Origin of the sequence: Gemmobacter fulvus, assembly GCF_018798885.1 — a bacterium.
Taxonomy (GTDB): Bacteria; Pseudomonadota; Alphaproteobacteria; order Rhodobacterales; family Rhodobacteraceae; genus Gemmobacter; species Gemmobacter fulvus.
In genome coordinates, this window is the sequence record NZ_CP076361.1 from 57,672 (window position 1) to 284,578 (window position 226,907).

Here is a 226,907-nt window from a genome sequence, read left to right on the forward strand (position 1 = left end):
GTCAACTGGGGCGGGCTGGGCTTCGGGTTCAAGTGGAACATGGGCTGGATGAACGACACGCTGTCCTACATGCAGCGCGACCCGATCTATCGCAAACACCATCACCACCAGATGACCTTCGGCCTGCATTACGCCTGGTCGGAAAACTACATCCTGCCGATCAGCCATGACGAGGTGGTGCATGGCAAGGGCAGCATGCTGGACAAGATGCCGGGCGATGGTGAACAGAAGTTCGCAAACCTGCGGGCCTATTACGGCTTCATGTGGGGGCATCCGGGCAAGAAACTGCTGTTCATGGGCTGCGAATTTGCCCAAGGGCGCGAATGGAACCACAATCAGAGCCTCGACTGGCATCTGCTGGTGGATCCGCAGGCCGGGCCCTACCACGCAGGGATGCAGCGGCTGGTGCGCGATCTGAACACGCTCTACCGCGCCACGCCGGCGCTGCATGTGAACGACACCCGGCCCGAAGGCTTTGCCTGGCTGGAGGGCAATGACGCCGAAGGCTCCACCTATGCCTGGCTGCGCAAGGGTGGCGCTGCCGATCCGGTGGTGGCCATCGTGGTGAACATGACGCCGGTGGAGCGGCGTCTGCGCATCGGTCTGCCGGAGGCGGGACAGTGGGACGAGGTTCTGAACACCGATGCGGCCCTCTATGGCGGCGGCAATCGCGGCAATCTGGGCGGGGTGACGACCGAGCCGGTGCCGTGGCATGGCCAGAGCCAGTCGGCGATGATCACCCTGCCACCGCTGTCGGCCCTGTATCTGCGCCAGTCAGCTTGACCAATCTGTAAGAGTATGCGGCGGTTCAACCGCCCGGAGGGAGGACGGACATGAAAGCAAGACCCAATCAGAGGCTGTCATCGCAAGCCATGGCCTTTGTGCTGGCAGGCGGGCGCGGATCGCGTCTGAAAGAACTGACGGACCGCCGCGCCAAGCCTGCGGTCTATTTCGGCGGCAAGACGCGGATCATCGACTTTGCGCTGTCGAACGCCTTGAACTCCGGCATCCGCAAGATGGCGATTGCCACGCAATACAAGGCGCACAGCCTGATCCGCCACATGCAGCGCGGCTGGAACTTCTTTCGCGCCGAACGCAATGAATATCTCGACATCCTGCCCGCATCGCAGCGCGTGGCCGAAACCAAATGGTATCTGGGCACCGCCGATGCGGTGACGCAGAACATTGATATCGTGGACAGCTATGGGGTGAAATACATCATCATTCTGGCCGGCGACCATATCTACAAGATGGATTACGAGGTCATGCTGCAACAGCATGTGGCAACCGGGGCCGATGTGACCATCGGCTGCCTGACCGTGCCCAAGGCCGAAGCCACCGCCTTTGGCGTGATGCATGTCGATGCCGAGGGACGGATCACCGATTTTCTGGAAAAACCCGCCGATCCGCCGACCATTCCGGGCGATCCGCTGCATGCGCTCGCCTCGATGGGCATCTATGTGTTCAACTGGGATTTCCTGCGCGACCTGCTGATCCGCGATGGCGAGGATGATAATTCCAGCCATGATTTCGGCAATGACATCATTCCCGAAATCGTCAAACACGGCAAGGCCATGGCGCATCGCTTTGCCGAAAGCTGTGTGACGGCGGGGCTGGAGGATGAACCCTATTGGCGCGATGTCGGCACGATTGATGCCTTCTGGCAGGCCAATATCGATCTGACCGATTTTGTGCCCAAGCTGGACCTTTACGACAACAGCTGGCCGATCTGGACCTATGGCGAGATCGTCCCGCCGGCCAAGTTCATCCACGATCAGGACGGGCGGCGCGGCTCGGCTGTCAGCTCGCTGGTGTCGGGCGATTGCATCGTGTCCGGCTCCGAGGTGCGCAATTCGCTGCTGTTCACCGGCTGCCGCACGCACAGCTATTCCACCATGGAATATGTTGTGGCGCTGCCGCAGGTGGTGGTGAACCGCAAGGCGGAGCTGAAGAACTGTGTGATCGACCGGGGTGTGATCATTCCCGAAGGGCTTGTCGTGGGGCAGGACCCGGAGGAGGATGAAAAGTGGTTCCGCCGCAGTGAGGGCGGCATTGTGCTGATCACGCAGGACATGCTGGATGCGCGGGCGCACAAGATCGGCTGAGGCGCAGATGGAGGCGCCGGGGGCCTTGCCCCCGGACCCCCAGGATATTTGGACCAAGATGAATGAGGGTGCCATGGAAATGAAACGGGTTCTGTCGGTGGCCTCGGAATCTGTGCCTTTGTTGAAAACCGGCGGGCTGGCCGATGTTGTGGGGGCATTGCCCGGCGCGCTGGCGGCCGAGGGCTGGCAGATGCGGGTGTTGATGCCTGCCTATCGGGCGCTCAGGCCGTTGATCGCGGGCTGGGCGGAGGTGTTTGCCGAAGAGGATCTGTTTGGCGGCCCGGGCCGGGTATATGCGGGCGAGGTGGCCGGGGTTGCCATGCTGTTGCTGGATGCGCCGCATCTTTATGACCGGGAGGGCGGGCCCTATAATGCAGCAGGGGGTGATTGGCCTGACAATGCGCAGCGCTTTGCCGCGCTGAGTTGGATTGGCGCGCGTATCGCCCGCGAAGGTCTGGCGGATGGCTGGCGGCCGCAGGTGCTGCATGCCCATGACTGGCAGGCGGGCTTTGCCCCGGCCTATCTGGCCTTTGGGGGCGCGCGCGATGTCGGCACCGTGATCACCATCCACAATATTGCGTTTCAGGGCTGGGCCGAGGTGGGTCTGTTGCGGCAGCTGCGCCTGCCGGCGCATGAGTTCCATCCCGGCTCGCTGGAATATTACGGCGGGCTGTCCAGCCTGAAGGCCGCACTTGTCACGGCGGACAAGATCACCACGGTTTCCCCCTCTTATGCGGCAGAGTTGATGCGCCCGGAGTTTGGCATGGGGCTGGAAGGGGTGATCGTGGCGCGGGCCGCCGATGTGCAGGGCATCCTGAATGGTGTGGATGAAACCGTCTGGTCGCCCGAGGTGGAGCCGCGGCCCTATTCGGCGCGGCGGATGAAGGGCAAGGCGGCCAGCCGGGCGGCGCTGTGTGCCGAGTTCGGGCTGGAGGTGCCGGGGCCGCTGGCGATTGTGGTCAGCCGGATGACCGATCAGAAGGGCATTGATCTGCTGCCAGAAGTGCTGCCCGAATTCATCAGGGGCGGGGGTGGTCTGGTGATGCTCGGCTCCGGGGACCCGGCGCTGGAGGCGGCGATGCTGGCGCTGGTGGCGCGGTTCCCCGGGCGGGTGGCGGTGCGCATCGGTTATGACGAGGCGCTGAGCCATCGCATGTTTGCGGGGGGGGATGCGGTGCTGGTGCCCTCGCGGTTCGAGCCTTGCGGGCTGACGCAGATGTATGGTCTGCGCTATGGCACGGTGCCGGTGGTGGCGGCGGTGGGCGGACTGGCCGATACGGTGATCCATGCCAATCCGGCGGCTTTGGCGGCGGATGTGGCGACCGGCCTCACTTTTCAGCCGACCGATGCCCCGGCCTTTGCCGAGGCGCTGCGCCGCCTGCTGGCCTTGCACCGCGACCCGGCGCTCTGGGCACGGGTGCAGAAACATGCGATGGCGCAGCCGGTGGGCTGGCAAACATCGGCTGCCGCCTATGCGAAACTCTATGAAAGCGTGCTGCGCGCATGATGACGCCCACACATCCTTTGCCCGCGCGCCTGTCAGGCCATGCGATCAGCGCCGGTCGCCCCTGGCCGATGGGTGCGAGCTTTGACGGGGAAGGCGTTAATTTTGCTGTCTTTTCCGCCCATGCCGAGCGGGTAGAACTGTGCCTGTTTTCCCCCGATGGCCGCAAGGAGCTGTGCCGGTTGCCGCTGCGCGACCGGGATGGTGACATCTGGCATATTCATGTGGGCGGCATCACGCCGGGCACGCTCTATGGCTATCGGGTGCATGGCCCCTATGTGCCAGAGGATGGTCATCGCTTCAATCCGCACAAGCTTTTGCTGGATCCCTATGCGCGGCAATTGTCGGGGCGGCTGAAATGGTCGGATGCGCTGATGGGCTACAAGGTGGGCAGCCCGCGCGCCGATCTGTCGTTTGACACGCGCGACAGCGCCTTTGCCGTGCCGAAATCGGTGGTGGTCGATCCCAGTTTCAACTGGGGGCCGGACCGGGCACCGCGGATTCCGCTGTCGGAGACGGTGATCTATGAGGCGCATGTGAAGGGGCTGACCGCGCAGCATCCGGGGGTGGAGCCGGGGCTGCGCGGCACCTATCTGGGGCTGGCCTCGGATGCGGTGCTGGAGCATCTGGTCAAGCTGGGCATCACCACCATCGAGCTGCTGCCCACCCATGCCTTTCTGGATGACCGCTTTCTGGTGGCCAAGGGGTTGCGCAATTATTGGGGCTATCAGAGCATCGGCTTTTTTGCCCCGGAACCCCGTTACATGACGCGCGGCGAGGTCTGGGAGTTTCAGACCATGGTGCGCCGGTTTCATGCGGCAGGCATCGAGGTGGTGCTGGATGTGGTTTATAACCATTCCGGCGAGGGCGATGAACTGGGGCCGTGCCTCAGCTTTCGCGGTCTGGACAACCGCAGCTATTACAAGCTGCGCGAGGGCGGTCGTTATTATGTCAACGATACCGGCACCGGCAATACGCTGAACCTGACCCACCCGATGGTGCTGCGTATGGTGATGGATTCGCTGCGCTATTGGGTGGAGGTCATGCATGTGGATGGCTTCCGCTTCGATCTGGCCTCGGTGCTGGGGCGCGAGGCTTACGGATTTGATGCGCAGGGCGGGTTTTTTGATGCGGTGCGGCAGGATCCGGTGCTGAACCGGGTCAAGCTGATCGCCGAGCCTTGGGATATCGGGCCGGGCGGCTATCAGCTCGGCGCCTATCCGCATCCGTTTCTGGAATGGAATGACCGGTTCCGCGACGGTCTGCGCCGGTTCTGGCGGGGCGACGCGGGCATGGCACCCGATCTGGCCAAGCGGCTTTTGGGCAGCGCCGAGCGGTTCGACCATTCAGGCCGTGCGGCCAGCACCTCGGTCAATTTCGTGACGGCGCATGACGGGTTCACGCTGGAGGATCTGGTCAGTTTCACCACCAAGCGCAATCTTGCCAATGGCGAGGACAACCGCGACGGCCATGGCGACAACCATTCCGACAATCTGGGGGTGGAGGGTCCGAGCGCGGATCCCGCAATCCGGGCCGCGCGGGATCTGCGCAAGCGCAACCTGTTGACCACGCTTCTGATCGCGCAAGGCACGTCGATGCTACTGGCGGGTGACGAAATTGGCAACAGCCAGCAGGGCAACAACAACGCCTATGCGCAAGACAACGAGATCGGCTGGGTGGATTGGGCCCATGCCGATACCAAGCTTGCGGACTTCGTGGCCCGGCTGCTCGTGCTGCGCAAGGCGCATCCGGTGCTGCGGCAGCGCCGGTTCCTGCACGCCAAAAGTCGGGCGGCGGATGGTCTGGCCGATGTCATCTGGCGTCGCGCCGATGGCGAAACGCCTCGGCCCGAGGATTGGCACGATCATGCCTTCCGCTGTCTCTGCATCGAATTGCGGATGGCCGCCGAAGCGGACGAGCCGGGGCAAGAGGCGATTTTTGCTGTATTCAACGCAGGTTGCGCGCAAAAGCTTATCTTGCCAGACACGGCGCCGGGCTGGCGTCTGATTCTGGATACCACTGAGCCCGAGGCGGCACCCGTGCTGGCGAAACCGGGGCTTGAGGTGCCTGCCCATTCCGTGCTTGTTTTTGAACCCGTTCATAGCTGAGGGCCATCATGACTGCCTTGACCATTGCCACCACACCCATCGCCGGGCAAAAGCCGGGCACCTCTGGCCTGCGCAAGAAAACCCCGGTGTTCATGGGGCCGCATTACCTCAATAATTTCGTGCAGGCGATCTTTGACGCCATTGGTGGGGCGGCGGGCAAGACCTTTGTGCTGGGCGGCGACGGGCGTTATTTCAACGATAGCGCGGCGCAGATCATCCTGAAGATGGCGGCGGCGAATGGTGCGGCGCGGGTGATCGTCGGGCAGGGCGCGGTTCTGTCAACTCCGGCGGCCAGCCATTTGATCCGGCTGAATAAAACCGATGGCGGCATCATCATGTCGGCCAGCCATAACCCCGGCGGGCCGGAAGAGGATTTCGGCGTGAAGTTCAACATGGCCAATGGCGGCCCGGCCCCCGAGGCGGTGACCGAGGCAATGTTTGCCATCACCGAAACGATCCGCGAATACCGCATGTCGGATGCGCCTGACATTGACCTGAATGCCATCGGCCGGGTGCAGCTGGACGGTATGGTGGTCGATGTGGTCGATCCGGTGGCCGACTATGCCGATCTGATGGAAAGCCTGTTCGATTTCAAGGCGTTGCGCGCCATGTTTGCCAACGGTTTCACCATGCGCTTTGATGCGATGTGCGCCGTGACCGGTCCCTATGGCATCGAAATTCTGGAAAATCGGCTGGGCGCTGCCAAGGGCACCGTGACCCATGGCACGCCTTTGCCGGATTTCGGCGGCATGCACCCCGACCCGAACCCGACCTGGGCGCATGAGCTGATGGACGAAATGTTCGGGGCCGATGCGCCGGATTTCGGCGCGGCCTCGGATGGCGATGGCGACCGCAACATGGTGGTCGGGCGCGGCATCTATGTCAGCCCGTCGGACAGTCTTGCGGTGCTGGCGGCCAATGCCCATCTGGCCCCGGGTTATGCGCGGGGCTTGGCTGGGGTGGCCCGGTCGATGCCGACCTCGGCGGCGGCAGACCGGGTGGCGGATGCGCTGGGGATCGGCAAATACGAGACGCCGACGGGGTGGAAATTCTTCGGCAATCTGCTGGATGCGGGCAAGGCCACGCTCTGCGGTGAAGAAAGCTTCGGCACCGGCTCGGATCATGTGCGCGAAAAGGACGGGCTTTGGGCCGTGCTGCTCTGGCTGAACATTCTAGCGGTGCGGCAGCAGACCGTGGCGCAGATCATGGCCGATCATTGGGCCAAATACGGGCGCAACTATTATAGCCGCCATGATTTCGAAGCGATTGCCACCGACAAGGCCGATGCGATGATGGCGGCGCTGCGGGCGAGCTTGCCCAGCCTCAAGGGGCGGCAGATCGAGGGCATGGAGATCGCGGCTGCCGATGATTTTGCCTATACCGATCCGGTGGATGGCTCGGTCAGTGCGCGGCAGGGCGTGCGGATCCTGTTCACCGATGGTGCGCGCATCGTGATGCGCCTGTCGGGCACCGGCACCGAAGGCGCAACGCTCCGGGTCTATCTGGAGCGCTATGCGGCGGGCCCCGAGGGGCTGGACCATGATCCGCAGCAGGCGCTGGCCCCGGTGATACGCGCCGCACATGAGCTGGCCGGGATCGAGGGCTATACCGGGCGCGTCACCCCGGATGTGATCACCTGAGGCGCCGTTGCCGCCGGAAAGCCGGAACCAAGACTTTCGGCTTGCTTGCCCCGTGCTGTGCCTGCGTTAAAGTGAAGCAGGCGACGGAGGAAATGCAATGTCGGAACGGCTGTTGAACACTGCGCTGATCGTGGATGACCACCCGCTGTTTTGTGATGCGCTGTCGATCACCTTGCGGGCGGTGGGCGGTGTCGGGCAGGTGGAAACGGTGGACCGGCTGGAGGCGGCGCTGGCCCGGCTTGATCTGATGCCGATGCCGGATGTGATCGTGCTGGATCTGAACCTGCCGGATGTGACCGGGCTTGATGGGTTGATCCGGCTGAAGGCGGCGGCGGGGGCGGTGCCGGTGGTTGTTGTCTCCAGCCTGACCGACAACCGGGTGATTGCGGCGGCGTTCCAGGCGGGGGCGGCGGGTTTTGTGCCGAAACATTCGCGGCGCGAGGTGTTTCGTGCCGCCTTTGATGCCATCCGTGCCGGACAAAGTTACCTGCCCGATGGGTATGTGCCGCCCGCCGCCGAAGGCGGGCCGGTTACCTCGCGCGAACAGGCGCTGTCGCGGCTGGCCTTGCTGACGCGGCAGCAGGCGAAGATCCTGCAACTGATCTGCGAGGGGCGGCTGAACAAACAGATCGCCTTTGATCTGTCGATTGCGGAAACCACGGTGAAGGCGCATGTTACCGCGATCATGCGCAAGCTGGGCGTGCAAAGCCGCACGCAGGCGGTGCTGATTGCAGGCGAGGCGAGTTTCAGCGCGATCATGCCCGAAAACGGCTGACTTGCGGGATGAGGAAGCGGGGGACGCATGAATGACGGCCCGGTGATCGTCACGGCGCATGTCGATGCGCGCAGCGCGACACCAGCGGCGCGTCTGGCGGCGGCGCTGGGGCCGGGGCCGTTTGCCTGTGTGATGCTGTTCATCTCGCCCGAGGCGGATCTGGCGGCGCTGCTGGCCGAGGCCGCCTTTGATGCGCCGGTGATCGGCTGCACCACGGCGGGCGAGATTTCCGGCGAGGGCTATTCCGAAGGCGGCATCGTGGCGCTGGGGCTGCCCGCCGCCTATTTCGCCGCTGACATCCTGCTGATCCCCGATCTGGTGGCGATTGACAGCGAAGACCTGATCGGGCGGCTGATCCGGGCGCGGCAGGGGCTGCGGGTGCTGCGGCCGGGGTGGGACCACGAATTTGCCTTTCTGATGGTCGATGGCCTGTCGACGCGCGAAGATGCGCTGACGGCCGCGCTTGCCGCCGGGCTGGGGCCGGTGCCGCTGTTTGGCGGATCGGCGGCGGATGGCACGCGGTTTCGCGAAACATTCGTTGTGCATGACGGGCGCGCGCTGCGCAACGCGGCGGTGCTGGCCATGGTGCGCTCGCGCTGCCGGGTGAAGGTGTTCAACCTCGATCATCTGGTGCCGACCGAAACCCGCATGGTGGTGACCGAGGCCGACCCGGCCAACCGCACCGTGCGCCAGATCAATGCCGAACCGGCGGCGCGGGAATATGCGCGGCTCTTGGGCAAGGATCCGGGCCAGCTCGATACCTTCACCTTTGCCGCCCATCCGGTTGTGGTGCGGATCGGCGGGCGGCATCATGTGCGGGCGATCCAGCAGGTGGCACCGAATGGCGATCTGGTGTTCTTTTCGGCGATTGACGAGGGGCTTGTGCTGACCCTGGCTGAGCCGGAGGATATGGTGGCCCATCTGGAGCGGGAACTGGCGGGGCTGGCCATCGGCACGGCCCCCGAGGCGATCCTGGCCTGCGATTGCATCCTGCGCCGGATGGAGGCGCTGGAGAAACAGAAATATGGTGCAGTCTCGGCCATCCTGCGCGACAATAACGTCGTCGGCTTTTCCACCTATGGCGAGCAGCTTAATTCCATGCATGTGAACCAGACGATGACGGGTGTCGCCATCTTTCCGCCGGGGGTGTGAGGGTGCAGCCGCGCGCCTCCAGCCTGCTTGATCCCGCCGATACGCCCGAACGGCAGCGCGAAAAGCTGTTGACCATCGCCGAGGTGCTGATGCGCCGGGTGGAGCAGGTCACCGATGACAGCGTGGCCGCCTATGCCCAGTTTCAGCGCGCGGCGATGCTGGAGGATCAGGTGTCGGCCCGCACCCGCGACCTGGAACGGGCGCTGGATCTGCTGAACCAGTCCAACGCCCGGCTGGCCGAGGCCAACCGCGAAACCGAGGCGGCGCGGCAGAACCTCGCGGATGCGATCGAGACGGTGCAGGAAGGCTTTGCGCTGTTCGGCCCCGATGAGGTGCTGGTGATGTGCAACTCCCGCTTCGGGATGCACATGCTGGACCTGCGCGACCATCTGAAAGCGGGCCTCAGCTTTGATGATTATGTCGAGCGGGTCAGCCGGTCGCGCTACCTCGCCTTGCCCGAGGGTGAAACCCCCGAAATCTGGGCGGTGCGGCGGCGCAAACGCCATCTTGACCGGCATGTGATCTTTAATGTGCGGCTGATCTGGAACCGCTGGTTGCAGATTTCGGAACATCGCACCGCCAATGGCGGCACGGTGATCATCCAGATGGATGTGACCGATATCATCCGGCTGGAGCGCGAGGCACGCGGGCGGATGCTGGACGATCAGGCCCGCATCATCCGCGCCACGCTGGATCACATCAGCCAGGGCGTGTGCATCTTTGATGCCGAACGGCGGCTGGTGGGTTGGAATGAACGGCTGGGCGATCTGCTGGCCATTCCGATGCAGCGGTTCCGGCTGGGGGTTGGCTTCGGCACGCTGATGGAGCGGCTGGAATCCGAAATCACCTTTGGCGAAGGCATGACGGCGCAGCGCTTTGCCGATTGGGTGTTGTCGGGGCCGGGGCGGGCGGCGCTTGGCTTTGAATTGCAGCGCGGCACGCTGATCCTGCAAGCGGATGCGCAGGAAATGCCCGATGGCGGCTTTGTGGTCAGCTTTACCGATATTTCCGCCGAACGCGCCGCACGATCCGCCTTGTCGGCGGTGAACGAGACGCTGGAGGCGCGCGTGATGGAGCGCACGCTGGAGCTGGCCGATGCGCTGACCGACGCCGAACGCGCCAATGCCAGCCGGGCGCGCTTTGTGGCGGCGGCCAGCCATGACCTGTTGCAGCCGCTTTCGGCGGCCAAACTGTTCATCGGCTCCATCGCCGCCGAGGCGCTGGAGCCTTTCGCGCGTGAGGCGGTGCAGAAGGCGCAGAACGCGCTGGATTCGGTTGAGGGGATTCTGGGCGCGCTGCTCGATATTTCCAAACTGGAAAGCGGGCGGGTGGCGGTCTCTCCGGGGCCGGTGCGGCTCGACCGGATTCTGGGGCCGCTGCGCGAGGAATTTGCCGCCATTGCCGCCGCCAAGGGTCTGCGCCTGACGGTGATGCCCTGTTCTGCCGTGGTGATCTCGGATCCCGCTTATCTGCGGCGCATCCTGCAAAATCTGATCGGCAATGCGGTGCGTTATACGATGACGGGCCGGGTGCTGGTGGGTGCGCGGCGGCAGGGTGGCATGATCCGGCTGGAGGTGCATGACACCGGGCCGGGCATCGCGGAAGAGGATCAGGATGCGATCTTCCGCGAATTTCACCGCCTGAATGCGCCGGCCTCGGCATCGGAGGGCATGGGGCTGGGCCTTGCGATTGTCGAACGCGCCTGTGCCGCGCTCGGCCATCCGCTCGGGCTGCAATCGGAACCGGGGCGCGGCAGTTGTTTCATGTTGCAGCTGGCGGTGGCCGACGGGCCGGGTGAGGCAAATTTGCCTGCGCCAAGGCCGCTGGTTGCCCCGCAGCATGGCACCCAGGACCGCATCGCCTTTCTGGTGGAAAACGAACCCGATCTGCGCCGCGCCATGGGGCTTTTGCTGGAAAAATGGGGCATGAGCGTGCTGGATGCGGGCACCGGCGAAGAGGCGGCAGCGCTGATCGAGGAAATCGGCATCCTGCCGGATGTGTTTCTGGTGGATCATCAGCTGGGCGATGGCATGTCGGGGCTGGAGTTCATCCAGCTGATGCGCGCCCGTTATGGTGCCTTGCCCGCCTGCCTGATCACCGCGCAGCGCACACCGGCACTCGCCACTGCTTGCGAGGCCGCCGGGGTGCAACGCTTTCTGAAACCGATTGATGCGCGGGCGCTGGAGGGCTGGCTTTCGGCGCTGCCGCCCGCCGCATGAGCCAAGGCCCTACGACTTTGGTTCCATAGCGCCCGAGCTTTGTCTTTTGATAGCGTTCACATAAGAGAGGGAGAGACAGATGCAACTCACCGATCAACGCGATATCAAGGCCCCGCCCGAAACTGTCTGGGCCGCCATTCTCGATCCCGACATGCTGAAAGCCGCCGTCCCCGGATGCGAAAGCATATCGGGCAGCCCCGAGACCGGGTTCGAGGCGGTGGTGGTGCAGAAGGTGGGGCCAGTGAAGGCAAAATTCACCGGTGTCGTCACCCTGTCGGACATCGTGCCGGGGCAAAGCTTGACGATTTCCGGTGAAGGCAAGGGCGGGCCTGCGGGTTTTGCCAAGGGCGGTGCCAAAGTGCGCTTCGAGGCGATCCCCGAAGGCACACGACTGAGCTATGATGTGGAGGCCAATGTCGGCGGCAAGCTCGCGCAGCTTGGCTCGCGCATCATCGACGGCTTTGCCAAGAAGATGGCGGATGAGTTTTTCGAACGGTTCCAGCAGGCCGTGGAGGGGCCTGTGGAGCCGGAGCCGATCGCCGGGGCAGATCCGGCACCCGAGGAAAAAAAGGGCTGGTTCAAGAAGCTGCTCGGCTGAGCGCCAGACCATACCAAGCATATGCCAGGGAGGGAAGGAATGACGAAAGTCACATTGACGGTGAACGGCAAGACCGTTTCCGGGGAGGCCGAGGGGCGCACGCTGCTCTCCAGTTTTCTGCGCGAAGGGCTGGGGCTGACCGGCACCCATATCGGCTGCGACACGTCGCAATGCGGCGCCTGCGTTGTGCATGTGGATGGTCGCGCGGTGAAAAGCTGCACCACCTTTGTGCAGGATGTCAGCGGCGCCGAGGTGCGCACGATTGAGGGCATGGCCAATTCCGACGGATCGCTGTCGGTGCTGCAACAGGCGTTTCAGGATCACCATGGCCTGCAATGCGGCTTCTGCACGCCGGGCATGGTGATGTCATCGGCGGCGCTGCTGGCGGAAAACCCGTCTCCGACCGAGGCGGAGGTGCGCCACTACCTTGAGGGCAATATCTGCCGCTGCACCGGCTACCATAATATCGTGAAGGCGGTGCTGGCGGCCTCTGGCCAGGATGTTTCGTCGGTTGCGGCGGAATAACAAGCAATAACAGGGTTTTGCGGTGTGGCCTTGGTCCATCGCATCAAGGGAGGAAAGCAAATGCCGAAAGACGGTGGCATCGGCGCCAGCACCAAGCGGCGCGAAGATGTGCGGTTCCTGACAGGCAAGGGCCGCTATACGGACGATATCAACATTCGCGGTCAGGCCTATGCGTGGTTCATCCGGTCGGATGTGGCGCATGGCCGGATCAACAGCATTGACACCAGCGCCGCCGAGGCGATGGACGGCGTGGTGAAAGTGTTCACCAGCGCCGATTTTGCCGGTGTGGGCGGAATTCCCTGCGGCTGGCAGGTGACCGACAGGTTCGGCAAACCGATGCAGGAACCCAAGCATCCGGTTCTGGCCGATGGCAAGGTGCGCCATGTCGGCGATCCGATTGCCGTCGTGGTGGCCGAGACGCTGGAACAGGCGCGCGATGCCGCCGAGGCGGTGGAGATCGACATCACCCAGCTGCCCGCCGTGGTCGACATGAAAGCGGCGCTGCTGCCCGATGCGCCGAAAGTGCATGAGGAACTGACCTCAAACCTTTGTTATGACTGGGGCTTTGTCGAAGAGAATAAAGCCGCTGTCGATGAGGCCTTTGCCAAGGCCGCCCATGTCACCACGCTGGAATTGATCAACAACCGTCTGGTGGCCAACCCGATGGAGCCGCGCGTCGCGGTAGGCGATTATGAATCGCACAGCGGCCATCACACGCTTTACACCACCTCGCAGAACCCGCATGTGATCCGCCTTCTGATGGGGGCCTTTGTGCTGGGCATCCCGGAACACAAGCTGCGCGTGGTGGCCCCGGATGTGGGCGGCGGTTTCGGCTCCAAGATCTACCATTATGCCGAAGAGGCTTTCGTCACATTTGCCGCCAAGGCCTTGAATCGTCCGGTGAAATGGACATCGAGCCGGTCTGAGGCGTTCTTGTCGGATGCGCAGGGCCGCGACCATGTGACCAAGATCCAGCTGGCGCTGGATGCCGACAACAACTTTACCGCGCTGCGCACCGATACTTATGCGAATATGGGCGCTTACCTGTCGACCTTCGCACCGTCGATCCCGACTTGGCTGCACGGCACGCTGATGGCGGGGAACTATCGTACGCCGCTGATCTATGTGAATGTGAAGGCGGTATTCACCAATACCATTCCGGTCGATGCCTATCGCGGCGCGGGCCGCCCGGAGGCCACGTTCCAGCTGGAACGGCTGGTCGACAAGGCCGCGCGCGAACTGGGGGTCAGCCCCATCGAACTGCGCCGCCAGAACTTCATCAAGGCTGACCAGTTCCCCTATCAGACGCCGGTCGCCGTGGTCTATGACACCGGAAATTACGATGCGACCCTCGATAAGCTGCTGGAAATCTCGGACCATGCCGGGTTCGAGGCGCGGGCGGCGGAATCGAAGGCGCGGGGCAAGCTGCGTGGCTTTGGTCTGGCCCATTATATCGAGGCCTGCGGCATCGCGCCGTCAAACCTCGTGGGGCAACTCGGCGCGCGCGCGGGGCTGTATGAAAGCGCCTCGGTGCGGGTGAATGCCACCGGCTCGATCACCGTGTTCACCGGCTCGCACAGCCATGGTCAGGGCCATGAGACCAGCTTTGCGCAGGTGGTGGCCGAAATGATCGGCATTGATGCGGGCCAGATCGAGATCGTGCATGGCGACACCTCGAACACCCCGATGGGCATGGGCACCTATGGGTCACGCTCGCTGGCGGTCGGTGGTTCGGCCATCGTCAAGGCCACCAATAAAATCGTCAACAAAGCCAAGAAGATAGCGGCCCATCTTCTCGAAGCGTCTGAAGGCGACATCGAGCTGAAGGACGGCAAGTTCTCGGTTGCGGGCACGGACAAATCGGTGGATTGGGCCGGGGTCACGCTGGCCGCCTATGTGCCGCACAACTATCCGCTGGAAAGCATGGAGCCGGGGCTGGAGGAAACCGCCTTCTACGATCCGTCCAACTTCACCTATCCCTCGGGCGGGTATGGCTGCGAGGTGGAGATTGATCCCGAAACCGGCAAGGTCGAAATCCTCGCCTTCAGCGCTGCGGATGATTTCGGCAATATCGTCAATCCGATGATCGTCGAAGGTCAGGTGCAGGGCGGTCTGGCGCAGGGCATCGGGCAGGCGCTGATGGAAAACTGTGCCTATGATGAAAACGGCCAGCTTCTGTCGGGCAGTTTCATGGATTACGCGATGCCGCGTGCCGATGATCTGCCGATGTTCAAGGTCGATCACAGCTGCATCACCCCCTGCACCCACAACCCGTTGGGCGTGAAGGGCTGTGGCGAAGCGGGGGCAATCGGCTCGCCGCCGGCAGTGGTCAACGCGGTGATCGACGCCTTGCACCGCGCTGGTCGCACCGACATCACGCATATCGACATGCCGCTGACGCCCTCGCGCGTCTGGGCTGCGATGAACAAAGCCTGAGGAGGATCAGATGCATAATTTTGAATTCGTCAAACCCTCCAGCATCGCAGAAGCGGTGGCCGCCCTGTCACGCGACGGAGCGCAGGCGCTATCGGGTGGGCAGACCCTGACGCCGACGATGAAACAGCGGCTGGCAGCGCCCGAGGTTCTGGTCAGCCTGACCGGTATCCCCGAACTGAAAGGCGTCTGCACCGGCGATGGCGGTGTGCATATCGGGGCGGCAACCACGCATGTCACTGTGGCGCGCGAGGCGGTGGCGCATTATCCGGCGCTGGCCAAGCTGGCGGGCGGCATCGGCGATCCGGCGGTGCGCAATCGTGGCACCATCGGCGGCAGTCTGGCCAACAACGACCCCTCGGCCTGTTACCCTTCGGCAGTGCTGGCTTCGGGGGCGACGATCGTCACCAATACCCGCCGGATTGCGGCAGATGATTACTTTCAGGGCATGTTTTCCACGGCGCTGGACGAGGGCGAGATCATCACCGAAGTGCGCTTTCCCATTCCTGAAAAGGCCGCTTATGTGAAGTTCGATCAGCCCGCCTCACGCTTTGCGCTGACCGGGGTGTTTGTGGCGAAATATGCGGACGGGGTGCGGGTGGCGATCACCGGTGCGTCGAATGACGGTGTATTCCGCTGGTCCGAGGCCGAAGCGGCGCTGAGCGCCAATTTCGCCGCATCAGCGATCGAAGGGCTGTCGCTGTCCGGCGCGGGCATGATCAGCGATCTGCACGGATCGGGCGACTATCGCGCGCATCTGTGCAAGGTGCTGACCAAACGGGCGGTGATGGCCGCCTCCTGACATCGGGCGCAGACCCCAGCAAAGGCAAGGCCCGCAATTGCGGGCCTTTTCCTTATCCCTTGCCACCTTGGGTCAGGTAGACGGCGCAGCCGGTCAGCGCGGCATAATCATCCGCCACCACCGTCACCGAAAACTCGTTTTGCAGCAGTGGCACCCGGCGCGGTTGGCGGAAATGATGACCCAGACCATAGGTGGCGAAATGCGGGGCCATCGCCAGCGACATGCCGCCAATCAGATAGATACCGCCATAGGGCAGGTGGATCAGCGCCAGATCGGCCAGCGTCTGCGCGAGAATGCGGGTATAAAGCTCTGCCGTATGCACCGCGACCGGATCGTTCTGCGCCAGCGCCGCCAGAACCTCGGCCGAGGCCGCCTCGGTGACCGCACCCACTTCGGCGGCGGCAAAGCGGTGCAGATTGGCCAGACCGCGCCCGGACAGCACCTCTTCGACACCGGCATGCGGCACTTCATCGCGCGCGGTCAGCAGCGCCTCGATAAAGCGCACCAGCCGGAAATCCTCGTCGGTCTGGGCGGGCAGGTTGACATGGCCACATTCCGACGGCGGCACCACGCGCCCCCAGGGCGTGTTATGGACGGGGGCCGCATTGACGCCGGTGCCGAGGCCCACGACCAGCATGGAGGCCCCGGATTCTATCGGGCCGGGCACCACCCTGCGCAGATGGCTGTCGGTGATATAGCCCAGGGCCTGACCCTGCGCCTGAAGATCGTTCAGAATTGCCACCTGCGCGGCCCCGGTTGCGCGCGAGACCCGTGCGGCGTCGATCACCCAGGGCTGATCCTCGCTGTCGCGCAGATTGGTCATGGTCACGGCACCATCGCGCACCGGCCCGGCCCCGGCGACACAGGCCCCGCCCACCGCCGCCACGTTTTCATCGGCCATATAGCGGGCCAGAACCGCATCAATGCCGTTGAAATCGGCATTGCGGAACCGGCGGACGCTCGGCTCTTCGATCACCTTGCCGCGCGCCAGCGCCACACGGGTATTGGTGCCACCAATATCAGCCACCAGCGAAAAGGGGGCGGTTGTCATGCTGTCCTCCAGATGCGTCAGCGGTGCCGGGCCAGAGCAACCAGATTCAGGGTCGTGTTACAGATCAGTTGCGCGCAAGGGCGCGCTTCAGGGCGTGATAGGATGCTTTCGGGGTTCTTGCCAAGCTGTCAAAATCCACATGCACAAGGCCGAAGCGTTTCTCATATCCTTCGGCCCATTCGTAATTGTCCAGCAGCGACCAGTAGAAGAACCCTTGCAGATTGCAGCCCGCCGCCATGGCTTGTTGCGCCGCGCGGAAGTGCTGTGCGATGAAGCTTTCGCGCAGGCTGTCATCGACCCCCACCACATCGGCATGGGCCATGCCGTTTTCGGTGACATAGATCGGCAGATCTCCGACATGGTCGCGGGCAAGCCGGGTTAGAAAGCGTTGCAGGCCTTCGGGATAGATCTCCCATCCCATCTGGGTTTTCTCCAGCGGGCCGGGTACTTCGCGGGTGGCGGGCCAGGGGGTGCCGGGGGCGGCGGCGTGGATGTGCCGGGTGTAATAATTCACACCGAGCCAATCCAGCTTGCCGCTGATCAGCCCCATATCTGCCTGCCAATCGGTTGGCATATGCGGGCCAAGGCCCGCCAGAGCTTCGGCAGGGTAGGTGCCCTTGGTCAGCCCTTCGATGAACCAGCGGTTGAAGATCGCATCCTGCACCGCGGCAGCGGCCAGATCGGCAGGCGCATCCGAGGCCGGGGTGGCATGATCGAAGTTCAGCACGATGCCCAGATTGGGCTGGCCGAGGCCGCGCAGGCTTTCCATCGCCGCGCCATGCGCCAGCAGGATGTGGTGCATCGCCCGCGCGGCGGCGCGGATGTCGCGCAGGCCGGGCGCATGGGCGCCGTGAAAATGCGACAGCCAGGCCACGCACCACGGCTCGTTGATGGTGGCGACACTGGCCACCCGATCGCCGATGCGCCGCGCCACGGTTTCGGCAAAATCGGCAAACCGAAAGGCGGTGTCGCGGTTGCGCCAGCCGCCCAGATCCGACAGCGCGGCCGGCAGATCCCAGTGATACAGCGTCAGGAACGGCTGCAAGCCGCGCGCCACCATGCCATCGACCAGCCGGTCATAGAAATCGAGCCCCTCGGGGTTCACCGTCACCCCATCGGGCATCACCCGCGCCCAGCTGGTGGAAAAGCGGTAGGCGTCAAACCCGGCGGCGGCGATCAGATCCAGATCCTCGGGCCAGCGGTGGTAATGGTCGCAGGCCAGCCCGCCATCCTCGGCCCGCACCACATTGCCCGGCGTGGCGGCGAAAGTATCCCAATGCGACGGCCCGGCCCCGCCAAACCGGCTGCCCTCGATCTGATAGGCGGCGGTGGCGGCCCCGAACAGAAACCCTTCGGGGAAGGTGGCACGCGGTGGGATCATGGTCAGCCTCTGCAGGGGCCTGTGGATTGGCCAATGATGAGTTCCGCTTCCAGCAGCAACTCGCGCGGGCCGCCTTCGCGCCCCGAAATGATCGACAACAGCATGTCCGCCGCTTGCCGCCCGGCCTCGCGCACCGAGGAGCGGGTGGCGGTAAAGATCGGCACATCCTCGCCATTGCGCAGATAGCTGAGTTCGTCATCATGGATGATGACCGACACATCGCGCCCCATGCGCAGCCCGGCCTCTTCGATGGCGCGGCGGGCCCCAAGCCCCATGATCATCGACGAGACGACAAGCGCCGTTGGCGGCTGCGGCTGTTTCAGCATGTCGCGCACGGCGCGGTGCCCGGCGGTTTCGGTCATCTCTTCGCTGACCATGATCGCCGGATCGGCACTCAGCCCGCGCGCGGCCAGCGCATCCTCATAGCCACTGCGGCGGCGGATGGCGAAATCCATGAACTCCAGCCCGTTCACCAGCCCGATGCGGCGATGCCCCAGATCAAGCAGGAACTCGGTGGCCCGTTGAAACGCGCGGCGGTTGTTCACATCGACCCAGTTGTAGGGCAGCGGCGATCCGGTGGCCCGGCCATGCACGACAAAGGGAATATCCAGATCGGTCAGCAGGCCGATGCGTTCATCCTTCATGCGCGGCGCGTGCAGGATCACGCCATCCACCGTGCCGCGCGATTTCAGCTCGCGGTAGGCGCGTTCTTCATTGTCATCGGGCACCACCGACAGCAGCATGTCATAGCCGTTGCGCGAATAGATCTCGCCCGCCCCGGCGATGAAATCGGCAAAGACCGGGTTGACGATCTCGTGCCGCGTCATCACGGGAATCACATGGCCCACCGCCATGGCGCGCCCGGTAGCCAGCCGGATGGCCCGCGTGTTGGGCTGATAGTTGTAGCGTTTGGCAGCCGCCGCCACGCGTTCGCGCGTGGCCTCGTTGACTTCCGGGTAGCCGTTCAGCGCACGGCTGACCGTGGTGGGCGACAGATCGAGTTTGCGGGCCAGCTCCTTGAGGTTCATCTTTTCCGGGCCAAAGCGTTTCAAATCGGGGTGCAGGTTAGCGGCAGGCTTGTCCAAGGTCAAAGCCTTAACTGCGCTTGTGCTGCGGCAAAGGTCAAATGCTGCGCTTGCATTGCAATGCTTTGCGACTTTGGTCGGCAGTCAATGGTTGACTTGAAGGCGTATCGCCGCATAGTTGAAGCGTCCAAAGCGGTTTGAAAACGATTCCCCGCTTGGCTGTAACGCGGGGCGGGGACCCTGCGGCATCGGGAGGATGAGGATGACACGGAATTTTCTCGCCAGCGCTGCGGTGCTGGCGCTGTTCGCAGGCCAGGTGGCCGCGCAAGATCTGAAATTCGCACCGGGGGAGGATGCGCGTTTCAACTGGGCGTCGTTCGACAGTTTCAAGGCCAACCATGACCTGAAGGGCCAGACGCTGAAGATCGATGGCCCCTGGGGTGGGGTCGACAAGGCGCTGTTTGAAACGGTCATCGCCTATTTCGAGGCCGCAACCGGTGCCGATGTGGACTATTCAGGCGGCGACGGGTTCGAGCAGCGGGTGATGATTGATGTCGAGGCAGGCTCGCCGCCCGGGATCGCGGTGATCCCGCAGCCCGGTCTGGCCGCCGATCTGGCCAAGCGCGGCAAGCTGACGCCGCTGAAGCCCGAAATCGGCACCTTCCTGCAAGAGAATTACGCCGCCGGCCAAAGCTGGGTCGATCTGTCGACCTATCCGGGGGCAGATGGCACCAAGGCGCTTTATGGCCTGTTCTACAAGGTCGATGTGAAATCGCTGGTCTGGTATTCGCCCGAGAACTTCGAGGATGCGGGCTATGAGGTGCCGCAGACCATGGAGGATCTGAAGGCGCTGTCCGAACAGATCGTCGCGGATGGCGGCACGCCGTGGTGCATCGGGCTCGGCTCGGGGGGCGCGACCGGCTGGCCTGCGACCGACTGGGTCGAGGACATGATGCTGCGGGTCAACACGCCGCAGGACTATGATGCCTGGGTCAGCAATGATCTGAAATTCGATGATCCCAAGGTGGTGGCGGCGATCGAGGAATTTGGCGCTTTCGCGCGCAATGACGCCTGGGTGGCGGGCGGCGCGGGCGGTGTGGCCTCGACCGATTTCCGCGATGCGCCCAAGGGCCTGTTTGCCTCGCCCCCCACTTGTTACATGCACCGTCAGGCCAGCTTCATCCCGTCGTTCTTCCCGGAGGGCACCGTGGTGGGCGAGGATGCGGATTTCTTCTATTTCCCGGCCTATGCGGGCAAGGAGCTGGGCCAGCCCGTGCTGGGCGCGGGCACGGTGTTTGTGGTGACACAGGACAGCCCGGCGGCACAGGCCTTCATCGACTTCCTGACTACCCCAATCGCGCATGAGATCTGGATGGCGCAATCGGGCTTCCTCACGCCGAACAAGGCTGTGAACACCGAAGTTTACGGCGACCCCACGCTCAAAAAGATGGGCGACATCCTGCTGAACGCCACGACCTTCCGCTTTGACGGGTCTGACCTTATGCCGGGCGCGATTGGCGCAGGGGCGTTCTGGACCGGCATGGTGGATTATTCGGGCGGCAAGGATGCGGCGGCGGTGGCGTCCGACATCCAGAAAACCTGGGATACCCTGAAGTAAAAACACTTTTCCCGGCCTGCCCGCCACAGGGCAGGCTATTAGACCAGCGGCCTTGGGGAGGGGCTTTGATGGAACAACTGTTCATGGCATCGGCCACCATCGTCATTGGTGTTTTCGGGTGTGTTGCCTATTTTTTCCTGTCCAATCTGGCTTTGGACAGCATCTATCCGCCGCGCGGTCCCGATGCCGGGCGCAATATCACCCGCGCAGGGGCCATCCGGCCCTGGCTGTTCCTGCTGCCCGCGTTGATCCTTCTCTGTGCTTATCTGGTCTATCCGCTGTTCGTCTCGATCTGGCTGTCGTTCCATGATGCCACCGGCGACAGCTTTGTCGGGACCGACAATTACACCTGGCTTCTGAACGATCTGAAATTCCGCGAGTCGATGAAGAACAACCTGCTGTGGCTTCTGGTTGTGCCCGCGGCCTCCACCTTTTTCGGCCTGATTGCCGCGGCTTTGACCGACCGCATCGGCTGGGGCAATTTTGCCAAGGCGATGATCTTCATGCCGATGGCGATTTCTTTCGTCGGCGCGGCGGTGATCTGGAAATTCATCTATGATTACCGGGGCGACGGCCAGACCGAGGTCGGGGTTCTGAACGCGATCTGGGTTGCGCTGGGGGGCACGCCGCAGACCTGGCTGACCATCGAGCCGTCGAACAGCTTTCTGCTGATGGTGGTTCTGGTCTGGATCCAGACCGGCTTTGCCATGGTGATCCTGTCGGCGGCCCTGCGCGGCATCCCCGAAGAAACCATCGAGGCGGCGGTCCTCGACGGGGCCTCGCCCTTGCAGATCTTCACCAAGATCAAGGTGCCGCAGATCTGGGGCACCATTGCCGTGGTCTGGACCACGATCACCATCACGGTGCTGAAGGTGTTCGACATCGTTCTGGCGATGACCAATGGCCAATGGGGCACGCAGGTTCTGGCCAATCTGATGTTCGACTGGATGTTCCGCGGCAATGACACCGGGCGCGCCTCGGCTGTGGCGCTGATCATCATGCTGATGGTGACACCGATCATGGTGTGGAACATCCGCAATGCCCGCAAGGAGATGCGTTGATGGACAATATCGCCGGAACAAAATCGTCGCTGGTCTGGGCGGTGCATCTGGCCACGGCCGCATTGGTGCTGCTGTGGGTGTTGCCGACCATCGGGCTGCTGGTCTCGTCCTTCCGCGACCGCGACCAGATCACCACCTCGGGCTGGTGGAAATCGCTGTTCCCGTCTGAACAGAACATCGTCTATCGCGCCGGGGCTGCCGACAGCCAGACGCAAGAGGGCACAACCTGGGTCATCGTCGGCAATGTGTTCGAGGCGGGCAACGGGCAGGTGAAGGCCTTTGGCATCACCTCGAAGGCCCCGACCGAATTCGCACCGGGCGCTGTGGCCGATATGGGCGAGGGCGTCAGCGCCACCGTGGCCGAAAACGGCGATTACCGGCTGACCTCGACCGCGCAGTTCGAAGGCCGCAGCCCGCGTCTGTTCGTGACCTCGATCACGCCGCCGCGCTTCACGCTCGACAATTACGACCGTGTGCTGTTTGCCGAAGGTATCGGCCGCGCCTTCATCAACACCATGACCGTGACGATCCCTGCCACCATCATCCCGATCCTGATTGCTGCCTTTGCCGCCTTCGCGCTGGCCTGGATGGAGTTTCCGGGCCGGGCCCTGCTGATTGCCACCATCGTCGGGCTGCTGGTCGTGCCGCTGCAACTGTCGCTGATCCCGCTGTTGAAGCTGCACAACAGTCTTGGCATCGGCAAGGAATATGTGGGCATCTGGCTGGCCCATAGCGGTTTTGGCCTGCCTTTGGCGATTTACCTGCTGCGCAATTACATGGTGGGCCTGCCGCGCGAGATCATCGAAAGCGCGCGGGTGGACGGGGCGACGGATTTTCAGATCTTCCTGAAAATCATCCTGCCGCTGTCCTTCCCGGCGCTGGCCAGCTTTGCAATCTTTCAGTTCCTCTGGACCTGGAATGACCTGCTGGTGGCGACGGTGTTCCTTGGCAACAGCGCCGACCAGCTGGTGATGACCGGCCTGCTGCGCGAATTGATGGGATCGAAGGGCGGCGAATGGGAAATTCTGGCCGCCTCGGCCTTTGTCTCCATCGCGGTGCCTTTGTTGGTGTTCTTTGCCATGCAGAAATATCTGGTGCGCGGCCTTCTGGCCGGCTCCGTGAAGTGAGACGGATATGACCTTGATAAAAGACGAAAATTGGTGGCGCGGTGCGGTGATCTATCAGATCTATCCGCGCAGCTTTCAGGACAGCAATGGCGACGGGATCGGCGATCTGGCGGGCATCGTGCAGCGGCTGCCGCATATCGCGGATCTGGGCGCGGATGCGATCTGGATCAGCCCGTTCTTCACCTCGCCGATGAAGGATTTCGGCTATGACGTCAGCGATTATTGCGATGTCGATCCGATGTTCGGGACGCTGGCCGATTTCGATGCGGTAATCGCGCGTGCGCATGAACTGGGCTTGCGGGTGATGATCGACCTTGTGCTGTCGCACACGTCCGACCAGCATCCCTGGTTCAAGGAAAGCCGCAAGGACCGCAGCAATGCCAAGGCGGATTGGTATGTCTGGGCCGAACCGAAGGGCGATGGCACGCCGCCGAACAACTGGCTGTCGATCTTTGGCGGCTCGGCCTGGCAGTGGGACGGGCGGCGCGAGCAATATTACCTGCACAACTTCCTCACCTCGCAGCCCGATCTGAATTTCCACTGCGAGGCGGTGCAGGAGGCGCTGCTGGATGTGGCGCGGTTCTGGCTGGAGCGCGGGGTGGATGGCTTCCGGCTAGACACCATAAATTTCTATTTTGCAGACAAATACTTGCGCGACAATCCTGCGCTGCCGAAGGCGCTGCGCAACGACAGTATCGCGCCGGGGGTCAACCCCTATAACCACCAGCTGCACCTGTTTGACAAGAACCAGCCGGAAAACCTTGAATTCCTTCAGAAGTTCCGCGCGGTTCTGAACCCCTACGGCGCCGCGGCCGTGGGCGAGGTGGGCGATGCCCAGCGGGGGCTGGAGATCATGGCCGAATATACCTCGGGCGGTGACAAGGTGCAGATGTGTTACCCGTTCGAGATGCTGCAACCGGCGCGGCTGACAGCGGCGGGGCTGGAGACGACCTTTGCCCGCATGGCCAAGGCTGCCCCCGATGCCTGGCCATGCTGGAGCTATTCCAACCACGACACGGTGCGCCATATCAGCCGCTGGTCGCTTTCGGATGATGCAGCAAGGGCTTACACGTCAATGCTCGTGTGCCTGCGCGGCTCGCTCTGCCTTTATCAGGGCGAAGAACTGGGCCTGCCAGAGGCCGATATCGCCTTTGAGGATCTGCAAGATCCTTACGGCATCGAATTCTGGCCGGAATTCAAGGGCCGGGACGGCTGCCGCACGCCGATGATCTGGCAAACCGACAATGCGCAGGGCGGATTCACCACGGCCACAAAGGCCTGGTTGCCGGTCACCGCACCGCATCTGGCGCGCTCGGTTGCGGCGCAAAAAGACGAGGCCGGATCCATGCTGGCGCATTACCGCGCCGCACTGGCCTTCCGCCGCGCCCATCCGGTGCTGCGCGATGGCACAATGACCGAAATCCGGGCCGAAGGGCCGGTGGCGCGCTTTCTGCGCGCGGGCGACGAGACCATGTTCTGTGCCTTCAACCTGTCTGACGGCACCGAAACCATCAACCTGCCGCAGGGGGAGTGGCAGGGCATCGGGGCAGAGCTGGGCAGCCAGCCCGCCGCGCGCAATGTGACGCTTGGCCCGTGGCAGATCTGCCTCGCGCGGCGTGTTCAGGTTTAAGGGGGAAGTCATGGCCGATCTGAAACTCAGCAATGTTGAAAAGGCCTATGGCGAGGTCAAGGTGTTGAAAGACATCAACCTTGACATCAAAAAGGGCGAATTGATCGTGTTTGTCGGCCCGTCTGGCTGCGGCAAATCTACGCTTTTGCGGATGATCGCCGGGTTGGAGCGGATCACCGGCGGCGATTTCACCATTGATGCGGCGCGCATGAATGATGTGCCGCCCGCGCAGCGCGGCATTGCCATGGTGTTCCAGTCCTATGCGCTTTATCCGCATATGACAGTGCGTGACAACATGAGCTTCGCCCTGAAGATCGCCAAGAAAACCACGGCAGAGATCAATGCCGCGGTGGAAAAGGCCGCGCGGATCCTGCAATTGACGCCCTATCTGGACCGGCTGCCCAAGGCGCTGTCAGGCGGGCAGCGGCAGCGCGTCGCCATTGGCCGCGCCATCGTGCGTGACCCGAAAGTCTATCTGTTTGACGAACCGCTGTCGAACCTCGACGCGGCGCTGCGCGTCGCCACCCGGCTGGAGATTGCCCAGCTCAAAGAGGCGATGCCCGACTCGACCATGATCTATGTGACCCATGATCAGGTGGAGGCGATGACGCTGGCGACGCGCATCGTGGTGCTGGCCGGCGGCGGCATCAGCCAGGTCGGCACCCCGCTGGAACTGTATGAACGGCCCGAGAACGAGTTTGTCGCGCAATTCATCGGTAGCCCGGCGATGAACCTGATGCCGGGCGAGATTGTCGAGACCGGCGCGCGCACCCGGATCCGGCTGGCCAATGGCGGCGAGGCTGTGGCCAGCATTCCGACGCAGGCGGTGGACAAGGGGCTGAAGGTCAATCTGGGGGTGCGGCCCGAGGATCTGGTGGCGACCGATGGCATCCCGCTGTTCACCGGCGATGTGGAGATCACCGAAGCCTTGGGCGAGGTGACTCTGCTCTATTTCAAACGGCAGGGCGATTCGGCGCAGGTGGTGGCAAAGCTGCCCGGTATTCATGGCAATCTGCGGCATCAGACGGTGCGGCTGGGCGCGGATCCGGCCAAGATCCACCTGTTCCACAACCGGCGTTCGTTGCTCTATCGCTAAGGCGAAAGGCGATGGCTCAGGGCAGCAGCCGGGGCAGGCCGGTGATTTCGGCGGCCAGTTGCCGGGCGGCGGCAGACAGCGGATTGGCCTGCGCATGGGCCAGAACCACCGGCTCGCCTGGCGCGTCGGTGATGGGGCGGCACAGCAGGGGGGCGCCATCGGCGCTGACCGTGGCGGCGGGGCGGGTGTAGGACAGCCCGACCCCCAGCCCATTGGCGGCGAAGCTGCGCATCAACTCCAGCGTGGCGCAGCGATGCGTCAGCCGGGGCACCAGTCCGCGCTGCGAAAACAGCGCGCGCATATGCCCCAGGCTCAGCCCCTGATCGGCCAGGATCAGCGGCTGATCCGCCAGCAGCGCCAAGGTCAGATCGGCCCCGGCCAACGGGTGCTCCGCTGCCATCACCGCATGGGGCACAACGCGGGCCAACTCAGACCGCGCAATCCCGGCTTCCAGCCCCAGATCCCAGGTCAGCGCCAGATCGGTCTGGCCCCGGCGCAGGGCCTCGGCCAGCGCCTCGAACCCCATCACCTGCGGCGCGACCGGCGTGCGCACCTGCCGCAGCAGTGGCGCAAGCAGCACCGGCGCCAGATCCTCGAACACCGCAAGGCGCACTGGCGGGGCAGGTGCCGCCCCAGCCATCAACTGCACCAGCCCGTGCAACTGCGCCTCTGCCGCCTCCAGCCAGCCCCGGCCAAACGAGGTGGGCACCATCGGCCCGCCCGCCCGGCGCAGGAACAGCGGATGGCCCAGTTGCGCCTCCAACTGGGCCAAGGCCACCGACAGTGCGGGCTGGCTGACATGCAGGGCCTCGGCGGCGGTGGTCACGCCACCATGCCGCGCCACCGCAACGGCATATTCCAGCTGGCGCAGTGTAAGCGATAGCATCAGCCTATTCCGATCATTGACATATATTATTGGAGATTATGATGGCCACCATGCCATCCTGTGCCAAGCCAGACAGGAGTGTGCTATGACCCTCGTGACCCAAGACATGATTGACACCTATCAGCGCGACGGCGTTGTGCTGATCAAGGGCCTTTGGGCCGATTGGGTGGAGGTGATCCGCGCCGGGATCGAGCGCAACATGGCCGAGCCCGGCCCCTATGCCGCCGAAAACCTGAAACCGGGCGAGGGCGGTCGTTTCTTTGACGACTATTGCAACTGGGAGCGCATCCCTGAATTCGCGCAGGTGATCCGTGACAGTGCGGTGGCCGATGTCGCGGCACAGCTGATGCAATCCGACCGGGTGCAGATGTTCCACGATCATGTGCTGGTCAAGGAACCCGGCACCTCCAAACCCACGCCCTGGCACACCGACGGACCCTATTACTTTGTCGAGGGCCGCCAGACCGTCAGCTTCTGGTCGCCGGTCGATCCGGTGCGCGAGGCCTCGTTGCGCTGTGTCGCGGGATCGCATCTGTGGGAAAAGGATGTGCTGCCGACGCGCTGGATGTCGGAGACGAATTTCTACCCGGACCCCGAGGCCTATATGCCGGTGCCCGATCCCGATGCCGAAGGCATGCCGGTGCGCGAATGGCAGATGGAGCCGGGCGATGCCGTCGCCTTCAACTATCGCACGCTGCATGGCGCGCGCGGCAATCAGGCGGGCACCCGGCGGCGCGCCTTTTCGCTGCGGCTGCTGGGCGAGGATGCCCGCTATGTCGACCGTCCGGGCCGCACCTCGCCGCCCTATCCGGGCCATGGCATGCAGCCGGGCGCGCGGCTGCGCGAGGACTGGTTTCCGGTGCTGCGCGGCTGAGCCTGCGGGTACGCGCCGCACTTCCCGTGCGGGGCGGGATAGGCTAGGGCTTGGGCAGCAAAGCGGAGCATGCCATGGCCAGCCCAAAACCCTTTCTCCCCAAAGCCTTTCCGCCCCCGGAGTTTCCGCCGCGCCGCCCCAAGCTGTTTGCGCGGATGCCCCCGGCGGTCTTTCCTGTGCTGATGGGCAGCCTCGGGCTGGGCTTGGCCTTGCGCCGCGCCCTGCCTGCACTGGGGGTGGAGCCGGGGCTGGCCGAGTTGGTGCTGGGCCTGGCCGTCGGCATCTATCTGTTTGCGCTGCTGGCCTATGTGACGAAACTGGCCCGCCGCCCGGCAGTGCTGCTGGAGGATCTGCGGATCCTGCCGGGGCGGGCGGGGCTGGCTGCGGCCTCGCTGTCGTTGCTGTTGACGGCGGCGGCGCTGGTGCCCTATGCGCCGACCGTCGCCCATGTACTGCTTTCCATCGGGCTGGGCCTGCATGCGGCCTTGGCGCTGCTGATCCTGCGGCTGTTCTTCGCCGCGCCGGTTGAGGCGCGCGAGATCACCCCGGTCTGGCATCTGCATTTTGTCGGTTTCATCATTGGCGGGCTGGTGGCGACGCCACTGGGCCTGACGGGCCTGTCCACCGCGCTGCTTTATGGCACGATTCCGGTGGCGCTGGCGATCTGGGCCGCGTCGGCGGTGCAGCTTTGGCGGCGTATCCCTCCGGCACCGCTGCGCCCGCTGCTGGCGATCCACCTCGCCCCGGCCAGCCTGTTCGCCACGGTGGCCGCCGGGCTGGGCCTGACCGGGTTTGCACAGATCTGTGCCGGGATGGCCGGACTGATTGCGCTGGCGCTGCTGATATCGGCGCGCTGGCTGACAGTGACTGGGTTTTCGGCGCTGTGGGGGGCTTTCACCTTTCCGCTGGCGGCGCTGTGTTCGGCGCTGTTTGCGCTGCATATGGACATCACGGCAACGGTTTTGCTGATCTTTGCGCTTGGCCTGATCCCCTTTGTGCTCATCAAGGTGATGCAGGCTTGGGCCAAGGGCAGCCTCGCCGCCAAGACCAACGCCGCCGAAGCCTGAACGGGGTCAGGCGGGGCGGATCTGCGCCACGAAGCCCCGCGCGATCTGCAGGCCGATCCGGTCCGCCTCGGGTCCGAACCTCTCGGCCAAGGTCGGATGATCTGCGGCCCAACCGGGCTGCATCGCCTCGGCGAGGGTGGGAAAGCTGCGGCTCCAGTCGGCGACCACCGGGCGGCTGGCCTCGAAGTGGAACTGCGTGCCATAGGTGGCGCGGCCCAGCCGATAGGCCTGATGCGCCGCCCCGGCGGAGTGCGCCAGATGCACCGCCCCGTCGGGCAGGCTGAACGTATCGGAATGCCATTCAAAGATCGGGAAGGTTGCGGGCAGGGCGCCCAACACCGGATCGGTCTGCGCCGCCTCGGTCAACTGCACCGGGCACCAGCCGAATTCAGGGGCGGTGCCGATCAGGTTCTGCGCCCCAAAGCCTCGCGCCAGAATTTGCGCGCCAAGGCAGATGCCCAGCACCGCCCGATCCGCCTCGGAAAACGCCCGCATCGTTGCTGCAAGTGCCGGCAGATAGGGGTGGCTGTCATCGGCCAGCGCGGTCTGCTCGCCGCCGAACACCACAAGCGCGTCATAGTCTGCCAGCGTGGGCAGTCGCCCGTCCAGATAGGGCCGATACTGGCCGATCCGCGTGCCCGCCTCATGCAGGGCCACACCCACCTGTCCGTGATGGGTGATCCTGGTATTCTCGACGACTGCAACCCGCATCTGCCACCTTCTGTTCGCATCCGCGCCCATCCTGCACGGCACACCCGGTGCCGCAATCCCGTTTGCGACCTGTTTTTGATCTTGCGCTTGGCGCATACAAGTGAAACAGGGAACCGCCAAACGATCCCTTCCATCGACCCGTTCAGGAGGCTCCCATGGAGATTCGCGAGGCATTGACCTTTGATGACGTTCTGCTGGTTCCGGCGGCAAGCAATGTGCTGCCTTCGGATGCAGACACATCCACCTATGTCACCAAGCTGATCCGCATGAACATCCCGCTTCTGTCCTCGGCGATGGATACGGTGACCGAAGGCCGCATGGCGATTGCCATGGCGCAGGCGGGCGGGATCGGGGTGATCCACCGCAACCTGACCACCGAAGAACAGGCGCGCGAAGTGCGCCGGGTCAAGCGGTTTGAATCCGGCATCGTCTATGCGCCGATCACCCTGACCCCGGATCAGACGCTGGCCGATGCCAAGGCGCTGCAAGAGCGTTACAACGTCACCGGCTTTCCGGTGGTCGATGATCAGGGCCGGGTTGTCGGCATCGTGACCAACCGCGACATGCGCTTTGCCTCGGATGACCGCACGCCGGTGCGGGTGATGATGTCGTCGGAAAATCTGGCGATCCTGCAAGAGCCGGCCGACCGCGAGGCCGCGATCAGCCTGATGAAGGCCCGCCGCATCGAAAAGCTGCTGGTCACCGATGGCAAGGGCAAGCTGACCGGGCTGCTGACGCTGAAAGACACCGAAAAATCGGTGCTCAACCCCCATGCCTGCAAGGACGAGATGGGCCGCCTGCGCGTGGCCGCCGCCTCCACCGTGGGGGACGCCGGGTTTGAACGCTCTGCCGCGCTGATCGACGCCGGGGTGGACATGGTGGTGATCGACACCGCGCATGGCCATAGCGAAGGCGTGGCGCGCGCCGTGGAACGCATCAAGAAGCTGTCCAACACCGTGCAGGTGGTGGCAGGCAACGTTGCCACCGCCGAGGCGACGCGGGCGCTGATCGGGGCGGGGGCGGATGCGGTCAAGGTCGGCATCGGGCCGGGCTCGATCTGCACCACCCGGATCGTGGCGGGCGTGGGCGTGCCGCAGCTGACGGCGATCATGGATTCGGCGCGCGCTGCGGGCGATATTCCGGTGATTGCCGATGGTGGCATCAAGTTTTCGGGCGATTTTGCCAAGGCGATTGCGGCAGGGGCCTCGTGCGCCATGGTCGGCTCGGCCATTGCGGGCACCGATGAATCGCCGGGCGAGCTGATCCTGTGGAATGGCCGCAGCTATAAATCCTATCGTGGCATGGGCAGCCTCGGGGCGATGGCGCGCGGCTCTGCCGACCGCTATTTCCAGAAGGATGCCGCCTCGGACAAGCTGGTGCCGGAAGGGATCGAAGGGCAGGTGCCCTACAAAGGCACCGCCGCCGCCGTGGTGCATCAGCTGGTCGGCGGCTTGCGCGCCGCGATGGGCTATACCGGCAACCGCACCGTGGCCGAAATGCGCAGCAATTGCCAGTTCGTGCGCATCACCGGGGCGGGGCTGAAGGAAAGCCATGTGCATGATGTGCAGATCACCCGCGAAAGCCCGAATTACCGCATCGGCTGACCGCGTCTTGTACCACACTCCCCATACGCGCCGGGGCAATCCCTCCGGCGCGTTTGCCTTTGCAATGGAGCGTTCCTGATGACCCCCGCCGCCCGCCTGTCCGCCGCGATGCAGATTCTTGACCGCTATCTGGCAGGCAGCCCGGCGGAACAGGCGCTGACCAATTGGGGGCGGGGCAGCCGCTTTGCCGGGTCGGGGGATCGCAATGCCGTGCGCGATCTGGTGTTCGACGCGATCCGCTGCCGCCGCAGCCATGCCGCGCTTGGCGGCGGTGAAACCGGGCGCGGGCTGATCCTTGGTGGCTTGCGGGCCGCAGGGGGGGACCCGGCCCCCTTGTTCACCGGCGAAGGCCATGCGCCCGCCCCGCTGCGCCCCGAGGATGACGGGCGCCCCCCCGAGGCCGGAGCCGAGGCGCTGGATTATCCCGATTGGCTGGCCCCGGCGCTGGCCGCCGATCTGGGCGCGGATCTGCCCGCGATCATGGATCTGCTGCGCCACCGCGCGCCGGTGTTCCTGCGGGTCAACCGCAACCGTGGCACGCGCGACGCGGCCATCGCTGCCCTCGCCGCCGATGACATCCAGACAGAGCCGCATCCTCTGGCCGAAACCGCGCTGCGTGTCACCGCCAATGCCCGCCGGATTCAGGCGTCAGATGCCTATAGCTCGGGGCTGGTGGAATTGCAGGACGCGGCCTCGCAGGCGGTGATTGCGGCACTGCCGCTGGTGGATGGGCTGCGGGTGCTGGACTATTGCGCCGGGGGCGGCGGCAAGGCGCTGGCCATGGCGGCGGCGGCCCGGCTGCGCCTGCTGGCCCATGACGCCGATCCGCGCCGGATGCGCGATCTGCCTGAACGGGCGCGCCGCGCCGGGGCAAAGATCTCGCTGCTGGACACGGCGCAACTGGCCGGGCAACCGCCCTTCGATCTGGTTCTGGCCGATGTGCCCTGTTCCGGCTCGGGCAGCTGGCGCCGCGCGCCCGAGGGCAAATGGCTGCTGACGCCCGAGCGGCTGGCGGATCTCTGCCGCCTTCAGGCGCAGATCCTGCGGGATGTCGCGCCCCTGCTGCGGCCGGGTGGCTGGCTTGCCTATGCCACCTGTTCGCTTCTGGCGCAGGAGAACGAGGCGCAGATTGCCGCCTTCCTCGCCGCCAACCCCGGCTGGACCCGCCAGTCGGAACGCCGCCTGACCCCGCTGGAGGGTGGCGACGGCTTCTTTGTTGCTGTCTTGCGGCGCGATAGCCGGCGCTGATCCGCCTGCCACAGAAAAATCCGTCCTCGGTTAAGGGCGGATTAACTTTTTCGGGGCCGAATGGCGGGGTGACGAATCCCCGAGGGCAGAGGATGGTGGGCAAAACCGTGGCGCAACCGTCTGAACATGGCATGATGGCTCCTGCGCCGTCGCTCACCCTGGCGGCCCTCAGCATTGGCCCGAAATCCTGGGTTCTGCTGGCGGCGGCCTTTGGCTGTGCCGTCACGGTCGCGCTGGCCCCTGATCCCGCGCTGCGGGTGATGGCGGGCGGGGCGGGTGTGACATTGGCGATGCTCGTGCTGCTGATCCGCGGCCTTGTGATGGTGGACGCGCTGCGCCTGCGGCGGCTGGAACGCGATCTGACGCAGCTGATGGGCCATGACACCGCGCCCTGTTTTTCCACCGACGGGGCCGGGGTGATCGGGTTTCAGAACGGTGCCGCTCGGGAGCGTTTTGGCACGCGCGACGGGGTGACGCTGATCTCCACCCTTCAGGACCATTTCGCCAGCCCGGCTTCGGTGCTGTATCGGCTGCAAAGCCGCGCGATGAACCGGGGTTCTGCCCGCGAAGATGTGGTGACGCGGCGGGGCCATACCCGGCTGAGCGTGCATCGCATCGGCACCACCCGCTTTCTGTGGCGGCTGGAGGAGTTCATGGATCGCAGCGCAGGCGGGCGTGGTGCCGAAACGCTCAGCCTGCCCATGCTGATCGCCAACAAATCCGGGGTGATCCTGTTCACCAACGAGGCGATGCGGCGGCTGCTGGGCGGCAGGCCAAAGCGGCTGGACCGGATCTTTGCCGAACAGGTGCTGCGCTCGGGCGAGGAAATCGAGGTGGCAGGGGGCGAAGGCCCGGTGCGCGCCATTCTGGCCGAGGTCGACGGGCCGGGCGAACGGCGCGAGATCTACCTGCTGCCGGTGCCTGCGCAGGCGGTGGGCGAAAACAGCCTGGCCGATTTTGAACATGTGCCGGTGGCGCTGCTGAAATTCGGGGGCGACGGGTCGATGCGGGCGGCGAACAAGGCCGCGCGTCTGGCGCTTGGCCTGCAACCCGACGAATCCCCCGCCTTCCATGATATTTTTGAAGGGCTTGGCCGGTCTGTCTCTGACTGGCTGGCCGATATCGTGACCGAGCGGGTGCCCGCCGGGGCCGAGGTGTTGCGGCTGCGGCTGAACGAGCAAGACACGTTCTTTCAGATCAGCCTGCGCCGCATCGTGGAACGGGGCCGCCCCGCGGTGCTGGCGGTGCTGAATGACGCAACGGCGTTGAAAACGCTGGAAGCACAGTTTGTGCAAAGCCAGAAAATGCAGGCCATCGGCCAGCTTGCAGGCGGAATTGCCCATGATTTCAACAATCTGCTGACGGCGATTTCCGGTCATTGCGACCTGCTGCTGCTGCGCCATGACCGCAGCGACCCCGAATTTGCCGATCTGGTGCAGATCCATCAGAACGCCAATCGTGCTGCCAGTCTGGTCGGGCAATTGCTGGCATTCTCGCGCAAGCAGACCTTGAAGCCGGAACGCATCGACTTGCAGGAGGTGCTGTCGGATCTGACGCATCTGCTCAATCGGCTGGTCGGAGAGCGGATCCGCCTTTGTCTGACCCATGCGCCCAATCTGGGGCCGATCCGCGCCGACAAGCGGCAGCTGGAACAGGTGATGATGAACCTTGTGGTCAATGCGCGCGATGCGATGCCGCAGGGTGGCACGATCCGCATCGAAACCGAGGCGCTGAGCCTCAAGGAAGAATTGCGCCGGGATCGGGCGGTGGTGCCTGCGGGCGATTATGCGGTGATCCGTGTGCTGGATACTGGCTGCGGGATTCCGCAAGACCGGCTGCATAAGATTTTCGAGCCGTTTTTCACCACAAAACGCGTGGGCGAGGGCACCGGGCTGGGCCTGTCCACCGCTTACGGAATCGTCAAACAATCGGGCGGGTTCATCTTTGTCGACAGCGAGCCGGGTCTGGGCACGGTGTTCCACCTCTATTTCCCGATCAATGTGGTGGCGGATCATGCCGCCGATGCGCGCATCGCGCGCAAGGTTGCGATGCGGCAGGGCGAAGGGGTGGTGCTGCTGGTCGAGGATGAGGCGCCGGTGCGCGCCTTTGCCTCACGCGCCCTGCGGCTGCGTGGCTATACCGTGCTGGAGGCCGAATGCGCCGAAGATGCGTTGAAAACGCTTGAGGATCCGGCGCTGGATGTCGATGTCTTTGTGACTGATGTGGTCATGCCGGGCATGGACGGGCCAAGCTGGGTGCGCAAGGCCTTGGAAACGCGGCCGAATGTGCGGGTCATCTTCGTGTCGGGCTATGCCGAAGATTGCCTGTCCGAAAGCCAGTCACGGATCCCGAATTCGGTGTTCCTGCCCAAACCCTTCTCGCTCAGCGATCTGACGGAAACGGTGCAGGGCCAGCTTCACTGACCCCGGTTGCGCGGATCGAGGGCGGCGCGCAGGCCTTCGGCCATGTAATGCACACTCAGCACGGTGAGTGAGATGGCAAGGCCGGGCCACAGCACCCGGGTTGGGTAAAGCTGCATCTGCGCCACGCCATCAAACAGTAACCGCCCCCAGGTTGGAAAATCGGGCGGAAAGCCGAGGCCCAGAAACGACAGGGCGCTTTCGGTCAGGATGGCCGAGGCGAGGCCCAGCGAGGCCGCAATCAGGATAGGCGACATCACATTGGGCAGCACATGCCGCAGGATCACCTGGCCCGAGGGCGTGCCAAGCGCCAATGCCGCCCGCACGAAATCGCGCGCCTTGAGCGACAGCACCGCGCTGCGCACGATCCGGGCCACCTGCATCCAGCTTGTAAGACCGATGGCCCCGACCATCAGCAGGAAGATGCCGCCCTCGGGCCCGAACTGGCGCGACAGCGGCTCGCGGAACAGCATGACCATCAGCAGCAGCAAGGGCAGCAGCGGCAGCGCCAGAAACAGGTCGGTCAACCGCATCAACGGCCCGTCCAGCCTGCGGTAATACCCGGAAAGCAGCCCGATGCCGCTGCCCAGAACTACCGAGATCGCCATGGCCGCCAGCCCGACCGACAGCGAAATCCGGCCCCCCTGCATCATGCGCAGCAGCAGGTCGCGGCCCAGCTGATCGGTGCCAAAGGGATAGGCCGCGCCCGGCGGCAGGTTGCGCAGCCGGATCTGCTGGGCGACGGTCATGTCCGGGGCGGCGCGCAGGGCCGGGCCGATCAGCACGAACAAGATCAGGGCGGCCAGCACGATCAAGCCCAGACGCGCGCCCTTGTGGCGGTTAAATCCGCGCCAGACCGCGCGCCAGGGGCTGCGCGCTTCAGTCATAGCGGATCCGCGGGTCGAGCAGGCCATACAGAAGATCGGCCACTAGATTGAACAGCACGATCAGCACGGCAAAAAGAAAGGTCAGCGTCTGCACCATCGGCAGATCATGCGCCTGCATGGCGCTGATCAGCAATTGCCCCAGACCATTCACCCCGAACACCTGTTCGGTGATGATCGCGCCGCCAAAGATGCCGGGCACTCCCATGGCGATGACGGTGACCACCGGGATCATCGCATTACGCAGCACGTGCTTCAGCACCACCGCCTGTTCTGACAGGCCCTTGGCCCGCGCGGTGCGCACATAGTCCTGCCCCAGAGTGTCCAGCATCGCGGCGCGCATGTAGCGGCTGATCTCGGCGGCATTATACAGCGCCAGTACCGCCACCGGCATCGCCATCTGGCGCAGCTGCGCGCCAAAGCTTTGCCAATCCGTCACCCGCAGCGTGGTGTCATAGACCGAGGGAAACCAGCCCAGCCCTACCGAAAACAGCAGGATCAGCAGCACGCCGCTGAAAAACGTCGGCACCGAAAAGCCGATCATCGCCAGCGCCGTGCTGATCTGATCGAACCAGCCAGCGGGGTGGCAGGCCGCATAGATCCCGACCGGCAGCGCGATCAACACGCCCAGCACATAGGCCGATCCGATCACCATCAGCGTCTGGGGCAACCGCTGCGCGATCACATCGGCCACCGGCGCGCGCGATTGCCAGCTCAGGATGCGTGGCGCGTCGCCCAGCAGATCCCGCCCGATCAGCTGCCCCAGCACATGCAGCGGCTCGATCACAAAAAACTGTTTGAGCCACATCAGATAACGCACCGCCATCGGGGCATCGGCGCCAAGGGCCGCACGCATCTGCCGGCGCACCTCGGGCGGTACGGTCAGCGGCACCTGGTTCAGCGGATCCCCGGGCGCGAGGTCGAGCAGCAGAAAGATCACCAGACTGATGACCAGCAGCACCGGCACCGCCAGCAGCAGCCGCCGGATCGTGAAGCTCAGCATGGCCCGGCCCCGCAGCTCATGGCGACGGGCCGGGCATGCCGGACAAGGCTGCGGCCTGTGGCGTGGTCACTTGATGCGGTGCCAGTCGGCGACGTTCCACAGCTCGCTGTCCCAGGCATTCAGCAAAACCCCGCCCAGCGTGTTCGACACAGCCGAAAACCGGCCACGGTCGGCCAGAGGCAGCACGACGAAACTGTCCTTGGTCAGCGCGTCATTCATCTTTTTGGCAAGCTCGGCCCGTTTGGCCAGGTCGCGGGTCTGGCTAAGTTCCACGACCATCGCGTCATAATCTGCCGAACAGAAGCGGTTCACGTTTTCGCCCTGCCACTGGCTTTGCGGCGTCGGGGCCTTGTCGCAGGTATATTGCGACAGATAGGTTTCGGGGTCGGTGCCGTCATAGCTTTTGGCAAACAGCTCGACATCGGCATAGAATTTCTGCAGCGTGTCGGGCGATCCGGCATCGCCGCCAAAGAACACGGAACCATCGACGGCCTTCAGTTCGACCGCGACCCCGATTTCATTCCACCAGCCCTTGATCAGCGCCTGAAAGTCCTGACGCACCGGGTTGACCGAGCTTTGGAACAGCAGCGACAGCGGCGTGCCGCCCTTGTCCAGCACGCCGTCGCCATCGCTATCGGCCCAGCCCGCCGAAGCGAGCAGCGCCTTTGCGCCCGCAATATCCTGCGTCAGGCAGCCGGTATTGTCCGAGGCGAACAGGGCCGGGGCGGGCACCACATTGCAGATGGGCCGCGCCGCCGCGCCATAACCCACCTCGACCAGCAGCGCGCGGTCAATCGCCATCGACAGCGCCTGCCGCACCCGGGCATCCGACAGGATCGGATGCGGATGTTTGGCGGTGGAGCGCTCGCCTTCCGGCAGGCTGGGTGAGGGGTCCGTCAGGTTGATCTCGATCCGTTCGACCTGCGTGCCAAAGGCGGTGACAAAGCGCCCCTTCCCGCCTGCCTCCATCGCGGTTTGCAACTCGGGCGGGATCTGGGTGTTCCAGGCGTAATCGAACTCGCCGGTTTCCAGCACCGAGCGCGCCGCCGAGGTGGCATCGCCGCCGCCCTTTATCATGGCAGAGGCAAAGGCGGGTTTGGCCGGATCACGATAGGCCGGGTTCGCCTCCATCAGCACCACATCATTGGTTCTGAACTCGGTCACGCGGAACGGGCCGGTGCCGATCGGGCCGAAATTGGCCTCGGTGCAGGACGAGGCCGCCGCCCCCAGACAGGCGGCGAATTGCGCCTTTTGCAGCAAGGGCGCACTGGCGCTGACAAAGGCGGTCAGCGGATTGGGCTTGGGTTCGGCAAAAGTCACTCGGATCGTGGTATCATCCAGCGCTTCGACCTTTTCAACGCCCTCATAGCGCGACCGCTGCGCGCAGCCGCCCTCGGGGTGCATGCAATATTCGGCGGTAAAGACGGCATCGACGGCGGTCAGCGGGGTGCCATCGCTCCATGTCAGGCCGGGCAGCAGATGCCATGTGATGCTCTTCAGATCCTCGGAAATGCCACCGTTTTCCAGCGTCGGGATCTCGCGTGCCAGACGTGGCACGACATTGCCCTTGTCGTCATAGTTGGCAAGGGGTTCCAGGATCATCGAGGCCACATCGACCTCTTTCGTGCCCAGCGACAGATAGGGGTTCAGGGTCGAAACCGCCTGCGCGTAGATGATCTTGACCTGGCCGTCCGTGCCACGATCCGCAAAGGCGGCAGGCGCAATCCCGATCAGGGCGACGGCACCGAGAAGCGTGGTTTTCATTGGGGAAACTCTCCGTATGGGGGGCGGGCATTGGCCGAAACGGGCCGGGATATGCTGGCAGCTGCGGTGGCTGGGACGGGGCGCGCCATCACGCGCGGGCAGCCCTCGGGCCGGGGGATCACGACGCGGGCGGGTCTGTCAGGCTGCGGCAATCCGGGGCGCACAGCCGCTGTCGGTTTCGGCATGACAACGATTGCAGCGCGACGCGGGCCACGACAGCAAGGGACGGCGCTGTTCGGGCCAAGCAGATCAGGAACGGGCAGAGGCCCGTCGGGCATGTCGACCTCCTCAGGTCTTTGTTTTATTTGGTAAATGAATGCCATTCCGTGGGCTTTCGGCGCGGCTTTCGGGCAGAGTGTCAGCTATTTTTGCCCCCCTCGCAAGCGTCATTCATCGTTAATCCGCATTCCGCCAAGGCAGTGCCTCTCTGTGCCCGATATGGCGGCTCGGGGCTTGCCTTTCGCCGGATCGGACGGCAGGCTTGCGACAATCCCGGAGTGTCCAATGCCGCAACGCCTGTCTGCCCGCCAGATCCTCGACCACCTTGTCAGCTTTCCCACGGTCAGCCGCGACAGCAATCTTGCGCTGGTCGATTGGGTGGAGGCTTATCTGAACGGCTGGGGCGTGACCGCGCATCGGGTTTACAACGCCGACCGCACGAAAGCCGCCCTTTATGCCCATATCGGGCCAGAGGTCGCGGGTGGCGTGATTCTGTCGGGGCACAGCGATGTGGTGCCGGTCGATGGGCAGGATTGGTCCTCGGACCCCTGGGTGGTGACAGAACGGGGCGGGCGGCTTTATGGGCGTGGCACCTGTGACATGAAGGGGTTCAACGCGCTGGCGCTGGCCGCCGTGCCACTGGCGCTGGAGGCTGGGGTAAAGCGCCCGCTGCAAATCGCGCTGTCCTATGACGAAGAGCTGGGCTGCATCGGCGCGCAGCCGATGATTGCCGCCATGGCCGCAGGCCTGCCACGCGCCGCCGCCGTGGTGGTGGGAGAGCCGTCGCAGATGAAGATGGTCAATGGCCACAAGGGCGGCCATGGCTTCAGGGTGCAGGTCGACGGGTTCGAGGTGCACAGCTCACTGGCCCACACCGGGGTCAGTGCGATCATGGAAGGCGCAAAGCTGATCGACTGGGCCAACCGGAGGAATGCCGAAAACGCCGCCGCACGGCCCACGCCCTTGGCAGCTATGTTCACCCCGCCCTGGACCACGCTGCATGTGGGCACCATTCAGGGCGGCACCGCCGAGAACATCACCGCACGCGACTGTCATTTCGGCTTCGGGTTCCGGGTGGTGCCCGGCGAAGACCCGCTGGAGTGGGTGGCCCGGCTGCGGGATGAAGCGGCACGGCTGGAGGCGGACATGCAGGCCGTCCGCCCCGAAGCGGGCATCACGCTGGAGGAGGTGTATTATGTGCCGCCGCTTGTGCCGGAACCGGCGGGGGCCGCCGAGGCGCTGGTGCGCCGCCTGACCGGCGACAATGGCACCATGGTCGTCAGCTATGGCACCGAGGCCGGGCAATTCCAACAGGAAGGCTATTCCGCCGTGGTCTGCGGTCCGGGCGACATTGCGCAGGCGCATCAGCCCGATGAATATCTGGAAATCAGCCAGTTCGAGGCGGGATGGCGCTTCATGCAGGCTTTGGTCGAGGATCTGGCCGCATGATGACCTTCCCGATTTCCGACGCCACGCCGATCCGCTTTGCCGGGCCGGTGCCTGCGGCCTGTGATGTGGTGGTGATCGGCGGCGGGGTGATCGGCGTGATGACTGCCTGGCATCTGGCTGAACGCGGCCTGCGGGTGGTGCTGTGCGAAAAGGGCCGGATTGCGGGCGAACAAAGCAGCCGCAACTGGGGCTGGGTGCGCCAGCAGGGCCGCGATCTGGACGAATTGCCGATCATGGTCGAGGCGCTGCGCCACTGGAAGGCGCTGGCGCAGGAATTTGGCGAGGCGCTCGGCTTCCGGCAGGAAGGTGTGATGTATCTGGCCAAGACCGAGGCCGAAATGGCGGGGTTCGAGGCCTGGCTGACCCATGCCAAGGCCCATGGCCTTGATACCCGCATGATGACCCCCGGCGATGTGGCGGGCAAGATCTCGGGCGCGGAAAAGGGCTGGAAGGGCGGGCTATTCACGCCCTCGGATGCGCGGGCGGAACCTTGGGCGGCTGTGCCGCTGCTGGCACAGGGGGCGGTGGCGCGCGGGGCGGTGATCGTCGAGGGCTGCGCCGTGCGCAGGCTGGATCTGGCGGCGGGCAAGGTGGCCGGGGTCATCACCGAACAGGGCCGCATCGCCTGTGATCAGGTGGTGCTGGCGGGCGGTTCGTGGTCGGCGCTGTTCGCCCGCGCCCATGGCGTGCGCTTCCCGCAACTGTCGGTCAAGGCGACGGTGATGGCGACCGAGCCCTTGCCCGAGGTCTTTGCCGGCAATGCGGCGGATGACGATTTCGCCTTTCGCCGTCGTCAGGATGGCGGCTATAGCCTGGCACCCGGGGCGGCGCATGACTTCTTTATCGGTCCGGATGCGTTTCGCCATGCGAGGGTCTATCTGCCGGTGCTGAAAAAGGATTTCCGGTCCACCCGCTTTCATCCGGCCTCGCCCTCCGGTTATCCCGATGGCTGGCGCACGCCGCGCGACTGGGCGGCGGATGAGATCACCCCGTTCGAGCGGATCCGGGTGCTGAACCCCAGCCCCAGCGCGCGGATCATCCGCGATGTGAGCAAGGCCTTTGCCCATACCTTTCCCGCGCTGGGGCGGCCCCGGTTGAAGGCGGCCTGGGCGGGCATGATCGACACCATGCCCGATGTGGTGCCGGTGGTGGACCGGGTGGCGCATCTGCCCGGTCTGGTGATCGCCACAGGCATGAGCGGGCACGGCTTTGGCATCGGCCCCGGCATGGGCCGGGTGGTGGCCGATCTGGTGGCCGGGCAGCCCGTGGGCCATGACCTGCACCGCTTCCGCCTGGCCCGCTTCTCGGACGGATCGAAAATCGCGCCCGGCCCATCGCTGTAACTGGCCATCGCTGTCACTGGCGCTGTCGCTTTCGGCGTTGAAACCTGCCGCGCGCTGCCGCAGTCTGCCCCGGAAGGAGAGCCAGATGCCACCGAAGAACCGATTTGCCGAATTGCTGCCCGAGATCATCGCATGGCGCAGGGATTTTCACGAAAACCCAGAACTGCTGTTCGACGTGCATCGCACGGCGGCCCGCGTGGCCGAGCTGTTGCAGGGATTCGGCTGCGACGAGGTGGTGACCGGCATCGGGCGCAGCGGTGTTGTCGGCGTGATCCGGGGCAGGACTGACGCCACGGGCGGGGTGATCGGGCTGCGGGCCGATATGGATGCGCTGCCGATCACCGAACAGACCGGAGTGGCCTATGCCAGCAAGACACCCGGCAAGATGCACGCCTGCGGCCATGACGGCCATACCGCCATGTTGCTGGGGGCCGCGCGGTATCTGGCCGAGACACGCAATTTCGATGGCACCGCCGTGGTGATCTTTCAGCCCGCCGAAGAGGGCGGCGGCGGCGGGCGCGAGATGTGCGAAGACGGGCTGATGGCCCGGTTCGGGATTCAGGAAGTCTATGGCATGCACAATATGCCCGGCATTCCGGTCGGACAGTTTGCCATCCGTCCCGGCGCGATCATGGCGGCGGCGGATCAGTTTGATATCACCGTTACCGGCAAGGGCGGCCATGCCGCCAAACCGCATGAATGTATCGACACCACGGTGGTGGCCGCGCATATCATCGTGGCGGCACAGACCATTGCCTCGCGCCGGATTGATCCGTTGAAACAGGTGGTTGTGTCGATCTGCACCGTGCAGACCGACAGCACGGCGCATAACGTGATCCCGCAGGTCGTCAAGATGAAGGGCACTGTGCGCACCATGGATCCGGCGGTGCAGACCGAGGTGGAGCAGCGCCTGAAAGAGCTGGTGGAGGGCACGGCGCTGGCCTTGGGCGCGCGGGCGCAATTCTCGTATCAGCGCGGGTATCCGGTGACGGCCAATGCGGTCGAGAATACCGGCTATGCCGCCGCGGTGGCGCAGGCCATCTCGGGGCAGGTGGATACCGACACGGCACCGCTGATGGGGGCCGAGGATTTCAGCTTCATGCTCAATGAACGGCCCGGCGCCTATATCTTTCTGGGCAATGGCGATACGGCGATGCTGCACCATCCGGCCTATAATTTCGATGACAGCGCCATCCCCTTTGGGGCAAGCTGGTATGCAGGCATGATCGAAGCGCGGATGCCCGCCGCAGGCTGACAGCGGCTACAGATCAGCGACGGCGGCGCGGCAGGCTTGACTTGCGGCGGCGCGGCGTTTGGGGCATGAGCGCAGCAACCAGCGCCAATCGTGAGGTATCGGTATGGACTATGCAAAATCCGGCGGCAGCAAGGCCGCCAAGAATGCACCGAAGCACAAGGAGCACAATGCGAAGGGAACCGACAAGAACCCCTTCGGTGACCGTGCAACCAAAGAGGAACTTCTGGCCCGCATGAAGGCGGCGGCAGAGGCCCGCAAAAAGGCAGAGTGATCTGCCCCGCGCCGCGCCCTGAACCGTCAGGGCGCGGCGCGGTTTTCCAAGATCACTGCGCCTGTGGCACAGCCTCGGGGCGCAGGGCACCGGGGCTTTGCCCGGTCCATTTCACAAAGGCGCGGTGAAAGGCACTGGGCTCGCTATAGCCCAGCCGGGCCGAGATTTCGGCCACGCTCAGCGGTTCTGCCAGCAGTTTCTGCGCCAGCGCCAGCCGCAGATCATCCTTGATCGCGGCAAAGCTTTGGCCATCGGCGCGCAGACGCCGCCGCAGCGTCGCGCCCGACACCTCCAACGCCCCGGCCAAGGCCTCGAATCCCGGCCAGTCAGCGGGGGGCAGTGCGGCAAGCCGGGCGCGCACCTGCGCAGAAATCCCCGGCTCGTGCCGGTAGCGCAGCAGGATATTGGCGGGCGCCTCGCGCAGAAACGCGTGCAGGGCGGCATCATTGCGGATCAGCGGCAGCGCCAGATGATCGGCGTCAAAGGTCAGACGGCTGGCCGGTCGGCCAAATTGCACCGGCGCGCCGAAAAACTGCCGGTAATCGCGGCGGTGATCCGGCGCAGGGCAGGCAAAATCCAGCCGCCGCAACGGGATACGCCGCCCGATCAGCCAGCAGGCAATGCCCAGCACGATCAGCCAATAGGTGCGATAGGCGAAGGCCGATCTGGGGCCGTGGGCATCGCTCAGCACGATTTCCGCCTCGCCGCCGCGCACGCGCAATTCGCCGCGCGGATCGTCCAGCACCAGCGCCAGAAAGCGCAGCATCCGCCGCAAGGCCCGCTCCAGCGTGCCCGCGTGCAGCACCGCATGGCAGAGCATGGCAAAGCTGCCGGGGCGCATCGGTCGGGCGGCAAGGCCAAAGAATTCGTCCTGCATCGCCTCGGCAATCAGCCACCACAGCCGCCCGTATTGCTGGTTGCTGATCGGATCCGTCACCGTGGCGGGCAGGCCCGCTGCCGCCAGAACCGGCCCCGGTGCCAGACCCTGCGCGCGCAGGCAGGCCAGCGCATCCTCGACAAAGCCGGGGCTGATGATCTGCCGCTCCATGCCTGCCTCCGCCGCTGCATATGGTAAAACCGATCACCGATTTAGACATTCTATGTCATTGTTTGCAACATGCGCTGCGGTATCTTTTTGCGCGACAGCCCTGCCCGGAAGAGGAGTCCGGGCCGATGGCAGGGCGACAGGGGGAGAAGATCTGATGACCGAAATGCCCGTTTCCGGCGGGGACGCCCGCTATGAGGACGCCGTGGCGCGCTTCAGTATCGCGGCGGCAATCGCCGGTCTGCAAGGCGATCTGGCACAGGGGCTGAATCCTTGCGTCGAATGTTGCGACCGCCATACCGGCGCGGGGCGCATCGCGCTGCGCTGGGTCTCGGTGGAGGGGCGGCTGGAGGAATACACATTCGAGCAGTTGCAGGCGCTGTCGGCGCGGATGGCCAATCTGCTGGTTGCGGCCGGGATCAAGCCGGGCGACGTGGTGGCGGGGCTGCTGCCACGCACGCCCGAACTGGTGGCGACGGTGCTGGGCTGCTGGCGCGCCGGGGCGGTGTATCAGCCGCTGTTCACCGCGTTCGGGCCAAAGGCAATCGAACAGCGTCTCCAAACCGGCGCTACGAAATGCGTGGTCACCAACAGTACCAACCGCGCCAAGCTGGACGAGATAGCCGCCTGCCCGCAGGTGGTGACCGTGCTGGGGGCCGGGGCGGCGCTGCCCGCAGGCGATGTGGATTTCCATGCGGCGATGGCGGCGGCCCCGGCAGAGTTTGCCCCGGTGCTGCGGCGCGGTGACGATCTGTTCCTGATGATGTCCACCTCGGGCACCACCGGCCTGCCCAAGGGCGTGCCGGTGCCGCTGCGCGCGCTGTTGTCCTTTGCGGCCTATATGCGCGATGCCATCGGCATGCGCGAGGGCGATGTGTTCTGGAACATCGCGGATCCGGGCTGGGCTTACGGACTTTATTACGCGATCACCGGGCCTTTGCTGCTGGGGCAGGCCACGACGCTGTTCGAAGGCGGTTTCACCGCCGACAGTACCTATGACCTGATCACGCGGCTGGGTGTCACCAGCCTTGCCGGATCGCCCACTGCCTATCGTCTGCTGATGGCGGCAGGGCCCGAGGCGGCGGCGCAGGTCAAGGGGCGGCTGCGGGTGGTGTCGAGCGCGGGCGAGCCGCTGAACCCCGAGGTAATCCGCTGGTTCGATGCACATCTGGCCGCCCCGATCCATGACCACTACGGCCAGACCGAAACCGGCATGGTGGTGAACAACCACCACGGCCTGTCGCATCCGCTGCGCCCCGGGTCTGCGGGCTTTGCCATGCCGGGCTACCGCGTTGTGGTGCTGGACGAGGCGGGCACGGAACTGGGCCCGAACCAGCCGGGCATCCTGGCCGTCGATATCGCCGCCTCGCCGCTGATGTGGTTCACCGGCTATCATCGCAAAGATACGCCCGCGATTGCCGATGGCTATTACCGCACCGGCGACAGTGTGGAGTTCGAGCCGGATGGTTCGATAAGCTTCATCGGGCGGGCGGATGATGTGATCACCTCGTCCGGCTATCGCATCGGGCCGTTTGATGTGGAAAGCGCGCTGCTGGAACATCCGGCGGTGATCGAGGCGGCGGTGATCGGCGTGCCCGACCCGCAGCGCACCGAAATCGTGAAGGCCTTTGTCATCCTTGCGCCCGGACAGGCGGGCAGCGCGGCGCTGGCCGAAGAGTTGATGCAGCATGTGCGCCATCGGCTGTCGGCCCATGCCTATCCGCGGCGCATCGACTTTGTGACAGAGCTTCCCAAGACCCCCAGCGGCAAGATCCAGCGGTTCCTGCTGCGCAAGGCCGAAATCGAACAGCAGGCACAGGCATGACAGAGAGAACACAGATGCAAGGCACAGACCGGGTGGTGGTGATCACGGGCGCAGGCTCGGGTCTGGGCGCGGCGGTGGCGCGCATGGTGATCGACAGCGGCGGCAGCGTTCTGCTGCTGGATGTGAACACCGGCGCAGGCACGGCCATGGCCGAAACCCTTGGCCCGAAGGCGCGGTTTCACGCCTGCGATGTGACGGATGAGGCCGCGGGCCGGGCCGCCATCGCGGCGGCGCAGGCCACCTTTGGCCGGATCGACGCACTGGTGAATTGTGCCGGTGTGGCGCCCGGCGAAAAGATCCTTGGCCGCGACGGGGCGCACCGGCTCGACAGTTTTGCGCGGGCGGTGTCGATCAACCTGATCGGCACGTTCAACATGCTGCGTCTGGCCGCCGAGGCGATGGCGGCGCAGCCTGCCGGGCGCGGCGGCGAGCGCGGGGTGATCGTCAACACCGCCTCCATCGCCGCCTATGATGGGCAGATCGGGCAGGCGGCCTATGCCGCCTCCAAGGGCGGGGTGGCCGCACTCACCCTGCCTGCGGCGCGCGAACTGGCCCGCCATGGCATCCGCGTCGTCACCATAGCACCCGGCATCTTTGCCACGCCGATGATGTCGGGCCTGCCGCAAGAGGTGCAGGACAGTCTTGGCGCGTCGGTGCCGTTCCCGCCCCGGCTGGGCGATCCGGCGGAATATGCGGCGCTGGTGCGCCATATCTTTGAAAACCAGATGTTGAACGGCGAAGTGATCCGTCTGGACGGCGCATTGCGCATGGGGCCGAAATGAGGCCGGAAACGGGGAGGGCTGAAGCATGACTGCACAGGATCCGATTGTCATCGTGGGGGCGGCGCGCACGCCCATGGGCGGATTTCAGGGCGATTTCGCCACGGTTCAGGCCGCCGATCTGGGCGCGGTTGCGATTGCGGCGGCGCTGGCGCGGGCCGGGCTTGCCCCCGAGGCGGTGCAAGAGGTGATCATGGGCTGCGTGCTGCCCGCCGGGCAGGGCCAGGCCCCGGCACGGCAGGCGGCGCTGAAGGCCGGGTTGCCGCTGGGCGCGGGGGCGACCACGGTCAACAAGATGTGCGGATCGGGCATGAAGGCGGCCATGTTCGCGCATGACCTGATCTGCGCCGGATCGGCCGAGGTGATCGTGGCGGGCGGCATGGAAAGCATGAGCAACGCCCCCTATCTGCTGCCCAAGGCGCGGGCGGGGCTGCGGCTGGGCCATGGTCAGGTGATCGACCATATGTTCCTCGACGGGCTGGAGGATGCCTATGACAAGGGCCGCCTGATGGGCACCTTTGCCGAAGATTGCGCCGGGTCTTATCAGTTCACGCGCGAAGCGCAGGATGCCTATGCCATCGCCTCGCTGACGCGGGCGCAGCAGGCGATTGCGGCAGGCCATTTCGCCGCTGAAATCGGCGCGGTGACCGTGAAGGCGGGCCGAAGCGAAACGGTGGTCAGTGTCGATGAACAGCCCGGCAAGGCGCGGCTCGACAAGATCCCCACGCTGCGCCCGGCCTTCCGCGACGGCGGCACGGTGACGGCGGCCAACAGCTCCAGCATCTCGGACGGGGCGGCGGCGCTGGTGCTGATGCGCGCCTCCGAGGCCGAGCGGCGCGGCTTGACCCCGCGCGCCCGCATTGTTGGCCATACCACCCATGCCGACAAGCCGAACCTGTTTCCCACCGCGCCGGTGGGGGCGATCCGCAAACTTGCGGCGCGCACTGGCTGGTCCATGGCTGATGTCGACCTGTTCGAGATCAACGAGGCCTTTGCCGTGGTGGCCATGGCCGCCATGCGCGATCTCGATCTGCCGCATGACAAGGTGAACATCCATGGCGGTGCCTGCGCTTTGGGGCATCCGATCGGGGCTTCGGGGGCGCGGGTCATGGTCACGCTGCTGGCGGCGTTGGAAACCCACGGGCTGACGCGCGGGGTGGCCTCGCTCTGCATCGGCGGCGGCGAGGCGACGGCCATCGCCGTTGAGCGGATGGTTTAACGCCGCGCCACCGGGGCTGCGTCTTTCGGCAGGGACCACAGCGTATCTGCCGAAAGCGTGGCCCAGGCCGAGGCGCTGCCATCCGGCCACAGCACCCGCACCTCGGCCTCTTGCGCGGCGCCAAGCCCGAAATGCTGCGGCGCGAGCTGCCCGCCACCATGGCCGCCGCCCAGCGTTATCTCGCGCCGCTGGGTCACGCCATTGGCGCGCACCTCCACCCAGCCGTTCACCGCGTGCTGGTTGGGGGTGGGTTGCTGTGGTTCAAGCGCGATCCAATGCGCCGCTGCCGCCCTGTCCGCCAGCCCGCCATTGCGCCACAGCTCTGCCGGGGCATTGCGGTTGACCACCAGCAGATCCAGCCAGCCATCCGCGTTCAGATCCACCACCGCCCCGCCACGCGCCGTCAGCATCGAGGCCACCCCGGCGCGGTCGCCCGCCTCCATGAAGGTGCCATCGGTGCGTTGCAGCAACAGGTTGTTGGGATCGGCCATGGCGAAATCGGGCATGGCCGACACATTGCCCTTGGCGATGAAGATATCGGCCCGCCCGTCATTGTTCACATCTTCGATCTGGGTGTGCCAGGCGGTAGAGGGTTTGACCTCGCCGCCGGTATAGGGGCGTTGCGCCACCGCGCCCTTGGCCAAAGCCACATCGGCATAGCGTGGCAGCAGGGGATCCGCCTTCGGGTCGGTCAGCACCTGAAACTTGTTGTCGGCCATCGAGGTCAACACATATTCCGGCAGGCCGTCGAAATCGAAATCATGGCTGGCGATGCCCATGCCCCAGATGCGCAGGCGCTGCCAGCCTTCGGCCTCGGTATACAGGCGCGGCGGGGCTCCGGGATCCAGATGCCACATCTGCTCTTGCCCGCCCTTGTAATATTCGCGGTCATTGCTGATGCGCAGCGCAGGCTGGCCCGCGCGGTTCCAGTCGGTGAACAGGATCGACAGCGCGCAAAAGCTGGGCGTCAGCGGCAGCGGGGCGGCAAAGCGGCTGCCCTCGGGGCGGTGCAGCCAGTTGTCGGTGCAACTGCCCCAGGGAAAGGCATCCTGCCTGGGGTCAATGTAATTGCCGATGGCCAGCGTCGGCCATGCTTCCCCGCGTTCCCATGTGGCGGCAAAGGCGGTGGACCAGGCATCGCCGCCGTCAAAGCCCCAGGCCTCGTTCGCCCTTTCAAACCGGCAGTCGCCAAGGCCGCGCAGCAATACGTTTTCCCCGACGCGCAGCAGCGCCAGATCGGTGATCCCGTCGCTGTCCACATCCAGCGGCCAGGCCCCGGTCACGCCGCCCAGCTCCACCCCGGCCTGTATCTTGCTGAACCGCAGCGCGCCGCCCGTGGCGCTGTCATTGCGCCACAGGCTCGCCTGCGACGTGCCCCCGGCCAGCAGCAGATCGGGCTTGTCATCGCCCGAACAGTCAAACGCCGCTGCGCCGCCGCCCACCATGAACTCCCATTCGCCGGTAAAGCTGTGGGTCAGCCCGGCGGGCAGGGTTTCCGCGACATACTGCGGAATGGCCGGATCATCGGCAAAGGCGGGCGGGGCCAGCAGCACGACGGCAAGGGCAGGGCGCATGACCAACCTCATTTCAGGGTGCGGAGGGCGGTGGCATGGGCACCGATACAGGTCCCCTGATCCAGACCGCGTTCAATCGCGGCACGGAAATGGATGCCGCCATACAGCCGCGACAGCGCCGCTTCCTCGGCAGCAGCGGCAAAGCTGGAGAAATGCCGCACTGGCAGGCCATCCGCCTCGTGGGTGGCATCGTCAAACGCAAACTCTGCGCCGAAAATGGCCGTCATCACGGCGGCGGCGGCCCCGGATTGGGTGCTGTGGCCCGAGGGATATTCGGGGAAGGGCGGCGTGATCAGCAGCGGTTCCCATTTGGGCGCGATCACCCGGCGGATATAGGTGACGGGGCGCAGCAGGTCATGGTCGAACTTGCTGTCCCAGCAGCCGATGAAGGAATCGGCCATGGTGATGCCCAGCCGGGCCAGCAGATCGGCGCTGCGTTCGGGCGACAGATTCTCGCGCTGCGCCAGATCCAGCGCAATCGAGATCCAGTGGCCGGGTGGGGTGGGCGACAGCATCGGATCATCCGACCAGAAACGCGCGATCAGCTTCTGCTCATCCGTCAGCGTCTGGCTGACATCATAGACCTCTTTCCCCTCGGCAAAAAAGGCCGAGCCGGGCGCTTCGCTGTAGTCCGGCGGCGGCGGCAGCGGGCAGGCACTGCCCGAGGGCATGGCAAAGGTGCGGTTGTTGCCCCAGTCCGGCAGCAAGGGCGCCTGCTGTTGCACGATCTTCGAGGTGGGCACCCAATGCGACGGGCCGGGTTGCGGCGTGAAGGTCATCGGAAAGCCCATATTGTCGATCACCGCCCCGCCGTCACTGGCAGCCCAGGCGATGACATGCGCGGCAATCGCCTTGCCATGGGCGCTGCTGCGGGCCACGATCTCGGGCGCGACATCGGCGGTCAGGCTCGTATCCAGCTTGGCGGCCATCGCCGCCATGGCGCGTTGGCCGGTGGGGCCGGTATTGCCAAAGAAATGCACGACCGAATCCGTCAGCGCCGCCTGCATCACCACCGCCTCGTCATAGGCCCCTGCGGCGCGGGCAGGCAGCGGCGGCAGTTCGGGCAGCTGCCCGGCAAGGCTGGTGCGGCTGTCAGGCGCGGCAGAGGCGCTCACCTCCCAGGCGGTCACGCCCAGATAGGCAAAGGCGCGGCTGGCGACGGGCGGCGAATAGGTGGGGGTATGGCGCACCAGCTCCAGCACCAGCCGATACCAGGTGATCAGCACGCCGCCTGCATCGGGCGCTGCGGCCCGGACCGGGCTTGCCCCCAACAAGGTCAGGGACAGCAGGGCAGCTTGGACAAGGTTGCGGAACATGGGGATGCCGTATCTGATTGCGCTAACGGCGATGATTGCCGCGTTCTGCGGCACAGGTCAAATGCTGCGATGGCTTCTGGCAGCAAAAGGCCCCCGCGATGGTGCCATCACGGGGGCAGGCGCGGCCTTGCTTGGGACAGGCCGGGGTTTGGGGGGCGCTGTGCCTCAGCCGAAGATGAGATCATCCGCAAGCGCGGCCTTGGTGCTGTTCAGCACGGTCAGCACATCGCCCCGGCCGAAATCAAAGATCACATTGCCACGGCTTTCGGTCGCTTCGGCCAAAGCCGCGCGCACGGTGCTGACGCCAAGGCCCGACAGGCGGATGGTATCGACACTGGCGAAATCGACGATCGTATCGGCATCGCCATTGCGCCCGAACACAAAGACATCGGCGCCGCTGCCGCCGGTCAGCCGGTCATTGCCGGTGCCCCCGCCTAGCGTATCCGCGCCAGAGCCGCCGAACAGCCGGTCAGCGGCGGCGCCGCCCTCCAGCCGGTCCCGGCCCGCATCGCCATAGAGCGTGTCATTGCCACCACTGCCCGCCAGCAGATCATTGCCGCCCGCGCCGCGGATCACATTGTTCTGCGCATTGCCCAGAATGTCATTCGCCGCCGACGTGCCGGTGAACACACGCGCATCCGATCCGATGCGCAGGGCGAAACCGCCAGTTTCGCTGGTGTAATAACCCGCAGCACCGATGAAATAGCTGCCTCCTTCGCTGGCCGTGAAAGTGATCGTGGCCGAAGCACTGCCCGTGGAGGTAGAGCTATAGGTCAGGCGCACGCCATCGGCATCATACAGCGCCACATGCTTGCCGGTCAGCGCATCGGCAGAGCCGTCACCGCTCAGCGTGAAGGTATAGCTGCGGCCTTCGGTCAGTTGCAGCTTGAACCAGTCCTGATCGGTGGCCACGTCGATTGTGCCGGTCCGCCGCTCGCCATCGCGCAGCGACTGGGTGGTCAGCGTGTCATTGCGCACCGTGTCGGTGGCGGTAGAGCGCAGCACATACCCGCCGGTATCGGTTTCGTTGATATTGCCCGCCTGCACGAAATAGGTGCCGGCCTGTTGCGCGGTCCAACTGATGGCGGAAGCGGCATTGTAATAATTGGCACCATTGGCAAGGATCGTGGCCCCGGTGCCATCGCGCAGATACAGATCGGGGTCCGACAGGCCGCTGGCCGCCGTGCCGCTGATGTCAAAGCCATAGGTGATCCCGGCCTTCAGCGTCACCTTGTGCCAATCGGTATCGTTCGGCGCATCCACCTTCGAGGTGATCTTGCCATTGGCCGCCAGAACCGAGGTGGTGGCGCTATTGTTCACGATCCGGTCGTTCATCATCGCGGTGATGCGGTAATTGCCCTCGGCCCTGCCATCGCTGCTGTAGTCCAGCACCGCGATGAAATACTCGCCCGAGCCAGTGGGATTGAAGCGGATCAAGCCGCCATTGTAATCATAGGCGATGCGGCTGCCGTTTTCGTCCAGCAACTCGATCCGCGCATCATCCAGCGTATTGACCGAGCCGTCGCCCGACAGTGCAAAGCCGTAGCTCAGCCCCTGGCTCAGCTCCAGCCGGAACCAGTCGCTGTCGCTCTCCTGGCCCAGGCTGCTGCTGGTGGTGCCGGTTCCGGTGATGCTGCGATCCGTGGTGGCGTTATTGACGATGGTATCGCTGAAGCTCGACTGGATCACATAGCTGCCCTCGGCCAGACCGTCCGAGCTGTAATCCTCGATCGACAGATAGAAGGTGCCGCCGACGCTGGGCGTGATCCGCAGCAATCCGTCAGTATAGGTCGGAGAGCCGATCACATTGCCCAACGCATCGCGGATATACATGCGCCCGTCGTCCAGCGTGCTGGGGCCGCCATCGCCGCTGAGCCGGAAATCATAGGTCAGCCCGGCTTTCAGATCGATGCGGAACCAATCGCTGTCGCCCTGAAAATCCAGCGACGAGCGGGTCTGGCCGGTGGTGGAGATCCGCGATGTGGTGGAGGTGTTGCCGGGAATGTTGGTCATTGAAAAAATACCCTCGTGAAGGACGTGACCCGGATGGCAGGCCATCGGTCGGTGCCGGGATTACCCAAGTTTGCCAAGCCATTAAGGGCAAGCCAGCGTTCTGTGCAATATTCTTTCCCGTCAAATCGGCGGGCAAATGGTTTAAGCGGGGGTTGCGTGCGCGAAGTGCCGCCTATGCCTGTGGTTTAGTGGCGCTTCGGCTGCGCGAAATTCGCGCTGCGTGAAATGGCGTGGCTGTGAATGGGCCTAGCTGCGGCCCGAGGGCAGCTTGCAGAACATCTCGTAGACCATGCCGATGGCAGTGGCGACTTTCGGATCCTGAATCGAATAGAACATCGTCTTGCCCTCGCGCCGACAGCTGACCAGCCCTTCCAGCCGCAGCCGCGCGAGTTGCTGGCTGACCGCCGCCTGCCGCGACGACAGCAGTTGTTCCAGTTCCGTCACTGATTTTTCGCCCGACTGCAAATGGCACAGGATCATCAGCCGCCCCTCATGCGCCAGCGCCTTCAGAAACCCGGCAGCGGCGGTGGCCTGCACCATCATTTCATCGGCGGGCAGCGTGGTGCAGCCTTCGGCCTCGGGGCCGGTCACGGGGGCGGGAAGCGTCATGTCGGACTCGTCATCAGCGCGGATTTCCATCAACATATATGAATATCATGGCCAGTTCAAATCCCGCTCAGCCGCCATGCAGAAACCCGCCATAGGCCCCCTGGCTGAACACCAGGGGCGCGCCGTCGCGCAGCGCAAAGCGTTTGACCCGGCCCACGACGATCAAATGATCGCCGCCATCATGCGCGGCGTGGCGTTGGCATTCAAACCGCGCCAGCGCGCCCGGGATCCGCGGCACGCCATCGGGCGAGAGCGTATGCTCCAACCCGGCAAAGCCTGCGCCCGACCGGCCAAAGCGGGCAATCAGCTCGAACTGATCCAGAGCCAGAATGTGAATCGCGTAATCCTGCGCCCCGGCAAACAGGTCAAAGCGGCTGGAGGCGCGGGCAGGCGACCACAGCACCAGCGGCGGATCCAGCGAGACCGAGGCAAAGCTGTTGGCGGTAAATCCCATCGGGCCCTCTGGCCCGGCAATGGTCACAATCGTAATGCCGGTGGCAAAGCGCCCCAGCGCATCCCGGAAATCGCGTGCGCTCGTGCCATCGGGCGTCTTCACGATATCTTTCATTCTGCGCGTCTTTCTTGGTGATGAGCGGCGATGCCCCGGACTTCCTTGTGGGATATAGCAGCGCTTTCGGCAAGATCGAGCCTTCCGGCACCATCTCCGGCACGGACGGGGTTCATTTGGCTGCAACCGGCCTGTAGGCAGGGCGCGCAGGCAACACAAGGGGCGGATGATGCTTTTGGCCTATCGGGCAGAGGGGGGCAGGATGCTGCCCGGCGCAAGCGTGCAGACGGCGCAATGGATCGACCTTGTGACGCCCGACGCAGAGGAGGCCGCACAGGTGGCCGCGCTGGGGCTGGAGGTGCCGAGCCTCGCCGACATGGAAGAGATCGAACTGTCGAACCGGCTCTATCACGAAGGCGGCGCGCATTACATGACCGTGGTGATGAGCGGCCAACGCGCCGATGGTGCGCGGATCACCGGCCCAGTCACCTTCATCCTGTCGCCCGAGCGGCTGGTGACGGTGCGCCACCACACGCCGCGCCCGTTTGACACCTATCCGCCGCGCGCGGGCAAGATGGGGGCGGGCTGCGCCACCCCGGCGGCGGTGTTTCTGGGCCTGATCGAGGAAATCATCGGGCGGCAGGCCGATCATCTGGAAGAAACCGGCCGTGGGCTCGATACCGTGACGACCACGATCTACACCGCCGATCCGACCCGCCGCACGCCGGAGCGGCTGCAAGTCACGCTGCAACGGGTGGGCCGCGAGGGCGAGATGCTGGGCAAGGTGCGGCTGGCGCTGATGACGCTGGCGCGGGCGGTCAGCTTCTTTCAGCAATTGCCGGCGGCGGCGGATCATACCGCCCTTGTGGCTGGTTTGCAGCGCGACATGCAGGCGCTGGAGGTTCATGCCGATTTTCTGGCGTCGCGGGTGGCGCTGGCCTCGGATGCGACGCTGGGCATGATTGATCTGGACCAGAATACCACCGTGCGCATCGTGTCGGTGGTGGCGGTGCTGTTCCTGCCGCCGACGCTGATCGCGTCGATCTACGGCATGAACTTTGCGCATATGCCGGAACTGGCACAGAGCTGGGGTTATCCGGCGGCGCTGCTGGCGATGGTGGCGAGTGCGGTGCTGACCTGGACCTATTTCAAATGGCGGCGGTGGCTGTGATGATCTTTGCCAATGCCGACCTGGTGCTGCCCGAAACGGTGCTGCGCGGCGCGCTGACAGTCGAGGCCGGGCGCATCACCGACATCCGCGCCGGGGCGGATGTGCCCGCAGGGGCGCTGGATTGCGGCGGCGATCTGCTGATGCCGGGGTTGATCGAGCTGCATACCGACAATCTGGAGCGCCATATCGAGCCCCGCCCCAAGGTCGGCTGGCCGCATGAGGTGGCCATTCTGGCCCATGATGCCGAGCTGGCGGGCTGCGGCATCACGACGGTGTTCGATGCGCTGCGCGTCGGATCGATCCCGTCGCGGACCAAGGGCAATTACGGCGAATATGCCCGTGCGCTGGCCGACGAGATTTTAGGCCTGCGCGCGTCAGGGGTGCTGAAGATCAGCCATTACCTGCATCTGCGCGCCGAGATCTGTTCGGAAACGCTTGAGGCAGAGCTGGACAAATTCGGCCCGCAGGATCGGGTTGGCATCGTCAGCCTGATGGATCACACGCCGGGGCAGCGGCAGTTCCGCGATCTGACGCAGCTGCGCCATTACCTGATGGACAAATATGGCTTTACCGAAGCCGAGTTTGCGGCGCATGTCGCCGACCGGCGCGCCCTGTCGGCCCGTGTCGGGGCGCTGCATGAGGCGGCGGCAGTGGCGGCGGCACGGCGCATGGGCGCGCATATCGCCAGCCATGATGACACGCTGGCGGCGGATGTGGCGCAATCGGCGGCGCATGGTGCGGGCTTTGCCGAATTTCCGACGACACTGGAGGCCGCCGCCGCCTGTCAGGCGCAGGGCATTGCGGTGATGATGGGCGCGCCCAATCTGATCCGGGGCGGATCCCATTCCGGCAATGTGGCGGCGGCGGCGCTGGCCGAGGCGGGGCTGCTCGACATCTTGTCGTCGGATTACATTCCGGCGGCGCTGCTGCAGGCGGCGCTGCGGCTGGGCACGCTGTGGGGGGATCTGTCGCGGGGCGTGGCGACGGTGACGGCGGCCCCCGCTGCGGCGGTCGGGCTGGCGGATCGCGGGCGGCTGGCGCCGGGCCTGCGCGCCGATCTGATCCGCGTGGCACGGCATGGCGATACGCCGCTGATGCGCGGCACCTGGGTTCTGGGGGCGCGCGTCGCCTGATCCGATGTCGCGGCCAGACATGCGGCTGTCATCCGCGCCGCCTAGCCTGACCGGAAAGGAGACCCCCATGACTCAGCACCTGCCTGCCTTCACCGCCCCCGGCCGCTTCTGGCGCGGCAATCTGCACACCCATTCCACCCGCTCGGACGGGGTATTGCCGCCCGAAGAGGTGTGCCGCCGCTATCGGGCGGAGGGCTATGATTTTCTGGCGCTGACCGATCATTTCGTGGGGCAATACGGCTATCCGATCGTCGATACCGTGCCGTTCCGCACGCCCGGCTTCACCACCATCCTCGGGGCCGAGCTGCATTCCGGCCCGATGCAGAATGGCGAGCTGTGGCATATTCTGGCCGTCGGCCTGCCCGCGGATTTCGCGCCGGGCAATGCGCCGGATTTCGGCGTGCATCCGGGCATGGAAACCGGGCCCGAGATTGCAGCGCGGGCCGTGGCGGCGGGGGCCTTTGTTGCCATCGCCCATCCGCAATGGTCGGGGCTGACGCTGGCCGATGCGCGCAGCGTGACCGCCGCCCATGCGGTCGAGGTCTATAACCACGGCTGCGCGGCGGGTTGCGACCGGCCTGACGGCTTTGCCATTGCCGACCTGCTGCTGACCGAAGGCCGCAGCCTGAGCCTGATTGCCACCGATGACGCGCATTTCAGCGAACCGGATCATTTCGGCGGCTGGGTGATGGTGAAAGCCACCGAAAACACGCCCGAGGCGCTGCTGGCCAGCCTGAAGGCCGGGCTGTTCTATTCCAGCCAGGGGCCGGAACTGCGCGATGTGACCGTGCTGCCGGATCGGGTGATCGTGGAAAGCTCTGCCGTGGCCTCGGTCATCGTGCAGGGGGCGGGCACGGCGGCCAAGGGCGTGCATGGAGCCTCGATGACACGGACCGAAGTGCCGCTGAACCGTCTGGCACAATCGCCCTGGCTGCGGATCACGGTGATTGATGCGGCGGGGCGGCGGGCCTGGTCGAACCCGGTGCGCCGCGATCAGGGATGATCGGGGTCGGTATCGACAAGGCGCAGATAGGGCCGGGCGGCGGGGCTGGGCTTGACCCGGAACTCCGGCGCCGGGCTTTCGGCAAAACTGGCCAACCGCGCCCGGGCGTGGGGCACTGCGCGCAGATGCGACGGCAGCACCGGGTCGGCGCGCAGATGCCGGATCATCATTCGGCCCGCGGGTGGTGCGGACAGCGGCGGCAGGGCAAGGCAGCCCAGGCTCATCGCGCTACGCGTCTCGTCCCGGCGCAGGGGCAGCAGCAGCATCCGCGCCAGCAGGGCCGGGCGGCCCGGCCCGGCCTCTGCCTCAAGCTGCATGTCCAGAATGGCGGGGCGCTGCACCATCTGGTCCAGCGCATCGGCCAGCCGGGGCCAGGCCAGCGGATCGAACAGTGCCGACAGCGGCATGCCGCGTGCATCCATGCCCAGAAAATCGGTGAAATTCATGCCTGCAATGCGCAGCCGCCCGATGCCCGGCGTATTATGCTCGATCAGAAAAGCCCCGGTCAGCGCGCCCTTGATGCCACGCGGGTCGATGTCGGCGCGGCTGGGCAGGGTATCGCCCTGCCGCAACGCCTCCCAATAACCGCGCACTTCCTGGATCATGGCATGACGCGCGAAGGCCTGCGGCGGTTCGGATCCCGCACCACCCTTGCCGCCCGTGCCACCGCCGAACCCGATGCCCGCCATTGTCCTGTCCCCACCCAAGATCGCCCGCAGCCCCGTGATGCCGTTGCCTCTGCGACCGGGATACGCCATGCTTCGGGCGGATCTGACGGGGCGTTTCAGCAGGATCGGGCTGAGCAAATCATGATTACCCAAAAGTTAACATACAGGAAATTGCCCGGCTTCGGGGCAGAATCTTGTCGGATGGTAAATTCAGGCAGGGTAGGCAGAAAATGGCCTTTTGCCCGTGCCATAACAGAAAGCAGGATCGTCGCATGACCGTTTCAATGACCGGATTCGCCGCGCGCAAAGGACAAGGCGCGGGGATCAGCTGGGCCTGGGATCTGCGCGCGGTCAATGGCAAGGGGCTGGACCTGCGGCTGCGCGTGCCCGACTGGATCGACGGGCTGGAACTGGCGCTGCGCAACGAACTGGGCCGCGCCCTGAGCCGGGGCAATGTGAACCTGACCCTGCGTGTCAGCCGCGATCTGGCCGAGGGCAGCGAGGCGCTGCGGCTGAACCTTGCCGCCCTGCGCGCGGTGCTGACGGCTCTGGGCACGGTCGAGACGGTGGCGATGGAAACCGGGGTGACGCTGAAACAGGCGACGCAGGCCGATGTGCTGGCCTTTCGCGGTGTGATCGAGGCGGGCACGGCGGATGAGGATACCGCGCCGCTGCGCGCGGCCCTTCTGGCCGATCTGACGGGGCTTCTTGCCGAGTTCAACGCGATGCGCGCAGCGGAAGGCGCGGCGCTGCAGGGGGTCATCACCGCGCAGCTGGATCAGATCGACGCGCTGACCCAGGCCGCCACAGCGCAGGTGGTCACGCGTAAGGCTACACAGACCGAATTGCTGCACGAGGCGGTGGCGCGGATCCTGAGCGCGACCGACGCCGATCCGGCCCGCCTTGCGCAAGAGCTGGCGCTGCTGGCGGTGAAAACCGATGTGACCGAAGAGCTGGATCGCCTGCGTGCCCATGTCGCCGCCGCCCGCAGCCTGTTGGCAGAGCCGGGGCCGGTGGGCCGCAAGTTCGATTTCCTGATGCAGGAATTCATGCGCGAGGCCAATACGCTCTGTTCCAAGGCGCAGGATCTGGCGCTGACCCGCATCGGGCTTGACCTCAAGACAGTGATCGACCAGATGCGGGAACAGGTTCAGAACGTGGAATGACCATGACGCGCAAGGGTTTGCTGCTTATCCTCTCGTCGCCCTCAGGGGCGGGAAAATCGACATTGGCAAAAAAGCTGATGACCTGGGATCCGACATTGCGCTTCAGCGTTTCGGCCACCACCCGGTCGCCGCGCCCGGGCGAAACTGACGGGCAGGATTATTTTTTCCGTTCGCGCCCGGAATTCGAGGCGATGGTGGCGGCGGGCGAGATGCTGGAACATGCCGAGGTCTTTGGCAATTTCTACGGCTCGCCCAAAGGCCCGGTGGAGGCCGCGATGGCCGAGGGCCGCGACACGCTGTTCGACATCGACTGGCAGGGCGGTCAGCAGATCCGCAATTCGGCGCTGGGGCGCGATGTGGTGTCGATCTTTGTGCTGCCGCCGTCGATTGCGGAACTGGATCGCCGGTTGCGCACACGCGGGCAGGACAGTGACGAGGTGATCGCAGGCCGCATGGCGAAAAGCCGCGACGAGATCAGCCATTGGGCGGAATACGACTATGTTCTGGTGAACACCGATCTGGACCAGACCTTTGACGAGCTGGTCACGATCCTGCGCGCCGAACGGATGCGCCGCGACCGCCAGCCGGGGCTGGCTGGCTTTGTGCGCGGGTTGAACGGGGAGTTTGAAGCCAGATGATCTATGCGCTGGACGGGATTGCGCCGCAGCTGGATGCGACGGCCTGGGTGGCCGCCGATGCCAATCTGATCGGTCGTGTGGTGCTGGAGGCGGGGGCGAGCGTGTGGTTCGGCGCCACCCTGCGCGGCGACAATGAGGAGATCCGGGTGGGCGCGGGCAGCAATGTGCAGGAAAATTGCGTGCTGCATACCGATATGGGGTATCCGCTGGTGATCGGGGCCAATTGCACCATTGGCCACAAGGCGCTGCTGCATGGCTGCACGATTGGCGAAGGCACGCTGATCGGCATGGGGGCGATGGTGATGAATGGTGCCAGGGTCGGGCGCGGTTGCCTGATCGGTGCGGGCGCGCTGATCACCGAAGGCAAGGAGATCCCTGATGGCAGCCTGGTGATGGGCAGCCCCGGCAAGGTGATGCGCAGTCTGGATGCCGAGGCGCAGGCGCGCTTGCTGGCATCCGCCGCGGGTTACCGCGCCAATGCGGCACGGTTCCGGGCGGGGCTGGTGGCGCTGTGAGGCAAGGCCGGGGGGCTGTCTGCCCCCCGGACCCCCCGAGGATATTTGCGCCAAGATGAATGGGGGCAGTTGCTGAGGATCCCGGGGAGTTGCAGGTTGCAGTTTTTGGGCGCGATGTCATGGTCGGCTTGGCGCATCACGCCGGGGGCCGGATCGTTCCACAGCACATTGTGCAGGCGGTGTGCGGCGTCATCGGGGCAGATCACCATTCCGACGTCACCGCCATGGTGCAGGCTGACCCATGTGGCGCCCGAAGCGGTGTTGAGCAGCGGCCTGGTCGGGCACGGCGTCGGAGCCGCTGTCGAGGGGATCGCGCCCGCACACCGCCGGGGCCGTGAGTTCCCCCGAGCGGACCATTTCGGTAAACATCAGTTCGGCCTTGTGGCGGTTGCCGATACTGATCCGGCATAGCCCTGAAGCGCGATCCGTTCCTGCGTCAGATCCGGCCAGCGGTGCAGCTGGGCAGTGTGGGGAAGAGATTTTTATCGCAATGTCGGTCTTTGAGGTGTTTTCCCGGTCATCCGAGAGGGCTCCCCAGCGGAACGGGCCGGCGCCCTTGCAGAGCAGCGGGCGGAGACAGGTGGGCATGAAGCCGGGGCAGGCGGAGGCGGTCTCCAGTCCTTCGTTTTGCGCCAAGTTTATGCGGCCAGACGCTGACGCAGTGGCACTCCAGAACGCGAGCATGGCCGATTGTGCCAGCAGCGTCTCATCGGTCTTCAGTTCTTTCGCCGGGGTGACCGGGTGCCGCCGGGCAGGATGCAGTCGGTCGCGAGCTCTGCGGATTCAATGCCGCGACGGTCGAGCCACAGGCCCCCGTCAGCCTTTCGTTCGAGCTAGGAGGCAAAAAATAAAGACATTATTTTTCATTGGGCTGAGCAACGTTGTTGATTTGTTGTCATGTTCGGCCTCGGGCGCGCTGATCATTGCTACCCTATGGCCAAGGGGGCCATTTCACCGGTGATCCGGGCGCAGATCAAGAGGGGCTGCATGCGCTATGGCTGTTGCAGGTGCAGGCAGAGCCGTCGGTGGATGTCGCCGCGCAGTTGGGGCGCGGCCATCAAGCCTGCCCGGTGCCCGTCCGTCCGGCGAGGCGGCGTTGCACGATGCGCGTCAGCCTGCGGTGGATCGGCGCGATGCGGTGGCGCAGGTGCATCGCGGCATAGACCGGCTGGCGCAGCACCGGCGCATCCTCGACCCGGCGGAACCGACCGCCGCCGATCAGGCTGTCGGCGGTTTTCTCCAGCACATAGCCCGCACCGCCCATGGCAGTCAGCAGCGCCGCCACCGTGCCGCTTTGCCCGACCGAGATGGCCGAGGCGGCCAGATCGGGCGTGACAGCGCGGTGCATCGCCTCGAAGGCGGGCGAGAAATGCGCAAAGATGAAACTGTCGGGCGCGACATCGGCCAGCCGGTCCGCCTCGGATGAAATCATGTGATAGGGCACATCGCCCACGGTTTCAAAATGCAGATCCGGGTGCGGCTTGGGCGAAAACATCACCGCGAAATCCTGCACCCCGGTCAACAGATCGGCGCACATCTGGTTGGAATAATCCGGCTCGATGTAAAAGGCGGCATCCGGCAGGGCGCGGCGGAAATCGGCCACCCAATCACCGATATGCTGGGCCGCCAGATCGTTCTGGATGCCCAGCCGGATCAGATGGGCGGCGCGGTCCGGCACCTGGATCCGCCGCTTCGCCTCGTGCCATTCATGGCGCAGGGAGCGGGCATGGGCATCGAAGCGCCGCCCCTCCATCGTCAGATCGGTGCCTGCGCGTGACCGGGTGAAGAGCTTGGCCCCCAAGGCCGCCTCCAGCGCCGCAATCCGGCCCGAAACGGTGCTTTGCGTCAGGTTCAGCCGTTCCGCCGTGCGGTTGAAGCTGCGGGTCTCGACCAGATCGAGAAAGGTTTCCAGAAGTTCGATCTGCATGGCGGCTCCTGATCGGAATTACCGATCAATAGCGCGATCTGCGCCGAATTGAAAGCTGCCGCGCGGTGGCGGATAGTGACAGGCAGGAACAGGGGGCATTCATGGCGGATTTTCCGGGCAGGGCGCGGGTTGTGATCATCGGCGGGGGCGCGGTCGGCGTGTCGGCGCTTTACCATCTGGCCAAGGCGGGCTGGACGGACTGTGTGCTGCTGGAAAAGAACGAGCTGACCGCCGGGTCCACCTGGCACGCGGCGGGCAATGTGCCGACCTTCAGTTCCTCGTGGTCGATCATGAACATGCAGCGCTATTCGGCGCAGCTCTATCGCGGTCTGGGGGCCGAGGTGGATTACCCGATGAACTATCATGTCACCGGCTCCATCCGGCTGGCGCATAGTGCCGAGCGGTTGCAGGAGTTTCAGCGCGTCGTGGGCATGGGGCGCTATCAGGGCATGGATCTGGCGATCCTGACACCGGACGAGATTGCGGCGAAATATCCGTTTCTGGCGACCCATGATCTGACCGGAGCGCTGTATGACCCGAATGACGGCGATATTGATCCGGCGCAGCTGACGCAGGCACTGGCCAAGGGCGCGCGGCAGATGGGCGCGCGGATCGAACGGTTCTGCCCGGCGACCGGCGCGCGGCGCGAGGGTGAGGATTGGGTGATCAGCACGCCCAAGGGCGAGATCCGCTGCGACTATGTGGTCAATGCGGCGGGCTATTATGCGCGCGAGGTCGGCAAATGGTTTGGCCGCGATCTGCCGATGATGGTGATGAGCCATCAATACATGCTGTTTGATACCATTCCCGAACTGGAACAATGGTCGCGCGCCGAGGGGCACAAGCTGCCGCTGCTGCGCGATGTCGACAGCAGCTATTACCTGCGGCAGGAGAAGAACGGCTTCAACCTTGGCCCCTATGAACGCAACTGCAAGGCGCATTGGGTCACGCCCGATGACCCGTTCCCCGAGGACTTCAGCTTTCAGCTGTTCCCCGACGATCTGGAGCGGCTGGAGTGGTATATCGCCGATGCCATGGCGCGGGTGCCGCTGCTGGAAAAGGCGGCGCTGACCAAGGTGATCAACGGCCCGATCCCCTATACGCCGGATGGCAATCCGCTGATCGGGCCAATGCCCGGTGTGCCCAATGCCTTTGAGGCCTGCGTGTTCACCTTTGGCATCTGTCAGGCCGGGGGCGCGGGCAAGGTGCTGGCGGAATGGGTGACCGAAGGGGCGACGGAATGGGATATGTGGTCCTGTGATCCGCGCCGCTTTACCGGGTTCGAGGATCCCGGCTACTGCGTGGCAAAGGGCATGGAAGTCTATGGGCATGAATATGCCATCCATTTCCCGCATCACAGCTGGCCCGCCGCGCGTGATCGGAAACTGTCGCCGGTTCATACGGAAACCAAGGCGCTGGGGGCGGTTTACGGCGCCTATAACGGTTGGGAGCGGGCACTGTGGTATGCTCGTCCGGGCGATGACACCTCGGAGGCGGGCAGCCAGACCTGGCGGCGCGACGGCCCTTGGTTCGGTGCGGTCGCAGAAGAATGTGCGGCGGTGCGCGATGCGGCGGGTATCCTTGATCTGCCGGGCTTTTCGCGGTTCCGCGTGGCGGGGCCGGGGGTGGCCGACTGGCTGGCGCAGCAGATCACCGGCAAGGTGCCGGGTGTCGGGCGGCTTGGGCTGGCCTATTTCGCCGATGACAAGGGCCGCATCGTCACCGAAATGTCGGTGGCGCGGCTGGCCGACGATGAAATCTGGCTGATCACGGCGGCCACCGCCCAGGCGCATGACCGCGAGTGGCTGCAAAAGCATCTGGCACCGGGGCTGGTGCTGACGGATGAAAGCGCCGACTGGTCGACACAGATCCTGACCGGGCCCGCCAGCCGCGCGATCCTGTCCCAGGTGGCGGAGGCCGATCTGCACCGCCCCTGGCTGACCTGGCAGACCGCGCGTATCGCCGGGGCCGAGGTGGTGCTGATGCGGGTCAGCTTTGCCGGGGAACTGGGCTGGGAGATCCACAGCCGTCTGGCCGATACGCCGCAGGTCTGGGCGGCGGTGATGGCGGCGGGGCAGGCGCATGGGTTGAAACCCTTTGGCATGTTCGCGCTGAACGCGCTCAGGGTCGAAAAGGGCTATCGCGCGTGGAAGGGCGATCTGTCGACCGATTACACCGTGCTGCAAGGCGGGTTGGAGCGGTTCGTGGACTGGTCGAAACCCGAGTTCCGCGGCAAGGCGGCGCTGGAGGCCGAACAGCAGGTCGGGTCGCCCAAACGCTTTGTCACGTTGCGGATCGAGGCCGGGGATTTTGATCCGCCCTATATGTCGACGATCTGGTCGGGGGGCACGGTCGTGGGCGAAGTGACTTCGGCCTATTGGGGCCACCGCGTCGGGGCCTGTATCGGGCTGGGCATGTTGCGCGCTGATCTGGCGGTGCCGGGGGTGGAGGTCGAGGTGGAGGTTTTCGGAGTCCGGCACCGGGCGGTGGTGCAGGAGGATGCGCCGATGTGGGATCCGGCCAATGCGCGGCTGCGCGCATGACAGCGCCAACAGGAAGTGCCGCGCAGTGCCCTGACCGGGCAGGCGCACAGAAGACTGAACACAAGGACGCAAGATCGTGACACCCATTCCACAGACCGCGCGTGCGGTGATCATCGGCGGCGGCATTTCCGGCTGTTCGGTGGCCTATCACCTCGCCAAGGCCGGCTGGACCGACATCGTGCTGCTGGAGCGGATGAGCCTGACCTCGGGCACCACCTGGCATGCGGCAGGGCTGATCGGGCAATTGCGCGGCTCGGCCAACATGACCCGGCTGGCGAAATATTCGGCCGATCTTTATGTGAAACTGTCGGCCGAAACCGGGGTGGAAACCGGGATGCGGCAGGTCGGCTCCATCTCGGTGGCGCTGACGCAGGAACGGCACGAAGAACTGCTGCGTCAGGCCACGGTGGCGCGCATCTTCAATGTGGATGTGAACGAGATTTCCCCCGCCGAGGTGAAGGCGATGTACCCGCATCTGGAAGTGGGGGATGTGGTCGGTGCGGTGCATCTGCCGCTGGACGGGCAATGCGATCCGGCCAATATCGCCATGGCACTGGCCAAGGGCGCGCGGATGCGCGGCGCGAAGATCATCGAGCGGGTGAAGGTTACCGGTGTGACCGAGGCCGCCACTGCGACCGGGCGCCGGGTGACCGGCGTCAACTGGCAGATGGGCGAGGCGCAGGGCCATATCGCGGCGGATGTGGTCATCAACTGCGGTGGCATGTGGGGGCGCGATCTGGCGGCCGGTTCGGGCGTGACGGTGCCGCTGCATGCCTGCGAGCATTTCTACCTGATCACCGAACCGATTGCGGGTCTGGGCCATCTGCCGGTGCTGCGGGTGCCGGATGAATGTGCCTATTACAAATCGGACGCGGGCAAGATGATGATCGGCGCGTTTGAACCGAAAGCCAAACCCTGGGGCATGGCGGGCATCCGCGAGGATTTCGAATTCGACACGCTGCCCGAGGATTGGGACCATTTCCAGCCGATCCTCGAAGATGCAATGCACCGGATGCCGCTGTTCCAGACGGCGGGGATTCACACCTTTTTCAACGGGCCGGAAAGCTTTACACCCGATGACCGCTATTATCTGGGCGAAGCACCGGAACTGGGCGGCTATTGGGTGGCGGCGGGTTACAACTCCATCGGCATCGCCTCGTCGGGTGGGGCGGGCATGGCGCTGGCGCATTGGATCACCGAAGGCGAAGCCCCCTTCGATCTGTGGGAGGTGGATATCCGCCGCGCGCAGCCGTTCCAGAAAAACCGCCGCTATCTGAAAGAACGGGTGAGCGAAACGCTTGGCCTGCTTTATGCCGATCACTTCCCCTACCGGCAGATGGCGACGGCGCGCGGGGTGCGGCGCACGCCGCTGCATGAGCACCTGAAGGCGCGCGGCGCGGTGTTCGGCGAAGTGGCGGGGTGGGAGCGGGCGAACTGGTTCGCGGAACCGGGGCAGGCGCGGGAGTATCAATACTCCTGGCAGCGGCAGAACTGGTTCGACAATCAGCGCGTCGAACATATGGCGGTGCGCACCGGAGTCGGCCTGTTCGACATGACCTCGTTCGGCAAGATCCGGGTCGAGGGGCGTGATGCCTGCCGGTTCCTCAATCACCTCTGCGCCAATGAGATGGATGTGGCGGTGGGGCGGATCGTCTATACCCAGATGCTCAATGCGCGGGGCGGGATCGAATCCGATCTGACGGTGACGCGGCTGTCGGAAACCGCCTATCTGCTGGTGGTGCCGGGGGCGACCTTGCAGCGCGATCTGGCATGGCTGCGCCGCCATCTGGGCGAGGCCTTTGCGGTAATCACCGATGTGACGGCGGCGGAATCGGTGCTGTGTGTGATGGGGCCGAAGGCGCGCGATCTGCTGATGCGGGTCAGCCCGAATGACTTCAGCAATGCCACGCATCCCTTTGGCACAGCGCGCGAAATCGAGATCGGCATGGGCCTCGCCCGGGCGCATCGGGTGACCTATGTCGGCGAGCTGGGCTGGGAGCTTTATGTGAGCAGCGACCAGACCGCGCATGTGTTCGAGGCGCTGGAGGCGGTGGGGGCCGATCTGGGGCTGAAGCTGTGTGGCCTGCACGCGCTGGATTCCTGCCGCATCGAAAAGGCCTACCGGCATTTCGGCCATGACATCACCGATGAGGATCATGTTCTGGAAGCGGGCCTCGGCTTTGCCGTGCGCCTGAAGAAACCCGGGTTTCTGGGGCGCGAGGCGGTGCTGCGCAAGCAGGAGGCGGGGCTCGACCGCCGCATGGTGCAGTTCCGGCTGACCGACCCCGCACCGCTGCTGTTCCACAATGAGGCGATCGTGCGGGATGGCAGGATCGTCGGGCCGGTGACCAGCGGCAATTACGGTCATTTTCTCGGCGGAGCGATCGGGCTGGGCTATGTGCCGTGCCGGGGCGAGACGGTGCAGGAGGTGCTGGACGCGCGCTACGAGATCGAAGTGGCCGGGGTGCGCCATGCGGCCATCGCATCCCTGGTGCCGATGTATGATCCGACATCGGAACGTGTGCGCCTGTGACAGCCCCCGGAGGCGCTGCCTCCGGACCTCCGGGATATTTATGCCAATGTGAAAGGGCATGAGATGAGCGATATTGGGGATATTTGCGAACCGGCACGGGCGCGCCGCACAGGCGGGCGGGCGGCGCGGGTGGCCGAGCGGGCGGCACCGCTGGCCGAGAACTTGCGCCCGGTGCGGCCCGGGATGCCGGGTGGGCAATACCGGCCTTTGACCGAGGCGGGCATTGCCAGGATTCATGCGCAGGCGCTGGAGGCGCTGGAGGTGATCGGCCTGTCGCAGGCGCCGCCCTCTGGGGTAGAGATCCTGACCGGCGCAGGCGCGGTGCAGGGCGATGACGGGCGCATCCGCTTTCCGCGCGCGCTGGTCGAGGACATGCTGGCCAAGGCGGCGCGCGACATCACGCTGCATGGGCGGGAGGAAAAATACGACCTGCATCTGAGCGGCAGCAATGTGCATTTCGGCACGGCGGGGGCGGCGGTGCATATCGTGGATCCGGTCACGCTCGACTATCGCGAGTCGACGGCGCAGGATCTGTATGATGCGGCGCGGCTGGTGCAGAATCTGGACAATGTGCATTTCTTTCAGCGCGCCATGGTCTGCCGGGACGTGCTGGACAATTACGACATGGATGTGAACACGCTGTATGCCTGTCTGTCGGGCACGAGCAAACATGTCGGCACCTCGTTCAGTGATCCGAGCCATGTGGCGGGCTGTTTCGAGCTGCTGCATCAGGTGGCGGGCGGCGAGGCGGCCTGGCGGGCGCGGCCCTTTGTCAGCAATTCCAACTGTTTTGTCGTGCCGCCGATGAAGTTTGCCGAAGAAAGCTGCATCGTCATGGAGGATTGCGTGCGGCGCGGCATGCCGGTGCTGCTGCTGAGTGCCGGGCAGGCGGGGGCGACGGCCCCGGCCCCGATTGCGCTGGCCATCGTGCAGGCGATGGCGGAATGTCTGGCCGGGGTGGTCTATGTCAATGCGATCCGGCCGGGGGCACCCGCAATCTTTGGCACCTGGCCCTTCGTCAGTGACCTGCGCACCGGCGCCATGTCGGGCGGATCGGCGGAACAGGCCCTGCTGACCGCGGGCTGCGCGCAGATGCACCGCTTTTATGGCCTGCCCGGCGGGGCTGCCTCGGGCATCAGCGACAGCAAGCTGCCCGATATGCAGGCGGGCTGGGAGCAGGGCATCACCAATGTGCTCGCGGGCCTGTCGGGCCTGAACATGTGTTACGAGGCGGTGGGCATGCATGCCTCGCTGCTGGGGTTTTGTCTGGAAAGCCTGGTGATGGGGGATGACATTCTGGGCCAGGTGCTGCGCTGTGTGCGCGGCATCGACGTGACGGAGGACAGCACCAGCATCGAGGCGATGAAGGCGGTCTGTCTGGGCGGGCCGGGGCATTATCTGGGATCGGAGCAGACTTTGGCGCTGATGCAGACCGAATATATCTATCCTTCGGTCGGCAACCGCATGTCGCCCAAGGAATGGAACGAGGCCGGAAAGCCCTTGTTGCTAGACCGGGCGATTGCGCGCAAGAATGATATTCTCGGCAAGGCGGGCAGCATGATTGATCCGCAGATCGATGCGGCGATCCGGGCGGCCTATAACATCCATTTCCGGTGAGAAACCCATGATCTCTGACAAGCTTCTGAAGTTCTACATCAATGGCGACTGGGTGACGCCGCTGGGCACGGACCGGGCCGGGGTGGAAAATCCGGCGACCGAGGACATCATCGCCGAAGTGGCGCTGGGATCCGAGGCCGATGCGGATCGCGCCATTCTGGCGGCGCGGGCGGCGTTTGATGCCTATACGCTCTGGCCGGTGGCGGAGCGCATCGCGCTGGTGCAGCGGATCCTCGACATCTACACCGCGCGCTACGAGGAGTTCGCACAGGCGATGAGTCTGGAGATGGGTGCGCCGATCGACTGGGCGCGCGGGGCACAGGCCTGGGCGGGGCAGGTGCATATCGAAAGCACCATTCAGGCCGCGAAAGAGATGCAATGGGATTATGCGCGTGGCAGCACCCGGATCGTGCATGAGGGCATTGGCGTCTGTGCGCTGATCACGCCATGGAACTGGCCGATGAACCAGATTGCCTGCAAGGTGGCCCCGGCGCTGATCGCGGGCTGCACCATGGTGCTGAAGCCATCGGAAATCGCGCCGCTGTCGGGGGCGCTGTTTGCCGAGGTCTGCCATGCGGCGGGCGTGCCTGCGGGCGTGTTCAATCTGGTCAATGGCACCGGGCCGGTGGTGGGGGCGCGGCTGAGCGCGCATCCTGAGGTGGATATGGTCAGCTTTACCGGATCGACCCGCGCCGGCACAGCGGTGGCGGCAGCGGCGGCCCCGACGGTCAAGCGGGTGGCGCAGGAGCTGGGCGGCAAATCTGCCAATATCATCCTGCCTACCGCCGATCTGGCGGCGGCGGTGACTGGCGGGGTTGAGGGCTGCTTCGGCAATAGCGGCCAAAGCTGCGATGCGCCGACGCGCATGTTCGTGCCGCGCGCCGCCCATGCGCAGGCGCTGGACGTGGCGCGGGCCGCCGCTGCCGCCGTGGTGGTCGGCGATCCACAGGCGGCGGGCACCACGATGGGGCCGCTGATCTCCAAGGCGCAATATGACAAGGTTCAGGGGCTGATCCAGAGCGGGATCGACGAAGGTGCGACCCTCGTCTGTGGTGGCACCGGACGGCCTGCCGGGCTGAACCGGGGCTGGTTTGCCCAGCCGACGATCTTTGGCGATGTGACCCATGAGATGACCATCTCGCGTGAAGAGATCTTTGGCCCGGTGCTGGCAATCCTGCCCTATGACACGGTGGAGGATGCGGTGCGCATGGCCAATGACACCGTGTATGGTCTGGCCGCCTATGTGCAGGGGCCGCTGGCCGAGGCACGGGCGGTGGGGCGGCGGCTGCGGGCGGGGCAGGTGAATCTCAATTACCCCGATTGGGATACATTCGCGCCCTTCGGCGGTTACAAACAATCCGGCAATGGCCGCGAATACGCGGGCTGGGGCATCCATGACTTTTGCGAAACCAAGGCTCTGGTCGGATATGGGGAAGCATGATGCGATACGGCTATATCGGTCTTGGCAATCTGGGTGGGCATCTGGCGGCGCGGCTGATCGAGGCCGGGTTCGAGGTCACGGTACATGACCGCAATCCGGCGCTGAGCGAACGGCACCGGGCGCTGGGGGCGGCGGTGGCACCTTCGGCCACGGCGCTGGCCGCCGAGGTGGACCATGTGTTCACCTGCCTGCCCTCGCCGCAGATTTCGGAAAACGTGCTGGCGCAGATCTTGCCGGTGATGCGGCCCGGCGCGCATTGGATCGAGAACTCGACGCTGGGGCGCGATGATATCCTGCGGCTGGGGCAGTTGGCCTCGGAGCAGGGCGTGCGGCTGATGGAGGCCCCGGTGACGGGCGGCGTGCATCTGGCGGCGCGCGGCGAGATCACCGTGCTGACCGGCGGCGCGCGCGATCTTTATGACACGCATCTGCCTGCCCTTCAGGCGATGGGTGGGCGGATCTTCCATATGGGGCCGCTGGGATCGGCGGCGGTGATCAAGGTGATCACCAATATGCTGGCCTTCATCCATCTTCTGGCCGATGCCGAGGCGCTGATGCTGGCCAAACGCGGCGGGCTGGACCTGCGCACGGCCTGGGAGGCAATCACCGCCTCGTCCGGCAGCAGTTTCGTGCATGAGACCGAGGGGCAGCTGATCCTGAATGGCAGTTACGACGTGGGGTTCACCATGGATCTGGCGCTGAAGGATCTGGGCTTTGCGATGGGCTTTGGCAAGGAATTCGGTGTGCCGCTGGATCTGGCATCGCTGGCCAGCCAGAGCTTCCTGAAGGGCAAGGCGGCCTATGGCGGCGCCGCGCCCTCGACCCAGATCGCCAAATTGCTGGAGGATCTGCTGGGCACCGATCTGCGCGCCGAGGGCTTTCCGGCGAAGTTGGTCTGAGAGAGGACCGTAGGGATGCGGAGGGGGCCGTGGACCCCCCAACCGCAGGTCAGACCCGCGCGATCAGGCGCGTGGCTTCGGCCCGGATGTCACCCAGCAGCGCCCGGTCTTCGCCGGGGAAAAACCGGGCGCGGGTGGCGGTGGCCAGCGGCACCGGCGTCTCGATCAGCACGCGCGGGCCGGTTTTCACCGCTTCGGCCTGCCAGCTGCGCGCCAGCGCGATCTGCGCGGCCTTGCTGGCGCCATAGGCCCCGAAGAACTTCTCGCCCGCGCGCGGATCCTCGAGGAACATCGCGGTGGCGCTGCCGCCTGCGGCCTGCAACAGCGGCTCGATCATGGTGATCAGAACGCCGGTGGCCCGGGTGTTGATCGCGACCGATTTGTCCCAGTCCTTCACATCGACAAAGGCAGCCGGGGCGAGGGGGGCGGCATGCACAGCGGCATGGACCCAGAGATCGAGCTTGCCCCAGCGGTCATGGATCGAGCGGCACAGATGCGCCATGGCATCATCATTGGTGATGTCCATCGGGGCCAGGGTCAGCTCGCCCGCGCCGGGCTGGCCCTTGGCCTTCACCCGGTCATCCAGCTCTTCCAGCCCTCCCACCGTGCGCGCCAGCGCCACCACATGCCAGCCGCGCGCGGCCAGCTCTTCGGCAATGGCCGCACCAAGGCCACGCGAGGCTCCGGTCACGAGGGCGATACGTTGGGACGTGCTGGGGGACGTGAGGGACATGCGGGCGGCTCCGGCGTGGGGATGGCGGTGACGCCGGGGGTTTCACACCCCCGGACCCCCGTGGGATATTTGCGCCAAGATGAAAGGGCAAGGCAGCGCGGCGCGACAGGGGGCCGCAGCGCCGCCCGGGCCGCGTTATTCTGCGGCCTTCATCTCGAATCCTTCGGCGAGTTTGTCCGAGGGCGGGATCGGATATTCGCCCGAGAAGCAGGCATCGCAGAATTTCGGGGCCTTGGCATCGCGGCCCGCGGCTTCGCCTGCGGCGCGGTAGAGGCCGTCGAGCGAGATGAATTTCAGGCTGTCGACACCGATCCAGTCGCGCATCTCGTCTTCGGACATGGTGGCGGCGAGGAGTTTGGCGCGTTCCGGCGTGTCGACGCCATAGAAGCAGGGCCAGGCGGTAGGCGGCGAGGCGATGCGGAAGTGGACCTCGGCGGCGCCGGCCTCAAGGATCATGTCCTTGATCTTGCGCGAGGTGGTGCCGCGCACCACCGAATCGTCGACCAGGATCACCCGCTTGCCCTTGATCAGCGCGCGGTTAACGTTCAGCTTCAGCCGCACGCCCATGTTGCGGATGCTTTCTGTGGGTTCGATGAAGGTCCGGCCCATATATTGGTTGCGGATGATGCCCATGGCATAGGGGATGCCCGATTCCTGGCTGAAGCCGATCGCTGCCGGGGTGCCTGAATCGGGGACCGGGCAGACCAGATCGGCCTCTACCGGGCTTTCCTTGGCCAGTTCGACCCCGATCTGGCGGCGGGTCTCATAGACGGAACGCCCGCCGAGGATCGAATCCGGGCGCGAGAAATAGACCTGTTCGAAGATGCAGAAGCGCGACGGGGCCGGGGTGAAGGGGCGGGTGCTTTCCACCTTGTTGCCTTCGATCACCACCATTTCGCCCGGCTCGATCTCGCGCACGAATTCGGCGCCGATGATGTCGAGACCGCAGGTTTCCGAGCTGAGCGCCCAGCCGTGATCGCTGATCCGGCCCAGCACCAGCGGGCGCACGCCATGCGCGTCGCGCACGCCGATCAGTTTGGTGCGGGTCATGGCGACGACCGAGAACGCGCCTTCGACGCGGCGCAGCGCGTCCTTGATGCGTTCGCTCAGGTTCTTCTGGATCGAGCGCGCCATCAGGTGAATGATACATTCGCTGTCGGACGAGGATTGGAAGATCGAGCCGCGTTCGATCAGCTCCTTGCGCAGGGCTGCCGCATTGGTCAGATTGCCGTTATGGGCGATGGCGCAGCCGCCCATCGAGAATTCACCGAAGAAGGGCTGCACGTCGCGGATCGCGGTCGCGCCTTTCGACCCGGCGGTGGAATAGCGCACATGGCCGATGGCGAGGCTGCCGGGCAGGGTTTCCATCACATCGGCTTTGGTGAAATTGTCGCGCACATAGCCGAAGCGACGGGCAGAGTTGAACCCGCTGTCAGGATGATAGCTGACGATACCGCCCGCCTCCTGGCCGCGATGTTGCAAGGCGTGCAGGCCGAGTGCGACAAAATTCGCCGCATCGGTCACACCGATAACGCCGAAAACGCCACACTCCTCCTTCAGCTTGTCGTCGTCGAACGGGGTGCTGAGGAAGGGGCGCATGGGCTGGCTCCGAATCCGAAGGGGGGCTTTGGCCCCCCATGTAATGGCTTGATGACGGAGTGTCACGCCCCGAAGGCGCAAGCGCCGGTCACTTATTCGGGTATGTGGCCGCGCCGGTCGCCGCCCTCAGTTCGCGGGGGCGGGCGCTTGCAGCGGGGTCTCGGCAGCCGGGGCCGTGCAGATCGACACAAGGCCTTCGTATTTCTGCACAATCCAGCCCGGCGCATCCGAGGGAATGGTTTCGTCGATATTGCCCTGGAACGACGCAAACACCTTGGCCGAGCGCGAATTGTCGACCATCGGCACGGTGTCCGCGGCGACAGCGCGGTCATAGACGATGAAGGCCACGGCCACCAGCAGCACACCGCGCACCACGCCGAACAGGAAGCCGAGCGCCTGATCCAGCCCGCCCAGAACCGACTGGTTCACCCAGGTCGAGAGCAGCGGGGTGAACAGTGCGGCCAGCACGAGGCCGATGGCAAAGACGGCGGCAAAGGCGGCAATCACCGACAATTCGCAGCTGTCGCCCAGAAAATTGCCGATCACCGGCAATTCCTTCACCAGCGGCTGCGCCTGTGCGGCAAAGACATAGGCCAGCACGGCGGCGCCGATCCAGCCCGCAATCGCCATGCCTTCGCGCACCAGTCCGCGCGAATAGGCGAGGATCGCCGATAGCACGATGACCGCCGCCACCACGCCGTCAATGATGGTGAAACCTTCCATTCCGTCTCTCCCCCGGGGCTTATCCTGCCCCGAACATTTCGCCGACAAAGGCGGTCAGATCTGCCATCTGCCGCAGGCGCATCCCGTCCGCCGCCCCGGTTTTTGACCGCGACGGCAATGTTGCCTGTGAAAAACCAAGTTTCGCCGCCTCTTTCAACCTGTTTTCGGTTTGGCCGACCGGGCGCAACGCGCCGGAGAGGCTGATTTCCCCGAAAAGCACCATGTCTGGCGGAATTGCCACATCCTCGCGGGCGCTCAGCAGGGCGGCGGCCACAGCCAGATCGGCGGCGGGTTCGGAAACCCGCATGCCGCCTGCCACGTTCAGGAACACATCAAGCCCGGTGAAGGGGATGCCGCAGCGCGCCTCCAGCACGGCAAGGATGGTCGACAGGCGACCGGAATCCAGCCCGACCACCGTGCGGCGCGGCGTGCCGAGGGTGGAGGGGGCGACCAGCGCCTGAATTTCGGTCAGCACCGGCCGGGTGCCCTCGATACCCGCGAACACCGCCGATCCGGGGGTGGCGGATTCGCGGTCGGACAGGAACAGGGCAGAGGGGTTCAGCACCTCGACCAGACCATCGCCGGTCATCTCGAACACACCGATTTCATCCGCCGGGCCGAAGCGGTTCTTCACCGCGCGCAGGATGCGGAACTGGTGGCCGCGCTCGCCTTCGAAATACAGCACGGTATCGACCATATGTTCCAGCACGCGCGGTCCCGCAATCGCGCCTTCCTTGGTGACATGGCCGACGATGACGATGGCCACGCCCTTGCGTTTGGCAAAGCTGACCAGCTCATGCGCTGCCGCGCGCACCTGGCTGACCGATCCGGGGGCGGCCTCGACCGTATCCAGCCACATGGTCTGGATCGAATCGATGATGGCAAGGGCGGGGCGCTCTGCCTCCAGTGTGGTCAGGATGTCGCGCAGCGAGGTTTCCGCGCCAAGCCCGACCGGCGCTTGCGTCAGGCCAAGGCGCTGTGCGCGCATCCGCACCTGTGCCGGGGCCTCTTCACCCGAAATATAAAGGCACTTCAGTCCCTTGTTGGCAAAACTTGCCGCGGCCTGCAACAGCAGGGTGGATTTGCCGATGCCCGGATCCCCGCCCACCAGAATGGCCGAGGCGGGCACCAGACCACCGCCCAGCACCCGGTCCAGCTCGCCGATACCCGACGAGGCGCGCGGCGGCGGATCCTCTTCGGTTGCCAGATCGGTCAGCTGGATGGTGCGGCCCTTGGCTTTCAGCGCCTTTGGCCCGGTGGACATCGGCGCTTCTTCGACGATGGAGTTCCACGCGCCGCAGGCCTCGCATTTGCCGGCCCATTTGGTATAGGCCGCACCGCAGGCGGTGCAGCTGAAGCTGTTCGGAGCCTTGGCCATCAGCGCCACGCCTCGGCGGTCAGGGTCAAGGACCGGCATCGGGCCTCGAAATCATAGATGTCGGTGACCAGCATCAGCTCATCCGCCTGGGTCTGCGCCACCAGCGCCTGCAAGCCCGCGCGCACCTGTTCAGGCGATCCAACCACATGGCAGCGCAGCATCCCCATCACCTGCGCCCGTTCGCGCGGGGTCCAGAAGCTCTCGATATCGTCGATCGGCGGCTGGCTGAGACCGCGCGCATTGCGGAAAATGCCGGTGAAGCTTTGCTGCTGCGTGGTGAACAGGCGTCGCGCCTCGGCCTCGGTTTCGGCGCAGACGACATTGACGCCGACCACCGCATGCGGGGCGGGCCGCGCCGCCGTGGCCTTGAAATGCGCGCGATAGAGATGCAGCGCCTCGTGCAGATAATCGGGCGCGAAATGCGAGGCAAAGCCGTAGGGCAGCCCCAGTTCCGCCGCCAGCATGGCCCCGAAATGCGACGATCCGAGGATGAAGAACGCCACCTCGGTTCCGGGAGCGGGCACTGCGCGGATGCGGGGGGTGCCATCCTCGGGCGCGAAATAGCCCATCAGCTCCACCACATCCTGCGGAAAGCGGGCCGAGGCGCCGGGGTGCTGGCGGATGGCCCGCAGCGTGGCCTGATCGGTGCCGGGCGCGCGGCCCAGTGCCAGATCAATCCGGCCCGGATGCAGCTGCGCCAGAGTGCCGAATTGTTCGGCGATGATATAGGGCGCGTGGTTGGGGAGCATGATGCCGCCGGCCCCGATGCGCAGGCGGCTGGTGCCCTCGGCGATATGCGCCAGCACGACCGAGGTCGCCGCCGAAGCGATGCCCTGCATATTGTGATGTTCCGCCACCCAGAGCCGCTGAAACCCCAGCGCCTCAACATGGGTGGCAATGGCGCGGGCATCCAGCAACGCGCGGCGCGGGCCGCCCGTTTCGGTGACGCGGACGAGTTCGAGAAGGGAAAGGGGGATCTGGGTCATGCGCGGAAAGAGAACAGCAGAGCGGCAAGGATGCAACCCGTGAAAAGGTAAAGCCCCCATGCCACCTCGACATGGGCCATGCCCACGCCCTTGACCACCACGATGTAGAGCGCAATCAGGAACACATCCGCCATCGCCAGCTTGCCAAGGATCAGCAGGGCCGGGGCAACCCGTTCTGACAGCAGGTTAAAATCCACCAGCGCCACCCCGACCACCTTCAGCAGCGGCGCGAAAATCGCGCAGAAGGTGACGACCAGCGCCAAGGCCGCATCGGTGCCCCAGAGCGATTGCAGGCCCGAGATCACGGAAATTTCAGACAGGCCGAACAGCGGCAGCAGGCCCGCCCGCAACAGCGGCGCAAACCATGCGATGGGAAACAGGATCAACAGCGACAGATTGGCGTAACGCATTGGGCCTCCGGTTGCGGCGACCATCCGTGCTTTGCGCGATCAGTGCAAGCCGTCGGATTTGACGGCAGGTTTGGGCAGGGCCACCACATTCGCCTCGCGCGGGTCTTCGAAATCATAGCCGAGGCTGGGCAAGACCTCGCGCAGATCGGCCTCCAGCCGTTTGATCTGGTCGTGGTTGCGGCGCTCTTCGGCCTCCACATCCTCCAGCCAGCGGCGCAACTCGTCGCAGATCATCCGGGCCAGCTTGATCCGTTCGGCCATCGCATCGGCCTCGGTCTGGCGCGCGGTCAGAAAGGCGCGGGCGCGGCCCACCTTGTCTTCGGAATAGGCGCGGGCCAGATCACGCGACTGAAAGCTCATCTGTGCCGCCAGTTCCAGCAGCTCGGGTTCCAGTTGCGACAGATCCGGGTGTTTGCGCAGCAGTTCCATGCGCTGACGCATCGCCTCGAATTCGGTGGACAGCGAAAACACCCCGGTGCGGTCGGCGGCATGGGCCAGCGCATAGGCGCGTTTCACATCCTCCATATTGATCTGGAAGGTGCGGTGGCTTTTTTCCAGCCGGGCCATGCGGGCATTGGCGGGCAGGAAAAAGCAGATGCAGATCATCAGCAGGGTCAGGCCCAGCTGCACCCACATGCCCGCCTGCGGCAAGGCCACCGGCCCCCAGGCAAGTGGCAGATTGGGCCAGGGCATCTGCCCCAAAAGCGCCAGCCCGCTTGCGAAAATCAGGAAGGCGGTCAGCGAGATGATGGCCACATAGGACAGCGACTGCGCGACCGATTGCGCCTGTCTCAGAAGAAAGGCCGGATTGTCGAACATCGTTTACCCCCGCACACGCAGGTCTACTTTTCGCGGGTCCGGGAAAAACGCAACACAATTTTGCCGCAATTGCCGAATTACGGTTTGTTATCCGTAGCTTGTGGGGATCTGTTTCCAGTGTGGAAACAGTCCGTGCAATCTAGGGGTGAACACGGGTCCGCGCGCCCGGCAGATCAGCGCAGCGATTCTATCGGCCCGGTGGCCCGGCCATGGATGAATTGCTGAACATAGGGATCCGAGGTGGCGTCCATCTCGCTTACAGGTCCGCTCCAGCGCACCTTGCCGCCATGCAGCATCGCCACATTATCGGCAATCGCCCGCACCGAAGACATGTCATGGGTGATGGTCATTGCCGTGGCACCCATTTCCACCACGATTTCCCGGATCAGATCGTTGATCACGCCCGACATGATCGGGTCAAGCCCGGTGGTCGGTTCGTCAAAGAAGATGATTTCCGGCTGGGCGGCAATGGCACGGGCAAGACTTACCCGTTTCTGCATCCCGCCCGACAGTTCCGCCGGATAAAGATCGGCCACCTGCGCGCCCAGCCCGACACGGCGCAGCTTGCCGATGGCAATCTCGCGCGCTTCGTCCTTGGGGCGTTTCAGCGCGCCGCGCATCAGGCGGAAGGCGACATTTTCCCACACGCGCATCGAATCGAACAGCGCGCCGCCCTGAAACAACATGCCGAACCGCGCCAGAAAGGCATCGCGGTCGCCTTTGGTGACATCCTGCCCATCCAGCGTGATGGTGCCGCTGTCGGGGCGCACCAGACCCAGGATGGATTTCAGCAGGACCGATTTCCCGGTGCCCGAACCGCCGATGATGACCATCGAGGTGCCGGTCGGGATCGTCAGATCGACGCCGCGCAGCACGTGGTTCTGGCCAAAGGATTTTGCAACGCCCGTGAGTTCGATCATGAGAAGAAGATCTCCGTCAGCAGGTAATTCGCGGCAAAGATCAGCACCGAGGCCGACACCACGGCAGATTTGGTGGCGCGGCCCACGCCTTGCGCGCCGCGTGCCGAATTCATGCCGTGATAGCAGCCCATCAGCGCCACCAGAAAGCCGAAGGCCGCACCCTTGAGCAGGCCCGACGACACGTCCCAGACTTCCAGAAAATCGACGGTATTCTTGAGATAGGCCGCCGAATTGAAGCCCAGACGGTTCACGCCCACCAGCCAGCCGCCCATGATGCCGATGGCATCGCCCACCGCCACCAGCACCGGCACCGCCAGCGTGGCGGCCAGAACGCGGGGGGCCGCGAGGTATTTCATCGGATTGGTCGACAGGGTGACCAGCGCGTCAATCTGTTCGGTCACCTTCATCGTGCCGATTTCCGCCGCGATGGACGAGGCGACCCGCGCCGCCACCATCAGACCGCCCAGCACCGGACCGAGTTCGCGCACCATGCCGATGGCCACAATGGCGGGCACCACTGCCTCGGCAGAAAACCGTGCGCCGCCCGCATAGATCTGCAAGGCCAGCGCGCCGCCGGTGAACAGCGCCGTCAGCCCCACCACCGGCAAGGAAAACCAGCCGATCTGCATCAGCGCATGGGCAAATTCGCGCGGATAGAACGGCGGGCGCAGAATATGGCTGACCACCTGCGCGGCAAAGATCACCACGCGGCCAAGGCTGGCCATCGCGGCCAGCACCATGCGGCCGAGATGCGCAACGGGGGAAAGGATGGTCACACCTGACCTCGTGTCGTTGCGGAAACATAACGCCGACTGTAGCGATGGCCGAGCGAGGTCAGCACCTCATAACCGATGGTGCCGGCAATATCGGCCAGATCATCGACACCCTGCATCGGCCCGATCATGTCGAGCGTGCGCGGGATTTCCCGCAGATGGCTGACATCGACAGTGATCAGGTCCATCGACACACGGCCGACAATCGGGCAGGGCACTTCACCATCCCAGAGCATCGCCGCATTGGAATAGCGCCGGGTCAGGCCATCGGCATATCCGGCGGCCACCGTGGCGATCAGCGCGGGCTGTTCTGCGGTCCAGCCGCAGGAATACCCGACCACCTCGCCGGGGGCGACCTCGCGCAGCTGGATCACCGGCAGCGCCAGCGCCACCACCGGTCGCGCATCCGCAAAGGGACGCCCGCCATAGAGGCCGACCCCGGCGCGGGTCAGTTCGAAATGATACTCAGAGCCGAGCAGGATGCCGCCGGTGGCAGCAAGGCTGCGTGGCACGCCGATGCCATCGGTCAGCGCGTGAAACTCGGCCAGCTGGGCGGCATTCATCGGGTGATCGGGTTCATCGGCACAGGCCAGATGGCTCATCACCAGTTCCGGTTCTTCGGCCAGAACGAGGGCTGCCACCGCTTCCCATTCTGCGGCCTCAAGCCCCAGCCGGTTCATGCCGGTATCGAGCTGGATGCCGAAGGGATGACCGGGCAGGCTTTCCAGATGGCGGGTGATCTGGTCGACCGAATTGAGCATCGGCGTCAGATCGAGATCATGGATCATCTCGGTATCGCCGGCCATATGGCCGGACAGAACGTTGATCTGCGGCCCCGGCCCCAGCGCCTGCCGCACGGCGGCGCCTTCTTCGGAGACCGCGACAAAGAACCGCCGCGCCCCGGCTTCGGCCAGCGCGCGCACCACGCGTTTGGCGCCAAGCCCATAGGCATCGGCCTTCACCACGGCGCCCGTCTGGGTGCCGGTGTCGCTCATACGGTCCAGCGCGCGCCAGTTGGCGGCGATGGCATCAAGGTCAATCGTGAGGGATGCAGTAGCCATGAAGCGGTTTTGACAGCGCGCACGCCAAGGTCAAGGGGAAATCCGGCGCAAGCGTCGCAGTTGGCAGCACTGTGACCTTGGCAGCGGGCAAACCGGCCACCGGGGCTGCGGTGGCGGGCCGGGCAAGATGAGTATTTTTGCAAAGTGCAAATGCAAGAGGATTTGCGCTGTGCCGACCCCATCTTGCCCGGTCCGGGGCAGGATCAGGTGGAGAGATAGGCGCGCAGCGTGGCGGCGGTGCCCTTGTCCCAGAGGCTGGTCAGCCAATGGGCGAAATCGCCCGCAAATCCGGGGTGATCGGCCAGATCGCCATAGATGTGCCGCTGATCCAGCCAGATCTGCGGATTGGGCCGCGCCGCCAGCGACAGGCTTTGCAGCGCGTCCCAGTTCGGATCATTCGGCGCGATTACGGTGCCGCTGTCGGTGGTGCCCGCGCAATAGCGGCACCACATCGCCGAGACCAGCGCCAGCCCGCGCGCCGACCGCCCTGCCGCCAGCGCATCGCGCACCGAGGGCACGATGAATTTCGGCTGGCGGTTCGATCCGTCAAGGCAGAGCCTGCGTTCGGTATCGGCCACCTCGGGGTTGGAGAAGCGGCTGCGGATCAGATCGTAATAGGCGGAAATATCGGTATCGGGCACCGGCGGCACAGAGGGGATCACCTCTTCCCGCTCCACCTTGTCAAGCAGGGCGGTGATCAGCGGATGGGCCATCGCCTCATGCACATATTCGATATCCATCAGCCCGCCGGGATAGGCGATGATCGCATGACCGCCATTGAGGATGCGGATCTTCATCATCTCATAGGCATGGACATGCGGGGTGAAGGTGACGCCGACCTTTTCCAGCGCCGGGCGGCCTGCGGGAAAGTGATCCTCCAGCACCCATTGGCGGAACGGCTCGCAGGTGACGGGCACCGGGTCATCGGCCAGACCAAAGCTGGCGGCGAGGGCGCGTTCGCGCGGGCCGGTGGCGGGGGTGATGCGGTCCACCATCCCGTTGGGAAAGGCAACATTGTCCTGCACCCAATCGGCAAAGCCGGGGTCGCTGAGGCGGGCGAGGCCAACCACGGCGGCCTGTGTCACATGGCCATTGCCGGGCAGGTTGTCGCAGCTCATCACCGCGAAGGGTGCGAGACCTGCCGCGCGCCGGGCGCGCAGCGCGGCAAGGATCGCGCCAAAGGCGGTGTCGGGCTGATCGGGCGTGGCGGCATCGGCGCGGATCTCGGGCGCATCGGGATCAAAGGCGCCGGTCGCCGGGTTGATGAAATAGCCGCCTTCGGTGACGGTCAGGCTGACGATGCGGATGGCGGGTTGCGCCATCGCCGCAATCAGGCTGGCATTGCCCGCCTCGACCGGCAGAAAATCCACCATCGCGCCGATGCGGCGGGCCGATTTGCCGGCCGGATCCAGTTCGATGATGGTCGACAGGCAATCCTGCCCGCGCAGCGCCTCGCGCATCCGGGCATCGCCTGCGCGCACACCGGCCCCGAGAATGGCCCAGTCATGGTCCTGGCCCAGCGCGAACAAGTCGTCCAGATAGACGGCCATATGCGCGCGGTGAAAATTGCCAAGGCCGATATGCACGATGCCGGGGCGCAGCGCCGTGCGGTCATAGGCAGGAAGCAGGGGGACATTCATGGTCAGGCCATCCAATTGCCGCCATCGACCCCGAAGGTCTGCGCGGCGATATAGTCAGCTTCTGGCGTGGCAAGAAAGATCGCCATGCCGGTGAGATCGGCGGCAGTGCCCATGCGGCCAAACGGGACCGAGGCGCCGACGATGCGTTTCTTTTCGCCCAGCGGGCGGTTCTCATAACGGGCAAACAGGCTGTCGACGTGATCCCAATGTTCGCCCTCGACCACGCCGGGGGCGATGGCATTGACGGTGATCCCATGCGGGATCAGGTTCAGCCCGGCGCTTTGCGTGAGCGAGATGACGGCGGCCTTGCTGGCGCAATAGACCGCGACAAGGCTTTCGCCACGCCGCCCGGCCTGACTGGCCATGTTGATGATCCGCCCGCCTGCGCCGCGCGCGATCATGTGCCGGGCGGCTGCCTGCATACAGAACAGCGTGCCCGCCACATTCACCGCAAACAGCTTGTCATAGGTGGTGCGGGAAATATCGGCGAAGGGTTGGGCATCGAACAGGGCGGCATTGTTGATGAGGATGTCGAGTTTCCCCATCTTCTCGATCGCCTGCGCAAAACCTGCCTCGATGCTGGCCTGATCCGTCACATCCATCTGAACCGCATGGGCCCCGGGGCCGAGGCGGGCGGCAGCTTCGGCCACCGCCGTGGCGTTGATATCCGCCAGCGCCACCTGCGCGCCTTCGGCCAGATAGGCGCGGGCAAATTCCAGACCGATGCCGCGCGCCGCCCCGGTGATCAGCGCCGATTTCCCGGCGAGCCTCATGCCATGGCCTTTCCGTCCGGGCCAAAGCGGTAGATCTTGCCCGGCTGCGGGGACAGGCTGACCGCATCGCCATGTCGCAGCGTCAACTCGCCACTGGTGCGCACGGTGATCGGGCCCAGCTCCGGCACATCGACCCGCAGGAAGGTATCGGAGCCGAGATGCTCTGACAGGCCGACCACACCGTGCCAGATGCCGCCCGGCCCTACGTCGATATGTTCAGGGCGCACGCCCATGGTGGTGGCCCCGTGTTTGGCGGCCTCTGGCCCGGCCAGCAGGTTCATCTTCGGGCTGCCGATGAAACCGGCGACAAACAGGTTGGCCGGGTTACGATACAATTCCAGCGGGCTGCCGACCTGTTCGATCCGGCCTGCGTTCAGCACCACGATCTTGTCGGCCATGGTCATCGCCTCGACCTGATCATGGGTCACATAGATCATGGTGGTTTTCAGCGTCTGGTGCAGTTCGGTGATTTCCTGCCGCATCGACACGCGCAGGGCGGCATCGAGGTTGGACAGCGGTTCGTCGAACAGAAACGCCGCCGGTTCGCGCACGATGGCGCGGCCGATGGCCACCCGTTGCCGTTGCCCGCCCGACAGCTGGCCCGGCTTGCGGTCCAGATAATTGGTCAGGTTCAGGATCTTGGCCGCGCCATCGACCTTGCGTTCGATCTGCGCCGGTTCCATCCCCGCCATCTTGAGCGGAAAGGCGATGTTCTTGCGCACCGACATATGCGGATAAAGCGCATAGGACTGAAACACCATGGCGAGACCGCGCTTGGCGGGCGGCAGGTCGGTGGCGTCGTGGCCATCAATGGCGATGGCCCCCGACGAGGTATCCTCCAGCCCGGCAATCAGCCGCAGCAGGGTGGATTTGCCACAGCCCGACGGGCCGACGAACACCACGAACTCGCCATTGTCGATGTTCAGGTCAAGCGCGGGGATGACGGTCACGTCGCCGAAGGATTTCGTGACTTTGGAGAGGGTTATCTTTCCCATGACGGCCTCATTTCACCGCGCCGAAGGTCAGGCCGCGGACAAGTTGTTTCTGGCTGAACCAGCCAAGGATCAGGATCGGGGCAATCGCCATGGTGCTGGCCGCGGAAAGCTTGGCGTAGAACAGGCCTTCGGGGCTGGAATAACTGGCGATGAACTGGGTCAGGGGCGCTGCGGCAGAGGTGGTCAGTTGCAGGGTCCAGAATGCCTCGTTCCAGGCGAGGATCACGTTCAGCAGCATGGTCGAGGCAATGCCGGGCACCGCCATCGGCGTCAGGATATAGAGGATTTCCGCCTTGAGGCCCGCCCCGTCCATCCGCGCGGCTTCCAGAATTTCGCCGGGGATTTCCTTGAAGTAGGTATAAAGCATCCAGACCACGATCGGCAGGTTGATCAGCGTCAGGATGCCCACCAGACCGATCCGGGTATCCAGCAGCCCGGTATCGCGGAACAGCAGATACATCGGCACCAGCACACCCACGGCGGGCATCATCTTGGTGGACAGCATCCACATCAGCAGATCCTTTGTGCGCTTGCCGGGCACGAAGGCCATCGACCAGGCCGCAGGGATCGCGATGATCAGCGCCATGAGGGTGGAGCCGAACGAGATCACCACCGAGTTCCAGAAGTGCCGCCCGTAGTCGGAGCGATGCTGCACCTCGGCATAGCTTTCCAGTGTCCAGGGGGCGGACAGCATCGCCAGTGGCGTCTTGATCGCGTCGCCCTCGGACTTGAAGCTCATCAGGATGATCCACAGGATCGGAAAGAAGATCAGAAATCCGATGGTCCAGGCCGCAACCGTGACAACGGCGGTGCGTGTGGCGGAGGTTTTGCGTGACATCTCTCAGGCCTCCAGGTTCTTGCCGATCATGCGCATCACAAAGAACGCAACGATATTGGCGAGGATGACAGCGATGATCCCACCCGCAGAGCCGCCGCCCACGTCGTAGTTGAGCAGGGACTGGGCATAGACGAGATAGGGGATATTGGTCGACGCCGTGCCGGGCCCGCCATTGGTCGTCACCAGAATTTCCGCAAAGACCGACAGCAGGAAAATTGTCTGGATCAGCACCACAACGGTGATCGACCGGGTCAGATGCGGCAGCGTCAGATAGATGAAACGGCTGGTCCAGCTTGCGCCATCCATCTCTGCCGCCTCCTGCTGTTCACTGTCCAGCGATTGCAGGGCGGTCAGCAGGATCAGGGTAGAGAAGGGCAGCCAGCTCCACGCGACCATGAGGATGATCGAGGCCAGCGGTGCCTGCGACAGGAAATCATAGGGCTGCATCCCCAGCGCCTTGGCGATATGGGCGAACATGCCGTTCACGGGGTTCATGAACATGTTCTTCCACACCAGCGCCGACACGGTGGGCATGACGAAGAACGGCGCGATCACCAGAACCCGCACGATGCCTTGCCCCCGGAAGGGCTGATCCAGCAGCAGCGCGAGCGCGATGCCCCCGATCACCGTGATCAGCAAGACCCCGACCACCAGGATCAGCGTATTGCTCAGCGCCTCAAGGAAGGCGGAATTTGTCAGGAAATAGTAGTAGTTATCGAAACCTGCAAAGCTTTCCATGCCGGGATTGAGCAGGTTGTAGCGCAGGAAGCTGAAATAGATCGTCATTGCCAGCGGCACGATCATCCATGCCAGCAGCAAGATCACGGCGGGCGACACCATGAGGCGCGCGGCGATCCGAGAGTGTTCGGTAGCCATGGCGTTTCCTTGAAAGGGTCGGTGAACGGGGAAAGGTCAGCACCGGCGCGGGCGACAGCCTTCGGGTCGGGTGGGCCGCTTCCTGCCAATGCAGGGCGCCCGGATATGGGGTGCGGGGCCGGAGAGAGGCCGGCCCCGCCCTTGGGAGGTGGATTACTTGATGTAACCCGCCTTGGTCATTTCGGTGGTGGTGATTTCCTGTGCCTTGGCCAGCGCGTCCTCGACCGAGAGGCTGCCTGCAAGGGCCGCCGAGAACTGCTGCCCGACTGCCGTGCCGATGCCCTGGAATTCCGGGATCGCCACGAATTGCACGCCGACATAGGGCACTTCATCCACGGTCGGTTCGGTCGGATCTGCCGCATTGATGCTGTCGAGCGTCATCTTGGCAAAGGGCACTTTCTGGTATTCCGGGTTCGCATAAAGCGAGGCGCGGGTGCCGGGCGGCACATTGGCCCAGCCTTCTTTCGAGGCGACCAGTTCCAGATACTCTTTCGAGGTGGCCCAGGCGACAAAGCTCTTCGCGGCATCGACCTTCTGTGTGCCTGCCGGAATACCGAGATTCCAGGCCCAGAGCCAGTTGCCGCGCTTGCCTTTGCCGGTATCAGGGGCGAGCGCGAAGCCAACCTTGTCGGCCACCGTCGATTCCGCGCCCGTCACGAAGGAGGCGGCCACCGTGGCGTCGATCCACATACCGCATTTGCCTTGCTGGAACAGCGCGAGGTTTTCGTTGAAGCCATTGTTCGAGGCACCGGGAGGGCCATACTCGTTCATCAAAGACAGGTAATCGGTAAGGGTGGCCTTCCAAGCCTCGCCATCGAACTGGGGTTTCCAGTCCATGTCGAACCATTTTGCACCATAGCTGTTGGACATGGCGGTCAGGAACGCCATGTTTTCGCCCCAGCCTGCCTTGCCGCGCAGGCAGATGCCGTAGACTTCGTTGCCCTTGTCGGTCATCGCGGCGGCAGCGGCCTTGATGTCATCCCAGGTCGGGGCTTCAGGCATCGTCAGCCCGGCCTTTTCCATCAGGTCGGTGCGATACATCACCATCGAGCTTTCGCCATAGAACGGCGCGGCAACCAGATTGCCATCGACCGTCAGGCCGTTGCGGATGGCGGGCAGAAGGTCGTCCACATCATATTCGGCGGGCAGGTCGTTCAGCGACACCAGCCAGCCCTGCTTGCCCCAGATCGGCGCCTCATAGGTGCCGATGGTCATCACGTCGAACTGGCCGCCCTTGGTAGCGATGTCGGTGGTGACTTTCTGGCGCAGGACGTTTTCTTCCAGCGTGACCCACTCGACTTTGATTTCGGGGTATTTCGCGTAGAAATCATCCATCAGTTTTTGCATGCGGATCATGTCGCCGTTGTTCACGGTGGCAACAGTGATCGTGGTTTCGGCCAGCGCGGCACCCGCGAGGGTGAGCGAAACCGACGCGCCAAGCAGCGCGCGAAGCGTCAGTGACATCAGTATCCTCCCTGAAAGCGTATGAGCAAATCATCGCTTGGTGGGTAAATGCTCATATATGGGCCAGAGTCGTCAAGCCCTCTCTTCCGCCGCAGATGCGAAGGCGCGGGCGTCAGGATTTGGAAAGAAGGGCGGCGGCTGTGGCTTCGTCGGTGATCAAGCCATTGAGAATACGCGACTTCAACGCGCCCAGAATTGCAGGCACCTTGGATGCGCCCGCAGCAACGCCGATCGAGGGACGATCCAATTCCGGCTCGACCCGAACCCCGCCGGTGCGATCATTTGTCCCAAGGTTGAGGTATTGACCCTGCGAATCAAACACCCAGCCCGCCACTTCGCCTGCGGCCCCTGCCGTTACCATCTGCGTCAGCTCTGCCGCCGTCACAAATCCATCGGCCAGCAGCGGGGCATCGCCGCCCATCTGGCCCACGCCGACAAAGATCACATCGGCGGCGCGGGCCAGTTCGGCCACCTTGCGCACCGGGGCCAGCGCGTGAAACGCCTCCTTTTCGGCAGGCGTGGGCGAGATCACCGGCACCGGCATCGGGTAATGCGGTGCGCGCACCTTGTCGGCAATGCGCATCACCACGTCAAAGAAACTGGCCGAGCCATCGGGGGCGATATTGCCGATCAAGGACACCAGCCGATGCTGCGGCGCATCCATCGGCCCCATCGCATCCACCATGCCGCGCATGGCGCGCCCGGTGCCAAGGCCGATCACCAGCGGGTCAGGCATGCGCAGGAACCGTTCCAGTTCGGCCGCGGCGGCGGGGGCAATGGCGCGCACCGGATCGGCCCCGGGGCCAAGCCCGGGCACCACGCGGCAGCGGGTCAGGCGGAAGCGGTCGCGCAGCGCCGCCTCCAGATCCAGACAGGCCCCGATCCGATGGTTCAGCCGCACCTGGATCAGCCCGTCCGCCATCGCCCGGCTGACCAGACGCTGCGCCCGCTGGCGGCTGACCCCAAGCTCCGAGGCGATCTGATCCTGCGTCAGCCCGCCGACATAATAGAGCCAGCCTGCACGGGCGGCCTCGTCCTGCAAGGTGGGTTCGGGGTCAGCGCGGCTCATGTGCATCTCTGAAAATCGGGGTGAAGGGACAGGAACGTGGCAAAGCTGGCGAAATGGCGGTGTGGGCGGGCGTCATCGGGTTCGGGGGGCACGGGCACGGCACCCTGCGCCCCAGCCATATGGCTGCCACCGGTGAAACGCCAGACCTCCATCCCGGCGGCAAGGCCCGCACGGATGCCGGTCAGGCTGTCTTCGATCACCAGACAGCGCTCGGGTGCCACACCGCAGTGCGCGGCGGCCAGATGGAACAGATCCGGCGCCGGCTTGCCCCGCGCCACCATGGAGGCGGTGAACAGCCTTGGCCCGACCAGATCACCCAAGCCCACCAGCCCCAGCGATTTCGCAACCCGGATCGGGCTGGAGGAGGTGGCAACGCAATAGGGCAGGCGCAGCCCGTCAATCGCGGCGCGCACATGCGGCATGATGCGCAACTCGGTCTCGAAGGCCGCGAGCAGCGCCGCGCGGTACTTCGCCTCGAAATCCTCGGGCAGATCCAGCCCGAATTCGCGCCGGATCGTTGCCATCACCGTGGGATAGCTGCGGCCCAGAAAGTGGCGCGACACATAGTCGAGATCAATGCGCACCCGCAGCTTGGCCAGTTCGGCAATCAGCATCCGAGCGGAAATGATCTCGCTGTCAATCAACACGCCATCGCAATCAAAGATCACCAGATCGAATCTGGTGCCAAGCGGTGGGACAGGGGGCGCGGACATGCTCATGCTGCCCGGTTTAGCGGCAATCGTGCAGCAAAAACAACGGTCTTGCCCGCTGCGGTGCAGCGACGGGGATCAGAAGCCCACGTCCTCGCTGCCCTGCTGCCAGGTTCGTGCCAGGTTGCCGAAGCGGGTAAAGCGGCCCTCGAAGCTCAGCTCCACCGAGCCGATGGGCCCGTGGCGCTGCTTGCCGATGATGACTTCGGCCTTGCCATGCACCTGTTCCATGACCACCTGCCAGGCGGCCATCTTTTCCATCTCGTGATCGCCGGGCTTTTCGCGTTCCTTATAATATTCATCACGATAGACGAACATCACCACATCGGCATCCTGTTCGATCGAGCCGGATTCGCGCAGGTCGGACAGCTGCGGGCGCTTGTCCTCGCGGCTTTCGACGCCCCGGCTCAACTGCGACAGGGCGATGACCGGGATGTTGAGCTCTTTGGCTATCGCCTTCAGGCCCTGCGTGATTTCGGACACTTCCTGCACCCGGTTGTCGCCCTTGCCGGTGCCTTTCAGCAGTTGCAGGTAGTCGACCATCAGCACATCAAGCCCATGCGTGCGCTTGAGCCGCCGCGCCCGCGCTGCCACCTGCGAAATCGGCAGGGCGGGCGTGTCGTCGATATAAAGCGGGCAGGCCTCCAGCGCCTTGGCCGCCTCGACGAAACGGCGGAATTCGGTTTCGGTCATGTCGCCACGGCGGATCTGCTCTGACGGCACTTCCGAGGCTTCCGACAGGATCCGTGCCGCCAGCTGTTCCGCGCTCATCTCGAGGCTGAAAAAGCCGACAACCCCGCCTTCGACCGCGCCCTCATGCCCCTCATGGGTGCGGCCCCGCTTGTAGGCCTTGGCAACATTGAAAGCGATGTTGGTGGCCAGCGAGGTTTTGCCCATCGACGGGCGACCGGCGAGGATCAGCAGGTCGGACGGATGCAGCCCGCCCAGCTTCTTGTCGAGGTCGATCAGCCCTGTAGAAATGCCCGCCAGACCGCCGCCGCGCTGATAGGCGGCATTGGCCGAGTTCACCGCCTCGGTCACGGCCTTCAGGAAGGACTGGAAGCCCCGTTCCGCCACGCCCTGTTCGCCCAGCTTGTAGAGGCGCTGTTCGGCTTCGGTGATCTGCTCACGCGGCTCCGAGGCCACTTCGACCTTGGCCGCCTTGGCCGAAATATCGCGGCCAAGCGAGATCAGCTCGCGCCGCACCGCCAGATCATAGATCATCTGCGCATAATCGCGCGCGGCAAAGGCCGAGATCGCCGCCCCGGCCAGCCGCACCAGATAGGACGGCCCGCCCAGTTCCTTCAGCCCCTGATCGTCCTCCAGAAACGCCTTGAGCGTCACCGGCGAGGCGAGGGCGTTTTTCTGGATGCGGGCGGCGGCAATCTCGAAAATGCGCTGGTGCACCGGATCAAAGAAATGCTCGGCCTTCACCAGGCTGGTGATGCGGTCATAGACATCATTGTTGGTCAGGATCGCGCCCAGCAATTGCTGCTCGGCCTCGATGTTATGCGGCAGGGCTTCAGTTTCGGTGGCGGGGGCAGCCGGAAGCTGGTTCTGCCTGATTGCTGCAATCTCGTTCATGACGCCTGCCTCTGTTCTGATCCGGGTCTGTGTCCGGTTGATCCCACCCTTTCGGATAGGCTGATCCGCCTTCTGGCGCAACGTGTTCGCAACCCGGTTTATAAGCCGGTGGATAAGCTGCGCCGCAGGGGCGCAACCTGTGTCAGGTGATGGGTCATCCTACCACATGATGTGGCATGCGGGCAAAAAATTCGCCGAAAGTCGATTCGGATCGGGCATTATCCCCAAACCACCCACAGCCCGCAGGCCAAGGGTCGGCGGCTATTTGCCACCGGCCGGATCAGGCCTTGCGGGCGTCCTGCCAGGCGCGCGGCGCCTTGAGAAAGGACTCGACCTCGGCCAGCGTTTCCGCATCGAACGAGCCTTGCGCGCGGGCCTCGGCCAGCACGTCCCACCAGGTGCAGAGGTGGTGCAGTTTCACGCCATGCGCGCCCAGCTTTGCCTCAGTATCGGGGAAAATGCCGTAATAGAAGATCACCGCCGTATGGCCGCAGGTGGCGCCGGTTTCCCGGATCGCATCGACGAAGGACAGTTTCGAGCCGCCATCGGTGGTCAGATCTTCCACCAGCAGCACGCGCTCGCCCTCGGTCATCACGCCTTCAATCCGGGCGTTGCGGCCATAGCCTTTGGGCTTCTTGCGCACATAGGTCATAGGCAGCGCCAGACGTTCGGCCACCAGCGCCGCAAACGGAATGCCTGCGGTCTCGCCGCCGGCGATATTGTCAAACGCCTCGAACCCCGCTTCGCGCATCACGGTGACCGACAGGAAATCCATCAGCGTGGCGCGGATACGCGGATAGCTGATCAGCTTGCGGCAGTCGATATAGGTGGGCGACGGCAGGCCCGAGGCCAGCGTGAACGGTGTCTGCGCATTGAAATGCACGGCCTTGATTTCCAGCAGCGCACGGGCGGTCAGGCGGGCGATTTCGTCTTTCGGCGGGAAGGCGGTGGGGATCATCATGCGGTCCTTTATATCGGGATTTCAACCGGATGCGCCTCGCCCCTCAGGCCATGCGGCCAGGGGCGGAGTGCATCGCGGTGCCTCAGGCTTCCACGTGCCAATGCAGCGGGAAGCCCGGATCAAAGACGGTCACCGGCCCGGCTTCGGTCAGGATCTTGTCCGGGTAGGTGTGGGCGCTGTCCTGTTTCACCATGCGGATCGTGGTCTCATTCACCGGCAGGCGATAGAAGGCCGGGCCATTGCGGCTGGTGAAAGCCTCCAGCCGATCCAGCGCGCCTTCGTCTTCAAACACATGCGCGAGGATCGGCATGGTGTTGGTGGCGGTGAAACAGCCCGCGCAGCCACAGGCATGTTCCTTGAGCGCATCGACATGCGGCGCGGAATCGGTACCCAGAAAGAAGCTGGCCTCGCCGGAAGTCGCCGCCGCGCGCAGCGCCAGACGGTGCTTTTCACGCTTGGCAACCGGCAGGCAGTAGTAATGCGGCTTGATGCCGCCCACCAGCAGGTGATTGCGGTTGATGACAAGGTGGTGCGTGGTGATCGTTGCCGCCAGATCCGGGCCACCGGCGCGGGCATAGGCAACGCCGTCTTCGGTGGTGATATGTTCCATCACCACGCGCAGGCCCGGCGTGGCGCGGCGCAGCGGATCCAGCACGGTGTCGATGAACACCGCCTCGCGGTCGAAGATATCCACCTCGGGCGTGGTCACCTCGCCATGCACGCACAGCGGCAGGCCGATCTCGGCCATGGTCTCCAGCACCGCGCGCACGCGGTCGAAATCGCGCACGCCGCCATGGCTGTTGGTGGTGGCCCCGGCGGGATAAAGCTTCACCGCCTTGACCAGACCGCTGGCATGGGCCGCGCGCACATCGGCGGGATCGGTGCCTTCGGTCAGATACAGCGTCATCAGCGGCTCAAACTGCGCGCCTTCCGGCAGGGCGGCAAGGATGCGGTCGCGGTAGGCGCTGGCCTGTGCGCCCGTCACCACGGGCGGCACCAGATTGGGCATGATGATCGCGCGGGCAAAGTGGCGCGCGGTTTCGGGCAGCACGCCTTGCAACATCGCGCCATCGCGCAGATGCAGGTGCCAGTCATCGGGGCGGATGATGATGATTTGCTGGGTCATGGCCGTGCGGCTACCGCAAAGGGCGCGGTTTTTCCAGAGGGTTTTTCAGCCGGGCGGCTCGGGCCGTGCTGGACGGCCTTTCGGGCGGGCGCTAGGCTTGCCGCTGTCAGCGCGAGGGCGGATCACGGCGGGTGCCAGGACGGCCTCACCTGACTGGACAGGGCGCGCTGCGCGAGATTGCGAAGGGTGCCTTTCAATATGACGGGAGATCGGTATGAAATTTCTGATTGCGGCGCTGGTGCTGGCCGCCACTCCGGCGCTGGCGCAGGAGGTGGATTGTGCCAAGGCCGTGGCGCAGATGGAGCTGACCTATTGCGCCGAACAGGAATGGATGACGGCGGATGCCGATCTGAATGATGCCTATGGCGCGGCGCGCGATCTGATGCGGCAGGTAGATGCCGGTCTGCCCGAGGATCAGAAAGGGGCCGAGGCCAATCTGAAGGCGGCGCAACGGGCTTGGATCACCTTTCGCGATGCGGCCTGCGCGGCGGAAGGCTACATGATGCACGGCGGATCGGCAGAGCCGATGGTGATCTATGGCTGCCGGGCGCGGCTGACTGAAAGCCGCGCCGAAGATCTGTGGCAGCTGGCCGGATCAGAATAACCTGGCTCACTCCTCCGGCAGCAGGGCAAGGCCGGTGTCGGCCTCCAGCTCTGCCAGTCGGCGGCGGAACCGCGGGGCGGCCATCCGCCGCGTGACAGACCGGCAGATCATCGCTTCGCGGTGCGGGTGGCCGGTGGTGTCGGCATGATGCAGGATATTCTTCAGGTATGGCCCGAAAATCCGCCGCTTGCGCCAGAGCGTGGCAAAACTGGCGCGCGTCAGGCGGCCTTCACCGGCCAGATCAATCACCTGCGGCAGCACATCCATGGCGGCCAGCGCGTGATCGACCCGCTCTCCCAGAAAGGGGGTGCGCAGCGGGGTGACGAAGGGTTTGCTGAGCAGGGCCGCGTGCATCGCATCGGCGGTCTGATGCGGATCAAAGATCACGAAAACATCGCCGGTGCCTTCGATCATGTCCGGCGCATAGCCATACCGATCGGTAAAACACAGCCGCCGCTGCGCCAGATGGCGGCGATCCCAGCCGGCAATCGCCGGATCCAGCGTGGCGCGCGGCTGCACCGCGACAACGCTGGCCCCCGGCGCGCAGACGGAAAACGCACAGGCCGCATAGCCGCCCGGACCCGCGCCATAGATCACCACCCGGTCAAAATCCTCGAAGAAGGCATCATCGACCAGCCGGTCGAAATAGCGGTAAACCCGGTCGTCGCGATACCAGGTCTCGCCATCCGCGATCAGGCACAGATGCGACCAGCCTTTGGCTTCGGCCAGGGTGCAGCCCATCGGCATCTGACGCGGAGTGGCGCGCAGGGTGTCCAGCGATTCGAAGGTGACCAGCAGGGTCGATCCTTCATCGACAAAGAAGGCCCAGTGCTTGTCGCCCAGCGGTTCGAAATAACCGCTGTCCTCGCAGATTTCCTCCATCCGCGCGCACCAGCTCGCCAGATCCGTGGCTTGCGAGGCATCGAAATGCGAGTCGGTCTGTGCTGCGTCTGCGGTCATGCTTCTTGCCTGTCAGTGATCCGGGAACGCCGGAGTGTCCTCTTTAGATCGCAATTTCCGGTGTCGAAAGCGGGCACAGAAAAGGGCAGGGCCATGGCAATTCGCAGAAGTTTTGAAACAAATGCCGGGCATTGTTTCCGCACTACCGCGTGGCAAAGCGTCAGGATGCGGTGACGCTGCGCATCCTGACGGGGCAATCCAATGGCTCACGCGGCCTCGTCATCGGGCACATCGGCGTCGCCGTCATAGCCTGCGCCATCGGCGGCAATCGCCGTTTCGCCCAGCGCCATGCGGTTGCGATGCGCCTCGATCTTCTGTTTCATCTCGGCGAAATGCGGGTCGGCATGAAGTTCGGCGATCTTGCTCTGATGCCAGCGGACCGCGCGCTGGTGCAGCGTGTTCAGGCGGCGGTCCGCCAGCAGATCGGCCATCCAGCCTGCGGTGGCGGCGTCATAACGGCGGATCAGGTCGCAGGGCTCGTCATTGCAGTCATTATGCGCCCAATAGTCGAATTCCATCTTGTCATTGACATGGTTCACCTTGCCGCGCGCCGATTTGACCAGAAAGCTGTCCAGCGCGCGCAGTTGGTAATGGTTGACCTGCGCCACCGAATAATCCGCCTGCACATGCAGCTTGGATCTGCCCATGTCGACCACAACGCCGCCCGGCAATTCGCGGCGGATGTCGCGCCCGAGGTCCGGCGAGACCACGGGCGTATGCACCCCAAGCCGGCTCAGATGCTGGACAATATCGCCCCGGAACAGCGTCTTGGGAAAGGCATAGGGCTGCGCCTGCGGTCCCGTTGCCCAGTTGGCACGCAGGAATTGCGCGGTGATCGGGCCTTCGCGGAACTCTTGCTGGCCGCTGGTGCCAAAACGCCGCCACGGCACCGAGATTGCCTCCACATCCGGGCTTGCGGTGGCAACCAGCGCGCGGGCCGATCCATCGCCGGCGCGCGAGGCCAGAAATTCATCGGCATCGCAGACGTAAAGCCAGTCCGCCTTCTGCACCGCCTCGAACCGCATGGCCTGCCGCAGGGCGCGGCGCTGGATCGACTGACCGGGTTTGTAGCGGGTGGGATGATGCTGGGCGAGGCCCATGCGTTCCATCCGGCGCACCATCTCCGAGGTGGTATCCTCGCAGTCATTGGTGCAGATCACCAGATGGTCAAAGCCCAGCGCCTTGTGATGGGCGACCCATTCCACAAGAAACGCGCCTTCGTTTTTCATCGTGGTGATGACAGCATATCCGCCATTTGTCATGCGGCACTCCTCATGCGGGGGCGGGAAACATCGGTCAATGTTCCGCCTCGCCACTGTGTTCGACGGTAAAAAAGAAATCAGGTGCCATCGGGGTCAGATGCAGATCCGGTGGAATGACACCGGGGCCCGCCGCAAACACGGCAGAGCCGAAATGCTGTTGCAGCCGACACAGGGTCTGCATCCGGTCGCCCGTCAGCTCGGCATAAAACTTGCGGTAGTTCTCGGTCGCCATCAGCTTGGTGATCTTGGCGCGGTGGCAAGCCACCGAATGCTCATGCGCGGCGCGGATTTCGGGATCGGCCAGCAGGCTGTCCATCTCGGCCTGAAGCCGGGGGATCATGCGCTGGATCGAGCGGTCCTCGCAGGCGTTGTGGTTCATGCGGAACCAGTAGTTCAGCCCCTGATCGCGGTCGACATGGTTGACCCGGCCCCGGTCGCGCTTGACCAGAAAGCTTTCGGCCGAGCGCACGGCATAATGGTTCAGCTGCACCCAGTCATAGCCATAGGTTTCCAGCGTGGAGCGCCAGGCATTGCGATAGGCCTCGATCGGCATCGGCTGGCCCGAGCCGTTCAGCCAGCGCACCTCGTTCCACAGATCCGGGCGCAGCCCCTTGGGCCGATGCACGCCCAGTTTCTTGTAAAGGTCGACATTGCGGAACAGCGTCTTGAAGCCCCAGGCCTGATGCGGTTTGCGCACCACTTCGGGCGCGCAGCGGCTGAACTGTTCGATCAGGAAGCGGTCATCGTAGCCCTGCACATCGGCATTGCCGAACAGCCGCCACGTCAGCGAAATCATGTTCGCCGTGCCCATCGCCTCGTAGAGGGATTTCAGCGTGCCGTCGCCGATCTTGATGTCGATGAACTCATCGACATCCATGCAGATGCCCCAGCCGCAATTCTGCATGATCGGCTCGGCCTCGGCCGCCTGCAAGGCCGCGTGCTGCGGCTTGAGGTTCATGCTGCGGAACGGGTTTTCACGGTGCTGCACCAGCCCCTTGCGTTGCAGCAGGTCCAGCATCGTATCGGTGCCATCGGTGCAGTCATTGGTGTAGATGAGAAAATCATCCACACCGATCATGCGGTGATAGGCCAGCCATTCCAGAATGAACGGGCCTTCGTTCTTCATCGTGGTGACGATGGCGGTGCGCCCGGCATCGGCGGCTGCCACGGGGGCGGTGCGCGGGGCCGACACCGGCGCGCGCACCGGATTGTGGCCCAGCGGGCCGGTGGCCAGCGCCAGCAGGCTTGCATCCTCGATCAGCGAGGATTTCGGGGCCAGCTCGCCCGAGGTGCGCCCCGGCACCCGCAGGGCCATGGCGCGGTGAAAATGCGCAACCCCTTCTTCGTCGGGCTTGGCATAGCTGACCCGGACCATGCGCCAGCTGTTTTCCAGCCCGGCCTTCTGTGGCGCCACGCCCCAGCGCGCCATGCCGCGCCGCCCGTCGAACTGGCGGCAGATATGGTCGCCAAATCGGGCATCACGCCCTGCGCGCACCCGCCATGGGTAGATGCGATGCCCCACCAGCAGGATCACCCCCGCCGGTGCCCCGGCACACAGATCAAAGGCCGAAGGAGTCTCTTCGCTGCGCGGCGCCAGAATATCGGTGACATCAAGGGTCAGTACGGCGCGGGCTTCGGCCAGAAAGCGCCATTTCGCCAGCTCATAGATAATGCCTTCGCCCAGCGGGCTGCGCCAGGGATCGGGGGCAGGGCGTTCCATCCGGTCTTTGCCCGGCGCGTCGGGGGCGAGATACAGATGGTTTTCCGGCTCCACCCCCGGTTTGCCCAAGGGCACCGGGCAATCCAGCACCACCACGGTGATCGGTGTATCCTTCAGGGCAGCCAGCAGATCGATGGCAAAGGCATCGGGCGTGGGGCCGGGCAGGCGGTTGACGATCAGCGCCGCCTCCAGCCCGTGATGGGTGGCATGATAGCGCAGCCCTTCGGCCACCTGCGCGCCGGTTTCCTCCAGGCGGAAACCAAAGCTGGTGTTGCGGCCCCGGAACAGATGGGTTTCCGCTGCAACCGGCGTCAGATCCAGAACCCCGCCATTGGCCAACGCCAGCCGGGGCGGGCCTTCGGCCACCACCAGCGCCGCGCCGGACAGCGACCGCAGCTCAAGCGGCAGGGCGCAGCCGTCGCCGCCGTCGGGCAGGAAGGTCGCAATATCGGTGCCATTGCCGAAAAAGGCGCGGATACGGTCCTCGGTCTGCACGGCATCCAGCAAAAGCGGTACACCCGGCATATCCAGCGCGCGGGCACCAAGGCTGCGGCGCAGCACGACGGCCCCCGGTGCCACAATGACCGGGGCCTTGCGGCGGGCTGTCTGCTGCTTCGGCATGGGGCCGACTGTCCTTTTATGCAATCCGTGCCGAATAGTGCGGCCTGCCTTAACCGTTAACACATGGCCGATATGGCGGCAAAGCTGCGCAGCAGAAGATTTTTGCAATGCGATTGGCAAATCACGATTATTTCGCCACAGTGTATCCGTAATGGCATCAATGCGGCGGGCTAAACCGCCTTTCAAATGGTTCGGGCAGGCAGATATGGCACGGCAACGCGAGGTTGGAACGCTCTGGATCGGTGGAAGCCTGAGCTGGATGGAGCAGCTGTGCCTCAAATCCTTTGTCGATCAGGGCCAGAAGATCACGCTGTTTTCGTATGAAGAAATTCCCAATGTGCCCGAGGGCGTCATTCGCCGCGACGGGCGCGAGATCCTCGATACCGACAATTTTCTGAAATACGAAAAGAAAGACAGTTTCGCGCTGTTTGCCGATCTGTTCCGCCTGCACATGATCCGCAAATGCCCCGGCATGATCTGGATCGACACCGATGTCTATTGCCAGCAGCCGATGGACTATGACAGCGATTATGTGCTGGGGTTCGAACTGCCGGGCCGCCGCCGGGTGAACAATGCGGTTCTGGGCCTGCCTGCCGACAGCCCGCTGTTGCAGGCCTTGCTGGAGTTTACCGCCGATCAGTTCGCCATCCCCGAATTCCTGAAACCGGAAGAGCGTGAAGACTATCGCGCCGCCGCCGCCAAGGGCCAGCCGGTGCATGTCTCGCAGCAGCCCTGGGGCGTCTGGGGACCGATGATGATCACCCATTTCGTGCACAAGCTGGGCCTGTTGGACAAGGTGCAGCCGTTGCAGGCGTTTTATCCGGTTACCTTTCCCAACCGGATGCAGTTCTTGCGGCGGGCCGCCGTGGTCGACATGTCGGTGACCAAGGCCACCACGGCGCTGCATGTCTGGGCCTCCAACAAGCGCGAACTGGGGCTGCGCCACAATGGCCTGCCCCCGGCGGACAGCTGGTTTGACCGGGCCTGCCGCAAACATGGCATCCGCCCCGAGGCTGCGCCGATCAAGGGGCGTGGCAAGCGGGTGTTCGAGGCCGGGCTGGTCGATCAGGTAGATCTGGAGCAGGTGGGCCAGTTTGCTGATGTGGGCGGCAATGCCCAGAGCCTCGCCTTGGCCGCGCATCTGCGCTGGGGCTGTGACATTCATCTGGTCGATCTGGATCACAAGGGGCAATTCTCCGATCGCGCCAGCGCCTGGGTGCCGCAATACACCGCGTTTCTACGCGAACATGGCGTGGACGGCGCGCGCATCCACCATGTGACGCGGCCCGCCGATCTGTCGGCCTATGATCTGATCGCCAATCTGTCGGGCTTTGGCGATCTGAACAAGGTCAGCCATCTGGACCCGGTGATGACGCAGTGCCTGACCGCCGAAACACGCATGATCACCGATATCCGCAAGGGATCGGGGGCCTATCCGTTTCTGAACGCCTATGGCGCCTGCACCACACTCAGCACCCGCGAAGTGGATGGGGTGGCGGTGGTGCGGGCGCTGTTCCGCTCCAAAGCGGCCACCGCCTTGCTGCCCGTCCATACCGATGACTGGGCACAGGTGGCGGCGACACTGATGGGACCGGACGGCTTTTACCGGGCCAATGACAGCCACTCGTTTCTTTATGTGCCGCGCGGGTCCGATACGCTGGTGGTGACCTTCGACAACCTCGACATTGCCATGACCAAACGCGAGGACCGCCGGCCCTGGGGCTACAGCTTCATCGAAAAACAGGGCTGGTCGATGCTGGGCGTCATGGCGAATGGCTGGACCTGGTATCGCGACCCCTGGGTCTGGGATCAGTTCGACGATCTGGCCACCAGCGATTTCTTCGACCGCTACAAACGTGTCGTGTTTTATGGCGCCTCGATGGGGGGATATGCCGCCTGCGCCTTTGCCGCCGCCTGTCCGGGGGCCGAGGTGCTGGCCATCAGCCCGCAATCCACGCTGGACAAGAGCCTCGTGCCCTGGGAATCCCGTTACAAGGTGGCATGGGACAAGGATTTTTCCGGCTATTATGGCGATGCCGCCGATGTGTCGCGCACGGCGCGGCGGGTGACGATCCTCTATGACCCCTATGAGCCACTGGATGCGGGCCATGTGGCGCGGTTCACCCATGACAATGTGATGAAACTGCGCACGCCGCTGCTGGGCCATCGGCTGGGCACCAGCCTGCAACAGATGGGCCTGTTGTCCCCGATCACGCTGGGCGCGCTGAACGGCACGCTGACCGAGCTGGAATTTTACCGCATGATCCGTGCGCGCAAAAGCTTTGGCCGCTATCAGAAAGAGCTGTTCAAACGCGCAATGGACCGGGGCCGCCCGGAGCTGGCGAAAAAGCTGGGCCGCTGGGTGCTGACCCGTGGTGACAACCGTTATATCCGCAAGGAAATGGCGGCGCTGTGATCCGGGGCGCGCCCTGTCCATTGGTCGCAGACCGTGCCTTCGCGCTTGACCGGTTTTGACCGCGCCGCCAGCATGGCCGGAACGAGGGAGGCACCGTGAGCAATCTGCCGAAATCCATTGATGCGGTGGAGGCCCTGCTGGCCGACCACGGCTATATCGCCGCCCGTGCCCTTGCGACGGTGGTGTTCCTGTCGCTGAAACTCGGGCGTCCGTTGTTTCTGGAAGGCGAGGCGGGCGTCGGCAAGACCGAGATTGCCAAGGTGATCGCGGCGGCCTTGGGGCGGCGGCTGATCCGGCTGCAATGTTACGAAGGGCTGGATGCGGCTTCGGCGGTTTACGAATGGAATTTCGCGGCACAGATGATCGCCATCCGCACCGCCGAGGCGGGCGGCGGCGCAGATCGCAGCGCCTTGCGTGCCGAGTTGTTCACCGAGGACTATCTGATCGAACGCCCGTTGCTGGCCGCGATGCGCCCGCAACCCGGTGGCGCGCCGGTACTGCTGATCGACGAGCTGGACCGCACCGATGAGCCCTTTGAGGCCTATCTGCTGGAGGCGCTGAGTGATTTTCAGGTGACAATCCCCGAGCTTGGCACCGTCAAGGCCCCCGAGGCACCGATTGTGATCCTCACCTCCAACCGCACGCGTGAGGTACATGACGCGCTCAAACGCCGCTGCCTTTATCATTGGGTGGATTACCCGGATGCTGCGCGCGAAGCGCAGATCCTGACGGCCCGCTGCCCCGAGGCGCAACAGGCGCTGTCGCGCGAGGTGGTGGCCTTTGTGCAGCGCCTGCGCAGCGAGGATCTGTTCAAGAAACCCGGCGTGGCCGAAACGATCGACTGGGCGAAATGCCTGCTGGCGCTGGATGTGATCTCGCTCACCCCCGAGGTGATTGCCGATACGCTGGGCGCGATTCTGAAATATCAGGATGACATCCAGAAAATTCAGGGAGCCGAGGCGAAGCGTATTCTGGACGAGATCCGCCGCGACCTTGCACCGGTCTGACCTGCGGATGAAAAAATGGGCCGGATAACCGGCCCAGTCAGGGGTACACTCGGGAATTCGGGGGCAATCAGGCCCGCCAGAAGGCTTTTGCACCTTCTTCGGCGGCGCTCTGCTCGGACAATCCGATATCACGCAGCAGATGCGGATCCAGATCGCGCAATGCACGACGGCCATGGCGACGCAGATCCCAAGTCAAGACGGTCTGTGCCAGCGACACAATCAACCGCGAGACGGGCGGCAGCGCCCGTGCATTGGAGAGGATCAGCGTAGGGGCGGTCATGTGGGACCGGGCCATGGGAGCACCTTTTGTGTTGATACAAGACGCGATATTGCGTATGTAAGTGATACAATATGGGCCGCGGAACCGCCAGAGGAACATTGTGACTGATACAAGTTGGCAGCCAGATCTGAACAATTATCCCGGCCCGAAGTATCTGGCGCTGACACGGGCGCTGCGCGAGGCGATCCGCTGTGGCGATCTGGAGCCCGGCTCGCAGCTGCCGACGGTGCGCGATCTGGCCTGGGTGCTGCATGTCACACCTGGCACGGTCAGCCGCGCCTATCAGCTGGCAACACAAGAAGGGTTGCTGGCAGCGACCGTGGGCCGGGGCACCTTTGTGGCCGCCCGTGCGCCCCGGCTGGGGCCGACACAATCGCTGTTTCAGGAACGCGATCTGAAGTCGGAGCCCTGGCTGGTGGATCTGCGCTCGCCGCAATTGCCGGATGTGGGACAGGGTGTCGCCTTTTCCGAAGCCATGGCGCGCATCGGCAGCGGGCTGGATGCAGCCTGGCTGGACTATCCGTCGCAACGGGGCGAGGCACCGCTGCGCGCGGCGATCTGCACCTGGCTGTCGGATCGGGTGCTGGGGCCGCTGACCGCCGAGGACATCGCGCTGACCCATGGTGGCCAGAACGGGCTGATGCTGGTGTTCCTGTGCTGCCTGCGCGGCGACCGGCCGGTGATCCTGACCGAAGATCTGGCCTATCCGGGTATCCGCCACGCCGCGCGTCTGGCGCGTGCCGAGGTGGTCGGGGTCGAAATCGACGCGCAGGGCATGATCCCGGCGGCACTGGAGGCCGCGTGTCGCCGCCATGGGGCCCAGATCCTTGTGCTGACCCCCGAGGCACAGAACCCGACCGCGACCCGTATGGGCGTGGCGCGCCGGGCCGAGATTGCCGAAATCGCCCGCCGCTACGATTTGCAGATCCTGGAGGATGATTGTTATTCGGTTGCGGAAAGCACGCTGCCGTCGCTCCGCGCACTGGCCCCGGAACGCACCTGGTATGTGGGATCGCTGTCGAAATCGGTCTCGGCGGCGCTGCGCTTTGGCTATGTGGTCTGCCCCACTGGCATGGGCGAGGCCGGGCGGCTGACGGCGCAACACGGCTTCTTCGCGCTTGCCCGCCCGGTGTCGGATCTGTGCCTTGATCTGCTGGAAAGCGGCGCGGCCCAGGAGTTGCGCCGCAAGGTTCAGGCCGAATTCGCCGAACGGCTTCAGGCGGTGGTCAATGCCCTTGGCACCTTTGATCTGAGCTGGCAGCCCGGTCTGCCCTTTGTGTGGCTGCCGCTGCCCTCGGGCTGGCGCGCCTCCACCTTTGCGCGCACCGCCGAGGCGGAGGGCGTGCTGGTGCGGCAGGCGGATGAATATGCGCTGATCCATGGCCGCGCGCCGCATGCGTTGCGCATTGCGGTGGCGGGAGCCATTCCGCGGGATCGCTTTGATGCGGCGCTGGCCACCTTGGCGCGGCTGCTGTCGCGCCCGCCCTCGGATATGGCGGTGTGACCCGGACGCCCCGCTCACGCCGAATTGTAGCACAAGCGATTGACCGGCCTGCGGTTTTGTTCGCATGATTGTGGCAGAGCAGTAAAAAAAGAGACCCAAAATGGGACACCAGTTTTCTTTCCACGCCCCCAACGGGGGCGGTGATTTCCTTGCATTGCGCAAGAACCGCACAGGCCGCACCGAGATTGTCTATGACGATGGCGTTGCCCGCCGGATCGTGTGGCGTGTTGACGCAACGGCGGTGAACGAAGCGCGCCTGTCGGATGCGCTGCGCGTGGCCGTTGGCGCCCTGCGGGTCGTGCCCGCGCTTTATGATGAGCTGAAGAAACGGGCAATTCCGGTAGAACGGGTTGCCGGCTGAGCAACCAAAAAAATGATCAAATTATTTTCGGCGTAATATCAATTTGTTGCGTTGCTTTGTTCTGCAAATCCCCCCGCTGTGATGGGGGGATTTTCCATTTGGCCCCTTTTCATGTGATCGGGCCTATGCCAGAAAAAGAAAAAACACGCCGCTCAAACGCGCCCGAAATGGGCATCCAACAGGGGGCATGATGCAACAAGGATCGTCACGGGCACGCTTTCGGAATTCCGAAGCGGCCAATGGGCTGATGCTGGTTTCACCAACCGCATTATATGCAATTCTTCTTCTGGCCGCACCGCTGGCCACGGTGGTTGTTTATTCGCTGATGGTCGACAGCAAGGTGGGGGCCTCGGCGGGCTTCACCTTGCAGAATTATGTCGAGGTCTGGACCGGCAAGATCTATCAGGCGATCATGCTGCGCTCGCTGATGGTGTCGTTCCTTGTGACGCTGATCACGGTTCTGCTGGCCTATCCCGTCGCCTATTTCGTCAGCTTTCATGTGCCGCCAGCGAAGAAATCGCTCTGGCTGTTCCTGATCACCATTCCTTTCTGGACCTCCTATCTGATCCGGGTCTTCCTGTGGAAAGTGATCCTTGGCTATAACGGGGTGATCAATTCGGGGCTGATGAGCCTGGGCGTGATTGACGAGCCGCTGACGGTGATCAACTATTCCGTCGGCTCCATGGTGGCGACGCTGGCCCATGCCTATGCGCCCTTCGCCATCCTGCCGATCTTTGTCAGCTTGGAAAAGATCGACCGGTCTTTCCTCGAAGCCGGGCAGGATCTGGGCGAAAGCAAATTGATGACCTTCTGGCGCGTCACCTTGCCCCTGTCGATGCCGGGCGTGATTGCCGCCGTGCTGATCGTGTTCATCCCGACCATCGGCGACTATGTGACGCCCGACCTGATCGGCGGCGGCAAGATCCCGATGATTGCCAACATGATCGAAGGCAAGATGCTGAAACAGAATGACAAGGCGGTGGGATCGGCGATTGCCGTGACGGCCATGCTGATCGTGGCGATTGTGTCGATCATCTTCCTGTTGCTGAACAAACGCTTTTTGAAAGGGCAGAAGTGATGAAAAGCCCCGGTCTCAAAGCCTATGCCATTGCCTATCTGATCTTCCTTTACGCGCCGATTGCCCTGCTGCCGATCTTTGCCTTCAATGACAGCAAGGTCATCGCCTTCCCGCTGTCGGGCTTCACCACCGACTGGTTTTCGCTGATGTGGGCGGATGACCAGTTGTTCAAGGCCTTCGGCAACTCGCTGAAAATCGCGGTCTGCGCCTCGATCCTTGCCACCACGCTCGGCATCTTTGCGGCGCGGGCCACCACGCGCTACAAGTTCCCGGCCAAGGCGGGTATCATGGGGCTGATCATGCTGCCGCTGGTGCTGCCGGAAATGATCGTGTCAATGGCCTTGCTGGTGATCCTGATCTCCGTCGGGGTGCCGCTGTCGATCTTTACCATCATCCTTGGGCATGTGCTGATCTGCACCCCGTTTGCAGTGGCGATCCTCACCTCGGCGTTCCAGTCGCTCGACCGGTCGCTGGAGGAGGCGGCCTATGATCTGGGGGAAACCCCGCTCAGCACCTTCCGGCTGATCATCCTGCCGCTGGTGATGCCGGGCATAATTTCCTCCTTGCTGATCAGTTTCACCATCAGTCTGGATGAATTCATCATCGCCTATTTCCTCGGTGGCAACGAAACGGTGCTGTCGGTCTATATCTTTGGCCAGTTCCGCTTTCCGCAGAAGGTGCCCGCCATCATGGCGCTGGGGTTCATCCTTGTCTGCCTGTCGATTTTCCTGCTGACCATCGCTGAATATTTCCGCCGCCGCGGCATCGCCAAGGCCGGCGGCAAGGATACCGGAGGTTTCCTGTGACGACCGAACGCCCCACAATGATCGAATTCCGCGATGTCCATAAATATTATGGTGATTACCACGCCTTGCGCGGCATCAATGCCACGATCAAGGCGGGTGAGTTCTTCTCGCTGCTGGGCCCGTCCGGCTGTGGCAAGACCACCTTGCTGCGCACGATTGCAGGCTTTGAAGGCATCTCATCCGGGGCCGTGCTGATCGACAGCAAGGATATGCAGTCGGTTCCGGCCAACAAACGCCCGACCAATATGGTGTTCCAAAGCTATGCGATCTTTCCGCATCTGACCGTGGCGGAGAACGTCGGCTTCGGCCTGCGCCGCGACGGGCTGAGCAAGGATGAGATGGCCCGCCGCGTGGGCGAGGCGCTGGAGATGGTCGGCCTCAAGGGCTATGGCGCGCGCGCCGCCCATGCCCTGTCGGGCGGCCAGCGGCAGCGGGTTGCCCTGGCTCGTGCGCTGATCCTGAAGCCGAAGGTGCTGTTGCTGGATGAACCTCTCTCGGCGCTCGACAAGAAGATGCGCGAACAGATGCAGGTGGAGCTGATCCGGCTGCAACGGCAGGTTGGCATCACCTTCATTCTGGTGACGCATGATCAGGAAGAAGCGCTGGTCATGTCTGACCGCATTGCCGTGATGTTTGAAGGCCAGATCGCGCAACTGGCCGATCCTGAAACCCTGTATCGTCGCCCGAACAGCCGCAAGGTGGCGGATTTCATCGGCACGATGAATTTCCTGCCCGCCACGATCCTGTCGGAACAGGGCGATCAGGTCGAGATCGAGGCGCAGGGCTTTGGCCGGATGAGCCTGTCTTCGGCACAGGTGATGGGCGGGGCGACCTCGGAAGGCGCGGCGGTCGGTTTCCGGCCGGAAACACTGACCATCCTGTTCGATGGCCAGACTGCGACCGACCGCGAAAGCATGGCCACCATCGAGGAGGTCGTCTATTACGGCGACATGACCTATTACGATGTCAAACTGGATGGCACCGAAAAGGCCATGCGCCTGTCGATGCGCAATGTGTTTGGCCGCCCGGTGTTGGACATCGGTGCCCGCACCCGCGTGGCATGGAGCCCCGGCGCGCTGGTGATGTTCCGCTGATGCAGCTGGACTTGCGTCCGGCCGACTGGCTGTCACGCCGTCGGCTGGACGATCTGCCCGACACGCTGTTCTTTCATGCCCGCGACAAGCTGGCCGCCACGCTTGCCCGTGGCGGCTTTCGCCTGTTGACCGCACTGGCCGACCACGCCATTGCGCGCGGTTGGGGGGTGGAACTGCTGCCCTATCAGGCCGATGCCGCCGAGATCTGTCTGCGGCAGGGCGGGCATCTGCATGTCTTTCTGGAAGACCGGCCCGGATATGCCGCCAATGCCTTTTACGCCGTGCCCTCTTATCTGCGCGGCTATTGGTATTTTGACGAGATCGGCACCCGCAACAATTCCAGCCACCGCTTGCGGCGGTTTGACGAGCGGTTGCTATCCGACAGGTTTGCCAAGGGGTTTCACGGCAAGCTGGCGGCGCAGTTCATCGGGCGCAATTTCTCGAAATTCCGGCAAGCGCCGCGTGGTGAGTCGGAGATTGCGCCGGGCTGTCTGGCGCTGTTTGCGCAGGATTTTGAGGTGCCGCGCCATCACAAGCATTATCTGACCATGCCGGAGCTGATCGAGGCCGCGATTGCGGTGCGCAAGGACCGCGTGCTTTATATCAAGCCGCATCCGAACAATTCGATGGCAGAGCTGGCACAGCTTGCCCGTTATCACGCCCCGGATCAGGGCGTGTTTGTCACGCAGGCCTCGATCCATGATCTGCTGGCGGCCTGTGCCTGTGTGCTGACCCTCACCTCTGCCGTGGGGTTCGAGGCGTTCATGCACCGCAAACCCGTGGTGCTTGCGGGGCAAACCGATTTTGCGCAGAACGCCATCACGCTGACTGACGCGGGCAAGCTGGAGGCGGCGATTGCGGCGGCGCTGGCCAAGGATTGGCCGTACGAGAAGTTCCTGACCTGGTTTCTGCGCCAGAATTGTGTCGAGGATCACCCACGCGCCTTGCCGATTGTGCTGGAGCGTCTGCATGCCAAAGGCATCCGGCTGGGCGATCCGGGGCAGGGGTTTTACTGATCAGGCGGCAGCAGGCCCAACCCGCGCAGATAGATGCCAATGCCCGCTTCCAGCAGTTCTTCGGGCGGGAACGGGCTTTTGGCACCATTGCCGCGCATGTAAAGCTCTACCACACCATGGCTCATCGCCCAGATATGCGCCGACACCATGGTCGCGGGCGGGCGTTTGCCAAAGGGCAGGTGCTGCGACAGCCCTTCGGCCGCGCGTTCCAGCACCGAACGGGCCTTGGCCGCCACCGGGGCCAGATCAGGATAGGCCTGCGGGCTGAGGCCGCTTTCAAACATCGCCATGTAATGGCCGGGATATTTGCGCGCAAAGGCAAGATAGGCGCGGCCCGTCGCCTCGAACGCGGCCAGTGCCGAAGGTTTGCCGTCGTTGAACGCATATTCCATCAGCGCCGCGAAAATCTCGTATCCCTGCCGCGCCACTTCGGCCAGCAGATCATCGCGCCCGGCAAAATGGCGGTAGACGGCGGCGGGAGTTACATCTGCGGCCTTCGAGGCCTCGGACAGGGTAAAGCCCTGCGGCCCCTTTTCCGCAATCAGATCCAGCGCCGCCTCGACCAGCGCCTGCCGCAGATTGCCGTGGTGGTAGCCGCGTTTAGTCATTCTCGCCGTCAGACCACAGCTCCGGCCCCCCGCAGATCAGGCGGTCGGGCGTGCCGATGAGTTTTTGATCTTTTCCTTTGAAGTCAACAGCCTGAAGCACGGTCTGCACGGCGGCGATGCGGGCGCGCTTCTTGTCATCCGACCGGATCACGGTCCAGGGCGCAATGTCGGAATGGCTGCGGGTCAGCGTCTCTGCAATCGCGTCGCAATAGGGATCCCATTTCGCCAGCCCGTCCACGTCGATGCTCGACAGTTTCCACTGTTTCAGCGGGTCTTTCTCACGGTCCAGCATCCGCTGCAACTGCGCGGCCCGGCTGACATCCAGCCAGAATTTCAGAAACACGATGCCTTCATCCACGATCATCTGTTCAAAGGCGGGCAGTTGCTGAAATAAGGCCTCTTTCTGCGCCTGGGTACAAAACCCGAAAACCGGCTCGACAATGCCGCGATTGTACCAACTGCGGTCGAACAGCACAATTTCACCGGCGGCGGGAAACCAATCCACATAGCGCTGGAAATACCATTGCGAGGCTTCGCGGTCCGAAGGTTTGGCCAAGGCCACCACCTGCGCGCCCCGCGGGTTCAGGTTTTCGGTCATCGCCCCGATGGTGCCGCCCTTGCCCGCAGCGTCGCGGCCTTCAAACACCACGATCACCCGCTTGCCGGTTTTCTTGACATCCGACTGCATGCGCACCAGCTGAATCTGAAGCGCCTCCATCTGCGCCTCATAATCCTTCTTCGCCATTTCGGTGCGATAGGGATAACCCTTGGAAAGAATGTCATCTTTCCCCGCGCTTTCGATGGTTTTGCGGATGTGCTTGGGCGCGTCCTCCTTGAAATAGCGGCTGATCGCACCGTCGAAGGGCAGGTCCATGGCGGGGGCTCCTTTCACGCGTCTGGGCTGTCAGTCTAGGCGCAGCCCGGCACGGGCCGCAAGCCTGTGCACGGCGTCAATCACCGCCTCGGGCCGGGTCTGGTGCGGCATGTGGCCGATGCCGGGCAGCAGGGTCAGTTGCGCGGCGGGCAAGACCTGTGCCAGCGGCACGGCATGGATGTGATGCGGCACGATTGTATCACTGTCGCCATGCACAATCTCGACCGGCAGGGTTAGCCGGGGATAATCGGGTGCCATCTGCCGCACAAAGTGCAGCAAGCCGTTCACCTGCCGGGCATTGGCCGCCAGAACCTTGCGCCGCAGGGTCAGGGCAACCCCGGCGCGCGCAATATAGCCGGGCTGAATGTCTTGCGGCGCAAAGATGCTGGCAATGGTGGTTTCGGTCTGCCGCCGCGTGGCAAAGGCGGTGACCATCGGCACAATCAACGTCCGGCCCAAAGGATGTGCGGTGATCCGATACCAGGCCCCCAGGCCGCCCTGCCAGGGCATCGCCACGCCCGACAGCAACAGCAGACCGGCGACATCTTCTTGCAAGGCCCAGGCCAGTGCCACCGCGCCGCCGTAGGAATGGCCCAGGATCAGCGGGTTGCGCAGGCCAAGCTGCGCCGCTGCGGCCCGCAGATGCCGTGCCTGTGCTGCCGGATCCACGCCCTCGGCCCCCAGATCGGCAGACCAGCCCAACCCGGGCCGATCAAACACCGTCACCCGGAACTGCGGCGCCAGCCGGGCCACCAGACCCATGGTGAATTCGCGGGTATTGCCCGAGGCGCCATGGATCAGCACCAGATCCGGGCCCTGGCCTTCCTGATGCACATGCACCGCGCGCCCCGCGATCTGCAGGATCTGGCCGGTCGGCGGAAAGTCTGCCTCGGCGCGGGCCTCGCGGGCGGCTGCGCGACGGGCGGTGGCCCAGACCACCGCACCCAGCGCCGCTGCGGTGACCAGCGTCTCAGCCACCGATCATGCTCAGGTCGAAATGGGTGGTCTGGTAGATCTCGTTGATCCAGTTGCCATAGAGCAGATGCGCATGGCTGCGCCAGCGGTTCAGTGGCGGCTGCGACGGATCATTCTGCGGATAATAGTTCATCGGCACGTTGATCGGCGTGCCATTTGCCACGTCCCGATCATATTCCTGCTTCAGCGTATCGCGGTCATATTCAAAGTGGTTGAAGATATAGAGTGCGCGATGCGCCGGATCTTCCAGCAGGCAGGGGCCGACCTCATCACTGCCCAGCAGCGTGGTCAGGCCGGGCACGGCATCGACCTCGGGTTGTTTCACCTCGGTCCAGCGGCTGACCGGGATCACGAAATCATCCGAAAAGCCCCGCAGATAGGGCGAGGTCGGGCAGAGATTGCGATGGCGGAAACAGCCGAAGGCCTTGGACTCCAGCATATGCTTTTCCACGCCGTGGAAATGGTGGACCATCGCCATCCCGCCCCAGCACACGCCGAAGGTGGAATGGACATGGGTCTGTGTCCAGTCAAAGACGCGCTGCATCTCGTCCCAATAGGTCACTTCTTCGAACGGCAGATGTTCGATCGGCGCGCCGGTGATGATCAGCCCGTCGAACTTTTCGCCGCTGTCTGCCACTTCGGAGAAGGGGCGATAGAAGGTTTCCATATGTTCGGCGGCGGTGTTCTTGGCCTGATGTTCGCTCATGCGGATCAGCGACAGGTTGATCTGCAACGGCGTGGCCCCGATCAGACGGGCAAACTGGTTTTCCGTCTGGATCTTTTTCGGCATCAGGTTGAGCAGGGCAATGCGCAGCGGGCGAATATCCTGCCGGTTCGCGCGTTCGGGGCTCATCACCATGACGCCCTCTTTGTTGAGGACATCATAGGCGGGCAGGGTTTCGGGCAGGGTGATGGGCATTTCAGTCTCCGTTCGCGGAGGAATTAGGCGCGCGCATGGCGGGCTTCAATGGCCTGGGCAATAAGATTGGTCAGGCCTGTGACATCGCGGACCTGCGCCACATCTTCGGCGCTGATGGTCACGCCCCAGTTTGCCATCGCGGCATAGCGGGGCTGGCGATGTGCCAGCGCCTTGGCATAGGTCCAGCGCACAAAGGCGTCGGGGTCCACGGCGTCTTCGGCCTCGCCCGTCATCTGGCGATAGTCGTGCCACATGCGTTCAAGGAAATAAGGTTGATAATACATCGGCTTGGGTGCGCGATCAAAGCGGCGGATCAGCTCTTCGGTATGGGCCTCATTGCCTTTGATCCAGACCATCAGCAGGTTGTCCGACAGGGCGCGCATCACCGGATCGGCGGGATCGGTCGCATCCACCACTTCGCAGATCGACCCGCCACAGTCGCAGACGAAGTTGCCATAGCCATAAATGTCCTGCGCCCGGCTGATGAAGCGCGGCGTATCCAGAAGCGAGGCGATTTCGGCATCGCGGTGCTGGGTCTGGCGGCGCATGTATTCGGCAAAGGGCACACCGCCTCGCGCCGGATCACCCGGTTTTCCCAGATAGGTCGACAGCGGCGCCAGATTGTCGAAGGTGATGTTGGAGGCGATATAAACGCTGTCGGTCAGCAACAATTCCCGCAGGAAGGGCACTTTCATGGCCTCGCGCTTGAAATTGTCGGCGATGTATTCGCCCATGTAGCGGGTGCCGATGCGGTAATCGACCGAATAGTGGAACCAGCCACCGGCCTCGCGCAGCATTGCCGACAGATGGGTCTTGCCCAGGCCAGACATGCCAAACATCAGCACCCGCTTGTTCGAGGCCGCCTGCCATTCGGCCGCAGTCTGATAGATCATCGTCCCGGCTCCGCTTTCGTCTTACAGGCACCTGTTACCCCGCAAGGCGGGCAAGTTCACGCACAAAATATACGCCGTCGCCATGCAAAAGGCCCCGCCTGGGCGGGGCCTGTGCAGCATTTGGTTTGGATCAGAAGGTGAAGCCGACCTTGACGCCGACCGCCACGGCGCTGTTGCCGGTAAAATCGGCGCGTTCGGTATCGGGCGTGCCGGTTTCGGGCGTGGCATTGCCCAGCTTCAGATAGCGGATGCCGGTCGTGACCTTCATGTTGCCCTGCGTATAGACCGCCGCCAGACCGATACCGCGATAGCCATCAGTCGGTGCCAGCGGCGAGACCAGCTTGCCGGTGCCCGGCTCATAGGTCAGGAAGGCCGAGCCGGACCAGTTTTCATTGAACTTGCGGCCCACACCCAGCGTATAGGTGGTGGTATCCTCAAGATCGGTCAGGCTGCCCACCGTCGGGCCAAAGAAGGCATCCGGTGCGATACGAAAATCGCTCCAGTCCACCCAGCGGATCGAGCCGAACACCAGAGTGTCCTTGGCGACGCCGGTCTGAAAATCAAGATTGACGGCCTGCGGCGTATCCACATTGGTAAAGGTGTCGATGGTGGCCACCCCAAGCTGTGCGGCAGCGCCACCGGGCAGGGTTTCAACCGTATCGAACTTGTGGCGGACCTTGGAGAAATAGGTCAGTGCCACGCGCATGGCGATTTCGGGCTTTTCATAGGCAACACCCAGAACATAGCCAGTGCCCCAGTCTTCGGCCAGATCGGCCTCATAGCCATTGACGGAACGATAGCTGTCCGGGTTCGCCGGATCGAACGGCAGCCCGTAGGCCAGCCCCTTCAGCCCCACCTTGCCCGAGGCCTTGGAGGCGCGAAGGCCGCCATGCACCGAGAAGTTTTCGTTGAACTGGTAACGCAGCAGGGCGGTCAGGCCCGCGCTTTCCACATCGGCATAGGTGCCGCCCAAGGCGGGCGAGGTCGGCGCATAGAGGATGTCCGCGCCGTAAGCCTGATCATAGATCACCGCCGCAGAGAGCTGGTCGGAGAACTGGTATTTCAGCGCAAGGCCCGGCAGATTGTGATCCCCGGCTACTTCGCCACTGGGCGAGCCTGCCGGAATCGGGCCAATCGCGCGATCCACACCCGAGACGGACGGGTTGATGCGGCCATAGCTCAATTCGACATAATTGCCCTTCTCGAACAGGATGCCGATGGGTTGGCCGGATCGGTCAATACCGCCTGCCTGCGCGGTACCGGCCATCGCGGCCAGCACACCGCAAAGCGCTGTGAGCTGTTTCATGTTCTCCATCCCCGTAAAATCAGTCCGTCATCATCCGGTTTGTCATCATCCGGTTAATGAAACCCTAAGCGCGACATTTTGCCTCGGTCAATCCCCGCTCCCGGCATGACGCCGCGTCAGGGTTTTGTGACGCTACGACGGTCTTAAACAGCCCGTGCCTGACGGCGGTTTTCGGCCCGGATGTTGAGCCAGTTCGCGCCGAAAATCACCGCGCCGCCGATCAGCACCCAGATGTCGAGCGGCTCGCCATACAGCACCATGCCGACCAGCGCGATCAGCGGCAGGCGGGCAAAATCAATCGGCACCACCACGGTGGTCGAGGCCAGCGACAGGGCGGTGGTCAGGCAGAAATGCGCGATCACCCCGGCAGCGCCGATCAGGATCAGCCAAGGCAGGGTGGCGGCAGAGGGCAGCGCAATCGCGCCATCCCAGCCGCTTGCGATCAGCCCGAGCCCGGTCTGCATCAGTGTCAGCCAGAACAGGATCGATACGATGCTTTCGCCCTTGGTCAGGGCCTTGGTCAGGATGATCGACCCGGCAAAACAGATGGCCGAGGCCGCGGCGGCCAGCACACCGGGATGGATCGCGGTGAAATCCGGGCGGGCGACCAGCATTGCTCCGGCAAAGCCGAGCGCCGCTGCCAGCAGCCGCACCGGCGTCAGCCGCTCGCCCAGAAACAGCGGCGACAGCAGGATCACCCAGATCGGCGAGGTGAACTCCAGCGCGAAGACCTGCGCTAAGGGAATGGCGGTCAATGCCCAGAACCACAGGTTCTGCCCCGAGAAATGCACCACATTGCGCAGCAGGTGCTGCGGCAGCCGGTCGCGCCGCACCTCATGCAACCGCCCGGCTGCCCCCGCGATGACCAGCACCAGACAGAACCCCACGACCGAGCGCCAGAGCATGATCTCGAATGTGTCATGCACGCCGGCCACTGCGCGGCCGGCAATGGCCATGCCGGTAAAGGACAGGATGGAGCCGATCATCCACAGGGCGGCGGCAAGCGGGCGATAGGTCTGCGGCATGGGCGGCTCTTGTTCAGGGCGGATTGCCCAGTCCTGCGGTGGACGGTGCCGATTGTCCAGCCTTGCAAAGCAAAACCCGCCGCAGAAGCTGCGACGGGTTTGACCGGCTGTGCCGATGGAAGGCGGTTATTCCAGTTCGATGGTGCCCGGGGGTTTCGAGGTCAGGTCATAGAACACACGGTTCACGCCCTTCACCTCGTTGATGATGCGGGTCATCGTTTCGCCGAGGAATTCATTGGTGAAGGGGTAGGTATCGGCAGTCATGCCATCAACCGAGGTCACAGCCCGGATCGCGACCGCATAATCATAGGTGCGGGTATCGCCCATCACGCCCACGGTTTTCATCGGCAGGATCGCTGCGAAAGCCTGCCAGATTTCGTCATAAAGACCATGTTTGCGGATCTGGTCGATATAGACCGCATCGGCCTGACGCAGGATATCCAGCTTTTCGCGGGTGATCTCGCCGGGGCAGCGGATCGCAAGGCCGGGGCCGGGGAAGGGATGCCGCCCGATGAAGCTTTGCGGCAGGCCCAACTCGCGGCCCAGCGCGCGCACTTCGTCCTTGAACAATTCGCGCAGCGGCTCCACCAGCTTCATGTTCATGCGTTCGGGCAGACCGCCGACATTGTGGTGCGACTTGATGGTGACCGACGGGCCGCCACTGAACGACACCGATTCGATCACATCGGGATAGAGCGTGCCCTGTGCGAGGAAATCCGCGCCGCCGATGGCCTTGGCGTGTTTCTCGAACACTTCGATGAACAGCCCGCCGATGATCTTGCGTTTGGTTTCGGGATCCGACACGCCGTCGAGCTTGCCGAGGAACAGATCGGATTCGTCGGCATGGATCAGCGGCAGATTGTAATGTTCGCGGAACATGCTGACGACCTGTTCCGATTCGCCCAGCCGCATCAGCCCGTGATCGACATAGACACAGGTCAGCTGCTCGCCGATCGCCTCATGGATCAGCACGGCGGCAACCGAACTGTCGACACCGCCGGACAATGCGCAGATCACCCGGCCCGAGCCGACCTGGTCGCGGATCTTGCGGATTGCCTCTTCACGGTAGGCGCCCATGGTCCAGTCGCCCTTGAACCCGGCCATCCTGACGAAATTCGCGTAAAGCTGTGCGCCTTTCGGGGTGTGATGCACCTCGGGGTGGAACTGCACGGCATAGAACTGGCGCGCCGGATCGGCGGTGACGGCGAAGGGCGCATTGGGCGAGGTGCCATAGACCTCGAAGCCGGGGGCCAGTTTCGAGACATGGTCGCCATGGCTCATCCAGACCTGTTCGGTGCCTTCGGCAAACCAGCCCTCCAGCAACGGCAGACGCGCGGGGGTGGGGGTGACAAAGGCGCGGCCGAATTCTGCGGTGCCATGACCGCCTTCGACATGGCCGCCCAGGCAATGCATCATCACCTGCTGGCCATAACAGATGCCCAGCACGGGCACGCCCAAGGTGAACACGCCCGCCGGTGGCATCGGCGCGCCCTCGGTATAGACCGAGGCAGGCCCGCCCGACAGGATCACCGCCTTTGGCGCGAATGCGGCCAGAAAGGCATCGTCCACTTTGTTGAACGGATGGATTTCACAATAGACATTCAGCTCACGCAGGCGGCGCGCAATCAGCTGCGTCACTTGCGATCCGAAGTCGATGATGAGGAGACGGTCGTGGGTGTGGGGAATGGCGGCTTGGGTCATGCGCGGGCATTAGCTTTGCGGCACTGAAATCGCAAGCATAAAGCGTGGCAAAGGGGGGCTGTCTGCCCCCCTGCGGCCTGCGGCCTTCCCCCCGAGGATATTTTTGCCAAAGCGAAAGCAGCATGTCGTTTTTGCGCCTCAGGTGACGCAATCAGGGTGCGGGGGGGCGACCAAAGGCGGCATATAGAAGAAAATATGCAGCACCCGACGGATGCGGGACGGAGGATTTCGATGAGCGATGTGGCAGCAGGGCGCCGGGCGCGCGGGGGCGGGGCGGCGCGTCGGGCAGAGCGCACGGCGGTCAGTCTGGACACGGCGAAGTTCATCAGCCGCAACATTCCGAATTTCGAGATCCTCAATGACGAGGCGTTGCAGATCATCGAATGGAACGCGGAGACCGTTCTGGAAGAGATCGGCGTGAATTTCCTCGAGAATCCGGGGGCTTTGGCGCTGTGGAAAGCGGCGGGGGCGGATGTGCGCGGTGAACGTGTGCATATTCCGCGTGGCCTTGCCCGCAAGCTCTGTGCCACTGCGCCGCGCAGCTTTACCCAGCACGCCCGCAACGCCGAGCGCAATGTCGAGATCGGCGGACGCAATCTGGTGCTGGCCCCGGTCTATGGCCCGCCCTTCGTGCGGGATCGTGAGGGCGGGCGGCGGTATGCCACCATGGCCGATTTCAAGAATTTCGTGAAACTGGGCTATATGTCGAAATGGCTGCACCATTCCGGCGGTACGGTGTGCGAGCCGACCGATGTGGCGGTGAACAAACGCCATCTGGACATGCTGCACGCGCATATGACGCTGAGCGACAAGCCGTTCATGGGATCGGTGACGGAGCCGGTGCGCGCTGCCGATTCGGTCGAAATGTCGAAGCTGCTGTTCGGGGCGGATTTCGTCGATCAGAACGTGGTGATGACCTCGCTGATCAATATCAACAGCCCGCTGACCTTCGATTCGACGATGATGGGCGCGCTGGAGGTCTATGCCAGGGCCGGGCAGGCGGCGATCATCTCTCCCTTCATCGTTGGCGGCGCGATGGCGCCGGTGACGGTGGCAGGCACGCTGACGCAGGTTCTGGCCGAGGTGCTGGCGGGCGTGGCCTATAGCCAGTTGGTGCGGCCCGGGGCGCCGGTGATCTTTGGTGCCTTTGTGACCTCGATCGACATGAACTCGGGTGCGCCGACCTTTGGCACGCCGGAGGCCGCGCATATCACCTATGGGGCCGGGCAACTGGCGCGGCGGTTGGGGCTGCCGTATCGGTCGGGCGGGTCGTTCTGCGGCTCCAAGCTGCCGGATGCGCAGGCGGCTTACGAGACGGCGAACAGCCTGAACATGGCGCTGCTGGCGGGCGTGAACTTCATGCTGCATGCCTGCGGCTGGCTGGAGGGCGGGTTGGTGTCGTCTTACGAGAAATTCGTGATGGACGCCGATCAGCTGGGCACGCTGCACCATCTGGCGCAGGGCGTGATGATGGATGAGAACGGTCAGGGCATGGATGCGATCCGCGAGGTCGGCCCCGGTGGTCACTATCTGGGCTGTGCCCATACGCAGGCCAATTTCAAGAGTGCGTTCTGGCGGTCGGATCTGCTGGATTACAAGCCGTTCGAGACCTGGGATGAGGAAGGCGCGCGCGATACCGAAACACTGGCGGCGGAGCGGGTGAAGAAGATGCTGGGGGATTACCAGCAACCCGCGCTGGACGAGGGTATCCGCGAGTCACTGGACGATTATGTGGCGCGCAAGAAGGCGGCAGAGCCGGACGCCTTCATCTGATTGATTGCGCATTAAAAACAAAGGGCCACGCGATGCGTGGCCCTTTTTTCATGCGGGGCGCGCGGCGGCCTAGATCTGCTGGGGCGCGCGCGGCAACAGGCGCACTTCGGCCATCAGCGCGATCAGCACCTCGATATGACGGTTGAGCGAATAGCTCGCATCGCCGGCTTTGCGGGTTTGCTCCAGCCGTTCTTCTTCGGACAGCAGGCGCGGCAGGGCTTTTTCGGGGCTGGCCGGGCTGTCGGCGTTCAAGAGGCGCTTCAGGTCGCGGTCGCGGCAATAATCCTCGATGCCAAATCGTGCCGCGCGGATCAGCAGGCGGGGGCGGCCCAGGTCGGCAAGCAGGGTGCGGAAATCTGTCATTTCTGGTCTCCCGTTTTCAATGAGCAGACAATGGCATGCTGCAACCGGGCGTTGCGTTTCGGGGCGTTTCACCGCGCGATGCGGTCTCTTTTGTTTAGGTATTAGAAACAATTATCGGCCTCGAGCCTGAGTTCACGATTTTGTTAACGATCAGGTAACCAAAGCCACCCACGGTTGCATTTGTCCAAATCAGGGCAGGTGGCCGGGGATGGCCGCAGGAAACGAGACGATGGAACCGAACCTGAGTGCAGATTTCACGCTGCCTGCATGGCTCCCAGATGCCGTGCGGCTGTATCTCGACCATACCGAGGAGGGGCTGTCGCTGCGCCAGTTGGCACGGCGGGAAGGCGTTGCCGCCTCGACCGTGATGCGACAGGTGCGCCGCTATGAAGCCCGCCGCGACGATCCGCTGGTGGACGAGGCTCTGGCCGCGCTGGCGCGGGCGAATGTGCAAGGTTCGGTCTGCCCGGCTGATCCCCAGATGAAGGACATCCCCGACATGACACTGCCGCTGCGCCCCACCCCCATTGCCTTGGACGAGGCGGGCATCGCCCGCGAAGGCCGCCGCATCCTGCGCCGCATGGCCGAGCCGGGGGCGGTGATGGCGATTGCCCCCGATATGGAAAAGGCCGCCGTGCTGCGCGAGGCCGCCGATGGCCGCATGGTGCAGACCGCAGTGCTGGAGCGGGCGGTGGCACAGGCATTCGCGCTGAAGGACTGGATTGCCTGCCGCAAACAGGGGCGGCTGACCACCTATGACATCACGCAGACCGGGCGTGCCGCCCTGAAGCGCATGGTCGAGGAGGAGGACCGCCGCCGCATGGGCCATCCTGGCATGGCCGAGGCCGCTGCCAGCTTCACCGCGCCGAAACAGGTCTGGTGTGGGGCCGAGGAGGACGGGGCGCGGCGGCTGCGCTGCACGGTTGCGGAAAGCCCGGTGGCCGTTCTGGCGCGGCGGCGCGACAAGGACGGGCGGGTGTTTCTGGAGCCGGATCTGGTGACGGCGGCGGAACGGCTGCGCGAGGATTTTGAACTGGCGCAAATGGGGCCGCGCATGGCGCAGAACTGGGATCGCATCGCGACCGGGCTCGACATGGTCCTGCCGCGTGGCGAGAGCGGGCCGGTGGGGGCACCGGCCATCGCGCGCGAGCGGGTGGCGCTGGCGCTGCGTGATCTTGGCCCTGGTCTGGGGGATGTGGCGCTGCGCGTGTGCTGCTTTCTGGAAGGGCTGGAGGTGGCAGAGCGGCGCATGGGCTGGGCCGCCCGCTCGGGCAAGATCGTGCTGCGCATCGCCTTGCAGCGCCTGCGCCGCCACTACGATGAAACCTATGGGCGCTCCGGCCCGCTGATCGGTTAGGGCCGGGTCAGGCGGGCAGGGCGCTGATCAGCAAACCAACCGACAGCGCCCCCAGCCAGACAGCGGCACTGCGCCGGATCAGCGGGGCCGCCCGGTTGGCCGGGCAATCCGGCCCGCCGGACAGGCAGGCCCCGATGGCGGCCCACAGCGCGGCGACGCCGATCACCAGCAGCGCAAACAGCAGCACGCGCGGCAGCAAGGGCGCACCGGGCAGCAGCACCAGCCCGATGATCAGCGCCTTGGGATTCAGCAATGTCGTCATGAACACCTGCTGCCCCGAGGTTTGCACCGCGGCCCCCGGTTTGGGCAGCCGCCACAGCCTGACCGCCAGCACCAGCACCCAGAGCGCTGCCGCCGCCGTGATCAGCGGCTTCAGCACCGGCAACAGCGGCAAGATCACAGCCCCGCCCAACACAAGCGGCAGGGTCACGGCCAGATAGGCGGCCAGCTCATAGGGAATGAGCCACAGCGCCCCGCGCCAGCCGCGCTCGGTTCCGGCCACCGCCAGCAGCGTATTGGTCGGGCCCGGTGTCAACAGCAGGGCCAGCAGGGCGAACAAAAGCGCGGTCATTCTCATCGGCACCATCCTTGCGGCGACGCTATCGCCACAAACCGTGGCGCAGGCCCCTTGCGGCGAAGCTATCGCCGCAAACCGTGGCGCAGGCTTTGACCTTGATCAATGCGACAAAAGGAAAAGGCGCGCTGTTCCCCGCGCGCCCGGTCACAGATCAGGCGGCAACGCCTTGGGCATCGGCCATCAGCCAGGCCAGCACGTTTTCCGGCGACGAGACGCCATAGGGGTCTTCTTCGTGATTGTCGGCCAGACCCGGCTCTTCAAACCAGCCCTCGATCACGCCATCCTTGACCACCGCCGCATAGCGCCAGCTGCGCAGACCGAAACCCAGATTGTCCTTGCGCACCAACATACCGACGCGGCGGGTGAATTCGCCCGATCCATCGGGAATCACGCCGATGTTCTGAAGCTCCTGCGCCTTGGCCCATTGGTTCATCACGAAGGCATCATTGACCGACAGGCAATAGATCGCGTCGATTCCCAGCGCCTGAAAATCGGCAAAGCCCTTTTCAAAGCCCGGCAATTGATAGGTGGAGCAGGTCGGGGTGAAGGCCCCCGGCAGTGCGAACAGCACGACGCGCTTGCCCGCGAAGTAGTCTTCGGTCGTCATATCCTGCCAGCGGTAGGGATTCGGGCCGCCGATCGCTTCGTCGCGCACCCGCGTACGAAAGGTGACGGACGGCAGTTTTGCGCCAGAGATCATGAAGAGCATCCTTCTGAAAGTCATCCAGACTTGGGGAATTGATGCGCTCAGGGCTAATGTGCCGCGCCGCAGCGGTCAAGACGCTGCGACGCGGCAATTTCGTACCCTCAGGATTTTGCACAGATTTTGCGCAATCCTACGGGGTCAGGCATCGGCACGGGTAAAGCCGATGGCATGAACGATGCCGGCCAGCGCCCCACCTGCCAGCGGTGCTGCGACAAACACCCACAGATCCGCCAGCGCCTTACCGCCGACCAGAACCGCCGGGCCAAAGCTGCGTGCCGGGTTCACCGACACGCCGGTAACATTGATGCCCACCAGATGAATCGCGGCCAGTGTCAGACCGATGGCCAGCCCGGCAAAGCCCGGCGCGGCCTCGGGTCCGGTTGCGCCCAGGATCACCGTCACGAACAGAAAGGTCATCACGCCTTCAAACAGCAGGGCAGAGCCCAGCCCGTATTCGCCCAGATAGCCCGCGCCAAAGCCGTTCTGGCCCAGCCCGTTCACCGCAACGCTGTAGTCAGCCTTGCCGCTGGCAATCAGCAGCAGCACCAGCGCGCCGATCAGCGCGCCCACACATTGCGCCACGGCATAGCCGACAAACTCGCCCACCGTCATGCGCCCGGCCATCACCATGCCCAGCGAGACGGCGGGGTTCAGATGCGCGCCTGAAAACGCGCCCAGACCATAGGCCGCCGCCACAATGGCCAGACCAAAGGCCAGCGCGATTCCGGTCATGCCGATCTCTGCGCCCATCAACACTGCCGCACCGCAGCCGAACAGCACGAGGATCATCGTGCCCAACCCTTCTGCAATCAGTTTCTTCGGCATACTCGCTCCTGAATTTACACATACTGTACACAGATCCTGCCCCCGACCTTCGTCGCGCCAAGGTTGCCAGGCTCCTGCAAAAGCCTTATGTCATGGGATATGCTGCCGTCAGGGGGAAATATCCGATGCGCGACCTCACAATTCCCGATCAGCGCCACCCTGAAAAGGCGCATCGTCCCGATCAGGACCAGCCGAAGAAACCAAGCTGGATCCGCGTGAAGGCCCCGACATCGCAGGGCTACAAGGACACGCGCGATCTGCTGCGCGAAAACAAGCTGGTCACGGTCTGCGAAGAGGCCGGTTGCCCGAATGTCGGCGAATGCTGGAGCCAAGGCCACGCCACCATGATGATCATGGGCGACATCTGCACCCGTGGCTGTTCCTTCTGCAACATCGCCACCGGCAAGCCAAATGCGCTGGACGCATTCGAGCCGGGCCGGGTGGCCCATGCCGTGCAGAAGCTGGGGCTGAACCATGTGGTCATCACCAGCGTGGACCGCGACGATCTGGAAGATGGCGGGGCCGAACATTTCGCCCAGACCATTCGTGCCATCCGCCACCGCGCGCCCAGCACCACGATCGAGATCCTGACGCCCGATTTTCTGAAATGCGGGACGGAAGCGGTTGAAAAGGTGGTCGAGGCGCGCCCGGATGTGTTCAACCACAATCTGGAAACCGTGCCCGGCCTTTATCCGACCGTGCGCCCCGGCGCGCGTTATTTCCACAGCCTGCGCCTGTTGCAACGGGTAAAAGAGCTGGATCCCGGCATGTTCACCAAATCGGGCATCATGGTGGGTCTGGGTGAAGATGCGCAATCGGTGCGGCAGGTCATGGATGACATGCGCGCCGCCGATGTGGATTTTCTGACCATCGGCCAATATCTGCAACCGACACCCAAACATCACCGCGTGGATCGTTTCGTCACACCCGAGGAATTCGGTGCCTATGAAAAGGCGGCCTATGGCAAGGGGTTCCTGATGGTTTCGGCCACGCCGCTCACCCGGTCCAGCTATCACGCCGGGGATGATTTCGCCCGGCTGCGTGTGGCGCGGATGGAAAAGCTCGGCCGCGCCTGACCGGCTGTGCCCGCCCTCACTCGGCGGCGGGCACCCGTTTCAGATAGGCGGCAACCGCCGCCGCCTCGCTTTCCGGCAGGCGGGCAAAGTTTTCAACCACATGCGCCATATGGCCGCCGACGCTGTCAAACTCCGGGGTGAAGCCGGTGGTCAGATAGCTTGCGATGTCAGGCGCGCTCCAGTCCAGCTTGGCCGGGGTGATGTTGGGAATCGTGCCCTTGCCATCGGGATTGGGTGCACCCGCCAGCCAGCGTGACAATTGCAACCCGCCAAGCAGGTTGCGCGGCGTATGACATTCGCCGCAATGGGCCATCGCCTCGGCCAGATACCGGCCACGCGTCTCCTGTTCTGTCAGTTCTCCGTCAATCACCCAGTCTTCGTGCAGGAACAGCAATTTCCAGCCGCCAAGGCTGCGCCGGATGTTGAAGGGAAAACCGATCTCGTGCGGCAGGCTGGGCGTCGCATCGGCGGGCAATGTATCCATGAAGGCCTTCAGATCCGCTACATCCTGCACCTGCATCTTGCCAAAGGCGGCATAGGGAAAGGCCGGGTAATAATGCTGCCCCTCGGGAGAGACGCCGCACATCACCGCATCGGCGAATTGCGCAAGACTCCAGCCGCCGATGCCATGGGTCGGATCTGTGGAGATATTGGGGGCGAGGAATGTGCCAAAATCCGATGCGAAACGCTGCCCGCCGGTCAGGAGAAGCTGGGCATCGCCCGTAGCCCCCGGTGCCATGTGGCACGAGGCACAGCCCGCCGCCCAGAACACCTGTTCGCCCTTTGCCACATCGCCGGTCAGTCCGGCGGTCAGCGCGGCGGGCAGGGGTTTTGGTGCCGTCAGCCACCATCCGGCGGCGGCACCAAGGGCGGCAAGCAAGGCAAGGCTGGGGATCAGGCGCATGAAGGACCTCTGGCAAAATCGGCTTCGGCCAGCTTAGCGCGTCTTGTCGTCTCTGCCGATGGATTTTCAGCCGACCACAGATCCGTGACCTGCGGTCAGGGTTTGCGCGGGATCTTGTTGGGCGTCAGCGCCTCGGGCCAGCCCCAGATCCATTCAATGCCGGCAAGGATCAGGCAGGCGGCCACCACCCCCAGCACCAGCTTCACCCGCGCCGGAGACGGCGGGTTGCGTGCCCAGCGGGCCATGCGCAGCAGCCATGTCATGTTCAACGCTGTATCTCCCGTGCAAATTCGTGCCAGATATCGGCCCGGAAATGGCTTTTTGCCAGCGCCGAAGGGGATGGCAGCGCCCAGAGCCGCACATCGGGCAACCGCGGATCGGGGGTGATCGCACCGGGCGCAAGCGCCGCGCGCCCCAGTGCCAGACGCGCGGCGGTCAGGCTGGTAAAGGCAAGATAGCGGGGCGCGTTCTGCATCATCTTCTGAAAAAGACCTTCCGAATCATAGGCTTCTGGCGGGATCTGCATGTCGCTGCCAAAGGCCGTCTTGGCCAGATCGGTCAGGCCCAGCCCGAATTCCGGCATCAGGTGATCTTCGTGGGGGGCAAGCCGCCGCGGCGTCAGCCCGGTTTCCGCCAGCATCGGCCAGAGGCGGTTGCCAGGGCCTGCATAATAATGCCCCCGCGCCGCCGACACCCTGCCCGCCGCCGTGCCGCAAAAAACCGCGCGCAAGCCGGGGCGCAGAAAATCGGGCAGGATCATTCGGTGAAACGCACCTTGCCGATATAGGGCAGGTTGCGATTGCGTTGCGCGAAGTCGATGCCGTAACCCACGACAAATTCATCGGGAATCTCGAATCCGGTCCAGGTGGCGCGGATGTCCACCTCGCGCCGGGTCGGTTTGTCGAGCAGGGCACAAACCTCCAGCCGCTTCGGCTCGCGCGAGCGCAGCAGGCGGATCACATGGCTGAGCGTGAAGCCGGTATCCACGATGTCTTCGACCACCAGCACATCACGCCCGGCAATCTCGCCGCGCAAGTCCTTGAGAATACGCACCTCTCGGCTCGAGTGCATCGCATCGCCATACGACGAGGCTTCCAGAAAATCCACCTCCACCGGCAGATCCAGCTCGCGCACCAGATCGGCGATGAACACGAAGGATCCCCGCAACAGCCCCACCACGACAAGCTTGTCCGTGCCCCGGTAATGCGCGGTGATTTCGCGCGCCAGCGCCTCGACACGGGCGGCAATCGCCTTGGCCGAAATCATCTGATCAATCACATATGCTCTCTGCGGCATGTCGGCCCCTTGATTTCCTTGCCCGCTTTACCCAAAACCCATGGGAAAGTCACGCCGCGAAGAGGGCCCATGCCAACGCATCACGAGACAAAGGTCCTGCCGTATCGCGCACAGCAGATGTACGATCTTGTGGCGGATGTCGGCTCTTACCCGAAATTCCTGCCCTGGACGGCGGCGGCGCGCATCCGCTCGCGCCAGCCGATCCCCGGGGGCGAGGTGATGGAGGCGGATCTGGTCATCAGCTTCAAGGTATTCCGCGAGAAATTCGGCAGCCGGGTGACGCTCTGGCCCGAGGCGATGAAGATCGACACCGAGTATCTGGATGGCCCGTTCAAACACATGAAAAGCAACTGGGCCTTCCGCGATGTCGACGGCGGCTGCGAGGTGGAGTTTTTCGTGGATTTCGAATTCCGCAACGCCTTGTTGCAAGGCATCATCGGCGTGGTGTTCAACGAGGCGATGCAGCGGGTCGTGCGCGCCTTTGAGCGGCGCGCGCTGGAGCTTCATGGCGCGGGCCTGCGCTCCTGAACCGCGCCCAACAGCAGATCCAGCGCGTGATCGCAGGCCGCCTGCCGCACGGCAGACCGGCCCAATGCGCCAAATTCCACGGTTTCACAAAGGGTTGCAGCGCCTTCTTGCGCCAGCCCGAAACACACCCGGCCTTCGGGTTTGAACTCTGATCCGCCCGGACCGGCGATGCCGGTGACCGAAACCGCCAGATTGGCATTGGACTGCGCCAGCGCGCCCTCTGCCATTTCCACGGCCACCTGTTCGGACACCGCGCCATGGGCGGCCAGCGTTTCGGCCTGCACGCCGATCATCGCCTGTTTGGCGGCATTGGAATAGGTCACAAAGCCGCGGTCGAACACATCCGACGCCCCAGCTACCTCGGTCAGTGCTGCTGCGATCAGGCCGCCGGTGCAGCTTTCCGCCGTGCTGATGGTGGTTGAAGATCCTCTGGCAAGATCAAGAATTTGCCTGGCTTTCATTGCATCAGTACCCCATGCGCCACAGCAGCGGCCAGCAGCGTGGCAAGGCCCGCGAACAGCCCCGCCCAGAGATCATCCAGCATCACGCCCGCCGGATCACCGCGCCGGTCGGCCCGGCCCACCAGCCAGGGTTTCCAGATGTCGAACAGCCGGAAGAACAGAAAGGCCGCCAGCCAGCCGGGATAGGCGACCACGGCCCAATCCTCGATGCCGCGATGCCAGAAGGCCGCGGCAGGGAACAGCAGCGCCAGCCATTGCCCGGCCACCTCGTCGATCACGATTTCCGACGGGTCCTCGCTCGGCCGGTCGGCCAGCGCGATCCGGCACGCGAAAAACCCAAGGCAAGTCACCAGAATTGTTGCGAAAACCAGTGCCGGGAAGCCAAGATACCGATCAATCGCCAACCCAAGAGCAATCGCCCCGGCAGAGCCCCAGGTGCCAGGCGCCGGGCGCAGCAGGCCCAGCCCGAAAAAGGTTGTCAGAACCCGGATCATGCCTGCACCAAGGTGGCGGTGGCGAGTGCGGCAATGCCCTCTTCGCGCCCGGTGAAGCCCAGCCGTTCCGAGGTGGTGGCCTTGACCGACACACGCGCCAGCTCCACTCCCATGATGGTGGCAAGGCAGGCGCGCATCGCTTCGGCATGGGGGCCGATCTTGGGTCGCTCGCAGATCATCGTCACATCGCAATTCATCAGCCGGAACCCCATTTCCCGCGCCGTTTCAATGGCATGTCGCAGGAAGATGTGGCTTTCCGCGCCCTTCCATTGCGGGTCGGAGGGCGGGAAATGCCGCCCGATATCGCCCATGGCCAGCGCGCCATAGATGGCATCGGTCAGCGCGTGCATGCCGACATCGGCGTCGGAATGGCCCAGCAGCGCCTTGTCATGCGGCACCTTGACGCCACAGAGCCAGACGTGATCGCCCGCCGTGAAGGCGTGAACGTCAAATCCATTGCCAAGCCGGATTTCCATGCGGCGTCCTTTCAGGATCGCTTCCGCGCGGGCAAAATCGCCGGGGAAGGTGAGTTTCAGATTGTCGTCGCTGCCCGGCACGATCGTCACAGGCAGGCCAGCCGCGCGTGCCACTTCGACATCATCGGCGGCCTCTTGCGGATGGGCGCGGTGGGCGGCCAGAATGGCGTCGAAGTGAAAGGCCTGCGGTGTCTGTGCCCGCCACAGCCCGTCACGCGATTGCGTGCCTGCAACCGTGCCCTCGGTGCCGCGCCACAGCGCATCGGTCACGGCAAGGGCGGGGGCGGCGGCGGGGCCATGGTCCAGCGCCGCAGACATGCGCGCAATCAGCCCGGCATTGACCAGCGGCCTTGCGCCATCATGGATCAGCACCCGCGACACACCGCTGCCCACCAGCGCCTCCAGCGCATTGCGCACCGATTGGGTCCGGCTGGCCCCGCCCGCGACAATCTGCACATCGGCGCCAAGACCTTCGGCCTGCGCCCGGTCGTCGGGATGGATCACCAGAACCCGCCGCATCCCGGCAAAGGCCGCAAGCGTATGGGCCAGCACCGGCTGACCGGCAAGGCTTTGCCATTGCTTGGGAACCGCGCCTCCGGCCCTTGTGCCGCGCCCTGCGGCCACGATAATGGCGGCTGTCGTCATCAGCATCTCCTGTTGCCCCTCCATAGGCCAAGGGTTTGCACATGACAATGCGGTGGCACATTCCGCCGAAATCGCCTAATAATTAGGCTGTTCGTGCTTTCCGCACAGAAATGCGGCGTCTTGCCGTTGTCACAGGGCAGTGGCAGGGATAGCTGCTGAATTAACAGACAAGGACGCAACAGGTGCCGCTGCAATTGGCCGAAATATCCATCACGCCTCCGGTGCTTCTGGCGCCGCTGGCCGGGATCACCGATCTGCCGTTCCGCAAGCTGGTCGCCTCGTTCGGCGTCGGGCTGGTGGTCAGCGAGATGGTGGCAAGCCAGGAGGTGGTGCAGGCGCGCCCTCTGGCACGGGCGCGGGCAGAGCTGGGCTTCGGTGAGGCGGCCACTTCGGTGCAACTGGCCGGGCGCGAACCCTACTGGATGGCAGAGGCCGCGAAATATGTCGCGGCACAGGGCGCGCGGGTGATCGACATCAATATGGGCTGCCCGGCCAAGAAGGTGACCAATGGTTATTCCGGCTCGGCGCTGATGAAGGATCTGGACCATGCGCTGCGCCTGATCGAGGCGGTGGTGGGCGCGGTCTCGGTGCCGGTCACGCTCAAGACCCGGCTTGGCTGGGATGATGCGCTGCTGAACGCGCCGACGCTGGCACAGCGGGCCGAGGCGGCGGGCGTGAAGATGATCACCATCCATGGCCGCACACGCTGTCAGTTCTACAAGGGGCAGGCGGATTGGGCGGCGATCCGGGGGGTGACGCAGGCCGTATCGGTGCCGGTGATTGCCAATGGTGATATTGTCGATGCCGCAACGGCGGCCGAGGCGCTGCGCCTGTCGGGGGCAGAGGGCGTGATGATCGGGCGCGGCGCGCAGGGGCGGCCCTGGCTCTTGGCGCAGGTGGCGGCGGCGCTGTATGGCACGCCCGCGCCGGTGGTGCCACAGGGCGATGCGCTGGCCGATCTGGTGATTGGGCATTACGAGGCGATGCTGGCCTTCTACGGCACCGAACTGGGCATCAAGATCGCGCGCAAGCATCTGGGCTGGTATCTGGAAACGGCGGGGCTGGAGGCATACCGCGCCCCGATCCTGACCGGCGACAGCCCGGCACAGGTGATTGTGGCGCTGCGCCATGCGTTTGCACATCAGGAAAGGGTCGCGGCATGAAGGGCTTTCGCCAACCCTATCCTGTGCCGGGGGTGATCTGGGCCTCCTTGCCGATTCCGGCGCTGCTGATCGACGAATCCGGCGCCATTCTGGAAACCAACCCGGCGGCAGAGCTGTTTCTGAACGCCTCGTCGCGCAATCTGAAGGGCCAGCCGGTGTTTGACCGGGTGCATATCGACGCGCAGATGGACGAGGCCTTTGCACGGGCGCGGGCCAATCAATCGGCGCTGTTCATCAATGATGTCGATGTGACCAGCGGCGAAAAGCCCCCCATGCAATGCACGGTGCAGATCGCGCCGATGGCCGATGATCCGCATGTGCTGATGCTGCTGATCAGCCCGCGCGAAATCGCGGATCGGCTGGGCCGGGCGGGGGCGGCGAAAACGGCGGCAAAATCGGCCATCGGCATGGCCGAGATGCTGGCGCATGAGATCAAGAACCCGCTGGCGGGCATTTCCGGCGCGGCGCAGCTGTTGTCGATGGGGCTGGGCCCCGAGGACCGCGAGTTGACCGAGCTGATTGTCGAGGAAACCCGGCGCATCGTGAAGCTGCTGGAGCAGGTCGAACAATTCGGCAATCTGCGCCCGCCGGACCGTCGCGCGGTGAATATCCATGACGCGCTTGACCGGGCGCGCAAATCGGCACTGGTCGGTTTTGCCGCGCGCATGAAGATCATCGAGGAATATGATCCCTCGTTGCCGCCGACCTATGCCGACCCCGATCAGCTGATGCAGGTGTTCCTGAACCTGATCAAGAACGCGGCCGAGGCGGCGGGCGGCGAGGGCGGCACCATCCGCCTGCGCACCCGCTATGACCTGTCGCTGCGGCTGCGCCGCAAGGACGGGCCGGGCAAGGCGCTGCCCTTGCAGGTGGAGATCATCGACAACGGTCCCGGCCTGCCGCCCGGCATCGCGGGCGAAATCTTCGAGCCCTTCGTTTCGGGCAAGGAAAACGGCACGGGGCTGGGCCTCGCGCTGGTAAGCAAGATCATCACGGAACATGACGGATGGATTGCGGTGGATTCGGTTCCGGGTCGCACCGTGTTCCGGGTGTCGTTGTCGGTGGCCCCACGTGAGCCGACGGCACGGGAAATGCACAAGAAGGATGCAGGCTGATGGATGGCACGGTTCTGGTAGCCGATGATGACCGCACGATCCGCACGGTGCTGACACAGGCGCTGACACGGGCGGGATGCAAGGTTCACGCAACCTCGTCGCTGGTGACGCTGATGCGCTGGGTCGAAGAGGGCAAGGGCGATCTGGTGATTTCGGATGTGATCATGCCCGATGGTAACGGGCTTGAGGCTTTGCCCAAGATCTCCAACATGCGGCCCGGCCTGCCGGTGATCGTGATTTCGGCGCAGAACACCATCATGACCGCCATTCAGGCCGCCGAGGCCGAGGCGTTCGACTATCTGCCGAAACCCTTCGATCTGCCCGATCTGATGAAACGCTCAGCCCGCGCGCTGGACATGAAGCGCCGCGCGCCGAAAGTGGCGGCCACCCCGCGCGAGGCGGGCGACGATCTGCCGCTGGTGGGGCGCACCCCGGCGATGCAGGCGCTGTACCGGCTGGTGGCGCGGGTGATGAACACCGATCTCGCGGTGCTGATCACCGGCGAGTCGGGCACCGGAAAATCGCTGATTGCCCGTGCGATCCATGACTTTTCAGACCGGCGCACCATGCCCTTCGTGGTGGCACAGGCGGCGGATCTGCAAGGGATGGACGGGCCTTCGGCGCTGCTGGCCAAGGCGCGGGGCGGGTCTTTGGTGTTTGATGAAGTGGCTGATCTGGATGACGAGGCGCAGGCCCGCATCGTGCGTATGCTGGATATGCTGGGCGACAATGCGCCGCGCATCATGGCCACCAGCCAGAGCGATCTGGCGGCCCGGATGGAGGCGGGGGCTTTCCGGCAGGATCTGTTCTACCGTCTGGGCGGCGTCACGCTGCATGTGCCCAGCCTGCGCGAGCGGGTGGATGACATTCCGCTGCTGGCCGAACACTTCCTTGCGCGCGGTGAACGCGATTTCGGCACGGTGCGCCGCCTGTCGCCCGATGCGCGCGAAATTCTGCGCGCCTATAGCTGGCCGGGCAATGTGCGGCAGCTGGAAAACACGCTCAAGCGCCTGATGGTCACCTCGTCCGAGCCGGATATCAGCCGCGCCGAGGTTGAGGCCGCCCTGGGCAGCCAGCCCTTGCCAGAGCCGATGAAGGGCGCGGGTGAGGGCGACAAGCTCTCGGCCTCGGTCGCACGGCATCTGAAGCGGTATTTCGATCTGCATGGCGGCCAATTGCCGCCGCCCGGCGTCTATACCCGCATCCTGCGCGAGGTGGAGGCACCGCTGATCGAAATCGCGCTGGATGCCACCGGCGGCAATCAGGCCAAATGTGCCGACCTGCTGGGCATCAACCGCAATACCTTGCGCAAGAAGATCACCGAGCTGGATATTCGCGTGACACGGCGGCGCAAGCTGATGTAAAACCGCAACATATAGCGTGTCTTGCGGGCCGAGCCCCGATTCACGCAACAAGATATGGCTGCGGGGGCGGAATCGCCCTCATGTTTTGGGGGCTTTGGTATTTTGCGGGCTGTGGCACATAGCAACACCTGGGTTCTGCGGCTGACACGGCTGCGGCGTCAGCGTCGGGTGCAGACCCTGCTGACGCTGAGCCTTGTCGTGCTGGGGCCGGTGCTGGTCGTCTCGACCCTGCTGGCGCTGGGGCCGCTGGATGGCGGGGCCGGATCGACGCTGCTGCGGATCATCCTTCTGATCGACTTTGTCTATGTCGCGCTGGTGGCCGCCCTTGTGCTGGCCCGCGTGGCACGCATGGTGGCCGACCGGCGCAAGCAATCGGCTGGATCGCGGCTGCACATGCGGCTGACCGGGGTTTTTGCGTTGGTGGCGCTGACACCCACGGTGCTGGTGGCGGTTTTTGCGGTGCTGACGGTGAATATCGGCCTTGAGGGCTGGTTTTCAGACCGGGTGCAGCGCGTGGTCGGGGCCTCGCTGGCCGCTGCCGAGGCCTATGAGGGCGAACACCGTGAAGATCTGACCGAAGACGCGCAGGCCTTCGCCGCCTTTCTGAATGTTGCCAAGAAATCGACCTTCTTTCTGGACGACACGCAACTGCGCCCGCTGCTGACGCAGGCGCAGGAGCGGATCCAGCGCGGTCTGCGCGAGGCCTTTCTGATCGACGGCGGCGGCGAGTTGCGCACGCGCGGCGACAAATCCTATCTCTTCGATTTTGAAAAACCGACGCCGGAACAGATCGCGCAGGCGCAATCGGGCGAAACGGTGATCATTCAGGACTGGGCGAATAACGAGTTTCGCGCGCTGGTGCATCTTGAGGCCTATGCCGACCGCTATCTCTATGTCTCGCGCGCAGTGGACGGATCACTGCTCAGCCTGCTGGATGAAACCAAGGAAACCGTGCGCCTTTATCAGCAGGTGGAAACGGCGCGCGGTCGGCTGCTGTTTGAATTCGGGCTGCTGTATCTGGGCTTTGCGCTGATCCTCATTCTGGCGGCGGTCTGGCTGGGCCTGTGGTTTGCGGAACGGCTGGCGCGCCCGGTCGGGCGGCTGGCCGGTGCGGCGCAGCGCGTCGGCGCGGGTGATATGGATGTGCAGGTGATCGAGGAAGAGGGCGATGACGAAATCGCCACGCTGGGCCGCGTGTTCAACCAGATGACCCGCCAGTTGAAGGGCCAGCGCGATGCGTTGATGGAGAACAACCGCCAGACCGAGCGGCGGCGGCGGCTGTTTGATTCCGTGCTGTCCTCGGTGACGGCCGGGGTGATCGGGCTGGATGCCGATGGCGATGTGGATTTCGTCAACCGTGCGGCAGAACGGCTGCTGGATTTCCACGAGGGCAAGGCGGATGTGGCGCTCGCCGTCGCTGTGCCGGAATTCGGGGCCCTGCTGGAACGGCTGCGCCAGGGCGGCGGCGGGGCGGTGCAAGAGGAAATCCGGCTGACACGTCAGGGCCGGATGGAAAGCCTGCTGGTGCGCATGTCGGTGCGGCGCAACGACAGTGGGCGGCTGGAAGGTTATGTGGTGGCCTTTGACGATGTGACCGATCTGGTATCGGCGCAGCGTATGGCGGCCTGGGGCGATGTGGCCCGGCGCATCGCGCATGAGATCAAGAACCCGCTGACCCCGATCCAGCTCTCTGCCGAGCGGATCAAACGCAAGTTCCGCAGCCAGGTGGCCGAACCCGCAGATCTGGAGCAGTATACTGACGTGATTGTGCGCCAGACCAATGACCTGCGCCGCATCGTCGACGAGTTTTCAAAATTCGCGCGGATGCCGGAACCGGATCGTCGTGAAACCGATTTGACCAGACTGCTGCGCGATGCGGTGGTGTTGCAGGATGTGGGGCTTCCCGATGTGCGGCTTCAGGCCGATCTGCCGGATGCGCCCTTGCTGCTGGATCTGGATGCCACCATGATCGGACAGGCTTTGACCAATCTGATCAAGAATGCGGGTGAAGCGATTGAAGGTCTGATCGAAAAAGGGGCGCCGGCAGGGTTTCAGCCGGAAATCCGCGTGGCCTGCGTGGCCAGCGAGGCGGATGTGCTGATCACCATTGCCGACAATGGCGTGGGCCTGCCGCCCGACCGGGCGCGGCTGTTCGAGCCCTATGTCACCACCCGCGAAAAGGGCACCGGCCTTGGCCTGCCCATCGTGAAGAAGATCATCGAGGAACATGGCGGGTCGCTCATCCTGACCGACGCGCCGATATTTGACGGCAATGCCCATGCGGGCGCGCTGGCGGAGATCCGTCTGCCACGGGCCCTGCGCCCGACCCGCACACGGGGCAAAGCATCGGCCATGGACGGCCAGGGGGACGCATGAGCAATATTCTAATTGTGGACGACGAACGCGATATCCGGGAATTGATCGGGGATATTCTGCGCGACGAAGGGTTTCAGGTGCGGCTCGCCGCCAATGCGGATGAATGTATCGCCGCGATCAATGCCGAGGCCCCGGCGCTGATGATCCTCGACATCTGGCTGAAAGACAGCCGGATGGACGGGATCGACATTCTGAAAACCGTCAAACGCGACAACCCGGATGTGCCGGTGGTAATCATTTCCGGCCATGGCAATATCGAGATTGCGGTGGCCGCGATCAAACAGGGGGCCTATGACTTCATCGAGAAGCCCTTCAACATTGATCAGTTGATGGTCGTTGTCAGCCGCGCGATGGAAACCTCGCGGCTGCGGCGTGAAAACAGCGAATTGCGCCGCCGCGATGTGACTGCCTCGGAAATGCTGGGCAATTCACCCGCCTTCCGTGCCTTGAAGGCGCAGCTGGAAAAGGTGACGAAATCCAATGGTCGCGTGATGCTGACCGGGCCTGCCGGATCGGGCAAGGAAATGGCAGCGCGTTTTATCCATACCAATTCCAACCGGGCCTCGGCACCGTTCATCTCGGTCTCGTCGGCGGCGATTGAACCCGAACGCATGGAAGAAGTGTTGTTCGGACGTGAAACGCCCGAGCGGGGCGTCGAGCCGGGTCTGCTGGAACAGGCGCATGGTGGTGTGGTCTATTTCGATGAAGTGGCCGATATGCCGCTGGGCACTCAGTCGAAGATCCTGCGGGTGCTGGTGGATCAGCAATTCACCCGCGCAGGCGGGGCCGACAAGGTGCGCGTCGATCTGCGGGTGATCAGCTCGACCACCCGCGATCTGCGCCATGAAATCACCGCAGGCCGGTTTCGGCAGGAGCTGTATGACCGGCTGAACGTGGTGCCGATCGGCGTGCCGAGCCTTGAGGAACGCCGCGAAGACATCCCTGAACTGACGCGGCATTTCATTGATATGTTCCACCGCTCGCAAGGTCTGCCGCTGCGCAATCTGACGCCGGATGCCGAAGCGATGCTGCAAACGATGCAATGGCCGGGCAATGTGCGCCAGTTGCGCAATGTGATCGAACGGGTGCTGATCCTGGGCGATGGCACCGGCCCGGTCGAGGCCAAAGAACTGCCGGGCCGCGAGACGCCGGGCAGCGACGAGGGCCGCATGGTGCTGGGTGGTGCCATGGCGACGCTGCCCCTGCGCGAGGCGCGCGAACTGTTCGAAAAGGAATACCTGCTGACGCAGATCAACCGCTTTGGCGGCAATATCTCGCGCACCGCGAATTTCGTCGGCATGGAGCGCTCGGCCCTGCACCGCAAACTGAAATCGCTGGGGGTGGTGACCACCGCCAAATCTGGCGGCCGCATGGCGCGGCTGGAGGATGATGAGGAGGAGGATGGCGACGAGTGATCGGCGCATCCCCGGACAGGTGATGGCAGCCAAGCTGCGCGGTTCCGCAAGGTCGCCGCTCAGCTCGCGTGTTGACCCCATCCCCCACCCATGCCATGCCTGACCCGATCCAAACGAGGGCTTTCCCATGAAGGTGATCATCTGTGGCGCAGGGCAGGTGGGTTGGCAGATCGCCCGCCACCTCTCGGGCGAACGCAATGACGTGACGGTGGTGGACAGCAACGCCGATCTGGTGCGCCGCGCCACCGAAACGCTGGATGTGCAGGGCATCACCGGCTTTGCCAGCTATCCCGATGTGCTGGAGAAGGCCGGGGCACGCGATGCCGACATGATCATCGCCGCCACCTATTCCGACGAGGTGAACATGGTCACCTGTCAGGTGGCCCATTCCATATTCGGCGTGCCGCGCAAGATTGCGCGGCTGCGGGCTCAAAGTTATCTGGATGCGATCTATTCCGATCTCTACCGCCGCGACCATCTGCCGATTGATGTGGTGATCTCGCCCGAGCGCGAGGTGGCCGAGGCGGCGATGCAGCGGCTGGCGGCCCCCGCCACCTTTGATACCGAAAGCTTCTTTGGCGGCAAGGCGCAGCTTCTGGGCATCGCGCTGGATGCCGATTGCCCGGCGCTGAACACGCCCTTGCGCCAGTTGAACGAGCTGTTTTCCACCCTGCGCGCCATCGTGGTCGGCGTGCGCCGCAAGGGGCGGCTGTTCGCGCCCGAACCGGGGGATCAGCTGTTTGCCGAAGATCAGATCTATGTGCTGGCCCATATCGAGGATGTAAACCGCACGCTGGATATCTTTGGCAAAAGCACCAAGAAACAAGAGCGGGTGGTGATCATCGGTGGCGGCAATGTCGGTCTGGCCGTGGCCCGCGCGCTGGAGGCGCGGACCGACCGGATCCGCGCCAAGGTGATCGAAAAGAACCGCGCCCGCGCCGAATATGCCGCCGACAACCTGCAACGCACCATCGTGCTGAACGGCGACGGCATGGATATCGACCTGCTGATGGAAGCGGCGATTGACCGGGCCGATGCGGTTCTGGCCGTCACCGATGATGACAAGACCAATATGCTGGTGGCGGTGCGGGCCAAATCGGCGGGCTGTCCGATGGCCATCGCACTGGTCAACGACCCGACGCTGGTGCCGCTGATGGCCGAACTGGACATTGACGCCTATATCAACCCGCGCGCCACCACCGTCAGCTCGATCCTGCGCCACATCCGGCATGGCCGGGTGCGGGCGATCTATTCCATCGGCGATGCCGAGGCCGAGGTGATCGAGGCGCAGGTTCTGGGCACCTCGCCGCTGGCGGGCCGCCTGATCCGGGATATCGAATTTCCCGAAGGCGTGCTGGTCGGCGCGGTGATGAAGGGCGACAAGGTGATGAAACCCACCGGCGATCTGCGCATCGACGAGGGCGATGCCATTGCCATGTTCGCCATGGCCAAGGACGTGCCGGAAGTGGAGCGGCTGCTGCAAGTCTCCATCGACTTTTTCTGAGCCATGATCCTGCGCCGCCTTCTTGATCTGCCGCTGATCGTCATCCTGATGGCGATTGCCTCGGTGTCCATGCTGGTGCCGAGCATGCACGCCTATGCGCTGCGCCAGCATGATGTCGGGCGGCCGTTCTTCTATTCGGCGCTGATCCTGCTGATGTTCACCGGCATGATTGCGCTGGCCACCGCCAATGCCCGGCCGCGCGACCCACGGCGCAGCCATCTGAAGGCGCTGGTCGGGGCCTATCTGGTGTTGCCGCTGATGCTCGCCATCCCGTTTCACGAGGCGGTGCCGGATACCACCTTTGCGAACGCCTGGTTCGAGATGCTGTCGAGCTTCACCACCACCGGGGCGACGCTGTATGACACGCCGGGCCGGTTGGCGCCCAGCCTGCATCTGTGGCGCTCGCTGGTGGGCTGGCTGGGCGGGTTTTATATCCTGCTGATGGGCGTGGCCGTGCTGATGCCGATGAATCTTGGCGGCATGGAGGTTCTGGGCGGGCGTATCGCAGGCGACGCAGGCGCGCCGCAGATCACCCGCATCGCCGATCCGTCCGAACGGGTGACGCGCTTTGCCATCCTGCTGTTTCCGGCCTATGCGGGCTTCACCCTGCTGCTGTGGATCGGGCTGGCGATGGCGGGAGAAAGCGGTTTTGTGGCGCTGTGCCTTGCCATGGCCACGCTGTCGACCAGTGGCATCACGCCGGATGCCGGATTGACCGCCGCGCAGGCCGGGGTGCCGGGCGAGATGCTGATTGCGCTGTTCCTGACGCTGGGCATCACCCGCCGCGCCTATCCGGGGGCGTTTTTTGCGGATCGTGGCCTGCCGCTTTATCGCGACCCCGAGGTGCGCATGGCGGCGGGGCTGGTGGCGGTGGTGACGGTCGTGCTGTTCCTGCGCCACTGGGTCGGGGCCATTGAAAACGCCGAAGGGCAGGATCTGCCTGCGTTTTTCCACGTTCTGTGGGGCACTGCCTTCACCGCACTGTCCTTCCTGACCACCACCGGATTTGCTGCCGATCAATGGGCCTCGGCACGGATCTGGTCGGGGCTGGAGACTCATGGCCTGATCCTGCTGGGGCTTGCGGTGATTGGCGGTGGCGTGGCCACGACGGCGGGCGGGGTCAAGCTGTTGCGCGTCTATGCGTTGTTCCGCCATGGCCAGCGCGAGATGGAGCGGCTGATCCATCCCCATTCGGTCGGCGGGGCCGGGGCCTCGGCCCGGCGGCTGCGCGGCGAGGGCGCGCATGTCGCCTGGGTGTTCTTCATGCTGTTTGCGCTGTCGATCGCCGCCGTGGTGGCGGCGCTGACTTTGGTGGGCATCGGCTTTGATCCGGCGCTGATCCTTGCGATTGCCGCGCTGTCCAATACCGGGCCGCTGGCAGCGCTGGCGGGCGAGGTTCCCGTGCGCTTTGCCGAACTGGGCTTTGACGCCAAGGTGATTCTGGGCGTTGCCATGGTTCTGGGCCGGATCGAGGCGCTGGCGGTTCTGGCGCTGCTGACGCCCGAGCAATGGCGGAAATGAATAGGCAATTGCCCGTATAACGGGCTGTTTTTGGGCTGGAATCTCCCTGCGAGGCCAGACATACTGATTCTGCTGCCAAACCAGAACGAGGACGGGTGGCGCATCAGGACCGCGCGATAAAAAAAGGCAAAAAAAAATGGCTGCCGACAAACAGAATTTGCAGGACGCTTTTCTCAATCATGTGCGGAAGGCGAAAGTTCCGGTCACGATTTTTTTGATCAATGGGGTGAAGCTTCAGGGCGTCATCACCTGGTTTGACAATTTCTGCGTGCTTCTGCGCCGCGATGGGCAATCGCAACTCGTGTATAAACACGCGATTTCCACGATCATGCCGGGCGCACCGATCAACCTTTATGAAGGTGAAGACTGATTTCCGATCTTCCAGACGATGAGGACGAGTTCGACCCGCTGTTGCGAGACGGCAGCGGGATCGACGCCTATGAGACCGCCGCCCGCCCGACACGGGCCTGGGTGCTGCATCCGGATATCCGCGCCGACAAGGCCCGTCGGCTGCCCGAACACGGGCTGGCCGAAGCGGTGTCGCTGGCCGCAGCGCTGCCGGGGATGGAGGTTCTGGGGGCCGAGGTCGTGCGCCTGCCGCGCCTGCAACCGGGCATGTTGTTCGGATCGGGCAAGGTGGCCGAGCTGAAGGCGCGCTTTGCCGCCGAAGAGGTCGAACTGGTGCTGGTGGACGGCCCGGTCAGCCCGGTGCAGCAGCGCAATCTGGAAAAGGAATGGGGCGTCAAACTGCTCGACCGCACCGGCCTGATCCTTGAGATTTTTGCGGATCGCGCCCGCACCCGCGAGGGTGTGTTGCAGGTGGAGCTGGCGGCGCTGTCCTATCAGCGCACCCGGCTGGTCCGCGCCTGGACCCACCTTGAACGCCAGCGCGGTGGGTTTGGCTTTGTCGGAGGCCCCGGCGAGACGCAGATCGAGGCCGACCGGCGCGCGATTGACGATCAGGTCATCCGCATCAAGCGCCAGCTCGACAAGGTGGTGCGCACCCGCGAGTTGCACCGCGCCGCGCGCCGCAAGGTGCCGTTCCCGATTGTGGCGCTGGTCGGCTATACCAACGCCGGCAAATCCACGCTGTTCAACCGCGCGACCGGGGCCGAGGTTCTGGCCAAGGACATGCTGTTTGCCACGCTCGATCCCACGATGCGCGGCGTCACGCTGCCCTCGGGGCGCAAGGTGATCCTGTCGGATACGGTGGGCTTCATTTCGGATCTGCCGACGCAACTGGTTGCCGCCTTCCGCGCCACGCTGGAAGAGGTGCTGGAGGCAGATCTGATCCTGCATGTGCGCGACATCGCCCACCCGGAAAGCGCGGAACAGGCGGCGGATGTCACCGATATTCTGGCCAGCCTCGGGGTAAAGGCCGCCACGCCGATGTTCGAGGTGTGGAACAAGCTTGATCTGGTCGATGCCACCACCCATGACGGGCTGATCCGGCAGGCCGAGGCGCGCGAGCATGTCTTTGCCGTCTCTGCCCTGACCGGCGAGGGGCTGAACCGGCTGCTTGAGGCTGTCAGCACCGCCTTCGACGAAGAAAAGACCGACCTCACGCTCACCCTGCCGTTCTCCGAAGGCCGCAAACACGCCTGGCTGCACGCCGAGGGCGTGGTGCTGGCTGAACGGCAGCTTGATGAGGGCTGGCAGCTGGATCTGCGCTGGACGGCGCGGCAAGAGGCGTGCTGGCGCGGGCTGTAAGGGCCAATTAAGCGGGCGGGGCCGTCAGTAGTCCCGCCGCAGATAGATGCTGTCGCACCATTCGTCGCGCCACCGCATCGTGCGTTCCGCGCGCCCGGTTTCCACAAAGCCCAGCCGGGTCAGCAGCCGCAGCGAGGCGGTGTTGCGCGGATCCACCTCGGCGATCAGATGGGTCAGCTCGGGGCGGATGTGGTGCAGATGGGCGATGAGGGCCGTCATCGCCTCTTGCGCCAGACCCTGACCCCAGTGATCGGGATGCAGCAGATAGCCGATTTCCGGCAGACGCCAAGCCCCGGCCTTGCCGATCACCGCACCGTCCTTTTCAATCAGAAAATCAAGACTGTCCGGCCCGGGCTCCACCAGTTCACGCAGCCAGCGGCGGGTTTCCTCCAGCGTTTCATGTTCGGGGCGTGACCAGTAGCGCATCACCACGGGTTGGAAAACAGCCGGTGAGTGGCATCAAGATCGTCCCATGTCGCGCGGCGCAGGGTCAGGCGGGCGGTCCGGATCATGGCTGCCCCGCCGGGGTCAGCACCATGTCGCCCACCGCCGCCGCCCGCGCCAGTTCGGGATCCAGCGACATCGGGATATATTCGCCACGCCGCCAGCGTTCGCCCAGATTGTCATAATGACGGCTGAGCGGATGGCCTGACTGGCCAGTGGAGATGATGAACACCGAACTGTCGGGATCGGCAAAATCATAGACGCCGCGATACCCCGCGCCATGCACGTTCAGGAACGGATCGGGCGCACTGCCCTTGGTGCGGCCCCTCATCAGCGTATTGTCCCCGCCCGAGGTGCTTTGGCGGATGTTCACGAAATAGCGCAGCACCGGCACATCGCCCAGAACCGGGTGATCCTGCGCCGCCTGATGCACATCACCCCAACGCCAGCTTTCGACATTCGGCCCATAGGTTTCCGACAGGCCCAGCAGCGCGTCATCCAGCGCGATGCGGGCCAGATCGGCACAGCTTTCCACCACCGCCGACTGGATCACATCGCACCAGACCGCCGCGCCGTCGATATTGCGATAGACGCGTTCCATGAAGATCGGCTCCACATGGGTGAATTCATCCGCCATCGGCCCGATCTCGTCGCGGATCAGCCGGTCCTGCAAGGCGCGGACCCAGGCCATGTAGATCAGCGGCTCTGGCAGATGTTCGTTCATCTCGCCATTCCATTTCGCCATGATCTCCAGCGCGCGCTGGCGCAGGCGTTCGGGCGTGCCATCCGGGGCCGCCTCGCCGGTGAACCACAGATCCGCCCCGATCAGCGGCAACAACGACCGCGCGGTGAAGCTGACGGTATCCAGCTGCGCTTCGATGAAGCTTTCGCGGGTATGCACCTCGCGGGTTTTCATCAGGGTCAGCCAGCGCTGGATGCGCTGCGTATCGCCCCAGTCAAAGCTGACATGGGCCGGGAAGGCGGCATCGACGATCTTGTTGTTGGTATTGCCCAGGATCCCGCTGGTCGGGTTGGTGAAGCGCGGGTTCTGCTCATAGGGAAAGATGCCTTTCCAGCGGTTTTCGGCCAGCCAGCCGGGGCTTGGCATCCGACCCTGACTCTGGTGGCGTGGATCGCGCTGCGGCATCGCCCCGATCATCTGCATCGCCACGCCATTGCGGTCGGCCAGCATCAGGTTCTGCGCCGGTGCCACAAACAGCCGCCCGGCCTCGATTGCCGCCTCGGTCGATTTCGCGGCCATCAGCCGCATCGCTGCGGTCATCGTCGTGTCCTGCCCGGTCAGCGCCGTCCAGCCGAGTGCTGTGACATGGCGGGCCGGGGTGATTGTTGCCAGATCATAATGCGAGCCGGGCAGTACCGGGCCATTGTCGGTCCAGCGCAGGGTAATCGTTACCGGCTCGGCATCTTTCACCTGAATGATGGTGCGGCGCGTCTCGAAGCGTTTCCACCCATCGGGCGTGCGATATTCTTCGGCGTTTTCCGGGTTCACCTCTTCGATGAACAGATCCTGATCATCGAGATACGATGAGGTGAGGCCCCATCCCAGCGCTTCGGACCGGCCGATCAGCACGGAAGGGATGCCCGGAATGGTGGCCCCGATCACGCCGCCCGATTGCAGCTCCAGCCGGGCCAGATACCACAGCGTCGGCGCGGTGAAGCCCAGATGCGGGTCATTGGCCAGCAGAGATCCGCCCGCCGCCGAGCGGTTCGGGGCCGCAGCCCAGGAGTTTGATGCCCCCGCAAGGCCGCGGCGCGGGAAGGGCGACAGGCTGTCGTCGGCCATGCGGCGCGGCACCTGCGCCGGATAGGTGCCGGGCACGAGGCTGGCATAATCGGGCAGGGCGGCCACGGCGCTGCCGGGGTCATCGGGCAGGATGTCGCGCAGGCGGGCATCGGGCAGCAGCAGTGACACGCGGGCGCGCAGCACCTCATCCTCCAGATGCCCCGAGAGTTGCAGCGCCATCAGCTTGAGCAGGGCCAGACTGTCCGCCGGTTGCCAGGCGGCGATTTCATTGGAAAAGAAAAAGAACTCCGGCGCGCCCCGACCGCGCGCATTGATATTCACCTCGGAGATCCAGGCATTGACGCCGCGCGCATAGGCCTCCAGCGCCGCCGTGGTCGGCGCGTCCTGCACCGCCACAGCCTCGCGGGCGTAGGTGTAAAGGTCATAGCGGCGCAGCAATTCGTCAATCTTGACGGTGCGGTTGCCAAAGACTTCGGACAGGCGGCCCTGCGCCGTGCGGCGCAGCATGGTCATCTGCCACAGCCGATCCTGCGCATGGGCAAAGCCAAGCGCAAAGAACACATCTTCATCTGTCTTGCCAAAGATATGCGGCACATTGTCATTGTTGCGCACGATTTCCACCGGGGCGGAAATGCCCGCCAGCGTGAAATCCTCGTTATAGTCGGGCAAGGACCGCGACAGGAAATAATAGCTGATCAGCACGGCCAGCAGGCTGAGAACCACCAAGCCGGTGAAAATGCGCAGCAGCCAGCGGAAGAGCGAAAGCATGGGGGCCTGTCCTTGACCTTGTATCCGAGATGGGTTCCTAGTCGATCCCGCGTCCGGGGGCAATTGCGAGGGAGTTCACCATGGCGAATGTGGCGTTTCTTGGCTTGGGAGTGATGGGATACCCGATGGCGGGGCATCTGGTCGCCAAGGGGCATCAGGTGACCGTCTATAACCGCAGCGAATCCAAGGCGAAAGCCTGGGTGGCCGAACATGGTGGCGGCTGGGGGGCAACCCCGCGCGCGGCGGCGGAAGCGGCGGATTTCGTGATGGCCTGTGTCGGCAATGACGATGATCTGCGCAGCATCTGCCTTGGGCCGGACGGGGCCTTTGCGGGCATGAAACCGGGCGCTGTATTCGTGGATCACACCACCGTTTCGGCACAGGTCACGCGCGAGCTGGCTGCCGTGGCCGCAGATCAGGGCAAGGGCTTTGTCGATGCACCGGTGTCGGGCGGGCAGGCCGGTGCGGTGAATGGTGTGCTGTCGGTGATGTGCGGCGGGCCGGAGGCCGATTACGCCAGGGCCGAGCCGGTGATTGCCGCCTATGCGCGGATCTGCCGCCGTCTGGGCGACAGCGGGGCCGGGCAGCTGGCCAAGATGATGAACCAGATCTGCATCGCCGGGCTGGTGCAGGGGCTGGCCGAGGCGCTGGCCTTTGGTCAGAAAGCCGGGCTTGACGGCGAGGCCGTGGTCGAGGTGATCAGTCAGGGGGCTGCCGGAAGCTGGCAGATGGCAAACCGCCACAAGACCATGCTGGCCGACAGCTTTGATTTCGGCTTTGCGGTTGATTGGATGCGCAAGGATCTGGGCATCTGCCTTGCCACCGCAGATGAGATCGGCGCAAGCCTGCCCATCACCGCGCTGATCGACCAGTTCTACAAGGATGTGCAGCTGATGGGCGGCGGGCGCAATGATACGTCCAGCTTGATCCGGCGTCTGTCGACCGGCCCTAAGTGAACTACTGGGGGGGGCGTGGCCTGCCACGCTCCCCAACGCGATTACGGAATGATACGGGTGTATTTGGTGCCCGACAACGTGGCCCCGGCGATCAGCCCCGATTGACCAAATACCAGCGCGATCACCGGCGAGATTTCGGTGGTGTCCTTGCCCAGCGAGGCGCCCTGTTCGGGCGTTGCATATTTCAGATCCGCACCTGCGGCCCAGCCGGGCGAGCGGCGGAATTCGGTCAGCGCGTCCTGTGTCATGAAGAACAGCGCATGGGCATATTGCTGCGCGCCGATCTGAAAGCCGATGGTCGCCTTGGCGGCAGAGTAATAATCCACCGTCGCATCATTGATGCGCAGTGAGCCGCGACCAAAGGCCCCGCCGATGCCGAAACCGGCCTCTGTCACCAGCGGCATATACAGCACGCCATAGGCCTTGCCCGCGAGTTCGCGCGTGCCGGGATAGCGGTTGAACAGGTAGTTGCGGGTCTCGTCCACCCGCGCGTCAATCGTCGGCCCGCCATTGGTGCCGATGCCATTGCCACAGGCGGCCAGTGCAAACCCAGCCCCGCCCATCACGATCATGGACCGACGTGTCATTCTGGAATTGGAAAACATGCTCTGCCTCGCTACCTCGGGATTAGGGCTCTGCGGCCCCGTTTCCCAAGATATAGCGCATATTCAAGCGCATGTCACCGAAACTTGCGATATTCGGCAACAAGCCGCCACCCCGTCGGCGCCCCGGTCAGCCGCGCAAAAGCCGGGCGGCCTCGGGGGCGAAATAGGTCAGGATGCCATCACAGCCCGCGCGTTTGAACGCCATCAGGCTTTCCATCATCGCCGCCTCGCCATTGATCCAGCCATGATCTGCCGCGCCCCGGATCATCGCATATTCGCCCGACACCTGATAGGCATAAGTCGGCACGCCGAAGGTGTCCTTCACCCGGCGGCAGATATCCAGATAGGGCATCCCCGGCTTGACCATCACCATATCCGCGCCCTCGCGCAGATCGCGTTCGATCAGGCGCAGCGCCTCGTCGCTGTTGGCAGGGTTCATCTGGTAGGTTTTTTTGTCGCCCTTCAGCGCACCGGTTGCCCCCACCGCATCGCGGAACGGGCCATAGAAGGCCGAGGCATATTTGGCGGAATAGCTGAGGATCGTTATATCCTTGTGGCCCGCCGCCTCCAGCGCCCTGCGGATCGCGCCGACGCGGCCATCCATCATGTCGGAGGGGCCAAGGATGTCTGCGCCGCTTTCGGCCTGCGCCAGCGCCATCTTCACCAGCGCCTCGACCGTTTCGTCATTGAGGATCAGGCCATCGCGCACCAGCCCATCATGGCCATTGCTGTTGTAGGGGTCGAGCGCGATATCCGTCATCACCGCAATCTGCGGCACCGCCGCCTTGATGGCGCGGATGCAGCGATTGGTCAGGTTGTCGGGGTTCCATGCCTCTTCGCAGGCCTCGGTCTTGACCGAAGGGTCGGTATAGGGAAACAGGCAGATCGCCGGGATACCCAGATCGGCCGCCTCGGCCGCCGCCTCCACCGCCAGATCCAGCGACAGGCGGAACACACCGGGCATCGAGGCGATCGGCTCGCGGATCGCCGCGCCATCGCGGATGAAGATCGGCCAGATCAGATCATTGACCGACAGCACGTTTTCCTGGGTCAGACGGCGCAGCGCGTCGCTGCTGCGCGCACGGCGAAAGCGGGCGGCGGGGTAGGCGGCTTGGATCGGGCGCATCGGGTTTCCTCGGGAAAGGCGGTCTGGATCGGGCGGTCGAAAACTGGCACACCGGCAACGCCGTGGCGGGCATTACACGTTTTTTTCTGCCTGCCATGGAAAAGCGCGCATCGCAAGGATAGGAATGCCACAGATTTGCTCGCCCCTGTGGCGATTGGCTGCCGGAGTTCGCGCGTGCAATGGTATGAAACCATCTTTGAACTGATCGACATGCGGTCGTTCTCCAATCTCTGGTTCTGGATCATTCTGGCCGTGCAATGGTCGCTGACAAGCCATTGGGTGCTGGGCATCCCCTATGATCTGGTGCTGCGCGCCCGCCGCAAGGGCGGGCAGGCCAGCGCGGATCTTGAAGCGCTGGCGCGGGTGAATGTGAACCGGCTGCTGTATATCGCCCATGTGTCGGGGCTGTGGATCACCGGCTTTGCCGGCTTCATCTTGACGGCGCTGATCCTGCTGGGCTTTGTCTATGATCTGGAATTTGCGCAGGCGGTGTTCTGTCTGGTGTTTCCGATGCTGCTGGTCAGCCTGCTGTCGCTGCGCACGGCGCACCGGATTGCCGATGGCGCGCATCAGGGCGAGGCGCTGCACGGGCGGCTGCTGCGGCTGCGGCTGGCGACACAGGCCATCGGCATGACCTCGATCCTGTTCACCTCGCTCTGGGGCATGTGGCAGAACATGCAGTTGGGCGCGTTTGGCTGAACGGATTTGCGGCGACGGGTGGCTTTACATCTGCGCGACAGGGGTTAAATCACCGCTATGGCAGAACAAATGAAGATCATTCTCGGCGGCGCGCCGGAAGGCTATGATGCGCGGCTTGTGGCAAAGGAATTGGCGCGAGGCGCGCCGGTCATTCATATCGCGCGCGATGACAAGCGCATGGAGGCGATGCGCGCGGCCCTGGCCTTCATGGCCCCCGAGGCGCTGGTGCTGGATTTTCCGGCCTGGGATTGCCTGCCCTATGACCGGGTTTCGCCCAATCCTGAAATCTCGGCCCGCCGCATGGCCACGCTTGCCGCATTGGCGCATGGTGTTCCCGGGCCCTTCGTGCTGCTGACCACGATGACGGCGGCGACCCAGCGTATTCCGGCGCGCGATGTGGTGGCGGGGGCCTCTTTCACCGCGCGGGTGGGCGACCGGGTGAACGAGGCGGCGCTGCGGCAGTTTCTGGCGCGCATGGGGTTTTCCCTTGTCACGACCGTCACCGAGCCGGGCGATTACGCGGTGCGTGGCGGCATTGTCGATATTTACCCGCCGGGCGATCATGGGCCGGTCCGGCTCGATTTCTTTGGCGATGTGCTGGATGGCGCGCGGCGCTTTGATCCCGAAACACAGCGCACCACCGAAAAGCTGACAGCAGTCGATTTTGCGCCCATGTCGGAGATTGTGCTGGACGAGGCGGCGATCACCCGCTTTCGCCAGACCTACCGCATCGAATTTGGCGCCGCGGGATCGGAAGACCCGCTGTATGAGGCGGTCAGCGCCGGGCGCAAACATCAGGGCATGGAACATTGGCTGCCGTGGTTCCATACCCGGCTGGAAACGCTGTTCGATTACCTGCCCACGGCTGCCGTGATGCTGGACGATCAGGTGACCTCGGCGCGCCTGTCGCGCTGGGAGGGCATCGCGGATCAATACGAGGCGCGGCGCGAACAACTGGGCGCGAAGGGGCGGCTGGATACGGTATACAAACCGGCCCCGCCAGAGCTGCTGTATCTGAAGGATACCGCCTTCGAGGCGGCGGTTGCCGGGCATCGCGTGATCCAGCTTTCACCACTGGCGCAATCGCCGGGGCCGGGTGTTCTGGATGCGGGCGGGCGGATCGGGCGCAGCTTCGCGCCCGAACGACAGATTGAAAACATCAGCCTTTTCGGTGCCTTGGCAGACCATATTCGCGCGATGCGCGAGGATCGCCAGGTGGTGATCGCCAGCTGGTCTGAAGGCGCGCGCGAGCGTCTGAAAGGCCTGATGGAAGATCAGGGCCTGCTGGGTGCCCGCGAAATCCGCGATCTGCGCGAGGTGCCCGAAGGCCGTGGCGGGCTGTTTCTGGCGGTCTGGGCGCTGGAGGAAGGCTTTGCCGCACCGGGGCTGGTGGTCATCTCGGAGCAGGATGTTCTGGGTGACCGGCTGGTGGCAAAACCGCGCAAGAAGCGCAAAGCCGAAAACTTCCTGCAGGAAATCGGCACCCTGTCGCCCGGCGATCTGGTGGTGCATGTCGAACATGGCGTCGGCCGCTTCATGGGGCTGGAGACGCTGCGGGTGCCGCAGCTGCCCTCCAACAAACCCGGCCCGCCGCATGAATATGTGCATCTGGTCTATGCCGAGGATGCCAAGCTTTACCTGCCGGTCGAAAACATCGAACTGCTCAGCCGCTATGGCCATGACGAAGGCCTGCTGGACCGGTTGGGCGGCGGTGCTTGGCAGGCCAAGAAGGCCAAGCTGAAGGAACGCATCCGCGAGATTGCCGAACGGCTGATGCGCATTGCCGCCGAACGCCATCTGCGCCATGCGCCGATTCTCGAGGCCCCGCATGCGATGTGGGAGGCCTTCGCCGCCCGCTTTCCCTATCAGGAAACCGATGATCAGCTGAACGCGATTTCCGATGTGGTGGCGGATCTGGAGGCGGGCAGCCCCATGGACCGGCTCATCGTCGGCGATGTCGGCTTCGGCAAGACCGAAGTGGCGATGCGCGCCGCCTTTGTCGCGGCGCTGGCCGGGATGCAGGTGGCGGTGATCTGCCCGACCACGCTGCTGGCCCGCCAGCATTACCGCAGCTTTGCCGAACGCTTTCGCGGCTTCCCGATCGAGGTGCGGCCGCTGTCGCGCTTCGTGTCGGCCAAGGCCGCTGCCGCCACCCGCGCCGGGCTGGCCGATGGCACGGTGGATATTTGCGTGGGCACCCATGCGCTGCTGGCCAAGGCGATCCGTTTCAAGAACCTCGGCCTGCTTGTCATTGATGAAGAACAACATTTCGGTGTCAGCCATAAGGAACGGCTGAAAGAGATGCGCGCCGAAATCCATGTGCTGACGCTGACCGCAACGCCGATCCCGCGCACGCTGCAACTCAGCCTGACCGGGGTGCGCGATCTGTCGATCATCGCCACGCCGCCGGTGGATCGTCTGGCGATCCGCACCTATGTGTCGGAGTTCGATACCGTCACGCTGCGCGAGGCGCTGTTGCGCGAACGCTACCGCGGCGGACAGAGCTTTTTCGTCGTGCCTCGCCTGACCGACCTGCCGGAGATCGAGGATTTCCTGAAAACCCATGTGCCGGAAGTGACCTATGTGATCGCGCATGGCCAGCTTGCCGCCGGTGATCTGGACGAGCGGATGAACGAATTCTACGACGGCCGCTATGATGTGCTGCTGGCCACCACCATCGTGGAATCGGGGCTGGATATTCCCACCGCCAATACGATGATCGTGCATCGCGCCGATATGTTCGGCCTGTCGCAGCTGTATCAGATCCGTGGCCGGGTGGGCCGGGCCAAGACCCGCGCCTATTGTTACCTGACCACACGGCCCCGTGCGCCGCTGACCCCGCAGGCGATGAAGCGGCTGAAACTGCTGGGCAGCCTCGACAGTCTGGGGGCCGGGTTCAATCTGGCCAGCCACGACCTTGATCTGCGCGGCGCGGGCAATCTGCTGGGCGAAGAACAATCGGGCCATATCAAGGAAGTCGGCTACGAGCTGTATCAATCCATGCTGGAAGAGACGATTGCCAAGATCAAATCGGGCGAAATCTCGGGTCTGGCCAAGATGGATGACCAATGGGCACCGCAGATCAATCTGGGGGTGCCGGTGCTGATCCCCGAGGACTATGTGCCGGATCTGGACATCCGCCTTGGTCTCTACCGCCGTCTCAGCCAATTGGCGACGAAGGTGGAGTTGGAAGGCTTTGCCGCCGAACTGATCGACCGTTTCGGCGCCCTGCCGAAAGAGGTGAACACGCTGATGCTGGTGGTGCGGATCAAGGCGATGTGCAAACGCGCGGGCATCTCACGGCTGGATGCCGGGCCGAAGGGGGCCACGCTGCAATTCCACAATGACAAATTCGCCGATCCCGCCGGACTGGTGGCCTTCCTGCAAGCGCAGGGGACGGCGGCGCGCGTCAAGGACAACAAGGTGGTTCTGGCGCTGGACTGGCCGACCGAGGCGGACCGGATCAAGGGGGCCTTCGCCATCGCCCGCGAGTTGGCGGAAAAGGTGCTGCGCCCCAAGGCCAAGTAACCGATTTTCCCGCGCAGAAATGACCAAGGCCCGGCATCCGCCGGGCCTTGGTGTTTGTCGCGCTGTGGGTTGATCAGAAGATCGAGATGTCGTTTTCCAGAGCGGCAAGTTTCATGTTGTTGATGATCAGCGTGTCGCCATCTTCAAACGTGAACAGCACATTGCGGCCGTTCTGGCTTGCGAATTCCAGGGCTTCTGCGGCGGTGGTGAAGCCCAGATCTTCGCTGAGCGACAGGGTGTCGACATTGTCGCGGAAGTCCATAACGCGGTCGTCGCCGGTGCCGAGGTCCAGCACGAAAGTATCCGCGCCCGAGCCGCCGATCATCGTGTCATTGCCTGCGCCGCCGAAGATCATGTCGGCGCCTTCGTTGCCGTTGATCCGGTCTGCGCCGGAGTTGCCCTCAAGCACATCTGCGCCGGTGCCGCCGGTGATCACATCGTTGTCGTCGCCGCCGACGAGGCTGTCATTGCCGGCACCGCCCAGAATGGTGTCATCGCCCGCGCCGCCATCCACAAAGTCGATGCCTGCGCTGGCTTCAACGCGGTCATTGCCGTCGCCGCCAAACACGGTGTCATCGCCGAAACCGGCCAGGATCTTGTCGGAGTTGGCTTCGCCCAGCAGGCTGTCATTGCCGTTGCCGCCGACCAGCGTGTCCAGACCGTTGCCACCCGAGATGCTGTCGTTGCCGTTGTCGCCCTTGATGCTGTCATTGCCGCCGCCACCCGAGGCCACGTCATTGCCCACGCCGAGGATGATCTTGTCGTTGCCCGCCATGCCCGTCACGACATCATTGCCCGCGCCGGTGTTGAGGGCAGTCGTGCTCCAGTCATCATGCAGGGCGTTGCCGGTCACAACGTCATTTTCGGTCTTGCCGTCATAGGAATCGAGCATCTCGATCTTGAAGGTCGCGCCCGGACGCGGGCTTTCGCGCATGTCGGTCAGTGCCGAGCTGATGGTCACGCCGCTGAGGAACGAATTGTAAGCGGCGGCGCTGGCGAAGGTCGGCAGCGTGTCGCCGCCCAGCGCGAAGAAATGGCGCTGGTTGGAGGTCCCTGCATCCACTTGAAGCACCAGCGTGCGGTTGCCGTCGCCCCAAGTATAGACAGCGATGCTGGCATCATCTTCCAGATCCAGACGGGTGCTGCCGATCGTGACGCTCAGCGGCGCGGTGCTGCCACGGGACAGCTGGATTTCGATCGGCGAGAATGCGCCCGACGCCGGGGTGGTCAGTGCGTATTTGAGCGCGTGGTTGCCGCTCACGACGTAATTGAGCGAGGTCGCGGCAACGCCCGTCGGGGTGCCGCTGGTCGTGGTCACGCTGAAGCCGGAAAGAGTGTAAGTGGTCATGCCTTGTCCTCTGTGTGCAAAAAAGGTTGTGTCTGCCCCTGTGAGGCATTGGTTAATGTCGGACGCAGGCGAAATTGTGAAATTTGCGTGTTCAGATCAGCATATATTGAGGGCGCACACGCAAAACGCGAAGTTTCAAGGTCAGCGCCGGGGCAGGCTGCGCATCAGCAGCGTGCCCAGCACGGTCAGGCCACAGATCCCGAAGGCCAGCGGCACCGGCGTGCCATCGAAGGCAAGGCCCAGCGGCACGGCAAGCGCCACCGCCAGAACCGTGGCAATCGCCCCGGTGACCGAGGCGGCCATACCCGCGATATGGCCCACCGGCTCCAACGCCAGCGCATTGAGATTGCCGAGCGTCAGCCCCGCCATCATGAACACGCTGACCGTCCAGCCGATATAAAGCCCGAACTGCACCTCTGCGGGCAGATCGGCCCCCAGCATCAGCAGCGCAAAGCCAAGCGACAGCAGCGCCTGTGTGGTGAAGGTGACTGTCACCAGAAAGCGCATGCCCAGCCGCACCACCAATGCGGCATTGATCAGGCTGGCACTGCCCGCCAGCACCGCGATCAGCGCAAACCACAGCGGAAAGCTGTCGGCCCGGTTAAAGGTGACATCGAAAATCTGCTGGGTGGAGGACAGCGTGCCGAAGAGGCAGGCAAAGCCCAGCGTTTGCGCCGCAATCGCGGTTTTCACCACCCGATGCGACAGAACCTCGCGCAGCGCCTGCCACAGGCTCGACAGACGCAGCGAACGGCGGGCGGTGGGCAGCAAGGTCTCCGGCTGGCGCAGGCCCAGCCAGACCACCGACAGCGCCGAAAACACGATGAAGGCCAGAAAGATGCTGCGCCAGCCAAAGCCTGCAATGATGGCGCTGCCCGCAAGCGGGGCAACCGCCGGCACCAGCGTGAAGATCATCATGGCAAAGCTGACGACGCGGGCCATTTCGCGGCCCTTGTAGATGTCGCGCACCAGAGCCAGCGACACCACGCGCGGCCCCGAGGCCCCAAGTCCCTGCACCACCCGCGCCAGCAGCAAGGTTTCCAGACTGGGGGCAACCGATGCCAGAAAGGCCGCCGCGCAATAGAGCACCGCGCCGCCCAGAATGATCGGCTTGCGCCCGAAACTGTCGGACAGCGGGCCTGCAAAAAACGTGCCGAGCCCCATGCCCAACACAAAACTGGTAACGATCAGCTGCGATCTGTTCGGATCGAGCGGCGTCAGTTCGCGCGCGATCTCGGGCAGGGCGGGCAGCATCGCGTCAATGGAAAAGGCGATGGTGGCAAACAGCATCGCGATCAGCGCGATGAATTCGGTCGTCGACAGGCGCTGCGGTTGCATGGATCAGCCACGCGCCAGTTCTGCGATCACCTGCGCCCAGAGTTTCGGGGGCTGCGCCCCCGACAGCACATGCTGATCCGCGACAATGAAGGTCGGCACCGCCGTGATGCCCTTTTGCCGGGCATGGGTTTCGCGGGCGCGCACGGCATCCTTGTCTTCATCGGTGGCGAGCAGCCGCAGCGCCAGCGCCCGGTCCATGCCCGCCTCGGCCGCCAGATCGGCCAGTACCTCCTGCGCGCCGATATCACGCCCCTCGCGCCAATAGGCACGGAACAGGGCCGAAACCATGGCGCTTTGCCGCCCCTCAAGCCCGGCCCAATGGATCATGCGATGTGCATCGAGCGTATTCGGCACCTTGTGGATGGCGGCAAAGTTGAAGGTCACACCGGCCTCGCGCCCCAGTTCCTCCAGCCGCAGATGGGCCGCCACCGTGCGCTCCTGCGTGCCGAAGATGCGCAGCAGATAGCTTGCGCGATCCACGCCTTCGGCAGGCATCAACGGCGCAAGCTGGAACGGGTGCCATTCGATTGTGAACGGATGGTCGGGATGCGCCTCAAGCGCGCGGTCCAGATTGGCCTTGCCCAGATAACACCAGGGGCAGACGGGATCGGAAAAGATATCGAGCCGGATCATTCGGGTCTCCATGCCGCAGCCAGGGCGCGGCGGTTCAGTTTGCCATTGGCATTGCGCGGCAGGGCCACGACATGCTGCCAGAGGCGCGGTTGTCGGTAGCGCGCCAGCCGCTCGGCCGCGAAGGCCGCGAGCGTCGCCGGATCAAGCGGTTGCGGGGCCACATAAAAGCAGGCGACGACCTTGCTGCCGGGTTTCACCTCGACCTCGGTCACCGCGATGTCCTGCACGCCGGGCAGACCGGCCAGCGCCGCCTCCACCTCTTGCGGCGACACCCGGTAACCGCCGGGGTTCATCTGGTCATCGTCGCGGCCCAGATAGGTCAGCGCGCCATCCTTACGCATCACCGCCAGATCGCCGGTCAGAAACCAGTCGCCACGGAAGCGCGCCGCCGTTTCCACCGGATCCTGCACATAGTGCAGCATCAGACCCGGATCATGGCGCGATACCGCCAGCATCCCGGCCTCGTCCCGGGGCACGGGCTGGCCGTCATTCCCCAGAATGGCAATGGCGCGGCCCGGCTGGGCATAACCCGCGCAGCCTTCGGGGGCGGGGCGGCCCGGTGCGCCAGAGATGAAGGTGGAACATTCCGACATGCCAAGCGCTTCGTGCAGATCGGTGCCAGTCGCGGCGCGCCAGGCCTGGCGAAGGGCTGGGGGCAGGCTTTCTCCCGCGCTCAGGCCATGGCGCAGATGAGGCAGGGCAGGCAGCGGCGCGCGCAGCATCTGCCGGAACACGCCCGGCGCTGCGGCACAGATCGTGGCCTCATACTGCTGCAACAGCCGGGGCAGCTGGTCTGGCGTGACGCCTGCGCCGGGGATCAGTGCCGTCGCCCCCAACGTCCAGGGATCCATCAGCCCGGTGCCCAGCGTATAGGTCCAGTTGAAGGCCCCGGCGTGCAGCAGCCGGTCCTCTGGCCGCAATCCCTCCCAGCCCTGATGCATCATCCGCCGCGCCCAGATGGCGCGATGCGCATGGCATACCGCCTGAGGTCGGCCCGAACTGCCCGAGGTGAAGATCACATAGGCGGGGCGGTCTGGGTCACCCATCGCCCAGTCACAGGGGGCGAGGGCGGCCATGTCCGCCAGCGCTGCGGCGGCAAGCATCGGCACCCCCGGTGCCTCGGGCAGGGCCACATCGTCGCCCGCGATGATCAACTGCGGGTCAACCCGCGCCGACATGCCGGTGATCTCTGCCGTTGTCAGCTGTGACGAGGTGGGCACCGGCACCAGACCGGCGGCAATCGCCCCCAGAAAGGCCACCGGAAAATCCGGCGTATTGCCCAGCCGCAGCAGCACCCGGTCGCCGGGCACCAGCCCCAAGGCCAGCAAACCCCGGCCCGCACCGCGCACGGCGGCAATCAGACGTGCGTAGTTCCAGCTGTCACAGCCATCGGGCCGGACGATCTGCATCGCCTGCCGGTCGGGCCGGGTGGCCCCCTCTGCCAGCACATATTGCGCCAGATTGAACGGCGCGGGGCAGGGCACGGACACCCCTGGATCGGATACAGACAGCATGTCATCTTGCTAGCCGCCCGAGGGAACCGTTGCAAGCCAGCGTGACCTGCCGTAATGCACAGCGCCATGCGCAATATCGAACCGCCCTCGCTGATCCGTATTGCCCGCGAGTCGGGAACAGAGGCTTCGGTCGAGCCGCTGAACCTTGGCACGCGGGTGCGTGAGTTGCGAAAGGCCAAGGGCTGGACGCTGGAACAGGCGGCCTCCAAGGCCGGGCTGGCGCGCTCCACCCTGTCGAAAATCGAAAACGGCCAGATGTCGCCCACCTATGAGGCGCTGAAAAAGCTGGCCGAGGGGTTGGCGATTTCGGTGCCGCAACTGTTCACGCCGCCCTCCAAGGCGCAGGTGAACGGGCGGCTTGCCGTGACCAAATCGGGCGAGGGGCAGGATCACGCCACCGCCACCTATGAACATGAACTGCTGGCCGGGCCGCTGCGGGCCAAGCAGATGCTGCCCTACCGCGCCACGATCCGCGCCCGCGACATTGCCGAATTCGGCGGCTGGGTGCGCCATGACGGCGAGGAATTCCTGTTCGTGCTGACCGGGGTGGTGCGGCTTTATACCGAATTCTATGAACCCGTGGATCTGCGCCGGGGCGACAGCGCCTATTACGATGCCTCGATGGGGCATAATGTGATCAGCCTGTCCGAAGAGGATGCAACCCTGCTCTGGGTCACTTCACTGGTCTGACGGCCCAGTGGCGTTGCGTCGCAGCTGCGCGTGATTGTCGCAGCCCGCCGCGCGGCCTAGGCTGCGGACATGGCCGGGGAGGCATGAGCGATGCGGATTGCGATTCTGACGGACATCCATGCCAACCGCGAGGCCTTTGCCGCTGTTCTGGCCGATGTCGAAAACCGCAAGGTGGACCAGATCGTGCTGCTGGGTGATATCGTCGGCTATGGCCCCGACCCGGAGTGGTGCTGTACCCGCGCCATTGCGCTGGTGCAGGCGGGCGCGCTGGCGGTGCAGGGCAATCACGATGCGGCGGTGCTGAAACCTGATACCGCCATGAACATCACCGCCCGCCGGGCGATGGATTGGACGCGGCCGCGCCTGTCACCAGAACAGGCCGGGTTTCTTGCCGGTCTGCCGCTTCGGCAGCGGCACGAGGATCTGCTGTTCGTTCATGCCAGCGCCCATGATCCGCAGGACTGGATCTATGTCAGCTCGGCCCAGCGGGCGATGCCGTCGTTCCGGGTCTGCCCCGAGCGGGTGATCTTCTGCGGCCATGTGCATGTGCCGGCGCTGATCAGCTGCGATATGGGCGGCGGCGTGCAGGCGCAGCGTTTTCCCTTTGCGATGCCGGTGCCGCTGATCCGGTCGCGGCGCTGGCTGGCGGTGGTGGGAGCGGTGGGCCAGCCACGCGACGGGCGGCCGCTGGCCGCCTATGCGCTGATGGACACCACCAGCAACGAGCTGACCTTCTTTCGCATCCCCTATGATACCGCCACCACCGTTGCAAAGCTGCGCGCCGAAGGCCTGCCCGAAAGCCTTGCCATGCGTCTTCTGTCAGGAGCCTGAGCGATGAAAACCCGCCCGCATCCGGGATTGGAGATCGACGGCTTCACCCTTGGTGAAAAGCTGCATGAAGGCGGCTTTGCCACCATCTGGGAGGTGACACACGCGCTTTATCGCACGCCGCTGGTGATGAAGGTGCCGAAGATCCTGGATGGCTATGACGGCCCGACCATCGTGGGTTTCGAGGTGGAGCAGATGATCCTGCCGCGGCTGGACGGAGCGCATGTGCCGCGGGTGTTCGGCGTCGGTGATTTTTCGGTGATGCCCTATATCGTCACCGAACGGATCCCCGGCGAGTCGATGCTGGCGCTGTTCAAGACCGCGCCGCGCCCGCTGTCCGAGGTGATCGAGGTGGCCGCGCGCATGGCAGCGGCGGTGCATGACCTGCATCGCCAGCATGTGACCCATCTGGACCTGAAACCCGAAAATTTCCTGCAACGCCCCGGTGGCGAGATGGTTCTGGTGGATTACGGCCTGTCGCGCCACGATCATCTGCCCGATCTGCTGTCAGAAGAATTCACCATTCCGATGGGCACCTTTCCCTATATCGCGCCCGAACAATATCTGCGCTCGCGCAGCGATCCGCGCAGCGACATCTTTGCGCTGGGGGCGATGATTTATGAACTGGCCACCGGACGGCTGCCCTTTGGCAAGCCGGAAAAGCTGTCGGGGGTGCGCAAGCGGCTGTGGCGCGATCCGGTGCCGCCTGCGGCGCTGGTGCCCGGCCTGCCGGACTGGTTGCAGGAAATCATCCTGCGCGCGCTAGAGGTCGATCCCGCCAGACGCTATCAGACCGCCGCACAGATCCTGTTCGATCTGACCCATCCGCAGCAGGTGCGGCTGACCGACCGCGCGCTGCGCCGCAAGGGCGATGGCTGGCGCGTGGTGCTGCGGCGCTGGTGGCAGATGCGCAAGCGACGCAGCTTTGCCGCGCCGGTGTCGGTGCAGGCGCAGATCAGCAAGGCGCCGATCCTGCTGGTGGCGGTCGATCTGTCGCCCGAGATGGAACGGCTGGCCGATCAGTTGCGCGATACGGTGCAGCGGATGCTGGTCACCGAACCCGACACACGGGTGGCCTGTGTCAATGTGATCAAGACCCATCGCATCGCCATCGACAGCGCGGTGGACGATCAGGGCAACAACCTGCATGTCGCGCGGTTGGTGGCGCTGCGCCACTGGGCCGAAGGCATTGAACTGGGCGAGGACCGGCTGACCTTTACCGTGCTGGAAAACACCGATCCGGCGGCTGCGATCATCGACTATGCCCGCCACAACCACGTTGACCACATCCTGACCGGCGCGCGTGGCCATTCAACGACCCGGCGCTATCTCGGGTCGGTGTCCAGTCAGGTTGTGGCGCAGTCGCATTGCAGCGTGACGGTGATCCGTCTGCGCGACAGGGGGGCGGCAGAGGGCTGAACGGCGTCAGCCCAGCCAGCCTGCCACACGGTTCGCGCCGCCCGAAATATCACGCCCGACGCCATCCACGGTGGCGCAGCCTGCCAGCGCGGCCAGCGCTGCGATCAACAGCAGTTTCTTCAGGGTCATCGTCTTCTGCCTCAGTTTCTTGGTTCTTGTCGCAAGGCCGGGGTGCGCCCCGTGCCGTCAGTTTTTCACCCACCACACTTCGGGTTGAAAGCCGGGCCAGTCGCCATAGAGCGGCAAGCGGTCCGGATACTGGAACTCTTTACGATAGGCGAGCCGGGAAACCTTAGAATACCACAGCGGAATCACATATCTACCCGTGGTCAGCACAACGTCCAGCGCCTGTGTCGCCGCGGCATATTCGGCGGGATCCTCGGTGGTCAGGATCCGCGAGATCATCGCCTCGACTGCAGGCGAGGCAATGCCCGGCCAGTTGCGAGTGCCCGGTTCGGTCACACCCCGCGCGCCCCAATACAGCACCTGTTCATTGCCGGGGCTGAGCGACAGCGAGCGGATGAAATGGGTCATGTCGAAGTTGTAGGCGTTGGTGCGTTCCTTGTATTGCGCATTGTCCACCGTGGTGATGCGCGCGGTGATGCCCAGCCGTTTCAACGCCTCGATATAGATCGTCGCGGCGGATATCATCTCGTCCTGGCCCTGTGTCAGCAGGATTTCAAAGGCGAAGGGCTGGCCCGCCGCGTTTTGCAGCCGGCCATCCTGCACCGTCCATCCAGCCTCGGCCAGAAGGCGGCTCGCGGTCCGGATGCCCGCGCGGTTGGCTTCGGAGCCGTTGGACACCGGCAGGCTGTAGCCCTCCAGCGCGCCGGGCAGCAGATCGGCGGCAAACGGCTCCAGCAGCGCCCGCACCCGGCCTGTGGGGGCCTGTCCGATCCCCATGCCCAGATCCGAGTTGGAGAAATACGAGGTGATGCGCGGCTGCACCCCGCCATTCAGCGTCTGGTTTACCAGTTCAAAATTGAAGGCATGGATCAGCGCCTCGCGCACGCGCCAGTCGGCAAACAGCGGCTTGCGGGTGTTGAAGGCAAAGCCCTCGATACCCGAGGGGCGGCCATGCGGAATTTCGGCCTTGATCACCGCACCCGAGGCGACGGCGGGGAAGGTGAAATTGCTGATCCATTTCGCCGGATTGGTTTCCCGATAGCTGGAAATGCTGCCCGCCTTGAACGCCTCGAACAGCGAGGTGTCGGTGCCGAAATAGTCGATGCGGATTTCATCCAGATTGTGCTGGCCGCGATAGAAGGGCAGATCCTTGCCCCACCAATCCGCCCGCTTGCGAAAGCTGATGAAGCGTCCCGGCTCGAACGCCGCCACCGCATAGGGGCCGGAGCCGATCGGTGCCTCCAGCGTCGAGGCCGTGAAATCGCGCCCCTGCCATTGCGCCTTTTTCAGGATCGGGCGCAGGCCAAGGATCAGCGGCAGTTCCCGGTCGGGGGTGTTGAAGGTAAAGCGAACGGCCTGCGGTCCGGTGATCTCGGCGCGGGCGATCTTGGTCCAGGCCCCGGCATAGCGCGGCTGGCCCTGGGTGCCCAAAGTCTCGAACGACCAGATCACATCTTCGGGAGTCACGGCAGACCCGTCCGAGAATCGGGCCTCCGGGCGCAGGGTATATTCGACATAGCTGCGCGCGGCATCGGTCTGGACCGATTCGGCCAGAAGCCCGTAAAGCGAGAAGGGCTCATCCAGACTGCGACCCAGCAAGGTCTCGACCGTGTAGGTCGTCACATGGATCGGCGCGTTGCCCTTGACGATGAAGGGGTTGAGGCTGTCAAAGCCGCCGCCTTCACCGAACACGATGCGCCCGCCCTTGGGGGCATCGGGGTTCGCATAGGGAAGCGACACAAAATCAGGTGGAAGGGCAGGTTTTCCATACATAGCTATGGCATGCGAGGGTGAGTCGCCAAGCGCGGGCCATGCCAGCAAAATCAGCCCCGCACCCAGCCAGATCCGGCGCAATGCTGTGAAAAAGTCCTGTCTCATCCGCGCAACAATCCCGTCATCGCCTGTTTTTCTTGGGCCGGACACTACGGCGGCTTCTGAACCTTTTCAAACTTTTAACTTGGCCAGCCGCCTTTGGAGGGGTATAAGGGTCTCACTGCTCGATAGGTTTCTTGCCTGTATGAAACCTGCCTCAATAACTTAACGCCGGCTTCGCGCCGGCGTTTTTTTCTTTTGGGCCAGCTGTGATCCGGCTGCAATCGACGATCCCGCCAGCCGCCGCCGATTGGCGAAAAGCCGCCCGCACCACTGCCGCCCGCGCTTTGCGCTGCGTTGCGGCAAGAGGGGGCTATCATCCTGCCGGGCAGCACCTATGTTGGGGCCACAAGTGTCAAAACGTGGAGTGAAGCGATGATCCTCAAAGGTAAACGTGCCGTCATCACCGGGTCGAATTCCGGTATCGGCCTTGGCATTGCCGAAGAGCTGGCAAAGGCCGGGGCGGATGTGGTGATCAACAGCTTCACCGACCGCGACGAGGACCATGCGCTGGCGGCACGCCTCGCCGCCGACTATGGCGTGACCGTGCGTTATATCGCTGCCGACATGTCGAAGGGCGATGACTGCCGCGCGCTGATCGAAAAGGCCGGGGGCTGCGATATTCTGGTGAACAATGCCGGGATCCAGCATGTGGCCCCGGTGGATGAATTCCCGGTCGACAAGTGGAATGCGATCATCGCGATCAACCTCAATTCGGCCTTTCACACCACCGCCGTCGCCCTGCCGGGGATGCGGGCCAAGGGCTGGGGCCGGGTGGTCAATATCGCCTCGGCGCATGGCCTGACCGCCTCGCCGTTCAAATCCGCTTATATCGCCGCGAAACATGGCGTGGTCGGCCTGTCAAAAACCGTGGCGCTGGAAACGGCGGGGCAGGGTATCACCTGCAACGCGGTCTGCCCCGGGTATGTGCTGACCCCGCTGGTCGAAGCGCAGATCCCCGATCAGATGAAGGTGCATAACATGGACCGCGAAACGGTGATCCGCGATGTGATGCTGCAACGCCAGCCGTCGCGGCAGTTTGCAACGGTGGAACAGATGGGCGGAACGGTGGTGTTCCTGTGCAGCCCGGCGGCAGATCAGATCACCGGCACCACCATATCCGTTGACGGGGGCTGGACCGCATTGTGACAATCCGCCTGAACCTCGCCCTGCAGGGGGGCGGCGCGCATGGCGCCTTTACTTGGGGGGTGCTGGACCGGCTGCTGCAAGAGCCTGACATCGAGATTGCCGGGATCACCGGCACCTCGGCCGGGGCGCTGAATGCGGCGGCGCTGAAGATCGGCCTGCTGGAAGGCGGGGTGCAAGGCGCGCGCGACAGTCTGGACCGGCTGTGGGGCGATGTGGGCGAATTGGGTGATCTGCGGGTGACGCGCTGGATCAGCGCCACCTTCCCGCTGGCCACCGCGATGACCGAGGCGGTGGCGGCCAGTCTGCCGGTATCGCCTGCCGGGCTGGCCGCGCAGCTGTTCACGCCTTACGCATGGGGGCCGCTTTGGCAGAACCCGCTGCATGAGGTGGTGGCGCGGTTCGATTTCACCAAGCTCTGCGCGGGCGAGGGGCCGGATCTGTTCATTTCGGCCACCAATGTGCGGTCGGGCAAGATCCGCGTCTTTGCCGGGGCCGAAATCTCGCCTGCGGTGCTGCTGGCCTCGGCCTGCCTGCCCACGGTGTTTCAGGCGGTGGAGCTGCGCGACCCGGCCACCGGCCAGGATGAAGTGTTCTGGGATGGCGGCTTTACCGGCAATCCCGCGCTGTTCCCGCTTTATCAGCCGCATCTGCCCGATGACATCCTGATCATCTCGATCAACCCGCTGCGGCGCGAGGCGGTGCCGATAACGCCGGTTGAAATTCAGAACCGCATCAATGAAATCAGCTTCAACGCGGCGCTGCTGGGCGAATTGCGCGCGGTGAATTTCGTCAAGCGGCTGATTGCCGAAGGGCGGATGCCCCGAGGATCCATGAAGGATCTGAGCCTGCATCTGATCGCGGATGACAGCCTGATGAACGAATTGGGCGCGGGCAGCAAACTCAGCCCGTCACCAGCGCTGCTGACCCGCCTGAAATCCGCGGGGCAGGCGGCCTGCACCGCGTTTCTGGCCGAACACCGCGCCTGCCTTGGCCAGCGCAGTTCCGTCGATCTACGCGGCCTCTTCGGTTAACAGCGCCCGCACATCTTTGTTGCCGGGCGACACCAGCCCGGCAGACACGATCAGCTTCACCGCGTCATCCGCCTTCATGTCGAGCAGGATCACATCTTCTTCGGGCACATAGAGCAGGATACCCGAGGTCAGCGGGGTCAGCGCCACAAACACCGCCAGCATCGGTTTGTCTGTGGGGAGTTTTGTGGCGATCTCGCCCTTGGCGGTGGTCGCAACAAAGCCGACGGCCCAGGAACCGGGGCGCGGAAATTCCACCAGACAGGTCTTGTCGAAGCTTTTTTCGGATTTGGCAAAGAAGGTTTCGGTGATCTGCTTGAACCCGCCATAGACCGAGCGCACCACCGGCATCCGGTCCACCAGCGCCTCGCCCTGCGCGATCAGCGACCGCCCGATCAGCCCCTTGGCGATCCAGCCGATGGCGACGGTGAACACCAGAAACACGATGACACCGACACCCCGCACCGGAAAGGTGGCCTCCGGTCCAAGGTAATATTCCACCAGTTGTTCGGGGCGCCAGGACCATGGGATCAGCGGCAGGATCCAGCTGTCGATCCAGCCGACCACCGTATAGACCAGATAGATGGTCAGCCCGATCGGCAGCACCACCACCAATCCTGTCAGAAAACTGGCCCGCAATCCGGCAAACAGCCCGCGCTTGCGGGCGGGGTGGTGGTGTTGGTCTTCCATGAACCCTCCTGAGACGGGAGGAATGTAGGGGCACCGGGGCGCACCTACAATCTCCAAGGCGGCAAATTCGCCGTCTTTGGCGCGCTCAGCCGCGTTGAGCGGCGATTTCTATCGCAATTGCCGCGCCAAGACGCGCGTTGTTCAGCACCAGCGCGATATTCGCCTCCAGCGACCGGCCTGCGGTGCGTTCAAACATGCGGTCCAGCAGGAAGGGTGTCACCTCCTTGGCGGCGATGGATTGTGCCGTGGCCTCGGCCAGTGCGGCCTCGATCACCGGGTTGATCTCTTCGCGGGCAATCTCGGCCTCGGCGGGGATCGGGTTGGCGACCAGCTGCCCACCGGGCAGGCCCAGCGTGCCGCGCATCAGATGTGCTGCGGCAATCTGCGCGGCACTGTCCATGCGCAAGGGCGCCTTGATGCCGGACGAGCGCGACCAGAAGGCCGGAAACTCATCCTGCCCATAGGCGATGACCGGCACGCCCTGGGTTTCCAGCACTTCCAGCGTCTTGGGAAGATCCAGAATGGCCTTGGCCCCCGCCGCCACCACCGTCACCGCCGAGGCAGCAAGCTCCGGCAGATCGGCGGAAATGTCGAACGAGCTTTCTGCACCGCGATGCACACCGCCGATGCCTCCAGTGGCAAAGACATGGATGCCCGCCAGCGCGGCGCAGATCATCGTGGCGGCAACCGTGGTCGCCCCCATGTGCCCCATGGCCAGACAGGCTGCCAGATCGGCGCGGCTGAGCTTCATCACATGATCGGCCTTGCCCAGAGCGTCCAGTTCGGCATCGGTCAGCCCGATATGGATGCGCCCGCCCATCACGGCGATGGTGGCGGGCACCGCGCCATGGGCGCGCACCTCGGCCTCGACCGCGCGGGCCGCCTCGACATTCTGCGGGAAGGGCATCCCATGGGTGATGATGGTGGATTCCAGCGCGACGACGGGGCGACCCTCTTTCAGGGCGGCGGCCACTTCGGGCGTATAGGTCAACGGGGCAGTCATGATCCGATTTCTCCTGAAACATAGGTGGCAGCCGCGCGCAGCGCCGAGGCCAGCGCCGGGGCCCGCGCCGCGCCGCGCCGTTCGGCAACGATATGCGCGGCCATGAAAGTATCGCCCGCGCCAGTGATCCGGGTCACCAGAACCGGCAGCGGGCTGTCGCTGATCACACCGGCCCCGCGCGTGCCTTCGGCGCAGACAGCACCGCCATGGGTGACCAGAACCCGGTGCGCGCCGCGCGCCAGCAGGCCAGCGGCGGCCTCGGGGGCGCTGTGAAATTCGGTCGCGCAGAGGATGCTGGCCTCTTCGAGGTTCACATAAAGCGTGGCACGCGGATGGGCCAGCAGCGGCGTCAGCCGCTCTGCCTTGCCGGGGCTGGCCGGGGCCACCCGCAGATCGGCGGCGGCAAACAGCGGCGAGGCCGCAATCTGCGCCAGCAGGGCCTCGGTCAGATTGCCGTCCAGCGCGATCAACCCTGCCCAGGGGGCAGCAGCACTGCCCAGCCGCGCATCGGCCAGCGGGCGCAGGATCTTGTCGCCCGAGGCTTCGAGGGAATGGGCATCGGCAATCGCGGCGATCAGGCCATTCGCGCCTTCAATCGCCATATAACGGTCGGTCGGCAGATCTTCGGACCGATAGATGTGATCGGTGATCATGCCCATGCGCGCGCAGGCGGCGACCAGCTCGTCACCCTCGGCATCGCGGCCCACGGTGGTCAGCAGACCCGGCACCAGCCCGAAGCGGCGCAGCGTCATTGCGATATTCATGGCAACCCCGCCCGGCAGGCGGGTAATGCGGCCCGGCACATCCGATCCCAGCCGCATCGCGGTGGGAGAGCGGCCGATGATGTCCCAAAGGACAGACCCGATGCAAAGGATGTCTGGCTGTGTCATACCCGTCTTGTCGCCCAGCCACGGGCGGCGTGCAAGGGCGGTCCGTGGCGCATGTCGGGAGCCGGACTACAGGTATTTTGGCAAAAGCCGGAGCTGGCGCGCCAAGTTTCGGCGGGCGGGGTTGCAATCCGGGCGGGCAGGGGCTATGGCACCGCCACTTCACAGGCGAGGCTTGGGCTTCATGGGGGAGACATCCTCATGAGTCCGCCGGTTGGGTGCAAACCCTCAAGGCTTCGCCGAGGCGCAAACCGGAAAAGGATATGGACATGGCGCTCCCCGAATTTTCGATGCGTCAGCTGCTGGAAGCTGGCGTTCACTACGGTCACCAGACCGCACGTTGGAACCCGAAGATGGGTGAATTCATCTACGGCGACCGCAACGGGATTCACATTCTCGACCTGACGCAGACCGTTCCGATGCTGGATCAGGCGCTGAAAGTCGTGCGCGACACCGTCGCCAAGGGCGGTCGCATCCTGTTCGTCGGCACCAAGCGTCAGGCCCAGAAGCCGATCGCCGAGGCCGCAGAGCGTTGCGCGCAGTTCTACATGAACCACCGCTGGCTGGGCGGCACGCTCACCAACTGGAAAACCGTGTCGCAGTCGATCAACCGTCTGAAGCAGATCGACGAGCTGATGGCGCATGGCGCCGAAGGCCTGACCAAGAAAGAACGCCTGAACATGGAGCGCGAGCAGTCCAAGCTGCAAGCCTCGCTGGGCGGCATCCGTGAAATGGGCGGCACGCCCGACCTGATCTTCATCATCGACGTTGGCAAGGAAGACCTCGCCATCCTCGAAGCACAGAAGCTCGGCATCCCGGTTGTGGCCGTGGTTGACACCAACTGCTCGCCCAAAGGCGTGGATTACATCATCCCCGGCAATGACGATGCAGCCCGTGCCATCGCGCTCTATTGCGACCTGATCGCCCGCGCAGCCCTTGACGGCATGTCGGCGCAGCTTGGCGCCGCCGGTGTCGACCTTGGCGCGCTGGACGTGGCCCCGGAAGAAGAAGCTGTCGCCGAAGCCTGAGGCTTTGTCGCATGACTGTTGCCCGGCGGGGTTAACTCTGCCGGGTTTCATCCGTTTTCAGGAGATGTGAAATGACAATCACCGCCCAGATGGTGAAAGAACTGCGCGATTCGACCGGCGCAGGCATGATGGATGCCAAAAAAGCACTGACCGAAACCGCAGGCGACATGGAAGCCGCCGTGGATTGGCTGCGCACCAAGGGCCTTGCCAAAGCCGCCAAGAAAGCGGACCGCGTGGCCGCCGAAGGTCTGGTCGGCGTGGCCGTGTCCGGTGGCAAGGGCGTCGCTGTCGAAGTGAACTCGGAAACCGATTTCGTCGGCAAGAACGCAGACTTCCAGGCGCTGGTGTCGAACTTCACCAAAGCCGCCCTGAACGTGGCTGATGTCGACGCGCTGAAAGCGGCAGACCTGGGCGGCAAAACCGTCGAGGCCACGCTGACCGATGCCATCGCCATCATCGGCGAAAACATGACCCTGCGCCGGATGGCCGTGGTCGAAGGCGATTCGGTTGCTGCCTATGTCCACACCGCCGCGACCCCCGAAATGGGCCGCATCGGCGTGCTGGTGGCCGTGAAGGGCACCGACAACGGCATTGCCAAGCAAATCGCCATGCACATCGCCGCAACCAACCCGCTGGCCCTTTCGGAAGCGGATCTGGATCAGACCGTGGTCGAGCGTGAGCTGGCCGTGCAGACCCAGAAGGCGCTGGAAGAAAATGCGACTTCGGCAAAACCGAAGCCGGAAGCCGTGATCCAGAACAACATCATCCCGGGCCGCATGAAGCGTTTCTTCAGCGAAGTGACGCTGCTGAACCAGCAATTCGTGCTGAACCCCGATGTGACCGTGGGCCAGGCTGCCAAGGACGCGGGCGTCGAAGTTGTGGCCTTTGTGCGCATGGCTGTCGGCGAAGGCATCGAAAAAGAGAAAGAGGATTTCGCAGCAGAAGTGGCGAAAACCCTCAAAGGCTGATCCTGCCATTGGCCGGAGACCAGACGGCGCCTTCGGGCGCCGTTTTTTTATGGCCGGATTGCAAGGGTCGCCAAAAAAAGAAACGGTGCAGTCCCCAGGACTGCACCGTTTTTTCCCGCGCTCCTCATTGGGGATGAGGTCGGAGCGCAAAAAGGAAACCGGGCCAGAGGCGGTGACAATTACCGCATGACCAAGGTCGTCACCCGATCCGAAGACCGAGCGCCAGAGCAGGATCGGAATATACACCCTGTCTTGGCATGTCCCACACAGCCGAAGCCACCACTCTAGGACATGCCCTATGTGCCATAAGGATTGACGCTGCGTAAGTCCGGTATTCCTTACCCGCCGCCGTTCAGTTGCTCAACGAGGGGACCGGATGGTCGGGGTTGGCAGGCAGATTGGCCTTCGGCAGCAGGAAAATCTGGTTCAGCAAGGTGCCTTTGGCCACCGCCTGTGCCGTGGTTTCCACATCCAGCGCGGCGCGGGCCAGACGCAGGTGTTTTTCGACCATCGCCGGGGAAACCCCCATCAGCAAGGCGATGTCCTGCGTGGTCTTGCCATCCGCCACCCATTCCAGCGCCTCGCGCTGGCGGGCAGACAGCGGCCGCCGCCGCGTGGACAGCGGCAATTGGCAATTCTTGAGGTGCATCATATGCGCCACCGCCTCCAGCCCCGGCCCCTTGTCGCGCAAGATCGCATCCACCGCGTCATGGTCCAGCCCCGGATCGGCGGCCAGACCCAGCGCGCCTTTCTGTCGCTGCGAGGCTTCGGGAAAGCTGATGGTGAGACCCGCGCGCAACCCGAGGCGGGCATTCTGCCGCACGGCCTCGGCCTCGCCCGGGCGCAGGGTGCCCGCCGCCATATGCTCTTCGACCCAGCGCCAGGTGCAGATACCTTCATTCTCGACCGCCCACCGATACAGCGGCGTGCGGGCATAAAAGCCGTCGCGAAAATAGAAATGGCTGTATTCCGGGCTGAACGAGGTCAGATACAGCGCGTCATCCGGGTTGCCGATCGACCCCGCATGGCGGAACCGGGTGAAGCCATAATTGGCCCGCGCAAAGCCGCAGTCGGCAAAATAGGAAACCGCCAGATCCCACACCTCTGACACCGCAGTCGCAGCCGCAATCCGGTTCAGCAGAGGCAAAACAGTCATCACAATGATACGCTTTCAGTCCGAGGCGCGACGGGTGGTGACACCGCCGCGCACAGGCTGGTTTCAGATCCGGCTTCTGTCATACTTGGCTTTGCCGCGACTTGTCGAGCGGATCAGCCAGATGTCAGGGCAGGGCGATCAGCCCTGTGCGGCCTCGGCGGCGGCCCGGATGGCGCGGATATTGGCACCGTAAGGCGCCGGATTGGCCACCGAGCCCCCCTTGAACACCGCAGAGCCCGCCACCAGCACATCGGCGCCCGCAGCCGCGACCAGCGGGGCCGTCTCCACCGTCACACCGCCGTCAATCTCGATATGGATCGGACGATCCCCGATCATGGCCCGCAAGGCGCGCATCTTGTCGACCTGCGACTGAATGAATTTCTGTCCGCCGAAGCCCGGGTTCACCGTCATCACGCAGACCAGATCCACCATGTCCAGCAGATGCGCCACCGCGTCGATCCCGGTTCCGGGGTTCAGCGCCAGACCGGCCTTTGCGCCCGTGGCGCGGATGGCTTGCAGCGTGCGATGGATATGCGGCCCGGCCTCCAGATGCGCGGTGATCACATCGGCACCGGAGGCCGCGAAGGCGTCGATATAGGAATCGACCGGCGCAATCATCAGATGCACGTCCATCACACCCTTGATGTGCTTGCGGATCGCCGCACAAGTGCTTGGCCCAAAAGTGATATTCGGCACGAAGTGCCCGTCCATCACATCCACATGCACCCAGTCGCAGCCCTGTGCCTCGATGGCCTCGCACTCGGCTCCGAAATTGGCGAAATCGGCAGAAAGGATCGACGGCGCGATCTTTATGGCGCGTGTGAAGGTCATGCTTACCTCATGGGGCTTCAGGATTGTGGCTCTTTGCCTGATCCATGGGGCAATACGCAAGAGCGGATCAGATAAACCGCCACGGAACGTATAAATATTACATAATCTTCATTATCGGACTCAAGCAACCTGACCAGCCGCCCAGCCCGATGACCATGCCCATTGGAAATTGTAACCGCCCAGCCATCCGGTCACATCCACGACTTCTCCTACAAAAAACAACCCCGGCACCGATTTGGCCTGAAGGCTGCGCGCATCCAGCGCGTCGGTGTCCACGCCCCCCAATGTCACCTCGGCGGTGCGATACCCTTCGCTGCCCACCGGCGTGATGGTGAAGCCGTGCAGCAGCGCCGCCAGCCGGTCGAGATTGGCGTTGGACTGATCGGCCAGATTGCCGCGAAGGCCCGAGACATCCTCCAGGTAGCGCGCCAGCTTCTCCGGCACCAAACGCGCCAATGCGGTGCGGATGGCGATGCGGCCTGCCTCTTGGCGCATCTGGCGCAAGGCCTGTGCCGCATCGGCACCCCGCGCCAGATCCAGCCGCAGTGCATCACCCTCGCGCCAATAGGAACTGATCTGCAGGATGGCCGGACCGGACAGCCCGCGATGGGTGAACAGCAGCGCCTCGTCAAAGCCGGTCGCGCCACAACTGGCCCGCGCCGCAACCGAAGTGCCTGCAAGCTGGCGCAACGGCTCAAGCTCTTGTTCCGCCAGGGTCAGCGGCACCAGCGCCGGGCGCGTCTCCACCAGAGGCAGGCCAAAGCTTTCGGCGATACGATAGCCGTAACTTGTTGCGCCCATTTTCGGGATCGACTTGCCGCCGGTCGCCACCACCACGCTGGCCGCCCGCACCGGCCCGAGCGAGGTTTCCACCTGAAACCCTGCCGCCACCCGCGTCACCGCACCGAGGTCAGTCTCCAGCCACAGCTGCCCGCCCGCCTTGCGCAGATCCTCCAGCAGCATCGCCACGATCTGTTTGGCCGAGCCATCGCAAAACAGCTGCCCCAGCGTCTTTTCATGCCAGCCGATGCCCGCCGCATCGACCCGCGCGATGAAATCCCATTGCGTATAGCGTTTGAGCGCCGACAGCGCGAAGCGCGGATTGCGCGACAGAAAGCTTTCGGCCCGGATCCCCAGATTGGTGAAATTGCAGCGCCCGCCGCCCGAGATGCGGATCTTCTCGCCCGCCGCCTTGGCGTGGTCGATCACCAGCACCCGCCGCCCGCGCCGCCCGGCCTCGATCGCTGCAAACAAACCTGCGGCGCCTGCGCCCAGAACGACTGTATCCACTTCTGTCATGGGGCGTTTCTAGACGGATCGCTGCGGCACGGCAACGGGCAGGATTTTCGCAAAAACGCTCTTGCAGCCTCCGTGCAGCTTGGCTAAACACCCGCTCACGGTTGGGGCGTCGCCAAGTGGTAAGGCAGCGGTTTTTGGTACCGCCATACCTAGGTTCGAATCCTAGCGCCCCAGCCAAATCATCCTTCACATGACAGACAGAAACGCCTGCGATGCAGGTCAAAATCTGCTGGTCCGGGGGCTTTGCGCCCCCGGTCGTTTGCTGGTGTCAGCGGCGCTGCGCCAGGGCGTCGGTCAGCAGGCCCAGAACCGCGTCGCCCGGCACATCCTCGGCCACGAAGGCCTGCCCGATGCCACGGGCCAGGATGAAGCGCAGCTTGCCGTCGATCACCTTCTTGTCCTGCGCCATCAGCGCCAGCAAAGCCTCGGCTCCCGGCAGATCACCCGGAATATCGGCAATGTCGACCTTCATGCCCATGGCGCGCAGATGGGCGCGCACGCGGCTGGGGGCTTCCTGCGCACAAAGGCCAAGCCGCTGGCTCAGTTCGAACGCCAGCGCACAGCCGATGGCCACGCCTTCGCCATGCAGCAGCCGGTCGCCGTAACCTGTTGCCTTTTCCAGCGCATGACAGAAGGTATGGCCCAGATTCAGCAGCGCCCGGTCGCCTTCTTCGGTTTCGTCGCGCGCCACGATATCGGCCTTCATCTGCACCGAGCGCAGCACGGCATGGTGCCGCCCTGCCCCATCGCCTGCGGCCATGGCCGGGCCATGCGTCTCCAGCCAGTCAAAGAAGGCCGCGTCGCCCAGCAGACCGTATTTCACCACCTCGCCATAACCGGCCAGAAAATCGCGGGTCGGCAGGCTGTCCAGCACCGCAATATCGGCCAGAACCAGACTGGGCTGATGAAAGGCGCCAACGAGGTTCTTGCCCTGCGCGGTGTTGATGCCGGTCTTGCCGCCGACCGAGCTGTCGACCTGCGCCAGCAGCGTGGTCGGGATCTGCACGAAGCGCACGCCCCGGCGCAGCACGGCGCTGGCAAAGCCGACCAGATCGCCCACCACGCCACCGCCAAAGGCCACCACCACATCGCGGCGCTCGACCTTCTGCTCCAGCAGCCATTCCACACAGCGGGCAAACTCCGGCCAGCCCTTGGTGCCTTCGCCCGGCGGCAAGGCCAGCGCGGTCATGCCGATGCCCTCGGCGGCCAGCGCCGCCTCAAGCGCTGCCAGATGATGCGCGGCCACGGTTTCATCCGTCACCACTGCCACGCGCTTGCGGCGCAGAAGCGGCGCGATTTCAGCCCCGGCCCGGCCCAGCAACCCGGCCCCGATGCGCACCTCGTAGGACCGCGCGCCCAGTGCGACCGGCACCACATCCATTCCCATGTCTCAGATCCTTTCCAGCACGTCGCCGCGCGTGCGCAGCGATTCGACGACGCGCAGCGCCATCTCCTCGATTGAAAGCTCCGGCGCCGCATCCACTGTCAGATCGGCCTTGGCATAGGCAGGCACCCGCGCCTCATAAAGCCCGCGCAGCGTTTCGCGCGGGTTGGCGGTGCGCAGCAGGGGCCGCGTGGTCTTGTGCCGCACCCTTTGCCACAGCAGATCAAGATCGGCGCGCAGCCAGACCGAAACCCCCGCCTCGGCAATCACCTGACGGTTTGCCTCGGCCAGAAACGCCCCGCCGCCGGTGGACAGCACACAGGGCGATCCGCGCACCAGACGGGCCAGAACCTCGCTTTCGCGGGCGCGAAAGAACGGCTCACCATCGCGTTCAAAGATTTCTGCAATGCTGCGTTGGGCCGCCTTCACGATTTCCTCGTCGGAATCGCAGAATGGCACCGACAGCACACGCGCCAGCGCCGTTCCAACCGCTGTCTTGCCCGCGCCCATCATCCCAACCAGCACGACCGTCTTTTTCAGCCGATCCATCGCTCCGCCCCATCCCCCGTATCGCATACACGGCGAAGCGGCGCCGGTCGCGTAAACTTTTGTCCCTGAATGGCGTGAACTCGGGCGAAATGCCATATATAATCGACGCGAACCATCCGCAGCGGCTTGGCATTCGGGGCAGCACGCGGCAAGAAACGGGCAGAAGCAAAAGGACGCACGGCTATGGGACGGATCATCAAACTTCTCCTCCTTCTGGGTGTTCTCGGGTTTGTGGGGCTGACGGGGTATGCCTATCTGGGCGATATGAGCCCGGTTCAGAAAGATGTGACGCAGCCGGTGACACTGGATGCGAACTGACGCGCGGGGCCTGTCGGCGGTGCTGCTGCTGATCCTGCTTGCGCCGCAGCAGGTCTGGGCCGAAGGGCCGATGTCTGCAATTGACTGGCTGTCGCAATCGGTGACGACGCCTGCGGGCGCGCGTGTCTCCACGCCGCAACCGCCGGGCCATAGCGGCCGGCCCTTGCCCAGCTCGACACCGATGCCGCAGGCACGCGGCGACGAGCCCGCCGTGACCAAGGACGCCCGACCGACCGAGGTGATGACCTCGGTTCTGGGCGCGCCGTCGCCGGATGGCGTGGGCTTGCTGGCCGCCGCCCGCACCGGATTGCCCCGCGCGCTATGGGGTCTGTCGCGCACCGAGGATATTGCGCGCAAGATCACGCAAGAGCGCACGGATACCCTGCCCGCCCTTCAGGCGCTGCTGATCACGCTGCTTCTGGCCGAGGCGGATGCGCCGGTTGACAGTGGCGGGCGCGGCATCCTGCTGTTGGCGCGGATCGACAAACTGCTCGCGATGGGCGCGCTGGATCAGGCCGCAGCACTGGCCGAGCTGGCAGGCCCGGCCACGCCCGAATTGTTCCGCCGCCGGTTCGATATTGCGCTTCTGACCGGCAACGAAGATGCCGCCTGCGCCGAGATGCAATCCGCGCCGCATCTGGCCCCCACCCTGCCCGCGCGCATCTTCTGCCTTGCCCGCGCCGGTGACTGGTCTGCCGCCGCGCTGACACTGAACACCGCGCAGGCGCTGGGTCAGGTGAACCCGGCAGAGGATGTGCTGCTGTCGCGTTTCCTTGATGCGGAACTGGCCGATGGCGCAGACCCCTTGCCCGCGCCCGAAGTGCCGACGCCGCTGGTCTGGCGCATGTATGAGGCACTGGGAGAACCCTTGCCGACCCTTGGCCTGCCGCTGGCGTTTTCACACGCCGAACTGCGCCCGCAAGCCGGCTGGAAAGCCCAGATCGAGGCTGCGGAACGTCTGGCTCGGGTGGGCGCGATCACGCCCAACCTGCTGCTTGGCATCTATACCGCGCGCCAGCCTGCCGCCTCGGGCGGGGTATGGGATCGGGTCGATCTGTTCCAGACCTTCGACAATGCGCTGGCCGAGGGCAATCCCGAGGCGCTGGCCAAGGCCCTGCCCGCCGTCTGGCGCGCCATGGTGGCGGCAGAGCTGGAGATCCCCTTTGCCGCACTTTATGCCGAACGGCTGATGAACAGCCCGTTGCCCGAGGCCGAAGCCACCGGCATCGCCTTCCGCATCGGTCTGCTGTCACCGCATTACGAACGCGCAGCAATCAAGCGCAAGACCGCGCTGCCCGCGCCCGATGTGCAGGATGCGTTTCTGATCGGCCTTGCGCGCGGCGACATCACCGGCCTTGCCCCGCCCGACAGCATGTCGCGCGCACTGGCCCCGGCCTTTCTGCGCCCGGCGATCACCGCCGAGGCGCAGACCCTGCTGGATGAAAAACGCATCGGCGAGGCGCTGCTGGCGGCGATTGATGGCGTTGGCCGGGGCGTGCAAGGCGATCCGCGCGGCGTGGCCGAGGGCCTGTCGCTGCTGCGCAAGCTGGGGCTGGAGGACGTGGCCCGGCGCACCGCGCTGGAACTCTTGCTGCTGGAGCGGCGGGGCTGACCATGGCCAACGCCCCGATGCAACGCTGGATCTCGGCCTTTCTCGATGCACAGGCCGCCGAGCGCGACGCGGCCCGCAACACCCGGCTTGCCTATGGGCGCGACCTGCTGGATTTCGCGGGCTGGCTGGCGCATCGCGGGCAGGATTTCGTCACCGCCGATCAGGCGGCGGTGGAGAATTACCTGATCAGCTGCGATGCGCAGGGCCTGTCAAAAGCCACGCGGGCGCGGCGGCTGTCGGCGATCCGGCAACTCTACCGCTTTGCGCATGAGGAAGGTTGGCGCGCCGACAATCCGGCGCTGCGGCTGAAAGGCCCGGGGCAGGATCAGCGCCTGCCGCAGGTGCTGAGCCATGAGGAGGTGGACCGCCTGCTGGACGCCGCACGCGACAAGGGCCGCTCGATCGAGGATCAGATCCGCAACTGCGCCCTGCTGGAACTGCTTTATGCCACCGGGATGCGGGTGTCCGAACTGGTGGAACTGCCGGTGGCGGCGGTGCGGGGCGATCCGCGCATGATCCTGGTGCGTGGAAAGGGCGGCAAGGAACGCATGGTGCCGCTGTCGGCCCCGGCACGGGTGGCGGTGGCGGACTGGCTGACCCGCCGCGACCGTGCCGAAGAGCTGGACCGCAAGGCCGGGCGTCCCGCCTCGAAATACCTGTTTCCCAGCCGGGGGGTGGATGGCCATCTGACCCGCAACCATTTTTATGTGCTGATCAAACAGATTGCCGTGCTGGCCGGGGTCTCGCCCGCCAAGGTGACGCCGCATACGCTGCGTCATGCCTTTGCCACGCATCTTCTGGCTGGAGGCGCCGATCTGCGGGTGATCCAGACCCTGCTGGGCCATGCCGATCTGGCGACGACCGAAATCTATACCCATGTGCTGGACGACCATCTGAAATCGCTGGTGCTTGAAAACCATCCGCTTGCGAAAAGGCCTGACCGCGAATGACCCCCGACCCGATTACCGCAGCCCCCGCCCTGCTGGCCCCTGCCGATTGGCTCATCATCGGGATCATCCTGCTGCTGCTGGGCCTGTCGGCCTTTTTCTCCGGCTCGGAAACCGCGCTGACCGCCGCCTCGCGTGGCAAGCTGAAGGCGCAGGCCGACAAGGGATCGAACGGTGCCCACGCCGCGATGCGGGTAACCGAGGACAGCGAGCGCATGATCGGCGCGCTGCTGCTGGGCAACAATATCGTCAATATCCTGTCGGCCTCGCTGGCAACGGCGCTGCTGACACGGCTGCTGGGCGACGGCGGCGTGGCGCTGGCGACCTTTGTGATGACGGCGCTGGTGCTGGTGTTTGGCGAGGTGCTGCCCAAGACGCTGGCCATCACCTATCCCGAACCCGTGGCCAGCCGCGTGGCCCCGGTGATCCGCGTGCTGATCGTGCTGTTTTCGCCCATCGTCTCGGTGGTGCGGCTGCTGGTGCGTGGCATCCTGCGGCTGTTCGGCCTGAAACCGGATGAAAGCGGGCGGATGCTGGCGATGCGCGAAGAAATCGTCGGGGCGATCTCGTTGGGGCACAGCGAAGGCGCGGTAGAAAAAGAGGACCGCGACCGCCTGCTGGGCGCGCTGCATCTGGGCGAACGCACGGTGGAAGAGGTGATGCGCCACCGCCGCCAGATCGAGATGGTGAATGCCGATTTGCCCTCGGATGTCATTCTCTCGCAGGTTCTCGGCTCTCCGCACACCCGTCTACCGGTCTATCGGGGCGAGGCGGAAAACATCATCGGCGTGATCCATGCCAAAGACCTGCTGCGCGAGGTGGAGCGGGTGATGCGCGGGGCCGATGGTGCGCCCGGCACCATGGCCGATCTGGATGTGATGAAAGTGGCAATGAAGCCCTATTTCGTGCCGGAGACGACCACGCTGGACGAACAGATGCGCGAATTCCTCAAACGTCGCACGCATTTCGCGCTGGTGGTCGATGAATATGGCTCGCTTCAGGGGCTGATCACGCTTGAGGACATCATCGAAGAAATCGTCGGCGACATCACTGATGAATTTGACGTGGTGCACAAGGAGGATGCGCTGAGCCGCGATGCCAATGGCGATTACAGCGTCGACGGGGCAATGACGATCCGCGACCTGAACCGCGCGATGGACTGGGGCCTGCCGGATGACGAGGCCAATACCATCGCGGGTCTGGTGATCCACGAGGCGCAGATGATCCCGAATGAAGGACAGGCCTTCAGCTTTCACGGCTTCCGGTTTGAAGTGGCTGCAAAACGTGAAAACCGCCTGACCAAGCTGAAGATCCGCCCGTTGTAAGGCTCAGAAGATCTCGATGGCGTCTGCAAGGCCGCCAAGCGATCTGACATCTTCCAGCAGCAGGATGCCGTCTTTGCCGAAATCGAATTCGACGCCCTGCTTTGTCACGCTGGCATAAGTATTGACCAATTGCCGTGCAGACATGCGCCCATCCCACAGCGCATCGTCAAAGCGCAGCGTGTCATTTTCCCGCAGGTTGAAATCGGTGATCGTGTCGCCGCCGAACCGCTGAGAGAACTCGAACCCATCCGCACCGGCCCCGCCGGTCAGCTTGTCATTCTGCCCGCCGCCGCGCAGCAGATCATTGCCCGTACCGCCGTCCAGCATGTCATTCAGGCCGTCACCGTCCAGAACATCATTGCCCGCGCCACCGAACAGCCGGTCGCCCCCGGCCCCGCCAGACAGTTTGTCATTGCCGCCTGCGCCATAGAGCAGGTCACGCCCCTCCATGCCGTCCAGCCGGTTGGTTGCGTTGTTTCCGGTCAGGCTGTTGTCGGCATCGCTGCCGGTCAGATTGATGCGCCCGATGCCCAAAGCCTCGGCATCCGCAATCCCGCTGACCAGCGTGACATCGCCCGACACCCGCAGCAGCGATCCGTTGATCACGTCGAGCTTCACATTGCCGTCGGCAAGGCTGGTCTGCACCCGCGCCATATTGCCTGACGGCCCGATATCCACTGTCACCGCGCGGCCAACCGCATGGGCCAGCGCATAGCCCCCGGCGGCTTCGGTGCGATCCGCAGCCCCGCCGACGATGCGCATCAGCAGGCCATCCTGCCCCTCGCCAATCGAATAGAACCCGTCCTTGTTCTTGTCGGCATAGGCCACGCCGGTGACATAGGCGGTCGAGGCATGGCGTGCAAAGTTTTCGGTCAGGTAATCCCATTTGCTGTTGCCCAGCTGGGAAATGCCGATCTCGCGAAAGTCCATGCCGATCATGTTCGATCTGTGCGTAGCACTGGCAAACAGGCTGTCATGCAGCTTGTCCATCAGCGCCTCACCCTTCAGGCCGCGCGAATATCCCGCCAGATTTTCGCCCTGGATCGAGCCGGAAAAGTTGAACTTGGCCATGGCCAGCCGGGCATCCAGATCGGTGCCGTCTTTCCAGATATGGCTGAAGTAATCGGTCTTGCCGAGATATTCGGACTGGATCCGGGCCGAGCGGTTCAACACATCAACAACCGCCAGCGGATCCTTGGCCTCGGTGGTGATCCTGGGCCAGACCGTGCCGTTGGTGGCCTGCGGCAGGCCCTTGTTCAGCGCGATGCCCTGGCGTTCGGCCTCTTGCTGCGGGTCCAGGCGGGCGCGGTTGATCAGCTCCACCAGATACTGTTCAGATGCCATCAACGTCATATCAGCCTGCCCTCGTGTCCGTCACAGTTGAAACTTCGCGTGACAATATGGTTTTCAGATGACCTGTCGATGGCCGTTCTGGGCCACTTCCGGCCAAACAGTGCCCAACGGCAGATCCTCGCCCACATCCTTTTCCCCCCGGCGTCTTACCGCTTGCGAAACAATGACCCCAGAACCCCGCGCACGATGGCCTGCCCGGATTTGGTGCCCAACTGGCGGGCAAAGCTCTTGGCAAAGGCCTCTGTCACGCTGTCCGACCGGCGCGGTGCGGATTTGGGCGGCGCGGCAGGTTTGGGCGCGCGCGACGCCCCGCCATCATAGCGTCGCCCCTTGTTGAACTCGCGCACCTCCTGCGGATCGAGCGACAGGCCGCCTTCGGGCTGTGCCGGGGCATTGGCTTCGCGCGCCGCCACCTCGGCCCGGGCGCGCAGTTTCTCAAACGCCGAATCGCGGTCGATCACCGCCTCATATTTGCCGTGCAGCGGCGAGGCGGCCAGAAGCTGCGCCCGCAGCGCCGGATCAATCGGGCCAAGCTGCGAGGCGGGCGGGCGGATCAGCGTGCGTTCCACCACCGAGGGGATGCCCTTGGCCTCCAGAAACGAGGTCACCGCCTCGCCGGTGCCGACATCGCGGATCGCATCCTCGGTGGCAAAGCGCGGATTGGGGCGATAGGTCTCGGCCGCCAACCGCAGGTCTTTCTGATCGCGCGCGGTAAAGGCACGCAGCGCGTGCTGCACCCGGTTGCCCAGCTGGCCCAGAATATTCTCGGGCACATCCGCCGGATTCTGCGTGATGAAATAGACCCCGACGCCCTTGGAGCGGATCAGCCGCGCCACCTGTTCCACCTTTTCCACCAATGCCTTGGGCGCATCGTTGAACAGAAGATGTGCCTCGTCGAAAAAGAACACCAGCTTTGGTTTGTCGGGGTCGCCCACCTCGGGCAGTTCCTCGAACAGTTCCGACAGCAGCCACAGCAGGAAGGTCGCATACAGCCGCGGGCTGTTCATCAGCTTGTCCGCCGCCAGCAGGTTCACATGGCCCCGCCCCTGCGCATCGACCTGCATCAGATCCGCCAGCGCCAGCGCCGGTTCGCCAAACAATTGCGCGCCGCCCTGATTTTCCAGCACCAGCAAGCGCCGCTGGATCGCCCCGACCGAGGTCGTGGACACCAGACCATAGCGGGTCGAGATGGACTGCGCATTTTCTCCAATAAAGACCAGCATGGCTTGCAGATCTTTCAGATCGAGCAGCGGCAGGCCCTCTTCATCGGCCAGTCGGAAGGCCACGTTCAGCACACCCTCCTGCGGCTCTGTCAGCTCCAGCAGGCGCGACAGCAACAGCGGCCCCATTTCCGAAATGGTGGCGCGGATCGGGTGGCCCTGTTCGCCATAAAGATCCCAATAGGTCACCGGACAGGCGGCATAGACCAGATCAAGCCCGATGGTGGCGGCGCGTTTGCTGAAGGCCTCGTGCAGCTTGTGATCCGCCGATCCGGCCACGCCCATGCCCGACAGATCGCCCTTCACATCCGACAGGAACACCGGCACGCCCGCCGCCGAAAACCCCTCGGCCAGCACTTGCAGCGTCACCGTCTTGCCGGTGCCGGTTGCCCCGGCAATCAGGCCATGGCGGTTGCCGTATTTGAGCAACAGCGTCTGCGGTGCCGCATAGGCCTCGCCGCCGCCACCCACGAAAATCCCCGCCTGATCACCGCTCACACCCTGCCCCTTCGCTGACTCTGGTATCGAAAATACAATCTTAATCTCTTTGTGCCAGCCTTGAATACAGTCCCGGCGGCGCTGCGTGCCACAGGGGCTGTCTTCCTCCCTGTGGACTGGCCGCGCCGATAAAAGGCGCGGCCTTTTTGCATGATTTATGGCAGCGCAAACATCTCAGATTTGTGTTGACCTGTCGCACGCCACGCCTTAGCGTCAGGTCCAATGAAGTCGGCCAGTCCGACAGGGAGCAAATAAATAGGAAAAGGGCCGGATTTCCGGCCCTTTTTCTTTTGGATCCGGCAGCGCAGACCCGGCTTTCGGCCCGCCGCAATGGGCAGCAAACCGCCAAGCCAGCCCGGCAGAACAGTTTTTTCACACTGACTCCGCCCTGTGCCCATGGTAAGGGGCGGCATCACCATTTGAGGACTTATCGCAATGGCAATGAATGACTTGACCAAGGCACTGGCGATCACGCTGACGCTCGGTCTGGGCAGCGCCGCCCTGGCGCAAGACACCACCACCGAAGCCCCGGCGACCACGACCGAAGCCCCGGCGGCCCCGGCAACCGAAGCACCTGCAACCGAAGCACCGGCACCGGCCGCCGATGCGCCCGCCACCCCGGATGCCGCTGCAGCCCCGGCTGCTGATGGCGTCGGCTCGGTCTATGCCAAGGCCACCCATGGCGATTGGGAACAGCGCTGCGTCAAGGCCCCCGAAGGCACCACCGATCCCTGCCAGATCTATCAGCTGCTGAAAGACAGTGAGGGCAATGCCGTTGCCGAAATCGGTGTGTTCCCGCTGCCGGATGGCGAAAAGGCCCTGGCGGGCGGCACGATCAGCGCGCCGCTGGAAACCCTGCTGACCGAAAATCTGGTGATCCAGATCGACGGCGGCAAAGGCCGCGTCTACCCGTTCAGCTGGTGTGACCGCAGCGGCTGCGTGGCGCGTGTGGGCTTCACCAAGGAAGATCTGGCCGCGTTCAAGGGTGGCAACAAGGCCACGCTGACCATCGTGCCGGTGACAGCACCCGACCAGAAGGTCAATCTGGCGATCTCGCTCAAGGGCTTCACCGCCGGCTATGACGCGCTGGCGCAACCCGCCAAGCAATAAGCCAGTTCAGACCCAAAGATGGCGCCGCGTCCTGCAAGGGGCGCGGCGCTTGCCGTTTCAGGGGGCGCGGCGCAGGGCCAGCACCGCATTCATGCCGCCAAAGGCAAAGGCATTGGACAGCGCCACCTCCACCCGCGCCTGCCGGGCGACATTGGGCACCACATCCAGCGCACATTCGGGATCGGCCTCTTCATAACCGATGGTCGGCGCAATCACCCCGTCGCGCAGCGCCATGATACAGGCCAGCAGCTCCACCGCGCCGGTGCCGCCGATCAGATGGCCATGCATGGATTTGGTGGAAGAGATCATCAGCCGGTCGGCGTGCTGGCCGAACACATCGGCCACGGCGGCACATTCGGTCTTGTCATTCGCCGTGGTGCCGGTGCCATGGGCGTTGATGTAACCGACATCCTCAGGTGCCAGACGCGCATCGCGCAAAGCCCCCGCAATCGCCCGCGCCGCCCCCTGTTTGGAGGGCATCACGATGTCGGAGGCGTCCGAGGTCATGGCAAAGCCCACCACCTCGGCCAGAATCACCGCGCCGCGCCGTTTGGCCTGTTCATATTCTTCGAACACGAACACCGCTGCCCCCTCGCCTTGCACCATGCCGTTGCGGTTCAGGCTGAAGGGTCGGCAGGCATCCTTCGACATGACGCGCAGCCCTTCCCAGGCCTTGATGCCGCCGAAACACAGCATGGATTCGGATCCGCCCGTCACCATGGTGCGGCACATGCCCGAACGGACCATGTGGAACGCCTGCCCCATCGCGTGATTGGAACTGGCGCAGGCGGTAGCCACGGTGAAGCTGGGGCCCTTGAGGTTGAATTCCATCGACAGATGCGAAGCGGCGGCATTGTTCATCAGCTTCGGCACGACAAAGGGATGAACGCGGTTCTTTCCCTCTTCATAGACACTGCGGTAATTGTCGTCCCAGGTGTTCACCCCCCCCGCCGCCGTGCCCAGCACGACCCCGGTTTCATAACCCAGATGCCCGTCGAAATTCAGCCCCGATTGCGCAATCGCCTCCCGCGCGGCCAGAAGGGTGAACTGGGTGAATTTGTCATACAGAACAATTTGTTGCCGGTTGAAATGCGTCTCGGGATTCCAGTCATGCACCTGCCCTCCGATCTGGATCGACAGTCGGTCCTTGTCGCGGATCTCCAGATCGGTGATGCCGCAGCGCCCGTCCCGAAACGCGGCCAGCGTGCCCGTCACATCATGCGCCAGCGCGTTGATCGTGCCCGCGCCGGTAATCACCACCCGTTTCATGCGGCGCGCTGCGCCACGAGCCCTTCGACCGCCGCGATGATCGCCGCGACCGAACTGATGTCAAACCCCGAACGGTCCGGCGCATTGGCGTTGAACGGCACCGAGATATCAAAGGCCTCTTCGATGGCGAAGATGCTTTCCACCAGACCGAGGCTGTCCAGCCCCAGATCCTCCAGCGAATCCTCCAGCCGGATGTCGGAAACATCCATCACCGCCTGTTCGGCAAGAATGGCAATGACGCGATCCTTTACCGCGACGGCCTCTGTCATCTGTGTCATGCGAACCTCCTGCACCCCTTTCGGGAAAGTGTTATGGCGTCATCTCACAGTTTTGAAACAAGTTTCTGAAGCTCTGCCACGGTCGCGGCAAGCCGCGGCAGACGGCGCAGGGCCTTGTTGATTTCCATCTGGGTTTCCATCTTGACCGCCGGATAACCCAGCAGAACCCGTCCCGCAGGCGCATTGCTGAGGATCTTGGTGCCACCGCCGGCAATCACGTCATCGCCCACAAAGATATTGTCACTGACCCCGACCTGCCCGGCCAGCACCACCCGATCCCCGATCTTGGTGGACCCCGCCACCCCGACCTGCCCGCACAGCAGGCAATCGCGACCCACCTGCACATTATGCCCCAGATGCACGAGATTATCGAGTTTGGTTCCCGATCCGACCAGCGTGTCGCGGATGGTGCCACGATCCACACAGGCATTGGCGCCAATTTCCACATCATCGCCGATGGTCACGGCCCCGAGCGAATGGATCCGCGTCCAGCTTTGCTGCCGGATTTCCTCGCGATGTCCGAGGGTTGCGCGGATTTCTTCAACCCCGGACTGTTCGGGCGTCACGAAGGAGAATCCATCCGCCCCGATCACCGCGCCCGGCTGGCAGATGAAGCGATCACCAATGCTGACCCGCGCGCCGATCCTTGCGCCTTGCAGGATCAGCGCATCCGCCCCGATGCGCGCGCCTTCGGCAATCGACACATGGCTGGCGATGCGGGCGCGCGGCCCGAGGATCACACCTGCGCCGATCACCACGAAGGGCGCAATCGCCGCGCCCTCACCGATCTGCGCCGTCGGATCCACCACCGCCATCGGATGCACGCCCGGCGCAATCTGCGGCCCGGCATCCAGAATCGCGGTCAGCCCGGCCATCGCCACGCGCGAGCGCGGCGCAAAAATCGCGGCCTCCAGCCCCAACGCCTGCCAATCAGCGCCTTGCCAGACCACCGCCGCCCGCGCCTTGCCCTGGCCGATGCCCCCCGCATATTTCGGGTCCATGGCAAGCGCCAGATCCTGCGGCCCTGCCACTTGCGGTTCTGCCGCGCCGGTCACGGTCAGATCAAGGTTTCCGGCCGCCTGCGCGCCGAGCGCGGCGGCAATATCACGGATCATATGCGCCATGGCACCCTCACTTACAGGGCGATTGCTGCCCTGTGACTGATTTAGCCCTGATGACCGCCCAGCACCACCCCGGCCTGCATCAGCGCGTCGAAGATCAGCCCGTCGCGGCCATAAACGTCGCGGCGGTAGTTCATCTTGCCCTTGGCCCCCGGGAAGGCGGTGAAATAGACGATATGCACCGGCACCGGCTGTTCCAGCCGCACCGCCGCCTCGGCCCCGCGATCCAGAACCTGATGGAAGGTCGCCTTCGGATCATCGCTTTGTCTGGCCAGCAGCGCATAGGCGAAATCGAAGGGCTGGCCCAGACGGATGCAGCCATGGCTGAAGGCGCGGATTTCCCGCTCGAACAGCGATTTTGACGGCGTGTCATGCAGATAGATATTATAGGGATTGGGGAACATGAACTTCACCAGACCCAGCGCATTGCCATCCGAGGGCGGCTGCCGCATCGCAAAAGGGAAGTTTGCCGCCGTGTATTTGCCGAAGTTGATCGCGCCGCGATCCACGACACGGCCCTTGCTGTCGACGATCTTCAGATGCCCCGCCGCATTCGGGTTCTTTTTCAGCAGCGGCAGATATTCCTTGGTGGTGATCGACCGCGGCACCGACCACGACGGGTTGATGACCATGTAATCCATCGTATCGGAAAACTCGGGCGTGCGTTGATCCAGCACGTCCTTGCCGATGACCGAGCGGGTGGCAAAGGTTTCCTTGCCATCATCCATGATGCGGGCGCTGAAGTCGGTGAGGTTCACCCAGATATGGCGGCGGCCCCGGTCGATATTGATCCAGCGCTCCCGCTCCATCGCCACGAGGATGGATTGCAGCCGCGCCTCGGGGCCAACATTGATCTGCGCCAGCGTGCTGTCATCCAGCACCCCGTCCGGTTCCAGCCCGTGATCGAGCTGGAATTGCTGCACGGCCTTTTCCATCGTGTCATCATAGCTGCGCGTGGCGCTGCGCCCCAGATAGCCCATGGCGACCAGACGGTCGCGCAAGGCCACGACGGCCTCGCCGCTGGCCCCGGGTTTCAGCGTCACCGCCGGCAAAGCTTCCCCCCAGCCGCCGCGCGCGATCTGCGCCTCGATCTGGATCTTGGCCTTCATCAGCTGAGCATAGGCGGGCGCCGTGGGCGCCAGCCCGGCCAGAAAGCCGGACAGATCCGCATCCGTCAGCATCGCCAGATTGGACTCAGGGCTGCGCACCGGAATCTCGCGCACGATGCCCGGATCCACCTTCTTGGGCACCAGCACGCCGGAGTTCAGATCCCGCGCATAATCGAGGAAGGCGCGCGTCATGCGCACCTCCAGCCGCCCCCGGTCGCCTTCGGTGCGGGCGGCGCGGAAAGCATCGGCCAGCGCCCCGGCATCATAGCGCTGCACCGGCAGGCCGTGATCGCCCGCACGGGTCAAGGCGGTCAGCAGCACATTGCGCCGCTCGGCATTGCCCGCGTCGGTCCAGACCGGGGCATAGTTGCGCGCCGCATAGAAGGCGGCGATGGCCTCATCGTCCGAGGCCGCAATCGCTACCGATTGGGTAAAGGGGCTGACCTGTGCCTGCACAGGTTGCGGAACCGTCATCGCCGCCGTGGCAAGCAGCATCGCCACAAGACCAGGACCAAACACGCGGGGCAGCATCAGACGAAGTGGCGCAACAGCGGCAACGGGCATCGGAACCTCGGCTCAATGATATTTCCTCAAATTTCCGGGATTTCGGCGGGTGAGTCCATTCACAACCGCCTCAACCGCGGCAGAAATCGCACGGTGCAAGGGCTAAAACGTCGCATTTTGGCAACACGGCCAAGAATTGCCAAACGGTTCCTACCGTTTTGCGGCGTTCAGCAAATATTTGCCGATCGGCGTGATGCTGCGGGCCTGCGGCCAATCTTGGACTTCTGTTGCGATTCGACTTGTGCCATAAGAATGGGGCACTTGGGGAAAAGTGGCAGGAACCGCAGATCACATGCGGCAGAATACCGAAGGACAGGCTTACACATGACCAATTCTGCGAAAACCGGGTTCACACGGCGTGGCCTCTTGGGTGTGTTCGCGGCTGCTGCCGTGGTGGCAGCACCGACCTATTCCAACGCGTTCGGCTTGCTGCGCGGCGCAGGCGACATCCGGCGCGTCCGGATGTATTCGGGCCGCACCGGCGAAAGCATGGACACGATCTATTGGATCGAGGGCAAGTACATCAAGGAAGCCCTCAAGGAAATCAACCACTTCATGCGCGACTGGCGCACGGATGAAACCATCACCATGGATCCGCGCACGGTGGATATCATGGCGGCCTCGCATCGTCTGCTGGATGTGTCAGAGCCCTATATGCTGCTGTCTGGCTACCGCAGCGCCAGAACCAATGCGATGCTGCGCTCCAAATCCGGCGGCGTTGCCAAGCACTCGCTGCACATGGTCGGCCAGGCCAGCGACCTGCGGCTCAAATCCCGCTCGGTCAATCAGATGGCCCGCGCGGCAGAGGCCTGCGCTTCCGGCGGCGTTGGCCGTTACTCCGGGTCGAACTTCGTGCATATGGATTGCGGTCCGGTGCGGCACTGGGGCGGCTGAACGCGCCACACCACCACTGACCGGAAAACAGGGCGCCCTTGGGCGCCCCTTTTCATGTCTTCATGCGTCGTGATCCGGCTCCGCACCCTGATCGCCGTCGCGCAGCCCGCGAAAGCCCATCGCGACCACGAACTTTTCGGAACTGTCCGAGCGGCTTGCCCCCGGCTTTACATTGGCCACCTTCTTGAAGTGTTTCTTCAGCAGGGTCTGCATGCCGATTTCGGCCCCGCCCGCCAGAACCTTGGCGACAAAGGTGCCATCCTCCTCCAGCACGTCAAAGGCAAAGGCCAGCGCCGCCTCGACCAGCGCGATGATGCGCAGGTGGTCGGTGCCCTTGTGCCCCGAGGCCGCCGCCGCCATGTCGGACATGACCACATCGGCCTTGCCGCCCAGCCAGCCCTTGACCAGGGCATCCGCCTCATCGGCCAGAAAATCGAGCTGATGGATCTGCGCGCCGGAAATCGGCTCCACCTCTTGCAGATCGACGCCCAGCACGGTGCCAATCGGCTTTTTCGGGTTCTGCCCCAGCGCGTTCACCCGCTCGACCGCCATCTGGCACCAGCCGCCCGGCGCACAGCCAAGGTCAACCACACGCGCGCCCGGTTTCAGGAAGCCGTATTTGTCATCCAGCTCCGAGATCTTGTAGGCGGCGCGGCCCCGGTAGCCTTCCCGCTTGGCGCGCACCACATAAGGGTCGTTCAACTGGCGTTCGAGCCAGAGCGTCGAAGACAGTTTGCGCCCCTTGGCGGTTTTCACCCTGACGCGCAATTCGCGCTGGCCACGGCCGGAGGTGTTTTTGGGCGGTGTCGTCATGCGTATGGTCCATCTTCCAGAACGCCATCGGCGCTCATCTGTGCATAAAGCAGCCCTTCGCGCAGCCCCCGATCCGCAACCGACAGCTTGTCGGTGGGCCAGATGCGCATGAGCGCCTGTAAAATCGCCGCCCCGGACATGATCAGCGCATGACGGTCGCGCCCGATGCGCGGGTCGGTGCGCCGGCCTTCGGGGCCAAGCGAGAGATAATCGCGGATCACCGTATCAATCTGATCCGATGACATGCGCAGCCCGTCCACCTTGGTCCGGTCATACCGGCGCAGGCCCAGAAAGCTGGCGGCAACCGTCGTCACCGTGCCAGAGGTGCCGATGATCTGAAAGCCCTCGCGCGGGTTGTCGGCATTATAGGGGCTGAAACTGGCGAGGTTCTCTTCGAAAAACCAGCTCATCAGCGCAAAGCGCGCAGCGTCATCCTCCACGTCGATGAACTGGTCCTTCAGGGTGGCCACACCTAGCGGCACCGAGATCCAGTCCACCACGCGCGCGGCGGGTTTGTCGTCCTTCGGGGCAAAGCCCGCGTGCAGCCGCATGATGGCGCGCGGGCGATCCTCGGGCGGCACGGCGGACAGATCAATCCAGACCAGTTCGGTCGAACCGCCGCCGATATCGACCACCAGCAATTGTTCGGTGCGGCGGCTGACCAGTGGCGCGCAAGAGATCACGGCAAGGCGGGCTTCTTCCTCGGGGGCGATCACCTCCAGCGCCAGCCCGGTTTCGCGCCGCACCTGCCGGATGAAATCGCGGGCATTGCGCGCCCGGCGGCAGGCCTCGGTCGCCACCAGCCGCATCCGCGTCACGCCATGTTTTTCGATCTTCTTGCCACAGATGCGCAGCGCCTGAACCGTGCGCCCCATCGAGGTGCGCGAAAGCCGACCCGAGGCTTCAAGCCCCACGCCCAACTGGACAGTTTTGGAAAAACTGTCGATGACCTGAAACTGACTGCCCTTCGGTTGGGCAATCAGCATCCGGCAACTGTTTGTGCCCAGATCCAGCGCCGCATAAAGCTGCGGCCCCGGCTGGGCGTCACAAGGGGCCGACGGTTCGACCGCGCCCGCCAGTTTCCTGACGTCCGGCTGCGGGATCGCGTCCTCCCCTCGGGGACGCTCGGGCGTCATCATACGCCCTCCATATGTGGTTATCCCCAACCTAGACCCGTTCCCCCCATGGCGCAAGCCCGATGCCGGGCCGTCCCGGCCCCCGGAGGGGCAGCCCGGTAGGAAATCCGCAGTGCAGGATGTATGTTTTTGCGCGGGCCCCAGCCCGCGGACCAGAATCGCGGCAGAAACGGGGTGCAACAAACTTGTGTCGCTCTCTGGCTGCTGAATGTCGAAAACCGACACCGCCGCGCGCAGGGCCACGCATAGAACGGATTCAAGAACGAGGAAGGAATCACATGCCAGAGGTGACCATCGTCTATTGGCGCGACATCCCGGCCCAGGTCATTGTGGGCAAGGGGCGGCGCGGGGCGAAAGTGCAGCTGACCGAACGCTTTGAACAGGCGATTGACCGCTGCGCGATGAAGATCGGCGCGAAGGATGCCGATGCCTATCTGGCCGAATGGCGCAAGGCCCCGCCCTACGAGGTCGAGGGCGAGCAGGACGAGATTGCGAAATCCGTCGCGGCAGCGCTTGAAGCCGAATACGACACTGCGCGCCTCAAGGCGCTGATTGATGCCGAGGGCCGGGCCTGAGCGCCCTGCCCCCCAACGTCCCTTCATCAGGAGCCGCCCATGGCGCTGTTCAACTTTCGCCGCGATAGCGCAGCCGCCACGCCGGATGCCGACACCGAAGCCTTCCTGAAAGGCTATTCCATCGAGGTGATGCCGCGCACCGCCGAAAAGGTCGAGGATTTCTGCGCCCTTCTGCCCAAGGGCACGCGCGTCTACATCGCCCATATCGAAGGCACCCCGATCGAAGACATGGTGGCGACGGCGCGGCGGCTGGCGGACGAAGGCTTTGTGGTTATGCCGCATTTTCCGGCGCGGATCATCCCCGACCGCGCGACGCTGGCCGACTGGCTGGCGCGTTACAAGGGCGAGGCCGGTGTGAAACAGGCGCTGCTGCTGGGCGGTGGCGTCAATACGCCAGCCGGCGAATTCGATGCCTCGATGCAGCTGATCGAAACCGGGCTGTTTGATGGGTTTGAACGGCTGCATGTCGCGGGCCACCCCGAAGGCAACAAGGATATCGACAAGGACGGCGGCGACCGCATCGTGATGCAGGCGCTGAAATGGAAACAGGCCTTTGCCGAACGCTCCGATGCGCAGATGGCCATTGCGACGCAGTTCTGCTTCGAGGCCGATCCGGTGATCGCCTGGGCCGACCGGCTGGCCGCCGAAGGCATCAAGCTGCCGATCCATATCGGGGTTGCGGGACCGGCCAAGCTGCAGACGCTGATCAAATTCGCCATTGCCTGCGGTGTAGGCCCCAGCTTGCGGGTGCTGCAAAAGCGCGCGATGGATGTGACCAAGCTGCTGATGCCCTATGAGCCGACCGAATTCGTGGCGGCACTGGCGGCGCACAAGGCCAAGCACCCGGAATTCGGCATCGAATCCGTGCATTTCTTCCCGCTGGGCGGCATCAAGACCAATGCCACCTGGGCCACTGATCACGGCGGCGCCTCGGCCGTTCCCGCAAACCAGGCTTGAAGGACCAGCCATGACCCGGACCGTTATCGAATCCAAGACCAAGACCGTCATCATCGGGTTTGACGAACCCTTCTGCGTGATCGGGGAACGTATCAACCCCACCGGGCGCAAGAAGCTTGCGGCAGAGCTGGAGGCCGGCAATTTCGACACCGTGATCAGGGACGCGCTGGAACAGGTGGCCTGTGGCGCGACCGTGCTGGACGTGAACTCGGGTGCTGTCTTCACCAACAAGATGGCCGAAGATCCGCGTTATGCCGACAATAACTTTGTCGAGCCGCCGCTGATGAAGGCGCTGATCGAGATCATCCAGCAAACGGTCGACGTCCCGCTGTGTATCGACAGCTCGGTTCCTGGCGCACTGGAGGCCGGTCTGATGGCCTGCGAGGGCCGGCCGCTGCTGAACTCGGTGACGGGTGAGGAAGAGCGGCTGGAGCTGGTGCTGCCGCTGGTCAAGAAATACAATGTGCCGGTGGTGGCGATTTCCAACGACGACACCGGCATTTCGCAAGACCCCGATGTGCGCTTTGCCGTGGCGAAAAAGATCGTGCAACGCGCCGCCGATTTCGGCATTCCGGCGCATGACATCGTGGTCGACCCGCTGGTGATGCCGGTGGGCGCGATGGGCACTGCCGGCCAGCAGGTGTTTGCACTGGTGCGTCGCCTGCGCGAAGAGCTGGGCGTGAACACCACCTGCGGTGCGTCGAACATCAGCTTTGGCCTGCCGCAGCGCCATGGCATCAACGCGGCCTTCCTGCCGATGGCGATTGGCGCGGGCATGACCTCGGCCATCATGAACCCGGTCCGTCAGGTGGAGATGGAGGCGATCCGCGCCGCCAACTTCCTGATGAACCACGATCCGAATGGCGGTGAATGGATCCGCTTTGCCAAGGTGATCGAAGCGGTCGAAGGCGGCATGAGCTTTGCCGATGCCTCTTCGGCGCAGACCTCGGCGGCATCGGGCCGTCGCGGCGGGCGGCGCTCGCGCGGCTGATCTCCGGCTTTAACCCCGGCACAGGCTGACAAAAACACCCGCCAATCCGGCGGGTGTTTTCGTTTGCTTAACCTTTATTCGCCACAGTTCATCCCCAAGGGCACATTTTTGCCGCTTTGCTTGCGCAATGGGACCATAGGCCCCGCGCAAAAGGCGGGGGACGCGCCGCAGAGGAAGACGTGCCGATGGATGGACAATGAGCAGCCTGAGCGAGATCAACGCCATTCATGTGCTCTGCTCTGCCGAAGAGGCCGCGGCGCGGGATCGCGCGGCGGGCACCTATGCTGCCAATATCGCCAGCGACAGCCGCTATTACATGTGGCAGGGCCAGCAGCAGATCCTGCCGCTGGGCATGGATGGCGAACCGGAGCTGTTTGCCGCAGGCCTGCGCGCCGCCCTGCCCGGTGTGAACACGCTGCGCCTGTCGTTCAATGCCTTTGCCTTTGATGACGCGGGCGGGCTGCATCCGCTCTATGAACGCTTTCTGGCCGCCGCTGCGTCGCAGGGTTTCAAGCTGATCTTCACCTATACCGATGGCGGGCAGCAGACGACCGGGGCCGATGGCAGCCTGACCACCGATCAGATTGGCGCGGCGCTGGATGGCGCGGTGCAGGACCGCGCCGTCGACAGTTGGACCCGCCTGATGGACTGGATGGCCGATCATCCCGCCGTGGAATCCTCGGTCTGGGGCTATGAGCTGGCGAATGAGGCCGCCGCCTATGAACGGGCGGTGGTGCTGGCCCCGCGCGGCACCAAGGGTGCGGCCGAAGCCCGCTTTGTGGAGCTTTATGCCCGCCACATGGCTGAACTGGCCGAGGTCGTGCAGACCCGGCAGGATGACGCCCGCATCCTTGTGGGCGGCTGGGCCTATTCGGCGCGTTTTGTCGATATGGCGGAAAACATGGTCGGAGCGCAGACCGCACTGGATTACCTGCGCGACCAGGTGGGGGCGGCGTTGGTCTGGGCGGCGCATCTTTATCCCGGCTGGCACAGCGGCACCGCGCAGGGGCCAGAGGCCATGATCGCGGCCTTTGAGGCGGTGTTCGCGCCTCTGGGCGAGGATGACATCCTGCTGACTGAAACCAGCCTCTCCGGCGCGCTGATCAATGATTTCAGCCTGCCGGACAGCATGACCACCCATCTGGCGCGCACGCAGGAGTGGTTTGCTGATCGCGGCATCGGCGTCACCTGGTTTTCCGGGGCCGAGGCCGGGGCCTCCAGCCTCGTATCGGTCGACAGCGATGGCAGCCTGCGTTACCTGCACCAGCACAGCCTTGCCTTCGCGCTCAATGCCTTCTCGCTGGACGATGCGCCTGCCGCCCATGCCGGGAATCAGGTGATCCATGCCAGCCTGCGCGCGGCCAAGCTGCGCAACGAGGCCTATGATGGCGGGCTGACGATGGATCCCGTGCACAAGATCGGCACCGGCTTTGGCCATGGCGGCAATGACACGCTGTTCGGCGGCACAGCCGCCAACAATTTCCTTTACGGTGGTCAGGGGCACGACCGGGTGCAGGGCGCCGAGGCCGAGGATTTTCTGTTCGGCCAGATGGGCGATGACACACTGGCGGGGCTGGCGGGCAATGATCTGCTGTTTGGCGGCCGGGGCAACGACCTGCTGCGCGGTCAGGGCGGCAATGACACGCTGGAGGGCGGCGCAGGCGCGGACAGGTTCGATGCCAGCGCGGGCAATGACCTGATCACCGATGCCGAAATGGCGGCGGGCGATCTGATCTTTCTGGGGCGCGGCTATACCGGCTGGGCCCAGATTGCCGCCCGGATCAGCCATCAGGCCATCAACGGGCCGACGGTGAATGATGTGGTGATCCGCCACGCCGATGCCACGCAAACGGTTCTGCTCGACATGCGCGGCGCGCTGGGCGCGGCGGCATTCCTGTTTTCGGGCACCGCTGATCGGGTGGAGGGCACCACAAAGGCCGATCTGATTGCCGAAGGCTATCAGGATATGGATGGCAATGTGTTTTCTGCCCCGATCCGGCGGATCGCGGCGGGTCATGGCAATGACACGATCAATGGCAGCCTTGCCGCCGACTGGCTGGATGGCAATGCGGGCGATGATCTGCTGCAGGGCAGCAAGGGGGCCGATACCCTGTCTGGCGCGGTGGGGCGGGACAGCCTGTTTGGCGGCGACGGGCGCGATGTGGTCATGGGCGGCGGCGATGCCGACTTGCTGCATGGCGGCGCGGCGGATGATGTGATCGCCACGGGTCAGGGCAATGATCTGGCCTATGGCGGCGCCGGGGCCGACCGGATCCGCGGCGAGGCCGGGCAGGACACGCTGTATGGCGGCACGGGCTGGGATGTGATCCATACCGGGGCCGAGGCCAGCACGGTGTTCGGCGACGCCGGGCGCGACACCATCATGGCCGATATTGAACGGGCCGGGCACCGGCTGAGCGGCGGCAGCGGCGGCGACAGTTTCGTGTTCCATTCCGCCGATGCGACCGGGCGCAGCCAGTCGGTGATCACCGATTTCACCGCCGGGCAGGACCGCATCCTGTGGGGCAGCCGGGTGATTGATCTGGACCATCTGCCGAAAGGCATGGCGCTGCACGACAGCGCCGCTGGTCTGGTTCTGGAATTCTCGCCCGGCAATTCGGTGCTGCTGGAGGGGTTTTTCCTCTGAACCTTGCGCTGCATCATGGTGGCAGCGGCGGTGCGGTGGTGGGATCGGGCAAAGGCACATTCTGCAAGGATTCCCATGGCCCCGCTTTCCGGCATCACCATCCTCGATCTGACACATGTTCTGGCGGGGCCGTTCTGCGCCACGATTCTGGCCGATCTGGGCGCGCATGTGATCAAGGTCGAACGCCCCAGCACCGGCGATGACACCCGCGCCTTCCCCCCCTTCACGAACGGGGAAAGCGCCTATTTTGCGGCGCTGAATGCCGGAAAACGCTCCATCGCGCTGGATTTGAAGGCCGAGGCGGATCGCCAGATTTTCGAGGCGCTGCTGGCCCGCGCCGATGTGCTGCTGGAGAATTACCGCCCCGGCGTGATGGAGCGCCTGGGCTATGGCTGGCAGGATCTGCAAAGCCGCCTGCCCCGGCTGATCTACGGCGCGGTTTCGGGCTTTGGCCATAGCGGACCAGAGGCCGGCAAACCCGCCTATGACATGGTGGTGCAGGCGCGCGGCGGTGTGATGAGCATCACCGGCGAGGAAGGCGGGCCGCCGGTGCGGGTCGGCGCCTCGCTGGGCGACATCGTGGCGGGCATGTATCTGGCGCAGGGGGTGCTGGCGGCGCTTTATGACCGCAGCCGCACCGGCCTTGGTGCCAAGATCGACATCTCGATGCTGGATTGCCAGTTGGCCATTCAGGAACACAGCATTGCCATCACCACGGCCACCGGCATACCACCGGGCCGCACCGGCGCGCGCCATCCTACCATCACGCCCTTTTCCACCTATCGCGCGGCGGACGGGTTCTTTGTGATCGCGGCGGGCAATGACGCGCTGTTTGCCCGGCTCTGTGCGGCGCTGGGCCACCCCGGCTGGGCCACGGATCCCCGCTTTGCCAGCAATGCCGCGCGCTGCGAGCATGTCGCGCTGCTGAAACGCCTGATCGAGGCGGTGACACTGGGCGCGCCCTGTGCGGAGTGGATCGCCACGCTGGACGCGGCGGGCGTACCGACCGGCCGTGTGCAGGACATGGCCGAGGTGCTGCGCGACCCACAACTGCTGGCCCGCAACATGGTGGTGCCGGTGGCCGCGCGTCCGGGTGGGCCTGCCTTCACTGCCGCAGGCAACCCGATCAAGATGTCCACCCTGCCGGATCTGCGGCAGCGCGGCCCGGCCCCGGCGCTGGATGCCGACCGCGCCGCCATCCTCGGCTGGCTGTCCGGCCCGCCAGAGGGCGCAAGCTGACCGCAACCTGCCGCGAACAGGCATTGCGATTGCAGGCCACCGGCCTACAAAGGAACAGCGAGGGGGCAATGGCCGCCCCTGTTCCGTCCGCGTATTCCGGTCTGTCCGGGCGACGGGGCGGTGCTGCAGATTGGGCAAGAGGCAGACATGACCGAAGACGCGCTGGTGATCTTTACTCCTTCCGGCAAACGGGGCCGGTTCGCGCTTGGCACCCCCGTGCTGACGGCGGCGCGGCAATTGGGCGTGGATCTGGATTCGGTCTGCGGCGGGCGCGGCATCTGCTCCAAATGCCAGATCCAGCCGGGCTATGGCGAGTTTTCCAAATTCGGCATCCATGTCGACAGCGAGGCGCTGACCGATTGGAACGCGGTGGAAGAGCGCTACAAATCCAAGCGTGGCATGCTGGATGGCCGCCGTCTGGGCTGTCAGGCCAAGGTGATGGGCGATGTGGTGATCGACGTGCCGCCGGAAAGCCAGGTCCACAAACAGGTGATCCGCAAATCCGCCACGCAGCGCGACATCGTGATGGATCCGGCAACCCGGCTGTTGTTCATCGAGGTGACAGAGCCGGACATGCACGAGCCGTCGGGCGATTTTGAACGGGTGGTGCTGGCCCTGCGCGAGCAATGGCAGGTGGAGGCGGTAGAGGCCGATCTGCACATCCTGCGGCGCTTGCAGCCGGTGCTGCGCAAGGGCGCGTGGAAGATCACAGTCGCCCTGCACAAGGGCAACCACGATCCCCACCACCGGATCCTGGAAATCTGGCCGGGCTTCCACGAAGGCGGGCTGTATGGTCTGGCGATTGATCTGGGATCGACCACCATTGCCGCCCATCTGTGCGATCTGCGCGATGGCGCGGTTCTGGCCTCGTCCGGTGTGATGAACCCGCAGATCCGCTTTGGCGAAGATCTGATGAGCCGGGTGTCCTATGCGATGATGAACCCCGGTGGCGATGTGGAAATGACCCGTGCGGTGCGCGAGGCGATCAACAGTCTGGCCGCCACCATCGCGCAAGAGGCGCAGATCGACCCCAAGGCCATTTTCGAGGTGGTCTTTGTCTGCAATCCGGTGATGCACCACCTGCTGCTGGGCATTGATCCGGTGGAGCTGGGGCAAGCGCCGTTTGCGCTGGCGCTAAGCGGCAGCCTGAGCCTGCCTGCGGCAGAGCTTGACCTTTCGGCCCTGAACCGGGCGGCGCAGGTCTATATCCTGCCCTGCATTGCGGGCCATGTCGGGGCTGATTGCGCGGCGGTTGCCCTGTCGGAAGAACCGAACAAATCGGAACAGATGGTGCTGATTGTCGATGTCGGCACCAATGCCGAAATCCTGCTGGGCAACAAGGACCGCGTTCTGGCCTGTTCCAGCCCGACCGGCCCGGCCTTTGAAGGCGCACAGATCAGCTCTGGCCAGCGTGCAGCTCCCGGCGCGATCGAGCGGGTGGAGATTGACAGCCTGACCAAAGAGCCGCGCTTCCGGGTGATCGGCTCGGACCTCTGGTCGGATGATCCGGGCTTTGCCGAGGCGACCAAGACCTCAGGCATCACCGGCATTTGCGGATCGGGCATCATCGAGGCGGTGGCCGAAATGCGCATGGCGGGCATTGTCGACGGCTCGGGCCTGATCGGTTCGGCGGAACAGGTCCGATCGGTCCGCTCGGTGCCCGAGGGGCGGACGCACAGCTATCTGCTGCATGATGGCAGCGCCGACGGCGGGCCGGTGATCCATGTCACCCAGACGGACATCCGCGCCATCCAGCTGGCAAAATCCGCGCTGTATGCCGGGGCGCGGCTGCTGATGGACGAGATGGGGGTGGATACGGTCGACAAGGTGATCCTCGCCGGCGCGTTTGGCGCGCATATCAGCCCGAAACACGCGATGGTTCTGGGCATGATTCCCGATGCGCCATTGGATCATGTGCTGAGTGCGGGCAATGCGGCAGGCACCGGCGCGCGGATTGCGCTGTGCAACCGTGCGTCCCGGGATACCATCGAGGCGGTGGTGCATGATATCCACAAGGTTGAAACCGCCATCGAGCCGCGCTTCCAGGAACATTTCGTCAATGCCAATGCGATCCCGCACGCGGTCGACCCTTTCCCGGAGCTGAGCGCCATCGTCACCCTGCCCCAGGTCAGCTACAACACGGCGGGTGCCGGTTCCGAAGGGCGGCGGCGGCGCAGGGGGTGACATCTGCGGCGGCTGCACTAAGATCACCGCATGATCGAAGAACGCCCCCAGGATCCCGTTGCGGATTTGTTGAAACGGATCGCCGCGCAAGACCGCGCCGCGTTCCGTGACCTTTATGCGTCGACCTCTGCGAAACTTATGGGCGTGCTGCTCCGTATGTTACGCCAGAGATCAGAGGCGGAGGATGCCTTGCAGGAGGTTTACACACGCATATGGCTGCGCGCAGCGCGGTTTGACCCCGCCAAGGGGCGTGGCATGACATGGGTGATTGCTGTGGCGCGGCATCTGGCGATTGACCGGCTGCGCGCCCGTCCGGAGGAACATCAATCCAGCGATGACGCGCTGGAATTCGTCGCGGATCAGACCCCCCGCGCCGAAAGCCGCCTTGTGGCGCTGGGCGAGGCGAAGCGCATCGTCGAGTGTTTCGGCACGCTGGATGCGGCGCGGGCCGCCGCAGTGCGCGGGGCCTATCTGGACGGACTGTCCTATGCCGATCTGTCGCTGCGCCATGATGTGCCGCTCAATACCATGCGCACATGGTTGCGGCGCGGATTGCAGGCGCTGCGGGCCTGTATGGACGGGGGGGTACGGCCATGAGTTTGCCGGACGATCTCGACCTTGCGGGGGAATATGTGCTGGGCACGCTGCCGCTGCCTGACCGGCTCGCCTTCGAAACGCGGCTGAAATCCGACGCAGGGCTGGCACTGGCCGTGGCCGATTGGGAGATGCGGCTGGAGGGGCTGAACGAATTTTATGCCGAAAGCCCTGCCCCCGATCTGCTGCCCCGGATCGAGGCGCGGCTGTTCGCCCGTCCGGCCCGCGTGTCGCGCGGCTGGTTCGGCTGGCTGGCCGGGGCGGCGACGGCGGCCATGCTGGCGCTGACCACCGTTGCGCTGTTGCCGCCGCCAGCCCCGCCGGTGGTGGCAACGCTGGGCAGCACGGACGCGCCGCTGCGGTTCGAGGCACATTATGACGGCACGGCGCTGATCGTGCAGCGGGTTGCGGGGGCCTTGCCTGCGCAGGACCAATCGCACGAGCTGTGGATCATCGCCCCCGAGGCCACGCCGGTATCGCTGGGCCTGATCGGCGATACCCCGCTGCGCGTGCCCTATCCCGAACCGCCGCCCGGCTGGGTTCTGGCGGTGACGGTGGAACCGGCAGGCGGCGCGCCGCAGGGCCTTCCCACCGGACCGATTGTCGCCAGTGGCGAAATCAGCCTGTGACACCCATCGCGCCCCGTCCCGCCGGACGGGGCGCAAATCTTCAGGCCGCCCGATTTTCGATCACATGCAGTTCACGAAAATGCGAGCCTGAAACTTCCGCCGAAAAGTCTCCGTAACTGCTGGTGTGCGGCGGGACAGACCCGCCCGGCAATTGGGAGATGACTTATGAAAACCCTTCGTATGGCGACCGCGATCCTCGCACTGTCCACCGTGGCGGCTCTGGCTGAAAACCCGATGGTGGGCGGCGCCGCGATGTATGAGGACAAGAACATCGTCGAAAACGCCGTGAATTCGGCCGATCACACCACCCTGGTGGCGGCTGTTCAGGCTGCTGGCCTCGTGGAAACCCTGTCGGGCGCTGGCCCCTTCACCGTGTTTGCGCCCACCAATGAGGCTTTCGCCAAGCTGCCCGCAGGCACCGTTGAGACGCTGCTGAAGCCCGAAAACAAGGATCAGCTGACCAAGATCCTGACCTGCCACGTGGTTGCGGCCAATGCCATGTCGGATGCCATCGGCAAGATGATCGCAGATGACAAGGGCATGCACCCGGTGAAAACCGTGGGCGGCTGCGAATTCACCGCGATGATGGATGGCGACAAGATTCAGATCAAGGATGGCCAGAACAACGTGGCGACCGTGACCATCGCCGATGTGAAACAGTCGAATGGTGTGATCCATGTGATCGACACGGTTCTGCTGCCGGCCAGCTGATCCGGCGCTGCGGCGGGTCAAGCCCCCAAGCCCCCGCCGCCGCTGTGAGACGCGCCGCCCGGACCCTCGTGGTCCGGGCGGGTTGCGTTCAGGGGCCATGCAAACCCCTGCCCCATTCCCGAATGTGCCGCCGAAATTACCCTTGATCCCGCCGCTGCTCCGGTGCTATCTGTGCCGCGTCGCGGGTGTAGCTCAATGGTAGAGCCGCAGCTTCCCAAGCTGATGACGAGGGTTCGATTCCCTTCACCCGCTCCAATCCCTCCCCCCGAAAATCCTGTCGTGAATGGGCTTTCCAAGCCCTGCGCCGCGCTGTAGCACAGGGCATCTTTTACAGGAGGTTCCCATGAACGAGGATATCAAGCGCATCGGCGTTGGCGCACGGATGAGCGAAGGCGTCTGCTATAACGGCATCATCTGGGTGGCAGGTCAGGTTGGCAATCCAGGGGATTCGGTGGCGGATCAGACCCGCACCTGTCTGGCCGAGGTGGATCGCATCCTCGCCGCCGCAGGCACCGACAAGACCCGGATCCTGTCGACCCAGATCTGGATGGCCGATATGGCGGATTTTGCGGAAATGAATGGCGTCTGGGACGCCTGGGTGCCGCAGGGCCACACCCCGGCCCGCGCCACCGGCGAGGCGAAACTCGCGACACCGGAGTATCTGGTGGAAGTGATCGTCACCGCGGCGCTGACCTGAAAAAGCCGGGGGGCTTTGCGCCCCCCGGACCCCCGGCAGGATATTTTTGCCAAGATGAAGGATCAGCCGCGCAGATAGGCCACCAGTTGCTGAGTGGAGCCGTCTTTGCCGGTGGCGGGTTGCCGCCCTTCCAGAATGGGTTGCAGCGCCAGCGCCAGCTCCTTACCCAGTTCCACCCCCCATTGATCATAGGAATTGATGCCGAGGATCACCCCCTCGACAAACACCCGGTGTTCATAGAGCGCGATGATCTGGCCCAGGGTAAAAGGCGTCAGCTGCGGATAGGCGAGCGTCGTCGAGGGCCGGTTGCCTGGGAAGACCCGGTGGCGCGCCTGACGTTCCAGCTCGGCCCCGGTCAGGCCCTTTTTCGCCATCAGCGTCCGGGCCTCGTCAAGGCTGCGGCCCCGCATCAGCGCTTCGGACTGGGCCAGACAGTTGGAGACCAGCAGCAGGTGCTGATGGGCAAGTTCGGGTTCATGCCCCTGACGCGCCACGAGAAATTCGCAGGGCACGACGCGGGTGCCCTGATGGATCAGCTGATAGAACGCATGTTGGCCATTGGTGCCCGGCTCGCCCCAGACCACCGGCCCGGAGTGATAGGGCAGATCCACGCCATCCATGCTGACGCCCTTGCCGTTGCTCTCCATTTCAAGCTGTTGCAGATAGGCCGGAAGGCGGCTCAGCCGCTGGTCATAGGGCAGAACGGCGCGGGTTGCATGGCCGCAGATCTGGTTGTGCCAGATGCCGACCAGCGCCAGCAGCACCGGTAGGTTCTGCGCGAAAGGTGCGGCACGGAAATGCCGGTCCATATCCGAACCGCCATTCAGGAATTCCTGAAAGTCCTCGGGGCCGACGGCCAGCATCAGCGAAAGCCCGATCGGCCCCCACATCGAATAGCGCCCGCCCACCCAATCCTCGAATCCGAAAACCCGTGCGGCATCAATGCCGTAAGCGGCGGTCTTGTCAGCGGCGGTCGATACGGCGGCGAATTGTGCGGCAGGATTGGCCACCGCTTTCGCCATCCAGGCCTTTGCCGTATCGGCATTGGTCATCGTCTCGATGGTGGTGAAGGTCTTGGAGGCCACGATCACCAGCGTCGTCTGCGGGTTCAGCCCGTGCAGCACGTCATGGATATGCGCGCCATCGACATTGGAGACGAAATGCACCCGGGGGCCATCATGAAATGGCGCAAGTGCCAGCGTGGCCATGGCTGGGCCAAGATCGGAGCCACCGATGCCGATGTTCACCACATCGGTGATCGCGCCGCCCTGCCCGGTGAAGCGGCCCGCCCGCACATCCCGCGCGAAATCGGCACAGCGCGACAGCGTCGCCCGCACCTCGGGCATCACATCGCGGCCTTCGACCATCACCGTCGCATCAAGGTTGCGCAGCGCGGTATGCAGCACGGCGCGGCCTTCGGTCTCGTTGATCTTTTCACCCGCAAACATCGCCGCTCGGCGGCCAGCCACATCACGCGCTTCGGCCAGTTCCAGCAACAGCGCAAGGGCGGTGGCGTCCAGATCGGTTTTTGAAAAATCAAACAGCATCCCGCCGTGGCGGGCCGAAAAGGCCTCTGCCCGACCGGAGTCGCCGAACAGCGCGGCAATGCTGCGCGGCTGGGTCGCGGCGTGATGGGCGCTCAGCGCCTGAAAAGGGGTCGTCATGGTCGGAGTCCCTGTCTTATTCCGCCCAGTGGACGGTTGCGTTTTTCAAGACGGCGGCCACCGGGGCGTCCTGTGCAGACAGACCGGCAGCGCGTTCGATGGCGGCCCGTTTTTCCGGGCCGGTGATCAGGATATGAATGTTCATCGCCCCGGCCAGCACCGGCGCCGTCAAGGTGATGCGCGGCTCGCCGGCCGCCTCGGCCCGCATCGGCAGCAGCAACGGGGCCTGCGCGCTCAGCGCCTCTTCCAGACGGTCGGCACCGGGAAACAGGCTTGCGGTGTGCATATCGGCGCCCATGCCCAGCAGCAGCACCGAAATCGGCAGATGCGGGCGCAAGCCGTCGGCCAGCGCCTCCAGCATGTCTTCCGGAGTTTCGGCCGGGGCGTAAAGCGGGATCAGCCGCGCCAGATGCGCCTTGCCACGCAGCAGACGTTCGCGCAGCAGCCGGGTGTTCGAGCGCGGATTGTCCTCGGCCACCCAGCGTTCGTCGTTCAGGAACACCGCCACATTGCCCCAGTCGAGATCCACGCCCGACAGCGTATCTAAGATCGGCCCCGGCGTGGTGCCCCCCGGCACACAGAGCGAGGCGCGCCCCTCGCGGCGCAGGAAATCGGCCAGTTCACCCGCGATGCGGTCAGCCAGCGACAGCATCATCAATTCGCGGTCAGGATATTCTAGAAAGGTCATTCACGAATCTCCCGCCAGCGACGGCCATCGCGGTGCATCAGCATCAGCGCATCTTCCGGGCCGGATGAGCCGGCATCATAGCCGCGCGGCTTGTCATCGCGGGCCTCCCAGCCTTCGATGATCGGGTCGGTCCAGGCCCAGGCGGCCTCCACCTCGTCGCCACGCATGAACAGGGTCTGGTTGCCCCGGATCACATCCATGATCAGCCGCTCGTAAGCGTCGGGAATATCGGCACCATCCTCGCCAAGCGCCTCGGCAAAGCTCATGTCCAGCGGCACCTGCGTCAGGCGCATCCCACCCGGCCCCGGTTCCTTGATCATCACCGACAGGTTCATGCCCTCGTTCGGTTGCAGACGGATCACCAGCACATTTTCATGCCAGCCCTTCGCATCGTCAAAGATCGAATGCGGCGGCTCCTTGAAAATGATGGCGATTTCCGAAGCTCGCCCGCGCAGTTTCTTGCCGGTGCGCAGATAGAACGGCGTGCCCTGCCAGCGCCAGTTCGCCACCTGCACCTTGAGCGCGACATAGCTTTCGGTCTTGGTATCGGGGTTTTCGCTGTCGGCCACATAACCGGGCGTGCCCTTGGCACCCAGATATTGCCCGCGCACGATGTCTTCGGGCGGCACCGGCTGCAAGGCGCGGATGACCTTGAGCTTTTCATCCCGAACCGCGTCGGGGTCGAAATGATAGGGCGGCTCCATCGCGATCAGGCACAGCAGTTGCATCATATGGTTCTGCACCATATCGCGCATCGCGCCGGATTTGTCGTAATAGGCCCCGCGGCCTTCGACACCCACGGTTTCGGCCACAGTGATCTGCACATGATCCACATATTGTGCATTCCACAGCGGCTCGAACAGGATGTTGGCGAAACGCACCGCCATCAGGTTCTGCACGGTTTCCTTGCCCAGATAGTGGTCGATCCGGTAGATCTGCGCTTCCGAGAAATGCGCCGCCAGCGTTTCGTTCAAGGCGCGGGCCGAGGCGAGATCACGCCCGAACGGCTTTTCAACCACAATGCGGCTTTGGGCATCAGCAATGGCATGCAGATGCAGGCGTTCGGCCAGATCGCCGAACAGCGCGGGCGCAACCGAGAAATAGAACGCGCGCACCACACCGGGCCGCATCAGCGCCTTCAACTCGGACCAGCCGCCCTCGCCCTTGGCATCAATCGCCACATAGTCGATCTGGCTGATGAAAGCCTCGATCACCGCATCATCGCGCTTTTCTGCGGCGACGAATTCGGCAATCGCCGCCCGCACCATATTGCGGAACTCGGGGACATCCATGGCGCTGCGTGCCGCCCCGATGATGCGGCACTCCGGCGGGATCTGACCAGACAGATACCTGCGATAAAGCCCCGGCAGGATCTTGCGGTTCGCCAGATCGCCGGTGGCACCAAATATGACCAGATCGAAAACCTCAACCGGAATGACGCGCGAAACCATGGCCTCTCCTTGCTGCTGCTGCAATCAACGCCCGCCACAATCCTGCATTGGCGATGTTAGCGCTAACGAAGGCGTTCTACCCGGTGTTCAGCAGAAAGTCTAGCATTGGATGCGGCAAGGGGAAACAGCCCGCGATCAGGTTTCGTCCAGAACCTGCCAGGCCACACGTTTCAGCCCCGGCTCGGCAGCCAGACGCGAGGCGGCCTGTTCCAGAATGGGGTCGGCCAGCCCTTCGGCCGTCACCGTGGCTGTCAGCGAAATGGTATCGCCGCCCTCGCCACCACCCAGTTCGATCTGTGCGATATGCAGCCCACCCAGACCCAATGTGCGCAGGATCAAGCCCCTCACCTCGGCCTCTTGCGCCGAGGTGCAGGTGACACAGACGGAATAGTGGCGGCTGATCGGCACACCGGCATTGGTCTTTTTCTTCAACCACTTGACCAAGGGGCGCAGACCAAGGTTCACGAACACCACACAGGCCGTCAGCACCAGCGCAAAGGGCCAGAACCCGCCCCCCGCCATCAGCCCCACCGCCGCCGAACACCACAGCGTCGCAGCCGTGTTCAGCCCATGCACATTGAACCCGTCGCGGAAGATGATTCCCGCCCCCAGAAAGCCGATCCCTGAGACGACCTGGGCGGCAACCCGGGTCGGGCTGACCTCATTGGGATAAAGCGTGGAAAAGGTGACAAAGGCCGCAGCCCCCAGCGCCACCAGCGCATTGGTGCGCAAGCCCGCCATCCGCTGCCGCACCTGCCGCTCTGACCCGATCAGCGCCCCACACCCCAGCGCCACGAACATGTTGATGGCAGCGGCATCAAGCGAAAGGATCATCAGAAGCTCCGTCTGGCAAAGAGACCGAGATTAGTGCCCCTGCGATAAAAGTGTAAATGTTTTACGACAGTTTCGTGACAAAAGCGCCGTGCCATGCCCGCTGACGACGCCCGACGCAATTGCGCAAGGTGCCGGTCGCTCAGGCATCCAGTTCGGCATCCCAATAAAGATAGTCCAGCCAGCTGTCATGCAGGTGGTTCGGCGGGAAGCGGCGGCCATGCGCCTGCATTTCTTCGGCGCTTGGCTGGCGCGGTGCCCGTGCCAGCCGCAGACCGGCCTGTTTCAGGGTCTTGCTGCCCTTGCGCAGATTGCAGGGCGAACAGGCCGCCACCACGTTTTCCCAGCTGGTGATGCCGCCCCGCGCCCGGGGCAGGACGTGATCGAAGGTCAGATCGCCCTTGCTGCCGCAATACTGGCAGCAGAATTCGTCCCTCAGAAAAAGATTGAAGCGCGTGAATGCCACGCGCTTCTGGGGTTTGACGAAATCTTTCAGCACGACGACCGAGGGTATGCGGAACTCTGCCCTCTGGCTGCGCACCGTCTGTTCATATTCGGCCACGATCTGCACCCGGTCCAGGCAGACGGCCTTGATCGCCTCCTGCCACGGCCAGAGCGACAGCGGGTAATAGGATAACGGGCGATAATCCGCATTCAGCACCAACGCGGGATACTGTTTGAGACTTGCGGGTTCCCGCACGAAAGTGGTTCTGAAATCGCCGTCCATAGTGCCTGAAAACTCCGCCTTTGCTTCGCAAACCGCCACCGGCCTGCCAAGGCGGGGAGAGCCGCCCCGACAGGAAAAACTATATATGGCGGGTTGCATCTGACAAGACCCATACTCTCGGGTTTGATCTCTGCCAGAGCGAGGTGACGGGGATGTGACAGATCTGCCTGTTTTTCAGGCTCAGCGCGTCGCCTTAGGTTGCAGCGCGAACCAGATCAGCGCGCCTCCGGCCAGGATCAGGAAGGGCAGCATCGCCATATTGACCGCCGCCCAGCCCGCCTGCACCGACCCGCCGGAACAGTTCATCAGCCCGCCCGAGGCAAAGGAGGCCAGTGACACGCCGGCAAAAACCACGAAATCATTCAGCCCCTGCATCCGGCCACGCTCTTGCACCGTGTGATGCGCGGCCAGCATGGTGGTGGCGCCGATAAAGCCGAAATTCCAGCCGACCCCCAGCAAGACCAGCGCGATGAAGAAATTCTCGAGCTCCACCCCGGCCATCGCCACCGCCCCGGCGGCAGCCAGAATGGTCAGACCGAGCGCAATCACCTTGGGCGCGCCAAAGCGGGCGATCACATGGCCGGTGAAGAAGGATGGCGCATACATCGCCAGCACATGCGCCGTGACCACATTGGCGGCATCGCCGGTTTCAAAGCCACAGCCTACCACCGCCAGCGGCGACGAGGTCATCACCAGATTCATCAGCGCATAAGACACCGTGGCGCAGATCACCGCGACGGCAATCGCCGGGGTGCGGATCAGCTCCATCCGGCTGCGGCCCTGCACCTCGCCCGCCACCCGGGGCCGGGGTTTGGGGATCTGCAAGGCGGCGAACAGGAACATGCCCAAGAGGTTCAGCGCGATCACCGCAAGATAGGTGCCCAGAAACGGCACCACCATCGCCTGCGCTGTCACCTTCACCAGCTGCGGCCCCAGCACGGCAGACAAAAGCCCGCCAGCCATCACGCCCGAAATCGCCTTGGGCCGATAGGCCTCGGACGCGGTGTCGGCGGCGGCAAAGCGATAGAAACCCTGCGCCGACATATACCCGCCGGTCAGCAAGCCCCCCAGCGAGAACAGCATGAACGAACCGATGCTCAGCCCGTAAGCCCCCACCGCGGCCCCTGCTGCCCCGAGCAGCGCGCCCAGCACAAAGCCCACCCGGCGGCCATGCCGCTGCATCACCGCCGACAGCGGCTGCGCCCAGAGCATCGAGCCGATCACCGTCAGCGAAATCGGCAGCGTGGCCCAGCAGGCATTGGTGGCCAGCGATTGCCCGGCAAGCCCCGCGATGGTGAAGATCATCGGCATCTGCGCGCCCAGAATGGCCTGTGCCGCGATCAGCACCCAGACATTGCGGCGGGCAAGGCGATCATCGGGTATCTGGGCGGGGGTCTGGGCACTGTTACGCATGGCGCGAGGTAAGCCTGCGCTTGCGCCTTGTGCAAGGGCGATTTCCCGTCCTAGCCTGCGGCAGAGTGGCGGAGGCATCATGGTCGGACGTATCATCATTGGGCCAGACTGTGTGGCAGAGGGCGCGGACTGGCTTGCGCGCCGTGATAACAGATTCGCGCAAGTCTTGGAACTGACAGGGGAATTGCCGCTACGCCGCAGACCCGAAGGTTTTGCAGAATTGCTGAGCGCGATCATCAGCCAGCAGGTCTCGGTCGCCTCGGCCAATGCGATCTGGGCCAGACTTTCGGCGGCGGGCATGGTCGATCCGGCGCAGGTGGCCGCTGCGGGCGACGAGGCGCTGCGCGCCTGTGGCCTGTCGCGCCAGAAGATCCGCTACGCGCAGGCATTGGCGCAGGCCGGTGTGGATTATGACGCGCTGCGGCAGTTGCCGGATGAGAAGATCATCGCGCAACTAACTGAAATATCTGGCATAGGCCGCTGGACCGCCGAGATTTACGTCATGTTCAGCCTGGGCCGCGCCGATGTCTTCGCCGCCAATGATCTGGCCTTGCAAGAGGGGGCGCGCCTGCTGTTTGATCTGCCCGAACGGCCCAAGGAACGGCAAATGCGGCAGATGGCCGAAGACTGGAGCCCGTGGCGCGCAGTTGCAGCCCGGCTGTTATGGGCCTACTACCGGGTGGCCAAAGAACGCGAGGGGATCAGATGACGCGGGTATTGCAATCGGAACGGCGGGCCTCTGCCTCGGGCAAGGTGCACAGCATGGTGGTCTTCGTGCATGGCTATGGCGCGGATGGCGCCGATCTGCTGGGCTTGGCCGATCCTTTGGCGCAGCACCTGCCGAACACGGTGTTCTACAGCCCCAATGCGCCGGAGCGCTGTGCCGGCGGCGGATTTGGCTTTCAGTGGTTTCCGATCCCCTGGCTGGACGGATCGTCGCAAGAGGCCGCGGATCAGGGCCTTGCCCGCGCGGCCGAGGATCTGAATGCCTTTCTGGATGCCAAGCTGGCGGAAGAGAACCTCGGGCCGGAAGCGCTTGCTTTGGTTGGATTTTCGCAAGGCTCGATGATGAGCTTGCACATCGCGCCCCGCCGTAATGCGGCCATGGCCGGGGTGGTTGCGTTTTCCGGGCGGCTGCTGAAGCCCGAACTTCTGGCGGCAGAGGCTCAGGTGAAACCGCCGGTCATGGTGATCCATGGCGATGCCGATCAGGTCGTGCCGTTCGAGGATATGAGCCGCGCCGGCAATGCGCTGGTGGCGGCGGGGTTTGAAACCTATGGCCATGTGATGCAGGGCACCGGCCATGGCATCGCGCCCGACGGTTTGCAGGTGGCGCTGTCCTTCCTTCACGACAAACTGCCGAAGTAAGCGCGGCGGATCAGAACCGGCCCGTCACCGCCTGCCACAACAGGCGGCGGCGGCGGGTGAATTCGGGCACCACCAGCGCGCCCTGCGCCACGCGGTTCGGTTCGGACGCCGCAAGCCGCAACAGCGGGCGCGTCAGATGCGCGGCCATCAGCGCCGAGCGGGGCAGCCTTGCCTTTCGGGCCATATCAAGTCGCGCCAGCCCATCGCGTGCCAAGGCGGCCACTTCCGCAGGGCGACCATCGACCAAAGGCACCCGGCCCAGTTCTTCCAGTTGCGGAACCGCCCTCAGGTAATTTGCAAGAGACGCGGCGTAACCTACAGACTTCGCATATTTTTCCGTTTCATCCGTCGCGCCGAGCGCCTTGCATGACAGCCACATCAGAGTGCCGCCCGTATCCTCAAGATACCTGGTCAAGGCCGCCGCATCGGCATGGGCATCGGAGTAGATATCCCAGCGACGGGCCGCGATCATCGCATCCAGCGCGGCCAGCGGCAGTGCCTTTGTGCGGATCAGCCGCCCCATCGGCGACATCACCTCATGCTGCGAGCCGGGGCCAGAAGCCTCTGCCTCCACCGCATCGCGCCACCATTGCAGCCGCATCTCGGCGATCATCGGCTCCTTGCTGGCCCAGGGCGCGCGGGCGATCTCGATGTTGAACGCATAAAGCGTGAACAGCGCCGCCCGATCCTCGGGTGCTGCGGCCATGGTGGCGGCAAAGCGTTCCGGGTCGGCGCGTTCGACGATGGCGGCGCAAGCGTCGCTCATGCTGCGGGCACCACCTGATCGCGGATCAGCTTCCACTGGATCGCATCCAGCAGCGCCTCGAAACTCGCGTCAACGATATTGGGCGACACCCCGACGGTGGACCAGCGGCGGCCCTGCCCATCCTCGCTGTCGATGATGACGCGCGTTACGGCCTCGGTGCCGCCCTGCGTGATGCGCACCTTGAAATCGACCAGTTTCAGATCGTCGATACAGGCCTGATAGGGGCCGAGATCCTTGGCCAGCGCCTTGGACAGCGCATTGACCGGGCCGCGATCGGTGCCTTCTTCATCCATGCTTTCCGACACCGACAGCATCTTTTCGCTGCCGATCTTGACCACCACCACCGCCTCGGACAGCGAAATCATGCGGTTATACTTGTTTTTGCGCCGCTCCACCGTGACGCGGTAGCGTTTCACCTCGAAAAACTCGGGGCACAGGCCCAGCTCGCGCCGGGCCAGCAACTCGAACGAGGCCTGCGCGCCGTCATAGGCATAGCCCTCATCCTCGCGCTGCTTGATCGCATCGAGGATCAGCGCCAGCCGCGCATCACCGGGCGCTACCGCAATGCCCGCCGCCGCCAGACGCGCGCGCAGGTTGGATTGCCCGGCCTGATTGCTCATCGGGATGATGCGCTCATTGCCGACCAGCGCCGGGTCAATATGTTCGTAGGTGCTGGGGTCTTTCAGAATGGCCGAGGCATGCAGCCCGGCCTTATGCGCAAAGGCCGAGGCGCCGATATAGGGCGCGGCGCGCTGCGGCACCCGGTTGAGAATGTCATCCAGCATGCGCGAGGTTTTCAGCAAGCCTTGCAGCGCCTCGCGCGTTACGCCGATCTCCAGCGTGTCGGCAAAGGGCGGTTTCAGCAGCAGCGTCGGGATCAGCGTCACCAGATTGGCATTGCCACAACGTTCGCCAAGGCCGTTCAGCGTGCCCTGCACCTGCCGCGCCCCGGCCTGCACGGCGGCCAGGGAATTGGCCACGGCATTGCCGGTATCATCATGGCAATGGATGCCCAGATGCGCACCGGGAATGCCCGCCGCAATCACTTCGGCAGTGATCCGCCCCACTTCCGAGGGCAGCGTGCCGCCATTGGTATCGCAGAGCACCACCCAACGCGCCCCAGCCGCCAGCGCCGCATGCAGGCAGCGCAGCGCGTAATCAGGGTTGGCGCGGTAGCCGTCAAAGAAATGTTCGGCATCCAGCATCGCCTCGCGGCCCCTGGCCACGACATGCGCAATGCTGGCGCGGATGTTTTCAAGGTTTTCGTCCAGCGTGATGCCAAGCGCGGTGGTGACATGAAACTCATGCGTCTTGCCAACCAGACAGACCGCAGGCGTGCCCGGATCCAGCACCGCCGCCAGCACGTCGTCATTTTCCGCCGAACGGCCCGCGCGTTTGGTCATGCCAAAGGCCGTGAGTGTGGCGCGGGTCTGCGGGGCCTGCACGAAAAACTCGGAATCGGTCGGGTTCGCTCCCGGCCAGCCGCCTTCGATATAGTCGATCCCCAAAGCATCCAGCGCCAGCGCGATCTGGCGTTTTTCGGCGGTGGAAAACTGCACCCCCTGCGTTTGCTGGCCATCGCGCAGGGTGGTGTCAAACAGATACAGGCGCTCGCGGCTCATGCTGGCATACTTTCGGTTCAGGCGTTCGGTCTGGTCGGATCAGTCTTCGTCGACAACGCGGAAAATGGCAGGCACTGCGGGGCATGGGCGCATTTCGTTGCGGATCACATCCGACAGGCGGGTCTGGTGCAGGAACACATAGACATGCGCCGACAGCCCCTCCCACAGCCGGTTGGTCAGCGATTGCGCGCGGCTGCCCGACACGCCACCGCTGGCCCCGGCCCCGGTGTGCATGGCGTTCACCGTCTCTTCGACCGCTTCCATGATTTCCGAGACGCGAATCTCGGCAGGCGGCTTGGCAAGCCGGTAGCCGCCGCCGGGGCCGCGCACCGCCTCGACCAGCCCGGCCCGGCGCAATTTGACAAAAAGCTGCTCCAGATAGGGCAAGGAAATGTCCTGCCGCTTGGAAATTTCGGCTAGGGAAACGAGATCATCGGTTTTGGCCAAAGCGAGATCGGCCAATGCCACCATCGCATACCGGCCTTTTGTCGAGAGTTTCATAGCGCCGCCTCCACTCAATGCCCCCAAATCCATTGACGTGCCGCTTGCGCGCGCTTAACTCACGTCAACCCCCAAAGGCTTGCCTGACGGGACTTAATTTATCCGCCCCGGTTGCGCAATCATCGCGGGCGATGTGCAAGAAAAAGGCGATACAATGCCCGAAGTGATCTTTGCCGGCCCCGAAGGCCGCCTTGAAGGCCGTTACCACCCGCAAAAGGACCGCGACGCGCCGATTGCCATCGTGCTGCATCCGCACCCGCAATTCGGCGGCACGATGAACAACAAGGTGGTCTATAACCTGCATTACGCCTTCTACAATCTGGGCTTTACCGTGCTGCGCTTCAACTTCCGCGGCGTGGGGCGCAGCCAGGGCGAATATGATCAGGGCATTGGCGAGCTGTCGGATGCGGCAACCGCGCTGGATTACCTGCAATCCATGAACCAGAACAGCAAACATTGCTGGGTGGCGGGCTTCAGCTTTGGCGCCTGGATCGGGATGCAGCTGCTGATGCGGCGGCCCGAGATCACCGGCTTCATCTCGGTTTCGCCGCCGGCGAACATGTATGATTTCAGCTTCCTCGCACCCTGCCCGTCCTCGGGCCTGATCATCAACGGCTCGGCCGACCGCGTGGCCGCCCCCAAGGATACCGTGAGCCTGGTGAACAAGCTGCACGAACAGAAGGGCATCACCGTCACCCACAACGTGGTGGAAGGGGCTGACCACTTCTTCAAGGATGACGAGGCGCATATGAAGCCGATGATCGACACCGTGTCGACCTATGTGAAGCGCCGTCTGGGCGAGGCATCGCGCTGATATGGGCGTCACCGAGGATCTGTCCGACGCTCTGGCCCGCGATGTGATCGCGGCGATGGACGAAATGGGCAATGACCGCTTCTATATGGAAGTGGCCAAGATGCTCGGCTCCATGTCGCCCTCGATGGAAGAGGGCTTCATGACGGCCATCCGCGTGCGGCTGGCCGAACAGCGCGGGCGCGATTTTCTGGCGAAGAAGCTCGCGGCCCATCGCAAGGGCGATGCGGGTGTCTGAGGCGGCGCAGACCCACCGTCTGGAACAGCAATTCGCCTTTCTGAACGAGGCGGACCGCCTGAAATCGGTGCTGCGGGCGACCACGCTGGTCGATGGCTCGCGGGTGGAAAACTCGGGCGAACACAGCTGGCATCTGGCGCTTTATGCGCTGGTGCTGGCCGATCAGGCCCGGCCCGGCGTGCAGATCGACCGGGTGATCCGCATGTTGCTGCTGCACGATCTGGTGGAAATCGACGTGGGCGATGTGCCGATCCATTCGGCCAATGGCGCGGCGCATGGATCGGCCGAAACGCAGGCGGCGGAATCCAAGGCTGCTGACCGTATTTTCGGACTGCTTCCCAATGACTTGCGCGATGACCTTCGCGCCCTGTGGGAGGAATTCGAGGCGGCAGAAACCCCGGATGCCGTCTTTGCCAAGAGCCTGGACAGGGTGCAGCCTGTGATGGCCAACCTGATGTCGGGCGGCGGCACCTGGACCACTTATAACGTCACCGCAGAGCAGCTCGACTCGCGCGTCGGTGTCAAGGTCGCGCGGGGGGCCCCGGCGCTTTGGGCTTGGGTGCGCGGCAAGACACAGGCCTATTTTGGCTGAGGCCCGGGGCCGCCACACTCCGGCACAGGATCGGCGGATTTTGGTATGCAATTGCATACCGGGCTTCCCAAGCCCCTGTTTTTCCGCTATGCAGCATCAACCGAATCTTCCAACCATAAAGGGACGGACATGACCAAGATCAAGGTGGAAAACCCCGTCGTCGAGCTTGACGGCGACGAGATGACCCGGATCATCTGGGACTTCATCAAACAGAAACTGATCCTGCCCTATCTGGATATTGATCTGAAATATTACGACCTCGGCATCGAGGAACGTGATCGCACCAATGACCAGATCACCATTGATTCGGCAGAAGCGATCAAGAAATACGGCGTGGGCGTGAAATGCGCGACCATCACCCCGGATGAACAGCGGGTCGAGGAATTCGGCCTGAAACAGATGTGGAAATCGCCCAACGGCACCATCCGCAACATCCTTGGCGGCGTGATCTTCCGCGAGCCGATCATCTGCAAGAACGTGCCGCGTCTGGTTCCGGGCTGGACCCAGCCGATCGTCGTTGGCCGTCATGCCTTTGGCGACCAGTATCGTGCCACCGACTTCCGCTTCCCCGGCGCGGGCAAGCTGACGATGAAATTCGTCGGCGACGATGGCACCGTGATCGAGAAGGATGTCTATTCGGCCCCGTCCTCGGGCGTCTACATGGGCATGTACAACCTTGATGACAGCATCATCGACTTTGCCCGCTCGTCGATGAACTATGGTCTGCTGAAAGGCTGGCCGGTCTATCTGTCGACCAAGAACACCATCCTGAAGGCCTATGATGGGCGCTTCAAGGATCTGTTCGCCAAGGTCTATGCCGAAGAATTCGAAGACAAGTTCAAGGCGGCTGGCATCCATTACGAACACCGCCTGATCGACGACATGGTGGCTTCGGCAATGAAATGGTCGGGCGGCTATGTGTGGGCCTGCAAGAACTATGACGGCGACGTGCAGTCGGACACCGTGGCACAGGGCTTCGGCTCGCTGGGTCTGATGACCTCGGTGCTGATGACGCCCGATGGCAAGACGGTCGAAGCCGAAGCGGCGCATGGCACGGTGACGCGCCACTACCGCCAGCATCAGGCCGGCAAGGAAACCTCGACCAACTCGGTCGCGTCGATCTTTGCCTGGACCGGCGGCCTCAAGCATCGCGCCAAGCTGGACAACAACGACCAGCTGATGCGCTTTGCCACCACGCTGGAAAAAGTGACGGTGGATGCGGTCGAAGACGGCTGGATGACCAAGGATCTGGCGCTGCTGGTTGGCCCCGATCAGAAGTGGCTGACCACGATGGGTTATCTGGAAAAGGTCGACGAATACCTCAACAAGGCGCTGGTCGGCTGATCCTGTCTGGCAGATCTCTGGAAGGGCTGGCCGCGCTGTGGCCAGCCCTTTCTGCATTTATGGGCCTGACCCTTGCATTTTCGCGGGTCGGCTATGCACGGCCTGCATGGGGTTTTAGGTCATAATAATTGACCCAAATGCCGCACCGCAGTATGGATGCACATCCACCGGAGCACCGCCATGACAGATCCCGCCCACCACTCCCTGATCGAAGATATTCAAGGCATCCTGTTCGGTGTGGTTATGGCCGCGCTTGGCATTCACATCCTGAACCACATGGGGTTCATGACCGGGCAAACCGTCGGGCTGGCGGTTCTGCTGGTGAATTATACCGGCCTGCCCTTTCCGGTTGCTTATTTCGGGCTGAGCCTCCCGTTTCTGCTGCTGGGCTATCGTCGCCTTGGCGCGCGCTTTGCGGTGAAAACCCTGCTGACCACGGCGCTGCTGTCGGGCCTGACGGCGATCTTGCCGCATTGGGTGGGGCTGGGCCGGATCGAACCTGCAGTGGCGGCCTGTCTGTTCGGCCTGCTGTTCGGCATTGCCGGTCTGGCGGTGGTGCGCCACGGCGGCAGCTTTGGCGGCATTTCGATTGTCTGGCTGATGATCCAGGACCGCACCGGATTTCAGGCCGGCTATGCGCAGCTGATCTTTGACGTGGCGCTGTTTGCCGTGGCGGCCTGGGGCATGGACCCGGAACTGCTTGCCTATAGTTTCCTAGGTGCGGCGGTTTTTGCCCTGTTTCTGGCCATCAATCACCGCCGGGACCGTTATGTCGTCGCCTAGGCACTGGATTTCCGCCCGCCGCAACGCTAGGGCCACGGTATGACCGAGACACACCGCCACAGCCTGATCGAAGACGCACAGGGCCTTGCCTTCGGGGCCACCATGGCGGCCTTCGGCATCGTGATCCTGACCCATCTGGGGCTTGTGACCGGCCAGACCGCCGGGCTGGCGGTGCTGATCTCTTACGCCACCGGCTGGGCCTTCGGGCCGGTGTTCTTTGTGGTGAACATTCCCTTCTATCTGATCGGCTGGCTGCGCATCGGCGGCATGTTCACCCTGAAAACCTTTGCCGCCGTCGCCGCCCTGTCGGGACTGACGATGGTGATGCCCGGCTGGGTCAGCTTTGCCGCCTTGAACCCGGTCTTTGGCGCGGTGCTGTTCGGGTTTCTGTCGGGAGCTGCCCTGCTGGCCCTGTTCCGCCATGGGGCGAGCCTTGGCGGTGTGGGCATTGTCGCGCTGATGGTGCAGGACCGCTTCGGCATCCGGGCAGGCTGGGTGCAACTCGGCTTTGATGCGGTGCTGTTTGCCGTTGCGCTGAGCCTGCGGGATGTGCAAACCGTCGCCATCAGCTTCCTTGGCGCTGTGGTGGTGAACCTCGTGATCGCCATCAATCATCGCCGTGACCGCTACGTCGCCACCTGAATCACCTGTGACGCATAGGTTTCACTGGCCTTTCCGCGCTGCCTCCTGTAAGGCCGCGCCAACCCTAATGATCTGAAAGAGACCCTCCCGATGGAGCTTCGCAACATCGCGATCATCGCGCACGTTGACCACGGCAAGACCACCCTTGTGGATGAGTTGCTGAAACAATCCGGTTCGTTCCGTGAAAACCAGTCCGTCAGCGAACGCGCGATGGACAGCAATGACATCGAACGCGAGCGCGGCATCACCATTCTGGCCAAATGCACGAGCGTTGAGCACAACGGGATGCGCATCAATATCGTGGACACCCCCGGCCACGCCGATTTCGGCGGCGAGGTGGAGCGGATCCTCAGCATGGTCGACGGGGTTGTGCTGCTGGTGGATGCCGCCGAAGGCCCGATGCCGCAAACCAAATTCGTGACCTCCAAGGCACTGGCGCTGGGTCTGCGCCCGATCGTGGTGCTGAACAAGGTCGACAAGCCGGATGCCGAACCCGACCGCGCGCTGAACGAAGTGTTCGATCTGTTCGCCAACCTTGGTGCCTCGGATGAACAGCTCGATTTCCCGCATCTTTACGCCTCGGGCAGGGCGGGCTGGGCAGACGAGTCGCTGGACGGGCCGCGCAAGGATCTGAACGCGCTGTTCGATCTGGTCGTGCGCCATGTGCCTGCCCCGGCACAGGTAGCCCGCGCCGCAGAACCGTTCCAGATGCTGGCGACCACGCTGTCGGCTGACCCGTTCATCGGCCGCATCCTGACTGGCCGCGTCGAGGCGGGCACGATCAAGGTGGGGGCCACCCTGAAGGCGCTGTCGCGCACCGGCGAACGTCTGGAACAGTTCCGCGTCACCAAGATCCTGGCCTTCCGTGGTCTGAGCCAGACCCCGATCGAAGAAGCCCAAGCCGGGGATATCGTCACGCTGGCCGGCATGACCAAAGCCACCGTGGCCGATACGCTGTGTGATCTGTCGGTGGAAACCGCGCTGCCCGCCCAGCCGATTGACCCGCCGACCATCACCGTCACCTTCGGTATCAATGACAGCCCGCTGGCGGGCCGTGATGGCAGCAAGGTGCAAAGCCGCGTCATCCGCGACCGTCTGATGAAGGAATGCGAAGTCAACGTCGCGATCCGCGTGGCCGATACCGCAGGCGGCGAGGCCTTCGAGGTTTCGGGCCGGGGCGAATTGCAGATGGGCGTTCTGATCGAGAACATGCGCCGCGAAGGGTTCGAACTGTCGATCTCGCGCCCGCGCGTGATCTTCAAGGAAGAAGGCGGCGTCCGCATGGAGCCGATCGAAGAAGTCATCGTCGATGTGGATGATGAATATTCGGGCACGGTGATCGACAAGCTGACCGGCGAGCGCAAGGGCGATCTGGTCGAGATGAAACCGGCAGGCGTCGGCAAGACCCGCATCGTGGCGCATGTGCCCTCGCGCGGGCTGATCGGCTATCACGGCCAGTTCATGACCGATACGCGCGGCACCGGTGTGCTGAACCGCATCTTCCACGGCTGGGTGCCGCACAAGGGCCCGATCCAGGGGCGGCGCCAGGGCGTGCTGATCTCGATGGAGAATGGCGTTTCGGTGTCTTACGCGCTGTGGAAACTGGAAGATCGCGGCCGCTTCTTCATCGGCGCGCAGGAAGCCGTGTATCAGGGCATGATCCTGGGCGAGCACAACCGCGACAACGATCTGGAAATCAACCCGATCCGCGGCAAGCAGCTGACCAACGTGCGTGCCTCGGGCACGGATGAGGCCGTGCGCCTGACGACCCCGGTGCGCATGAGCCTGGAAGAATCCATCGCTTATATCGAAGATGATGAGCTGGTCGAGGTGACCCCGAAAACCATCCGCATGCGCAAGCGGCATCTGGACCCGCATGAGCGCAAACGCGCCAGCCGGTCGGAGTGACACGGACCGCAACGGGGGGCGCGCCCCCCGCACCCCTGCGGATATTTCCGCCAAGATGAATGACAAAGGCCGGGTGCACTGCCCGGCCTTTTGCTTTTGATCTGAGGGTGTCGTCAGGCGGCCATGGCGAGGCGACAGGGTTGGAACGGCTCTACCGTGACCTGTGCGCCGTCAAAAGTGCAGAAACTGCCGGTTGGCAGCGCCTGCCAGCCGGGTTCGTCGGTTTCCAGCGGTTCGGAGACCACGGCGCGGCCACCGCGATTTTCGGACCAGCGGTGATAGAGTGTCGGGGCGAAATCATCGGTGGCATAGCGCATCGCATAGAGCCGGGTGCCATCCGACATCGCCACCGCAAGGCGCAGATGCGGGGCGCTGCCTTTCTGTCGGGCCAGGGTGATGAACCGTGCCGCAGCGCGTTCCATCGCGCCGCGCGGATCATGGTCCAGCCCATCGGCCAGGGCCACCAGAAACAGCGCCTCGCTGTCGGTCGCGCCCTTGCGCTGCGGATAAAGCGAGTCGGGGATCAGCATATCGGCATCGCGGCGGAACTGGTCATAGCCGCCGACCTGCCCGTTGTGCATGAAGCTCCAGCGACCATGGGTGAAGGGATGGCAGTTGTTGCGGCTGGTGGCGGTGCCGGTGGAGGCGCGCACATGGGCCAGAAACAGGCCCGACCGCACCGTCGCCACCAGGCTACGCAGATTGGGATCCGACCAGGCGGGCATCACATCGCGGTAAAGCCCCGGTTCGGGTTTGTCGCCATACCAGGCGATGCCAAAGCCATCGGCATTGATCGCGGTTTTACACTCGGTCGCGCAATGGCTCTGATGGATCAGCGAATGGCCGGGGCGGCTCACGATGTCTTCGAGAAAGATCGGCGCTCCGATATAGGCGGCCCAGCGGCACATTCAGCACCCCCGACCGCAGCCGATGGCTGCTGTTTCACACCTGCCGACACACATACCCTGCCCTCACGTTTCTGTTTTGTGCAGTTTAAGCGATACGGCACGAAAATGCAGCCCAAATTCCATGGGTATTTTTGCTGGATTGGTGGAGAAACTCCCGCCATACTGACGGATATGCAGAAACTTGACCATCTGGACCGTCGTATCCTGACCATCCTGCAACGCACCGCCGGGCTGTCGCTGGAGGAGCTGGGCGAAGAGGTTGGCCTGTCGCGCAATGCGGTGTGGCGGCGGGTGAAGGTGCTGGAAGAGACGGGCGTGATCCGGGGCCGGGTTGCCCTGCTGGACCCGGAGTTGTTGGGGCTGGGCCTGACGGTGTTCATGATGATCCGCACGGACCGACACACGGCGGATTGGCTGGATACTTTTGCCGAAGCCACCCGCGACATGCCGGAAATTCTGGGGGCCTACCGCATGACCGGTGATCTGGATTATCTGGTGCGCGCACGGGTGGCAGATGTCCGGGCCTATGACAGGCTCTATCGCGCTTTGGTAGCGCGGGTCGATCTGCACGATGTATCGGCCAGTTTCGTGATGGAAGAGTTGAAGGAAACCACCGCGCTGCCACTGTGACAAAGGGCCGGACCCGGCCCTTTGGGAAGGCAGGGACGCGGGCTTAGTCCGCCTCTTCGACCACGCAGAGGTCACGAATGCTCGCGCCCTTCGCATGAGAAAGTGCCGCCTGATATTCGGGGCTGTGGTAGCAGGCCACAGCCGCCTCCAGCGAGGGGAAGCGGGCCACGACGTTGCGGGGGCGGTCATTGCCCTCGAGTTGCACATAACGCCCGCCGCGGGCGAGGAACGCGCCGCCATGGGCGGCAATCGCCGGGCCGGCGGCCTGCGCATATTTGCCATAGGCCTCGGCGTCGGTCACCTGCACATGGGCGATCCAGAGTGCTGTTGGCATGTCTTACCCTCCGATGGCGGCTTCGGCCGCTGCAATGGCCGCCTCGGCCTGTGTGATGTCGGCCCCGCCCGCCTGCGCCATATCCGCGCGACCGCCGCCGCCTTTGCCGCCAAGGGCCTCGGCCGCCGCCTTGACCAGGGTCACGGCAGACAGACGATCCGTCAGATCAGCCGTGACACCCGCCGCGACCGCCGGTTTCGCGCCGGTATCGGCAATCAGCAGCACCGCGCCCGAGCCGAGCCGCGACTTCATCTCGTCGATCAAGCCGGGCAGATCCTTGCCGGAGACACCGGTCATCACCTGCGCGATGAATTTGATGCCGTTGATCTCTTTGGCCTCGGGGCCGCCGGATTTGCCGCCCATCGCCAGTTCGCGCCGCAACTGTGCCACTTCGTTTTGCAGCGCCTTGCGCTCGTCCAGCAGCGCTTTCGCCCGTTCCGCCAGATCGCTGACCGGGGCCTTCAGCACTGCCGCCACATCGGCCAGCAGTCTGGATTGTTCGGCCATATGGGCCAGCGCGCCCTCGCCGGTCAGCGCCTCGATCCGGCGCACGCCGGAGGCAGAGGCGCTGTCGGACAGCAGCACGAAGGCGCCGATTTCGCCCAGCTGCCGCACATGGGTGCCGCCGCAAAGCTCGATCGAATAGGTATTGCCCGCAGGCCCCTTGCCCGAGCCATTGAGCGCGCCCATCGACACGACGCGCACCTCTTCGCCATATTTCTCGCCGAACAGCGCCTGCGCGCCAAGGCCGCGCGCATCATCGGGCGACATCAGCCGCGTTTCCACCGCGCCGTTCTGGCGAATGAAGTTGTTGACCTCATCCTCCACCGCTTTCAGCTCTTCTGCGCTCATCGCCTTGGAATGGGCGAAATCGAAGCGCAGCCGGTCTGCCGCATTGAGCGAGCCGCGCTGCGCGACATGATCGCCCAGAATGCGGCGCAGCGCCTCGTTCAGCAGGTGGGTGGCGGAATGGTTGGCGCGGATGGACTGGCGGCGGTGATGGTCCAGCTCCAGCTTGGCGGGCTGGCCACGCAGCAGCGCGCCTTCGGTGATCTCGGCCACATGATAGACGACATTGGCGGCCTTGCGGGTATCGCTGATCCGCGCCAGCCCGGTATCCGTGCGGATCCAGCCCTGATCGCCGACCTGACCGCCGCTTTCGGCGTAGAACGGCGTCTGGTTCACCACGACGTTGACAATCGCGCCCTTCGCCTCGTCAGAGGAGCCGATGGCCGCGCCATCCTTGACAATGGCGAGGATCTGACCTTCGGCCAGCTCGCCGTCATAGCCGAGGAATTCGGTCGCGCCGTGTTTGTCGGCCAGTTCGAACCAGATCTTCGCGTCCTTGGCCTCGCCCGACCCGGACCAGGAGGCGCGGGCCTTGGCGCGCTGTTCTTCCATGGCGGCGTCGAAACCCGCCACATCCACAGCCCGGCCCTTTTCGCGCAGCGCATCCTGCGTGAGGTCGAGCGGAAAACCATAGGTGTCATAGAGTTTGAACGCGGCCGGGCCGGGCAGATCGGCGCCTTCGGGCAGATCGGCCAGCTCTTCGTCCAAGAGCCGCAGGCCCCGGTCCAGCGTGGTGCGGAACTTGGTTTCTTCCAGCCGCAGCGTTTCTTCGATCAGGTTCTGCGCCTGAACCAGTTCGGGATAGGCGGCCCCCATCTGGCGGACCAGCGCCGGAACCAGCTTGTACATCGTCACGTCATTGGTGCCGAGCATGTTCAGGTGGCGCATTGCCCGGCGCATGATGCGGCGCAGCACATAGCCGCGCCCGTCATTCGACGGCATCACGCCATCGGCGATCAGGAACGAGGTGGAACGCAGGTGATCGGCCACAACGCGGTGATGCACCTTGCCCGGCCCGTCGGGGTCGTTGGAGGTGACATGGGCCGAAGCCTCGATCAGGCTGCGCATCAGATCGGTGTCGTAATTGTCGTGTTTTCCTTGCAGCAGCGCGCCGATCCGCTCCAGCCCCATGCCGGTATCGATCGACTGCATGTCGAGGTCGATCATGGATCCGTCCTCGAACTGCTCGTTCTGCATGAAGACGTTGTTCCAGATCTCGATATAGCGGTCGCCATCCTCATCGGCAGAGCCGGGCGGGCCACCCCAGATATGGTCGCCATGATCAAAGAAGATCTCGGTGCAGGGGCCGCAGGGGCCGGTCGGCCCCATCTGCCAGAAGTTGTCGCTGGTCGGGATGCGGATGATGCGGTCATCCGACAGGCCAGCAACCTTCTTCCAGATCTGCGCCGCCTCGTCATCGGTATGATACACCGTGACCAGCAGTTTCGATTTCGGAATGTCGAAATCGCGTGTCAGCAGTTCCCAGGCGAAATTGATCGCTTCGGCCTTGAAATAATCGCCAAAGCTGAAGTTCCCCAGCATTTCAAAGAAGGTGTGGTGACGCGCGGTATACCCCACATTGTCGAGATCATTGTGCTTGCCGCCCGCCCGCACGCATTTCTGCGCCGTCGTCGCGCGCACATACTCGCGCTTTTCCACCCCGGTGAAGCAGTTCTTGAACTGCACCATGCCAGAGTTGGTGAACATCAGCGTCGGGTCGTTGCGCGGCACCAGCGAGCTGGACTCCACAACCGTATGACCGTTGCGTTTGAAGAAATCGAGATAGGTGGACCGGATGTCGTTCAACGACGGCATGATGTCGTGGCTCCGCGGCTGCGCCTGATGGGCGAAATGCAATCCCGCTTCGTTTAGCGGCGCAGGGCGGGGCTGTCCACCATTGCAACAGCGATGGGCCCGCAAGTGACGAAAAAAGGCGCCCCCGACCGGGGCGCCCTTTGTTTTCGCGGCCTTAGGCTGCGCATTTGATCACATGTCGACCACATCTTCCGAGGCGGCTTCGGTCATGTGGAAATCCAGACCATTCGCGGCGCGGATCTTGTCTTCGATCTCCATCGCGACGGAGGGATTGGCCTTCAGGAAGTTCTTCGCGTTTTCGCGGCCCTGCCCGATGCGCTCGTCGCCATAGGAATACCAGCTGCCGGATTTCTCGACGACACCGGCCTTCACGCCGATATCGACCAGTTCCCCGGTTTTGGAGATGCCTTCGCCATACATGATGTCGAATTCAACCTGTTTGAAGGGCGGTGCGACCTTGTTCTTCACCACCTTCACGCGGGTCGAGTTGCCCACCACCTCGTCACGGTCCTTGATCGAGGAGACGCGACGGATATCGAGGCGCACCGAGGCATAGAATTTGAGCGCATTGCCGCCGGTAGTGGTTTCGGGGCTGCCGAACATCACGCCGATCTTCATGCGGATCTGGTTGATGAAGATCACCATGCAGTTGGACCGGCCGATGGAGGCGGTCAGCTTGCGCATGGCCTGGCTCATCAGCCGGGCCTGGCTGCCCATCTGCATATCGCCCATGTCGCCTTCGATTTCCGATTTCGGCACCAAGGCCGCCACCGAGTCGATCACCACAAGGCTGACCGCACCGGAGCGCACCAGCGTATCGACGATCTCCAAAGCCTGTTCGCCGGTATCGGGCTGCGAAATCAGCAGCTCATCCAGATTGACGCCAAGCTTCTTGGCATATTGCGGATCAAGGGCATGTTCCGCATCGACAAAGGCGCAAACGCCACCCTTTTTCTGTTCCTCGGCCACCACATGCAGGGTCAGCGTGGTCTTGCCCGAGCTTTCCGGCCCGTAAATCTCGATGATGCGGCCCTTGGGCAGCCCGCCGATCCCCAAGGCAATATCCAGCCCCAGCGAGCCGGTCGATGTTGCCTCTACATCCAGAGCCGGATTTTCGGATCCGAGCTTCATGATCGAACCCTTGCCGAATTGCCGTTCGATCTGTGCCAGGGCGCTTTCGAGCGCCTTCTGTTTGTCCATGTCGCGCTTTCCGTTCAAATCGAGAAGGGTTGCGGTTGCCATCCGTGATGTCCTTATCCCATAGCCGCCCGCGCGGGGCAATGTCTTGACTTGCCTCAGGATGTTCCTGACTTGTTCTCCATATATGCGATCAAAACGGGAACATATCAACTGTCTTTTCGTAAAATCAGCTTTTTCCCAAATCCGTTAAGGGATAGTTTACGCTGTGGGCGCAAAACGGCCCGGAGATAAAGAAGAGGCAGGAATGCTGGTATTCTGGCACCAGAAGCTGACGATGCTCGCCACGCCCAAAACGGGCACCACGGCGGTGGAGTCCGCACTCGAATCACTCGCCCATGTGGTGATCCAGCGCCCGCCCCAGCTCAAGCACGCCTCGGTGCGCAAATATCACCGCTTCATCGGCCCCTGGCTGGAAAGTGCTGCCGGACACCCCTTCACCGTGATAGCCACCATGCGCGAGCCGCTGGACTGGCTGGGCAGCTGGTATCGCTATCGGCAGCGTGAAGATCTGGCGAACGAGAAGAAAAGCACTGCCGGGATCAGTTTTGATGCCTTCGTGCGCGCTTATTGTTCTGAAAGCCCGCCCGACTATGCCGCCGTGGGCGCGCAGTCGCAGTTTCTGGCCCCGAAGAATGAACGCGGGCTGGACCGTCTGTTCCGCTATGAAAAGATCGAGGATCTGATCGAGTTTCTGGAGGATCGGCTGGCCTGCGAGATCATCCTGCCCCGGCTCAACGTCTCGCCCATCGCCGCGATGGATCTGGAACCGGGCACGGAGAAACTGTTGCGCAAGGTCGCAGCACGGGATTTCGAGCTTTACGACCAGCTGTGCCAGGCGGGGTGATCCCGCCTGCCCCGAGGCCGCCCATCTGCCATGAAAAAAGCGCACCCCGCAGGGTGCGCTTTTCCATTCCACCTTCGGCAGAACTCCAGGACTTAGCGCTTGGAGAACTGGAAGCTGCGGCGGGCTTTGGCCTTGCCGTATTTCTTGCGTTCCACGACGCGGCTGTCGCGGGTCAGGAAGCCTGCGGCTTTCAGTGCGGCGCGCAGCGTCGGTTCATAGAGTTGCAGCGCCTTGGAGATGCCGTGCTTGACCGCACCGGCCTGACCGGACAGGCCCCCACCGGCAACGGTGGCGAACACGTCAAACTGGCCTTCGACACCGGCAACGGTGAAGGGCTGACGCAGGATCATCTGCAGCACCGGGCGAGCGAAGTAAGCGGCCATTTCCTTGCCGTTCACCACAACCTTGCCGGAACCGGGCTTGATCCAGACGCGGGCGACCGCATCCTTACGCTTGCCGGTGGCATAGGAACGGCCAAGGCTGTCGCGCTTCGGCTCACGCGCGGCGGCCACAACGGCAGCGGCGGTCGGAGCAGCGGCGCCCGAGACGGCCGATTTCAGATCGTCGAGGGATTTGATGTCAGCCATGATCAGGCGCTCCGGGTGTTTTTCGGGTTCAGCGCCGCAACGTCGAGAACGGTGGGCTGCTGAGCTTCATGCGGATGGGCGGCACCTGCATAAACGCGCAGGTTGGTCATCTGCTGACGGCCAAGCGAGTTGCGGGTGATCATACGCTCAACAGCCTTGACCACGACGCGCTCGGGGTGATTGCCTTCCAGCACCTGACGCGCGGTGCGGAACTTGATCCCGCCCGGGTGGCCGGTGTGCCAGTAGTAGCGCTTGTCGTTGCGCTTGTTACCGGTCATCTGCACCTTGTCGGCGTTGATGATGATAACATTGTCACCCATGTCCATGTGGGGGGTGAAGGTCGGCTTGTTCTTGCCGCGCAGGATATTGGCGACGATCGTGGCGAGGCGGCCCAGAACGATGCCTTCGGCATCAATCAGGATCCACTTCTTCTCGATATCCGCCGGAGTAGCGGTGAAGGTTTTCATATCGTAACCCATGAAGTGAAGGGAGGCGAACCTCCCGGAATCTCGGATGGCCGTATCTCTCGTATTCCGCCACGCGCGTCAAGCACCCGATATGCAATATAATATATAGAAATCAATGGCTTGAAAAATAGGTATCAATATACCCCAATTTTCCGCCGTATTTTGCCGCCATTCCTGCCCGCAGGGGGCACGCGGCTCAGCGCAGCACCGGCGGCTTGTCGGGATTCATGCCGGGGGCCTGCGGTGCGGCGGGTTCGGCGGCGACGGGCACCGGCAGATCAAAGCGCAGCGCCACCTGTTCCATCGCACCGAGTGCGGTATCGGCGGCAGTCAGGAAGGCCACGTCCAACTCTCCGGCCTCGATGCCCGAAAAGGTCAGCGCCTCGGCACTGGCGCGCGCCAGCGCGGGCTGCGCCCCGGCGGCGGCATCAACGAACACCAGCATATGCCCGTGGCGGCCATCGTCATAGACCACCCCCGCCAGCAGCGCATAGGCGGCCAACCCGCCTGCCCGCGCCAGTTTTGCGTCCAGCCCGGCAATCAGGCTCTGCGGCAGGCCCTTGGGCGGATGAAAGCTTTGCGGGCGCGCCTCGGCCTCTTCCGGCCCATGCGCCAGCGTTTCGGCCAGCCAGTCCACCGCGAAGGGCGGCAGCACCATGGCCGAGGGGGCCACGCCAAGGTTGATGCCCAGCCCGATCCCCTGCCCCGCCAGCAATTGCGCCACCACCCGGCCCGGCAGCGCGGCATAGGGCGCAGGCACGCTGGTAAAAGCCGCCAGCCGCGCCTCGCTGTCGAAGATCAGCACCACCGGGCCATCCTCCAGATCGAACACCCGCGGGGTCAGCGTTTCGCCCACCGCTTCGGATTCCAGCAGCACCACCATTTCGCCATCGGCCAGCCGCTCGTAAAAGCGCAGGCGCGGGGCATCATCGCCATCGGCAGCGGCGGCCATTGCGGCATAGGCGTCATCCAGAAGGCTCATGTCCCCTCCTCCATCAGCAGGCGCACCCGGTCACGCAGCACCGGCAAAAGCTCGGCCGCGAACCAGGGATTGCGGTTCAGCCACCCGGTATTCCGCCAGGACGGATGCGGCAAGGGCAGAATGCCGCGCGCCAGCCCGTCGCGCCACATCGCCACAGCGGCGCTGACCGATCCGCGATGGCCCAGATGCCAGCGGATCGCAGTCCCGCCCACTGCCAGCGTCAGTTGCACCTGCGGATGCGCGGCCAGAACCTCGGCCCGCCAGGTGGCGGCACAGATCGGCGGCGGCGGCAGATCGCTGCCCTTCGCATCATAGCCAGGAAAACAGAAGGCCATGGGCAGGATGGCGATTCGCGTCCGGTCGTAAAACCGGGCCTCGTCGAGCCCCAGCCACTCGCGCAGCCGCACCCCAGATGGATCGGTGAAGGGCTTACCCGAGGCATGCACCCGCGCCCCCGGTGCCTGTCCCGCAATCAGCAGCCGCGCGCCGGTCGCGTGCCAGAACACCGGGCGGGGCGCATGGGCGGTGGCTGTGGCGGCAAAGGATTGCGCGCACAGCCTGCACGCCAGCAGCCGTGCCTCCAGACCGGCAATCCCTGCCCGTTTTGCCATCCTGAACCCCCAAAGGTGCGGCAGCGCAACACCTGCGCCCCCATATCCACCCTGCCGTTGTAGCCTGCCCGCCTGCCGGATAGGAGACCCCTATCGTCTGCCCGACAGCCGGAGCCCCGATGTATCGCGTCTCGACCTTCATCCGCCACTTTGCCCGCGCCCTTCTGGCGGGCACGGCTGTTGCCACGCTCTGGGTCAATCTGGATCCGGCCAGCTATTATGATGTGATGGAATGGCGGCTGTTCCCGCTGCCGCTGCCGGAATGGCTGGTGGCGTCGCATGTGCGGGTGACGCTGATCGCGCTGACCTCGGATCTGCTGATGGCGTTTTTCTTCTTCCTTCTCGGCAAGGAGCTGTGGGAGGCGCATATGCTGGAGCGCGGCGCCCTGCATGGCGCGCGGGCCGGTCTGCCGCTGTTGGCGACGCTGGGCGGGCTGGCCGGGGCGATTGCGGTCTGGGTGCTGACCTCCGCGCTGATTGAGACAGCGGAGGAGGCTAGTTTCGGCACCGGCTGGGCCGTGCCCCTGGGCTGCGATGTGGTGCTGGGCTATGTGGTGGGCCGCCATGTGTTCGGCCCGGGCAGCCCGGCGCTGCATCTGCTGCTGCTGATCACCATCGGCGCCGATCTGGCCGGGCTGCTGGCGCTGGGGCTGGCCTTCCCCGAACATCCGCTGCGGCTGATCTGGCTGCTGCTGCCGCTGCTGGCCAGTTCCGGCGTATGGTGGCTGGTCGGGCGTCATGCCAGCGCCAGCAATGAGCGCGAGCGGCAACGGGCGTTGCAGCTCTGGCCCTATGCCTGCGCCGGTGCGCTGTGCTGGATCGGCACCGCCGCCTCGGGGCTGCCGGGGGCCTTGGGCCTGCTGCCGGTGATCCCTGCCATTCCCCATGCCGGGCGCGCCTTTGGCCTGTTTGCCGAGGCCGAAGCCTTTCTGCATGACCCGCTGAACCGCTTTGCGCATCTGCTGGTGAAACCGCTGATGGTGGTGCTGTTCCTGTTCGGGCTGACGCGCGGCGGCATTGATCTGGCGGCCTTTGCACCCACCACGCTTGTGACACTGGCGGCCCTGTGGATCGGCAAGCCTGCGGGCATCCTGCTGGGCACGCTGATTGCGGTGCGGCTGCTGCGCCTGCCGCTGCCGCAGGGCCTGCACTGGCCCGATATGGCCCGGATCGCAGGCCTGGCCACCATGGGCTTCACCGTGCCGGTGCTGGCGCTGGAAACCGCCCTGCCCGGCGGGGCCATGGCCGAAGCCGCGCGTTTCGGTCTGGCGCTGAGCCTGCTGGCAGGCCCCGCGCTGCTGCTGACCGCCCGGCGGCGCTAGGCCGATCCGCCCTGCCCGAAACGTGACCCGCGCATAGATTGCCAAGCCCCCACAAGGGCTGACATAATGCTGCCCGAATGGGGTATTATCCCGATCTGTGACAAAGAGTGACCGGGTGTTAATGAAAATGGCTTATCCGGGGAAACAACCGGAACGCAACACGCGCCCGATTGCGGGCGCAAAGAGGCGTGGATGATCGAGTTCGAGAATGTCAGCAAGTCCTTCTGGACGGGCAAACAGCGCAAGGTCATCCTTGATCGAGCCTCGTTCCGTATTGAACTGGGCAATTCTCTGGGCATTCTGGCCAAGAATGGCACCGGCAAGACCACGATCATCAACATGATGGCCGGGCTTGAAAAACCGGATGAGGGCCGCGTCCTGCGCAGCTCGCGCATCTCGTTTCCGCTGGGCTTCATGGGCGGCGTGGTCAACAAACACACCGCCACCGAAAACTGCCGCTACATTGCGCGGCTTTACGGGCTGGACCCGGATTATGTGGAAAGCTTCTGCCGCTGGCTTTGCGGACTGGCGGAATATTTCGACATGCCGGTCGGCACCTACAGCGCCGGGATGCGCGCGCGGTTTTCGTTCGCGCTGATGCTGGCGCTGGATTTCGACATCTATCTGATCGACGAAGGCATGCCCGCGACCACCGATGTCGAGTTCAACCGCAAGGCCGGGTCGATCCTGCGGGAACGGCTGCGCAATACAACTGTGATCATCGTCTCGCATCAGGCGCAGACGCTGGAAAAATTCTGCCGTTCCGCCGCCGTTCTGGCGGATGGCAAGCTGTACATGTTTGAAACCCTTGAAGAAGCGAAACGTCTTTATGACTACAAAGCTCACGGTTAAACGGTTCCGTATCCGCCGCCCCGACCCGGTGGAGCCGCTGCAGCCGCGGGCCGCAGCCACGCCGGACGCGATGCTGTTCGAGCCGCCGGACGACGGGTTCGGCGATCAGTCTTTCGTGTCACCTGCCGCCGCTGCGGGCACGGCGGTCGCCGGTGCCGAGACCGCGCCGGGAACCGATCTGGACGCCATCCGCCGGGAAGGCCTGACGGGGCGGCAATTGCGGCTGGCGCGTCGGCTGGCGCAAAAACATGACATGCCCGCCACATCGGATTTCGATGCAGTGCGCCTGCTGCGCAAGGCGGGCATTGATCCGTTTCAACGCACCAATCTGCTGGAACTGGTCAGCGGTGGCAGTGGTGGCGGCGACGTGCCGCCGCAATTGCCGGGCCGGTCGGTGGCCAAGGTGCCGCCGGGCGATGGCGTGCAATTGCCGCAAACCATCAAACCGATACAGGTGCCCTCCACCGAAGTGCGCGCCGAACAGAACCATGCCGCCGACATCATGCGCATCCAGCGCGATCTGGCGCGGCGCAGGCGGCGCAAATCCGCCTTGCTGGTGGCTCGGCTGCTGTTCTTTGTCGGCCTGCCGACCCTGCTGACCGGCTTTTATTATTACATGGTGGCGACC

General features: G+C 64.2%; 205 protein-coding genes, 2 tRNA genes and 1 pseudogene (2 of these 208 cut by a window edge). 104 read left to right on the forward strand and 104 right to left on the reverse strand.

Annotated features, from left to right (window positions below):
- The 12 genes from glgB to KM031_RS00310 form a co-directional block, all read left to right on the forward strand.
- Nucleotides 1-783, forward strand: partial view of a 1,4-alpha-glucan branching protein GlgB gene (gene glgB / locus KM031_RS00255; protein WP_215504351.1) — the end only. 1,413 nt of this gene lie to the left of the window's left edge; the window shows 783 of its 2,196 coding nt (coding positions 1,414-2,196); the start codon falls outside the window, past its left edge; its stop codon occupies nt 781-783.
- Between the two features lie 50 nt (nt 784-833).
- Nucleotides 834-2,105 (forward strand): glucose-1-phosphate adenylyltransferase, encoded by a 1,272-nt coding sequence (gene glgC / locus KM031_RS00260; RefSeq protein ID WP_215504350.1) that lies wholly within the window; start codon nt 834-836, stop codon nt 2,103-2,105.
- Nucleotides 2,106-2,184: 79 nt separating this feature from the next.
- Nucleotides 2,185-3,612, forward strand: a complete 1,428-nt coding sequence (gene glgA, locus KM031_RS00265) for a glycogen synthase GlgA (RefSeq protein WP_215504588.1) — start codon at nt 2,185-2,187, stop codon at nt 3,610-3,612.
- Nucleotides 3,609-5,717: a glycogen debranching protein GlgX gene (gene glgX / locus KM031_RS00270; protein ID WP_246566899.1), complete on the forward strand. Its 2,109-nt coding sequence runs from the start codon at nt 3,609-3,611 to the stop codon at nt 5,715-5,717. Before glgA ends, glgX begins: the two co-directional genes overlap by 4 nt.
- A gap of 8 nt (nt 5,718-5,725) precedes the next feature.
- Nucleotides 5,726-7,357, forward strand: a complete 1,632-nt coding sequence (locus KM031_RS00275) for an alpha-D-glucose phosphate-specific phosphoglucomutase (RefSeq protein ID WP_215504349.1) — start codon at nt 5,726-5,728, stop codon at nt 7,355-7,357.
- Nucleotides 7,358-7,454: 97 nt separating this feature from the next.
- A complete protein-coding gene (locus KM031_RS00280; protein ID WP_215504348.1) occupies nt 7,455-8,132 on the forward strand; it encodes a response regulator transcription factor in 678 nt (225 codons plus the stop codon).
- A 27-nt stretch (nt 8,133-8,159) separates the two neighbouring features.
- Nucleotides 8,160-9,284, forward strand: coding sequence for an FIST N-terminal domain-containing protein (locus KM031_RS00285; RefSeq protein ID WP_215504347.1), 1,125 nt, complete (start codon nt 8,160-8,162; stop codon nt 9,282-9,284).
- Nucleotides 9,285-9,286: 2 nt separating this feature from the next.
- On the forward strand, nt 9,287-11,503 hold the full coding sequence (locus KM031_RS00290; protein WP_260692019.1) for a hybrid sensor histidine kinase/response regulator: 2,217 nt from the start codon (nt 9,287-9,289) through the stop codon (nt 11,501-11,503).
- Nucleotides 11,504-11,582: 79 nt separating this feature from the next.
- Entirely contained in the window at nt 11,583-12,101 is a 519-nt protein-coding gene (locus KM031_RS00295) for an SRPBCC family protein (protein WP_215504346.1), read from the forward strand.
- A 39-nt stretch (nt 12,102-12,140) separates the two neighbouring features.
- Nucleotides 12,141-12,626, forward strand: a complete 486-nt coding sequence (locus KM031_RS00300; protein WP_215504345.1) for a (2Fe-2S)-binding protein — start codon at nt 12,141-12,143, stop codon at nt 12,624-12,626.
- A 60-nt stretch (nt 12,627-12,686) separates the two neighbouring features.
- Nucleotides 12,687-15,062 (forward strand): xanthine dehydrogenase family protein molybdopterin-binding subunit, encoded by a 2,376-nt coding sequence (locus tag KM031_RS00305; protein WP_215504344.1) that lies wholly within the window; start codon nt 12,687-12,689, stop codon nt 15,060-15,062.
- Nucleotides 15,063-15,072: 10 nt separating this feature from the next.
- Nucleotides 15,073-15,861 (forward strand): FAD binding domain-containing protein, encoded by a 789-nt coding sequence (locus KM031_RS00310; protein ID WP_215504343.1) that lies wholly within the window; start codon nt 15,073-15,075, stop codon nt 15,859-15,861.
- A gap of 52 nt (nt 15,862-15,913) precedes the next feature.
- On the opposite strand, the gene KM031_RS00315 is transcribed toward KM031_RS00310, so the two are convergent.
- The 3 genes from KM031_RS00315 to KM031_RS00325 form a co-directional block, all read right to left on the reverse strand.
- A complete protein-coding gene (locus tag KM031_RS00315; RefSeq protein WP_215504342.1) occupies nt 15,914-16,912 on the reverse strand; it encodes a glucokinase in 999 nt (332 codons plus the stop codon).
- Between the two features lie 64 nt (nt 16,913-16,976).
- The gene (locus KM031_RS00320; RefSeq protein WP_215504341.1) at nt 16,977-18,293 is read right to left on the reverse strand and encodes a GH1 family beta-glucosidase; all 1,317 of its coding nucleotides are present in this window, start codon (nt 18,291-18,293) and stop codon (nt 16,977-16,979) included.
- 2 nt (nt 18,294-18,295) lie between these two features.
- Nucleotides 18,296-19,321, reverse strand: coding sequence for a LacI family DNA-binding transcriptional regulator (locus KM031_RS00325; protein ID WP_215504585.1), 1,026 nt, complete (start codon nt 19,319-19,321; stop codon nt 18,296-18,298).
- A gap of 259 nt (nt 19,322-19,580) precedes the next feature.
- Between KM031_RS00325 and KM031_RS00330 the strand changes: the two genes are divergently transcribed.
- The 5 genes from KM031_RS00330 to KM031_RS00350 all read left to right on the forward strand — a co-directional run bounded on the left by KM031_RS00330 (nt 19,581) and on the right by KM031_RS00350 (nt 25,850).
- Nucleotides 19,581-20,936 carry an ABC transporter substrate-binding protein gene (locus KM031_RS00330; RefSeq protein WP_215504340.1) on the forward strand — a complete coding sequence of 452 codons (1,356 nt, stop codon included), beginning with the start codon at nt 19,581-19,583 and terminating at the stop codon, nt 20,934-20,936.
- Between the two features lie 68 nt (nt 20,937-21,004).
- Nucleotides 21,005-21,997 carry a carbohydrate ABC transporter permease gene (locus tag KM031_RS00335; protein WP_215504339.1) on the forward strand — a complete coding sequence of 331 codons (993 nt, stop codon included), beginning with the start codon at nt 21,005-21,007 and terminating at the stop codon, nt 21,995-21,997.
- Nucleotides 21,997-23,124: a carbohydrate ABC transporter permease gene (locus tag KM031_RS00340; RefSeq protein ID WP_215504338.1), complete on the forward strand. Its 1,128-nt coding sequence runs from the start codon at nt 21,997-21,999 to the stop codon at nt 23,122-23,124. Before KM031_RS00335 ends, KM031_RS00340 begins: the two co-directional genes overlap by 1 nt.
- A gap of 7 nt (nt 23,125-23,131) precedes the next feature.
- Nucleotides 23,132-24,754, forward strand: coding sequence for an alpha-glucosidase (locus KM031_RS00345; protein WP_215504337.1), 1,623 nt, complete (start codon nt 23,132-23,134; stop codon nt 24,752-24,754).
- A 10-nt stretch (nt 24,755-24,764) separates the two neighbouring features.
- On the forward strand, nt 24,765-25,850 hold the full coding sequence (locus KM031_RS00350; RefSeq protein ID WP_215504336.1) for an ABC transporter ATP-binding protein: 1,086 nt from the start codon (nt 24,765-24,767) through the stop codon (nt 25,848-25,850).
- A gap of 16 nt (nt 25,851-25,866) precedes the next feature.
- On the opposite strand, the gene KM031_RS00355 is transcribed toward KM031_RS00350, so the two are convergent.
- Entirely contained in the window at nt 25,867-26,736 is an 870-nt protein-coding gene (locus tag KM031_RS00355; RefSeq protein WP_215504335.1) for a LysR family transcriptional regulator, read from the reverse strand.
- A gap of 85 nt (nt 26,737-26,821) precedes the next feature.
- On the opposite strand from KM031_RS00355, the gene KM031_RS00360 reads away from it, so the two are divergent.
- Together KM031_RS00360 and KM031_RS00365 are read left to right on the forward strand one after the other, a co-directional pair.
- The gene (locus KM031_RS00360; RefSeq protein WP_215504334.1) at nt 26,822-27,610 is read left to right on the forward strand and encodes a phytanoyl-CoA dioxygenase family protein; all 789 of its coding nucleotides are present in this window, start codon (nt 26,822-26,824) and stop codon (nt 27,608-27,610) included.
- Nucleotides 27,611-27,684: 74 nt separating this feature from the next.
- Nucleotides 27,685-28,677 (forward strand): TDT family transporter, encoded by a 993-nt coding sequence (locus KM031_RS00365; protein ID WP_215504333.1) that lies wholly within the window; start codon nt 27,685-27,687, stop codon nt 28,675-28,677.
- A 6-nt stretch (nt 28,678-28,683) separates the two neighbouring features.
- Here the strand turns inward: KM031_RS00365 and KM031_RS00370 are convergent, their stop codons facing one another.
- The gene (locus KM031_RS00370; protein WP_215504332.1) at nt 28,684-29,388 is read right to left on the reverse strand and encodes a type 1 glutamine amidotransferase; all 705 of its coding nucleotides are present in this window, start codon (nt 29,386-29,388) and stop codon (nt 28,684-28,686) included.
- 155 nt (nt 29,389-29,543) lie between these two features.
- On the opposite strand from KM031_RS00370, the gene guaB reads away from it, so the two are divergent.
- From guaB to KM031_RS00385, 3 genes are all read left to right on the forward strand, one after another.
- Nucleotides 29,544-30,992 carry an IMP dehydrogenase gene (guaB, locus tag KM031_RS00375; protein ID WP_215504331.1) on the forward strand — a complete coding sequence of 483 codons (1,449 nt, stop codon included), beginning with the start codon at nt 29,544-29,546 and terminating at the stop codon, nt 30,990-30,992.
- A 78-nt stretch (nt 30,993-31,070) separates the two neighbouring features.
- Complete coding sequence (locus KM031_RS00380; protein ID WP_215504330.1) at nt 31,071-32,240, forward strand: RsmB/NOP family class I SAM-dependent RNA methyltransferase; 1,170 nt, start codon at nt 31,071-31,073, stop codon at nt 32,238-32,240.
- A gap of 131 nt (nt 32,241-32,371) precedes the next feature.
- A complete protein-coding gene (locus KM031_RS00385; RefSeq protein WP_215504584.1) occupies nt 32,372-34,663 on the forward strand; it encodes an ATP-binding response regulator in 2,292 nt (763 codons plus the stop codon).
- Here the strand turns inward: KM031_RS00385 and KM031_RS00390 are convergent.
- The 3 genes from KM031_RS00390 to KM031_RS00400 all read right to left on the reverse strand — a co-directional run bounded on the left by KM031_RS00390 (nt 34,657) and on the right by KM031_RS00400 (nt 38,311).
- Nucleotides 34,657-35,547 (reverse strand): ABC transporter permease, encoded by an 891-nt coding sequence (locus KM031_RS00390; RefSeq protein ID WP_246566897.1) that lies wholly within the window; start codon nt 35,545-35,547, stop codon nt 34,657-34,659. The genes KM031_RS00385 and KM031_RS00390 overlap by 7 nt on opposite strands.
- Entirely contained in the window at nt 35,540-36,547 is a 1,008-nt protein-coding gene (locus KM031_RS00395) for an ABC transporter permease (protein ID WP_215504328.1), read from the reverse strand. The genes KM031_RS00390 and KM031_RS00395 overlap by 8 nt, the downstream gene beginning before the upstream one ends.
- Nucleotides 36,548-36,613: 66 nt before the next feature.
- Entirely contained in the window at nt 36,614-38,311 is a 1,698-nt protein-coding gene (locus KM031_RS00400; RefSeq protein ID WP_215504327.1) for a peptide ABC transporter substrate-binding protein, read from the reverse strand.
- A gap of 504 nt (nt 38,312-38,815) precedes the next feature.
- On the opposite strand from KM031_RS00400, the gene argE reads away from it, so the two are divergent.
- The 4 genes from argE (at nt 38,816) to KM031_RS00420 (ending at nt 42,848) form a co-directional block, all read left to right on the forward strand.
- Nucleotides 38,816-39,979: an acetylornithine deacetylase gene (gene argE, locus KM031_RS00405; protein ID WP_215504326.1), complete on the forward strand. Its 1,164-nt coding sequence runs from the start codon at nt 38,816-38,818 to the stop codon at nt 39,977-39,979.
- Entirely contained in the window at nt 39,979-41,322 is a 1,344-nt protein-coding gene (locus tag KM031_RS00410) for an NAD(P)/FAD-dependent oxidoreductase (protein ID WP_215504583.1), read from the forward strand. The genes argE and KM031_RS00410 overlap by 1 nt, the downstream gene beginning before the upstream one ends.
- 85 nt (nt 41,323-41,407) lie before the next feature.
- The gene (locus tag KM031_RS00415) at nt 41,408-42,577 is read left to right on the forward strand and encodes a M20 aminoacylase family protein (RefSeq protein WP_215504325.1); all 1,170 of its coding nucleotides are present in this window, start codon (nt 41,408-41,410) and stop codon (nt 42,575-42,577) included.
- Between the two features lie 103 nt (nt 42,578-42,680).
- On the forward strand, nt 42,681-42,848 hold the full coding sequence (locus KM031_RS00420) for a hypothetical protein (RefSeq protein WP_215504324.1): 168 nt from the start codon (nt 42,681-42,683) through the stop codon (nt 42,846-42,848).
- 52 nt (nt 42,849-42,900) lie between these two features.
- Here KM031_RS00420 and KM031_RS00425 read toward each other — a convergent pair whose 3' ends face one another.
- A complete protein-coding gene (locus tag KM031_RS00425; RefSeq protein WP_215504323.1) occupies nt 42,901-43,896 on the reverse strand; it encodes an AraC family transcriptional regulator in 996 nt (331 codons plus the stop codon).
- A gap of 154 nt (nt 43,897-44,050) precedes the next feature.
- Here KM031_RS00425 and KM031_RS00430 point away from each other — a divergent pair, with 154 nt between their 5' ends.
- From KM031_RS00430 to KM031_RS00440, 3 genes are read left to right on the forward strand one after another with little or no spacing between them, the layout of a single operon-like run.
- Nucleotides 44,051-45,718 (forward strand): acyl-CoA synthetase, encoded by a 1,668-nt coding sequence (locus KM031_RS00430; protein ID WP_215504322.1) that lies wholly within the window; start codon nt 44,051-44,053, stop codon nt 45,716-45,718.
- A 14-nt stretch (nt 45,719-45,732) separates the two neighbouring features.
- On the forward strand, nt 45,733-46,500 hold the full coding sequence (locus KM031_RS00435) for an SDR family NAD(P)-dependent oxidoreductase (RefSeq protein ID WP_215504321.1): 768 nt from the start codon (nt 45,733-45,735) through the stop codon (nt 46,498-46,500).
- 25 nt (nt 46,501-46,525) lie between these two features.
- Entirely contained in the window at nt 46,526-47,716 is a 1,191-nt protein-coding gene (locus KM031_RS00440) for an acetyl-CoA C-acyltransferase (RefSeq protein ID WP_215504320.1), read from the forward strand.
- Here KM031_RS00440 and KM031_RS00445 read toward each other — a convergent pair.
- From KM031_RS00445 to KM031_RS00465, 5 genes are all read right to left on the reverse strand, one after another.
- A complete protein-coding gene (locus tag KM031_RS00445) occupies nt 47,713-49,290 on the reverse strand; it encodes a CRTAC1 family protein (RefSeq protein WP_215504319.1) in 1,578 nt (525 codons plus the stop codon). The genes KM031_RS00440 and KM031_RS00445 overlap by 4 nt on opposite strands.
- Before the next feature lie 8 nt (nt 49,291-49,298).
- On the reverse strand, nt 49,299-50,606 hold the full coding sequence (locus KM031_RS00450; RefSeq protein ID WP_215504318.1) for a vanadium-dependent haloperoxidase: 1,308 nt from the start codon (nt 50,604-50,606) through the stop codon (nt 49,299-49,301).
- A gap of 165 nt (nt 50,607-50,771) precedes the next feature.
- Entirely contained in the window at nt 50,772-52,619 is a 1,848-nt protein-coding gene (locus KM031_RS00455; protein WP_215504317.1) for a pre-peptidase C-terminal domain-containing protein, read from the reverse strand.
- Between the two features lie 246 nt (nt 52,620-52,865).
- Nucleotides 52,866-53,228: an ArsR/SmtB family transcription factor gene (locus KM031_RS00460; protein ID WP_215504316.1), complete on the reverse strand. Its 363-nt coding sequence runs from the start codon at nt 53,226-53,228 to the stop codon at nt 52,866-52,868.
- A gap of 67 nt (nt 53,229-53,295) precedes the next feature.
- Nucleotides 53,296-53,796, reverse strand: a complete 501-nt coding sequence (locus KM031_RS00465) for a flavin reductase family protein (protein ID WP_215504315.1) — start codon at nt 53,794-53,796, stop codon at nt 53,296-53,298.
- A gap of 169 nt (nt 53,797-53,965) precedes the next feature.
- On the opposite strand from KM031_RS00465, the gene KM031_RS00470 reads away from it, so the two are divergent.
- The 3 genes from KM031_RS00470 to KM031_RS00480 all read left to right on the forward strand — a co-directional run bounded on the left by KM031_RS00470 (nt 53,966) and on the right by KM031_RS00480 (nt 57,043).
- Nucleotides 53,966-54,907, forward strand: a complete 942-nt coding sequence (locus tag KM031_RS00470; protein WP_215504314.1) for a magnesium transporter CorA family protein — start codon at nt 53,966-53,968, stop codon at nt 54,905-54,907.
- On the forward strand, nt 54,889-56,040 hold the full coding sequence (locus KM031_RS00475; protein ID WP_215504313.1) for an alpha-D-ribose 1-methylphosphonate 5-triphosphate diphosphatase: 1,152 nt from the start codon (nt 54,889-54,891) through the stop codon (nt 56,038-56,040). Before KM031_RS00470 ends, KM031_RS00475 begins: the two co-directional genes overlap by 19 nt.
- Nucleotides 56,041-56,107: 67 nt before the next feature.
- A complete protein-coding gene (locus tag KM031_RS00480; protein ID WP_215504312.1) occupies nt 56,108-57,043 on the forward strand; it encodes a PHP domain-containing protein in 936 nt (311 codons plus the stop codon).
- On the opposite strand, the gene KM031_RS00485 is transcribed toward KM031_RS00480, so the two are convergent.
- The gene (locus KM031_RS00485; RefSeq protein ID WP_215504311.1) at nt 57,034-57,732 is read right to left on the reverse strand and encodes a PAS domain-containing protein; all 699 of its coding nucleotides are present in this window, start codon (nt 57,730-57,732) and stop codon (nt 57,034-57,036) included. The genes KM031_RS00480 and KM031_RS00485 overlap by 10 nt on opposite strands.
- 251 nt (nt 57,733-57,983) lie before the next feature.
- Here KM031_RS00485 and KM031_RS00490 point away from each other — a divergent pair, with 251 nt between their 5' ends.
- Genes KM031_RS00490 through KM031_RS00500 form a run of 3 tightly spaced genes read left to right on the forward strand, consistent with a single transcriptional unit; the run spans nt 57,984 to nt 60,030 of the window.
- On the forward strand, nt 57,984-58,877 hold the full coding sequence (locus tag KM031_RS00490) for a YicC/YloC family endoribonuclease (RefSeq protein WP_215504310.1): 894 nt from the start codon (nt 57,984-57,986) through the stop codon (nt 58,875-58,877).
- A 2-nt stretch (nt 58,878-58,879) separates the two neighbouring features.
- Entirely contained in the window at nt 58,880-59,515 is a 636-nt protein-coding gene (gene gmk / locus KM031_RS00495; RefSeq protein WP_215504582.1) for a guanylate kinase, read from the forward strand.
- On the forward strand, nt 59,512-60,030 hold the full coding sequence (locus KM031_RS00500; RefSeq protein WP_215504309.1) for a gamma carbonic anhydrase family protein: 519 nt from the start codon (nt 59,512-59,514) through the stop codon (nt 60,028-60,030). Before gmk ends, KM031_RS00500 begins: the two co-directional genes overlap by 4 nt.
- Here KM031_RS00500 and KM031_RS00505 read toward each other — a convergent pair.
- Nucleotides 59,982-60,714 (reverse strand): annotated as a pseudogene (locus tag KM031_RS00505) (urocanase-related protein). The gene KM031_RS00500 and the pseudogene KM031_RS00505 sit on opposite strands and share 49 nt — an antisense overlap.
- 373 nt (nt 60,715-61,087) lie before the next feature.
- Complete coding sequence (locus KM031_RS00510) at nt 61,088-61,957, reverse strand: LysR family transcriptional regulator (protein ID WP_215504308.1); 870 nt, start codon at nt 61,955-61,957, stop codon at nt 61,088-61,090.
- Nucleotides 61,958-62,058: 101 nt separating this feature from the next.
- Here KM031_RS00510 and KM031_RS00515 point away from each other — a divergent pair, with 101 nt between their 5' ends.
- The 5 genes from KM031_RS00515 (at nt 62,059) to KM031_RS00535 (ending at nt 70,990) form a co-directional block, all read left to right on the forward strand.
- Entirely contained in the window at nt 62,059-64,500 is a 2,442-nt protein-coding gene (locus tag KM031_RS00515; protein WP_215504307.1) for a GcvT family protein, read from the forward strand.
- A gap of 76 nt (nt 64,501-64,576) precedes the next feature.
- Nucleotides 64,577-67,033 carry a GcvT family protein gene (locus KM031_RS00520; protein ID WP_215504306.1) on the forward strand — a complete coding sequence of 819 codons (2,457 nt, stop codon included), beginning with the start codon at nt 64,577-64,579 and terminating at the stop codon, nt 67,031-67,033.
- A 63-nt stretch (nt 67,034-67,096) separates the two neighbouring features.
- Nucleotides 67,097-68,650, forward strand: a complete 1,554-nt coding sequence (locus tag KM031_RS00525; RefSeq protein ID WP_215504305.1) for a trimethylamine methyltransferase family protein — start codon at nt 67,097-67,099, stop codon at nt 68,648-68,650.
- 7 nt (nt 68,651-68,657) lie between these two features.
- A complete protein-coding gene (locus tag KM031_RS00530; protein ID WP_215504304.1) occupies nt 68,658-70,091 on the forward strand; it encodes an aldehyde dehydrogenase family protein in 1,434 nt (477 codons plus the stop codon).
- Entirely contained in the window at nt 70,091-70,990 is a 900-nt protein-coding gene (locus KM031_RS00535) for an NAD(P)-dependent oxidoreductase (RefSeq protein ID WP_215504303.1), read from the forward strand. Before KM031_RS00530 ends, KM031_RS00535 begins: the two co-directional genes overlap by 1 nt.
- Before the next feature lie 49 nt (nt 70,991-71,039).
- On the opposite strand, the gene KM031_RS00540 is transcribed toward KM031_RS00535, so the two are convergent.
- The 21 genes from KM031_RS00540 to pyrC form a co-directional block, all read right to left on the reverse strand.
- On the reverse strand, nt 71,040-71,723 hold the full coding sequence (locus KM031_RS00540) for an SDR family NAD(P)-dependent oxidoreductase (RefSeq protein ID WP_215504302.1): 684 nt from the start codon (nt 71,721-71,723) through the stop codon (nt 71,040-71,042).
- Between the two features lie 135 nt (nt 71,724-71,858).
- The gene (gene purF, locus KM031_RS00545) at nt 71,859-73,322 is read right to left on the reverse strand and encodes an amidophosphoribosyltransferase (RefSeq protein ID WP_215504301.1); all 1,464 of its coding nucleotides are present in this window, start codon (nt 73,320-73,322) and stop codon (nt 71,859-71,861) included.
- 126 nt (nt 73,323-73,448) lie between these two features.
- A complete protein-coding gene (locus KM031_RS00550) occupies nt 73,449-74,045 on the reverse strand; it encodes a CvpA family protein (RefSeq protein ID WP_215504300.1) in 597 nt (198 codons plus the stop codon).
- 19 nt (nt 74,046-74,064) lie between these two features.
- The gene (gene radA, locus KM031_RS00555; RefSeq protein ID WP_215504581.1) at nt 74,065-75,423 is read right to left on the reverse strand and encodes a DNA repair protein RadA; all 1,359 of its coding nucleotides are present in this window, start codon (nt 75,421-75,423) and stop codon (nt 74,065-74,067) included.
- Nucleotides 75,423-76,409: an LLM class flavin-dependent oxidoreductase gene (locus tag KM031_RS00560; protein WP_215504299.1), complete on the reverse strand. Its 987-nt coding sequence runs from the start codon at nt 76,407-76,409 to the stop codon at nt 75,423-75,425. The genes radA and KM031_RS00560 overlap by 1 nt, the downstream gene beginning before the upstream one ends.
- Nucleotides 76,406-76,819, reverse strand: a complete 414-nt coding sequence (locus KM031_RS00565) for a paraquat-inducible protein A (RefSeq protein WP_215504298.1) — start codon at nt 76,817-76,819, stop codon at nt 76,406-76,408. The genes KM031_RS00560 and KM031_RS00565 overlap by 4 nt, the downstream gene beginning before the upstream one ends.
- Before the next feature lie 39 nt (nt 76,820-76,858).
- A complete protein-coding gene (locus tag KM031_RS00570; protein ID WP_215504297.1) occupies nt 76,859-77,638 on the reverse strand; it encodes a DNA repair protein in 780 nt (259 codons plus the stop codon).
- A gap of 173 nt (nt 77,639-77,811) precedes the next feature.
- A complete protein-coding gene (locus tag KM031_RS00575; protein ID WP_215504296.1) occupies nt 77,812-78,558 on the reverse strand; it encodes an ABC transporter ATP-binding protein in 747 nt (248 codons plus the stop codon).
- The gene (locus tag KM031_RS00580; protein WP_246566962.1) at nt 78,555-79,298 is read right to left on the reverse strand and encodes an MlaE family ABC transporter permease; all 744 of its coding nucleotides are present in this window, start codon (nt 79,296-79,298) and stop codon (nt 78,555-78,557) included. Before KM031_RS00580 ends, KM031_RS00575 begins: the two co-directional genes overlap by 4 nt.
- Nucleotides 79,299-79,330: 32 nt before the next feature.
- Nucleotides 79,331-80,392, reverse strand: a complete 1,062-nt coding sequence (alr, locus tag KM031_RS00585) for an alanine racemase (RefSeq protein ID WP_215504294.1) — start codon at nt 80,390-80,392, stop codon at nt 79,331-79,333.
- Nucleotides 80,393-80,595: 203 nt separating this feature from the next.
- Complete coding sequence (locus KM031_RS00590; RefSeq protein ID WP_371878997.1) at nt 80,596-82,032, reverse strand: mannitol dehydrogenase family protein; 1,437 nt, start codon at nt 82,030-82,032, stop codon at nt 80,596-80,598.
- Nucleotides 82,033-82,034: 2 nt separating this feature from the next.
- Nucleotides 82,035-82,805, reverse strand: coding sequence for an L-iditol 2-dehydrogenase (locus KM031_RS00595; protein WP_215504293.1), 771 nt, complete (start codon nt 82,803-82,805; stop codon nt 82,035-82,037).
- Nucleotides 82,802-83,800, reverse strand: coding sequence for an ABC transporter ATP-binding protein (locus tag KM031_RS00600; protein ID WP_215504292.1), 999 nt, complete (start codon nt 83,798-83,800; stop codon nt 82,802-82,804). Before KM031_RS00600 ends, KM031_RS00595 begins: the two co-directional genes overlap by 4 nt.
- A gap of 7 nt (nt 83,801-83,807) precedes the next feature.
- A complete protein-coding gene (locus KM031_RS00605; protein WP_215504291.1) occupies nt 83,808-84,638 on the reverse strand; it encodes a carbohydrate ABC transporter permease in 831 nt (276 codons plus the stop codon).
- A 3-nt stretch (nt 84,639-84,641) separates the two neighbouring features.
- Nucleotides 84,642-85,514 carry a carbohydrate ABC transporter permease gene (locus KM031_RS00610; protein WP_215504290.1) on the reverse strand — a complete coding sequence of 291 codons (873 nt, stop codon included), beginning with the start codon at nt 85,512-85,514 and terminating at the stop codon, nt 84,642-84,644.
- Between the two features lie 153 nt (nt 85,515-85,667).
- Entirely contained in the window at nt 85,668-86,978 is a 1,311-nt protein-coding gene (locus KM031_RS00615) for an ABC transporter substrate-binding protein (protein ID WP_215504289.1), read from the reverse strand.
- Nucleotides 86,979-87,090: 112 nt separating this feature from the next.
- Nucleotides 87,091-88,047 (reverse strand): sugar-binding transcriptional regulator, encoded by a 957-nt coding sequence (locus tag KM031_RS00620; RefSeq protein ID WP_215504288.1) that lies wholly within the window; start codon nt 88,045-88,047, stop codon nt 87,091-87,093.
- A complete protein-coding gene (locus KM031_RS00625; protein WP_215504287.1) occupies nt 88,044-88,760 on the reverse strand; it encodes an HAD family hydrolase in 717 nt (238 codons plus the stop codon). Before KM031_RS00625 ends, KM031_RS00620 begins: the two co-directional genes overlap by 4 nt.
- Before the next feature lie 75 nt (nt 88,761-88,835).
- The gene (locus tag KM031_RS00630) at nt 88,836-90,341 is read right to left on the reverse strand and encodes a replicative DNA helicase (protein ID WP_215504286.1); all 1,506 of its coding nucleotides are present in this window, start codon (nt 90,339-90,341) and stop codon (nt 88,836-88,838) included.
- Nucleotides 90,342-90,621: 280 nt separating this feature from the next.
- Nucleotides 90,622-91,299: an orotate phosphoribosyltransferase gene (locus KM031_RS00635; protein ID WP_215504285.1), complete on the reverse strand. Its 678-nt coding sequence runs from the start codon at nt 91,297-91,299 to the stop codon at nt 90,622-90,624.
- An 85-nt stretch (nt 91,300-91,384) separates the two neighbouring features.
- Entirely contained in the window at nt 91,385-92,428 is a 1,044-nt protein-coding gene (gene pyrC / locus KM031_RS00640) for a dihydroorotase (RefSeq protein ID WP_215504284.1), read from the reverse strand.
- Nucleotides 92,429-92,642: 214 nt separating this feature from the next.
- Here pyrC and KM031_RS00645 point away from each other — a divergent pair, with 214 nt between their 5' ends.
- Nucleotides 92,643-93,032: a lysozyme inhibitor LprI family protein gene (locus KM031_RS00645; protein WP_215504283.1), complete on the forward strand. Its 390-nt coding sequence runs from the start codon at nt 92,643-92,645 to the stop codon at nt 93,030-93,032.
- Between the two features lie 6 nt (nt 93,033-93,038).
- Here the strand turns inward: KM031_RS00645 and KM031_RS00650 are convergent, their stop codons facing one another.
- The 3 genes from KM031_RS00650 to KM031_RS00660 all read right to left on the reverse strand — a co-directional run bounded on the left by KM031_RS00650 (nt 93,039) and on the right by KM031_RS00660 (nt 97,595).
- A complete protein-coding gene (locus tag KM031_RS00650) occupies nt 93,039-93,992 on the reverse strand; it encodes an FAD-dependent oxidoreductase (protein WP_215504282.1) in 954 nt (317 codons plus the stop codon).
- 206 nt (nt 93,993-94,198) lie between these two features.
- Nucleotides 94,199-95,254: a glycosyltransferase family 2 protein gene (locus tag KM031_RS00655; RefSeq protein ID WP_215504281.1), complete on the reverse strand. Its 1,056-nt coding sequence runs from the start codon at nt 95,252-95,254 to the stop codon at nt 94,199-94,201.
- A 34-nt stretch (nt 95,255-95,288) separates the two neighbouring features.
- Entirely contained in the window at nt 95,289-97,595 is a 2,307-nt protein-coding gene (locus KM031_RS00660; protein WP_215504280.1) for a glycosyltransferase family 2 protein, read from the reverse strand.
- 205 nt (nt 97,596-97,800) lie between these two features.
- Here KM031_RS00660 and KM031_RS00665 point away from each other — a divergent pair, with 205 nt between their 5' ends.
- Nucleotides 97,801-100,011, forward strand: coding sequence for a glycosyltransferase family 32 protein (locus tag KM031_RS00665; protein WP_215504279.1), 2,211 nt, complete (start codon nt 97,801-97,803; stop codon nt 100,009-100,011).
- Between the two features lie 95 nt (nt 100,012-100,106).
- The gene (locus KM031_RS00670) at nt 100,107-101,018 is read left to right on the forward strand and encodes an AAA family ATPase (RefSeq protein WP_215504278.1); all 912 of its coding nucleotides are present in this window, start codon (nt 100,107-100,109) and stop codon (nt 101,016-101,018) included.
- Nucleotides 101,019-101,085: 67 nt separating this feature from the next.
- Here KM031_RS00670 and KM031_RS00675 read toward each other — a convergent pair whose 3' ends face one another.
- Nucleotides 101,086-101,313 carry a DUF1127 domain-containing protein gene (locus KM031_RS00675; protein WP_215504277.1) on the reverse strand — a complete coding sequence of 76 codons (228 nt, stop codon included), beginning with the start codon at nt 101,311-101,313 and terminating at the stop codon, nt 101,086-101,088.
- 85 nt (nt 101,314-101,398) lie between these two features.
- Between KM031_RS00675 and KM031_RS00680 the strand changes: the two genes are divergently transcribed.
- The 6 genes from KM031_RS00680 (at nt 101,399) to KM031_RS00705 (ending at nt 107,157) form a co-directional block, all read left to right on the forward strand.
- Entirely contained in the window at nt 101,399-102,802 is a 1,404-nt protein-coding gene (locus tag KM031_RS00680) for an aminotransferase-like domain-containing protein (RefSeq protein ID WP_215504276.1), read from the forward strand.
- 100 nt (nt 102,803-102,902) lie between these two features.
- Entirely contained in the window at nt 102,903-103,163 is a 261-nt protein-coding gene (locus tag KM031_RS00685; protein ID WP_215504275.1) for a hypothetical protein, read from the forward strand.
- A 190-nt stretch (nt 103,164-103,353) separates the two neighbouring features.
- Nucleotides 103,354-104,241 (forward strand): ABC transporter permease, encoded by an 888-nt coding sequence (locus KM031_RS00690; RefSeq protein WP_215504579.1) that lies wholly within the window; start codon nt 103,354-103,356, stop codon nt 104,239-104,241.
- A complete protein-coding gene (locus KM031_RS00695; RefSeq protein ID WP_215504274.1) occupies nt 104,241-105,047 on the forward strand; it encodes an ABC transporter permease in 807 nt (268 codons plus the stop codon). Before KM031_RS00690 ends, KM031_RS00695 begins: the two co-directional genes overlap by 1 nt.
- A 17-nt stretch (nt 105,048-105,064) precedes the next feature.
- Complete coding sequence (locus KM031_RS00700; protein WP_215504578.1) at nt 105,065-106,141, forward strand: ABC transporter ATP-binding protein; 1,077 nt, start codon at nt 105,065-105,067, stop codon at nt 106,139-106,141.
- Nucleotides 106,141-107,157, forward strand: coding sequence for a capsular polysaccharide export protein, LipB/KpsS family (locus KM031_RS00705; RefSeq protein WP_215504273.1), 1,017 nt, complete (start codon nt 106,141-106,143; stop codon nt 107,155-107,157). Before KM031_RS00700 ends, KM031_RS00705 begins: the two co-directional genes overlap by 1 nt.
- On the opposite strand, the gene KM031_RS00710 is transcribed toward KM031_RS00705, so the two are convergent.
- From KM031_RS00710 to guaA, 8 genes are all read right to left on the reverse strand, one after another.
- Nucleotides 107,151-107,765 carry a TetR/AcrR family transcriptional regulator gene (locus KM031_RS00710; RefSeq protein ID WP_215504272.1) on the reverse strand — a complete coding sequence of 205 codons (615 nt, stop codon included), beginning with the start codon at nt 107,763-107,765 and terminating at the stop codon, nt 107,151-107,153. The genes KM031_RS00705 and KM031_RS00710 overlap by 7 nt on opposite strands.
- On the reverse strand, nt 107,758-108,639 hold the full coding sequence (ppk2, locus tag KM031_RS00715) for a polyphosphate kinase 2 (protein WP_215504271.1): 882 nt from the start codon (nt 108,637-108,639) through the stop codon (nt 107,758-107,760). The genes KM031_RS00710 and ppk2 overlap by 8 nt, the downstream gene beginning before the upstream one ends.
- A 30-nt stretch (nt 108,640-108,669) precedes the next feature.
- A complete protein-coding gene (locus tag KM031_RS00720) occupies nt 108,670-109,617 on the reverse strand; it encodes an alpha/beta fold hydrolase (RefSeq protein ID WP_215504270.1) in 948 nt (315 codons plus the stop codon).
- Nucleotides 109,610-110,533, reverse strand: a complete 924-nt coding sequence (metA, locus tag KM031_RS00725; protein ID WP_215504269.1) for a homoserine O-acetyltransferase MetA — start codon at nt 110,531-110,533, stop codon at nt 109,610-109,612. Before metA ends, KM031_RS00720 begins: the two co-directional genes overlap by 8 nt.
- Before the next feature lie 23 nt (nt 110,534-110,556).
- Complete coding sequence (locus KM031_RS00730; RefSeq protein ID WP_215504268.1) at nt 110,557-111,426, reverse strand: ATPase; 870 nt, start codon at nt 111,424-111,426, stop codon at nt 110,557-110,559.
- 130 nt (nt 111,427-111,556) lie between these two features.
- Complete coding sequence (locus KM031_RS00735; protein ID WP_215504267.1) at nt 111,557-112,732, reverse strand: OmpP1/FadL family transporter; 1,176 nt, start codon at nt 112,730-112,732, stop codon at nt 111,557-111,559.
- A gap of 143 nt (nt 112,733-112,875) precedes the next feature.
- Complete coding sequence (locus KM031_RS00740; RefSeq protein WP_215504266.1) at nt 112,876-113,757, reverse strand: DMT family transporter; 882 nt, start codon at nt 113,755-113,757, stop codon at nt 112,876-112,878.
- 126 nt (nt 113,758-113,883) lie between these two features.
- Nucleotides 113,884-115,458 (reverse strand): glutamine-hydrolyzing GMP synthase, encoded by a 1,575-nt coding sequence (gene guaA, locus KM031_RS00745; RefSeq protein ID WP_215504265.1) that lies wholly within the window; start codon nt 115,456-115,458, stop codon nt 113,884-113,886.
- Between the two features lie 231 nt (nt 115,459-115,689).
- Between guaA and KM031_RS00750 the strand changes: the two genes are divergently transcribed.
- Nucleotides 115,690-117,231 carry a trimethylamine methyltransferase family protein gene (locus KM031_RS00750; protein WP_215504264.1) on the forward strand — a complete coding sequence of 514 codons (1,542 nt, stop codon included), beginning with the start codon at nt 115,690-115,692 and terminating at the stop codon, nt 117,229-117,231.
- 69 nt (nt 117,232-117,300) lie between these two features.
- Here KM031_RS00750 and KM031_RS00755 read toward each other — a convergent pair whose 3' ends face one another.
- The gene (locus tag KM031_RS00755; RefSeq protein WP_215504263.1) at nt 117,301-117,594 is read right to left on the reverse strand and encodes a DUF6477 family protein; all 294 of its coding nucleotides are present in this window, start codon (nt 117,592-117,594) and stop codon (nt 117,301-117,303) included.
- A 229-nt stretch (nt 117,595-117,823) separates the two neighbouring features.
- On the opposite strand from KM031_RS00755, the gene KM031_RS00760 reads away from it, so the two are divergent.
- A complete protein-coding gene (locus KM031_RS00760) occupies nt 117,824-118,951 on the forward strand; it encodes a DUF6456 domain-containing protein (protein WP_215504262.1) in 1,128 nt (375 codons plus the stop codon).
- A 7-nt stretch (nt 118,952-118,958) separates the two neighbouring features.
- Here KM031_RS00760 and KM031_RS00765 read toward each other — a convergent pair whose 3' ends face one another.
- The 3 genes from KM031_RS00765 to KM031_RS00775 all read right to left on the reverse strand — a co-directional run bounded on the left by KM031_RS00765 (nt 118,959) and on the right by KM031_RS00775 (nt 121,059).
- Nucleotides 118,959-119,522 (reverse strand): hypothetical protein, encoded by a 564-nt coding sequence (locus tag KM031_RS00765; protein WP_246566893.1) that lies wholly within the window; start codon nt 119,520-119,522, stop codon nt 118,959-118,961.
- A gap of 157 nt (nt 119,523-119,679) precedes the next feature.
- A complete protein-coding gene (locus KM031_RS00770) occupies nt 119,680-120,228 on the reverse strand; it encodes a peroxiredoxin (protein ID WP_215504260.1) in 549 nt (182 codons plus the stop codon).
- A 144-nt stretch (nt 120,229-120,372) separates the two neighbouring features.
- Nucleotides 120,373-121,059, reverse strand: a complete 687-nt coding sequence (locus KM031_RS00775) for an aquaporin (protein WP_215504259.1) — start codon at nt 121,057-121,059, stop codon at nt 120,373-120,375.
- 125 nt (nt 121,060-121,184) lie between these two features.
- On the opposite strand from KM031_RS00775, the gene lipA reads away from it, so the two are divergent.
- Nucleotides 121,185-122,135 (forward strand): lipoyl synthase, encoded by a 951-nt coding sequence (gene lipA / locus KM031_RS00780; protein ID WP_215504258.1) that lies wholly within the window; start codon nt 121,185-121,187, stop codon nt 122,133-122,135.
- A 16-nt stretch (nt 122,136-122,151) separates the two neighbouring features.
- Here lipA and KM031_RS00785 read toward each other — a convergent pair whose 3' ends face one another.
- The 4 genes from KM031_RS00785 to hpt all read right to left on the reverse strand — a co-directional run bounded on the left by KM031_RS00785 (nt 122,152) and on the right by hpt (nt 124,335).
- Nucleotides 122,152-123,039: a cytochrome c gene (locus tag KM031_RS00785; RefSeq protein ID WP_215504257.1), complete on the reverse strand. Its 888-nt coding sequence runs from the start codon at nt 123,037-123,039 to the stop codon at nt 122,152-122,154.
- A 95-nt stretch (nt 123,040-123,134) separates the two neighbouring features.
- Nucleotides 123,135-123,308 (reverse strand): hypothetical protein, encoded by a 174-nt coding sequence (locus KM031_RS00790; RefSeq protein ID WP_260692026.1) that lies wholly within the window; start codon nt 123,306-123,308, stop codon nt 123,135-123,137.
- Entirely contained in the window at nt 123,305-123,799 is a 495-nt protein-coding gene (locus KM031_RS00795) for a mismatch-specific DNA-glycosylase (RefSeq protein WP_215504256.1), read from the reverse strand. Before KM031_RS00795 ends, KM031_RS00790 begins: the two co-directional genes overlap by 4 nt.
- The gene (gene hpt, locus KM031_RS00800; RefSeq protein ID WP_215504255.1) at nt 123,796-124,335 is read right to left on the reverse strand and encodes a hypoxanthine phosphoribosyltransferase; all 540 of its coding nucleotides are present in this window, start codon (nt 124,333-124,335) and stop codon (nt 123,796-123,798) included. The genes KM031_RS00795 and hpt overlap by 4 nt, the downstream gene beginning before the upstream one ends.
- A gap of 69 nt (nt 124,336-124,404) precedes the next feature.
- Between hpt and KM031_RS00805 the strand changes: the two genes are divergently transcribed.
- Nucleotides 124,405-124,863 carry a type II toxin-antitoxin system RatA family toxin gene (locus tag KM031_RS00805; protein ID WP_215504254.1) on the forward strand — a complete coding sequence of 153 codons (459 nt, stop codon included), beginning with the start codon at nt 124,405-124,407 and terminating at the stop codon, nt 124,861-124,863.
- On the opposite strand, the gene KM031_RS00810 is transcribed toward KM031_RS00805, so the two are convergent.
- Genes KM031_RS00810 through KM031_RS00820 form a run of 3 tightly spaced genes read right to left on the reverse strand, consistent with a single transcriptional unit; the run spans nt 124,839 to nt 126,939 of the window.
- On the reverse strand, nt 124,839-125,324 hold the full coding sequence (locus KM031_RS00810) for a CinA family protein (RefSeq protein ID WP_215504253.1): 486 nt from the start codon (nt 125,322-125,324) through the stop codon (nt 124,839-124,841). The genes KM031_RS00805 and KM031_RS00810 overlap by 25 nt on opposite strands.
- Complete coding sequence (locus KM031_RS00815) at nt 125,321-125,818, reverse strand: phosphatidylglycerophosphatase A family protein (RefSeq protein WP_215504252.1); 498 nt, start codon at nt 125,816-125,818, stop codon at nt 125,321-125,323. The genes KM031_RS00810 and KM031_RS00815 overlap by 4 nt, the downstream gene beginning before the upstream one ends.
- Nucleotides 125,815-126,939, reverse strand: coding sequence for a bifunctional 2-C-methyl-D-erythritol 4-phosphate cytidylyltransferase/2-C-methyl-D-erythritol 2,4-cyclodiphosphate synthase (locus KM031_RS00820; protein ID WP_215504251.1), 1,125 nt, complete (start codon nt 126,937-126,939; stop codon nt 125,815-125,817). The genes KM031_RS00815 and KM031_RS00820 overlap by 4 nt, the downstream gene beginning before the upstream one ends.
- Nucleotides 126,940-127,121: 182 nt before the next feature.
- Between KM031_RS00820 and dusB the strand changes: the two genes are divergently transcribed.
- From dusB to hflX, 9 genes are all read left to right on the forward strand, one after another.
- On the forward strand, nt 127,122-128,102 hold the full coding sequence (gene dusB / locus KM031_RS00825; RefSeq protein ID WP_215504250.1) for a tRNA dihydrouridine synthase DusB: 981 nt from the start codon (nt 127,122-127,124) through the stop codon (nt 128,100-128,102).
- A complete protein-coding gene (locus KM031_RS00830; protein ID WP_215504249.1) occupies nt 128,099-129,217 on the forward strand; it encodes a two-component system sensor histidine kinase NtrB in 1,119 nt (372 codons plus the stop codon). Before dusB ends, KM031_RS00830 begins: the two co-directional genes overlap by 4 nt.
- The gene (locus KM031_RS00835; protein WP_215504248.1) at nt 129,217-130,581 is read left to right on the forward strand and encodes a response regulator; all 1,365 of its coding nucleotides are present in this window, start codon (nt 129,217-129,219) and stop codon (nt 130,579-130,581) included. The genes KM031_RS00830 and KM031_RS00835 overlap by 1 nt, the downstream gene beginning before the upstream one ends.
- Nucleotides 130,582-130,635: 54 nt before the next feature.
- Entirely contained in the window at nt 130,636-132,957 is a 2,322-nt protein-coding gene (locus KM031_RS00840) for a sensor histidine kinase NtrY-like (protein ID WP_215504247.1), read from the forward strand.
- Nucleotides 132,954-134,372, forward strand: coding sequence for a nitrogen assimilation response regulator NtrX (ntrX, locus tag KM031_RS00845; protein WP_215504246.1), 1,419 nt, complete (start codon nt 132,954-132,956; stop codon nt 134,370-134,372). The genes KM031_RS00840 and ntrX overlap by 4 nt, the downstream gene beginning before the upstream one ends.
- Nucleotides 134,373-134,499: 127 nt before the next feature.
- Entirely contained in the window at nt 134,500-135,876 is a 1,377-nt protein-coding gene (gene trkA / locus KM031_RS00850; protein ID WP_215504245.1) for a Trk system potassium transporter TrkA, read from the forward strand.
- 3 nt (nt 135,877-135,879) lie between these two features.
- Nucleotides 135,880-137,397 carry a TrkH family potassium uptake protein gene (locus KM031_RS00855; RefSeq protein ID WP_246566891.1) on the forward strand — a complete coding sequence of 506 codons (1,518 nt, stop codon included), beginning with the start codon at nt 135,880-135,882 and terminating at the stop codon, nt 137,395-137,397.
- Nucleotides 137,398-137,533: 136 nt separating this feature from the next.
- Complete coding sequence (gene hfq, locus KM031_RS00860; RefSeq protein ID WP_054303569.1) at nt 137,534-137,767, forward strand: RNA chaperone Hfq; 234 nt, start codon at nt 137,534-137,536, stop codon at nt 137,765-137,767.
- Nucleotides 137,768-137,808: 41 nt separating this feature from the next.
- On the forward strand, nt 137,809-139,107 hold the full coding sequence (gene hflX, locus KM031_RS00865; RefSeq protein WP_246566890.1) for a GTPase HflX: 1,299 nt from the start codon (nt 137,809-137,811) through the stop codon (nt 139,105-139,107).
- A 24-nt stretch (nt 139,108-139,131) separates the two neighbouring features.
- Here hflX and KM031_RS00870 read toward each other — a convergent pair whose 3' ends face one another.
- Nucleotides 139,132-139,533: a GNAT family N-acetyltransferase gene (locus tag KM031_RS00870; RefSeq protein ID WP_215504244.1), complete on the reverse strand. Its 402-nt coding sequence runs from the start codon at nt 139,531-139,533 to the stop codon at nt 139,132-139,134.
- An 82-nt stretch (nt 139,534-139,615) separates the two neighbouring features.
- Complete coding sequence (locus KM031_RS00875; RefSeq protein ID WP_215504243.1) at nt 139,616-142,084, reverse strand: penicillin acylase family protein; 2,469 nt, start codon at nt 142,082-142,084, stop codon at nt 139,616-139,618.
- Nucleotides 142,085-142,164: 80 nt separating this feature from the next.
- Between KM031_RS00875 and KM031_RS00880 the strand changes: the two genes are divergently transcribed.
- A complete protein-coding gene (locus KM031_RS00880; RefSeq protein WP_215504242.1) occupies nt 142,165-143,040 on the forward strand; it encodes an NAD(P)-dependent oxidoreductase in 876 nt (291 codons plus the stop codon).
- Nucleotides 143,041-143,081: 41 nt separating this feature from the next.
- On the opposite strand, the gene KM031_RS00885 is transcribed toward KM031_RS00880, so the two are convergent.
- Nucleotides 143,082-143,645, reverse strand: a complete 564-nt coding sequence (locus KM031_RS00885; protein ID WP_370879038.1) for a lipid-binding SYLF domain-containing protein — start codon at nt 143,643-143,645, stop codon at nt 143,082-143,084.
- A 127-nt stretch (nt 143,646-143,772) separates the two neighbouring features.
- Complete coding sequence (gene hemB, locus KM031_RS00890) at nt 143,773-144,771, reverse strand: porphobilinogen synthase (RefSeq protein WP_215504240.1); 999 nt, start codon at nt 144,769-144,771, stop codon at nt 143,773-143,775.
- Nucleotides 144,772-144,945: 174 nt separating this feature from the next.
- Here hemB and KM031_RS00895 point away from each other — a divergent pair, with 174 nt between their 5' ends.
- Both KM031_RS00895 and mfd read left to right on the forward strand, forming a co-directional pair.
- Nucleotides 144,946-145,470 (forward strand): component of SufBCD complex, encoded by a 525-nt coding sequence (locus KM031_RS00895; protein ID WP_215504239.1) that lies wholly within the window; start codon nt 144,946-144,948, stop codon nt 145,468-145,470.
- Nucleotides 145,471-145,539: 69 nt separating this feature from the next.
- Nucleotides 145,540-148,998 carry a transcription-repair coupling factor gene (gene mfd, locus KM031_RS00900; protein WP_371878998.1) on the forward strand — a complete coding sequence of 1,153 codons (3,459 nt, stop codon included), beginning with the start codon at nt 145,540-145,542 and terminating at the stop codon, nt 148,996-148,998.
- 73 nt (nt 148,999-149,071) lie between these two features.
- Here mfd and KM031_RS00905 read toward each other — a convergent pair whose 3' ends face one another.
- The 4 genes from KM031_RS00905 to KM031_RS00920 all read right to left on the reverse strand — a co-directional run bounded on the left by KM031_RS00905 (nt 149,072) and on the right by KM031_RS00920 (nt 153,831).
- Complete coding sequence (locus KM031_RS00905) at nt 149,072-150,346, reverse strand: calcium-binding protein (RefSeq protein ID WP_215504237.1); 1,275 nt, start codon at nt 150,344-150,346, stop codon at nt 149,072-149,074.
- 141 nt (nt 150,347-150,487) lie between these two features.
- Nucleotides 150,488-151,684, reverse strand: coding sequence for a multidrug effflux MFS transporter (locus KM031_RS00910; protein WP_215504236.1), 1,197 nt, complete (start codon nt 151,682-151,684; stop codon nt 150,488-150,490).
- 3 nt (nt 151,685-151,687) lie between these two features.
- Nucleotides 151,688-152,317: a DsbA family oxidoreductase gene (locus KM031_RS00915; protein ID WP_215504235.1), complete on the reverse strand. Its 630-nt coding sequence runs from the start codon at nt 152,315-152,317 to the stop codon at nt 151,688-151,690.
- A complete protein-coding gene (locus KM031_RS00920; protein ID WP_215504234.1) occupies nt 152,314-153,831 on the reverse strand; it encodes a class I adenylate-forming enzyme family protein in 1,518 nt (505 codons plus the stop codon). The genes KM031_RS00915 and KM031_RS00920 overlap by 4 nt, the downstream gene beginning before the upstream one ends.
- A gap of 66 nt (nt 153,832-153,897) precedes the next feature.
- On the opposite strand from KM031_RS00920, the gene KM031_RS00925 reads away from it, so the two are divergent.
- From KM031_RS00925 to KM031_RS00935, 3 genes are all read left to right on the forward strand, one after another.
- Complete coding sequence (locus KM031_RS00925; RefSeq protein WP_215504233.1) at nt 153,898-154,521, forward strand: helix-turn-helix domain-containing protein; 624 nt, start codon at nt 153,898-153,900, stop codon at nt 154,519-154,521.
- A gap of 90 nt (nt 154,522-154,611) precedes the next feature.
- Complete coding sequence (locus tag KM031_RS00930; protein ID WP_215504232.1) at nt 154,612-155,352, forward strand: metallophosphoesterase family protein; 741 nt, start codon at nt 154,612-154,614, stop codon at nt 155,350-155,352.
- Between the two features lie 3 nt (nt 155,353-155,355).
- The gene (locus KM031_RS00935; protein ID WP_215504231.1) at nt 155,356-156,768 is read left to right on the forward strand and encodes a bifunctional serine/threonine-protein kinase/universal stress protein; all 1,413 of its coding nucleotides are present in this window, start codon (nt 155,356-155,358) and stop codon (nt 156,766-156,768) included.
- Nucleotides 156,769-156,774: 6 nt separating this feature from the next.
- Here the strand turns inward: KM031_RS00935 and KM031_RS00940 are convergent, their stop codons facing one another.
- Both KM031_RS00940 and KM031_RS00945 read right to left on the reverse strand, forming a co-directional pair.
- Nucleotides 156,775-156,897, reverse strand: coding sequence for an entericidin EcnA/B family protein (locus KM031_RS00940; RefSeq protein WP_370879036.1), 123 nt, complete (start codon nt 156,895-156,897; stop codon nt 156,775-156,777).
- A gap of 57 nt (nt 156,898-156,954) precedes the next feature.
- The gene (locus KM031_RS00945) at nt 156,955-158,772 is read right to left on the reverse strand and encodes an extracellular solute-binding protein (protein WP_215504230.1); all 1,818 of its coding nucleotides are present in this window, start codon (nt 158,770-158,772) and stop codon (nt 156,955-156,957) included.
- A gap of 369 nt (nt 158,773-159,141) precedes the next feature.
- On the opposite strand from KM031_RS00945, the gene KM031_RS00950 reads away from it, so the two are divergent.
- Both KM031_RS00950 and KM031_RS00955 read left to right on the forward strand, forming a co-directional pair.
- Nucleotides 159,142-159,915, forward strand: coding sequence for a 3-hydroxybutyrate dehydrogenase (locus KM031_RS00950; RefSeq protein ID WP_215504229.1), 774 nt, complete (start codon nt 159,142-159,144; stop codon nt 159,913-159,915).
- Complete coding sequence (locus KM031_RS00955) at nt 159,912-160,946, forward strand: patatin-like phospholipase family protein (protein ID WP_215504228.1); 1,035 nt, start codon at nt 159,912-159,914, stop codon at nt 160,944-160,946. Before KM031_RS00950 ends, KM031_RS00955 begins: the two co-directional genes overlap by 4 nt.
- On the opposite strand, the gene KM031_RS00960 is transcribed toward KM031_RS00955, so the two are convergent.
- The 3 genes from KM031_RS00960 to KM031_RS00970 all read right to left on the reverse strand — a co-directional run bounded on the left by KM031_RS00960 (nt 160,926) and on the right by KM031_RS00970 (nt 163,526).
- Complete coding sequence (locus tag KM031_RS00960; protein ID WP_215504227.1) at nt 160,926-161,633, reverse strand: DUF502 domain-containing protein; 708 nt, start codon at nt 161,631-161,633, stop codon at nt 160,926-160,928. The genes KM031_RS00955 and KM031_RS00960 overlap by 21 nt on opposite strands.
- 85 nt (nt 161,634-161,718) lie before the next feature.
- On the reverse strand, nt 161,719-162,636 hold the full coding sequence (locus KM031_RS00965; RefSeq protein ID WP_215504226.1) for a pseudouridine-5'-phosphate glycosidase: 918 nt from the start codon (nt 162,634-162,636) through the stop codon (nt 161,719-161,721).
- A complete protein-coding gene (locus tag KM031_RS00970) occupies nt 162,633-163,526 on the reverse strand; it encodes a PfkB family carbohydrate kinase (RefSeq protein WP_215504225.1) in 894 nt (297 codons plus the stop codon). The genes KM031_RS00965 and KM031_RS00970 overlap by 4 nt, the downstream gene beginning before the upstream one ends.
- Nucleotides 163,527-163,786: 260 nt before the next feature.
- On the opposite strand from KM031_RS00970, the gene rpsB reads away from it, so the two are divergent.
- Both rpsB and tsf read left to right on the forward strand, forming a co-directional pair.
- On the forward strand, nt 163,787-164,551 hold the full coding sequence (rpsB, locus tag KM031_RS00975) for a 30S ribosomal protein S2 (protein WP_215504224.1): 765 nt from the start codon (nt 163,787-163,789) through the stop codon (nt 164,549-164,551).
- 71 nt (nt 164,552-164,622) lie between these two features.
- Entirely contained in the window at nt 164,623-165,519 is an 897-nt protein-coding gene (tsf, locus tag KM031_RS00980; RefSeq protein WP_215504223.1) for a translation elongation factor Ts, read from the forward strand.
- Between the two features lie 352 nt (nt 165,520-165,871).
- Here tsf and KM031_RS00985 read toward each other — a convergent pair whose 3' ends face one another.
- From KM031_RS00985 to KM031_RS00995, 3 genes are all read right to left on the reverse strand, one after another.
- Complete coding sequence (locus KM031_RS00985; RefSeq protein ID WP_215504222.1) at nt 165,872-166,675, reverse strand: helix-turn-helix transcriptional regulator; 804 nt, start codon at nt 166,673-166,675, stop codon at nt 165,872-165,874.
- Nucleotides 166,676-166,813: 138 nt separating this feature from the next.
- Nucleotides 166,814-167,506, reverse strand: a complete 693-nt coding sequence (gene rpe / locus KM031_RS00990) for a ribulose-phosphate 3-epimerase (RefSeq protein WP_215504221.1) — start codon at nt 167,504-167,506, stop codon at nt 166,814-166,816.
- 120 nt (nt 167,507-167,626) lie between these two features.
- On the reverse strand, nt 167,627-168,805 hold the full coding sequence (locus KM031_RS00995) for a BaiN/RdsA family NAD(P)/FAD-dependent oxidoreductase (protein ID WP_215504220.1): 1,179 nt from the start codon (nt 168,803-168,805) through the stop codon (nt 167,627-167,629).
- A gap of 102 nt (nt 168,806-168,907) precedes the next feature.
- On the opposite strand from KM031_RS00995, the gene KM031_RS01000 reads away from it, so the two are divergent.
- Nucleotides 168,908-168,982 (forward strand) — tRNA-Gln (locus KM031_RS01000).
- Nucleotides 168,983-169,073: 91 nt separating this feature from the next.
- Here the strand turns inward: KM031_RS01000 and aroB are convergent.
- Nucleotides 169,074-170,192 carry a 3-dehydroquinate synthase gene (gene aroB, locus KM031_RS01005; RefSeq protein ID WP_215504219.1) on the reverse strand — a complete coding sequence of 373 codons (1,119 nt, stop codon included), beginning with the start codon at nt 170,190-170,192 and terminating at the stop codon, nt 169,074-169,076.
- Between the two features lie 3 nt (nt 170,193-170,195).
- A complete protein-coding gene (locus KM031_RS01010; RefSeq protein WP_215504218.1) occupies nt 170,196-170,738 on the reverse strand; it encodes a shikimate kinase in 543 nt (180 codons plus the stop codon).
- 183 nt (nt 170,739-170,921) lie between these two features.
- Here KM031_RS01010 and KM031_RS01015 point away from each other — a divergent pair, with 183 nt between their 5' ends.
- From KM031_RS01015 to KM031_RS01030, 4 genes are read left to right on the forward strand one after another with little or no spacing between them, the layout of a single operon-like run.
- A complete protein-coding gene (locus KM031_RS01015; protein ID WP_260692039.1) occupies nt 170,922-171,056 on the forward strand; it encodes a hypothetical protein in 135 nt (44 codons plus the stop codon).
- Entirely contained in the window at nt 171,046-172,668 is a 1,623-nt protein-coding gene (locus KM031_RS01020; RefSeq protein WP_215504217.1) for a hypothetical protein, read from the forward strand. Before KM031_RS01015 ends, KM031_RS01020 begins: the two co-directional genes overlap by 11 nt.
- A 2-nt stretch (nt 172,669-172,670) precedes the next feature.
- Entirely contained in the window at nt 172,671-173,618 is a 948-nt protein-coding gene (locus tag KM031_RS01025) for a site-specific tyrosine recombinase XerD (protein ID WP_215504216.1), read from the forward strand.
- Nucleotides 173,615-174,940, forward strand: a complete 1,326-nt coding sequence (locus KM031_RS01030; protein ID WP_215504215.1) for an HlyC/CorC family transporter — start codon at nt 173,615-173,617, stop codon at nt 174,938-174,940. The genes KM031_RS01025 and KM031_RS01030 overlap by 4 nt, the downstream gene beginning before the upstream one ends.
- A 3-nt stretch (nt 174,941-174,943) precedes the next feature.
- Here the strand turns inward: KM031_RS01030 and KM031_RS01035 are convergent, their stop codons facing one another.
- Nucleotides 174,944-176,293 (reverse strand): CAP domain-containing protein, encoded by a 1,350-nt coding sequence (locus KM031_RS01035; RefSeq protein WP_215504214.1) that lies wholly within the window; start codon nt 176,291-176,293, stop codon nt 174,944-174,946.
- A gap of 146 nt (nt 176,294-176,439) precedes the next feature.
- Nucleotides 176,440-178,011 carry a helicase HerA-like domain-containing protein gene (locus KM031_RS01040; protein WP_215504213.1) on the reverse strand — a complete coding sequence of 524 codons (1,572 nt, stop codon included), beginning with the start codon at nt 178,009-178,011 and terminating at the stop codon, nt 176,440-176,442.
- 435 nt (nt 178,012-178,446) lie between these two features.
- On the opposite strand from KM031_RS01040, the gene KM031_RS01045 reads away from it, so the two are divergent.
- Nucleotides 178,447-179,121 carry an invasion associated locus B family protein gene (locus KM031_RS01045; RefSeq protein WP_246566888.1) on the forward strand — a complete coding sequence of 225 codons (675 nt, stop codon included), beginning with the start codon at nt 178,447-178,449 and terminating at the stop codon, nt 179,119-179,121.
- A 57-nt stretch (nt 179,122-179,178) separates the two neighbouring features.
- Here the strand turns inward: KM031_RS01045 and KM031_RS01050 are convergent, their stop codons facing one another.
- The 4 genes from KM031_RS01050 to KM031_RS01065 are packed head-to-tail and all read right to left on the reverse strand — an operon-like array spanning nt 179,179 to nt 183,462.
- Nucleotides 179,179-180,390, reverse strand: coding sequence for a beta-ketoacyl-[acyl-carrier-protein] synthase family protein (locus tag KM031_RS01050; RefSeq protein ID WP_215504212.1), 1,212 nt, complete (start codon nt 180,388-180,390; stop codon nt 179,179-179,181).
- Entirely contained in the window at nt 180,387-180,668 is a 282-nt protein-coding gene (locus KM031_RS01055) for an acyl carrier protein (RefSeq protein WP_371878999.1), read from the reverse strand. Before KM031_RS01055 ends, KM031_RS01050 begins: the two co-directional genes overlap by 4 nt.
- Before the next feature lie 44 nt (nt 180,669-180,712).
- On the reverse strand, nt 180,713-181,792 hold the full coding sequence (gene lpxD / locus KM031_RS01060; protein WP_215504211.1) for a UDP-3-O-(3-hydroxymyristoyl)glucosamine N-acyltransferase: 1,080 nt from the start codon (nt 181,790-181,792) through the stop codon (nt 180,713-180,715).
- 41 nt (nt 181,793-181,833) lie between these two features.
- Entirely contained in the window at nt 181,834-183,462 is a 1,629-nt protein-coding gene (locus KM031_RS01065; protein WP_371879000.1) for a L,D-transpeptidase family protein, read from the reverse strand.
- A 324-nt stretch (nt 183,463-183,786) separates the two neighbouring features.
- On the opposite strand from KM031_RS01065, the gene mepK reads away from it, so the two are divergent.
- Nucleotides 183,787-184,356: a peptidoglycan L,D-endopeptidase MepK gene (gene mepK, locus KM031_RS01070; protein WP_215504210.1), complete on the forward strand. Its 570-nt coding sequence runs from the start codon at nt 183,787-183,789 to the stop codon at nt 184,354-184,356.
- Between the two features lie 60 nt (nt 184,357-184,416).
- Here the strand turns inward: mepK and KM031_RS01075 are convergent, their stop codons facing one another.
- A complete protein-coding gene (locus tag KM031_RS01075) occupies nt 184,417-185,169 on the reverse strand; it encodes an RlmE family RNA methyltransferase (RefSeq protein ID WP_215504209.1) in 753 nt (250 codons plus the stop codon).
- Nucleotides 185,166-186,305: a Ppx/GppA phosphatase family protein gene (locus KM031_RS01080; protein WP_215504208.1), complete on the reverse strand. Its 1,140-nt coding sequence runs from the start codon at nt 186,303-186,305 to the stop codon at nt 185,166-185,168. The genes KM031_RS01075 and KM031_RS01080 overlap by 4 nt, the downstream gene beginning before the upstream one ends.
- A 278-nt stretch (nt 186,306-186,583) precedes the next feature.
- Here KM031_RS01080 and KM031_RS01085 point away from each other — a divergent pair, with 278 nt between their 5' ends.
- The 11 genes from KM031_RS01085 to KM031_RS01135 all read left to right on the forward strand — a co-directional run bounded on the left by KM031_RS01085 (nt 186,584) and on the right by KM031_RS01135 (nt 197,529).
- On the forward strand, nt 186,584-186,880 hold the full coding sequence (locus tag KM031_RS01085) for a virulence factor (protein ID WP_215504207.1): 297 nt from the start codon (nt 186,584-186,586) through the stop codon (nt 186,878-186,880).
- Between the two features lie 39 nt (nt 186,881-186,919).
- The gene (locus tag KM031_RS01090; RefSeq protein WP_215504206.1) at nt 186,920-187,837 is read left to right on the forward strand and encodes a methylenetetrahydrofolate reductase; all 918 of its coding nucleotides are present in this window, start codon (nt 186,920-186,922) and stop codon (nt 187,835-187,837) included.
- Nucleotides 187,838-187,847: 10 nt separating this feature from the next.
- A complete protein-coding gene (locus KM031_RS01095; protein ID WP_215504205.1) occupies nt 187,848-188,828 on the forward strand; it encodes a methyltetrahydrofolate cobalamin methyltransferase in 981 nt (326 codons plus the stop codon).
- Between the two features lie 196 nt (nt 188,829-189,024).
- Nucleotides 189,025-191,475, forward strand: a complete 2,451-nt coding sequence (locus KM031_RS01100) for a calcium-binding protein (RefSeq protein ID WP_215504204.1) — start codon at nt 189,025-189,027, stop codon at nt 191,473-191,475.
- Between the two features lie 75 nt (nt 191,476-191,550).
- Nucleotides 191,551-192,714: a CaiB/BaiF CoA transferase family protein gene (locus KM031_RS01105; protein ID WP_215504203.1), complete on the forward strand. Its 1,164-nt coding sequence runs from the start codon at nt 191,551-191,553 to the stop codon at nt 192,712-192,714.
- A gap of 147 nt (nt 192,715-192,861) precedes the next feature.
- Nucleotides 192,862-194,898, forward strand: a complete 2,037-nt coding sequence (locus KM031_RS01110) for an ASKHA domain-containing protein (RefSeq protein WP_215504202.1) — start codon at nt 192,862-192,864, stop codon at nt 194,896-194,898.
- Between the two features lie 30 nt (nt 194,899-194,928).
- Nucleotides 194,929-195,495, forward strand: coding sequence for a sigma-70 family RNA polymerase sigma factor (locus KM031_RS01115; RefSeq protein ID WP_215504201.1), 567 nt, complete (start codon nt 194,929-194,931; stop codon nt 195,493-195,495).
- Nucleotides 195,492-196,121 (forward strand): anti-sigma factor, encoded by a 630-nt coding sequence (locus KM031_RS01120; RefSeq protein ID WP_215504200.1) that lies wholly within the window; start codon nt 195,492-195,494, stop codon nt 196,119-196,121. The genes KM031_RS01115 and KM031_RS01120 overlap by 4 nt, the downstream gene beginning before the upstream one ends.
- Nucleotides 196,122-196,286: 165 nt before the next feature.
- Complete coding sequence (locus KM031_RS01125; protein ID WP_215504199.1) at nt 196,287-196,832, forward strand: fasciclin domain-containing protein; 546 nt, start codon at nt 196,287-196,289, stop codon at nt 196,830-196,832.
- A gap of 181 nt (nt 196,833-197,013) precedes the next feature.
- Nucleotides 197,014-197,087 (forward strand) — tRNA-Gly (locus KM031_RS01130).
- An 88-nt stretch (nt 197,088-197,175) separates the two neighbouring features.
- Entirely contained in the window at nt 197,176-197,529 is a 354-nt protein-coding gene (locus tag KM031_RS01135; RefSeq protein ID WP_246566886.1) for a RidA family protein, read from the forward strand.
- Nucleotides 197,530-197,591: 62 nt separating this feature from the next.
- Here KM031_RS01135 and pgi read toward each other — a convergent pair whose 3' ends face one another.
- From pgi to KM031_RS01165, 6 genes are all read right to left on the reverse strand, one after another.
- Complete coding sequence (pgi, locus tag KM031_RS01140) at nt 197,592-199,193, reverse strand: glucose-6-phosphate isomerase (protein ID WP_215504198.1); 1,602 nt, start codon at nt 199,191-199,193, stop codon at nt 197,592-197,594.
- 16 nt (nt 199,194-199,209) lie between these two features.
- Nucleotides 199,210-199,881 (reverse strand): 6-phosphogluconolactonase, encoded by a 672-nt coding sequence (gene pgl / locus KM031_RS01145; protein WP_215504197.1) that lies wholly within the window; start codon nt 199,879-199,881, stop codon nt 199,210-199,212.
- Nucleotides 199,878-201,332 (reverse strand): glucose-6-phosphate dehydrogenase, encoded by a 1,455-nt coding sequence (gene zwf / locus KM031_RS01150; RefSeq protein ID WP_215504196.1) that lies wholly within the window; start codon nt 201,330-201,332, stop codon nt 199,878-199,880. Before zwf ends, pgl begins: the two co-directional genes overlap by 4 nt.
- A gap of 135 nt (nt 201,333-201,467) precedes the next feature.
- The gene (locus KM031_RS01155) at nt 201,468-202,166 is read right to left on the reverse strand and encodes an MgtC/SapB family protein (RefSeq protein ID WP_215504195.1); all 699 of its coding nucleotides are present in this window, start codon (nt 202,164-202,166) and stop codon (nt 201,468-201,470) included.
- A gap of 139 nt (nt 202,167-202,305) precedes the next feature.
- On the reverse strand, nt 202,306-202,890 hold the full coding sequence (locus tag KM031_RS01160) for an HNH endonuclease (RefSeq protein ID WP_215504194.1): 585 nt from the start codon (nt 202,888-202,890) through the stop codon (nt 202,306-202,308).
- A 180-nt stretch (nt 202,891-203,070) separates the two neighbouring features.
- Nucleotides 203,071-204,303 carry an MFS transporter gene (locus tag KM031_RS01165; protein ID WP_215504193.1) on the reverse strand — a complete coding sequence of 411 codons (1,233 nt, stop codon included), beginning with the start codon at nt 204,301-204,303 and terminating at the stop codon, nt 203,071-203,073.
- Between the two features lie 79 nt (nt 204,304-204,382).
- Here KM031_RS01165 and KM031_RS01170 point away from each other — a divergent pair, with 79 nt between their 5' ends.
- Together KM031_RS01170 and KM031_RS01175 are read left to right on the forward strand one after the other, a co-directional pair.
- Nucleotides 204,383-205,012 (forward strand): DNA-3-methyladenine glycosylase family protein, encoded by a 630-nt coding sequence (locus tag KM031_RS01170; protein WP_215504192.1) that lies wholly within the window; start codon nt 204,383-204,385, stop codon nt 205,010-205,012.
- The gene (locus KM031_RS01175) at nt 205,009-205,671 is read left to right on the forward strand and encodes an alpha/beta hydrolase (RefSeq protein ID WP_215504191.1); all 663 of its coding nucleotides are present in this window, start codon (nt 205,009-205,011) and stop codon (nt 205,669-205,671) included. Before KM031_RS01170 ends, KM031_RS01175 begins: the two co-directional genes overlap by 4 nt.
- A gap of 10 nt (nt 205,672-205,681) precedes the next feature.
- Here the strand turns inward: KM031_RS01175 and KM031_RS01180 are convergent, their stop codons facing one another.
- Genes KM031_RS01180 through iscR form a run of 3 tightly spaced genes read right to left on the reverse strand, consistent with a single transcriptional unit; the run spans nt 205,682 to nt 208,560 of the window.
- Entirely contained in the window at nt 205,682-206,437 is a 756-nt protein-coding gene (locus KM031_RS01180; protein WP_215504190.1) for a phytoene/squalene synthase family protein, read from the reverse strand.
- Complete coding sequence (cimA, locus tag KM031_RS01185; RefSeq protein WP_215504189.1) at nt 206,434-208,059, reverse strand: citramalate synthase; 1,626 nt, start codon at nt 208,057-208,059, stop codon at nt 206,434-206,436. The genes KM031_RS01180 and cimA overlap by 4 nt, the downstream gene beginning before the upstream one ends.
- A gap of 39 nt (nt 208,060-208,098) precedes the next feature.
- Nucleotides 208,099-208,560 (reverse strand): Fe-S cluster assembly transcriptional regulator IscR, encoded by a 462-nt coding sequence (gene iscR, locus KM031_RS01190; protein ID WP_215504188.1) that lies wholly within the window; start codon nt 208,558-208,560, stop codon nt 208,099-208,101.
- A gap of 154 nt (nt 208,561-208,714) precedes the next feature.
- Here iscR and KM031_RS01195 point away from each other — a divergent pair, with 154 nt between their 5' ends.
- From KM031_RS01195 to typA, 7 genes are all read left to right on the forward strand, one after another.
- Nucleotides 208,715-209,374: an alpha/beta hydrolase gene (locus KM031_RS01195; protein ID WP_215504187.1), complete on the forward strand. Its 660-nt coding sequence runs from the start codon at nt 208,715-208,717 to the stop codon at nt 209,372-209,374.
- Nucleotide 209,375: 1 nt separating this feature from the next.
- Nucleotides 209,376-209,609, forward strand: a complete 234-nt coding sequence (locus KM031_RS01200) for a hypothetical protein (protein WP_215504186.1) — start codon at nt 209,376-209,378, stop codon at nt 209,607-209,609.
- Nucleotides 209,596-210,201 carry an HD domain-containing protein gene (locus tag KM031_RS01205; RefSeq protein WP_215504185.1) on the forward strand — a complete coding sequence of 202 codons (606 nt, stop codon included), beginning with the start codon at nt 209,596-209,598 and terminating at the stop codon, nt 210,199-210,201. Before KM031_RS01200 ends, KM031_RS01205 begins: the two co-directional genes overlap by 14 nt.
- Before the next feature lie 129 nt (nt 210,202-210,330).
- Nucleotides 210,331-211,545, forward strand: coding sequence for an NADP-dependent isocitrate dehydrogenase (locus KM031_RS01210; RefSeq protein WP_215504184.1), 1,215 nt, complete (start codon nt 210,331-210,333; stop codon nt 211,543-211,545).
- 180 nt (nt 211,546-211,725) lie between these two features.
- Nucleotides 211,726-212,328 (forward strand): YitT family protein, encoded by a 603-nt coding sequence (locus tag KM031_RS01215; protein WP_215504183.1) that lies wholly within the window; start codon nt 211,726-211,728, stop codon nt 212,326-212,328.
- Nucleotides 212,329-212,367: 39 nt separating this feature from the next.
- Nucleotides 212,368-212,970 (forward strand): YitT family protein, encoded by a 603-nt coding sequence (locus tag KM031_RS01220; RefSeq protein WP_215504182.1) that lies wholly within the window; start codon nt 212,368-212,370, stop codon nt 212,968-212,970.
- A 90-nt stretch (nt 212,971-213,060) separates the two neighbouring features.
- Nucleotides 213,061-214,878 (forward strand): translational GTPase TypA, encoded by a 1,818-nt coding sequence (gene typA / locus KM031_RS01225; RefSeq protein WP_215504181.1) that lies wholly within the window; start codon nt 213,061-213,063, stop codon nt 214,876-214,878.
- 113 nt (nt 214,879-214,991) lie between these two features.
- On the opposite strand, the gene KM031_RS01230 is transcribed toward typA, so the two are convergent.
- Entirely contained in the window at nt 214,992-215,786 is a 795-nt protein-coding gene (locus KM031_RS01230) for a class II glutamine amidotransferase (protein ID WP_215504180.1), read from the reverse strand.
- A gap of 171 nt (nt 215,787-215,957) precedes the next feature.
- On the opposite strand from KM031_RS01230, the gene KM031_RS01235 reads away from it, so the two are divergent.
- Entirely contained in the window at nt 215,958-216,416 is a 459-nt protein-coding gene (locus KM031_RS01235) for an Lrp/AsnC family transcriptional regulator (RefSeq protein ID WP_215504179.1), read from the forward strand.
- Nucleotides 216,417-216,459: 43 nt separating this feature from the next.
- On the opposite strand, the gene KM031_RS01240 is transcribed toward KM031_RS01235, so the two are convergent.
- The 3 genes from KM031_RS01240 to recA form a co-directional block, all read right to left on the reverse strand.
- Complete coding sequence (locus tag KM031_RS01240; RefSeq protein ID WP_215504178.1) at nt 216,460-216,750, reverse strand: DUF1330 domain-containing protein; 291 nt, start codon at nt 216,748-216,750, stop codon at nt 216,460-216,462.
- 3 nt (nt 216,751-216,753) lie between these two features.
- Nucleotides 216,754-219,414, reverse strand: coding sequence for an alanine--tRNA ligase (alaS, locus tag KM031_RS01245; protein ID WP_215504177.1), 2,661 nt, complete (start codon nt 219,412-219,414; stop codon nt 216,754-216,756).
- Between the two features lie 171 nt (nt 219,415-219,585).
- The gene (gene recA / locus KM031_RS01250; RefSeq protein WP_215504176.1) at nt 219,586-220,656 is read right to left on the reverse strand and encodes a recombinase RecA; all 1,071 of its coding nucleotides are present in this window, start codon (nt 220,654-220,656) and stop codon (nt 219,586-219,588) included.
- Between the two features lie 202 nt (nt 220,657-220,858).
- Here recA and KM031_RS01255 point away from each other — a divergent pair, with 202 nt between their 5' ends.
- Entirely contained in the window at nt 220,859-221,458 is a 600-nt protein-coding gene (locus KM031_RS01255) for a hypothetical protein (RefSeq protein ID WP_215504175.1), read from the forward strand.
- Nucleotides 221,459-221,550: 92 nt separating this feature from the next.
- On the opposite strand, the gene rpsI is transcribed toward KM031_RS01255, so the two are convergent.
- From rpsI to KM031_RS01275, 4 genes are all read right to left on the reverse strand, one after another.
- Entirely contained in the window at nt 221,551-222,045 is a 495-nt protein-coding gene (rpsI, locus tag KM031_RS01260) for a 30S ribosomal protein S9 (protein ID WP_215504174.1), read from the reverse strand.
- A 2-nt stretch (nt 222,046-222,047) separates the two neighbouring features.
- Complete coding sequence (gene rplM, locus KM031_RS01265) at nt 222,048-222,512, reverse strand: 50S ribosomal protein L13 (protein ID WP_215504173.1); 465 nt, start codon at nt 222,510-222,512, stop codon at nt 222,048-222,050.
- A gap of 196 nt (nt 222,513-222,708) precedes the next feature.
- On the reverse strand, nt 222,709-223,494 hold the full coding sequence (locus KM031_RS01270) for an SseB family protein (protein WP_215504172.1): 786 nt from the start codon (nt 223,492-223,494) through the stop codon (nt 222,709-222,711).
- Nucleotides 223,491-224,105 (reverse strand): uracil-DNA glycosylase family protein, encoded by a 615-nt coding sequence (locus tag KM031_RS01275; protein ID WP_215504171.1) that lies wholly within the window; start codon nt 224,103-224,105, stop codon nt 223,491-223,493. The genes KM031_RS01270 and KM031_RS01275 overlap by 4 nt, the downstream gene beginning before the upstream one ends.
- A 119-nt stretch (nt 224,106-224,224) precedes the next feature.
- Between KM031_RS01275 and KM031_RS01280 the strand changes: the two genes are divergently transcribed.
- The 3 genes from KM031_RS01280 to KM031_RS01290 form a co-directional block, all read left to right on the forward strand.
- A complete protein-coding gene (locus KM031_RS01280) occupies nt 224,225-225,427 on the forward strand; it encodes a Na+/H+ antiporter NhaA (RefSeq protein WP_215504170.1) in 1,203 nt (400 codons plus the stop codon).
- Between the two features lie 192 nt (nt 225,428-225,619).
- Complete coding sequence (locus tag KM031_RS01285; protein WP_215504169.1) at nt 225,620-226,279, forward strand: ABC transporter ATP-binding protein; 660 nt, start codon at nt 225,620-225,622, stop codon at nt 226,277-226,279.
- A protein-coding gene (locus KM031_RS01290) for a KpsE/RkpR family capsule polysaccharide export protein (protein WP_215504168.1) crosses the window boundary here: on the forward strand, nt 226,257-226,907 show its start. It continues 1,011 nt past the right edge of the window; 651 of the gene's 1,662 nt are visible here — the first part of the coding sequence; it begins with the start codon at nt 226,257-226,259; the stop codon falls past the right edge of the window. Before KM031_RS01285 ends, KM031_RS01290 begins: the two co-directional genes overlap by 23 nt.

What these genes read in the sequence shown, in the direction of transcription:
- KM031_RS00965 (WP_215504226.1), bottom strand. Translation starts at nt 162,636, where the DNA reads ATGACTGCCCCGTTGACCTATACGCCCGAAGTGGCCGCCGCCCTGAAA.
- KM031_RS00930 (WP_215504232.1), top strand. Translation starts at nt 154,612, where the DNA reads ATGCGGATTGCGATTCTGACGGACATCCATGCCAACCGCGAGGCCTTT.
- KM031_RS00355 (WP_215504335.1), bottom strand. Translation starts at nt 26,736, where the DNA reads ATGCTATCGCTTACACTGCGCCAGCTGGAATATGCCGTTGCGGTGGCG.
- KM031_RS00840 (WP_215504247.1), top strand. Translation starts at nt 130,636, where the DNA reads ATGGCTGCGGGGGCGGAATCGCCCTCATGTTTTGGGGGCTTTGGTATT.
- KM031_RS01275 (WP_215504171.1), bottom strand. Translation starts at nt 224,105, where the DNA reads ATGGCAAAACGGGCAGGGATTGCCGGTCTGGAGGCACGGCTGCTGGCG.
- trkA (WP_215504245.1), top strand. Translation starts at nt 134,500, where the DNA reads ATGAAGGTGATCATCTGTGGCGCAGGGCAGGTGGGTTGGCAGATCGCC.
- KM031_RS00905 (WP_215504237.1), bottom strand. Translation starts at nt 150,346, where the DNA reads ATGACCACTTACACTCTTTCCGGCTTCAGCGTGACCACGACCAGCGGC.
- KM031_RS00855 (WP_246566891.1), top strand. Translation starts at nt 135,880, where the DNA reads ATGATCCTGCGCCGCCTTCTTGATCTGCCGCTGATCGTCATCCTGATG.
- KM031_RS00970 (WP_215504225.1), bottom strand. Translation starts at nt 163,526, where the DNA reads ATGACACAGCCAGACATCCTTTGCATCGGGTCTGTCCTTTGGGACATC.
- KM031_RS00615 (WP_215504289.1), bottom strand. Translation starts at nt 86,978, where the DNA reads ATGTCACTGACGCTTCGCGCGCTGCTTGGCGCGTCGGTTTCGCTCACC.
- KM031_RS00655 (WP_215504281.1), bottom strand. Translation starts at nt 95,254, where the DNA reads ATGACAAATGGCGGATATGCTGTCATCACCACGATGAAAAACGAAGGC.
- KM031_RS01020 (WP_215504217.1), top strand. Translation starts at nt 171,046, where the DNA reads ATGCGAACTGACGCGCGGGGCCTGTCGGCGGTGCTGCTGCTGATCCTG.
- KM031_RS00760 (WP_215504262.1), top strand. Translation starts at nt 117,824, where the DNA reads ATGGAACCGAACCTGAGTGCAGATTTCACGCTGCCTGCATGGCTCCCA.
- KM031_RS00340 (WP_215504338.1), top strand. Translation starts at nt 21,997, where the DNA reads ATGGACAATATCGCCGGAACAAAATCGTCGCTGGTCTGGGCGGTGCAT.
- KM031_RS00630 (WP_215504286.1), bottom strand. Translation starts at nt 90,341, where the DNA reads ATGAACGAGATTGCAGCAATCAGGCAGAACCAGCTTCCGGCTGCCCCC.
- pyrC (WP_215504284.1), bottom strand. Translation starts at nt 92,428, where the DNA reads ATGACCCAGCAAATCATCATCATCCGCCCCGATGACTGGCACCTGCAT.
- KM031_RS01235 (WP_215504179.1), top strand. Translation starts at nt 215,958, where the DNA reads ATGCAGAAACTTGACCATCTGGACCGTCGTATCCTGACCATCCTGCAA.
- KM031_RS00945 (WP_215504230.1), bottom strand. Translation starts at nt 158,772, where the DNA reads ATGAGACAGGACTTTTTCACAGCATTGCGCCGGATCTGGCTGGGTGCG.
- KM031_RS00925 (WP_215504233.1), top strand. Translation starts at nt 153,898, where the DNA reads ATGCGCAATATCGAACCGCCCTCGCTGATCCGTATTGCCCGCGAGTCG.
- KM031_RS01100 (WP_215504204.1), top strand. Translation starts at nt 189,025, where the DNA reads ATGAGCAGCCTGAGCGAGATCAACGCCATTCATGTGCTCTGCTCTGCC.
- KM031_RS00910 (WP_215504236.1), bottom strand. Translation starts at nt 151,684, where the DNA reads ATGCAACCGCAGCGCCTGTCGACGACCGAATTCATCGCGCTGATCGCG.
- KM031_RS00480 (WP_215504312.1), top strand. Translation starts at nt 56,108, where the DNA reads ATGACTCAGCACCTGCCTGCCTTCACCGCCCCCGGCCGCTTCTGGCGC.
- guaA (WP_215504265.1), bottom strand. Translation starts at nt 115,458, where the DNA reads ATGACCCAAGCCGCCATTCCCCACACCCACGACCGTCTCCTCATCATC.
- KM031_RS00650 (WP_215504282.1), bottom strand. Translation starts at nt 93,992, where the DNA reads ATGACCGCAGACGCAGCACAGACCGACTCGCATTTCGATGCCTCGCAA.
- KM031_RS00950 (WP_215504229.1), top strand. Translation starts at nt 159,142, where the DNA reads ATGATCCTCAAAGGTAAACGTGCCGTCATCACCGGGTCGAATTCCGGT.
- KM031_RS00635 (WP_215504285.1), bottom strand. Translation starts at nt 91,299, where the DNA reads ATGATCCCCACCGCCTTCCCGCCGAAAGACGAAATCGCCCGCCTGACC.
- KM031_RS00835 (WP_215504248.1), top strand. Translation starts at nt 129,217, where the DNA reads ATGGATGGCACGGTTCTGGTAGCCGATGATGACCGCACGATCCGCACG.
- KM031_RS00700 (WP_215504578.1), top strand. Translation starts at nt 105,065, where the DNA reads ATGATCGAATTCCGCGATGTCCATAAATATTATGGTGATTACCACGCC.
- alaS (WP_215504177.1), bottom strand. Translation starts at nt 219,414, where the DNA reads ATGCCGTCGTTGAACGACATCCGGTCCACCTATCTCGATTTCTTCAAA.
- KM031_RS00350 (WP_215504336.1), top strand. Translation starts at nt 24,765, where the DNA reads ATGGCCGATCTGAAACTCAGCAATGTTGAAAAGGCCTATGGCGAGGTC.
- argE (WP_215504326.1), top strand. Translation starts at nt 38,816, where the DNA reads ATGCCGCAACGCCTGTCTGCCCGCCAGATCCTCGACCACCTTGTCAGC.
- KM031_RS00500 (WP_215504309.1), top strand. Translation starts at nt 59,512, where the DNA reads ATGATCTATGCGCTGGACGGGATTGCGCCGCAGCTGGATGCGACGGCC.
- KM031_RS01110 (WP_215504202.1), top strand. Translation starts at nt 192,862, where the DNA reads ATGACCGAAGACGCGCTGGTGATCTTTACTCCTTCCGGCAAACGGGGC.
- KM031_RS01180 (WP_215504190.1), bottom strand. Translation starts at nt 206,437, where the DNA reads ATGAGCGACGCTTGCGCCGCCATCGTCGAACGCGCCGACCCGGAACGC.
- KM031_RS00660 (WP_215504280.1), bottom strand. Translation starts at nt 97,595, where the DNA reads ATGCCGAAGCAGCAGACAGCCCGCCGCAAGGCCCCGGTCATTGTGGCA.
- KM031_RS00460 (WP_215504316.1), bottom strand. Translation starts at nt 53,228, where the DNA reads ATGACGCTTCCCGCCCCCGTGACCGGCCCCGAGGCCGAAGGCTGCACC.
- glgA (WP_215504588.1), top strand. Translation starts at nt 2,185, where the DNA reads ATGAAACGGGTTCTGTCGGTGGCCTCGGAATCTGTGCCTTTGTTGAAA.
- ntrX (WP_215504246.1), top strand. Translation starts at nt 132,954, where the DNA reads ATGAGCAATATTCTAATTGTGGACGACGAACGCGATATCCGGGAATTG.
- KM031_RS01195 (WP_215504187.1), top strand. Translation starts at nt 208,715, where the DNA reads ATGCCCGAAGTGATCTTTGCCGGCCCCGAAGGCCGCCTTGAAGGCCGT.
- KM031_RS00515 (WP_215504307.1), top strand. Translation starts at nt 62,059, where the DNA reads ATGGCGGATTTTCCGGGCAGGGCGCGGGTTGTGATCATCGGCGGGGGC.
- KM031_RS00960 (WP_215504227.1), bottom strand. Translation starts at nt 161,633, where the DNA reads ATGGAAGACCAACACCACCACCCCGCCCGCAAGCGCGGGCTGTTTGCC.
- KM031_RS00595 (WP_215504293.1), bottom strand. Translation starts at nt 82,805, where the DNA reads ATGAGGCTCGCCGGGAAATCGGCGCTGATCACCGGGGCGGCGCGCGGC.
- KM031_RS01010 (WP_215504218.1), bottom strand. Translation starts at nt 170,738, where the DNA reads ATGGATCGGCTGAAAAAGACGGTCGTGCTGGTTGGGATGATGGGCGCG.
- KM031_RS01220 (WP_215504182.1), top strand. Translation starts at nt 212,368, where the DNA reads ATGACCGAGACACACCGCCACAGCCTGATCGAAGACGCACAGGGCCTT.
- KM031_RS00475 (WP_215504313.1), top strand. Translation starts at nt 54,889, where the DNA reads ATGGCGGCGGTGGCTGTGATGATCTTTGCCAATGCCGACCTGGTGCTG.
- KM031_RS00920 (WP_215504234.1), bottom strand. Translation starts at nt 153,831, where the DNA reads ATGCTGTCTGTATCCGATCCAGGGGTGTCCGTGCCCTGCCCCGCGCCG.
- KM031_RS01105 (WP_215504203.1), top strand. Translation starts at nt 191,551, where the DNA reads ATGGCCCCGCTTTCCGGCATCACCATCCTCGATCTGACACATGTTCTG.
- KM031_RS00465 (WP_215504315.1), bottom strand. Translation starts at nt 53,796, where the DNA reads ATGAAAGATATCGTGAAGACGCCCGATGGCACGAGCGCACGCGATTTC.
- KM031_RS00485 (WP_215504311.1), bottom strand. Translation starts at nt 57,732, where the DNA reads ATGGCGGGCATCGGGTTCGGCGGTGGCACGGGCGGCAAGGGTGGTGCG.
- zwf (WP_215504196.1), bottom strand. Translation starts at nt 201,332, where the DNA reads ATGGTTTCGCGCGTCATTCCGGTTGAGGTTTTCGATCTGGTCATATTT.
- KM031_RS00570 (WP_215504297.1), bottom strand. Translation starts at nt 77,638, where the DNA reads ATGTTCGACAATCCGGCCTTTCTTCTGAGACAGGCGCAATCGGTCGCG.
- KM031_RS00740 (WP_215504266.1), bottom strand. Translation starts at nt 113,757, where the DNA reads ATGCCGCAGACCTATCGCCCGCTTGCCGCCGCCCTGTGGATGATCGGC.
- metA (WP_215504269.1), bottom strand. Translation starts at nt 110,533, where the DNA reads ATGCCCATCACCCTGCCCGAAACCCTGCCCGCCTATGATGTCCTCAAC.
- KM031_RS00775 (WP_215504259.1), bottom strand. Translation starts at nt 121,059, where the DNA reads ATGCCGAAGAAACTGATTGCAGAAGGGTTGGGCACGATGATCCTCGTG.
- KM031_RS00370 (WP_215504332.1), bottom strand. Translation starts at nt 29,388, where the DNA reads ATGCGGGTTGCAGTCGTCGAGAATACCAGGATCACCCATCACGGACAG.
- KM031_RS00675 (WP_215504277.1), bottom strand. Translation starts at nt 101,313, where the DNA reads ATGGCCCGGTCCCACATGACCGCCCCTACGCTGATCCTCTCCAATGCA.
- KM031_RS01240 (WP_215504178.1), bottom strand. Translation starts at nt 216,750, where the DNA reads ATGCCAACAGCACTCTGGATCGCCCATGTGCAGGTGACCGACGCCGAG.
- KM031_RS01055 (WP_371878999.1), bottom strand. Translation starts at nt 180,668, where the DNA reads ATGACACAGATGACAGAGGCCGTCGCGGTAAAGGATCGCGTCATTGCC.
- KM031_RS00525 (WP_215504305.1), top strand. Translation starts at nt 67,097, where the DNA reads ATGAGCGATATTGGGGATATTTGCGAACCGGCACGGGCGCGCCGCACA.
- KM031_RS00325 (WP_215504585.1), bottom strand. Translation starts at nt 19,321, where the DNA reads ATGAACCTCAAGGAGCTGGCCCGCAAACTCGATCTGTCGCCCACCACG.
- KM031_RS00535 (WP_215504303.1), top strand. Translation starts at nt 70,091, where the DNA reads ATGCGATACGGCTATATCGGTCTTGGCAATCTGGGTGGGCATCTGGCG.
- KM031_RS01065 (WP_371879000.1), bottom strand. Translation starts at nt 183,462, where the DNA reads ATGCCCGTTGCCGCTGTTGCGCCACTTCGTCTGATGCTGCCCCGCGTG.
- KM031_RS01210 (WP_215504184.1), top strand. Translation starts at nt 210,331, where the DNA reads ATGACCAAGATCAAGGTGGAAAACCCCGTCGTCGAGCTTGACGGCGAC.
- iscR (WP_215504188.1), bottom strand. Translation starts at nt 208,560, where the DNA reads ATGAAACTCTCGACAAAAGGCCGGTATGCGATGGTGGCATTGGCCGAT.
- KM031_RS01025 (WP_215504216.1), top strand. Translation starts at nt 172,671, where the DNA reads ATGGCCAACGCCCCGATGCAACGCTGGATCTCGGCCTTTCTCGATGCA.
- rpsB (WP_215504224.1), top strand. Translation starts at nt 163,787, where the DNA reads ATGGACATGGCGCTCCCCGAATTTTCGATGCGTCAGCTGCTGGAAGCT.
- KM031_RS01215 (WP_215504183.1), top strand. Translation starts at nt 211,726, where the DNA reads ATGACAGATCCCGCCCACCACTCCCTGATCGAAGATATTCAAGGCATC.
- KM031_RS00885 (WP_370879038.1), bottom strand. Translation starts at nt 143,645, where the DNA reads ATGTTTTCCAATTCCAGAATGACACGTCGGTCCATGATCGTGATGGGC.
- rpe (WP_215504221.1), bottom strand. Translation starts at nt 167,506, where the DNA reads ATGACCTTCACACGCGCCATAAAGATCGCGCCGTCGATCCTTTCTGCC.
- tsf (WP_215504223.1), top strand. Translation starts at nt 164,623, where the DNA reads ATGACAATCACCGCCCAGATGGTGAAAGAACTGCGCGATTCGACCGGC.
- KM031_RS00490 (WP_215504310.1), top strand. Translation starts at nt 57,984, where the DNA reads ATGACCGTTTCAATGACCGGATTCGCCGCGCGCAAAGGACAAGGCGCG.
- KM031_RS00685 (WP_215504275.1), top strand. Translation starts at nt 102,903, where the DNA reads ATGGGACACCAGTTTTCTTTCCACGCCCCCAACGGGGGCGGTGATTTC.
- KM031_RS00995 (WP_215504220.1), bottom strand. Translation starts at nt 168,805, where the DNA reads ATGACAGAAGTGGATACAGTCGTTCTGGGCGCAGGCGCCGCAGGTTTG.
- pgl (WP_215504197.1), bottom strand. Translation starts at nt 199,881, where the DNA reads ATGACCTTTCTAGAATATCCTGACCGCGAATTGATGATGCTGTCGCTG.
- KM031_RS01035 (WP_215504214.1), bottom strand. Translation starts at nt 176,293, where the DNA reads ATGACGTTGATGGCATCTGAACAGTATCTGGTGGAGCTGATCAACCGC.
- KM031_RS01080 (WP_215504208.1), bottom strand. Translation starts at nt 186,305, where the DNA reads ATGACGCCCGAGCGTCCCCGAGGGGAGGACGCGATCCCGCAGCCGGAC.
- KM031_RS00285 (WP_215504347.1), top strand. Translation starts at nt 8,160, where the DNA reads ATGAATGACGGCCCGGTGATCGTCACGGCGCATGTCGATGCGCGCAGC.
- gmk (WP_215504582.1), top strand. Translation starts at nt 58,880, where the DNA reads ATGACGCGCAAGGGTTTGCTGCTTATCCTCTCGTCGCCCTCAGGGGCG.
- KM031_RS00445 (WP_215504319.1), bottom strand. Translation starts at nt 49,290, where the DNA reads ATGCGCCCTGCCCTTGCCGTCGTGCTGCTGGCCCCGCCCGCCTTTGCC.
- KM031_RS00940 (WP_370879036.1), bottom strand. Translation starts at nt 156,897, where the DNA reads ATGACCCTGAAGAAACTGCTGTTGATCGCAGCGCTGGCCGCGCTGGCA.
- KM031_RS01200 (WP_215504186.1), top strand. Translation starts at nt 209,376, where the DNA reads ATGGGCGTCACCGAGGATCTGTCCGACGCTCTGGCCCGCGATGTGATC.
- KM031_RS00380 (WP_215504330.1), top strand. Translation starts at nt 31,071, where the DNA reads ATGACCCCCGCCGCCCGCCTGTCCGCCGCGATGCAGATTCTTGACCGC.
- guaB (WP_215504331.1), top strand. Translation starts at nt 29,544, where the DNA reads ATGGAGATTCGCGAGGCATTGACCTTTGATGACGTTCTGCTGGTTCCG.
- KM031_RS00315 (WP_215504342.1), bottom strand. Translation starts at nt 16,912, where the DNA reads ATGACAACCGCCCCCTTTTCGCTGGTGGCTGATATTGGTGGCACCAAT.
- KM031_RS00330 (WP_215504340.1), top strand. Translation starts at nt 19,581, where the DNA reads ATGACACGGAATTTTCTCGCCAGCGCTGCGGTGCTGGCGCTGTTCGCA.
- KM031_RS00785 (WP_215504257.1), bottom strand. Translation starts at nt 123,039, where the DNA reads ATGCGCCTGATCCCCAGCCTTGCCTTGCTTGCCGCCCTTGGTGCCGCC.
- KM031_RS00810 (WP_215504253.1), bottom strand. Translation starts at nt 125,324, where the DNA reads ATGAAAGCCAGGCAAATTCTTGATCTTGCCAGAGGATCTTCAACCACC.
- KM031_RS01045 (WP_246566888.1), top strand. Translation starts at nt 178,447, where the DNA reads ATGGCAATGAATGACTTGACCAAGGCACTGGCGATCACGCTGACGCTC.
- KM031_RS01205 (WP_215504185.1), top strand. Translation starts at nt 209,596, where the DNA reads ATGCGGGTGTCTGAGGCGGCGCAGACCCACCGTCTGGAACAGCAATTC.
- KM031_RS00625 (WP_215504287.1), bottom strand. Translation starts at nt 88,760, where the DNA reads ATGTCCGCGCCCCCTGTCCCACCGCTTGGCACCAGATTCGATCTGGTG.
- KM031_RS01160 (WP_215504194.1), bottom strand. Translation starts at nt 202,890, where the DNA reads ATGGACGGCGATTTCAGAACCACTTTCGTGCGGGAACCCGCAAGTCTC.
- KM031_RS00600 (WP_215504292.1), bottom strand. Translation starts at nt 83,800, where the DNA reads ATGGGAAAGATAACCCTCTCCAAAGTCACGAAATCCTTCGGCGACGTG.
- KM031_RS00690 (WP_215504579.1), top strand. Translation starts at nt 103,354, where the DNA reads ATGCAACAAGGATCGTCACGGGCACGCTTTCGGAATTCCGAAGCGGCC.
- KM031_RS01015 (WP_260692039.1), top strand. Translation starts at nt 170,922, where the DNA reads ATGGGACGGATCATCAAACTTCTCCTCCTTCTGGGTGTTCTCGGGTTT.
- KM031_RS00440 (WP_215504320.1), top strand. Translation starts at nt 46,526, where the DNA reads ATGACTGCACAGGATCCGATTGTCATCGTGGGGGCGGCGCGCACGCCC.
- KM031_RS00765 (WP_246566893.1), bottom strand. Translation starts at nt 119,522, where the DNA reads ATGACCGCGCTTTTGTTCGCCCTGCTGGCCCTGCTGTTGACACCGGGC.
- KM031_RS01050 (WP_215504212.1), bottom strand. Translation starts at nt 180,390, where the DNA reads ATGAAACGGGTGGTGATTACCGGCGCGGGCACGATCAACGCGCTGGCG.
- KM031_RS01090 (WP_215504206.1), top strand. Translation starts at nt 186,920, where the DNA reads ATGGCGCTGTTCAACTTTCGCCGCGATAGCGCAGCCGCCACGCCGGAT.
- hemB (WP_215504240.1), bottom strand. Translation starts at nt 144,771, where the DNA reads ATGCGCCCGATCCAAGCCGCCTACCCCGCCGCCCGCTTTCGCCGTGCG.
- recA (WP_215504176.1), bottom strand. Translation starts at nt 220,656, where the DNA reads ATGGCAACCGCAACCCTTCTCGATTTGAACGGAAAGCGCGACATGGAC.
- KM031_RS01175 (WP_215504191.1), top strand. Translation starts at nt 205,009, where the DNA reads ATGACGCGGGTATTGCAATCGGAACGGCGGGCCTCTGCCTCGGGCAAG.
- KM031_RS00795 (WP_215504256.1), bottom strand. Translation starts at nt 123,799, where the DNA reads ATGATCCTGCCCGATTTTCTGCGCCCCGGCTTGCGCGCGGTTTTTTGC.
- KM031_RS00620 (WP_215504288.1), bottom strand. Translation starts at nt 88,047, where the DNA reads ATGAGCCGCGCTGACCCCGAACCCACCTTGCAGGACGAGGCCGCCCGT.
- KM031_RS01115 (WP_215504201.1), top strand. Translation starts at nt 194,929, where the DNA reads ATGATCGAAGAACGCCCCCAGGATCCCGTTGCGGATTTGTTGAAACGG.
- KM031_RS00335 (WP_215504339.1), top strand. Translation starts at nt 21,005, where the DNA reads ATGGAACAACTGTTCATGGCATCGGCCACCATCGTCATTGGTGTTTTC.
- KM031_RS00590 (WP_371878997.1), bottom strand. Translation starts at nt 82,032, where the DNA reads ATGAATGTCCCCCTGCTTCCTGCCTATGACCGCACGGCGCTGCGCCCC.
- KM031_RS01075 (WP_215504209.1), bottom strand. Translation starts at nt 185,169, where the DNA reads ATGACGACACCGCCCAAAAACACCTCCGGCCGTGGCCAGCGCGAATTG.
- glgC (WP_215504350.1), top strand. Translation starts at nt 834, where the DNA reads ATGAAAGCAAGACCCAATCAGAGGCTGTCATCGCAAGCCATGGCCTTT.
- KM031_RS00310 (WP_215504343.1), top strand. Translation starts at nt 15,073, where the DNA reads ATGCATAATTTTGAATTCGTCAAACCCTCCAGCATCGCAGAAGCGGTG.
- KM031_RS00580 (WP_246566962.1), bottom strand. Translation starts at nt 79,298, where the DNA reads ATGGTGCTGGCCGCGATGGCCAGCCTTGGCCGCGTGGTGATCTTTGCC.
- KM031_RS00430 (WP_215504322.1), top strand. Translation starts at nt 44,051, where the DNA reads ATGACCGAAATGCCCGTTTCCGGCGGGGACGCCCGCTATGAGGACGCC.
- KM031_RS00395 (WP_215504328.1), bottom strand. Translation starts at nt 36,547, where the DNA reads ATGCTGAGCTTCACGATCCGGCGGCTGCTGCTGGCGGTGCCGGTGCTG.
- radA (WP_215504581.1), bottom strand. Translation starts at nt 75,423, where the DNA reads ATGGCCAAGGCTCCGAACAGCTTCAGCTGCACCGCCTGCGGTGCGGCC.
- KM031_RS01120 (WP_215504200.1), top strand. Translation starts at nt 195,492, where the DNA reads ATGAGTTTGCCGGACGATCTCGACCTTGCGGGGGAATATGTGCTGGGC.
- KM031_RS00575 (WP_215504296.1), bottom strand. Translation starts at nt 78,558, where the DNA reads ATGATCGAACTCACGGGCGTTGCAAAATCCTTTGGCCAGAACCACGTG.
- KM031_RS00410 (WP_215504583.1), top strand. Translation starts at nt 39,979, where the DNA reads ATGACCTTCCCGATTTCCGACGCCACGCCGATCCGCTTTGCCGGGCCG.
- KM031_RS00735 (WP_215504267.1), bottom strand. Translation starts at nt 112,732, where the DNA reads ATGAAACAGCTCACAGCGCTTTGCGGTGTGCTGGCCGCGATGGCCGGT.
- KM031_RS00770 (WP_215504260.1), bottom strand. Translation starts at nt 120,228, where the DNA reads ATGATCTCTGGCGCAAAACTGCCGTCCGTCACCTTTCGTACGCGGGTG.
- KM031_RS00730 (WP_215504268.1), bottom strand. Translation starts at nt 111,426, where the DNA reads ATGATCTATCAGACTGCGGCCGAATGGCAGGCGGCCTCGAACAAGCGG.
- KM031_RS00880 (WP_215504242.1), top strand. Translation starts at nt 142,165, where the DNA reads ATGGCGAATGTGGCGTTTCTTGGCTTGGGAGTGATGGGATACCCGATG.
- KM031_RS00390 (WP_246566897.1), bottom strand. Translation starts at nt 35,547, where the DNA reads ATGACTGAAGCGCGCAGCCCCTGGCGCGCGGTCTGGCGCGGATTTAAC.
- KM031_RS00705 (WP_215504273.1), top strand. Translation starts at nt 106,141, where the DNA reads ATGCAGCTGGACTTGCGTCCGGCCGACTGGCTGTCACGCCGTCGGCTG.
- KM031_RS00360 (WP_215504334.1), top strand. Translation starts at nt 26,822, where the DNA reads ATGACCCTCGTGACCCAAGACATGATTGACACCTATCAGCGCGACGGC.
- KM031_RS00305 (WP_215504344.1), top strand. Translation starts at nt 12,687, where the DNA reads ATGCCGAAAGACGGTGGCATCGGCGCCAGCACCAAGCGGCGCGAAGAT.
- KM031_RS00295 (WP_215504346.1), top strand. Translation starts at nt 11,583, where the DNA reads ATGCAACTCACCGATCAACGCGATATCAAGGCCCCGCCCGAAACTGTC.
- KM031_RS00750 (WP_215504264.1), top strand. Translation starts at nt 115,690, where the DNA reads ATGAGCGATGTGGCAGCAGGGCGCCGGGCGCGCGGGGGCGGGGCGGCG.
- mfd (WP_371878998.1), top strand. Translation starts at nt 145,540, where the DNA reads ATGAAGATCATTCTCGGCGGCGCGCCGGAAGGCTATGATGCGCGGCTT.
- KM031_RS00820 (WP_215504251.1), bottom strand. Translation starts at nt 126,939, where the DNA reads ATGACGACAGCCGCCATTATCGTGGCCGCAGGGCGCGGCACAAGGGCC.
- KM031_RS01170 (WP_215504192.1), top strand. Translation starts at nt 204,383, where the DNA reads ATGGTCGGACGTATCATCATTGGGCCAGACTGTGTGGCAGAGGGCGCG.
- alr (WP_215504294.1), bottom strand. Translation starts at nt 80,392, where the DNA reads ATGGCTACTGCATCCCTCACGATTGACCTTGATGCCATCGCCGCCAAC.
- KM031_RS01125 (WP_215504199.1), top strand. Translation starts at nt 196,287, where the DNA reads ATGAAAACCCTTCGTATGGCGACCGCGATCCTCGCACTGTCCACCGTG.
- KM031_RS00710 (WP_215504272.1), bottom strand. Translation starts at nt 107,765, where the DNA reads ATGACTAAACGCGGCTACCACCACGGCAATCTGCGGCAGGCGCTGGTC.
- KM031_RS00870 (WP_215504244.1), bottom strand. Translation starts at nt 139,533, where the DNA reads ATGCGCTACTGGTCACGCCCCGAACATGAAACGCTGGAGGAAACCCGC.
- KM031_RS00540 (WP_215504302.1), bottom strand. Translation starts at nt 71,723, where the DNA reads ATGTCCCTCACGTCCCCCAGCACGTCCCAACGTATCGCCCTCGTGACC.
- KM031_RS01285 (WP_215504169.1), top strand. Translation starts at nt 225,620, where the DNA reads ATGATCGAGTTCGAGAATGTCAGCAAGTCCTTCTGGACGGGCAAACAG.
- KM031_RS00320 (WP_215504341.1), bottom strand. Translation starts at nt 18,293, where the DNA reads ATGATCCCACCGCGTGCCACCTTCCCCGAAGGGTTTCTGTTCGGGGCC.
- KM031_RS01280 (WP_215504170.1), top strand. Translation starts at nt 224,225, where the DNA reads ATGTATCGCGTCTCGACCTTCATCCGCCACTTTGCCCGCGCCCTTCTG.
- KM031_RS00400 (WP_215504327.1), bottom strand. Translation starts at nt 38,311, where the DNA reads ATGAAAACCACGCTTCTCGGTGCCGTCGCCCTGATCGGGATTGCGCCT.
- ppk2 (WP_215504271.1), bottom strand. Translation starts at nt 108,639, where the DNA reads ATGGACCTGCCCTTCGACGGTGCGATCAGCCGCTATTTCAAGGAGGAC.
- KM031_RS00830 (WP_215504249.1), top strand. Translation starts at nt 128,099, where the DNA reads ATGAAGGGCTTTCGCCAACCCTATCCTGTGCCGGGGGTGATCTGGGCC.
- KM031_RS00550 (WP_215504300.1), bottom strand. Translation starts at nt 74,045, where the DNA reads ATGGAAGGTTTCACCATCATTGACGGCGTGGTGGCGGCGGTCATCGTG.
- lpxD (WP_215504211.1), bottom strand. Translation starts at nt 181,792, where the DNA reads ATGGCGCATATGATCCGTGATATTGCCGCCGCGCTCGGCGCGCAGGCG.
- KM031_RS00420 (WP_215504324.1), top strand. Translation starts at nt 42,681, where the DNA reads ATGGACTATGCAAAATCCGGCGGCAGCAAGGCCGCCAAGAATGCACCG.
- KM031_RS00815 (WP_215504252.1), bottom strand. Translation starts at nt 125,818, where the DNA reads ATGATCCGGGTTCTGACAACCTTTTTCGGGCTGGGCCTGCTGCGCCCG.
- KM031_RS00915 (WP_215504235.1), bottom strand. Translation starts at nt 152,317, where the DNA reads ATGATCCGGCTCGATATCTTTTCCGATCCCGTCTGCCCCTGGTGTTAT.
- rpsI (WP_215504174.1), bottom strand. Translation starts at nt 222,045, where the DNA reads ATGGCTGACATCAAATCCCTCGACGATCTGAAATCGGCCGTCTCGGGC.
- KM031_RS00455 (WP_215504317.1), bottom strand. Translation starts at nt 52,619, where the DNA reads ATGACCAACATTCCCGGCAACACCTCCACCACATCGCGGATCTCCACC.
- KM031_RS01030 (WP_215504215.1), top strand. Translation starts at nt 173,615, where the DNA reads ATGACCCCCGACCCGATTACCGCAGCCCCCGCCCTGCTGGCCCCTGCC.
- KM031_RS00755 (WP_215504263.1), bottom strand. Translation starts at nt 117,594, where the DNA reads ATGACAGATTTCCGCACCCTGCTTGCCGACCTGGGCCGCCCCCGCCTG.
- cimA (WP_215504189.1), bottom strand. Translation starts at nt 208,059, where the DNA reads ATGAGCCGCGAGCGCCTGTATCTGTTTGACACCACCCTGCGCGATGGC.
- KM031_RS00385 (WP_215504584.1), top strand. Translation starts at nt 32,372, where the DNA reads ATGATGGCTCCTGCGCCGTCGCTCACCCTGGCGGCCCTCAGCATTGGC.
- KM031_RS00435 (WP_215504321.1), top strand. Translation starts at nt 45,733, where the DNA reads ATGCAAGGCACAGACCGGGTGGTGGTGATCACGGGCGCAGGCTCGGGT.
- KM031_RS01135 (WP_246566886.1), top strand. Translation starts at nt 197,176, where the DNA reads ATGAACGAGGATATCAAGCGCATCGGCGTTGGCGCACGGATGAGCGAA.
- KM031_RS00645 (WP_215504283.1), top strand. Translation starts at nt 92,643, where the DNA reads ATGAAATTTCTGATTGCGGCGCTGGTGCTGGCCGCCACTCCGGCGCTG.
- KM031_RS00875 (WP_215504243.1), bottom strand. Translation starts at nt 142,084, where the DNA reads ATGCTTTCGCTCTTCCGCTGGCTGCTGCGCATTTTCACCGGCTTGGTG.
- KM031_RS00365 (WP_215504333.1), top strand. Translation starts at nt 27,685, where the DNA reads ATGGCCAGCCCAAAACCCTTTCTCCCCAAAGCCTTTCCGCCCCCGGAG.
- lipA (WP_215504258.1), top strand. Translation starts at nt 121,185, where the DNA reads ATGCGCGACCTCACAATTCCCGATCAGCGCCACCCTGAAAAGGCGCAT.
- KM031_RS00425 (WP_215504323.1), bottom strand. Translation starts at nt 43,896, where the DNA reads ATGGAGCGGCAGATCATCAGCCCCGGCTTTGTCGAGGATGCGCTGGCC.
- KM031_RS01085 (WP_215504207.1), top strand. Translation starts at nt 186,584, where the DNA reads ATGCCAGAGGTGACCATCGTCTATTGGCGCGACATCCCGGCCCAGGTC.
- purF (WP_215504301.1), bottom strand. Translation starts at nt 73,322, where the DNA reads ATGCGCCCCTTCCTCAGCACCCCGTTCGACGACGACAAGCTGAAGGAG.
- KM031_RS00565 (WP_215504298.1), bottom strand. Translation starts at nt 76,819, where the DNA reads ATGCGTTACGCCAATCTGTCGCTGTTGATCCTGTTTCCCATCGCATGG.
- glgX (WP_246566899.1), top strand. Translation starts at nt 3,609, where the DNA reads ATGATGACGCCCACACATCCTTTGCCCGCGCGCCTGTCAGGCCATGCG.
- KM031_RS01255 (WP_215504175.1), top strand. Translation starts at nt 220,859, where the DNA reads ATGCTGGTATTCTGGCACCAGAAGCTGACGATGCTCGCCACGCCCAAA.
- KM031_RS00530 (WP_215504304.1), top strand. Translation starts at nt 68,658, where the DNA reads ATGATCTCTGACAAGCTTCTGAAGTTCTACATCAATGGCGACTGGGTG.
- pgi (WP_215504198.1), bottom strand. Translation starts at nt 199,193, where the DNA reads ATGACGACCCCTTTTCAGGCGCTGAGCGCCCATCACGCCGCGACCCAG.
- KM031_RS00450 (WP_215504318.1), bottom strand. Translation starts at nt 50,606, where the DNA reads ATGTTCCGCAACCTTGTCCAAGCTGCCCTGCTGTCCCTGACCTTGTTG.
- KM031_RS00470 (WP_215504314.1), top strand. Translation starts at nt 53,966, where the DNA reads ATGCTTTTGGCCTATCGGGCAGAGGGGGGCAGGATGCTGCCCGGCGCA.
- KM031_RS01095 (WP_215504205.1), top strand. Translation starts at nt 187,848, where the DNA reads ATGACCCGGACCGTTATCGAATCCAAGACCAAGACCGTCATCATCGGG.
- KM031_RS00560 (WP_215504299.1), bottom strand. Translation starts at nt 76,409, where the DNA reads ATGACCCAGATCCCCCTTTCCCTTCTCGAACTCGTCCGCGTCACCGAA.
- KM031_RS00610 (WP_215504290.1), bottom strand. Translation starts at nt 85,514, where the DNA reads ATGGCTACCGAACACTCTCGGATCGCCGCGCGCCTCATGGTGTCGCCC.
- KM031_RS00345 (WP_215504337.1), top strand. Translation starts at nt 23,132, where the DNA reads ATGACCTTGATAAAAGACGAAAATTGGTGGCGCGGTGCGGTGATCTAT.
- aroB (WP_215504219.1), bottom strand. Translation starts at nt 170,192, where the DNA reads ATGGGAATGGATGTGGTGCCGGTCGCACTGGGCGCGCGGTCCTACGAG.
- KM031_RS01230 (WP_215504180.1), bottom strand. Translation starts at nt 215,786, where the DNA reads ATGTGCCGCTGGGCCGCCTATATCGGAGCGCCGATCTTTCTCGAAGAC.
- mepK (WP_215504210.1), top strand. Translation starts at nt 183,787, where the DNA reads ATGACCAATTCTGCGAAAACCGGGTTCACACGGCGTGGCCTCTTGGGT.
- KM031_RS00695 (WP_215504274.1), top strand. Translation starts at nt 104,241, where the DNA reads ATGAAAAGCCCCGGTCTCAAAGCCTATGCCATTGCCTATCTGATCTTC.
- KM031_RS00300 (WP_215504345.1), top strand. Translation starts at nt 12,141, where the DNA reads ATGACGAAAGTCACATTGACGGTGAACGGCAAGACCGTTTCCGGGGAG.
- typA (WP_215504181.1), top strand. Translation starts at nt 213,061, where the DNA reads ATGGAGCTTCGCAACATCGCGATCATCGCGCACGTTGACCACGGCAAG.
- KM031_RS00805 (WP_215504254.1), top strand. Translation starts at nt 124,405, where the DNA reads ATGCCAACGCATCACGAGACAAAGGTCCTGCCGTATCGCGCACAGCAG.
- KM031_RS00275 (WP_215504349.1), top strand. Translation starts at nt 5,726, where the DNA reads ATGACTGCCTTGACCATTGCCACCACACCCATCGCCGGGCAAAAGCCG.
- hpt (WP_215504255.1), bottom strand. Translation starts at nt 124,335, where the DNA reads ATGCCGCAGAGAGCATATGTGATTGATCAGATGATTTCGGCCAAGGCG.
- KM031_RS00985 (WP_215504222.1), bottom strand. Translation starts at nt 166,675, where the DNA reads ATGACTGTTTTGCCTCTGCTGAACCGGATTGCGGCTGCGACTGCGGTG.
- rplM (WP_215504173.1), bottom strand. Translation starts at nt 222,512, where the DNA reads ATGAAAACCTTCACCGCTACTCCGGCGGATATCGAGAAGAAGTGGATC.
- KM031_RS00415 (WP_215504325.1), top strand. Translation starts at nt 41,408, where the DNA reads ATGCCACCGAAGAACCGATTTGCCGAATTGCTGCCCGAGATCATCGCA.
- KM031_RS01165 (WP_215504193.1), bottom strand. Translation starts at nt 204,303, where the DNA reads ATGCGTAACAGTGCCCAGACCCCCGCCCAGATACCCGATGATCGCCTT.
- KM031_RS00510 (WP_215504308.1), bottom strand. Translation starts at nt 61,957, where the DNA reads ATGCAGATCGAACTTCTGGAAACCTTTCTCGATCTGGTCGAGACCCGC.
- KM031_RS00280 (WP_215504348.1), top strand. Translation starts at nt 7,455, where the DNA reads ATGTCGGAACGGCTGTTGAACACTGCGCTGATCGTGGATGACCACCCG.
- KM031_RS00935 (WP_215504231.1), top strand. Translation starts at nt 155,356, where the DNA reads ATGAAAACCCGCCCGCATCCGGGATTGGAGATCGACGGCTTCACCCTT.
- KM031_RS00605 (WP_215504291.1), bottom strand. Translation starts at nt 84,638, where the DNA reads ATGTCACGCAAAACCTCCGCCACACGCACCGCCGTTGTCACGGTTGCG.
- KM031_RS00665 (WP_215504279.1), top strand. Translation starts at nt 97,801, where the DNA reads ATGGCACGGCAACGCGAGGTTGGAACGCTCTGGATCGGTGGAAGCCTG.
- KM031_RS01270 (WP_215504172.1), bottom strand. Translation starts at nt 223,494, where the DNA reads ATGAGCCTTCTGGATGACGCCTATGCCGCAATGGCCGCCGCTGCCGAT.
- KM031_RS01155 (WP_215504195.1), bottom strand. Translation starts at nt 202,166, where the DNA reads ATGATCCTTTCGCTTGATGCCGCTGCCATCAACATGTTCGTGGCGCTG.
- hfq (WP_054303569.1), top strand. Translation starts at nt 137,534, where the DNA reads ATGGCTGCCGACAAACAGAATTTGCAGGACGCTTTTCTCAATCATGTG.